At 63.2% G+C, this 230686-nt stretch carries 217 protein-coding genes and 4 pseudogenes (1 of these 221 cut by a window edge); 95 read left to right on the forward strand and 126 right to left on the reverse strand.

Annotated elements, in window-relative coordinates; genetic code table 11:
• The first annotated feature begins 203 nt into the window (after positions 1-203).
• Positions 204-1262 (forward strand): transposase, encoded by a 1059-nt coding sequence (locus tag NE850_RS02460; protein ID WP_310698408.1) that lies wholly within the window; start codon positions 204-206, stop codon positions 1260-1262.
• 332 nt (positions 1263-1594) lie between these two features.
• On the opposite strand, the gene NE850_RS02465 is transcribed toward NE850_RS02460, so the two are convergent.
• Together NE850_RS02465 and gltA are read right to left on the reverse strand one after the other, a co-directional pair.
• Positions 1595-3868, reverse strand: a complete 2274-nt coding sequence (locus NE850_RS02465; protein ID WP_007177541.1) for an amylo-alpha-1,6-glucosidase — start codon at positions 3866-3868, stop codon at positions 1595-1597.
• A gap of 221 nt (positions 3869-4089) precedes the next feature.
• The gene (gltA, locus tag NE850_RS02470) at positions 4090-5388 is read right to left on the reverse strand and encodes a citrate synthase (RefSeq protein ID WP_165188543.1); all 1299 of its coding nucleotides are present in this window, start codon (positions 5386-5388) and stop codon (positions 4090-4092) included.
• Between the two features lie 433 nt (positions 5389-5821).
• On the opposite strand from gltA, the gene NE850_RS02475 reads away from it, so the two are divergent.
• Positions 5822-6223 (forward strand): hypothetical protein, encoded by a 402-nt coding sequence (locus tag NE850_RS02475; protein WP_007177543.1) that lies wholly within the window; start codon positions 5822-5824, stop codon positions 6221-6223.
• A gap of 112 nt (positions 6224-6335) precedes the next feature.
• Here the strand turns inward: NE850_RS02475 and NE850_RS02480 are convergent, their stop codons facing one another.
• The 3 genes from NE850_RS02480 to NE850_RS02490 form a co-directional block, all read right to left on the reverse strand.
• On the reverse strand, positions 6336-7121 hold the full coding sequence (locus tag NE850_RS02480) for an alpha/beta hydrolase (RefSeq protein ID WP_310698409.1): 786 nt from the start codon (positions 7119-7121) through the stop codon (positions 6336-6338).
• Positions 7122-7394: 273 nt separating this feature from the next.
• Positions 7395-8447 (reverse strand): rod shape-determining protein, encoded by a 1053-nt coding sequence (locus tag NE850_RS02485; protein ID WP_007177545.1) that lies wholly within the window; start codon positions 8445-8447, stop codon positions 7395-7397.
• Positions 8448-8667: 220 nt separating this feature from the next.
• Entirely contained in the window at positions 8668-9327 is a 660-nt protein-coding gene (locus tag NE850_RS02490; protein ID WP_310698410.1) for a dienelactone hydrolase family protein, read from the reverse strand.
• Positions 9328-9564: 237 nt separating this feature from the next.
• On the opposite strand from NE850_RS02490, the gene NE850_RS02495 reads away from it, so the two are divergent.
• Positions 9565-11142, forward strand: coding sequence for a DHA2 family efflux MFS transporter permease subunit (locus NE850_RS02495; protein ID WP_310698411.1), 1578 nt, complete (start codon positions 9565-9567; stop codon positions 11140-11142).
• 22 nt (positions 11143-11164) lie between these two features.
• Here NE850_RS02495 and NE850_RS02500 read toward each other — a convergent pair whose 3' ends face one another.
• Positions 11165-11917: a helix-turn-helix domain-containing protein gene (locus NE850_RS02500; RefSeq protein WP_035517231.1), complete on the reverse strand. Its 753-nt coding sequence runs from the start codon at positions 11915-11917 to the stop codon at positions 11165-11167.
• 183 nt (positions 11918-12100) lie between these two features.
• Here NE850_RS02500 and NE850_RS02505 point away from each other — a divergent pair, with 183 nt between their 5' ends.
• Entirely contained in the window at positions 12101-13015 is a 915-nt protein-coding gene (locus NE850_RS02505; protein ID WP_007177549.1) for a glutaminase, read from the forward strand.
• A 204-nt stretch (positions 13016-13219) separates the two neighbouring features.
• Here the strand turns inward: NE850_RS02505 and NE850_RS02510 are convergent, their stop codons facing one another.
• Positions 13220-13630, reverse strand: a complete 411-nt coding sequence (locus NE850_RS02510) for a LysR substrate-binding domain-containing protein (protein WP_269739913.1) — start codon at positions 13628-13630, stop codon at positions 13220-13222.
• On the opposite strand from NE850_RS02510, the pseudogene NE850_RS39385 reads away from it, so the two are divergent.
• Both NE850_RS39385 and NE850_RS39390 read left to right on the forward strand, forming a co-directional pair.
• Positions 13589-13747 (forward strand): annotated as a pseudogene (locus tag NE850_RS39385) (thiamine pyrophosphate-binding protein); the annotation flags it as partial. The gene NE850_RS02510 and the pseudogene NE850_RS39385 sit on opposite strands and share 42 nt — an antisense overlap.
• Positions 13748-13951: 204 nt before the next feature.
• The gene (locus NE850_RS39390) at positions 13952-15094 is read left to right on the forward strand and encodes a thiamine pyrophosphate-dependent enzyme (RefSeq protein ID WP_405044794.1); all 1143 of its coding nucleotides are present in this window, start codon (positions 13952-13954) and stop codon (positions 15092-15094) included.
• 215 nt (positions 15095-15309) lie between these two features.
• Here the strand turns inward: NE850_RS39390 and NE850_RS02525 are convergent, their stop codons facing one another.
• Positions 15310-16365 carry a cache domain-containing protein gene (locus tag NE850_RS02525; protein ID WP_007177551.1) on the reverse strand — a complete coding sequence of 352 codons (1056 nt, stop codon included), beginning with the start codon at positions 16363-16365 and terminating at the stop codon, positions 15310-15312.
• 346 nt (positions 16366-16711) lie between these two features.
• On the opposite strand from NE850_RS02525, the gene NE850_RS02530 reads away from it, so the two are divergent.
• From NE850_RS02530 to NE850_RS02540, 3 genes and pseudogenes are all read left to right on the forward strand, one after another.
• Positions 16712-17356, forward strand: a complete 645-nt coding sequence (locus tag NE850_RS02530) for an HAF repeat-containing protein (protein ID WP_007177552.1) — start codon at positions 16712-16714, stop codon at positions 17354-17356.
• 549 nt (positions 17357-17905) lie between these two features.
• Positions 17906-19087, forward strand: a complete 1182-nt coding sequence (locus tag NE850_RS02535; protein ID WP_007177553.1) for a porin — start codon at positions 17906-17908, stop codon at positions 19085-19087.
• Positions 19088-19181: 94 nt separating this feature from the next.
• Positions 19182-19341, forward strand: a pseudogene (locus tag NE850_RS02540) (transposase domain-containing protein); the annotation flags it as partial.
• 276 nt (positions 19342-19617) lie between these two features.
• Here the strand turns inward: NE850_RS02540 and NE850_RS02545 are convergent.
• The 3 genes from NE850_RS02545 to NE850_RS02555 form a co-directional block, all read right to left on the reverse strand.
• Positions 19618-20976 (reverse strand): MFS transporter, encoded by a 1359-nt coding sequence (locus NE850_RS02545; RefSeq protein WP_165188556.1) that lies wholly within the window; start codon positions 20974-20976, stop codon positions 19618-19620.
• Between the two features lie 87 nt (positions 20977-21063).
• On the reverse strand, positions 21064-21585 hold the full coding sequence (locus tag NE850_RS02550) for an aromatic-ring-hydroxylating dioxygenase subunit beta (RefSeq protein WP_007177555.1): 522 nt from the start codon (positions 21583-21585) through the stop codon (positions 21064-21066).
• A 17-nt stretch (positions 21586-21602) separates the two neighbouring features.
• On the reverse strand, positions 21603-22883 hold the full coding sequence (locus NE850_RS02555) for an aromatic ring-hydroxylating dioxygenase subunit alpha (RefSeq protein ID WP_310698412.1): 1281 nt from the start codon (positions 22881-22883) through the stop codon (positions 21603-21605).
• Positions 22884-23122: 239 nt separating this feature from the next.
• Between NE850_RS02555 and NE850_RS02560 the strand changes: the two genes are divergently transcribed.
• Positions 23123-24109, forward strand: coding sequence for a LysR substrate-binding domain-containing protein (locus tag NE850_RS02560; RefSeq protein WP_310698413.1), 987 nt, complete (start codon positions 23123-23125; stop codon positions 24107-24109).
• Positions 24110-24131: 22 nt separating this feature from the next.
• Here the strand turns inward: NE850_RS02560 and NE850_RS02565 are convergent, their stop codons facing one another.
• The 9 genes from NE850_RS02565 to NE850_RS02605 are packed head-to-tail and all read right to left on the reverse strand — an operon-like array spanning position 24132 to position 33030.
• A complete protein-coding gene (locus NE850_RS02565) occupies positions 24132-24545 on the reverse strand; it encodes a hypothetical protein (RefSeq protein WP_310698414.1) in 414 nt (137 codons plus the stop codon).
• Positions 24546-24551: 6 nt separating this feature from the next.
• Positions 24552-25433, reverse strand: a complete 882-nt coding sequence (locus NE850_RS02570) for a fumarylacetoacetate hydrolase family protein (RefSeq protein WP_007177559.1) — start codon at positions 25431-25433, stop codon at positions 24552-24554.
• Complete coding sequence (locus tag NE850_RS02575) at positions 25430-25870, reverse strand: RidA family protein (protein ID WP_007177560.1); 441 nt, start codon at positions 25868-25870, stop codon at positions 25430-25432. The genes NE850_RS02570 and NE850_RS02575 overlap by 4 nt, the downstream gene beginning before the upstream one ends.
• Positions 25871-25897: 27 nt before the next feature.
• Entirely contained in the window at positions 25898-27064 is a 1167-nt protein-coding gene (locus NE850_RS02580; RefSeq protein WP_007177561.1) for an NAD(P)/FAD-dependent oxidoreductase, read from the reverse strand.
• Between the two features lie 30 nt (positions 27065-27094).
• Complete coding sequence (locus NE850_RS02585; RefSeq protein ID WP_007177562.1) at positions 27095-28078, reverse strand: ABC transporter permease; 984 nt, start codon at positions 28076-28078, stop codon at positions 27095-27097.
• A gap of 15 nt (positions 28079-28093) precedes the next feature.
• Positions 28094-29644 carry a sugar ABC transporter ATP-binding protein gene (locus tag NE850_RS02590; RefSeq protein WP_007177563.1) on the reverse strand — a complete coding sequence of 517 codons (1551 nt, stop codon included), beginning with the start codon at positions 29642-29644 and terminating at the stop codon, positions 28094-28096.
• A gap of 43 nt (positions 29645-29687) precedes the next feature.
• Entirely contained in the window at positions 29688-30770 is a 1083-nt protein-coding gene (locus tag NE850_RS02595) for a substrate-binding domain-containing protein (protein WP_007177564.1), read from the reverse strand.
• Positions 30771-30810: 40 nt separating this feature from the next.
• On the reverse strand, positions 30811-32169 hold the full coding sequence (locus tag NE850_RS02600; RefSeq protein ID WP_007177565.1) for an amidohydrolase family protein: 1359 nt from the start codon (positions 32167-32169) through the stop codon (positions 30811-30813).
• Positions 32170-32184: 15 nt separating this feature from the next.
• Positions 32185-33030 carry an alpha/beta fold hydrolase gene (locus NE850_RS02605; RefSeq protein ID WP_007177566.1) on the reverse strand — a complete coding sequence of 282 codons (846 nt, stop codon included), beginning with the start codon at positions 33028-33030 and terminating at the stop codon, positions 32185-32187.
• 164 nt (positions 33031-33194) lie between these two features.
• Between NE850_RS02605 and NE850_RS02610 the strand changes: the two genes are divergently transcribed.
• Positions 33195-33980, forward strand: coding sequence for a GntR family transcriptional regulator (locus tag NE850_RS02610; RefSeq protein WP_310698415.1), 786 nt, complete (start codon positions 33195-33197; stop codon positions 33978-33980).
• 65 nt (positions 33981-34045) lie between these two features.
• Here NE850_RS02610 and NE850_RS02615 read toward each other — a convergent pair whose 3' ends face one another.
• From NE850_RS02615 to NE850_RS02655, 9 genes are all read right to left on the reverse strand, one after another.
• Positions 34046-34453: a GFA family protein gene (locus NE850_RS02615; RefSeq protein ID WP_007177568.1), complete on the reverse strand. Its 408-nt coding sequence runs from the start codon at positions 34451-34453 to the stop codon at positions 34046-34048.
• 220 nt (positions 34454-34673) lie between these two features.
• Positions 34674-35879: a porin gene (locus NE850_RS02620; RefSeq protein WP_310698416.1), complete on the reverse strand. Its 1206-nt coding sequence runs from the start codon at positions 35877-35879 to the stop codon at positions 34674-34676.
• A gap of 156 nt (positions 35880-36035) precedes the next feature.
• On the reverse strand, positions 36036-36986 hold the full coding sequence (locus tag NE850_RS02625; protein ID WP_007177570.1) for a DUF979 domain-containing protein: 951 nt from the start codon (positions 36984-36986) through the stop codon (positions 36036-36038).
• Between the two features lies 1 nt (position 36987).
• Positions 36988-37752 carry a DUF969 domain-containing protein gene (locus NE850_RS02630; protein WP_007177571.1) on the reverse strand — a complete coding sequence of 255 codons (765 nt, stop codon included), beginning with the start codon at positions 37750-37752 and terminating at the stop codon, positions 36988-36990.
• A 105-nt stretch (positions 37753-37857) separates the two neighbouring features.
• Positions 37858-39294: an NAD(P)/FAD-dependent oxidoreductase gene (locus NE850_RS02635; protein ID WP_007177572.1), complete on the reverse strand. Its 1437-nt coding sequence runs from the start codon at positions 39292-39294 to the stop codon at positions 37858-37860.
• Positions 39284-39628: a (2Fe-2S)-binding protein gene (locus tag NE850_RS02640; protein WP_310698417.1), complete on the reverse strand. Its 345-nt coding sequence runs from the start codon at positions 39626-39628 to the stop codon at positions 39284-39286. The genes NE850_RS02635 and NE850_RS02640 overlap by 11 nt, the downstream gene beginning before the upstream one ends.
• Positions 39615-40754, reverse strand: coding sequence for an FAD-binding oxidoreductase (locus tag NE850_RS02645; protein WP_007177574.1), 1140 nt, complete (start codon positions 40752-40754; stop codon positions 39615-39617). The genes NE850_RS02640 and NE850_RS02645 overlap by 14 nt, the downstream gene beginning before the upstream one ends.
• Positions 40751-42478, reverse strand: coding sequence for a hydantoinase B/oxoprolinase family protein (locus NE850_RS02650; RefSeq protein WP_007177575.1), 1728 nt, complete (start codon positions 42476-42478; stop codon positions 40751-40753). Before NE850_RS02650 ends, NE850_RS02645 begins: the two co-directional genes overlap by 4 nt.
• Positions 42479-42504: 26 nt before the next feature.
• On the reverse strand, positions 42505-44547 hold the full coding sequence (locus tag NE850_RS02655) for a hydantoinase/oxoprolinase family protein (RefSeq protein ID WP_007177576.1): 2043 nt from the start codon (positions 44545-44547) through the stop codon (positions 42505-42507).
• Between the two features lie 174 nt (positions 44548-44721).
• Between NE850_RS02655 and NE850_RS02660 the strand changes: the two genes are divergently transcribed.
• Positions 44722-45657 carry a LysR family transcriptional regulator gene (locus NE850_RS02660; protein ID WP_007177577.1) on the forward strand — a complete coding sequence of 312 codons (936 nt, stop codon included), beginning with the start codon at positions 44722-44724 and terminating at the stop codon, positions 45655-45657.
• A 70-nt stretch (positions 45658-45727) separates the two neighbouring features.
• Here NE850_RS02660 and NE850_RS02665 read toward each other — a convergent pair whose 3' ends face one another.
• Positions 45728-46600 (reverse strand): LysR family transcriptional regulator, encoded by an 873-nt coding sequence (locus NE850_RS02665; protein WP_007177578.1) that lies wholly within the window; start codon positions 46598-46600, stop codon positions 45728-45730.
• A gap of 206 nt (positions 46601-46806) precedes the next feature.
• Here NE850_RS02665 and NE850_RS02670 point away from each other — a divergent pair, with 206 nt between their 5' ends.
• The 11 genes from NE850_RS02670 to NE850_RS02720 all read left to right on the forward strand — a co-directional run bounded on the left by NE850_RS02670 (position 46807) and on the right by NE850_RS02720 (position 56803).
• Positions 46807-47658 carry a transporter substrate-binding domain-containing protein gene (locus tag NE850_RS02670; RefSeq protein WP_007177579.1) on the forward strand — a complete coding sequence of 284 codons (852 nt, stop codon included), beginning with the start codon at positions 46807-46809 and terminating at the stop codon, positions 47656-47658.
• 9 nt (positions 47659-47667) lie between these two features.
• A complete protein-coding gene (locus NE850_RS02675) occupies positions 47668-48348 on the forward strand; it encodes an amino acid ABC transporter permease (RefSeq protein WP_007177580.1) in 681 nt (226 codons plus the stop codon).
• The gene (locus NE850_RS02680) at positions 48338-49000 is read left to right on the forward strand and encodes an amino acid ABC transporter permease (RefSeq protein WP_007177581.1); all 663 of its coding nucleotides are present in this window, start codon (positions 48338-48340) and stop codon (positions 48998-49000) included. Before NE850_RS02675 ends, NE850_RS02680 begins: the two co-directional genes overlap by 11 nt.
• A gap of 33 nt (positions 49001-49033) precedes the next feature.
• Positions 49034-49993, forward strand: coding sequence for an agmatinase (locus NE850_RS02685; protein WP_007177582.1), 960 nt, complete (start codon positions 49034-49036; stop codon positions 49991-49993).
• Positions 49990-50736: an amino acid ABC transporter ATP-binding protein gene (locus NE850_RS02690; RefSeq protein ID WP_165188572.1), complete on the forward strand. Its 747-nt coding sequence runs from the start codon at positions 49990-49992 to the stop codon at positions 50734-50736. Before NE850_RS02685 ends, NE850_RS02690 begins: the two co-directional genes overlap by 4 nt.
• 21 nt (positions 50737-50757) lie before the next feature.
• Positions 50758-51174 (forward strand): RidA family protein, encoded by a 417-nt coding sequence (locus NE850_RS02695; RefSeq protein ID WP_007177584.1) that lies wholly within the window; start codon positions 50758-50760, stop codon positions 51172-51174.
• Between the two features lie 2 nt (positions 51175-51176).
• Positions 51177-52331 carry an acetylornithine deacetylase gene (argE, locus tag NE850_RS02700; protein WP_007177585.1) on the forward strand — a complete coding sequence of 385 codons (1155 nt, stop codon included), beginning with the start codon at positions 51177-51179 and terminating at the stop codon, positions 52329-52331.
• 387 nt (positions 52332-52718) lie between these two features.
• The gene (locus NE850_RS02705; RefSeq protein WP_007177586.1) at positions 52719-53051 is read left to right on the forward strand and encodes a hypothetical protein; all 333 of its coding nucleotides are present in this window, start codon (positions 52719-52721) and stop codon (positions 53049-53051) included.
• A 633-nt stretch (positions 53052-53684) separates the two neighbouring features.
• A complete protein-coding gene (locus tag NE850_RS02710; RefSeq protein ID WP_007177587.1) occupies positions 53685-54527 on the forward strand; it encodes a PadR family transcriptional regulator in 843 nt (280 codons plus the stop codon).
• Positions 54528-54616: 89 nt separating this feature from the next.
• On the forward strand, positions 54617-55444 hold the full coding sequence (locus NE850_RS02715) for a siderophore-interacting protein (protein WP_007177588.1): 828 nt from the start codon (positions 54617-54619) through the stop codon (positions 55442-55444).
• A 102-nt stretch (positions 55445-55546) separates the two neighbouring features.
• Complete coding sequence (locus NE850_RS02720; RefSeq protein ID WP_007177589.1) at positions 55547-56803, forward strand: MFS transporter; 1257 nt, start codon at positions 55547-55549, stop codon at positions 56801-56803.
• 202 nt (positions 56804-57005) lie between these two features.
• Here NE850_RS02720 and NE850_RS02725 read toward each other — a convergent pair whose 3' ends face one another.
• The 6 genes from NE850_RS02725 to NE850_RS02750 form a co-directional block, all read right to left on the reverse strand.
• Complete coding sequence (locus NE850_RS02725) at positions 57006-58154, reverse strand: enoyl-CoA hydratase/isomerase family protein (RefSeq protein WP_007177590.1); 1149 nt, start codon at positions 58152-58154, stop codon at positions 57006-57008.
• Positions 58154-58960: an enoyl-CoA hydratase gene (locus tag NE850_RS02730; RefSeq protein WP_165188576.1), complete on the reverse strand. Its 807-nt coding sequence runs from the start codon at positions 58958-58960 to the stop codon at positions 58154-58156. The genes NE850_RS02725 and NE850_RS02730 overlap by 1 nt, the downstream gene beginning before the upstream one ends.
• The gene (gene mmsB / locus NE850_RS02735; RefSeq protein ID WP_007177592.1) at positions 58957-59862 is read right to left on the reverse strand and encodes a 3-hydroxyisobutyrate dehydrogenase; all 906 of its coding nucleotides are present in this window, start codon (positions 59860-59862) and stop codon (positions 58957-58959) included. The genes NE850_RS02730 and mmsB overlap by 4 nt, the downstream gene beginning before the upstream one ends.
• 37 nt (positions 59863-59899) lie before the next feature.
• Positions 59900-61411, reverse strand: a complete 1512-nt coding sequence (locus NE850_RS02740) for a CoA-acylating methylmalonate-semialdehyde dehydrogenase (protein WP_007177593.1) — start codon at positions 61409-61411, stop codon at positions 59900-59902.
• 59 nt (positions 61412-61470) lie between these two features.
• On the reverse strand, positions 61471-63162 hold the full coding sequence (locus NE850_RS02745) for an AMP-binding protein (protein ID WP_165188578.1): 1692 nt from the start codon (positions 63160-63162) through the stop codon (positions 61471-61473).
• Positions 63163-63272: 110 nt separating this feature from the next.
• Positions 63273-64406 carry an acyl-CoA dehydrogenase gene (locus NE850_RS02750; RefSeq protein ID WP_310698418.1) on the reverse strand — a complete coding sequence of 378 codons (1134 nt, stop codon included), beginning with the start codon at positions 64404-64406 and terminating at the stop codon, positions 63273-63275.
• Positions 64407-64676: 270 nt separating this feature from the next.
• Between NE850_RS02750 and NE850_RS02755 the strand changes: the two genes are divergently transcribed.
• The 6 genes from NE850_RS02755 to NE850_RS02780 all read left to right on the forward strand — a co-directional run bounded on the left by NE850_RS02755 (position 64677) and on the right by NE850_RS02780 (position 70976).
• Complete coding sequence (locus tag NE850_RS02755) at positions 64677-65714, forward strand: AraC family transcriptional regulator (protein ID WP_007177596.1); 1038 nt, start codon at positions 64677-64679, stop codon at positions 65712-65714.
• A gap of 83 nt (positions 65715-65797) precedes the next feature.
• Positions 65798-67396, forward strand: coding sequence for a nodulation protein NfeD (locus NE850_RS02760; protein ID WP_310698419.1), 1599 nt, complete (start codon positions 65798-65800; stop codon positions 67394-67396).
• A complete protein-coding gene (locus NE850_RS02765; RefSeq protein ID WP_007177598.1) occupies positions 67393-68166 on the forward strand; it encodes a slipin family protein in 774 nt (257 codons plus the stop codon). Before NE850_RS02760 ends, NE850_RS02765 begins: the two co-directional genes overlap by 4 nt.
• A 128-nt stretch (positions 68167-68294) precedes the next feature.
• Entirely contained in the window at positions 68295-68555 is a 261-nt protein-coding gene (locus NE850_RS02770; protein WP_007177599.1) for a DUF4148 domain-containing protein, read from the forward strand.
• 440 nt (positions 68556-68995) lie between these two features.
• The gene (locus NE850_RS02775; RefSeq protein ID WP_007177600.1) at positions 68996-70297 is read left to right on the forward strand and encodes an NCS2 family permease; all 1302 of its coding nucleotides are present in this window, start codon (positions 68996-68998) and stop codon (positions 70295-70297) included.
• A 148-nt stretch (positions 70298-70445) separates the two neighbouring features.
• Positions 70446-70976, forward strand: a complete 531-nt coding sequence (locus NE850_RS02780) for a cytochrome b (protein ID WP_165188586.1) — start codon at positions 70446-70448, stop codon at positions 70974-70976.
• A gap of 176 nt (positions 70977-71152) precedes the next feature.
• Here NE850_RS02780 and NE850_RS02785 read toward each other — a convergent pair whose 3' ends face one another.
• Positions 71153-71443 carry a DUF1488 domain-containing protein gene (locus tag NE850_RS02785; RefSeq protein WP_007177602.1) on the reverse strand — a complete coding sequence of 97 codons (291 nt, stop codon included), beginning with the start codon at positions 71441-71443 and terminating at the stop codon, positions 71153-71155.
• 398 nt (positions 71444-71841) lie between these two features.
• Here NE850_RS02785 and NE850_RS02790 point away from each other — a divergent pair, with 398 nt between their 5' ends.
• Together NE850_RS02790 and NE850_RS02795 are read left to right on the forward strand one after the other, a co-directional pair.
• Positions 71842-73854 (forward strand): sigma-54-dependent Fis family transcriptional regulator, encoded by a 2013-nt coding sequence (locus NE850_RS02790; RefSeq protein WP_007177603.1) that lies wholly within the window; start codon positions 71842-71844, stop codon positions 73852-73854.
• A 46-nt stretch (positions 73855-73900) separates the two neighbouring features.
• The gene (locus NE850_RS02795) at positions 73901-74212 is read left to right on the forward strand and encodes a 2Fe-2S iron-sulfur cluster-binding protein (protein ID WP_007177604.1); all 312 of its coding nucleotides are present in this window, start codon (positions 73901-73903) and stop codon (positions 74210-74212) included.
• 63 nt (positions 74213-74275) lie between these two features.
• Here the strand turns inward: NE850_RS02795 and NE850_RS02800 are convergent, their stop codons facing one another.
• From NE850_RS02800 to NE850_RS02810, 3 genes are read right to left on the reverse strand one after another with little or no spacing between them, the layout of a single operon-like run.
• The gene (locus NE850_RS02800) at positions 74276-74470 is read right to left on the reverse strand and encodes a YqaE/Pmp3 family membrane protein (RefSeq protein ID WP_007177605.1); all 195 of its coding nucleotides are present in this window, start codon (positions 74468-74470) and stop codon (positions 74276-74278) included.
• Positions 74471-74689 carry a DUF1653 domain-containing protein gene (locus NE850_RS02805; protein WP_007177606.1) on the reverse strand — a complete coding sequence of 73 codons (219 nt, stop codon included), beginning with the start codon at positions 74687-74689 and terminating at the stop codon, positions 74471-74473.
• Positions 74690-74743: 54 nt separating this feature from the next.
• On the reverse strand, positions 74744-75388 hold the full coding sequence (locus NE850_RS02810) for a transcriptional regulator (protein ID WP_007177607.1): 645 nt from the start codon (positions 75386-75388) through the stop codon (positions 74744-74746).
• 199 nt (positions 75389-75587) lie between these two features.
• Between NE850_RS02810 and NE850_RS02815 the strand changes: the two genes are divergently transcribed.
• The 3 genes from NE850_RS02815 (at position 75588) to infA (ending at position 77091) form a co-directional block, all read left to right on the forward strand.
• Positions 75588-75806, forward strand: coding sequence for a hypothetical protein (locus NE850_RS02815; protein ID WP_007177608.1), 219 nt, complete (start codon positions 75588-75590; stop codon positions 75804-75806).
• Positions 75807-76405: 599 nt separating this feature from the next.
• Positions 76406-76687: a hypothetical protein gene (locus NE850_RS02820; RefSeq protein WP_007177609.1), complete on the forward strand. Its 282-nt coding sequence runs from the start codon at positions 76406-76408 to the stop codon at positions 76685-76687.
• 131 nt (positions 76688-76818) lie between these two features.
• Positions 76819-77091, forward strand: a complete 273-nt coding sequence (gene infA, locus NE850_RS02825) for a translation initiation factor IF-1 (protein ID WP_007177610.1) — start codon at positions 76819-76821, stop codon at positions 77089-77091.
• 222 nt (positions 77092-77313) lie between these two features.
• On the opposite strand, the gene NE850_RS02830 is transcribed toward infA, so the two are convergent.
• The 3 genes from NE850_RS02830 to NE850_RS02840 form a co-directional block, all read right to left on the reverse strand.
• On the reverse strand, positions 77314-78069 hold the full coding sequence (locus NE850_RS02830) for a GntR family transcriptional regulator (RefSeq protein WP_007177611.1): 756 nt from the start codon (positions 78067-78069) through the stop codon (positions 77314-77316).
• A 164-nt stretch (positions 78070-78233) separates the two neighbouring features.
• Positions 78234-79253 carry an alcohol dehydrogenase gene (locus tag NE850_RS02835; RefSeq protein ID WP_007177612.1) on the reverse strand — a complete coding sequence of 340 codons (1020 nt, stop codon included), beginning with the start codon at positions 79251-79253 and terminating at the stop codon, positions 78234-78236.
• Between the two features lie 292 nt (positions 79254-79545).
• The gene (locus NE850_RS02840; protein ID WP_007177613.1) at positions 79546-80115 is read right to left on the reverse strand and encodes a MarR family winged helix-turn-helix transcriptional regulator; all 570 of its coding nucleotides are present in this window, start codon (positions 80113-80115) and stop codon (positions 79546-79548) included.
• Positions 80116-80548: 433 nt separating this feature from the next.
• Between NE850_RS02840 and NE850_RS02845 the strand changes: the two genes are divergently transcribed.
• From NE850_RS02845 to NE850_RS02860, 4 genes are read left to right on the forward strand one after another with little or no spacing between them, the layout of a single operon-like run.
• Complete coding sequence (locus NE850_RS02845) at positions 80549-81418, forward strand: transporter substrate-binding domain-containing protein (RefSeq protein ID WP_007177614.1); 870 nt, start codon at positions 80549-80551, stop codon at positions 81416-81418.
• 21 nt (positions 81419-81439) lie between these two features.
• On the forward strand, positions 81440-82084 hold the full coding sequence (locus tag NE850_RS02850; protein ID WP_007177615.1) for an amino acid ABC transporter permease: 645 nt from the start codon (positions 81440-81442) through the stop codon (positions 82082-82084).
• The gene (locus NE850_RS02855) at positions 82081-82740 is read left to right on the forward strand and encodes an amino acid ABC transporter permease (protein ID WP_007177616.1); all 660 of its coding nucleotides are present in this window, start codon (positions 82081-82083) and stop codon (positions 82738-82740) included. Before NE850_RS02850 ends, NE850_RS02855 begins: the two co-directional genes overlap by 4 nt.
• Complete coding sequence (locus NE850_RS02860) at positions 82737-83639, forward strand: amino acid ABC transporter ATP-binding protein (protein ID WP_007177617.1); 903 nt, start codon at positions 82737-82739, stop codon at positions 83637-83639. Before NE850_RS02855 ends, NE850_RS02860 begins: the two co-directional genes overlap by 4 nt.
• A gap of 116 nt (positions 83640-83755) precedes the next feature.
• Here the strand turns inward: NE850_RS02860 and NE850_RS02865 are convergent, their stop codons facing one another.
• The 9 genes from NE850_RS02865 to NE850_RS02905 form a co-directional block, all read right to left on the reverse strand.
• Complete coding sequence (locus tag NE850_RS02865; RefSeq protein WP_007177618.1) at positions 83756-84586, reverse strand: phytanoyl-CoA dioxygenase family protein; 831 nt, start codon at positions 84584-84586, stop codon at positions 83756-83758.
• A gap of 74 nt (positions 84587-84660) precedes the next feature.
• Positions 84661-85878, reverse strand: coding sequence for an amidase (locus NE850_RS02870; protein ID WP_310698420.1), 1218 nt, complete (start codon positions 85876-85878; stop codon positions 84661-84663).
• The gene (hpxZ, locus tag NE850_RS02875; RefSeq protein ID WP_007177620.1) at positions 85875-86264 is read right to left on the reverse strand and encodes an oxalurate catabolism protein HpxZ; all 390 of its coding nucleotides are present in this window, start codon (positions 86262-86264) and stop codon (positions 85875-85877) included. The genes NE850_RS02870 and hpxZ overlap by 4 nt, the downstream gene beginning before the upstream one ends.
• The gene (locus NE850_RS02880) at positions 86261-87460 is read right to left on the reverse strand and encodes a DUF1116 domain-containing protein (protein ID WP_007177621.1); all 1200 of its coding nucleotides are present in this window, start codon (positions 87458-87460) and stop codon (positions 86261-86263) included. Before NE850_RS02880 ends, hpxZ begins: the two co-directional genes overlap by 4 nt.
• A 3-nt stretch (positions 87461-87463) precedes the next feature.
• Positions 87464-88189, reverse strand: a complete 726-nt coding sequence (locus NE850_RS02885) for an SRPBCC domain-containing protein (protein ID WP_310698421.1) — start codon at positions 88187-88189, stop codon at positions 87464-87466.
• A gap of 25 nt (positions 88190-88214) precedes the next feature.
• Positions 88215-88736: a 2Fe-2S iron-sulfur cluster-binding protein gene (locus NE850_RS02890; protein ID WP_310698422.1), complete on the reverse strand. Its 522-nt coding sequence runs from the start codon at positions 88734-88736 to the stop codon at positions 88215-88217.
• A complete protein-coding gene (locus NE850_RS02895) occupies positions 88733-89569 on the reverse strand; it encodes an FAD binding domain-containing protein (protein ID WP_310698423.1) in 837 nt (278 codons plus the stop codon). The genes NE850_RS02890 and NE850_RS02895 overlap by 4 nt, the downstream gene beginning before the upstream one ends.
• On the reverse strand, positions 89566-91974 hold the full coding sequence (locus tag NE850_RS02900; RefSeq protein WP_165188600.1) for a xanthine dehydrogenase family protein molybdopterin-binding subunit: 2409 nt from the start codon (positions 91972-91974) through the stop codon (positions 89566-89568). Before NE850_RS02900 ends, NE850_RS02895 begins: the two co-directional genes overlap by 4 nt.
• Before the next feature lie 20 nt (positions 91975-91994).
• Positions 91995-93257 (reverse strand): amidohydrolase/deacetylase family metallohydrolase, encoded by a 1263-nt coding sequence (locus tag NE850_RS02905; protein ID WP_007177626.1) that lies wholly within the window; start codon positions 93255-93257, stop codon positions 91995-91997.
• Between the two features lie 359 nt (positions 93258-93616).
• On the opposite strand from NE850_RS02905, the gene NE850_RS02910 reads away from it, so the two are divergent.
• The 3 genes from NE850_RS02910 (at position 93617) to oxlT (ending at position 97304) form a co-directional block, all read left to right on the forward strand.
• The gene (locus NE850_RS02910) at positions 93617-94183 is read left to right on the forward strand and encodes a MarR family winged helix-turn-helix transcriptional regulator (protein WP_007177627.1); all 567 of its coding nucleotides are present in this window, start codon (positions 93617-93619) and stop codon (positions 94181-94183) included.
• A gap of 179 nt (positions 94184-94362) precedes the next feature.
• The gene (locus tag NE850_RS02915; protein ID WP_310698424.1) at positions 94363-95991 is read left to right on the forward strand and encodes a gamma-glutamyltransferase family protein; all 1629 of its coding nucleotides are present in this window, start codon (positions 94363-94365) and stop codon (positions 95989-95991) included.
• A gap of 32 nt (positions 95992-96023) precedes the next feature.
• Positions 96024-97304, forward strand: a complete 1281-nt coding sequence (gene oxlT / locus NE850_RS02920) for an oxalate/formate MFS antiporter (RefSeq protein WP_165188602.1) — start codon at positions 96024-96026, stop codon at positions 97302-97304.
• 208 nt (positions 97305-97512) lie between these two features.
• Here oxlT and NE850_RS02925 read toward each other — a convergent pair whose 3' ends face one another.
• Both NE850_RS02925 and NE850_RS02930 read right to left on the reverse strand, forming a co-directional pair.
• On the reverse strand, positions 97513-98211 hold the full coding sequence (locus tag NE850_RS02925; RefSeq protein WP_165188604.1) for a PepSY-associated TM helix domain-containing protein: 699 nt from the start codon (positions 98209-98211) through the stop codon (positions 97513-97515).
• Between the two features lie 28 nt (positions 98212-98239).
• Entirely contained in the window at positions 98240-100408 is a 2169-nt protein-coding gene (locus NE850_RS02930) for a TonB-dependent siderophore receptor (protein WP_310698425.1), read from the reverse strand.
• Positions 100409-100799: 391 nt separating this feature from the next.
• On the opposite strand from NE850_RS02930, the gene NE850_RS02935 reads away from it, so the two are divergent.
• The 3 genes from NE850_RS02935 to NE850_RS02945 all read left to right on the forward strand — a co-directional run bounded on the left by NE850_RS02935 (position 100800) and on the right by NE850_RS02945 (position 103964).
• On the forward strand, positions 100800-102041 hold the full coding sequence (locus NE850_RS02935) for a cyanate transporter (protein WP_035516700.1): 1242 nt from the start codon (positions 100800-100802) through the stop codon (positions 102039-102041).
• 179 nt (positions 102042-102220) lie between these two features.
• On the forward strand, positions 102221-102796 hold the full coding sequence (locus tag NE850_RS02940; protein WP_007177633.1) for an ANTAR domain-containing response regulator: 576 nt from the start codon (positions 102221-102223) through the stop codon (positions 102794-102796).
• Positions 102797-102806: 10 nt separating this feature from the next.
• Positions 102807-103964, forward strand: coding sequence for a CmpA/NrtA family ABC transporter substrate-binding protein (locus tag NE850_RS02945; protein WP_310698426.1), 1158 nt, complete (start codon positions 102807-102809; stop codon positions 103962-103964).
• Positions 103965-103982: 18 nt separating this feature from the next.
• Here the strand turns inward: NE850_RS02945 and NE850_RS02950 are convergent, their stop codons facing one another.
• Complete coding sequence (locus NE850_RS02950; RefSeq protein ID WP_007177635.1) at positions 103983-105401, reverse strand: sensor histidine kinase; 1419 nt, start codon at positions 105399-105401, stop codon at positions 103983-103985.
• Positions 105398-106069 (reverse strand): response regulator, encoded by a 672-nt coding sequence (locus tag NE850_RS02955; protein WP_007177636.1) that lies wholly within the window; start codon positions 106067-106069, stop codon positions 105398-105400. The genes NE850_RS02950 and NE850_RS02955 overlap by 4 nt, the downstream gene beginning before the upstream one ends.
• Positions 106070-106208: 139 nt before the next feature.
• On the opposite strand from NE850_RS02955, the gene NE850_RS02960 reads away from it, so the two are divergent.
• The 5 genes and pseudogenes from NE850_RS02960 to NE850_RS02980 form a co-directional block, all read left to right on the forward strand.
• The gene (locus NE850_RS02960) at positions 106209-107297 is read left to right on the forward strand and encodes an ABC transporter substrate-binding protein (RefSeq protein WP_007177637.1); all 1089 of its coding nucleotides are present in this window, start codon (positions 106209-106211) and stop codon (positions 107295-107297) included.
• A 103-nt stretch (positions 107298-107400) separates the two neighbouring features.
• On the forward strand, positions 107401-109170 hold the full coding sequence (locus NE850_RS02965) for an iron ABC transporter permease (protein ID WP_007177638.1): 1770 nt from the start codon (positions 107401-107403) through the stop codon (positions 109168-109170).
• Positions 109163-110230: an ABC transporter ATP-binding protein gene (locus tag NE850_RS02970; protein WP_165188609.1), complete on the forward strand. Its 1068-nt coding sequence runs from the start codon at positions 109163-109165 to the stop codon at positions 110228-110230. Before NE850_RS02965 ends, NE850_RS02970 begins: the two co-directional genes overlap by 8 nt.
• 54 nt (positions 110231-110284) lie before the next feature.
• Positions 110285-111361: a porin gene (locus NE850_RS02975; RefSeq protein WP_007177640.1), complete on the forward strand. Its 1077-nt coding sequence runs from the start codon at positions 110285-110287 to the stop codon at positions 111359-111361.
• Positions 111330-111545, forward strand: a pseudogene (locus tag NE850_RS02980) (STY0301 family protein); the annotation flags it as partial. The gene NE850_RS02975 and the pseudogene NE850_RS02980, both read left to right, overlap by 32 nt.
• Positions 111546-111620: 75 nt before the next feature.
• On the opposite strand, the gene rhaS reads toward NE850_RS02980, so the two are convergent.
• From rhaS to rhaM, 6 genes are all read right to left on the reverse strand, one after another.
• Positions 111621-112628 carry a rhamnose ABC transporter substrate-binding protein gene (gene rhaS, locus NE850_RS02985; protein ID WP_007177642.1) on the reverse strand — a complete coding sequence of 336 codons (1008 nt, stop codon included), beginning with the start codon at positions 112626-112628 and terminating at the stop codon, positions 111621-111623.
• A gap of 102 nt (positions 112629-112730) precedes the next feature.
• Positions 112731-113747, reverse strand: a complete 1017-nt coding sequence (locus NE850_RS02990) for an ABC transporter permease (protein WP_310698427.1) — start codon at positions 113745-113747, stop codon at positions 112731-112733.
• The gene (locus NE850_RS02995) at positions 113740-114798 is read right to left on the reverse strand and encodes an ABC transporter permease (RefSeq protein WP_310698428.1); all 1059 of its coding nucleotides are present in this window, start codon (positions 114796-114798) and stop codon (positions 113740-113742) included. Before NE850_RS02995 ends, NE850_RS02990 begins: the two co-directional genes overlap by 8 nt.
• Complete coding sequence (locus tag NE850_RS03000; RefSeq protein WP_007177645.1) at positions 114795-116363, reverse strand: sugar ABC transporter ATP-binding protein; 1569 nt, start codon at positions 116361-116363, stop codon at positions 114795-114797. The genes NE850_RS02995 and NE850_RS03000 overlap by 4 nt, the downstream gene beginning before the upstream one ends.
• Positions 116364-116398: 35 nt before the next feature.
• Positions 116399-117292, reverse strand: coding sequence for an amidohydrolase family protein (locus NE850_RS03005; protein WP_310698429.1), 894 nt, complete (start codon positions 117290-117292; stop codon positions 116399-116401).
• Between the two features lie 35 nt (positions 117293-117327).
• On the reverse strand, positions 117328-117651 hold the full coding sequence (gene rhaM / locus NE850_RS03010; protein ID WP_007177647.1) for an L-rhamnose mutarotase: 324 nt from the start codon (positions 117649-117651) through the stop codon (positions 117328-117330).
• 130 nt (positions 117652-117781) lie between these two features.
• On the opposite strand from rhaM, the gene NE850_RS03015 reads away from it, so the two are divergent.
• Positions 117782-118783: a LysR family transcriptional regulator gene (locus NE850_RS03015; RefSeq protein WP_007177648.1), complete on the forward strand. Its 1002-nt coding sequence runs from the start codon at positions 117782-117784 to the stop codon at positions 118781-118783.
• A gap of 15 nt (positions 118784-118798) precedes the next feature.
• Here NE850_RS03015 and NE850_RS03020 read toward each other — a convergent pair whose 3' ends face one another.
• The 7 genes from NE850_RS03020 to NE850_RS03050 all read right to left on the reverse strand — a co-directional run bounded on the left by NE850_RS03020 (position 118799) and on the right by NE850_RS03050 (position 124445).
• Positions 118799-119581: an SDR family NAD(P)-dependent oxidoreductase gene (locus NE850_RS03020; RefSeq protein ID WP_007177649.1), complete on the reverse strand. Its 783-nt coding sequence runs from the start codon at positions 119579-119581 to the stop codon at positions 118799-118801.
• A gap of 84 nt (positions 119582-119665) precedes the next feature.
• Positions 119666-120844: an L-rhamnonate dehydratase gene (rhmD, locus tag NE850_RS03025; RefSeq protein ID WP_007177650.1), complete on the reverse strand. Its 1179-nt coding sequence runs from the start codon at positions 120842-120844 to the stop codon at positions 119666-119668.
• A gap of 36 nt (positions 120845-120880) precedes the next feature.
• Positions 120881-122209, reverse strand: a complete 1329-nt coding sequence (locus NE850_RS03030; protein ID WP_310698430.1) for an MFS transporter — start codon at positions 122207-122209, stop codon at positions 120881-120883.
• A gap of 94 nt (positions 122210-122303) precedes the next feature.
• Entirely contained in the window at positions 122304-123056 is a 753-nt protein-coding gene (locus NE850_RS03035) for an SDR family NAD(P)-dependent oxidoreductase (protein WP_007177652.1), read from the reverse strand.
• A 188-nt stretch (positions 123057-123244) separates the two neighbouring features.
• Complete coding sequence (locus NE850_RS03040) at positions 123245-123676, reverse strand: YeeE/YedE family protein (protein ID WP_310698431.1); 432 nt, start codon at positions 123674-123676, stop codon at positions 123245-123247.
• A 1-nt stretch (position 123677) separates the two neighbouring features.
• Positions 123678-124112 (reverse strand): YeeE/YedE family protein, encoded by a 435-nt coding sequence (locus NE850_RS03045; RefSeq protein WP_310698432.1) that lies wholly within the window; start codon positions 124110-124112, stop codon positions 123678-123680.
• A gap of 15 nt (positions 124113-124127) precedes the next feature.
• The gene (locus tag NE850_RS03050; RefSeq protein ID WP_007177655.1) at positions 124128-124445 is read right to left on the reverse strand and encodes a metalloregulator ArsR/SmtB family transcription factor; all 318 of its coding nucleotides are present in this window, start codon (positions 124443-124445) and stop codon (positions 124128-124130) included.
• Positions 124446-124783: 338 nt separating this feature from the next.
• Between NE850_RS03050 and NE850_RS03055 the strand changes: the two genes are divergently transcribed.
• Positions 124784-124993, forward strand: coding sequence for a hypothetical protein (locus tag NE850_RS03055; RefSeq protein WP_007177656.1), 210 nt, complete (start codon positions 124784-124786; stop codon positions 124991-124993).
• 127 nt (positions 124994-125120) lie between these two features.
• Here NE850_RS03055 and lhpH read toward each other — a convergent pair whose 3' ends face one another.
• The 4 genes from lhpH to NE850_RS03075 all read right to left on the reverse strand — a co-directional run bounded on the left by lhpH (position 125121) and on the right by NE850_RS03075 (position 129666).
• Positions 125121-126128: a trans-3-hydroxy-L-proline dehydratase gene (lhpH, locus tag NE850_RS03060; protein WP_007177657.1), complete on the reverse strand. Its 1008-nt coding sequence runs from the start codon at positions 126126-126128 to the stop codon at positions 125121-125123.
• Between the two features lie 43 nt (positions 126129-126171).
• Positions 126172-127293 (reverse strand): branched-chain amino acid ABC transporter substrate-binding protein, encoded by a 1122-nt coding sequence (locus NE850_RS03065; RefSeq protein WP_007177658.1) that lies wholly within the window; start codon positions 127291-127293, stop codon positions 126172-126174.
• 165 nt (positions 127294-127458) lie between these two features.
• Positions 127459-128169, reverse strand: coding sequence for a 1-acyl-sn-glycerol-3-phosphate acyltransferase (locus NE850_RS03070; protein WP_007177659.1), 711 nt, complete (start codon positions 128167-128169; stop codon positions 127459-127461).
• 249 nt (positions 128170-128418) lie between these two features.
• Positions 128419-129666 carry an MFS transporter gene (locus NE850_RS03075; protein WP_007177660.1) on the reverse strand — a complete coding sequence of 416 codons (1248 nt, stop codon included), beginning with the start codon at positions 129664-129666 and terminating at the stop codon, positions 128419-128421.
• A 384-nt stretch (positions 129667-130050) separates the two neighbouring features.
• On the opposite strand from NE850_RS03075, the gene NE850_RS03080 reads away from it, so the two are divergent.
• Complete coding sequence (locus NE850_RS03080) at positions 130051-130323, forward strand: hypothetical protein (RefSeq protein ID WP_165188618.1); 273 nt, start codon at positions 130051-130053, stop codon at positions 130321-130323.
• Positions 130324-130414: 91 nt separating this feature from the next.
• On the opposite strand, the gene NE850_RS03085 is transcribed toward NE850_RS03080, so the two are convergent.
• Positions 130415-130735: a hypothetical protein gene (locus NE850_RS03085; RefSeq protein WP_007177662.1), complete on the reverse strand. Its 321-nt coding sequence runs from the start codon at positions 130733-130735 to the stop codon at positions 130415-130417.
• Between the two features lie 437 nt (positions 130736-131172).
• On the opposite strand from NE850_RS03085, the gene NE850_RS03090 reads away from it, so the two are divergent.
• Together NE850_RS03090 and NE850_RS03095 are read left to right on the forward strand one after the other, a co-directional pair.
• Complete coding sequence (locus tag NE850_RS03090) at positions 131173-131301, forward strand: hypothetical protein (protein WP_269739957.1); 129 nt, start codon at positions 131173-131175, stop codon at positions 131299-131301.
• Between the two features lie 192 nt (positions 131302-131493).
• The gene (locus NE850_RS03095) at positions 131494-131826 is read left to right on the forward strand and encodes an H-NS family nucleoid-associated regulatory protein (RefSeq protein WP_007177663.1); all 333 of its coding nucleotides are present in this window, start codon (positions 131494-131496) and stop codon (positions 131824-131826) included.
• A gap of 40 nt (positions 131827-131866) precedes the next feature.
• Here NE850_RS03095 and NE850_RS03100 read toward each other — a convergent pair whose 3' ends face one another.
• The 3 genes from NE850_RS03100 to NE850_RS03110 all read right to left on the reverse strand — a co-directional run bounded on the left by NE850_RS03100 (position 131867) and on the right by NE850_RS03110 (position 133897).
• Complete coding sequence (locus NE850_RS03100) at positions 131867-132391, reverse strand: low molecular weight phosphatase family protein (protein ID WP_035516705.1); 525 nt, start codon at positions 132389-132391, stop codon at positions 131867-131869.
• A 269-nt stretch (positions 132392-132660) separates the two neighbouring features.
• On the reverse strand, positions 132661-132861 hold the full coding sequence (locus NE850_RS03105; protein WP_007177666.1) for a hypothetical protein: 201 nt from the start codon (positions 132859-132861) through the stop codon (positions 132661-132663).
• A 328-nt stretch (positions 132862-133189) separates the two neighbouring features.
• Positions 133190-133897, reverse strand: coding sequence for a J domain-containing protein (locus tag NE850_RS03110; RefSeq protein ID WP_310698433.1), 708 nt, complete (start codon positions 133895-133897; stop codon positions 133190-133192).
• Positions 133898-134333: 436 nt separating this feature from the next.
• Between NE850_RS03110 and NE850_RS03115 the strand changes: the two genes are divergently transcribed.
• The 7 genes from NE850_RS03115 to NE850_RS39395 all read left to right on the forward strand — a co-directional run bounded on the left by NE850_RS03115 (position 134334) and on the right by NE850_RS39395 (position 140423).
• Positions 134334-134993 carry an NADPH-dependent FMN reductase gene (locus NE850_RS03115; protein WP_007177668.1) on the forward strand — a complete coding sequence of 220 codons (660 nt, stop codon included), beginning with the start codon at positions 134334-134336 and terminating at the stop codon, positions 134991-134993.
• 323 nt (positions 134994-135316) lie between these two features.
• Positions 135317-135532: a hypothetical protein gene (locus tag NE850_RS03120; protein WP_007177669.1), complete on the forward strand. Its 216-nt coding sequence runs from the start codon at positions 135317-135319 to the stop codon at positions 135530-135532.
• 148 nt (positions 135533-135680) lie between these two features.
• Positions 135681-136634, forward strand: a complete 954-nt coding sequence (locus NE850_RS03125; protein WP_007177670.1) for a hypothetical protein — start codon at positions 135681-135683, stop codon at positions 136632-136634.
• The gene (iaaH, locus tag NE850_RS03130; protein WP_165188624.1) at positions 136615-138069 is read left to right on the forward strand and encodes an indoleacetamide hydrolase; all 1455 of its coding nucleotides are present in this window, start codon (positions 136615-136617) and stop codon (positions 138067-138069) included. Before NE850_RS03125 ends, iaaH begins: the two co-directional genes overlap by 20 nt.
• Before the next feature lie 48 nt (positions 138070-138117).
• On the forward strand, positions 138118-138906 hold the full coding sequence (locus NE850_RS03135) for a CDP-diacylglycerol diphosphatase (RefSeq protein ID WP_035516707.1): 789 nt from the start codon (positions 138118-138120) through the stop codon (positions 138904-138906).
• Between the two features lie 160 nt (positions 138907-139066).
• Entirely contained in the window at positions 139067-140155 is a 1089-nt protein-coding gene (locus tag NE850_RS03140; RefSeq protein ID WP_007177673.1) for a fatty acid desaturase, read from the forward strand.
• Positions 140156-140174: 19 nt separating this feature from the next.
• A complete protein-coding gene (locus tag NE850_RS39395) occupies positions 140175-140423 on the forward strand; it encodes an Arm DNA-binding domain-containing protein (protein WP_405044795.1) in 249 nt (82 codons plus the stop codon).
• A 132-nt stretch (positions 140424-140555) separates the two neighbouring features.
• On the opposite strand, the gene NE850_RS03145 is transcribed toward NE850_RS39395, so the two are convergent.
• The 12 genes from NE850_RS03145 to NE850_RS03200 all read right to left on the reverse strand — a co-directional run bounded on the left by NE850_RS03145 (position 140556) and on the right by NE850_RS03200 (position 152951).
• Positions 140556-141248, reverse strand: coding sequence for a malonate decarboxylase holo-ACP synthase (locus NE850_RS03145; protein WP_007177674.1), 693 nt, complete (start codon positions 141246-141248; stop codon positions 140556-140558).
• A 76-nt stretch (positions 141249-141324) separates the two neighbouring features.
• Positions 141325-142260: a malonate decarboxylase subunit epsilon gene (gene mdcH / locus NE850_RS03150; RefSeq protein ID WP_197740287.1), complete on the reverse strand. Its 936-nt coding sequence runs from the start codon at positions 142258-142260 to the stop codon at positions 141325-141327.
• A 77-nt stretch (positions 142261-142337) separates the two neighbouring features.
• Positions 142338-143294: an AEC family transporter gene (locus NE850_RS03155; RefSeq protein WP_007177676.1), complete on the reverse strand. Its 957-nt coding sequence runs from the start codon at positions 143292-143294 to the stop codon at positions 142338-142340.
• A gap of 202 nt (positions 143295-143496) precedes the next feature.
• A complete protein-coding gene (gene mdcE / locus NE850_RS03160) occupies positions 143497-144342 on the reverse strand; it encodes a biotin-independent malonate decarboxylase subunit gamma (protein ID WP_310698434.1) in 846 nt (281 codons plus the stop codon).
• Positions 144339-145205 (reverse strand): biotin-independent malonate decarboxylase subunit beta, encoded by an 867-nt coding sequence (locus NE850_RS03165; protein WP_165188627.1) that lies wholly within the window; start codon positions 145203-145205, stop codon positions 144339-144341. Before NE850_RS03165 ends, mdcE begins: the two co-directional genes overlap by 4 nt.
• A complete protein-coding gene (locus NE850_RS03170; protein WP_007177678.1) occupies positions 145202-145495 on the reverse strand; it encodes a malonate decarboxylase subunit delta in 294 nt (97 codons plus the stop codon). The genes NE850_RS03165 and NE850_RS03170 overlap by 4 nt, the downstream gene beginning before the upstream one ends.
• Before the next feature lie 3 nt (positions 145496-145498).
• Positions 145499-146467 (reverse strand): triphosphoribosyl-dephospho-CoA synthase, encoded by a 969-nt coding sequence (locus tag NE850_RS03175; protein ID WP_007177679.1) that lies wholly within the window; start codon positions 146465-146467, stop codon positions 145499-145501.
• A gap of 5 nt (positions 146468-146472) precedes the next feature.
• Positions 146473-148131 (reverse strand): malonate decarboxylase subunit alpha, encoded by a 1659-nt coding sequence (gene mdcA / locus NE850_RS03180; RefSeq protein WP_007177680.1) that lies wholly within the window; start codon positions 148129-148131, stop codon positions 146473-146475.
• A gap of 934 nt (positions 148132-149065) precedes the next feature.
• Positions 149066-149908, reverse strand: coding sequence for an aldo/keto reductase (locus NE850_RS03185; RefSeq protein ID WP_007177681.1), 843 nt, complete (start codon positions 149906-149908; stop codon positions 149066-149068).
• Positions 149909-150093: 185 nt separating this feature from the next.
• Positions 150094-151458 (reverse strand): aminotransferase, encoded by a 1365-nt coding sequence (locus NE850_RS03190; RefSeq protein WP_310698435.1) that lies wholly within the window; start codon positions 151456-151458, stop codon positions 150094-150096.
• A gap of 16 nt (positions 151459-151474) precedes the next feature.
• Positions 151475-151606 carry a hypothetical protein gene (locus tag NE850_RS03195; RefSeq protein ID WP_268738022.1) on the reverse strand — a complete coding sequence of 44 codons (132 nt, stop codon included), beginning with the start codon at positions 151604-151606 and terminating at the stop codon, positions 151475-151477.
• A gap of 13 nt (positions 151607-151619) precedes the next feature.
• Positions 151620-152951 (reverse strand): FAD-binding oxidoreductase, encoded by a 1332-nt coding sequence (locus tag NE850_RS03200; RefSeq protein ID WP_007177683.1) that lies wholly within the window; start codon positions 152949-152951, stop codon positions 151620-151622.
• Between the two features lie 368 nt (positions 152952-153319).
• Between NE850_RS03200 and NE850_RS03205 the strand changes: the two genes are divergently transcribed.
• Complete coding sequence (locus NE850_RS03205; protein ID WP_007177684.1) at positions 153320-154852, forward strand: ABC transporter substrate-binding protein; 1533 nt, start codon at positions 153320-153322, stop codon at positions 154850-154852.
• Between the two features lie 69 nt (positions 154853-154921).
• On the opposite strand, the gene NE850_RS03210 is transcribed toward NE850_RS03205, so the two are convergent.
• The 6 genes from NE850_RS03210 to NE850_RS03235 all read right to left on the reverse strand — a co-directional run bounded on the left by NE850_RS03210 (position 154922) and on the right by NE850_RS03235 (position 161924).
• Complete coding sequence (locus tag NE850_RS03210) at positions 154922-156568, reverse strand: ABC transporter ATP-binding protein (protein WP_310698490.1); 1647 nt, start codon at positions 156566-156568, stop codon at positions 154922-154924.
• Positions 156569-156576: 8 nt separating this feature from the next.
• The gene (locus NE850_RS03215; RefSeq protein WP_007177686.1) at positions 156577-157434 is read right to left on the reverse strand and encodes an ABC transporter permease; all 858 of its coding nucleotides are present in this window, start codon (positions 157432-157434) and stop codon (positions 156577-156579) included.
• A gap of 3 nt (positions 157435-157437) precedes the next feature.
• Positions 157438-158388 (reverse strand): ABC transporter permease, encoded by a 951-nt coding sequence (locus NE850_RS03220; protein ID WP_007177687.1) that lies wholly within the window; start codon positions 158386-158388, stop codon positions 157438-157440.
• A gap of 70 nt (positions 158389-158458) precedes the next feature.
• A complete protein-coding gene (locus NE850_RS03225) occupies positions 158459-159733 on the reverse strand; it encodes an FAD-binding oxidoreductase (RefSeq protein WP_007177688.1) in 1275 nt (424 codons plus the stop codon).
• Positions 159730-160398 carry a haloacid dehalogenase type II gene (locus NE850_RS03230; RefSeq protein ID WP_007177689.1) on the reverse strand — a complete coding sequence of 223 codons (669 nt, stop codon included), beginning with the start codon at positions 160396-160398 and terminating at the stop codon, positions 159730-159732. The genes NE850_RS03225 and NE850_RS03230 overlap by 4 nt, the downstream gene beginning before the upstream one ends.
• 56 nt (positions 160399-160454) lie before the next feature.
• Entirely contained in the window at positions 160455-161924 is a 1470-nt protein-coding gene (locus NE850_RS03235) for an aldehyde dehydrogenase family protein (protein ID WP_310698436.1), read from the reverse strand.
• A 125-nt stretch (positions 161925-162049) separates the two neighbouring features.
• On the opposite strand from NE850_RS03235, the gene NE850_RS03240 reads away from it, so the two are divergent.
• On the forward strand, positions 162050-162934 hold the full coding sequence (locus tag NE850_RS03240; protein WP_007177691.1) for a LysR substrate-binding domain-containing protein: 885 nt from the start codon (positions 162050-162052) through the stop codon (positions 162932-162934).
• A 132-nt stretch (positions 162935-163066) separates the two neighbouring features.
• The gene (locus tag NE850_RS03245) at positions 163067-164485 is read left to right on the forward strand and encodes an MmgE/PrpD family protein (RefSeq protein WP_165188635.1); all 1419 of its coding nucleotides are present in this window, start codon (positions 163067-163069) and stop codon (positions 164483-164485) included.
• On the opposite strand, the gene NE850_RS03250 is transcribed toward NE850_RS03245, so the two are convergent.
• Positions 164460-165206, reverse strand: a complete 747-nt coding sequence (locus tag NE850_RS03250; RefSeq protein ID WP_007177693.1) for an IclR family transcriptional regulator — start codon at positions 165204-165206, stop codon at positions 164460-164462. The genes NE850_RS03245 and NE850_RS03250 overlap by 26 nt on opposite strands.
• Positions 165207-165378: 172 nt before the next feature.
• Between NE850_RS03250 and NE850_RS03255 the strand changes: the two genes are divergently transcribed.
• The 15 genes from NE850_RS03255 (at position 165379) to NE850_RS03320 (ending at position 182676) form a co-directional block, all read left to right on the forward strand.
• Positions 165379-166428: an extracellular solute-binding protein gene (locus NE850_RS03255; RefSeq protein ID WP_007177694.1), complete on the forward strand. Its 1050-nt coding sequence runs from the start codon at positions 165379-165381 to the stop codon at positions 166426-166428.
• 63 nt (positions 166429-166491) lie between these two features.
• Positions 166492-168531: a hydantoinase/oxoprolinase family protein gene (locus NE850_RS03260; protein WP_007177695.1), complete on the forward strand. Its 2040-nt coding sequence runs from the start codon at positions 166492-166494 to the stop codon at positions 168529-168531.
• Between the two features lie 20 nt (positions 168532-168551).
• The gene (locus tag NE850_RS03265; RefSeq protein ID WP_310698437.1) at positions 168552-170567 is read left to right on the forward strand and encodes a hydantoinase B/oxoprolinase family protein; all 2016 of its coding nucleotides are present in this window, start codon (positions 168552-168554) and stop codon (positions 170565-170567) included.
• Between the two features lie 107 nt (positions 170568-170674).
• Positions 170675-171865: an ABC transporter ATP-binding protein gene (locus tag NE850_RS03270; protein ID WP_157187712.1), complete on the forward strand. Its 1191-nt coding sequence runs from the start codon at positions 170675-170677 to the stop codon at positions 171863-171865.
• Entirely contained in the window at positions 171862-172752 is an 891-nt protein-coding gene (locus NE850_RS03275) for an ABC transporter permease (protein WP_007177698.1), read from the forward strand. The genes NE850_RS03270 and NE850_RS03275 overlap by 4 nt, the downstream gene beginning before the upstream one ends.
• Complete coding sequence (locus NE850_RS03280) at positions 172749-173579, forward strand: ABC transporter permease (protein WP_007177699.1); 831 nt, start codon at positions 172749-172751, stop codon at positions 173577-173579. The genes NE850_RS03275 and NE850_RS03280 overlap by 4 nt, the downstream gene beginning before the upstream one ends.
• Positions 173580-173673: 94 nt before the next feature.
• The gene (locus NE850_RS03285; RefSeq protein WP_007177700.1) at positions 173674-174585 is read left to right on the forward strand and encodes an ABC transporter substrate-binding protein; all 912 of its coding nucleotides are present in this window, start codon (positions 173674-173676) and stop codon (positions 174583-174585) included.
• Between the two features lie 35 nt (positions 174586-174620).
• A complete protein-coding gene (locus NE850_RS03290) occupies positions 174621-175889 on the forward strand; it encodes an aspartate aminotransferase family protein (RefSeq protein ID WP_007177701.1) in 1269 nt (422 codons plus the stop codon).
• Positions 175882-176877: an amino acid ABC transporter permease gene (locus NE850_RS03295; protein WP_007177702.1), complete on the forward strand. Its 996-nt coding sequence runs from the start codon at positions 175882-175884 to the stop codon at positions 176875-176877. The genes NE850_RS03290 and NE850_RS03295 overlap by 8 nt, the downstream gene beginning before the upstream one ends.
• 1 nt (position 176878) lies before the next feature.
• Positions 176879-177655, forward strand: coding sequence for an amino acid ABC transporter ATP-binding protein (locus NE850_RS03300; protein ID WP_007177703.1), 777 nt, complete (start codon positions 176879-176881; stop codon positions 177653-177655).
• A 659-nt stretch (positions 177656-178314) separates the two neighbouring features.
• On the forward strand, positions 178315-179721 hold the full coding sequence (locus NE850_RS03305) for a class I SAM-dependent methyltransferase (RefSeq protein WP_035516709.1): 1407 nt from the start codon (positions 178315-178317) through the stop codon (positions 179719-179721).
• Between the two features lies 1 nt (position 179722).
• Positions 179723-181060, forward strand: a complete 1338-nt coding sequence (locus tag NE850_RS03310) for an ATP-binding protein (protein WP_310698438.1) — start codon at positions 179723-179725, stop codon at positions 181058-181060.
• 7 nt (positions 181061-181067) lie between these two features.
• Positions 181068-181472, forward strand: coding sequence for a response regulator (locus NE850_RS03315; RefSeq protein ID WP_007177706.1), 405 nt, complete (start codon positions 181068-181070; stop codon positions 181470-181472).
• On the forward strand, positions 181472-181660 hold the full coding sequence (locus NE850_RS39400) for an ATP-binding protein (RefSeq protein WP_007177707.1): 189 nt from the start codon (positions 181472-181474) through the stop codon (positions 181658-181660). Before NE850_RS03315 ends, NE850_RS39400 begins: the two co-directional genes overlap by 1 nt.
• Positions 181657-182676 carry a response regulator gene (locus tag NE850_RS03320; RefSeq protein WP_007177708.1) on the forward strand — a complete coding sequence of 340 codons (1020 nt, stop codon included), beginning with the start codon at positions 181657-181659 and terminating at the stop codon, positions 182674-182676. Before NE850_RS39400 ends, NE850_RS03320 begins: the two co-directional genes overlap by 4 nt.
• Positions 182677-182781: 105 nt before the next feature.
• Here NE850_RS03320 and NE850_RS03325 read toward each other — a convergent pair.
• Both NE850_RS03325 and NE850_RS03330 read right to left on the reverse strand, forming a co-directional pair.
• A pseudogene (locus NE850_RS03325) lies at positions 182782-183099 on the reverse strand (autotransporter outer membrane beta-barrel domain-containing protein); the annotation flags it as partial.
• Between the two features lie 131 nt (positions 183100-183230).
• Positions 183231-184220: an oxidoreductase gene (locus tag NE850_RS03330; protein WP_310698439.1), complete on the reverse strand. Its 990-nt coding sequence runs from the start codon at positions 184218-184220 to the stop codon at positions 183231-183233.
• 86 nt (positions 184221-184306) lie between these two features.
• On the opposite strand from NE850_RS03330, the gene NE850_RS03335 reads away from it, so the two are divergent.
• A complete protein-coding gene (locus tag NE850_RS03335; protein ID WP_007177710.1) occupies positions 184307-185239 on the forward strand; it encodes an AraC family transcriptional regulator in 933 nt (310 codons plus the stop codon).
• 98 nt (positions 185240-185337) lie between these two features.
• Here NE850_RS03335 and NE850_RS03340 read toward each other — a convergent pair whose 3' ends face one another.
• From NE850_RS03340 to NE850_RS03380, 9 genes are all read right to left on the reverse strand, one after another.
• The gene (locus NE850_RS03340; protein WP_310698440.1) at positions 185338-186645 is read right to left on the reverse strand and encodes a TRAP transporter large permease; all 1308 of its coding nucleotides are present in this window, start codon (positions 186643-186645) and stop codon (positions 185338-185340) included.
• Positions 186642-187190 carry a TRAP transporter small permease gene (locus tag NE850_RS03345; protein ID WP_007177712.1) on the reverse strand — a complete coding sequence of 183 codons (549 nt, stop codon included), beginning with the start codon at positions 187188-187190 and terminating at the stop codon, positions 186642-186644. The genes NE850_RS03340 and NE850_RS03345 overlap by 4 nt, the downstream gene beginning before the upstream one ends.
• A 14-nt stretch (positions 187191-187204) precedes the next feature.
• Complete coding sequence (gene dctP / locus NE850_RS03350; protein WP_007177713.1) at positions 187205-188221, reverse strand: TRAP transporter substrate-binding protein DctP; 1017 nt, start codon at positions 188219-188221, stop codon at positions 187205-187207.
• A gap of 58 nt (positions 188222-188279) precedes the next feature.
• Positions 188280-189107, reverse strand: a complete 828-nt coding sequence (locus NE850_RS03355; RefSeq protein ID WP_232064359.1) for an ArgK/MeaB family GTPase — start codon at positions 189105-189107, stop codon at positions 188280-188282.
• Between the two features lie 104 nt (positions 189108-189211).
• Complete coding sequence (locus tag NE850_RS03360; protein WP_165188647.1) at positions 189212-190387, reverse strand: CaiB/BaiF CoA-transferase family protein; 1176 nt, start codon at positions 190385-190387, stop codon at positions 189212-189214.
• Positions 190384-190842 (reverse strand): cobalamin B12-binding domain-containing protein, encoded by a 459-nt coding sequence (locus tag NE850_RS03365; RefSeq protein WP_007177716.1) that lies wholly within the window; start codon positions 190840-190842, stop codon positions 190384-190386. Before NE850_RS03365 ends, NE850_RS03360 begins: the two co-directional genes overlap by 4 nt.
• On the reverse strand, positions 190839-192464 hold the full coding sequence (locus NE850_RS03370; RefSeq protein WP_007177717.1) for a methylmalonyl-CoA mutase: 1626 nt from the start codon (positions 192462-192464) through the stop codon (positions 190839-190841). The genes NE850_RS03365 and NE850_RS03370 overlap by 4 nt, the downstream gene beginning before the upstream one ends.
• A gap of 67 nt (positions 192465-192531) precedes the next feature.
• The gene (locus tag NE850_RS03375) at positions 192532-193362 is read right to left on the reverse strand and encodes an enoyl-CoA hydratase/isomerase family protein (protein WP_051224174.1); all 831 of its coding nucleotides are present in this window, start codon (positions 193360-193362) and stop codon (positions 192532-192534) included.
• A 22-nt stretch (positions 193363-193384) separates the two neighbouring features.
• Positions 193385-194116: an IclR family transcriptional regulator gene (locus NE850_RS03380; protein WP_007177719.1), complete on the reverse strand. Its 732-nt coding sequence runs from the start codon at positions 194114-194116 to the stop codon at positions 193385-193387.
• Positions 194117-194478: 362 nt separating this feature from the next.
• Between NE850_RS03380 and NE850_RS03385 the strand changes: the two genes are divergently transcribed.
• The 3 genes from NE850_RS03385 to NE850_RS03395 are packed head-to-tail and all read left to right on the forward strand — an operon-like array spanning position 194479 to position 197481.
• Positions 194479-195768: an MFS transporter gene (locus tag NE850_RS03385; protein WP_007177720.1), complete on the forward strand. Its 1290-nt coding sequence runs from the start codon at positions 194479-194481 to the stop codon at positions 195766-195768.
• Between the two features lie 19 nt (positions 195769-195787).
• Entirely contained in the window at positions 195788-196651 is an 864-nt protein-coding gene (locus tag NE850_RS03390; protein WP_007177721.1) for an amidohydrolase family protein, read from the forward strand.
• Positions 196652-196701: 50 nt separating this feature from the next.
• A complete protein-coding gene (locus NE850_RS03395) occupies positions 196702-197481 on the forward strand; it encodes a class II aldolase/adducin family protein (RefSeq protein WP_007177722.1) in 780 nt (259 codons plus the stop codon).
• Between the two features lie 69 nt (positions 197482-197550).
• Here NE850_RS03395 and NE850_RS03400 read toward each other — a convergent pair whose 3' ends face one another.
• Positions 197551-198303 carry a GntR family transcriptional regulator gene (locus NE850_RS03400; protein ID WP_007177723.1) on the reverse strand — a complete coding sequence of 251 codons (753 nt, stop codon included), beginning with the start codon at positions 198301-198303 and terminating at the stop codon, positions 197551-197553.
• Between the two features lie 206 nt (positions 198304-198509).
• Here NE850_RS03400 and NE850_RS03405 point away from each other — a divergent pair, with 206 nt between their 5' ends.
• Together NE850_RS03405 and NE850_RS03410 are read left to right on the forward strand one after the other, a co-directional pair.
• Positions 198510-199688: a mandelate racemase/muconate lactonizing enzyme family protein gene (locus tag NE850_RS03405; protein ID WP_007177724.1), complete on the forward strand. Its 1179-nt coding sequence runs from the start codon at positions 198510-198512 to the stop codon at positions 199686-199688.
• A 94-nt stretch (positions 199689-199782) separates the two neighbouring features.
• On the forward strand, positions 199783-201105 hold the full coding sequence (locus tag NE850_RS03410; protein WP_007177725.1) for an MFS transporter: 1323 nt from the start codon (positions 199783-199785) through the stop codon (positions 201103-201105).
• A gap of 71 nt (positions 201106-201176) precedes the next feature.
• On the opposite strand, the gene NE850_RS03415 is transcribed toward NE850_RS03410, so the two are convergent.
• On the reverse strand, positions 201177-202466 hold the full coding sequence (locus tag NE850_RS03415; protein ID WP_007177726.1) for an MFS transporter: 1290 nt from the start codon (positions 202464-202466) through the stop codon (positions 201177-201179).
• Positions 202467-202515: 49 nt separating this feature from the next.
• Positions 202516-203292, reverse strand: a complete 777-nt coding sequence (locus NE850_RS03420; RefSeq protein WP_007177727.1) for a carboxymuconolactone decarboxylase family protein — start codon at positions 203290-203292, stop codon at positions 202516-202518.
• A 336-nt stretch (positions 203293-203628) separates the two neighbouring features.
• Here NE850_RS03420 and NE850_RS03425 point away from each other — a divergent pair, with 336 nt between their 5' ends.
• The 8 genes from NE850_RS03425 (at position 203629) to NE850_RS03460 (ending at position 211727) form a co-directional block, all read left to right on the forward strand.
• A complete protein-coding gene (locus tag NE850_RS03425; protein WP_007177728.1) occupies positions 203629-204819 on the forward strand; it encodes a CaiB/BaiF CoA-transferase family protein in 1191 nt (396 codons plus the stop codon).
• A 36-nt stretch (positions 204820-204855) separates the two neighbouring features.
• A complete protein-coding gene (locus NE850_RS03430) occupies positions 204856-205680 on the forward strand; it encodes a CoA ester lyase (protein ID WP_007177729.1) in 825 nt (274 codons plus the stop codon).
• A gap of 61 nt (positions 205681-205741) precedes the next feature.
• Positions 205742-206674, forward strand: coding sequence for a LysR family transcriptional regulator (locus NE850_RS03435; RefSeq protein WP_011492274.1), 933 nt, complete (start codon positions 205742-205744; stop codon positions 206672-206674).
• A 99-nt stretch (positions 206675-206773) separates the two neighbouring features.
• Positions 206774-208138, forward strand: coding sequence for an MFS transporter (locus NE850_RS03440; RefSeq protein WP_232064361.1), 1365 nt, complete (start codon positions 206774-206776; stop codon positions 208136-208138).
• Positions 208139-208954: an N-acyl homoserine lactonase family protein gene (locus NE850_RS03445; protein WP_007177732.1), complete on the forward strand. Its 816-nt coding sequence runs from the start codon at positions 208139-208141 to the stop codon at positions 208952-208954.
• 44 nt (positions 208955-208998) lie between these two features.
• Complete coding sequence (locus NE850_RS03450; RefSeq protein ID WP_007177733.1) at positions 208999-210357, forward strand: acyclic terpene utilization AtuA family protein; 1359 nt, start codon at positions 208999-209001, stop codon at positions 210355-210357.
• Positions 210358-210361: 4 nt separating this feature from the next.
• Positions 210362-210724 (forward strand): DUF4387 domain-containing protein, encoded by a 363-nt coding sequence (locus tag NE850_RS03455; protein WP_007177734.1) that lies wholly within the window; start codon positions 210362-210364, stop codon positions 210722-210724.
• Positions 210725-210755: 31 nt separating this feature from the next.
• Complete coding sequence (locus NE850_RS03460) at positions 210756-211727, forward strand: D-2-hydroxyacid dehydrogenase (protein WP_007177735.1); 972 nt, start codon at positions 210756-210758, stop codon at positions 211725-211727.
• A 17-nt stretch (positions 211728-211744) separates the two neighbouring features.
• On the opposite strand, the gene NE850_RS03465 is transcribed toward NE850_RS03460, so the two are convergent.
• From NE850_RS03465 to NE850_RS03540, 16 genes are all read right to left on the reverse strand, one after another.
• Positions 211745-212413: a GntR family transcriptional regulator gene (locus tag NE850_RS03465; RefSeq protein WP_007177736.1), complete on the reverse strand. Its 669-nt coding sequence runs from the start codon at positions 212411-212413 to the stop codon at positions 211745-211747.
• A 108-nt stretch (positions 212414-212521) separates the two neighbouring features.
• Entirely contained in the window at positions 212522-213244 is a 723-nt protein-coding gene (locus NE850_RS03470; RefSeq protein WP_007177737.1) for a 2,3-diphosphoglycerate-dependent phosphoglycerate mutase, read from the reverse strand.
• Between the two features lie 14 nt (positions 213245-213258).
• Positions 213259-213492: a hypothetical protein gene (locus NE850_RS03475; RefSeq protein ID WP_007177738.1), complete on the reverse strand. Its 234-nt coding sequence runs from the start codon at positions 213490-213492 to the stop codon at positions 213259-213261.
• Complete coding sequence (locus tag NE850_RS03480; protein ID WP_035517296.1) at positions 213485-214273, reverse strand: carboxymuconolactone decarboxylase family protein; 789 nt, start codon at positions 214271-214273, stop codon at positions 213485-213487. The genes NE850_RS03475 and NE850_RS03480 overlap by 8 nt, the downstream gene beginning before the upstream one ends.
• A 95-nt stretch (positions 214274-214368) precedes the next feature.
• Entirely contained in the window at positions 214369-214761 is a 393-nt protein-coding gene (locus NE850_RS03485) for a cupin domain-containing protein (protein ID WP_007177740.1), read from the reverse strand.
• Entirely contained in the window at positions 214758-215672 is a 915-nt protein-coding gene (locus tag NE850_RS03490) for an NAD(P)-dependent oxidoreductase (protein WP_171914101.1), read from the reverse strand. The genes NE850_RS03485 and NE850_RS03490 overlap by 4 nt, the downstream gene beginning before the upstream one ends.
• Positions 215673-215693: 21 nt before the next feature.
• Positions 215694-217043 (reverse strand): MFS transporter, encoded by a 1350-nt coding sequence (locus NE850_RS03495; protein ID WP_007177742.1) that lies wholly within the window; start codon positions 217041-217043, stop codon positions 215694-215696.
• Positions 217044-217141: 98 nt separating this feature from the next.
• The gene (locus NE850_RS03500; RefSeq protein WP_007177743.1) at positions 217142-217537 is read right to left on the reverse strand and encodes a carboxymuconolactone decarboxylase family protein; all 396 of its coding nucleotides are present in this window, start codon (positions 217535-217537) and stop codon (positions 217142-217144) included.
• Between the two features lie 118 nt (positions 217538-217655).
• Complete coding sequence (locus NE850_RS03505; protein ID WP_007177744.1) at positions 217656-219086, reverse strand: aldehyde dehydrogenase family protein; 1431 nt, start codon at positions 219084-219086, stop codon at positions 217656-217658.
• A 35-nt stretch (positions 219087-219121) separates the two neighbouring features.
• A complete protein-coding gene (locus tag NE850_RS03510) occupies positions 219122-220012 on the reverse strand; it encodes an NAD(P)-dependent oxidoreductase (RefSeq protein ID WP_007177745.1) in 891 nt (296 codons plus the stop codon).
• Between the two features lie 12 nt (positions 220013-220024).
• Positions 220025-220351, reverse strand: coding sequence for an NIPSNAP family protein (locus NE850_RS03515; RefSeq protein WP_007177746.1), 327 nt, complete (start codon positions 220349-220351; stop codon positions 220025-220027).
• A 60-nt stretch (positions 220352-220411) separates the two neighbouring features.
• Positions 220412-221323: an NAD(P)-dependent oxidoreductase gene (locus NE850_RS03520; protein ID WP_007177747.1), complete on the reverse strand. Its 912-nt coding sequence runs from the start codon at positions 221321-221323 to the stop codon at positions 220412-220414.
• A 41-nt stretch (positions 221324-221364) separates the two neighbouring features.
• Positions 221365-222780 carry an MmgE/PrpD family protein gene (locus tag NE850_RS03525; RefSeq protein ID WP_007177748.1) on the reverse strand — a complete coding sequence of 472 codons (1416 nt, stop codon included), beginning with the start codon at positions 222778-222780 and terminating at the stop codon, positions 221365-221367.
• 80 nt (positions 222781-222860) lie between these two features.
• Positions 222861-224273, reverse strand: a complete 1413-nt coding sequence (locus NE850_RS03530) for an MFS transporter (RefSeq protein WP_007177749.1) — start codon at positions 224271-224273, stop codon at positions 222861-222863.
• A 339-nt stretch (positions 224274-224612) separates the two neighbouring features.
• Positions 224613-225392, reverse strand: coding sequence for an SDR family oxidoreductase (locus tag NE850_RS03535; protein WP_007177750.1), 780 nt, complete (start codon positions 225390-225392; stop codon positions 224613-224615).
• Positions 225393-225665: 273 nt separating this feature from the next.
• The gene (locus tag NE850_RS03540) at positions 225666-226805 is read right to left on the reverse strand and encodes a LacI family DNA-binding transcriptional regulator (protein WP_007177751.1); all 1140 of its coding nucleotides are present in this window, start codon (positions 226803-226805) and stop codon (positions 225666-225668) included.
• A gap of 184 nt (positions 226806-226989) precedes the next feature.
• Here NE850_RS03540 and NE850_RS03545 point away from each other — a divergent pair, with 184 nt between their 5' ends.
• Together NE850_RS03545 and NE850_RS03550 are read left to right on the forward strand one after the other, a co-directional pair.
• Positions 226990-227790, forward strand: coding sequence for an N-acyl homoserine lactonase family protein (locus NE850_RS03545; RefSeq protein WP_007177752.1), 801 nt, complete (start codon positions 226990-226992; stop codon positions 227788-227790).
• A gap of 231 nt (positions 227791-228021) precedes the next feature.
• A protein-coding gene (locus tag NE850_RS03550; protein WP_310698441.1) for an EAL domain-containing protein crosses the window boundary here: on the forward strand, positions 228022-230686 show its 5' portion. Its footprint extends 515 nt past the window's final position; only the first 2665 of its 3180 coding nucleotides appear in the window; the start codon lies at positions 228022-228024; its stop codon lies beyond the right edge, outside the window.

The following is a 230686-nucleotide window of genomic DNA, read 5'->3' on the forward strand; positions in this document are numbered from 1 at the left end:
GGTTGCACAACCTCCTGCATCACCCCGGTCTCGTCCATCGTGTACATCTGTCCATTTCAAAATTTAGATGGACACGATCCTCGCTCTCGCTCCCCAGCCAATCAAGATGACTTCACCGGGTGCTTACATTTTAGCTAACTGCTAGCGCCGCAACTTTCGTCTTTCGGTGGCTATACGCTCCATACAACTATGGAGCGTGGGGCATGTGGCTGCAGTCTATTGAACGGCGAGACGGAATTTTGAAAGCAAAAGCGATGGTGAACGGAGACTTTGAATGGACGACCCTTGAGGCAACGTGGGAACTCGATACACCCATTGCGCCCAAGAGCAAGATGTCAGGGAAGACGTGCTTCTCACGATGGGAAGCAGTCGACGCCGGAGATTATCTGGATGAGACGGGAATCGAGGTCGACGTCACCGAAAACAAGCATCAGGTGTTCGCCGTCGACTGCAACGGACTCCGCCTCGTGGTACCTGCGATTGTTGTACTCAAAGCGTTGTTCAGGCCAAACGCAACCGTGTTTGACTACCTGTTTCGCCCTTCTGGACTCGACATGCTACTCACTCCTACCGTTGCCAACGGGTCGATGTCTGTTGCGTTGTTGCCCCGAAGGATGCGACAGCATGTCCCGGTCGGCGAGACAACCTTCGCGCGTCTCCAATGGCTGTACTGCTTCCCATCGGCTCGGGCCGCGTTCGACTCAGTTTACAGAAACGCCGCATCCGGGGTATTCGGAGTCAAACTACCGAGTGCACAAGCAGATATATCGGTCGGAGGTCAGCTACGTGGAAATAGATTTTTTGTGTCTGTATTGAACATCAGCACATGCACTCCGCTCGAGTTGCCTTTTGAATGGGCCGGTGAGCAACCGAAGCAATTCCGGCTGACTCGCCGACGCACAGGGGAGCACCTCAACCCTGTACTAGCCGACGTCGAACTCCTCAAAGGGGTCGCTGGCTGGGAGCTTTCAGATGCCGAATGGTCTCGCGTTGAACATCTTTTCCCCGGCGGCTCGAAACTTACGACCGGCAGTCGCGCCCGAAGTTTGGTCGGAGCAATTCTCACAAAACTTGGTACGGGTGCCGGATGGTCTTCGGCGAATTCAAAATTTGGGACGACATCAGCTGTGAGTTCGTTCTATCGCAACTGCCGACGGTCGGGGAGATGGGACGAAGTCGTCACAACATTGATGGAAGCAAGAAAACAGTCCCTGCAACTTGCCGAAAATCTGCAAGGCAACCAAATACCGATTAAAGTGTAAGCTGTCATTCCCCACTCCGTAAAGGACCGCCCATTGGGCGGTCTTTTTTTTGCGTCACTATATGAAACAGGTAGCTTCGCACTCTCCGCGTTGCACCAAAATCCGAGGACATCGACTGTCCGTTAATGGTTTAGCCACAACGCAGGACAACATTGATTGCGACTGCAGGCCAACATTCGTTTGCAACCTCGATTTCGAAGCACGCGCGGCGCAGGCCAGATTGCTTTGCGAGCCGCGCATCATGAATTTTTTACAATCTCTTTACTATCAAGCATTTAACTCGCGCCCCTAGAACAGGTATGGTTTGCGAGCCACCACGCGCTACCGCATGCTCAAAGCAGCGCGACCACCCGCACGTCGCCCTGCTCCGCCGAGGCGACAACCTTCTCGCCGATCCGGCGGAACGTGATCGATACCGAAGCGTCTCCCACCCGGATATCGCCCACTTCGAGCCAGTCGATGCCTTCGGGCAGCATCGGCTGTTCGATCAGCACTTCGCGCCGCTCGGCGTCGATCGTGATGCCGAGACACGCTTCGAGCATCATGAACGGCGAACCTGCGGCCCACGCCTGCGGCAGACACGCGACCGGATAGGCGGTAGGCGGCTCGCCGCGCCGCCGCGGGAACCCGCAGAAGAGTTCAGGCAAACGCATGTCGAAGTTGACCGCCGCCTGGAACAGCGCCTGCAGCAGCCGCACCGCCGCGGCCTTGCCGCCGTAACGCGACAGGCCGCGCGCGCACAGCGCGTTGTCGTGCGGCCAGACCGAGCCGTTGTGATATGCCATCGGATTGAAGCGCGCCTGGCTCGCGGCCAGCGTGCGCACGCCCCAGCCGGTGTGGAACAGCGTGGAGTCGAGCGCGCGCACCACCGATTCGCCGCGCTCGCGCGAGGGCAACCCGAACGCCAGCAGATGGCCGGCATTCGAAGCCATCACGCGGCACAGTTCGCCGTGGCCATCGAGCGCAATGCCGTAGAAGCCGGACTCAGGCATCCAGTATTTTTCTTCGACGCACTGACGGATCTTCTTCGCACGCTCGCTGTATTTCGCGGCCGAATCGTGCAGGCCGCGCACCTTCGCGAAGTGAGCCATCGTGTCGAAAGCGGCGCTCGCATAGGCCTGCACTTCGACGAGCGCAATCGGGCCGTCGGGGAAACGGCCGTCGGCGTGGAATACGGAATCGTGGCTGTCCTTCCAGCCTTGATTCGCCAGGCCGCCGTCCGACTCGCGCTGATAGTCCAGCAGGCCGTAGCGGTTCTTGTCGCACACGCCCGCAACCCACTGCGCCGCGCGCTCGAGCGCCGGCCACAATTCGTCGATCAACGCGCTGTCGCCCGTACGTGCCGCATACGCGCCGGCCAGCACGATAAACAGCGGCGTGGTGTCGACGCCGCCGTAGTACAGCGCGAACGGCACCTCGCCGGTGGCGGCCATTTCGCCCTTGCGCATCTCATGCATGATCTTGCCGGGCGCGGCGTCGCGAAACGGCGAGTTCTCGCGCGCCTGATGTTCCGCGAGAAAACGCAACACGCCCGCCGCCAGTTGCGGCTGCAACCACAGCGTTTGCAGCGATGTGATGACCGCGTCGCGGCCGAATGGCGTCGAGAACCACGGAATGCCGGCGTAGGGATACGGGCCGGTCACGAGGTCCGTGGTCAGCAGGCCCAGATCCGCGAGCGAGCGGTCGATCCATGCATTGAAAAGCGGATTGCTCGAACGCACGCGCGCGGTGGCGCGGCGGCGCTCGCGCATGACCAGGTGAGCGTCGACGAGCGCGGCGCGCACGGCAGCGCGGCCGACGCGCGGGCGCTCCGCGTCGATCTGCGACAGGTGGGCTTCGCTCAACGGATGCGTGGGCTGCGAGACACCGGCGCCAGGGTTGTCCGCGCGCGCGACCACTTGTACGGACACCGACAGATAAATCGACACGCACGCCTGCGCCGGCAGCTTGACGGTGTAGTCGGCGCGGTCGGCGAAGAGTTTGTCCGGTTCCGGCGAGAAGGCGATCTGCACATTGCGCGACACGTCGTCGAGGCCCACATAGCCAAGCAGTACTTCCCGATTTTCGACGCGCGCCGGTTGGACACGGCCCTGCTTGTCGCGCTTCAGGCCGCGCACTTCGAACATGTCGCGAAAGTCGCTGGCAAACGAAATGGAGAGCGGCACCACCGCGTCGCTCGTGCCGTAGTTGGTCAGTTCGATGGCTTCGTTGAGCACGGTGCCCGACAGCACCCGCACACGCTCGACGTGGATCACGCCTTCGGGCGTGCTGTCGCCGCCGAGCGGCGGCAACGGGCGATTGGTCAGATGCGCAGTGAACGAGGTGTTGTCGCTGCTGACGCTGCCCGACAGGAGCGACGGCGCGCGTCCGCCGAAGGTGAGGCGCAGTTGCGAGAGAACACGGGTGTCGTTGACGAACAGGCCGTCGTCGTGGCCGGTGATATCGCCGAGCGGATCGTTGACGATGAAGGTATCGCCCGACTTCAGCACGTGCTGGGTAGCGCTCGCGACGTTGAGGTTTTCCGTGGGGATGAATACGCCGTCCGGCTCGGGTTCGCGGTGGTCGATTCCGCCCGAAAGGCCGCCGAGGGCTTCTGGCTGCTGCATCAGTGTCACTCCTATGGGTTCGCTTCTGCGTTCAGTGTCACATTCGGTTGTGGCGGGTGCTGCCCGGTCGCTTCCGATTGTAGAGGGTCTGTCCGCGTCAGACGAACTTATCACATGGGAGTTTCAGTTTTTTCCGTGGCACAGGACGTGCAGAGGGGGATCGCGCGGCGCTCCTCGTGAGAGCGCCGCGCGGGCGTCAGGCGGCTGTCAGCCGCGACGCTTTACCGCTTCGCGAGCGGCTTCGCTTCGCGTTGCGTCTCGCCCACGAAGAGCTGACGCGGACGGCCGATCTTCTGTTCCGGATCGGCGATCATTTCGTTCCACTGTGCAATCCAGCCGACCGTACGTGCCATCGCGAAGATACACGTGAACATGGCGGTCGGAATGCCCAGTGCGCGCTGCACGATGCCCGAGTAGAAGTCGACGTTCGGGTACAGTTTGCGCGACACGAAGTATTCGTCTTCCAGTGCGATCTTTTCCAGCGCCATTGCCAGCTTGAACAGCGGGTCGTCGTGCAGGCCCAGTTCTTCCAGCACTTCGTGGCAGGTTTCGCGCATCAGCTTCGCACGCGGATCGTAGTTCTTGTAGACGCGGTGACCGAAGCCCATCAGCTTCACGCCCGAATTCTTGTCCTTCACCTGCGCGATGAACTCAGGAATGTTGTCGACCGAGCCGATTTCTTCCAGCATGTTCAGTGCGGCTTCGTTCGCGCCACCGTGCGCCGGACCCCACAGACACGCGATACCGGCCGCGATACACGCGAACGGATTGGCACCCGACGAACCGGCGAGACGCACGGTCGAGGTCGAGGCATTCTGTTCATGGTCGGCGTGCAGGATCAGGATGCGGTCGAGCGCGCGCACCAGCACGTCGTTGACCTTGTACTCTTCCGTCGGATTGGCGAACATCATGCGCATGAAATTCGCGCTGTACGACAGGTCGTTCTTCGGATAAACGAACGGCTGACCCACGGTGTACTTGTACGCCATCGCCACCAGCGTCGGCAGCTTCGCGATCATGCGGATCGCGGAAATTTCGCGGTGCTCCGGATTGCTGATGTCGAGCGAGTCGTGATAGAACGCCGACAACGCGCCGACTGCGGCAACCAGAATCGCCATCGGGTGCGCGTCGCGACGGAAACCGCGGAAGAAGAAGTGCATCTGGTCGTGCACCATCGTGTGCTGCGTGACCGTTTTGACGAACTCTTCCTTCTGCTGCGCGTTCGGCAGTTCGCCCTTGAGCAGCAGATAGCAGGTTTCGAGAAAGTCGGCGTTCTGTGCCAGGTTGTCGATCGGATAACCGCGATACAGCAGTTCGCCCTTATCGCCGTCGATATAGGTGATCGCCGAATTGCATGCCGCCGTGGACATGAAACCCGGGTCGTACGTGAACTTGCCGGTCTGGCCGTACAGCTTGCGGATGTCGATCACATCCGGTCCGAGCGTGCCCTGATAAATCGGCAGATCAATAGTCTGGTCGCTGTCGGAAAAGCTCAGCGTTGCGTGTGTCTTCGAGTTCATCTAACTGTTCCTTTTACTTTCACATCGCACACGTGCCGGCATGCTCGATCGTCGTTGAACGTGTTGGCATGCTCAGGCTCCGATCCGCATTTTAAAGTCCACAGAGCCCGGCATTGCGACGATTGACCGCAACAATCCATCTCGACCAACGCAACATTCGTTGCCTGATTTCCCGCTGAACGCGGTAGAGGTTGCCACAAAACGCGCCCAAACGTCGTACGAGTCGATGTGCCGCACGCCGCTCGCAGCCCGCCAGCCAAATGAAAGCTGGAGCGCTTACTGCAACAATGTTTTGCGGCAGCCGGGCTGCGAAGTCGTGGGTGCATCTGCGATACTGAATCCGTGTTTTGCTTCCCCTGCTAACACATCGCTGTCTTTGGCCCGCCGCTCTGCGGCGGGCTTTTTTAATCAGTCAGAAGAACGGAAGGACCTGATGAACGCTTCTCTCGAAACGCTATTTCCCGATCACGTCCACAGTGACGAAAGCATCGTCACCGCGTTGAATCACCAGGATATCGTCGTCGCGCTGTCGGCGGCGCTGAAAACACAAGACGTGGCGGTATTGCACATGCTCTACCCGCGTACCGACGCGCGCACTCACCGCAGCCTCGATACGCTCGTGAACGTGCTGCATGGTCACGGCCTGCATGAAGTCGCGGATCTGATCGCGCAGGAAGCGCACTATCTGCTGTTCAAAGACCCCGTGAAAGCGTGGAAAGCCTTCCACGAAATTCGCAACGACTCGCTCGCGATCGGCGTGCATCTGTATTACCACGGCCTCGTCGGCGAAGCGGCGGAACACGCGCTCGACAAAGACGCTCATCGCAAGTCGTGAGATCGAACGTCTGATTCGTTGCCGGTGCCGGGCCAGAGCGCGGAGATCGCCGCGAGCGCATGGCGCCTGGCACAAACTCATCGTGCGTGATTGCACGATCATTACGCGGCCATTACGCCCTCACGGAGCGAATGAACTCATCGACGTAGCGATTGAACGCCGACGGATGCGCGAGGTTCATTCCGTGCGACGCACCGCGCACGGTTTCGCGGCGCGCATCGGGCAGCCATGTTTGCAGCGCGGCTGCGGTACGGCGAAACATGTCAGGACTCTTTTCGCCATCGATCAGCAGAACTGGGCAACGCACCTCGGCGGCTTCCTCGGGAACATACGCGGGCAACGGATCGCGGAACTGGCGCGCGAGCGTGTGCGCGTTGTCGGTCGCCATTCTGCGAAAGCCCGGCGTGCTCATTGCCCAGAAGCCGGGCCGGCTAACCGAATCGACGAACAGTTGCAGGCCGGCCTCCACCTCGCCGCTTTCGATCAGTTGCGCCGCTTTCGAGCGCAACGCGTTGACCGTCTCCGGCAGACTCGCGGGCGGACGGCCGGCAATCTGCAACGGGCCGCCCGGATCGGCGAGCGTCAACGTGCGCACGTGTTGCGCATGGCGGCGCGCAAAATGAAACGCCACGCAACCGCCGCGCGAGTGCCCCACTACATGCGCCGGTCCCGCGCCGAATCGCTCGATGAATTCAGCCACTTCGTCTGCATGCTCGCTCCAGCTGAACGGCGAGCCGGGGTCCGTATCGGCCGCCGGCCAGTAATGCGTGAGACTCACAGCGACACAACGGTAATGCTTCGACAAACCCGTGAGTCGCGGTTGCCAATAGCGGTAGTCGCACAGCGAGCCATGCACGAACAGCAACAGCTCGCCCTCGCCGGCTTCCACGTAGGGCATGTGCAAGCCGCTTCGCAATTCAATGAAACGCGATGATGAAGGCGGCGGTGAAATGGAAACGGATCGATTCACGAACGGTTCACGGACAGCGCGGCAACGCGTGATTGCAGCGGCGCCGGCTCGAAATGAAATGGGGAAAACAGGTGCGCAAACGTCCCTAAGATTGGGACGCGAGGCGTATTGTCACACAGCCGCTCGATCCGCGTGGCGGCCCGGTTCAACGGCCGGCTCGGTGCATTGCCGTGGCACCAGCGCGGCAGATCCGGCGCGGGCTCATTCGTAAGCGAGTTCGTCCAGCAGACCGGCTGCGGCCGCCATGCCGGCGCCGCGCACCGCGCACGTGAGCGGTTCGTCGGCAATGCGCACTTCGAGGCCGATCTCGCTCGTCAGGCGACGGCTCAGGTTGCCGAGCAGCGCACCGCCTCCCGTCAGCACGATGCCGTTATTGGCGATGTCGGTCACCAGTTCGGCCGGCGCCGTCTCGAGCCCGCGCTTCACCGCGCCGATCACCTGGCGCAGCGGCCCTTCGATCGCATCGGCGATATCGTGGTTGCTCAGCTGAACCGTGCGCGGCAAACCGTCGTCGACGCTGCGGCCGGTCGCGTTCATATGCTCGCGCGGCACGTCGCGCACGGCCGAGCCGATATTCTTCTTGACGTGTTCAGCGGTCTGTTCGCCGAGCAGCACGCCGTACAGATTGCGCACGTAGCTCACAATCGCCATGTCGAAGCTGTCTCCGCCCACGCGGATCGAGCCGTTATACGCCATGCCGCCGAGCGCGATCACGCCGACCTCCGTCGTGCCTCCGCCGATATCGACCACCATCGAACCAATCGCCTCGGACACCGGCAGACCCGCGCCGACCGCCGAGGCCAGCGACTCGCCGATCAGGCTCACCTTCCACGCGCCGGCCGCCACGGCCGCTTCCTTGATCGCGCGACGCTCGACCTGGGTCGCGCCCGCCGGCACGCACAACGTGAACGCAGCGCGGCGGCTGAAGAACGGCCGCGGCCGCGCCATGTCGACAAATTGCCGGATCATGTGCTCGGCGGCGGAGAAGTTGGCGATCACGCCGTGGCGCATGGGCCGCACGGCTTCGAGGTTGGCCGGCTCACGGCCCAGAAGCTGGCGCGCCTGGGTGCCCACGGCCGTGACGCGCTTCGGCCGGTCGGCGGCCTCTTTCTGGAAACACACCACGGACGGCTGGTTCAGCACGATGCCGCCGTCGTCGGTATAGATAAGGGTATTGGCCGTGCCGAGGTCCACCGTCACGGATTGGCGGAACAAGCGATCGAAAAACGGGTAATACGGCGTCGGTCTGGCCATAGGAAGGCTCTGATGTGTCGTTATCCGCCCGTACCGGGCAGTCTGGAAAATGCGCCCCCGGTCACCCGAGCCGCTTGGTACGCCCGCAGGCAGCCCCCTTTGGAGGGGACGCCCTGCTGGACATTGCGCGGTCCGCGCGGCGGGGGTGATTTTCATGCTAATGAGCAGTTAACGGCAAGCAGATCAAATTCTTTAGGGCCGCTTTTCAATCAGAGCCGTGTCAGCCGCGCGACAAAGCGCCGAGCGCGTGTTCCAGCGCCTCCTGGCCGAGTGCGACGCCGTCGGCGTTGATGGTATGTCCAATGCCGGGCAGTGCGTAGGCGTCCACGGTATAGCCCGCGTTACTGAACGCGTCGGCGGCGTATTCGAGTTCCTGCACCGGAATCACTTCGTCGTCTTCGCCGTGGATCAGCGTGAGCGGCGTGCCGTTCTGCGCGACGATCACCGAGGCAAGCCGCCCCGAGTACGCGACCACGCCGGCCGCGCCTTCCGCACTGGTCGCCGCGTGGTGCATCGCCATGATCGAACCTTGCGAGAAACCGACCAGCGCAAGGCGCCCGAAAGGCAGCTGCCAGTGCGCGAGCTCGACTTCGAGCATGCGCCGCAACGCCGGATAGGCCGCGGCCACGCGTGCCTCGCGATTGCCTTCGTTGACGTCGCGCAGGCTGAACCACTGGCGTCCGCCGAAGCCGCCGTCGAACGCATCGGTGCCGTCGAGCGAGGTGAACGCCACGTTCGGCAGGCTTTCGCTCCAGATGTCCGCGAGCGGCATCAGATCGCGCGCATTGCTGCCGACGCCGTGCATCAGCACCACCAGACCTTTGGCAGGCGCAGCCGCCGGTGCGCGCCGCCAGCCGTGTTCGAATTGTTCCCAACCCATATCGTTTCCTTCTCTTCGTTGATTCGTAGTGGATATTTCCGCCTGCGTGCGGCCTCAGCCGCGAGCATACGCTGCCGGATTTGTTTTCGCCCCGCGGTTTACCGGCACCGATGACGCCCAAACGCGAATACAGGTATGCTTTTGCGAGCATTCATCGGACCTGCGGCCGCACGCATCGCGCGGGCACGAATAAACATCCACGCAGCATATGCGCAGCACACCGATCCGGAGAACCGTTTGAGCCAGCCCACCTCCGCGCCTGCTTCGGGGCCGCCCGCACCACCGCCGCCGCTGAAGGGCGGCCAACTGGTTCTGGCCACGATTGCCGTCGCGCTCGCCACTTTCATGAACGTGCTCGACACGTCGATCGCGAACGTTGCGATCCCAACCATTTCGGGCAACCTCGGCGTTTCAGTCGACGAAGGCACGTGGGTCATCACGGTATTCGCGGCGGCCAATGCCGTGTCGATTCCGCTCACCGGCTGGCTCACGCAACGCATCGGCCAGATCAAGCTTTTTGTCGGCGCGATTCTGATGTTCGTGCTGGCGTCCTGGTTATGCGGCATCGCGCCGACACTGCCGATCCTGCTGCTCGCGCGGATCTTCCAGGGTGCCGTGGCCGGCCCGCTGATTCCGCTGTCGCAAGCCATTCTGCTCGGCTCGTATCCGAAGGAAAAATCCTCCACCGCGCTCGCCTTATGGGCGATGACGGCAACCGTCGGCCCGATTGCGGGCCCGGCGCTCGGCGGCTGGATCACCGACAGTTACAGCTGGTCGTGGATCTTCTACATCAACATTCCCGTCGGCATTTTCGCGGCCGGCGTCACATGGATGATCTACCGCACCCGCGAGTCGCCAACCCGCAAGCCGCCCATCGACGTGGTCGGACTCGGCCTGCTGATCACGTGGGTCGCCTCGCTGCAGATCATGCTCGACAAGGGCAAAGACCTCGACTGGTTCGCCTCGCCTGTGATCGTGATTCTCGGCATCACCGCGCTCGTGAGCTTCTCGTTCTTTCTCGTGTGGGAATTGACCGAGGAACATCCGATCGTCGACTTGCGGCTCTTCCAGCAGCGCAATTTTCTCGGCGGCACGATTGCCATTTCAGTCGCGTATGGCGTGTTTTTCGGCAATCTCGTGCTTCTGCCGCAATGGATGCAGGAGTACCTGAACTACCGTTCCGTCGATGCCGGTCTCGTGACCGCGCCGCTCGGCGTGTTCGCGGTGCTGCTCGCACCGGTCATGGGCCGCGTGCTGCCGCGCTCGGATGCGCGCGTGATCGCCACGCTTGCGTTCATCGGCTTTGCGATCGTGTTCTACATGCGCTCGAAATACGTGATCGAAATCGACACGTGGCACCTGGTGCTACCCACGCTGCTGCAAGGCATTCCGATGGCGCTGTTCTTCGTGCCGCTGACTTCGATCATTCTGTCCGGCCAGCCGCCGAGCAAGATTCCCGCGGCGGCGGGCCTGTCCAATTTTGCCCGGGTGTTCTGCGGCGCGGTGGGCACCTCGATCGCCGGCAACGAGTGGAACAACCGCACGGTGCTGCATCACGAACGGCTCACCGAGCAGGCCTCCATCAACAACCCCGCGTTCAATCAGCAGATCGATTCGACCCAGTCGCTGCTGCATCTGAATCCGCAATCGGCACATGCGTTGTTCGATTTCACCGTGAACACGCAGGCGGCCATGATGGGCCTGAACGATATTTTCTTTATCTCGGCGGTCATCTTCATTCTGATCATTCCGCTTATCTGGATCACGCGGCCGGCCAAGGGCGGCGGCGGCCCGGACGCAGCGGGCGCGCATTGACAACGGCGGCAATGGCATGGCGCTAGCGGAAATAACGGGCGGGCGTGTCGCCGAATGCGTCCCGAAACACCGCGATAAAGGAAGACACGTCGCTGTATCCCACCTCGGGCGCCACCTGCGTGACGCTCGCGCCCGCGCCAAGGCGCTCCACCGCGACCAGCAGGCGAAGCTGCTGACGCCACTGCCCAAAGGTGAGTCCCGTTTCCTTGACGAACAGGCGCGCCGCCGTGCGAGCCGTCACGCCGGCGGCCGCAGCCAGGTCTTCGAGTACTGCGGAGTCCGGCGGGTTCGTGCTCAGCGCATCGGCGATGCGCAGGGCACGCGGATCGCGCGGCCAGTTCAGCCCTAGCGGTGCGACAGGCAGACCCGGCAGGCGGTCCAGCAATACCTGCACGAGACGCGCGGCCGGTTCGTCGAACGGTTTGGCGTGCGGCAGATCGGCCGCGGCGCTCAGTAAAGCTGCCACCAGTCGATCCGGCACGATGGCGATGCTGCGGAGCGGCAGCGGCACGGCATCTACGCCGGCATAAAGCGAGCAGAACTGAACGGGGCCGGTTGCGGACAAGCGGTGCAGCGTGCCGGCGGGTATCCATACCGCGTGCCCCGGCGGCACGACCCAGCGCTCGGTTTCCGTGCGCACGATCAGCACGCCGGCGCTCGCGTGGATCAGCCGTGCGCGACGATAGGCGCCCAAAGGTTCGTCCAGCGTCTCGTGGTGCTCACCGATCACGAAGGCTGGTTGCTCGACGCCGTCTGGATCGACAGTCTCCATCATGGTGTCCGTTTTGCCCGGTTGGTGCCGGAAAGGCAGCAAGATTAGCATAGCCGGAACGAGGCGCCGGCCGGGCACCGGATCGTGGAGGATCGTGCCGGAACACGCCGCGTTGCGACGTGGCGCATAAACAAATCGCTTCGGCTTGCCGCTAAAATCCCGGCTTCAACGGACCGCGCCTCCTCAATGAACTACGCATCCATCCTCGAACAGATCCACGGTGATCTCCAGCCTTATCTGGGCTCCGGCAAGGTCGCCGATTACATTCCCGAACTCGCCAGAGTGCCCGACGACAGTTTCGGCATGGCGATCGTCACGGCATCGGGCGAGGTGTTCCGCACCGGCGAGGCCGACACGCGCTTCTCCATTCAGAGCATTTCCAAGCTGTTCGCCTGCACGATGGCGTTCCGCCTGCTCGGCGACGCGTTGTGGCAGCGCGTGGGGCGCGAGCCGTCCGGCAATGCCTTCAACTCGCTGGTTCAGCTCGAGGCGGAACAGGGCAAACCGCGCAATCCGTTCATCAACGCGGGCGCGCTGGTCGTCACCGACGTGCTGTGCCGCCGTTTCGTGCAGGCGGAGACGGCGCTGGTCGAATTCATGCGACGGCTCACGGGCGAAGCAAGCATCGACTACGACTCGCGCGTCGCGCAATCTGAATTGCAGCACGCGCACCGTAACCGCGCAATGGCGCATTTCATGGCGAGCTTCGGCAACATGGAGATGCCGCCGGAAGTGGTGGTCGACGCTTATTGCCGTCAATGCGCGATCTCGATGAGCTGTGTCGAGTTGGCGAAAGCGGCGCTGTTCCTGACCAATCACGGCGTGATACCGGCCACCGGAGAACGGATTCTCGACACGAGTTCGGCCAAGCGTCTTTCCGCGTTGATGCTGACCTGCGGCACCTATGACGCGGCGGGCGATTTCGTCTACCGCGTCGGCTTGCCGGCGAAGAGCGGCGTGGGCGGCGGGATCGTTGCCGTGCTGCCGGGCGAGATGGCGGTATGCGTGTGGTCGCCGGGGCTGGACGGCAATGGTAATTCGCTGGCGGGTGTGCTGGCGTTGGAGTGGTTGACGACCTGCACGGGGCAGTCGATTTTTTGACTGCCGCCAATGCGGGCGGCTTCGCGGGTTATTTCTCTCGGGCGCGGGGGTAACCGGCGCTGACTCTTTCCCGCGGCAGAAGTCGATCTGATAAGGGCGTTCATTGCGTCGTCTTGCCAACGGCCATTCACAAGGTGCAGCAGGCCGTTGGCGAACGCAATATCCCGCCAGGCGGCACGCCGTCTGTTGCGGTCTCGCGCGATCTCAGGCCGATTCAGGCTGATTCATGAAGCCTGAGCCAACATCGAAGCCGAGGGCCGTCGACGCGATCATGATCCAGGCCTGGCAGCTTCGACTCACGTAGCTACCGGAACGCCGGACGAGTGCGAGTTCGTAGGAAAGCCTGGGATAGGTGAGCGGGATCGCGACCAGCTCCGGCGACGCAATCCTGTTCCAAAGCGTTTGTGGAAAGATAGTCACGCCCATCCCCGAGCGGACCATTGCAATCACGAGGTCCAGGTGACTGCTGCGGCCTGCGGTCCTTGGTGCGAATCCATGAACACCGCAAGCGCTGCGGATCAGGTCGTTGATTCTGAAATCCTCCGTGAACGTCACAAATGATTCCGCAATGAACTCAACGCAGCTTATTCGGCGGACGGATATGCGCGCATCCACGGCGTGGCGGCGCTCAGCACCACCTACGGCGTCGGTGAACTGAGTGCAATCAACGGAATCGCCGGCTCGTTCGCAGAATTTCTGCCCGTATTTCATCTGGTCGGCATGCCGGCTAGCAACGTGCAGAAAGCGCGCCGACTCGTCCACCATACACTGGGCAACGGCGAATTCGACATCTTCTATGACATGGCCGCGCCGGTTGTTTGCGCGCGCGCCATTGTGACTCCCGAGAACTGTATCGCGGAAACTGGGCGCCTGATCGCCGCCGCTCTGCAAGAGCGCCGACCAGTCTACCTGGGCTTTCCTTCGGATTACGCAAATATGCCGGTCGTCGATACGGTCGTACCCGCTGCCGATCACCGGGCCAGTCCCGCGACCGATCCCGCCTTGCTGAATGCGGCGGTTACAGCGATCGTCGATGCATTGGGTTCAAGCAGGACGGCGTGCATTGTCCCGGGGATTCTCGTATCGCGGGCCGGACTCGCAGACAAGGCACTGGCCGTCGTCAACGCTTCCAACCTCCCTTTCACGACGATGTTCATGGACAAATGCGTCCTCGACGAGTCGCACCCGAACTACATCGGCATGTATGACGGCAAGCTGATGAACGAACGGGTGTGCGCCTTTGTGGAGGGATGCGATTGCGTGATGGGCATCGGCGCCATGCTGACCGACTTCAACTCCGGTTCATTCACCGCGCGGATCGACCGCTCGAAGAGCATCAATATCATGCCCCGCGCGGTTCGCGTCGGCAACGCGTCCTACGACAATGTGCGCATGGAAGACGTGCTGACCGAACTGGCCCGGAGAATTCCCCGCAAGGAGGTGCCTGCGCCGGCAGTGCAAGGACAGGAAGCACCCGTCGGCAATCTTGACGGTCCGGTCACCGCCGGGTATCTCTATCCGCGGTGGCAACAGATGTTAAAGCCGAACGATATTGTGATCGCCGAGACGGGAACGACATCAATGGGACTCGGTTTTGCTCACATGCCCAAGGGAGCGACCTTCCAGAACCAGACGCTATGGGGTGCAATCGGGTGGGCGACGCCGGCGGCATTCGGCGCCGCGATCGCCGCCCCTCATCGCAGAACCATTCTGATTACCGGCGAAGGATCTCATCAACTCACCGCGCAAGAGATTAGCCAGTTTCATCGATTCGGTCTTAAACCGATCATCTTTGTATTGAACAACGATGGCTACCTCATCGAGAGGCTGCTTTGCAAAAACCCCGAGTCGTACTACAACGACCTGGCACAATGGAACTACTCGAAACTTCCGGAGGCAATGGGTTGTGATGGCTGGTTCACCGCACGCGTGACAACGTGCGCAGAACTCGATCAGGCTATCGCCACGGCTGAATCATGCGGCACCGGGGCCTACATCGAGGTAATCGCAGGCCGATATGAAGCGTCGCCGCTTTCGATGAAGCTCCACCAGTCAGTCGATACGCTCTATTCCGCGTAGTGCTTAGTATGGCACTTTGCCCTTGCGGCACGATCCTTCCAGCGCGGCCGGTCACACCGATCGGCTGCAGCGGCCGAATTTCGCATCCCGCCGAAAGTCATCGAATGGGCATGCAGCGGCCTTCAACAGAAGTTCGCACTTGCCCGCAGTGGACACTGGCCGCGGGCCGCCGTCGCAGATGACCTGCCCCGCGTTCGTTCATGCCGGCGACATGGTTACAGTGTTTGATCCGGCCGTTGTTCGATTACCCCAAACCAGCCCATACCGCGATAAGTCTCATAGCCGGGCGTCAGAGCATATCCGACAAGCGATCCCGCAGCCGTACGGTAAGTTCCGATATCGGCGGTATTCGGCGGCAGGTCGAAACGCATATTTTCGCGGCCCGCTGTTGCGGAGGAAGCGATCACCCGGCCGCTTGCGTCAATGATCATGCAGCGCGTCCGGTCCCGTTCCCCGGCGGTCAACCGGACGCTATTGACGACAGTCGACGCCTGCTTGGCCCAATCGAAGAACACGGCCAGAACGCCGACGACCTTTCCGTTACTCGCTCCGCCCTCCCGAACCGCCGTCGCGTAGGTGGCAACCTGCGCGCCGCTCAATTCCGCGGCGATGTCCACGTTGGCGGTTGCGTACTCATCGCCGGACCGCGTGGCGAGCGCCGCAGCGAACCAGTCATGCTGGACCGCGTTCACTGTGTCCACGACCGGAAATAGCGAAGGTCTTCCGTTTGCAACGACGCGACCCTCGGTATCCAACACCCAGATGTCGAGGTAAACCGTGTAACTATCCAGGATGACCGACAGTCGCTCTGCCGCATGCGCGGCAGCCGACTCCGAATCGCTTGTCATGCAATCGACAACCGCTGTATCGGTTGCCCACCAACGCACGTCGCATGAGCGTTCGTAGAGGTTGCGGTCAATCACGTCTATCATGTTCAACGCAAGGTCGGTCAGGCGTTGGCCCTGCTGTCGCTCGAGTTCCGTCACCATACGTTCACTGAGGCCGGCCAATTCCTTACCGAGTTCGCCGGTAAGTTGTCCGATCCGACCGGACACGTTCTTGACCTGGTTGGCGACGACCGCAAAGCCGCGCCCGGCTTCTCCGGCCCGAGCAGCTTCGATCAAGGCGTTGATGGCCAGATAGGTCGCCTCACGGTTGATCATGTCGATATCGGCGATCTTATCCCTCGATATCTTGCGCACTTCGCGGGTCAGTTCGGCGATGATCGCGCCTTCTGACGATTGACGTGGTTTGGCCTGCTCTACGGACATCTTATGTATCCCAGTTGCATGCGAGGCATGGGCGCTCGTGGCTGCCCTGCCGGTTCGGAGAGTTAATCCGGATTAACGGCATTCGAAACGCATTTCTTAAGGACAAAAAGCTAATAAGCTGGAGATTTTATGCGCCATTTTCGTGCGCACCGATGCTGTGCGTTTTCTGTCGTCAATTGTGCCGACCGAGACATGACGTGCAGCCCCGCCACCCGATATCGAAAGCTTGCCCCGCCCTCCATGTCACTAATTTGCCTTACTAATAAACGTTGAACAAATCATTCCTTAGACTAGACTGATCAACAACTTCTGCGCACGTTTTCATTCCCACCATGCGGAGCGGACAATGAGCCGATCCATACGCCATGTATTTTGCAATGCAAACCATCTTCGCCGCACGCTAACTGTTTTCACTCTGTTTACAGCCGCCGCATTCCAGCCGGCCGCAGCCCAAAGCCATCACATCGTCGACCTCGGCACGCTCCCAGGCGGCGATATCAGCCAGGCTCCCGCGCTCAACGAGCGCGGCCAGGCTGTCGGTTATTCGACCCTCGCGAGCGGCGACCAGCACGCCACGCTGTATGAGAACGGCAAGGCAATCGACCTGGGTACGCTCGGCGGCACCGTAGGCGCCGCTTACGGGATCAACAGTCGTGGCCAGATAGTCGGTTCGTCGACCACCGCAAGCGGAAGCATGCACGCCTTTCTGTTCGAGCGCGGCGTGATGAAAGACCTGGGTACGCTCCCCGGCGGTGGCAGCAGCGCCGCTTATGGGATCAACGATCGTGGCCAGATAGTTGGCTCGTCGACTGCCGCGAGCGGGTACGCACATGCCTTTCTGTTCGAGCACGGCGTGATGAAAGACCTCGGCATGCTCCCCGGCGGCAACCAGAGTATTGCTCAAGGGATCAACAATCGCGGTCAGATCGCCGGTTACTCCGCGACAGCCTACTCTCCGTGGCACGCTGTTCTCTGGAGGCCAGAACGGTGACGGCCTGGCCGGTCAGAGCCCAGGTCGCTTGATGACCGAAGCTCCTGCCGCCCGCGCGCACATTCTTCGATCGGCAACGCCCTCACGTGATCGCATATTAATTGCGCGCCGCAACTTCGGTTTTTCCAATCCAGCGGATTGAAATTCAATTATTATTTCAGCACCAATCCGGCAAAAACCAGTCAACCAATAAATATCGATTTGGTAATCGCGATTACCGCGATAGACCGATTCCCCCTACGCCCGGGCGCCTGGCTCAGCATTTGAATAATCCATAACAGACTATTCCTGAAAACAGGCTTTATCGGCCGCGGCGCCTACGTCGACTATATGCCCACGTCATGCGTTGCCCCGGAACGTGGACGTCCCCAATTCCGACGACCAGCCATTTACACGACCAGACCTCACAAAATCCTGCCCGCAGCTAAATATACGAAAGCATTTTCTGGAAACAGAAAATGCAATCCATAAAATAGAATGTTCGGATTAATAACCCCGCGTAGCCACATCGAAATATATCGCAACCCTCGCAAATCCTCATATTAATATATGAATAAAATAAATTTGAAAATAGACATTCGGGCAACAACCGTTTTGCTTTTGCTCATCAGTCCGACCCTGCACGCACAAAGCTCGGTGCGTCTGTCAGGATCGATCGACGCGGGCGTCGCCTACGTCAGCGACATCGGCAACGCCAATGGTCATCAAAGTGCCTGGCAGGCGAAGAACGGCGACATCAACATCAGCCGCTGGGCCTTGTCGGGCAACGAGCAGATCTCCAGCGATCTCAGCGCGGTCTTCACGCTGACCAACGGTTTCAGCGTGATGAACGGCACCGCCGCGCAACAAGGCCGCCTGTTTGGTTTTCAGTCGTGGATGGGACTTGCTTCCCAGTCGAAAGGCACGCTCACATTCGGTCGTCAGTTCGACGAAGTGGTCCAGTTCGTCGAGCCATTCGCGCTGGGCGGAACACGATACGGCGGTACAGCCTTCGCGCACGTTTTCGACAACGACAACCTCGACAACTACACACGCACGAACAATTCAGTCAAATACACGAGCCCGACGCTGCTGGGCGGACTAAAGTTCGGGGCGCTGTACGGCTTCTCGAACGAAGCGGGCGGCTTTGCGGACAACCGGGGCTACAGTTTCGGTCTCGGCTATCAGTACACCAATCTGGACCTCGGCGCAGGCTACTTCCAGTTCAATAACGCATCGAACCTCGCGACGGCCAATACGAACGGCGCCGAGCCGGCCGGCGCGCCGTTCAACGCGGCGCGGCAGCGCACCTGGGCGGCGGGCGGCCTTTATCACTTCACCCAGGTGGCGGTCGGTCTCATACTGAGCGAAACGCGGCTGGACAAGGCTTCGTCGATCAACAACGTGGCTGATACCGCCATCAGCCTTCCCGGCGACGACGTGCGCTTCGACAACGTCGAAGTCAACGTGCGCTACGCCGTGACCCCGCGGTGGGATATTTCGGCAGGCTATACGTTCACGCTCGGCCGCTTCGCCACCCCGACGGGCGTGCGCTATCCAAAGTGGCATCAGGCCGGCATCGTCAACACCTACTTCCTGTCGCCCCGCACCGACGTCTATGCGGAAGCCATCTATCAACGCGCCAACCAGTTGGGAGGAACCGGAATTCAGGGTGCGCAGATCTCGAACTTCTCGCGCGCATCCGGGGCAAACCAGTTCGTCGCCGCTTTGGGTTTGCGGCACCGTTTCTAGCCGGCGCGCAACGGCGGGCGCTCCAAAGCGGCACCTTTCCGGTGCCGCTTTTTTTCATGCGGGCAGTTCGAATCGAAAGCTCGTGCCGGGTGCCGCTGCCGCGATCATGAGCCTGACACGCTCGGCCCAACTCAACGGGCACGACCCGAATGCCTATCTGAAGGACATCCTCACGCGCGTGCCGACCCACAAGGCCAGTGACATCGCGGCACTACTGCCACACCGCGTGGCAACCTGCTGTGATCGACGATTAGCAGACCCGTCAAGGCGCGTTCCCTAGCCGCTTACGATTCGTCGCGGTACGCGACGTCTATGTGTGCGTGGATTGCTCGGAGGTCGCCACCATTCACGGATCACTCCCCGAGTTCGTTGCCAACGAAGGCTGTCTCGTAACAGGCAACTCCAAGCCTCGGCGCCGCTAAAGTGATGATAGCGATCAAGCTGCGTCCTTCAGGTTCCGGCGTACCGGTCCTGTTGAAAGCATTCGAAGTATGTCCTGGCGCGCCGCGTCGCGTGAGTCAGCGCGTCATTCATTCCAATCGGCGCTCTCTCAATGCATGCCTGGGGACACCCAGCGCAATAGCCGCGCCGCCAAGCACGCTGATCGCTGCGATGACATACAGCCCCCCAGAGATACTGTTGGTATGTGTCTTAAGCCAGCCGAGTAGCATCGGCGCAAGTAACGAGCCAAATTGTCCAAGGCTGCTGATCATCGCGATACCGGTTGCTGCGGCAGCCCCATTGAAGTATGCGGGCGGTATCGTCCAGAATGTACCTGTCCCGCAGAAATACGCCACTCCAATAAGGCATAAACACGCTATTGCCATAACCCACTGATCGCTGAAATACGTAAGCAGAACGCAGCCCACGGCACCGACAAACGTGGCGAAGAAATAATGCCATCTGCGTTCCAGCGTACGGTCCGAATGCCACGCATTGATGAGCATTGCCGTCGCGCCGACGACGAACGGGATTGCGGACAGAAGCCCGATATGCCATATGTTTCCGATGCCAGACTGGCGAATGATCGTCGCTGTCCAGTAGTTCAGAACCGTTCCAATCAAGGGGACCGTGGTATATCCGAGGATCACGAGGTACACGCGAGGATCGCGCAAAAGGTGAACGAAGCGATGTCCGTGCCCTTGGGATTTTTCCGACTCGTCCATCATCAGATTACGAGTGATGATTTCACGCTCGTACTCACTTAGCCACCTTGCATCCGCAGGCCCGTTGTCGAGATAGAAATACGCAATGATTCCCGCGATGATGGCAGGCATGCCTTCGAGCAGGAAAAGCCATTGCCAGTTTCTGAGCCCGAGAGTGCCGACCATGTTGTGGAGAATCCACCCGGAAACGGGACCGCCGACGATACCGGAAACGGCGATGGCGAGAAGGAAGCGCGAGGTGATACGTGCCCGTCGGCCTGACGGAAACCAGTAAGTCAGATAAAGAATGATGCCGGGGTAGAAACCGGCTTCGGCCGCCCCCAAAAGCATGCGGGCGATGTAAAACTGCATCGGCGAAGTGATAAATGCCAGGCTGCATGAGATCACGCCCCAAAGCACCATGATCCGCGTAATCGTTTGTCTGGCTCCAATCCTTTCCATCAGGACATTACTGGGAACCTCGAAGAGAATATAGCCGACAAAGAAAATTCCGACGCCAAAACCATATGCAGCGTCGCTTAGACCAAGATCCTTCGATAGCGGGATCTTCGCGAAACCGATGTTGACACGATCGATGTAGTTGATGACCCAACAGACGAAAAGAAAAGGAATCAGGCGAAACGTCAGCTTGCGATACAAAGATTCCGTCTCGACATGTTCCGCAACCATTCCTTGTTTAACTAGCGCTATGTCGCCGGCATTTCCCTGCACAACAGATGGCATGGTTCACTCCGTAATTGAAAGATGACAGGGCCGAACACCGGCGCCGGGCTGGCAGCCGGCGTTGCGTATGCCGGCGCACTTCGATAATTAAAAGGGCTGCGTGAGATTCGGGAAGCTCTGGTCGCTGTTCGTCAGGTCCACCCGTTTAAGCACGATCCGAAAGCTTTCCCCCTGTACCTTGAGCGTGTGCGAATACGTGCCGCAAAAAACGCGCTGCGACTTGCCGTAGCGATCTTCCAGCATGATGAACTTCGAGCGGACGGAGAAGCATGTCTCGTCTTCCTGCACGTCGAGCAGGGTGACGTTCGACACCACACGCACACACCGCGACTCAGGGTCCTGACAGTGCGTCATCGTGTGATTGAGTCGCTGCACGCGCGTTTTCAGCGTATGTTTGTCGTCGTAGTAGAGCGACACATGATCGAGCCATGATTGCTGAGCGCGGTCAGCGGGCACCCAGTAGACCGCTTCGTCCGCGAACAGGTTGTACCATTCGTCGAATGCGCGATCGTCGAGCAGTTGCGCTTCGGCTTCGATGAACGCGCGCACATGCGCCGCGCGAGGATGCAGAAAGTGCATTTTGGAAAGCGTGCTGATTTCGTTTTTCATAGTGACTCCCGCGCCTCTCATGCGCCCATCAGGTCGCGCCATGCGACATGCTGCGCGCGCTGTCCCACTTCACTCGACCTCGGCCCGAACAGCACGCCCTTGCCTTCGTCGACTTCGTCGCCGAGTCCCTTGGCCACGAGGAACCACTCGGCCCCTTCCGTCTTTAGTCCTTCCTGGCAGCGTTCAAATGCTTCCAGATCGTCGCTCTGAATGAACGACGAAGCGGAATGCGTGATGTTCACGTACTTGACTAGATCCGTGGAGATCACATCCGGCGCACCCACGAGCCTGACCGGCCAGATTTCGATCTCCGTCCGGTCCACCGCGACGGCGCGGATGACCCGCACCGAAGTCTGCGCGATCAGGATGTCGACGCTCGGGAACAATGTCATCGAATGGCGGCGATTTTTCAGAATGTCCCTGGTGCGCTCTTCGCCGTATGCATCGACCATCATCGCCCGATATTCGTCCCAGACACCGCCCGACTGTTCCTTGTCGAAGAGCGAAGCTTCCGAGCTATGCCCCTTCAGAAAGCCCCGCACACCCGTCTGCGCAACAACCGCTTCGCCGTTGGCCGTGAAGAATGCCGCGTCCCCGCCCTCTTTGCCGGCGCGCCGTTGGAACTGTCGTCCGTCGGGGCCGACCGTCGATGCATGACATGCCGCCGGGTGATACATGTCGGCCTGATTCTCGAGTTGCAGCTTCCAGTTGCCGTCGAAGTGGTAGCGATGACAGCCAAAGGCAAACTCGATCTTGCCGACGGGCGACCGGTCCGTCAGTTCGTCAATGCCGCGGCGCGCTTCACCGAGATAATCTTCCAGTGGCTCGACATCCGCATTGAACGATGCGAACACGAAACCCCGATAGCTCTTCACGCGCGGCAACGCGACCATACCTGACGCCCGTTCTTCGAGCACGCCGCCCGGGAAGTCCGCCTTCATCGGAACGCCGGCCAATGTGCCGTCGGGTTTGAACCCCCAGCCGTGATACATGCACGTGAACACCTTGGCGTTGCCGCGCTTGCGGTTCAACACCCTGGCGCCACGATGACCGCAGCGATTAAAAATGACATTGATGTTTCCGTCCGGACTGCGGCTCAATACGACTTCCTGTCCGACCAGCGTCGTGCAGTAATAGTCGCCGGGATCCGGGACGAGGCTTTCATGTCCGACATACATCCAGACCTTCTTGAAGATTTTTTCCTTTTCCAGTTCGAAAATTTCCGGATCGACGTACATCTTGCGATGCACGCGGTCTTCCCGTACCAGTGAACGCAGGTAGTCACTGCTGTAGGTCATCAGGTGTGCCTTTGGCGCGGACGGCGCCAGTTATGAGGGAAAGCGCAGAACAGGGTCGACGCAATGCCGGATGCACGGAAAAAGGGTCATGCATACGACACAGAGCGGCTGACTTCGTGACACGGCTGCATGCGTCCTCCGATGGCCTGCGACGACTGTTGAGCGCCAGATTATTGGCGCCATAAAATGGCGTCACCCGATGTTTTTTCATCCACTGACTGAGAAAAATTCACCCCGCCATGAGCCGCCCTGTCCCGCTCACTGCGTTGAAGACGTTCGAGGTTGCCGCACGCCTGCTCAGCTTCAAGCGTGCCGCTCAGGAATTGAACGTCACGCCGACAGCCGTCAGCCACCAGATTCAGAATCTGGAAGAGACACTCGGCACGAAGCTGTTCCGGCGGCTGCCGGGCGGCCTCGAGCTCACGAGTGCCGGCGAAGTCGCGCTGCCTGGCCTGAAGGACGGCTTCGGCAAGCTTAAGGAGGCTGTCGAACTGATCGGCAGTGCGGGAGCGGGCGACGTGCTGACGGTGCTCGCGCCACCGTCTTTCGCGATGCGATGGCTGATGCCGCGCCTGCATCGCTTCGCGATCCGCCATCCCGATATCGACGTGCGCGTCTCCACCCGGATGCGCCAATTCGGCTACCGCACGCTCGGCGGAACGCGCGCGACCGACTCAGGCACGCTCCAGTCGTGGTGCGAGGAACTGGACGTCGTGGTTACATTCGGCGCGGGAAACTACGCGGGATTTGCTGTGACCTCGCTATTTCCAGTGACCATTACACCCTTGTGCGCGCCCCAGCAGGTGCCCGCGTCGGGCGTGAGCCCCGCCGAACTCGCGCGTATTCCGTTGTTGCACGATGACCGCGGCTTGATGTACGACCACCACTCTTACTGGGATGTCTGGCTGCGGGAGCAACAGATCGCCGGTATCGACACTGCGGCGGGCATGCATTTCTCGCATTCGATACTGGCGCTCGAAGCCGCAGCCGAAGGTCTCGGTATAACCGTGACCACGCCCGCGCTCGCCCGCGAAGCGCTGTCGAGCGGTAAGCTCGTTAAGCCGTTTTCGCTCGAAGTGCCACTGCACTATGGGTACGACCTGATTTCAAATGAAGTCGCGGCTCGACGCGAGGCGGTCGAAGCGTTTCGGGTGTGGGCATTCGAGGAGGCGCGCGCCGAACGCGAGCTACATGCACTGACCCGACTGTCGGAACAGAGCATCTGACTCTCTGCGCGGCGCGCGCAGGTTACACGTGAGTTTCACTCTGGAGCAAACGCTCGCGCAGGTCATGGATGGCGTGATCAACGTCCGGATCGTCGGCGTTCAGCCGCCATGACATCAACAGCAGTTCGTGTAACGCGTCACAGCGCCGTGTCAGCCCCGGATAGGCAAGCAGTTCGTTCAGCATCGCCTGGCGGCGCTCGAAACACACGAGGGTTGCCGTCGCTTTTTCGAGGTCACGGGCGAGGGTTTCCGGGCCGCCCGCTTCGGGATCGGACGGCGCACCGAGATCGCTTGCCCGACCCAGAATCAGAAACCATGCGCTGGCACATAGCAGCATCGTCCCGGCCGTATCGAAGCGCCATGCGCACACTCCGACCGCGACGACCAACGAAGCGAGGTGCATGCAGTAAAGGACAGAAATCCAGCGCACCTCCATGTCGCCTCACGCAACGTGATTTTCGAGCGCGCCAATCTGTGCGACCGAAATACGCACGCTGTCACCCGGTTTCAGATAGCGCGGCGGATTGAAGCCGAGTCCGACACCCGCCGGCGTGCCTGTCGCAATGACATCGCCGGGAACGAAAGAAATCGACCGGCCAATCGTGCGAATCAGCGTGGGGATATCGAAGATCAGCGCGGATAGCGGTGCTTTCTGACGCACTTCGCCATTGACTTCGCAGCGAATCTCGAACGCGTTGACATCGCCTGCCGCATCGGCCGTCACGATGGCTGGGCCCATCGGGCAGAAGGTATCGATGCCTTTGCCCAGCAGCCACTGGCTGTGATGCTTCTGCAATCCGCGCGAGGTCACATCGTTCAGAAGCGTGTAGCCGAAGACGAACGACCACGGATCATCCGTCTGCGCGCAACGCCCCGCCTTGCCGATGACGACAGCGAGTTCGGCTTCATAGTCGACGCTTTGCATGGGGTCGAGCGACGAGTCTATGGCCGCGGCGGGGCCGACGACCGAGGTCGGCGGCTTCGAAAAGATAATCGGCGCGGGCGGCACGGCACCAAGCGCGGCGCTCGAGTCGAAGCCGCTATTGGCAAACTCGTGCGCGTGATCATAGTAGTTCTTGCCCACGCAAAAGATGTTGCGGCGTACGTCGGGTATCGGCGCCAGCAGCGTCACGTCGGACAAAGGCACACGTTCGGCACCTGCCTCCACTTCCCTCGCCAGCGCATCGCGCAGACTTTCGTATCGTTCGATGAGCACGTTCATGTCGTACGAGCCCACGGCCCCGGTGACATCCACGACCCAGGCATCGCCCGTCAATACGCCAATCCGCCGTTCGCCGCGGTGTTCAAAACTGACCAGTTTCATGCCTTGTCTCCAGCGGAATCCGGATCCCGGGCGCGCACGACCGCCTCGACTTCGATCAGAAACTCTTCTTTCACGAGTCGGTCCACGATAAGCAGCGTGTTGGGTGCATACATGTCGGTCGCGAACAGCGACGGGAACAGCTCGGCCCGGCAGCGCATGAAGCCTGGAATGTGCTGCGACGCGACGAGGTACGTGGTGAACTTCGCAACGTCGTTGAAGTCGCAGCCGACGCCTTTGAGCACGTCGCCGAGATTCTTGAAGACCTGCTTGAACTGCGCATCGAAGTCGCCGACGCCGACAACGCCGCCATCAGCTCCCACCGCAAGCTGTCCGGCAACGAAGATCATCTCTCCCGCCTTGACGCGCGCGAGATGGGAATAAAGGCCCTGCGCCGGGCAGGCGCCTTCAGGGTTGACATACTTGACGGACTGGCTCATGAATGGATCCTTTTCGGTTGGAATCAGTCAGGAAAGAGACATGGGAAGCGGCGCGGCCCGCTCGAAACCTGCTGGCACGTGGCGTGCACCACGATTCAGACTTTCGTCGAACCATTCCGTCTTCGCTATCGCGCGGACCACGTCCGAGCGTAACGAAAGCAATGACGCGGGCCACTTGCCGAGCACATAGCCATACAGATACGACCACCATTGCACGTGATCGGTAATCGAGCGCTGCTGTGTTTCCCACGCGCGCAGCGTTGCGGGAAGATCGTGTTCGCCTGCCGGGCCGCTTGCCAGCTCGGCAAGCGCCATCACGTTGATGAACGCCGTGTTGGCTGCCTGACCGAGGTTTGGCGGCATCGCGTGCGCTGCGTCGCCGACGATTGCGACGCGTCCCTCGGACCACTTGCGGCATTTGACGTTGACGAGCCGGTCCCAGCGGCTGTCGACCTGGAAGCGCCGGATCAGATCAGCAGCATGCGGAAATTTTTCTGTCCATAGGGCCACGTCGATGGGCAGCTTCCGGGCACGTTCGTCGCCCACAGGCGCGCTCAGGAAGATATAGTTGCGCCCGTCGGTGCATGGGTTGTAAAGCAGGCGCCACGGGCCGTTCCAGTATTCGATCAGCGTGTCGCGGATGTCGCCCGGTTCCTCGTCGATGAGCATGCGGATGCCGACTTCCGAGCCGAAGTCGATCCACTTCGTTCCGAGAATCGATTCGCGAATGCGCGAGTAGGCGCCGTCAGCGACGATCACCAGATCGGCGTGGCTTGTCGCTCCACTCTCGAACGTGGTGGTACCGTCAGGCGCCACGGCAACGGCGAGCGATGAGGTGAAGATCTCGACGCGCTGCGCCACCGCGCGGTCGATCAACGCCTGATAGAGATCCGCACGCGGCGGCAGCATCAGGCGGTCGCCGGCGTGCGCCAGGCGCGACATCAGCACCGAGCCCCGGTGATCGCGGATCTGCCACTCACGGATCACGCGTGCGCGTTCAACGGCTTGCGCGTAGGCGCAGATGGTCTCCAGCGTCTTCAGCCCGCTCTCCCACAACCAGATGCCGGCGCCGAACATCCGCAATTCGGCGTTGCGCTCGTGGATCCGGACCTTCCATCCAAGCTGCGCGAAGCGGTTCGCAGCGACGAGGCCTGCCAGGCCCGCGCCGATAATCTCGACAGTGCGTTGCGTCATGTTGGCTTTCCTGTATGTATCCAGTGACGTTCAATCCTGTTCCTTGCGGCGATACCGGTCGAGGATCACCGCGAGAATAATGACGATGCCCACCACAAGCGTCTGGTAGTACGCCGAAACACCCACCATGTTCATCACGTTGGAGAGCAGCGTGAGCACCAGTACGCCGAGAAACACCTGACGCACGCCGCCCGCGCCGCCGGTGAGCGCGACGCCGCCCAGCACCACGGCCGCGAGCGATTGCAATGTGAGGTTCGGCGCGGCAATCGGCTGTGCCGAACTGACCCACGCGGTCAGCACAACGGCGCCCACGGATGCGCAAAAACCACTCACTGCGTACACAAGCATCGTGTAAAAGCGGACATTCACACCGGACTTTGCCGCCGCTGACTGGTTCGAGCCCATTGCGTAGACATAGCGGCCAAACACTGTGTAGCGCAGCAGCACCGCCATCGCCGCCGTCAGGACAACGGCGATCCACACCATGACAGGCACGCCGAACGCGCTACCAAAGCCGACCGCCTGCGCGTAGTCGGCCGGCACGTCGTAGATCGGCACCCCTCCCGACAGGATCAGCGCGATCGCCTGCGCGACCGACAGCATGCCGAGCGTCACGACCAGGGGCGTCGTACGGAACCACGCGATGATGAAACCCGACACCAGCCCGGTAACGATGCCCGTTGCAATCATCACGGCGAGGCCCGGCCCGATGCCCATGTGCTGCATCGTCAGCACGCCCGCGACGCCGGCGAGCGACATGACGGATGCAAGCGACAGGTCGAGACCGCCGCGCAGAATCGCAATGGCCTGGCCGAGCGACAAAATCATCAGCGGAACGGCCTGGCGCGCCAGGTTCAGCATGTTGTCAGCGGTGAAAAAGCGCGGCTGCACGATGCCCGCGACCACCGCGATCAGGACGATCAGCAGCGGCAGCATCGCCTCGGAAAACGACGCGCGCCGCCCCCGCGAGAGCATGCTGTCGCCGGTGTCCGGGCTGAGGGATTTAGTGTTCATGGGGCGATTCTCCGGTCAGACGGCCGCCACGGCGGCGGCAATTTCCGATTGCGCTTCGTGCTGGCCCAGCACGTCGGCGATGATCGACGGTTGGTCGGCTTCCGTCGGCTGTCGATAGATGTTCGCGACGGCGCCCGCATACATCGTGATGACGGTGTCACACAAAGCCAGCGTCTCGGGCAGATCGCTGGACAGCACGACGACGGCGATGCCGGTTTGCGCAATCGCACGGATACGCTGATGGATCTGCCGCTTCGCGTCGATGTCGACACCCGCACTCGGCTCTTCCAGCACCAGCACGCGCTTCGCACCCGCCATCGCGCGCGCGAGCAGCACCTTCTGCTGGTTGCCGCCGCTCAAGGTCATGATGCTGTGCTCGGCGTCGCCGAATTTCACCTGGCACGCCTCCAGCAACTCGGCACAACGCGTGCGTTCGCGCGCGGGACCGATGAAGCCAAAGCGCGACAGCCCCTTCAGTTGCGTCAACAGCAGGTTTTCGCGGATCGAACGGCCCGGCAGCACACCGTGGCTCGCGCGCCCCGCGGGTAGCCAGGCCACGCCGTGCGCCAACGCGTCCGCGGCGCCGCGCGGGCGATACGGGCGTCCGTCGAGCCTCAATGTGAGCGGGCCGGGATGCGCCGGCTCGTCCTGCCCGGTGAGGGCACGAACAAGTTTCTCCGCGCCGCAGCCCACCACCCCGTAAAACCCGGCGATCTCGCCGCGCGCGATGGTCAGCGTGCGCGGACCATCGGCAGTAGGCACGGCTTCAATATCGACGAGGGGCGCGCGCGCGGAACCCTGCCCGGTTTGACGCATGGCCGCCTGCTGCCGTTTGCCCGTCAGCCGCTCGACCACCTGGTCCGCGTCGATGTCCGGCGTCAGCGCAAATGAATCGACCACGCTGCCATTGCGCATGATGGTGACGCGGTCCGCCACGGTCATCACGTCTTCAATATGGTGCGTCACGAGGACGGCGGCGATGCCGCTGTCGCGCAACGTGCGCAGCACCGCGAAAAAGCGCTCCTTTTCAACGGCGCCAAGCATGGCGGTCGGTTCATCGAAGATCACTGCCTTCGGCTTGAACATCAGCGACTTGCCTATTTCGATGAGCTGCTGGACGGCAACCGGCAACGCCTTCACCGGCTGCTCCATGTCGATGCCCGCAAGCCCGAGTTGCGAGAGCACGCTCGCGGCACGCTGACGCTCGGCCTTGCGCAACGTGGGCGCCAACGGAAAGCGCCTGCCTTCGAAACCGAGCCACAGATTGGCACGAACCGAAAGATGCGGCGCGAGCGATAGTTCCTGATACACCATCGTGACACCCGCCGAACGGGCTTCGCGCGGGCTCGCGAAACGCACGCAATTGCCGTTCAGCAGGACTTCGCCTTCGTCCGCGGGAAACAGGCCGCCCGCAATCTTGCCAAGCGTGGACTTGCCCGCGCCGTTCTCGCCGAGCACACAGTGAATCTCACCCGCGCAGAACTGGAGCGTGACACCGGCAAGTGCGCGTGTCGCACCGAATCGCTTGCCCAGATCCCGCACCTGCAAAACCGGTTCAGATGCCATGATGGCCGCCCTTTACTCGTTTACTCGTTAAGGGGGAAACCGCCTATTGCACGGCTGGCATCTGCCAGTTCTTCGGCGGAATTTCGTAGATCTCGAATGGATGCGTATCGACGTTCGCCTTCGTAATCAGGGTGGACGGCACGTCGTAGTGCGGATAGGCAAGTCCGCTTGCCGAAGGCGGCGCCAGATTTGGCAAAGGCTGGCCCGCTTCTGCGCGAATCGCGTACTGGACGATCAGACGGCCCATGATGATGCCCGGCTCCGACACGACGGCGAGCATGCGGCCATCTTTCACCATCGGTGCGGCTTCGCGCACCATCGAACTGGTCACGACCTGAACCTTGCGGTTCTGCTGGCGGATCGCCTGCGCGGCACCCATGCCCAGCGAGACTTCCGGCGTGTAGACGAAGTTCGCATCGGGGTTGCGCAGCAACAGGTCGGATGTCTGCGCGAGACCTTCCTGCAGACCAAGCGCGCCGCCAAACGCGCCGGGCAACACCTTCATCGACGGGCATTTCTTCGCTTCGTCGGTGAAGCCCACGTAACGCAAACGTACCCATTCCGCGCCCGCGGGCCCCGGCACGGAGACGACCGTCTTTTCGCCGGTGCCGCTCCTGCACACTGCGTCGGCGAGCACCTTGCCGATCGCGCTGTCGTCTTGCAGCACGCCGAAATCGACGTTTTTGCTATTCACGGGAATACCGACGGACGCGACCTTCATACCAGTACTCTTCAACGAACGGATGATGGGATCGAAGCCGTCGTAAGCGGCGGGCGCCAACACAGCGACGTTCACGCCGAGCGTCTTGAACGCGTCGAGTTGCGCGAACTGCTCGCGGACATTGCCATACGCGCCCGCAATCGACACCTGCACTACCTGCACGTTCGATCGTTTCGCTTCGTCCTCGATACCGTAGACAATGCCTTTGTAGAAGTCGTCGTTCAAATGAACGACAGTCACGCCGATCTTGAACGGCGTGGCCGCCTTCATCGGCGCGATGAGACCGAGCAGACGGTCCGTTTCGGCATGCGCGCCGGGTGCCGCGAGCAGAGCGGCGAGCGCGACGACAGTGGGCAATTTGCGCAACGTGCAGCGCGCCTTATGAGCGAACGAGGTAATCGGCACGGTAGTCCTCTTCGTGGTCTTCGTAGCGTGGTGGAAAGAATCACTGCACGAGCCGGCCGCTGCCGCTCGTTTCATCGTATTCGTACAGCCCGTTCAGGAAGATCTTGGTGCGTTCGTACCACTTGCGCTGCCGCGGCGGCGGCGGCGTGCGATCGACTGGCCGTCCGCCCTTGAAAATGTAGTCGAAGCTCTTTGGCCTTTGCAGCAGGCGAATGTCGTCCAGAGGATTGCCGGGTACCACCAGCACGTCCGCGAGACGCCCCGCTTCGAGCTTGCCGACCTCGTGACCGAAGCGATGCAAAAGACGCGTCGCGGCGAGCGTGTTCGCATGGATCGCCTGCAGCGGCGTAAGCCCGAGCAGATCGACGAACAGCTCCATTTCGCGCGCATGCCATTGGCCATACGGCACGGGTGACCAACCGCTCTCGCTGCCGGCGATGAGCGGCACACCGGCCTCGTAAGCGCGCCGCAGATTGACGCTCGCCGCTTCGATTTCCGCCCGGAACGCCGCGGCACCCGATGCACCCGCGTTGCCCTGTTTCGCTTCGACGAGATTGACGAGCAGCGTGAGCGTCGGCGTGATTACGCAGTGATTCTTCAGGCAGGCTTCAATGCCCTCGTCATCGATGTAGGACGCGTGGAACAGATTGTCGAAGCCTGCCTGCGCCGACCAGAGCGCGGCCTCTCGCGAGCGCGCATGGACGCTGCAGAGCTTGCCGAGCCGGTGCGTCTCTTCGGCAATGATGCGGAATTCCTCGAGCGTGAAAGCCGACGAGCCGAGCGCGTCGGGCGTAATCAGGTTGTCGTTCGAGCCCGACACCTTGATCGCGTCTATTTCGTCCTTGACCTGAAAACGGATCTGCTCCACCAGGTCTTCGCGCGTCTTCACGAGCACCGCGCTCTGCCCTACGGGAAACGGCATCTCGTTCGGGAACGAGTCTTCGAGACCCTGGTGGTTGGTGAGCTGCTTACCCGAAACCGCGAAGCGCGGCCCCTCGAACATGCCCGTGTCGATCGCGTCCCGTACGGCCTGCGCGATGTTGTACGTCGTGGCCGCATCGAATGCACTGGTCACACCCGCCTGCAAAACCTTTTTCGCGTAATAAAGCGCCTTCGCCGTACGGAATTCGACGGGCGTGTAAAGGGCATTTTCTTCTTCCGAACGCGCTTCGCCGAACGAGATATGCGTGTGCCCATCGACGAGGCCGGGCATTAGCGTGCGCCCCGGCAGATCGATGACTTCCAGTCGACGGTCGGCATAGAGGGGAGGCAGATCGCGCGCCGCGCCGAGCCACGCGATCCGTTCGCCTTCGATTACAAGCGCACCGTTCTCGACTGGCGGGTTCAGCGTGCCATCGATGATCCTGCCTTTGAGCAGATAGCCGTTGGTAGTTGTCATGGTACAGAGATCCATTTACTGCGGATTCACGGAGCCGAGCGCCGCATCGAAGAGCCGCTGCGCCGTGGCGAGAAAGACGTCGGTGCGCTCGAACGCGACCGAGTGCGAACAGTCGGAGAGCAGCGCGAGGTCGGCATGCGGCAGTCGCCGGGCGATCTGAACCGAACTGGACGGCGCAAAGGCGATGTCGTCGCGACCGTGCAGCAGCGCAACGGGACAGAGAATGCGCGCGAGCGTCGCGTCGTCGAGCGTTGCGGCGCGGATGTATTGCGATGGCTCGCCAGCGAACATGCTGTCGAAATACTCGGCGTAGCCCGGCGCGAACACCACGGGTTCGCGCGCGGCGAGATACGCTTCGTCGATAACCGAGGTGTCGTGAATCAAACCCTGAAGCGCGAGCACCAGTTCTTCCCTGGTAGTCGGGCAACGCCAGCAACGGCGCGTCGCGTCGGTCGCTTCGAACGGCGCGCCCATCGTGCCCGTCGTCAGCACGGCCGCCACGCGCGGCGAGGCGGCGGCAAGCGTGAGCGCAATCGCGCCAGAGATCGAATGGCCAATCACGCCGACCTTCTCACCGGGTACACGTTCGAGCAGCGCTTTTGCCTGACGCACCCAGAGGTCGAAGTCGAAAAAAGGCGCAGACGGCTTGCGGGCACTCTTGCCGAAGCCGATCAGGTCCATCGCGTAGAGGTCGTACCGGGCAGCAAGCGCGGGCAGCACCGTGCGCCAGTTGCCGATGCTGGAAGCGCCCGGCCCCGAGCCGTGAATCATCAATAGCGGCGCGCCCGCGCCGCCGCGATAGACCGTCACGGGCATATCTTCGAATGCGAACTGCTCCTCGCGCATCTCGATCGTGGACATCGTCGGAACCTCGCAGCCGTACAGTGGAAATAATTCTATGACTCACAATCCATTTTTCAAAAATAAAACCATGATTATTTTTTTGATGGATTGCTACGTACGGAATAGTTTTTCGCTTGGATGCCGTGCTATGCTCGCGCAGATACGACTATTGGCTGCAAGGCATGCGAAATACAAAAGATGGCCGCACGTTGAATACGGCAATGTTCGACCAGCTGCGGGAGGCAATACTGACGGGCAAGCTGCTGCCGGGACAACGGCTCAAGGTCTCGCTGATGGCGCAGACGCATGGCGTCAGTCTGAATGTGGTGCGGGAGGCGCTGAATCGCCTCGCCGGCGAACAATGGGTGGAGATCGAACCGCAGCACGGCTTTCGCGTTCGCGCGCTAACGGCGGAAGATCTGATCGACCTCGTGCGTCAACGGGCGATCTTCGAGGGAATTGCGCTGCGTCAATCGATTGCGCGCGGCGACGTGGAATGGCAATCGAAAGTCGTCGCGGCACACCATCGGCTCAGCCGCACGCCTGTTGGCGTCGAGTCCGAGCCGGAGCGCGTGAATCCGGAGTGGCTCGCGCGCCACGAGGAATTCAACATCGTCATGATGGAGGCTTGCGGCAGTCCACGGCTCGTGCAGATCGTGCGCCAACTGGCCGAGGCCAGTGCCATGTATCACCGCGCGCTGCTGCCGGCCGTCAGCGCCGAAGGCGAGTTGGAGAGCGAGCACACGGCGCTGCTCGACGCCATACTCGCGGGTGATGCGGACCTGGCAGTACGCGTGCTGACAACACATCTCGAGCAGACGCGCGACCTCATGCTGCCGATGTTGGCGAAGACACTTGCTCCAACGGAGATTGCCGCAGAGCCCGACCACGTACGGCCGCCTGAAGAAAAGCGTCGCCGCGGACGGCCTCGGGGTTCAAGAAAGGTACAGGCCGCCGTAGCAAAATAAGATCGACGCCGGCCAGTCAATCACGCAGGTAGCCGCCACTGTCAGTCAGGCGGCCTGCTCAGCGTTCACGGTTGACCGTCGAACTCCTTTTCACTATCAAGGCAATCCATCCACGGGAACCGGCGCTTTGTCCAGATCTGGCGAACCGGTTTTCCCAGTTCGTAACGTTGCATCAAGGCGCCAATGCGCAGCGAGTAGGTTGCGGGATTCTCGGCCGCGCATGAATAGACCGGAGCGCCGCAGTTCTCGCAGAATGCATGAATCCGCTTCGCACCGCTCGTGCCCGTTTTAACGTATTGCCGCGGACTTCCTTTGACGATGAGGAACCGGTCTGCCGACGCGGGCACGTTCGCGCGAAAGACCGTCCCTGAAAGCGTCTGACAGTCCTGGCAATGACAGATCGAAACCGTCCCGGGCTCGACCTCCGCTTCGTATTCAATCGCACCGCAGTGGCAGCGGCCTTCGACTTTCATCCTGTTCTCCTGAACTGTCCTTCCAGGGAAGGTCTGCACAACTCGTTTCAGAGCACTGATTTTATGCCACTTTATTTGTCGAGGAAGTGAGTACCGGAAACCAGCAGGTGTATCGTGCCTCCGGCGTCTCCTCGGTATAAGCGAAACTCCCCACGGCCGCACAAATCAGCCGGGGGGAGTTTCTGGAGAACTACGAATATAGTCCTCGCGTCGATCATGATCAGAAGCGGTGGCGAATGCCGACTCGCACGAGGCTTTGATGATCCGAGTCTGATGGCGTGATCGTGTAGATCGCGGCATGCGCCTCGCCGCCCGTGGAGTCAGTTCCGGATGCGTGCTGGTACATCCCCATCAGGTAGACATCCGTGCGCTTGGACAGCGAATAGTCCGCGCCGAGCGAAATCTGATGATACGTTGCACCACCGACCTTGCCGCGCGCCGAGCTGATGCTGCTGCCCTTCATATAATCGTATGCGACTCCGAGCAGCAGCGCCTGCCCGACGCGATATTCGCCATTGATTTCCGCGTTATTGTAGTGGGTGCTGCCCGTGAAGCCATTCGGATTCGGACCCGACGTGGTATCGCCCAGCCCCTTGAACGCAGTATTCGAGTACGTGACGCCAATGTGCGCCGCGCCAAGCTGGAACCCGCCGCCCGCCGTAATTGACTGATACGTCGACGCTGATGCGAATCCAGACAATGACGGCGCTGTGCCGAGGTTCGAGCCCGGCACGCCGTTGGTCGTCGCGGCAACCGTGCCCGTCGCGCCGAAGTACGAGACGTTCGGGTTATGAGCGTTCAGGTAAGCCGCGCCGAGCACGAACGGCCCGTATGTGTAGCCGCCGCCAACGCTATAAATCTGGTTGCGGCCCACGGAGCCCGCCACGCCACCCATCGAATACAGCGCGCTGAACGCGAATCCGCCGAAAGACGGGCTCCTGTATTTCACCGAGTTGTTGATGCGAAACGAGTTGTTCAGGTTGTCGATATCGGCCGGATGCGTACCGAACGCCCCGCTCCAGCGCGTCGCGGAAACCAGCGGTCCGACAAAGTCGACACGGGGATCGTACTGGCGACCGAGCGTCACCGTGCCGAGCCGTGCGCTCGAAAGACCGACCCACGCCTGTCGGCCGAATTCCAGCCCGCCCTGCCCAAGCTTGCCATTCGATGCATCAAAACCGTTTTCAAGGACGAAGACCGCCTTGAGGCCGCCGCCCAGATCCTCAGTGCCGCGCATGCCCCAGCGGCTACCCTGGATGACGCCGCTCGTCGCGCTGATCACTTTGCCGCCGCCGCTATTGCTGATGTAGTTCAGCCCTTCATCGATGATGCCGTACAGCGTGACGCTGCTCTGCGCGTGCGCCACGCCCGTTCCGGCGAGCAGGAATGCCAATGCCGAAGATTGCGCGTAAATGTGCTTTTTCATCAGTAGACCCCGACGTGTGATGTTGTGAGACTTCGAAAAAAACGCGCGACAAAACCCGCCACGAGACGGTGAGCCGTCCGTGCAATGGGTTGGTTGAGCGCGGGGGAAAAGCTGGATGTATTGCCGGATGAAGCGGCGAGAAGCGCTAGCCGGGCGTTACATCAGCAGATAAAGCAGAACCACGTTGGCGAGCAGCAATGGGAACGCTGTCATCGCCTGGACGCGAATTACGCCGTAACGGTCGGGCAATTCGAGCAGCGCCGCGGGCACGATGTTGAAGTGCGCCGCCATTGGCGTGACGAGCGTGCCGCAATAGCCCGAGAACATGCCGATCGCCGCGATCACGGCAGGATTGCCGTGATACGTATGGATCAACACGGGCAAGCCTACAGCCATCATCGCCACCGGGAAGGCCGCGAATGCGCCACCCATGATCATCGTCATGATCGCTGCGCCGAACGTGTAGACGATCACCGCGACCAGCTTGAAGTCCGTATTGACATAAGTATGCGTGAGCCATGCCGCCGCCTCGCCGACGCCCGCGCGGCCGAACATCAGCCCGAGAACCGCCAGCATCTGCGGCAGGAGCAACGCCCAGCCAAGCGATTCCGTCAGATGCCTCGACTGCCTCATCGATTCGACGGGCGTCCCACGCGTGATGCGACACGCGACCATCACCGCGACGATCACGCTCAGGCCCAATGCGACAAGCGTCGGGTTGGACTGATCGAACACGAACAGTCCGTCGAGTTTGAGCTTCGGCAGCGCAACCGAGCCGATCAGCGTGCCGATCGGCACCAGCAATGCGGGCACGAATAGCCAGTTGCCGAGGCGCGCCACGCTCGCGTTGCGCTCGGCATCGGGCAGCGGCGCAGGCTTGCCGCGCCCGAGTCCGCCAAAGCCCGCGATCAGCGCGGCCACCACCACCGCCGCACCCACCACGGGCGGCGCAAGCCGGTCGCTGAACAGGAACAGCGCCGAAAAGATCAGCCAGAACATGCCGCTACCGAGCCGCCGCGTATGTGTGCGATCGAGCAGGATCAACACACCCGTGATCGCAAGGATGACGCCGGCCAGCCAGTAGAAGTATTCGCTGCGCAAAATCATCTCAGTGCCCCTTGGATTCGGAAGGTGTCGTGGTCACCGGTGTGCCGAGGCGCGCGGCCGCCCTGGTCGTGGGCTGGCTCTGCGATACCGCGCGGGCCAGGTAACCATCCAGACGGTACAACCGCACCGCATGGATCAGGAACGCGGCGAGCGCGGTGGGCAAACCCCAGAACGCGATCGCGATGGGTGAGACGTCGATTTTCATCTCCGTGAGCAGCGTGTGCATCAGCATGATTCCGCCGAACGCAACGAAGATGTCCTCGCCGAAAAACAGGCCGACGTTGTCGGTGGCGGCCGCGAAGGCACGCACGCGGTTGCGCAGTTCGTCGGACAGCGGGCCGTGGCGGTTGACCGCGGCGCCTTCGGCCATCGGAGCGATGAGAGGACGAACCATCTGCGCATGTCCACCCAGACTCACCAGCCCAAGCGCAGCCGACAACTCACGCACCGCCAGATAGCAGATCAGCAGACGCCCCGCGGTTGCGGCGCGCACCCCGGAGATCCAGTTCTGTGCCTGTTCGCGCAGGCCGTATCGTTCGAGCAGGCCGATCACCGCCAGCGGCAGGATGATGATGAGCGGCAGATTGCGCGTCTTGACGAAGCCCGTGCCTATCTGCGTAAGGATGGCGATGAGCGGCATTGAAGCGAGCACACCTGTCACGACCGTCGCCCCCACCACGACGAGCATCGGATTGATCCGCAACGCAAATCCGATCACGATGACCGCGACACCCACCAACGGCCATAAATTCACTGCTGTGTGCATCTGCACCTCCCAAACAATTCACTTCGAGACGACCAGGTTGATGAGAACGGGCGTCGTGCGTACCGTCGCCCGGATGAAACAAAAAACGCAACCACAACGAAGAAGTCAGGCGGTGACGATCGCCTTTTCGCCCTCCTCTGTCGCGGGCAGCGCCGCGATCTCGGCAAGCGTCAACGGCTTGGTCGGGAAACGCAGCGTGTAGTAGCCGAGCTCGCGCATCGGCGTGCCGCTTTCCCGTGCCAGCAGTTCGCAGGCCGTCAGCCCGCACATGCGGCCCTGGCACGGGCCCATGCCGCAGCGCAGGAACGCCTTCAACTGGTTAGGCCCGCTGCAGCCGAGCTGCGCCGCATCGACGATCTGCTGTGCCGTGACTTCCTCGCATCGGCACACCAGCGTGTCACCGCCTGGGATACGCATGGCGTCTGCGGGCCGGTACATCGTTTCGAAGAAAGCGCGGCCCCGCAGCGCGCGCGCGATGCGGGCCCGCACGGCGCTGGCGGTGGCATCGCGCGCGGCCGCATCCGACGCACCCGCGAGATGGGCGATCTGCAATGCCGCCAGTTCACCCTGCGCCTCGGCGGCGCGCGCGCCGCCAATGCCGCTACCGTCCCCGGCGATGAAAACGCCCGGCTGCGACGAATGCAGCCATGCATCGAGCTTCGGCTGCCAGCAGCATTGCGCGTCGTTCCATTCGTGCTCGCATCCCAGCGCGTTCGACAGATTCACGTTCGGCACCACGCCCTGATGGATCAGCAGGGTATCGACGGGCAGGCGGCCGTGCGTACCGTCATCTCGCGTGTATTCGACGGCGTCCGCCGCATCGATGCCCGTCGCGCGAAAGCTCGTCACGCCGCTGATCACCTTGATGCGGCGCTTCACTTCCATCAGCAGCGACACGCCTTTCACCAGGTAGTCGCTGCGCAGAAAATCGAACAGATGCTTCATCGCCGCGCGGCGCTGCGTGCGCGGCGTCGTGTCGAGCAGTGCGTCGATCCGGCCTCCCGCGCGCAACACCTGCGCGGCATAGAGCCACAGCAACGGCCCGCAGCCTGCCAGCACCGTCGCGCCTTGCGGCACGGCACCCGTCGTCTTGAGCAGCACCTGCGTGGCGCCGACCGTCATGACGCCCGGCAGCGTCCAGCCGGGCACGGGCACGGGACGCTCCTGCGCGCCTGTCGCCAAGACGACATGCGCCGCCGACAGCAAGCGCGACTCGCCCGCCGCCGACACCGCCATGCGCCAGCTTTCGCCGACGCGGTCGATCTGCCAGACCGTCGTCTGCGCGAGATACCCGGCCTTGCTCGCGATAAAGCGCTGCAGCAGTGTTTCGCCATGCCAGTAGTCGTCGCCGAGAATCGCGCGCGACGGCAGCGGGCTCGCGCCAACTGCGCGATAGATCTGCCCGCCCGGCGCGATCTGCTCGTCGATCACCCCGACGCGCAGGCCGTTCTCCGCGAGTGCTGACGCCGCGCTCATGCCGGCCGGCCCCGCGCCCACGACGAGCGCGTCATAATGCGTTTCGATGTGCGGTTCAGTCTTCACTGACGTTCTCCCATTCCGATACGCCATCGGGCGACAGCAGCCGCTCGCCGCGCTGAACCTTGACCTGCATGCCTTCGCGCACAGGCACGAGACAACTCTGCTGGTTCTGCTTGCCGTCGATCTCGACGAGGCAATCGAAACACACGCCCATCAGGCAATATGGCGCGCGCGCGCTGCCGCTCACCGGTGTCGTGCGGCAGCGTCCGCTGTTGGCGGCGACGAGCGCCTGCGCCACGGTTTGTCCTTCGAATGCGCGGACGGCGGTGTTTTCGAAAACGAAGGACAGCGTTCGACGCTCGCGCGGCACCACCGCCTTCGTACTAATGCGGAACATAGTTCACTCCTTCTACGAAGCGCTGCGGTGAAAACGGCCGCATGCGTGCATCGAGTTCGGCCGCCGCGAGTTGCGGTGCGAGGTCGAGCGCGTGAGCGCCCGCCAGCGTCACGCCGCTGTGACAGGTCGCAGCGAACGCGCCGGGGTGTCGTTCGGACTGCGCATAGATCGGAAAGCCATCCGGCGAGAGAATCCGCAGCGCGCCCCACATGCGTACCGCGCGCGCCTCGGCGAGCGCCGGAAACGTCTTCACCGCGCGCCGCGCCAGCGCGCCCAGCACGCCCATGTCGGTGCTCCTGTCGAAACCCGCTTCGACCTTCGCTTCGGCGATCATCACCGTGCCCTCGCCCGTCTGGCGCAGCGTCAGGATCGGGTGGCGCAGAAACGGCTTCATCCGTTCGAGCACAATGATCTCGCCGCGCTGCGGACGCACGGGAACGTTCAGCCCGACCATCGGCGCAAGCCGTGCGTTGGCGAGTCCAGCGGCGATCACCACGCGTTCGCAGGTATAGCGCTTGCCCGCAGCGTGAATCGCGAAGCCCTGCGCGAGCGGCTCGATGCGGTCCACCGCGTGATGTGGCCGATACACCACGCCCTGCTGCGCGAACGCAGTGTGCAGCGCGCGCAGCAAACGCAGCGGATTGGCGTGGCCGTCGTACTGCGTGAAACTCGCGCCGACCACCTCCGGCCCGATGCCCGGATACATCGACTTCAGGTCCACGCGATCGAGCAGGCGCCACGAATACTTCGGAAAGCCCGGCTGCGCGTGCAGTTTTTCCAGGAACGCCTTGCGGCGTGCCCACTCGTCATCGGACAGGAGAATGTGCAAACCACCCGGCTGCGAGAGTTGCGGATCGACACCCGTGCTGTCGATCAACCCTGCGGCGAACTCCCGCCACAGGGTTGCGGAACGCAGCGTCCACTCAGCGTACTCAGGCATGCCGAGCCCTTTGCTCTGCACCCACACCAGCCCGAAGTTGGCCCGCGAGGCGCGGAACGCGAGATCGCCCTCGTCGAACACGGCAACTTCCTCGTTTTGCCGCGCCAGCCCATAGGCAATCGCCGACCCGACGAGCCCGCCGCCGATCACGGCAAAGCGCGTGTGAGCGGTCTGCGGGGTGCTCACCGCGCCTCCTGCGCCGCACGCGTGAACGCGTACGCCTGCTGCGCCGCGGCGCCCGACACCTTGCCGTCGCGCAGATCGCGCTCGATAGCCGCGCGCGGGCGTTCGAGCGGCGCGCCGTAGCCGCCGCCGCCTGAGGTTTCGAGGCGCACGCTCTCGCCGTCGGCGAGCGCAATGTTGGCCGTCTTCGACGACAGCTCCGTGCTGACGCCGCCCGCTTCCTTCACGAGCCGGGCGCGGCGTCCGTCGAGCCCGCCCGCGACGCCCGCCGCCACACCCGTCACGTGACTGTCCGAGCGTGCCGAAAAAACGATGCCCTCGCCCAGCGCCGAAATCTGCTTGGCGATGGCGAGACCGCCGCGTGTGCGGCCCGCGCCGCCCGAATCCGCGATCAGCGCGTATTCATCGACGCGCAGCGGGTATTCGTTTTCCAGCGCTTCGACGGGCAGGTTGGACGTGTTCGTCATGTGCACATGTACGGCATCCATGCCGTCGACGTCGTAGCGCGCACCGCTGCCGCCGCCGAGCGTCTCGAGATAGACAAACGAGCCGGGGCGCGAGCGCAGCGGGCCCGAGAACACGATAGCGGGACAGCAGTCGTTCGACGACGCCATGATCCGCTCGTCGGGCAACACGCCGCGAAACGCGCCGAAGATCGCACCGGCAACCTTCTGCGCCGTGATGGAACGCGCGCCGACGGCAGCGGGCGGCGCCGGGTTGGTGATCGTGCCGATCGGCGCGTGAATGGTGATGGGCTCGAAGAGGCCTGCGTTGGCGGGCAGTTCGGGATCGAGCAGCGCCTTCACCGCGTAGTAGACGCAGGCCTTGAGCGCGCTGTACGGCAGGTTCATCGCGCCGCGCGCCTGCTTGCCCGAGCCGGTGAAATCGAAATGCAGCGTGCCCACCTTCACTTCGATGCCGACCACGATCGCCACAGGTTCGCCGCCGCCGAGGCCGTCGTCGTCGAGAAAGCTCTCGAAGCGATACTCGCCTTGCTGCAATTCCGCAATGCGATTACGCAGACGACGGCGCGTGTAGCCGATCACATCGTCGACAGAACGGCGCACCGCGTCGAGGCCCATTTGCGCGATCAGATGTTCGACGGCCTGCGCGCCGCGCGCATTCGTCGCGATCTGCACGCGCAGATCAAGCGCGCGCTCTTCCGGATCGCGCGTGTTGTTGCACAGTAGACGCAGCATGTCTTCGTCGAGCGCGCCGCCACGCGAAATGCGCACGGCGGGAATGCGGATGCCTTCTTCGAAGATCGAGCGCAGACCGCCAGCGATCGAACCCGGCACCGCGCCGCCGACGTCCGCGTGATGGCCGACATTCGCTGCGAAGAACACGAGCTCCCCATCGGAAAACACCGGCGTGACGATGTTGATGTCGGGTAGATGGCTGCCGTTCGACAGATACGGATCGTTGCAGATGAACACGTCGCCGGGCGAGATCGCATCGCCGGGATACTGCGCCAGCACCGATTCGACCGCGCCGTTCAGCGAACCGAGATGCAGCGGAATCTGTGTGCCCTGTACGACGAGACGGCCGCGCGCATCGAACAGCGCGACCGAGCAGTCCTTGCGCTCCTTGATGTTGGTCGAGAACGACGAGCGCACTAGCGTGTTGTTCATGTCTTCGCTGATCGACAGCAACCGGTTCGCGAACACTTCCATTTCGATGGGATCGGCGAGCACGTCGTCGGGCGCTGCGTGACAGGTGGCATTCATGGTTGTTCCTTGTATTCCTTGACTGTTCAAGCGACGCGCACGATCAGGTTGCCGTAGGCATCCACACGCAGCGAGTGCGTCGGCGCGAGCACGGTGGTCGAGCTCATTTCCTCGATGACGGCCGGACCCTGCAGCGTGACGCCGGCGGCGAGCCGCTCGCGGTCGTAGACGGGCGTCGTCAGCCAGCCGTGCTGCTTGCCGTGATAGACACGGCGCTCGCCGTCGTGCGCGGCGGATGCATCGGCGCCTTCGGCCGCGGGCGAAAGCGGTGCCTTGGGCACGGCGCCCACTGCCTTCAACCGACAGTTGATGATTTCGATTGCGCGGTCCGGCACGTCGTATCCGTATTCGCGCGTATGCGCGTCGCGGAAGCCCGCTTCGAACGCGGCGTAGTCGCCCGCGGCAACGGAATCCATCGCCACCTGAACCTCGAAGTTCTGGCCGACGTAGCGGGCATCGATCGCCAACACGTAGCTGCGCTGCGGCATTGACACGCCTTCCTGTTCGAGCCACGCGTCGGCCTGTTCGCGCAGACCGGCAAACGCATCGACGATGGCGGCCCAGCCGGCCTCGTCGATCAGCGCGATCTGGCTCTTCACGAAGTCGAACGAAATGTCCGACAGCAGAATGCCGCGCGCGCACATCGTGCCCGGCTCCTGCGGCACGATCACGGTCGCGATGCCGCACTCCTGCGCCACTTCCAGCGCATGCAGCGGACCCGCGCCGCCGAATGCGTACAGCGCGAATTCTGCAAGGTCGTAGCCGCGCTCGGTCGACACCGACCGGATCGCGCGCGCCATGTTGGCGTTGGCGATGCGAATAATGCCCTCCGCCGCGTCCTCGACCGACAGATTCAACGGCGCTGCGACGCGCTCGCCGATCACCCGACGCGCGCCGTCGGCATCGACGGGCATGCGGCCCTTGAGCAGCGCGACGGGATTCAGCCGCTGCAGCGCGACTTCGGCGTCGGTAATGGTGGGCTGTTCGCCGCCGCGCATGTACGCGACGGGGCCCGGCACCGCACCCGCGCTGTGTGGCCCGACTTTGAGCGAACCGGCGTCATCGATCGCGGCGATGCTGCCGCCGCCCGCGCCGATCACGTGGATATCGACCATCGGCGTCCTGACGGGATAGCCGGCGACTGCGCGCGTCGACGTGAAGAGCGGCGCGCCCTCGTGAATCAGCGAGACGTCGGTGCTGGTGCCGCCGACGTCGAACGTGACGAGATTGCGAAAGCCGATCGTGCGTCCAACGGCCGCCGCGCCCACCACGCCCGCTGCCGGGCCGGACAGACACGTGCGCACCGGGAACTGGCGTACGGTTTCGATCGACATCAGACCGCCATTCGAATGCACCGTTGACGGCGCGCGCGCCACGCCCAACTCGTTCACGCGACGAAGAAAGCGTTCGAGATAGAGCGCCATCTTCGGGCCGACCGCCGCGTTGAGCGCGGTTGTGGACAGCCGCTCGTATTCGCGGAATTCGGGCAGTACGTCGCTCGAACTGCTGACATACGCCTCCGGAAATTCTTCGGCGACGATTTCTTGCGCACGCCGCTCGTGAATCGGGTTGCGATAGGCATGCAGGAAACAGATGGCCACCGCCTTGACGTCCGCTTCGCGCAGGCGGCGGGCCGCGTCGCGCACGGCGGCCTCGTCCAGCGGTACGAGCACGTTGCCTTGCGCGTCCATCCGCTCAGCCACTTCGATGCGATGCTCGCGTGCCACGAGCGCCGGCGCCTTGCCGACGCTGTAGTCGTAGAGATGCGGACGCGTCTGGCGGCCAATCTCCAGCACGTCGCGAAAGCCCGCCGTCGTGATGAGCCCTGTCAGCGCGCCCTTGCGCTCGATGATCAGATTGGTCGCGACAGTCGTGCCGTGGCCGATGTGCGAGACATCGGCGGGCGACAGTCCGCGCATTGTCAGAAGTCCTTCGATGCCGTTGCCGATCGCCTCAGATGGGTCGGACGGCGTCGACGGAACCTTGTGGAAGAAGGTGTCTCCGTTGCGTTCGTCGGTAATCACAAAGTCGGTGAAGGTGCCGCCGACGTCAATGCCGATTCGATACATGATGTTTGATGCCCTTGCCGTGGAATAAGTCGTTCATGCGGATGGTCAGAGACGTCACAACCTGGCGATTACGCTAAGCTGTCACACCGCTGAAACGATGAAATGATGGTAAGGCGGGACGAATCCTCTCAGCAGAAACGCCATAAATACCGGTATCGACGGCATTTGTAGACAATGGAAAAAATTCCCGACCTCAACCTTCTGCTACATCTAGACGCGCTCGTGCGCTGCGCCAACGTTTCACGGGCGGCCGAGCATCTGGGTATCACGCAATCGGCGATGAGCGCAGCCCTGTCACGTCTGCGCCGCGTCTTCAACGACCCGCTGCTGATCCGCGAAGGCAATACCGCCGTGCTGACCGAGCGCGCAATGGCGCTTGCCGCGCAGTTCCAGCCGCTGCTCGAACAATGGGTGGACGTGACGCTCGAGCGTGGCCAGTTCGATCCCAGGCAGTCGCGGCGCATCTTCACCCTGTATGCGAGCGACTACGTGCAGTTCGCGCTCCTGCCGGCGCTCGCCGCGCCCCTCGCCGAAGACGCGCCGAATATCGCACTGAGCGTGGTGCCGGCCAAACCGCATCACGGACTCGCGATGCTGGAATCGAATCACGTCGAGTTTGTCGCGGGTTATTACCCCACGCCCGGCAGCACGCTCCGCACGCGTCCGCTGTTCGAGGATCAGGTGGTGTGCATCGTGCGCGAAGGACATGCATCACTCAACCAGGACTGGAATCTGGATGCGTGGTTGCATTACGGCCATATCGATCTGGCCGCGCACACGCGCAACGCGGGTGAACTGCTCGATCGAAGGCTGGGGCAGATGGGCAAGCAGCGCAGTGTGCGTATGACGATGTCGAGCTACCTCGCAGCGCCCTCCGTTATCGCCCATTCAGATCTGATTGCGAATCTGCCGAGGACGGTAGCGCTGCATTTCGCCAGCCAGCGCTTCGTTCTCAGGCCCGTGCCCATTGCGATTCCGCCAATCCAGATTTCACTCTATTGGCACGAGCGCTATCAACATGACGTCGGGCACGTGTGGTTTCGTCAATACGTCACGCGACATGCGCAGGAAATGACGCCAAACGCCCAGGAAGGAATGTCTGATTCCTGAAATTTGTGCGGAGCGCTCTGGAACCGTAGCTTACGTCGCAACCGTTTCGCCCATCTTCGCAACCCTCTCTTCATTCAACGTGATGGAGTTGCTGAAGAATATCCAGGAACAACTCAAGAGCGCGAGTTCTTGGCCGCGAAATTTCGATGATCGCGCTGATCGTATTTTCATAGACCGGGCCGGACGACACTTTCGCGAGCGCGTGCCGCTTCGCGAACGACGCCGCATAAAACTGCGGCAGCAGACCAGCGTAGTGCCCGGACAGCACCAGCATCGCGACCGCCTCGAGCCCAGACGCCGACGGTCCCCGCTCCATGCCCAACATATGGAGCGCCTCGTGCACGAATGGCTGCTCGCGATACACGAGCGGCAGCGTCGACGCATCACGCATCCTGCCGCGCGCCACGTAGAGTGCCTGCCGCTCGATGAAAAGCGGGAGGTAATGGAAACCCGCCTCGCGCCGGTACATGCCCCGAATCGCAACCTGCACGCGTCGCTCCCGTAACGCCAGGTCGAGTTCGTTGAAGGTCATGACGCGCAACTCGACGCTTACGTCGGGCGCCTGTTCTTTCAGCGCGGCAAGCACCTCAGGCAGATGACAGCCATCGTCGCCGGTGATGTGCTCGACCATCCCGATCGACAGCGTGCCGGACAGCACGCCGCGCAGCGCGTCGATTTCCGGCTGAATCCGCTCCAGCGAGCGAAGCGCGTCGCGTGCGAGATCGAGTGCGACCTTACCCGCATGCGTCAGTTCGAATCCAGAAGGACCTCGCTCGCAAAGCCGGGCGCCGAGCGTCTCCTCGACTTCGCGGATGTGCCGGCTAATCGATGCCTTCGACATATTCAACTGCTTTTCCGCAGCGGCGAAGCCATTGGCCTGGGCGACGGCGCAGAAAATGCGCAGCGAACGCAAATCGCGCTCCGTGAAATCGGATCTAGCCACTCAAGCCACTCCCAAGTCGAGAAGATGGGCAAACAGGCCCATCCGAAAGGTTTCATTTTCTGGAACCATACCGCTAAAAAAATCATTTTTCACTCTCTTTATGGCGGCATACATTCAATCGTCTGGCCAATTGCGCGAAATCGCGAAGTCCGCAATGTGCCGGTCAGTCACCCACACGACCACACGACCACCACGCGGAGAGCGCAATGAAACAACTGACCAGACGATCCTTCCTGAAAACCACACTCGCTTCGGGCGTGGCACTGGCACTACCGAAGCTCGCACTGGCCGAAGGCGGCACGCTTGCGGACATCAAACAGCGCGGCAAGCTGGTGGTCGGCACGGAAGCCGCGTACGAGCCGTTCGAATTCGTCGAAAACGGCCAGATTGTCGGGTACGGTCACGATGTGCTGGAATTGATGGCGGCGAAGCTCGGCGTGAAGCTCGAGCAGATGAATCTGCCGTTTCAGGGCCTGCTTCCAGGCCTGATGACGCACAAGTTCGACTTCGTCGCGACCAGCGTCGGCATCACGCCGGAGCGCGCGAAGCGATTTGCGTTCAGCGAGCCGGTCGGTGTGGTGCGCTCGGTGCTGCTGGTACGCGCGGACGACAAATCGATCAACCGCGACCTCGACATCGGCGGCAAGACGATCGGCACGCAGATGGGTTCGTCGTCGCAACCCGTCGCCGACGAGTTCGAAAAGGAATTGAAGGAAAAGACCGGTAAGGGCTACGCAGGCACCAAGCTGTTCCAGGCATATCCAGACGTTTCAAACGCGCTGGCGAACCGGACCGTCGACGTCGCGTTGATGCCGTCGAACATCGCTGCCGTGCAGATGAAGCGACAGCCGAACGCATTCCGCATTGCCGGCACGATCGGTCAGCCAAAGCTGCTCGCGTGGGTCGCAAATCCGAACGACCTCGAAATTCGCAAGTTCATCAATGATTCGCTCGAAGAATTCCGCGCGAACGGCAAGCTTGCCGCGTTGCAGACGAAGTGGTTCGGCACGCCGATGGACACGCCGCGAGCGAACTATCTGCCGGCCGGCGCCATCTGACGCGCCGCCATGCTCAACTGGTTCGGCAAGGGCGGCGTAATCGCGCCGTTTCTCGACGGGGTCGTGTCGGGGACAGCGCTGACGCTGGCCGCTTCGGCCTGTGCGTTCGTCATCGGACTCGCGCTTGGCGTCGTTCTGCTGCTTGCACGCATGTCGCCGTTCGGTCCGTTGCGTGCGCTGGTGGTACTGTGGGTGAGCCTGATTCGCGGCACCCCGGCGCTGATTCACATGTTGATCGCGTACTACATGGTACCGGCTCTGCTCAACATTTCGATCTCGCCCGTCACCGCGGGTATCGCCGCACTCGCGTGCAATACCAGTGCGTACATCGTCGAAATCCTGCGCGGATCGCTCGGCACGATCTCGTGGGGACAGCGCGCGGCAGGTTACGCATTGGGTATGCGTACCGCACAGGTGTGGCGTCACGTGCTGCTGCCGCAGATGATCTATCGTGCGATTCCGCCGCTCACCAGCGAGTTCACGCTGTTGCTGAAAGCCTCTTCGCTGATGTCGATCATCGCGGTGCCGGAACTCGCGACTGTCGCTCGCAACGCCACGCTGCAAACCGATTTGCCGCTGCAGGTCTTCACGATCACCGCCGCGGTCTACTTCCTGATCCTGTTCTGCATCTCGGCCGTTTCGCGAGTGTGCGAGCGCCGCGTCTCGAGGATGCTGCCCCATGGCCATTGACTTTTCGATCGTCCGCGAAGCGGTGCCGGTGTTGCTCGACGGCCTTCGCGTCACAGCACTGGTCAGCGCGATCGGCATTCCGCTCGGTGTCGTGGCGGGAATCGTCGCGGCGTACGCGGCGCAATCGCGCACGTTCCTCAAGCCGGTCGCGCTCGCCTACGTCGAACTGGTGCGCAACATTCCGTATCTGATTCTCGTCTACCTGTCGTTCTTCGGTCTGCCGAAGCTCGGCATAGGCGCTTCGGCAATGACGGTGGCGATTGGCTGCACCGTCTTTTACACGGGCGGCTACTTCAGCGAAATCCTGCGCGCGGCGCTGCGCAGCGTGCCGCGTGGCCAGACACAGGCGTCGCTTTCACTCGGCATGACGTTCTGGCAGACACAGCGCCACGTGATCGCGCCGCAGTTGTTCGGGTACGTCACACCGCCGACCACGAGCCTCGTGATCATGATGTTCAAGGACTCGGCAATTTTCTCGGTGATGAGTCTGCCGGAGATGACATACCAGAGCAATCTGCTCACCGCCAATACCTTTGCGTATGTCGAAGTGCTCGGCACGACGGCATTGATCTACTGGATCTGCAGTGTTTTGCTGGCCAGCGTCGGCCGCCGTCTGGAAACGGCGATCGGACGACGCGCGCGCCACGTCTGACGCAGATCCCGTCATTCCCCAGGAGATACTCGCATGACTCAATACACCGTCGCGCCGCGCATCGGCCATCCGACACTGCTCTACTCGGAACTCGATCTCGACATCGACAACCTGAAGGCCGATATCGCCGTGCTCGGCATGCCGTATGGCGCGCCGTACGCACCGTCCGATTTCAGCAATGACCAGACCAACGCGCCGTCGGCGATCCGTCAGGCGACCGACCGTGTCGTGCGCAAACCGGGGCATTACGACTTCGATATCGACGGCCCGCTGCTGCAAGGTCGCACCGATGTGCGCTTCGTCGATTGCGGCGACATCATTCCCGATCTGACGAGGCCTGGCGAGCACTATGCGCGCGCCGAAGCGGCCGTGCGCCGGATCGTCGCCGGGGGCGCGATGCCGATCGTACTGGGCGGCGATCACGGCATCACGACGCCGATCCTGCGCGGCCTCGACGCCAAAGGCCCGATCACGCTCGTGCATATCGATGCACATCTCGACTGGCGCGACGAAGTCAATGGCGTTCGTGAAGGCCTGTCGAGCCCGATCCGCCGCGCGTCGGAAATGGCGCACGTCGATCGCATCATCCAGATCGGTTTGCGTGCGCAAGGCAGCGGGCGCCCCGAGGAACTCGTCGCCGCGCGCGCGTATGGCTCGGAACTCGTTACGGCATACGAACTGCACGACATCGGCATGGACGCCGTGCTCGCGCGTATTCCCGACGGCGGCAATTACTATCTGACGATCGACGCCGACGGCCTCGATCCTTCTGTGATGCCGGCCGTCGCGGGACCGGCGCCAGGCGGCGTGACCTTCCTGCAAGCGCGCAAGCTGATCCACGGGCTGGTGAAGAAAGGCCGCGTGGTCGGCATGGACATTGTAGAAATCCAGCCGGAAAAGGACGATACGAATCTGATCTCCTGCATAACCGCCGGGCGCCTGATTCTCAACCTGATTGGCGCGTCGATCCGCGCGGGATATTTCGACAAATGAGCCCGGATCAAGCCGTCATCGATATTCGAGGCGTCCACAAGTGGTACGGCAGTCATCACGTGCTCAAGCAATGCTCGACGCACGTAAACAAGGGTGAAATCGTCGTCGTGTGCGGTCCGTCGGGGTCGGGCAAATCGACGTTGATCAAGACCGTCAATGCGCTGGAGCCGTTCCAGAAAGGCGACATTGTCGTCGACGGCACGTCGCTCGGCGCAAAGTCGACCAATCTGTCGAGGTTGCGCAGTCGCGTCGGCATGGTGTTCCAGCACTTCGAACTGTTTGCGCATCTGGACCTGATGCGCAATCTCACCCTCGCGCAGCGCATCGTGCTTGGCCGCGACGAAGACCGCGCACGCACGAAAGCGCGTGAGTTGCTCGACCGCGTCGGGCTCTCGGCGCACGCGCACAAGTATCCCTCACAGTTGTCGGGCGGCCAGCAACAGCGCGTGGCGATTGCGCGCGCGTTGTCGATGGACCCACTGGCGATGCTGTTCGACGAACCGACCTCTGCGCTCGACCCGGAGATGGTCAACGAAGTGCTCGACGTGATGGTCGAACTCGCGCGCGAAGGCATGACCATGATGGTGGTCACGCACGAAATGGGTTTCGCAAAGCGCGTCGCGCATCGCGTGGTCTTCATGGAGGACGGCGAGATCATCGAGGACAGTCCGACCGACGTGTTCTTCCAGAACGCCGCCAGCGCCGCCGCAAAACGCTTTCTTTCCAAGATCCTTCATCACTGAACTTTCGAACCCCACGACGACATGACCACTCATACGCGTATCCGCAAATTCAACACTCGCGAAACATATCCGGAACAGAGCCTGGACAACGACCTGTGCCAGGCGGTGATAGCCGGCAACACGGTGTATCTGCGCGGCCAGATCGGCCAGGATCTCGACACGCGCGAATCGGTCGGCATCGGCGACGTCGCCGCGCAAACCGAAAAGGCCATGTCGAACATCAAGATGTTGCTTGACGAATGCGGAAGCAAGCTCGAGGACATCTGCAAGGTAACGGTCTACATCATCGACCCGCGCTATCGCGAACCCGTCTACAACGTGATGGGCCACTGGCTCAAGGGCGTGTTCCCGGTGTCGACCGGTCTCGTCGTGCAGGCGTTGGCGCGCCCCGAATGGGTAGTCGAAATCGACGTCATCGCCGTCAAACCGGACGCGTAATCATGGCGCTCAGTCGAAGTGCCGAACTGCTGAAAACGCTGATCGCGTTCCCAACCATTTCGCGCACGCCGAATCTCGCGCTGATCGAGCATGTCGCCGGTTTGCTGGGCGCGGCGGGCATCAGGAGCACGCTTGTCGGGAACGACGCCGGCACCTGCGCGAACCTGTTCGCGAGCACGGGGCCGGCGGACGTACCCGGCGTGATGCTCTCGGGACACACGGACGTCGTGCCTGTCGAAGGACAGCCGTGGACGATGCCGCCCTTCGAGGCCACGCTACGTGACGGGCGGCTTTACGGACGTGGTACTGCCGACATGAAGGGCTTCGTCGCCTGCGCGGTCGTTGCAATGATCGATGCGTCGGCGCGGACACTGAAGAAGCCCTTGCAACTGGCGCTGTCGTATGACGAGGAGATCGGCTGCGTCGGCGTGCGGCGGTTGATCGATGTGCTGGAGGCGGCCCCGGTGCGGCCGGAACTGTGCATCATCGGCGAACCGACAATGATGCAGATCGCAACCGGCCACAAAGGCAAGGCTGCGTATCGCGCGGTCTGTTGCGCAGAGGAAGGCCATTCGGCGCTCGCACCGAAGTATCTGAATGCAATCCACGTCGCCGCTGACTGGATCGCGGGCATTCGCGCGGCGCAGCAGCATCTCGCCGAAAGCGGCGCGCACGACGACGGTTACGACGTGCCCTATTCGACGATTCACGTCGGGACGATCCACGGCGGCAAGGCGCTCAACATCGTGCCGAACGAATGCACGCTCGAATTCGAAATCCGCACGCTCGCGAGCGACAACGCCGCCGCAATACTCGGAGACATCCGCTCGCGGGCCTCGATCGCAAGCGCCACGGCTTTTCAAGGGAAAGCGCATCTGCCCGATGTCGAGGAAGTCAACGCTTATCCCGGTCTCGACACCCATGTCGCGAGCCATGCCGTAAAGTTTCTCGAAACGCTGCTACCGCCGAATACGCAGAAGCGCAAAGTTGCTTTTGGCACGGAAGGCGGACTGTTCTCGACGCGTCTGTCCGTGCCAAGCGTCGTGTGCGGCCCGGGCGATATCGACGTCGCGCACAAGCCGGACGAATACGTCGCATTGGCGCAGCTTGATGCATGCGATAACTTTCTGGCCCAGCTAACGAACTGCTTGCAGTAGTGCCCGATCTCCAGGCGCGCGACCTATGTAAGACCGGAGCGAGATAGAAGTCCAATGTGGCCGCGCAACCGAATGTCGCAACTTTCGCATTGATTGTTCTTCTCCTGCAGCGACGCCAGGAAAAGAAGTAACCGGCAAATGGCGCGCGGCCCGGGCGATGCCTTTTCAGGATAGTCAACTTTGTGAAGCCGGGCAGATCAACTGATTCTGTGGCAAAGTGCTGTGGACCGACCTCACCGAAGCCGGATATATTCGACAGGCGTCCGGTATCGTTCCCGGTGAACTCAACGCACACCAGACGCACGGCCTGCGGCTTGTCAATGTCACGCACGAGCTCAACGTTGGCTGAGCACATTCGCGGCTCGCGCGTCTTTCAAAAAATCTGCAATGACGCCCCTCAAGTTCATTCTCCGTTACACGGCTGTGCCGTTCATGGCGATCGTCGCCGTCGTGTCGTGGGCCTTACATCACGCGTCCGCCGAAATCGACGCCCGACAGTACGCGGCACTGTCGGGCGCTTATACCAGCTTCCCGGTGACTCTCCGGCGTGATATCGGACAGGCGCTGCAATCGGGGAAGCTGAGCAAGTGGGATTATTCGTCGCTGGTGCGGGAATCGCTCGACGATGGAGTTATTCTCGACTGGCCATCGGGAGACAACGAAGACGTTGCTGCGGAAAGGGAAAAACTGACAGAGCTAGTCAAGGCGGACCGACTCTGAACCGCGCCGCATCTGGCGGCGATCCGGTGTACGGCATCGACGAAGACGACGAGCGCCGGGCTCTTGAATGCAGACCGGCAGCCGACAGCACGGATGAGGACGCCACGCGCTTTCAGGACGTGCTACGGAACGGCATTCAATCACGCGTGCCCCGTCAAAGTCGAGACCGTGCCGGTCGCCGGAGGTTTTGTTGCCACCGTTGGGGGGCGCATAGCTGGGCTGAGCCCCACCGGGCAACCTCAAATCAACACTTCTACGTCCGAGAGAACGGGCGAAAGCGACAACTGAACGTCCGCGCACCTAGGCGTGTCCCTTGACGCCCTATGCCCCTGAACGGGCCGGGTTGGTCAGAGCCAAAGCAAGGAATTCGCGCTTACGGCGGCTAGCCCACGTTGGAACAAGCAGCCTCAGCCGACTATTGACAGCCCATCAACGAGATCCATAACGCACTCGCAATTGTGCGCCGCACACCGAGTTTTCCCGATGCTGCAGACTTTGTTGTACCCGAACGGCAAACCTTACGTTCCAGCAGACTTTGTTGTGCGCCAATAGCTCCGCAAAAAGTAATTTGACAAACTATCTTTAGATATATATCTTACGACACATCTTAAGACATAAATGGGAGTACCCAAGATGCGTCATCACCACCGTTTTTCCCGCCCGCACATGGCGGACGACAATCCCTCCATCGGCCACGAACGCCCATCGCTGCATTCGCTGTGGCATGCATTCGCACGCCATCACGAGTATCGCGATCATCATCACAATCGCGGCGCACGCGACGGACGCGGCGACGCGCGCGGCCAGGGCGATCGCGGCTACGACCGCCTCTCGCTACATGCGCTGTGGCACGCCATCGGCCGTCATCACGAGCATCGCGGCGGTCGCGGCGGACGCTTCGGCGGCGGCCCCGGCGGCTTCGGCGGCGACGGCGACGGTTTTCCGCGCGGCCGCAAATTCAGCTCCGACGACCTGCAACTGCTGCTCCTGTCCATGATCGGCACGCAACCGAGCCACGGCTACGAGCTGATCAAGGCTCTGGAAACGCGCTCGAACGGCTTCTACAGCCCGAGTCCCGGCATGGTCTACCCGGCGCTCACGTATCTGGAAGAACTCGGCTACGTGACGGTGCAACTCGAAGGCAACCGTAAGCGCTACGAATTGTCGCAAACGGGCCGCGACTATCTGGCCGTCAACCGCGAGCGCGTCGAATTGATGCTCGCCAAGCTCAGCCATATTGCCCGCAAGATGGATTCGGTGCGCCGCGCGTTTGCCGGCGAAGAGCCGGCCGACATCAGCGAGGGCGGCTGGCTGCCCGAGCTGAACGAAGCGCGCCGCGCGTTGAAGCATGCGCTGCTGCTGCGCGACAGCGCACCAGCGGCCGAACAGCGCCGCATCGCCGAAATTCTGATGCGCGCAGCCCAGGAAATTGAAGGCAAAGTCAAACCGGACAACGGCGGCGAAGCGGCTGTTTGAGATCAGGCAGCCCTTGCCTCGCATGCCTTTGCACGGCGGCGCCTCCAGCGCGTGAGCACGTCCATCGAACCAACAGGAGTAGCACCCCTATGCTGATGAAAGAAAAACAAACCGATCTGGCAGTCCAGCGCGTGCGGCATCCGCTGAAGTTCCGTCTGTTGCAGGTCAAGCAGGTGCGCGCGCTGACGCCGCACCTGATCCGCGTCACCTTCACGGGCGAAGAGCTGCACGACTTCGTCTCCGCTTCGTTCGACGACCACATCAAGGTGTTCTTCCCCGAACCCGGCGCGGACAGACCGGCGCTGCCGCAAGCCGGCCCGGACGGCCCGGTGTTTCCCGCCGGCCAGCCGCGCCCGGTCGCCCGCGATTTCACGCCGCGCCGCTTCGATCGCGAAGCGCGCGAGCTCGACATCGAATTTGCCATGCACGAAGCGGGCCCTGCGGCGACATGGGCGGCGCAAGCCAAAGTGGGTCAGTACCTCGGTATCGGCGGCCCGCGCGGTTCGCTCGTGATACCCAGGGGCTTCGACTGGCATCTGCTGATCGGCGACGATACCGCGCTGCCCGCCATCGCCCGCCGCCTGGAAGAACTGCCGGCCGGCACGCGCGTCGCGGCGGTGATCGAAGTCGCCGAGCCGTCGGCGCAGATCGAATTCGCGACGCAGGCCGAACTGCACCTTGTCTGGCGCTATCGCAACGACGGTGGGATGCGCGGCGAAGCCTTGCTGCAAGCGGTCCGCGATCTCTACCTGCCAGAAGACGGCGAAGGCTACGTGTGGGCGGCCGGCGAATCCGCAACCATGCGCGCGGTGCGCTATCACCTGTGCACGGAGCGCGGCGTCGACAAATCGCGCATTCGCGCGGCCAGCTATTGGAAACAGGGGGCCGAGGCGGTGCACGAATCGCTCGACGATTGAGCGTGCGCCGTCCGCGGCATCGCGCGATACTCCGGCGCAGGCAAATTTAGCGGCACCCGCGGCGTGCCGCCAATAACAACAACAAACACCAGGAACCGATCGATGTACTCAATCAGCGAAAAGCACGAACGCCGCCTGCTGTGGCTGCTCGCGCTGACGCAGTTCACCCTCATCATGGACTTCATGGTGATGATGCCGCTCGGCCCGCAGATCATGCACGCGTTCGCCATCACGCCGGCGGCGTTTGCCACGGCGGTGTCGGCGTACTCGTGGTGCTCGGGACTGTCGGGACTCTTTGCAGCGACCTATATCGACCGCTTCGACCGGCGCCGTCTGTTGCTGACCATGTATGCGCTGTTCGCGCTCTCGAACCTCGCGTGCGCGCTGGCGGGCAGCTTCGCACTGCTGCTGGCCGCGCGTGCCTTCGCGGGCATCACGGGCGGCGTGTTGGGCTCGGTGATCATGGCGATCGTCGGCGACGTGATCCCCGTTCAACGCCGCGGCGCCGCCACGGGCACGATCATGACCGCCTTTTCCCTCGCGGCGATTGCGGGCGTGCCGGCCGGGGTGATGCTGGGTGCGCACTTCGGCTGGGCGGCACCGTTCTTCCTGCTGGTGGCGCTGTCGTTGCTCGTGTGGTCGGCGGGCTGGCAACTGGTGCCGTCGCTGACCGAACATTTGAGCCGCCATCAGCCGCCGCTCGCGGAAGTGCTGCCGGATTTGTGGCGGCTCCTTCGCAACCCGCGGCATCTGAACGCGTTTGCGCTGACCTTCATGATGATGGTCGCGCACATGGTGGTGATTCCGTTCATCTCGCCCGTGCTGGTCGCCAATCACGGCGTGGCGCCCGAGCAGCTATCCTGGCTCTATATGGCGGGCGGCGCGGCCACGTTCTTCACGTCGCGCCGCGTGGGCGCGCTCGCGGACCGGTTCGGCACGCGACGCGTATTCCGGATCGCGGCGGTGCTCGCATTTCTGCCCGTGCTGTTCGTCACGCATCTGCCGAATCTGCCGTTCTACGCGCTGGTGATGTTTTTCCCGTTCTTCATGGTCCTGATGTCCGCGCGCATGGTGCCCATGCAGGCGTTGCTAACCACAGTCCCTGAACCTGCCCGACGCGGCGCTTTTCTCAGCGCGAACAGTGCGCTGCAGGCGTTGGGCACGGGATGCGGCGCGTGGATCGGTGGCTTGATGCTCAGCACGTCGCCTGACGGGCAGATCCTGGGGTACGGGACTGTCGGCTGGGTTTCGGTTGCTGTCGGGCTGGCCGGCGTGTTCTGGGTTTCCCGGGTATGCGGCGCGCAAGGCGACACGACTTCGGCAGAAATGCTGCATGGTGAGGCGATCGGCGAAAGTTGATGGCGTGTCGCGCACGGCGCTGGCTTGCATGGCGGCGCCGTGCGGACACACGCGTCAGCCGGTTTTGCGAGCGAACGCTCGCGGTGCTTCAGTGCCGCGCTTCACGGCTTCTGCTTCACGGCCGCTGCTTCACCGTCGCTGCTTCACCGTCGCTGCTTCACCGTCGCTGCTTTACCGCCGCTGCTTCACTGCCTCCGCCTCATCACTCCTGCCCCGCGCCCAACGCGGCCAGCGGATGCGCCTCCCGCTTCCACGGCGAAGCGAGGAAATGCCTGACGCGTTCGGGCCGCACCTCGGCCAGCGTGGCGGGCGCCCACCTGGCTTTGCGATCCTTGTCGATCAACTGGGCCCGCACGCCTTCACAGAAGTCGCCCTCTTCAATCACACGTTTGACGATGCCCAGCTCCATGCGGAAGCATTCCGCGAGGCTCATCTGCCGGCCGCGCAAAAGCGCCTCGCGCGTGACGTAAAGCATGGTGGGCGAATGCCCAGTCAGCGCGTCGTAAGTGGACTGCAGCCATTGCTTCACTTCACGCGGCGGCTCGCGCTCCAGATCGTGCCGCACGGTCGCGACCATCCGTTCGATACTGGAGCGCCGGTCGAAGTGCCGCAAGATCAGTTGCGTAAACGGCCCCAGCGCCGCGTGCGGCACGATATTGCACGGCGGCTCGAACACCCCGCGCAACGCGGCCATCAAATCGCCTTCGAACGACATGCGCTGCAAACGCTCTTCGAAACTGGCGAGCCATTCGGCCGGCACGCACAGGTCCGCCAGTTGCAGGCGCAACGCATCGGCGCCGGACAAGGTTGCACCGGTCAGCCCGACGTACAGCGCGACCTCCGCCGGCATCACGCTCAGAAAGCGCGTCGCGCCGACGTCCGGCAGAAAGCCGATACGCGTCTCCGGCATGGCAATCTTGCTGCGCTCGGTGACGATGCGCAGCCGCGCCGCCTGCCCGAGCCCCATGCCGCCGCCCATCGCAATGCCGTCGAGCAACGCGACCACCGGTTTCGGAAACGTATGCAGCGCGTAGTCGAGCCGGTATTCGTCGGCGAAGAACGCGAGCCACCGGCTGTCGCCGTTCTTTGCAAGCCGCTGCACTTCGCGCACGTCGCCGCCGGCGCAGAAACCCTTGGTGCCCGCGCCTTTCAGCACGAGCGCGACGATACCGTCGTTGGTGCGGCAATGTTCGACCAGCACGGCCAGCTCGCGCACCATGGCGTGCGAGAGCGCATTGAGCGCGGCCGGCCGGTTCAGCGTGATGATCGCCACACGGTTGACGACGCGAAACAGAATCTCGCGTTCCGCTTCGACACTCGTGTCGGGTACGGCGCTTTGCAAGGCGCTCATCAATGCGTCTCCTCGTCGGCAGGCGCGGCCTGTGTCACCTGCCAGCGCGGCGCGCGTTTCTCGAGGAACGCGTTGACGCCTTCACGCTGATCGACGCCGTCGAACAGATCGACGAAGCGCTCGCGTTCCAGCGCCAGTGCCGCCGCGCGCGGCACGCCGTTGCGGGCCTGATGGATCAGCGTCTTGCTGAAGCCGACCGCCTGCGGGCTCAACGTAGCGACACGCGCGGCCATCGCCAGCGCGGCCTCGCGCGCCGCGCCCTTCTCCACCACTTCTTCGGCGAGACCAATGCGCAGCGCCGTCGCCGCGTCGACGCGCTCGCCGGTGAGGATCATCCGCTTGGCCCAGCCTTCGCCGACCAGCCACGGCAGCGTCTGTGTGCCGCAACCGCAGGGCAGCAGGCCGACCGCCGTCTCGGGCAACGCCAGCAATGCGTGCTGTTCCGCGATACGGATATCGCACGCCAGCGCGCATTCGAGTCCGCCGCCCATCGCATACCCGTTGATCGCCGCGATCACCACGGGCCGCGCGTTCTGCAAGGTTTCGAACGCCGCGCCGAAGCGCGCCGCCGCCGTGCGCGCAACTTCGCGGTTGCCGTCGGCGAACGTGTTCAGGTCGGCGCCCGCGCTGAAGAACTTGGGGCCGTCGCCGGTAATCACGATCGCCCGCACGCGCGCTTCGCCGTTCAGGCGCTCGACGGTCTGCTGCAACTGCAACAAGCCCTCCGGCGTAAATGCGTTGGCCGGCGGCCGCTTGAGCGTGAGTTGCGCAACGGCGCCGTCGTGCGCATAGTCGAGTTCGATCATGACGCGCCGCCTTCCTTGCCGTCCTGCCGATAAAGCTTGATGACCGCCGAAAAGTCGAGACGTCCCGCACCTTTCGTGCTCATCGTCTGGTAAAGCTGTTGCGCCAGCGCGCCGAGATACACCGGCTGACGCGCGGCTTTCGCGGCGTCGGTGGCGAGGCCCAGATCCTTGAGCATCAGGTCCGTGCCGAAGCCGCCCGTGTAGCCGCGCGTGGAGGGCGCCGTCTCGATCACGCCTGGCATCGGGTTGTAGGTATCCGAACTCCAGCAGCGCCCGGTCGATGTATTGATGATCCCGCCCAGCACTTTTGCGTCGATGCCGAGCGCCTCGCCGAGCGACATCGCCTCCGCCACGCCCGCCATCGTGATACCGAGTACGAGGTTGTTGCAGATCTTCGCGACCTGGCCCGTGCCGGTATCACCGCAATGCACGATGTTCTTGCCCATTGCGGAGAGCACCGGCTTGACCTGCTCATACGCGCTCGCACTGCCGCCGACCATGAAGGTCAGCGTGCCCGCAGCAGCGCCGCCGGTGCCGCCCGAGACGGGTGCATCGACAAAACTGTTGCCGTGCTGCTGCGCGAGTTCGGCGAACGCCTTGACGCTCACGGGATCGATCGTGCTCGAATCGATGATGGTCACGCCTTTGGCGATGCCGGCAAAAATGCCGTCGTCTGCCGTCAGCACGCTGCGCACATGCGCCGCGGCGGGCAGCATGGTGATCACGCATTCCACGTCGGTCGCCGCCGCTTTCAGCGAAGCGGCGGCTTTCGCGCCGGCATCGACGAGCGCCTGCACGGCTTGCGCGTTGAGGTCGAACACGTTGACCGCGTGACCCGCCTTGAGCAGGTTGTGCGCCATTGGCGCACCCATGTTGCCGAGTCCGATAAAGCCTATTTTCATGATGTCGTCTCCATGTGTCCGCTTGCCAGGCACGCGCTCAGCGCAGGCTGATGGTCGTGTTCACACCGTCGTTCACGGTGTCGTCGTCGAACCAGCGGGCGGTGACGGTCTTGGTCTGCGTGTAGAACTGCACGACCTGTTTACCGTACGGGCCGAGGTCGCCGAGCTTCGAGCCGCGCGAACCGGTGAAGCTGAAGAACGGCACCGGCACCGGAATCGGAATGTTGATGCCGACCTGGCCGATATCGATCTCGCTCTGGAACTTGCGCGCCGCCGCGCCGCTCTGCGTGAAAAGGCCCACGCCATTGCCGAACGGATTGCGGTTGACGAGTTCGATCGCGTCGTCGAGCGTGGCGACGCTCAACACCAGCAGCACGGGGCCGAAGATTTCCTGGCGATAGATTTCCATTTCGGTGGTGACGTCGGTAAAGACCGTCGGGCCGATGAAGTTGCCTTGCTCGTAGCCCGGCACTTTCACGTCGCGGCCGTCCAGCGCCAGCGTGGCGCCTTCTTTCACACCCGTTTCGATCAAACCGAGAATGCGCTGCTTCGCCGCGCGCGACACGACCGGGCCGATGTCCGTGCCCGGTTCGTTGCCCGCGTTGACCTTGAGCGTCTTCGCCTTCACCACCAGCTCCGGCAACCATTGCTGCGCGGCGCCCACCAGCACGACCACCGAAGTCGCCATGCAGCGCTGTCCGGCCGCACCGAATCCCGCGCCGGCCAAAGCGTTCAGCGTCTGCTCACGATTCGCATCGGGCAGCACGACCGCGTGATTCTTCGCGCCCATCATCGATTGCACGCGCTTGCCGTGTTCGCTGCCGAGGCGATACACATGCGTGCCGACCGCCGTCGAGCCGACGAACGAAATGGCCTTGACGAGTTCGTGCGTGCACAGCGCGTCCACCACGTCCTTGCCGCCGTGCACCACGTTCAGCACGCCCTTGGGCACACCGGCTTCGAGCGCGAGTTCGACCAGTTGCATGGTCGAAAGCGGATCCTGCTCGGAAGGCTTGAGCACGAACGTATTGCCGCACACGATCGCCATCGGGAACATCCACAGCGGGATCATCGCCGGGAAATTGAACGGCGTGATGCCGGCGCACACGCCGATCGGCTGACGCAACGTGTACGTGTCCACGCCGCCCGCCACGTTCTCGGCGAATTCGCCCTGCTGCAGCGTGCCGATCGAACACGCATGTTCGACCACTTCGAGGCCGCGGAAGATATCGCCTTCGGCGTCGGGAATCGTCTTGCCCTGCTCGGCACTCAAGGTCTTCGCGATCCGCGGCATATGCTCGCGAATCAACGCCTGGTACTTCAGCATGATGCGCATGCGCGCGCCGATCGGTGTGTCCTTCCAGGTCTTGAAGGCGGTGTGCGCGGAACGGATCGCTTCGTTTACCTCATCGGCGGTGGCGAACGGTACGCGCGCCAGGACCTCCTGCGTGGCGGGGTTGACGATATCGCGCCATTCGGTAGTCTTCGATTCGACGAATTCGCCGTTGATCAACAGTTTGACAGTGGCAATGGCCGCAGTTGCGCTCATGCTGAAACTCCTGTGCAGTGGCCGCGAGGCGGCCGGGCAGTGACGGGTAATAAAAAGAATCAACGCAGATCCGGGAAATCCTCTTCCCAATACTCGCCGGGCAAGCGAGCGGGTTCGGCCGCGCGCTCCATTTCGCGGCGCCGCAATTCGACGCGGCGGATCTTGCCGGAGATGGTCTTGGGCAGCTCGCTGAATTGCAGGCGGCGAATCCGCTTGTACGGTGCGAGTTTTTCGCGCGAAAACGCGAACACGGCGCGCGCGAGTTCGGGCCCGGCTTCGTAGCCCTGGCGCACGGTGACGAACGCTTTGGGCACCGACAGACGCAGCGCGTCGGCGCTCGGCACCACGGCGGCTTCGCCGATCGCCTCGTGTTCGATCAGCACGCTTTCGAGTTCAAACGGACTCAGACGGTAATCAGACGACTTGAACACGTCGTCGGCGCGGCCCACATAGACGTAATAGCCATCGTCACGGCGCAGCGCCACGTCGGACGTGCGGTAGAAACCGTTGCGCATGGCCTGCGCGGTGGCGTTGGCATTGTTCGCATAGCCGGTCATCAGGCCGAGCGGCCGCTCGGCCAGCGGCAGCGCGATTTCGCCTTCGGTAACGGGCTGATCGTCGGCATCGAGCAACTCGATTCTGTAGCCCGGCAGCGGACGTCCCATCGAACCGGGCACGACAGGCTGCCCCGGCGAGTTGCCGATCTGGCAGGTGGTCTCGGTCTGACCGAAGCCGTCGCGAATCGTAATGCCCCACGCGTGTTTCACCCGCTCGATGATCTCGGGATTCAACGGCTCGCCAGCGCCGACGATCTCGCGCAGCTTGACCGGGTAGTCGGTGAGATGCTCCTGCACGAGCATGCGCCACACCGTGGGCGGCGCGCACAGCGTGGTGACGTTGCAACGCACCAGCACGTTCAGCGTGTCTTTCGCCACGAAGCGCGGGAAGTTGAAGACGAACACGCAGGCCTGTGCATTCCACGGCGCGAAAAAACAGCTCCACGCGTGCTTGGCCCAACCCGGCGAGCTGATATTCCAATGAATGTCGTTCGGTTGCAGGCCGATCCAGTACATCGTCGACAGATGGCCGACCGGGTAGCTTTGATGCGTGTGTTCGACGAGTTTGGGCTTCGAGGTCGTACCCGACGTGAAGTACAGCAGCATCGGGTCGGTGGCGTGCGTGACGCCTTGCGGCGTGAATTGCGGCGGCGCGTCGTAGGCCGCCGCCAGATCGATCCAGCCCTCGCGCGGTGAGCCGACCGACAGACGCGTGAGCGGCGTCTCGAGCGTATCGAATTTAGCCAGCTCCGCGCTATCCACCACGACGAACTTCGCGCCGCCGATCTGCACGCGGTCGCGCACGTCGTCGGCGGAAAGCTGGGTGGTGGCGGGCAGCACGATCGCGCCGAGCTTCATGGCCGCGAGCATTACGTCCCAGAGTTCGACGCGGTTCGGCAACATCAGCAGCAGACGGTCGCCGCGGCCCACGCCCACACCGCGCAGGAAATTCGCCATGCGCGCCGAACGCTCCGACATCTGCGCGTACGACAGGCGCAGGCCGTCGCCGGCGGGGTCGTCGACGATCCACAGCGCGGGATTGTCGTTATTACGCGCGATCACGTCGAAGTAGTCGAGCGCCCAGTTGAACTCGCCCAGTGCCGGCCACGCGAATTCGCGGTACGCGCGGTCGTAGTCGGTTCGATGGCGCAATAGCAGGTCGCGCGCTTCGAAAAAAGCTTTTGCTGCTGTCATCGTCGTCTCCTTATAGCGCGGTATGCTCTCCGCTCTTTTTGTCCGTTGCGGCACTGCTTTTCTGCTCGCCGGGCAAGCTATTCTGCGCTCAAATGCAGCCTCGCTCGCATTTACACATGGCGCGCGATCACCATGCGTTGCACCTCGCTGGTTCCTTCGTAAATCTGCGTGATGCGCGCATCGCGGTAGTGGCGCTCCACCGCGTAGTCTTCCAGGTAGCCATAGCCGCCGTGAATCTGAATCGCGTTCGAGCAGATTTCCTCGGCCAGCTCCGAGGCGAACAGCTTCGCCTGCGAAGCCTCCGACAAACACGGCTTGCCTTCCGTGCGCAGCCGCGCCGCGTGATGCACGAGCAGGCGCGCGGCGTTCAGGCGCGTGGCCATGTCGGCGAGCATGTTGGCGATGGTCTGATGCTCCTTCAACGCCTTGCCGAACTGGATGCGTTCGTTCGCATAGAGCCGCGCGGCATCGAACGCGGCCCGCGCAATGCCGAGCGCCTGCGCGGCAATGCCGATGCGGCCGCCTTCGAGATTCGACAGCGCGATGCGCAAGCCCTCGCCCGGCTCGCCGAGCAGGTTGGCTTCGGGCACGGCGCAGTCGTCGAGCGAGATCGGGCAGGTGTCGGACGCGCGAATGCCGAGCTTGTGTTCCGGCTTGCCGACGTTGAAGCCCGGCGTATCGGTAGGCACGATGAAGGCCGACAGACCGCGCTTGCCGCGATCGGGATCGGTGACGGCGAACACGATCGCGACATTGGCGCGAGCGCCGTTGGTCACGAACTGCTTGCTGCCGTTGAGAATCCACTTGCCGTCGCGCAGCACGGCACGGGTGCGCAGATTGTTCGCCTCGGAGCCTGCCTGCGGCTCGGTCAGGCAGAACGCGCCGATGCGGCGGCCGGTTGCGAGGTCGTGCAGATAGCGGTCTTTTTGCGCGTCGCTGCCGAAGTTGAGGATCGGCCCGCAGCCGACCGAGTTATGCACGCTCATCAGCGTGGCGCAGGAGGCGCAGCCCGCGGCGATCTCTTCGAGCGCGAGCGCATAGGCCACGTAGTCCGTATAGGAGCCGCCCCACTCCGCCGGCACGATCATGCCGAGAAAACCGAGTTCGCCCATTTGCGTGACGACCTCGGCGGGCAGTTGCGCGTCGCGGTCCCACTGACCCGCGTAGGGCGCAAGCCGCTCGGTGGCAAATTCGCGCGCGGCGTCGCGGATCATCCGTTGTTCGTCGGTGTAGAAGCTGTCCATAGTGCGCGGTCCTGTCCTGTACGTCTGATCGCGGCTGATTTGCCGCCTTGCAGTGGGTCTCCCAAGGCAAGCTGCGCGCGATCGGTTCGGACCCAGTGTAGGGAAGCCACTGGACAGGTTCGATGCTCAGCCCGATCATTCTGACTGAGCGCATTTGCCATACTGGTACGATGCGAGGCCAACTCCATCCGCAATCTCAAGGACTTGGCGAATCGACACAGGCAAAATGCTGAGCGCTTTTGCCAGCTTGAGCCAATCAGCCGGACACGCATGAAGAACGATAAAGGCACGATTTCCGTCAGCATGGTCGAGGAAGCGCTCGCACTGGCGCGCTCGCGCGGCCTCGACGCGCTGCCGCTCGCCGAAGCCGCCGGCATCGCGGCGCCAATGCTGGCGTCGCCGAAAAGCCGGGTGTCGTCGGCGCAATACGGCGCGCTGTGGGCCGCGATTGCGCGCGCGCTGGACGACGAGTTCTTCGGCCAGGATTCGCATCGCATGAAAAGCGGCAGCTTCATCGCCATGACGCAAACCGCGCTGACCGCGCGCAACGGCGCGCAGGCGCTGGCGCGCGCGGTCGGTTTCATGCGGCTCGTGCTGGACGATCTCGGCGTGCAGATCGAAACGGACACGCAGCACGTAAGGCTGCGCTTCGAGGAAAACCCCAACGCGCCGCCGCCGGCCATGTTTGCGTATGCAACCTACTTCATCCTCGTGTACGGGCTGTTGTGCTGGCTGGTCGGGCGGCGCATTCCGTTGCTCGAAGCGTGCTTTCGCTGCGCCGAGCCGCCCGCCGCGCACGAATACCGCCTGATGTTCTGCGATCACATGAGCTTCGACCAGGCCGAGTCGTACGTCGATCTCGCACCGGTGTTTCTCGACCTCCCCGTGGTCCAGACCACGAAGTCGGTCAAGCCCTTCCTGCGCGACGCGCCCGGCAGCTTCATCGTCAAGTACCGCAATCCCGGCTCGCTCGCCGCGCGTGTACGCAAGATGCTGCGCGCCCTGCCGATGGCCGGCTGGCCCGCCGCCGATCAGATGGCCGAACGGCTGCACGTGGCCGAGGCAACCATGCGGCGGCGTTTGAAACAGGAAGGCTATACGTACCAGTCGATCAAGGACGACCTGCGGCGCGACATCGCGATCGGCGAACTGCAGGACACCGACCGCACCATTGCCGACATCGCCACCTCAGTGGGGTTTGCCGAACCGAGTGCGTTTCATCGCGCGTTTCGCAAATGGACCGGCATGCGGCCGACCGACTACCGGCCGGCGCGCGCGGATTTCACGCGCCGGGCGGAATCGGACTAAGCTGTAAGGAGCAGGCCAGCCTTCTTGTGAGGTATCGGCCCGCGCCGGTCGATACGCGTCGGCCGGCGCGGCAGCCGTCAGCGATGAGCACGTATCCGCGTCTCCCGTTCCGGCAGTCTGGCTCGCGCATGTCGCTTATCCGTGGCGATGTCGTGGGCCGGTTGATGCGCGGCATCACCGTGCTCGGCGTGCTTTTGGCGTTCGGCTTCGCGTCGTGCGAATCGACTGGGCTCGATGTCCCGCTTCGCGCCGCCGTCGCGCCCAGCAGCGTGGTGGTCATTCCGGTGAATGGCGCAATCAGTCCGGCGAGTGCCGACTTCATCGTGCGCAGTCTTCAGCGTGCCGCCGACGAGCGTGCCCAACTCGCCGTGCTGCAACTCGACACGCCGGGCGGACTCGATACGTCGATGCGGCAGATCATCAAGGCGATTCTCGCCTCGCCCGTGCCGGTCGCCACCTTCATCGCCCCGAGCGGCGCGCGCGCGGCAAGCGCCGGCACTTATATCGTTTATGCGAGCCACATCGCGGCGATGGCGCCGGGCACCAATCTCGGCGCGGCAACGCCGATCCAGATGGGCATCGGCGGCGCCGAGCCGCCGGCGGGCGGCGGCGCGCCGGGCTTGCCGGGTATTGGTGGCGGTGGTGGCGGTGGCAGCGCCGGCCCGGCCAAGCCCTCGGCCTCAGCCGCCTCGGCGTCTACCGGTTCCGCCAGCGCGTTGCCGCTCGACACTCAATCGACCGAAATGCGCAAGCAGGTCCACGACGCGGCCGCCTATATCCGCGGCCTCGCGCAGATGCGCGGGCGCAATGCCGACTGGGCCGAGCGCGCGGTGCGCGAAGCCGTGAGCCTGTCGGCGGCGGACGCGCTCGCGCAGCACGTCGTCGATCTGAATGCGCGCGACGTGCCCGATCTGCTGCGCCAGCTGGACGGCCGCACGGTCGTCACGAGCGCCGGCAACGTCACCCTCAACACCGCCAACGTGCCCGTCGTCACGCTCGAAGCCGACTGGCGCAGCCATTTCCTCGCGGTGATCACCGATCCCAACGTCGCGCTGATTTTACTGATGATCGGCATGTACGGCCTGTTCTTCGAATTCGCCAATCCGGGCTTCGTGCTGCCCGGCGTGGTCGGCGCGATCAGCCTGCTGCTCGGACTCTTCGCCATGCAGATGATGCCCATCAACTACGTCGGCCTCGGCCTGATCTTTCTCGGCATTGCGTTTCTGATCGGCGAGGCGTTTCTGCCGACCTTCGGCTCGCTCGGCTTCGGCGGCGTGGTCGCGTTCGTGATCGGCGCGCTGATGCTGATCGACACCGACGTGCCCGGCTACGGCATCCCCCTGCCGATGATCGCCGCCGTGGCCGTCTTCAGCGTGCTGTTCGTGCTCGGCGTGTCGAGACTCGCGCTGCGCGCGCGGCGCCAGCCGGTGGTAACGGGCTCGGAAGCGCTGATCGGCAGTGTCGGCGTGGTGCTCGACGGCGGCCTGCTGCCCGAGAACGCCACCTCTGACGCCACGGCAGACGGCGCGCTGGCCGGCTGGGCGCGCGTGCACGGCGAACGCTGGCGGGTGTCCAGCATGGCCCCGGTCGCGGCCGGCCATGCGGTGCGCGTCACCGCGCGGCGCGGCCTGACGTTGACCGTGGTGCCCGCGGAAGCACGACAACAAGGAGAAAGCTCATGATCGGTTTCACATTCGGCTTCAGCAGCATTCTGATTCTGCTGGTGGCCGCGCTGGTTGCTTCGTCGATACGGATTTTTCGGGAATACGAACGCGGCGTCGTCTTCATGCTCGGCCGCTTCTGGAAGGTCAAGGGGCCGGGGCTCGTGCTGATCATTCCGATCGTGCAGCAGGCCGTGCGCATGGATCTGCGCACCGTCGTGTTCGACGTGCCGCCGCAGGACGTGATCACGCGCGACAACGTCTCGGTGAAGGTCAACGCCGTGGTGTATTTCCGCGTGGTCGATCCGGAGAAAGCGGTGATTCAGGTGGCGCGTTACTTCGAGGCGACCAGCCAGCTCTCGCAGACGACCTTGCGCGCGGTGCTCGGCAAACACGAGCTCGACGAACTGCTGGCGGATCGCGAGCAACTGAACGCCGATATCCAGAAAGTGCTGGACGCGCAAACCGACGCGTGGGGCATCAAGGTGTCGATCGTGGAAATCAAGCATGTGGATATCAACGAAACGATGATCCGCGCGATTGCCCGTCAGGCCGAAGCCGAGCGCGAACGGCGCGCCAAGGTGATCCACGCCGAGGGCGAACTGCAGGCCTCGCAGCATTTGCTGGAAGCGGCGCAGACGTTGTCGCGCCAGCCGCAGGCCATGCAGTTGCGCTACCTGCAAACTCTCACGACGATTGCCGCCGACAAGAACTCGACGATCGTCTTCCCGCTACCGATCGACCTGCTGAGCGCCGTGCTGGACCGCTTCAGCAAGCCGTCGGCGCCCTGAGCCGAAGGGCGTCCGGTTCAGTTTGGTTCACCGGACGAAACGGTGCATTGCCTTCAATAGCCTTACTCGAAATAGATATGAAAACTAGAATGCCGGGGTCGTTTTTAACCGCTCCATAGGAGCCAGTCATGAAAATCGTTTCCAGAGTTGGACTTGGCGCGCTGTTGGCCGCCGTGAGCATGAGCACCGCGTTTGCGCAGACTTCGGCGCGGCCTTACGACCCGTCGGCGCCGAAAACGCGTGCCGAAGTGAGGGCCGATCTGGCCGAATGGCGTGCCGCCGGCTACGATCCGCTCGACTGGATCAACTATCCGTTCAATGCGCAGCATGCGGGCCGCATCGTCGCGGCACGGCGGGCGCAGCAGTCGGGCGCCACGCTGACACAGTAAGCGCGAGCCGACGCGCGGCATGCGGCGCCGCCCGCGACTGCAACGGTCGTGGGCGAGGTTGGCCCCGCATGCCTTTCGCGCTTTGCCCCCCAACTTCGTAAATTCGCTTGCTGCGCCACCGCGTGCGCTGGCAAGGTATCGTCCCGCTCATTCGATGAACCCTGCAGCCGGCGTCCGAACCACGCCAACCCGGCTCGACGCCGACGCGTGACCGGTCGTGATCGAGGACATGCCGGCGCGGCAATGGCCACCGTTTGATGCGCCGGCGCCACAGTCTCCCAGGCGAACCGCCCGTCGCATGAGCTTTACGCAGCGGCTCGCCCACACAATGCGGCACGCCACCGCCAATCCTGACTACAATCCGGCCGTAGCGCCGGCGACGCGGCGCATGCACCGCTCCAACCACAAGAACGCTTTCTGAACGACGAGAGACCCGCCTCATGGACTCCATAAAACGCTACTTCGGCTTCGAAGCCGCCGGCACCAACCTGCGCACCGAAGTGCTCGCCGGGGTGACCACCTTCCTGACGATGGCTTACATCATCTTCGTCAACCCGGCGATTCTGGGCGACGCCGGCATGCCGAAGGACGCGGTGTTCGTCGCGACCTGCATCGTGGCCGCGCTGGCCTCGCTGATCATGGGCCTGTACGCGAACTATCCGATCGCGCTCGCGCCGGGCATGGGCCTGAACGCGTACTTCGCGTACACCGTCGTCAAGGGCATGGGCTTCACCTGGCAGGCCGCGCTCGGCGCGGTGTTCATCTCCGGCTGCCTGTTTTTGATCGTCACGCTGTTCCGCGTGCGCGAAGTGATCGTCAACGGCATTCCGCATTCGATACGCATTGCCATCACCGGCGGTATCGGCCTTTTTCTCGCGATCATTTCGCTGAAGTCGGCTGGCGTGGTGGTCGGCAATCCGGCCACGCTCGTAACGCTCGGCGACCTGCACAACCCGCATGTGGTTCTCGCGGTGATCGGCTTTTTCGCGATCGTCACGCTGGACCATTTGCGGGTGCGAGGCGCGATCCTGATCGGCATTGTCGGCGTAACGGTGCTGAGCTTTTTCTTCGGCGGCAATCAGTTCCACGGCATCGTCTCCGCGCCGCCGTCCATCGCGCCGACGCTGTTCCAGCTCGACATTCGCGGCGCGTTGTCGGGCGGTGTGCTGAACGTGATCCTCGTGTTCTTCCTCGTCGAACTGTTCGACGCGACCGGCACGCTGATGGGCGTGGCCAATCGCGCCGGACTGCTGGTGGAAGGCAAGATGCACCGGCTGAACCGCGCGCTGCTCGCCGACAGCACGGCCATTCTGGCCGGCTCGATGCTGGGAACCTCGTCGACTACCGCGTACATCGAAAGCGCGTCGGGCGTGCAGGCAGGCGGACGCACGGGCGTGACCGCCATCACCGTGGCCGTGCTGTTCCTCGCGGCGCTCTTTTTCGCGCCGCTGGCGGGCGTGGTGCCCGGCTACGCGACGGCACCGGCGCTGCTGTATGTGTCGTGCCTGATGCTGCGCGAAATGCTCGACCTGCCGTGGGACGACGCCACCGAAGTGGTGCCGGCCGCGCTTACGGCGCTTCTGATGCCCTTTACCTATTCGATTGCCAATGGCGTCGCGTTCGGCTTCATCTCATATGCGGGCCTGAAACTGCTCACCGGCCAGGCGCGCCAGGTGAAGCTGGTGGTGTGGATCATCGCGGCGATTTTCCTGTTCCGCTATTTCTATCTCGGCAGCGAATAGGGCACAGCGAGGCACCGCGCCGGGTGCTCATGGGACGCGCCTGGCCCTGGATCAATCCCGATTTATTGACGGTGCCCATTCGGGTCGGGCACCGTTTATCATCTGACGATTGATAAAAACGATCGACCAGGTCACGGGAGCCCCCTACATGCCTTACAGCCGCGCCTCGGAGCGCTACACGCCGCCCGCCATTTTCTTCCACTGGGCCATTTTTCTGCTGATCGCGCTCGCTTATCTGGCGATCGAGATTCGCGGGCCCAAAGGCAGCGACAGCCGCGCGCTCTGGAGTAGCGTGCATTTCTGGTGCGGCACGCTGGTGCTGGGGCTGGCCTGTTTGCGTCTGCTGTGGCGATTGTGGGCGGGCGCCCCCGCCGAAGTCGAAGGCAACCGGCTGCTCGCATTTCTCGCGCGCGCCGCGCATCTCGCCCTATACGTTTTCATCTTCGCGCAGCCGTTGCTCGGCATCCTGACGATCAACACCGGCGGCCATCCGGTCACGCTCGCGTGGGCCAACATCAATTACACGCTGGTCGGCGCCGATCCAGTCGCGCGGCCATTGCTCAAGAGCGCGCATGAATGGCTCGGCAATGCGTTCTATTGGGTGATCGGCCTGCACGCGCTGGCGGCGCTCGCGCATCACGTGGTCTTCAAGGACCGGACGCTGCAGCGGATGATTTGAGCGCGCCTGCATACGCGCGCTTTGCGTTTTGCGTTTCTGCGCCTGCGGCACGCATGGCCGCGGACAGTCTGAATGATCGATTGATGCCGCGCGTGGGTTTCCTCAGTTTCTGATTCTTGCGCGGCAGTCCTGCTGCTTCCTGCTCCGGCGTTGGCTAGCGCCGGACCCGCCCACGGTCAATTGCGCCAGTTCGCCTCGTAGAAGCGCACATAGCCGCTTCTGAGCACGAGACATTGCGCCCGCGTTTCCGATAGCAAACGCCGCGTGGCGGCTTCGATCCGGGCGCGGTGGGTATCGAATGCGCCCACCATGTCCTCCAGACGCGGCGATGCGGCGCCGAAGTGGTCTTCCAGCGCCTCCGCGGTGATCATGCACTCCACCCTCTGCCCATCGACCATCGCCGGGAACGCCAAGGTAAGTTCGCGACCTGAATATTCAGGGGTTTCATTCGGGAAAAGGATCTGCATGGGAGTTCACCTGGAAGGTAGGTGCTGCGCATGGTGTAGCCTGGTAATGCGCACGCCGGTTGCGTCTGGTCGCGTCTCTAGCGCCAACCTCCTTGTCCAATGCTGACGACGCGGGCTCGTCACCTCGCGGCGGCAACGCTGTAGTTCGCAGCCCGCGGAGGTGATTTGATTCACTTTAGACGAGTTCGGGCGCGGCGCAAGTTTTCCTTCTGGTTTGCCTGATTTTGGTGCCCTGCGCGGTTTTTTGAGGCACACCGCGCGCCGCCTCCGTTTTTTCCCTGCCGTGCGCTGCGCGTTTCGTCCTGTAATATCAGTGTTGGCCGTGTACGCGCATGTTGCGCTGCGGCATCGAGCGGAGGGCAACGTACCCGCCGTGTCCGTTTCACCGGAGACATGCCTTGACCCAACGTTCTGCCACGCCACCCGCCGTCGGTCGGCCCGATGTCATCGCGCAGGCTCACGCCCGCTCGCTCGAGCTCGGTCTGCGCGCGTCGGAAACGCCGGACTTCCATCCGCTGCGCCGGCCCGCGCTGCGTGAGCTCGTCGATCGCAATCAGTCGCTTTATACGCATGCGCTTCCCGTCATGGAAACGCTGCATGCGCAGATCGTCGATACGCAAAGCATGGTGCTGCTCACCGACAATCACGGCGTGATCCTGCACAGTCTCGGCGACAGCGACTTCGTCGAAAAAGCCAATCGCGTCGCGCTGTGTACGGGCGTTTCGTGGGCCGAGGCGGATCGCGGCACCAACGCGATCGGCACCGCGCTCGTGGACGGGCAGCCAACCGTCGTGCACGCGGGAGAACACTTCCTGCACGCCAACCGTATTCTCACCTGCTCGTGCGCGCCAATTGCGGATCCGTTCGGGCGCACTGTCGGCGCACTCGACGTAAGCGGCGATACGCGCGGCTTTCATAAGCACACGCTCGCGCTCGTCAGGATGTCGGCGCAGATGATCGAAAATCATCTGTTCTCCAATCAATTCGTCGACGCGATTCGCGTTCATTTTCACGCGCGCTCCGAATTCATCGGCACGCTGTTCGAAGGGCTCGCGGCGTTCGCGCCGGACGGCACGTTTTTATCGGCCAACCGCAGCGCGCTGTTTCAATTCGGGCAGCCGCTGGCCGAACTGCAACGGCAACCCTTCGATGCGCTGTTCGGGATCGCCTTCGCCAAGGTGTTGCAGCAGATCGCGCGCGCGCCCGGCGAGACCATTCTGCTGACGCTGCCGAGCGGCGTGCGCGTGGTGGCGCGCGGCGAATACACCGCGCCGCGATATGTCGGTCCGGCCGAAAGCCTCGACACGTCGCGCGCGCCGCTGTCGGGCGGCGCGCGTCATACGCCGCGCACCGCCGAGCCTGCGCCGCTCGCCACGCTTGAAACGCTCGACACCGGCGACGCGCAGGTCGCCGCGATCCTGCGGCGTGTCGCCAAACTGCGCGGCCGCGATATTCCGATTCTCGTGCTCGGCAAGACAGGCACCGGCAAGGAGTGGCTCGCGCGCGCCATCCATCACGATTCGCCGCGACGGGCCGCGCCTTTCATCGCGCTGAATTGCGCCTCGTTGCCCGATACGCTGATCGAAGCGGAGTTGTTCGGTTACGAAGACGGCGCATTCACCGGCGCAAAAAAACGCGGCAGCGTCGGCAAGATCGTGCAAGCCGACGGCGGCACGCTGTTCCTCGACGAAATCGGCGACATGCCGCTCGCCCAGCAGGTGCGTTTGATGCGCGTTCTGCAGGAGCGCACCGTCGTGCCGCTCGGCGCAACCCGGGCGATCCCGGTGGATCTGCGCATTGTCTGCGCGACCCACCGCAACCTGCGCGCGATGATCGAAGACGGCACCTTCCGCGAAGATCTGTATTACCGGATCAATGGACTCGTCGTGACCTTGCCGGCGCTGCGCGAGCGCACCGATCTGCACGCGCTCGTCACGCGCATGCTGGCATTGCAGCCCGACGGCGAGCGACTGCCGCGCCGCGTATCGGCCGAGGTGCTCGAACGATTTGCGCAATGCCGCTGGCCGGGCAATCTGCGGCAGCTGGCCAACGTGTTGCGCACCGCGAGCATCATGGCCGAAGGTGCGCAGCAGATCGAACTCGACGATTTACCCGACGACTTCCTGCAGGATTGCGTCGACGCGGCGGCGGAGCAAAGCGTGCAATCGCCGTCGGCACGTGCAGGTTCAGGAGTGGACGACGAGACCCGCGCCGCGGCCCAAACGCAAGGGCAAACTCCAAGGCAACCGCAAGGGCAACCGCCGTCCGGCAAGATGGAGGCGTGGCAGGCCACGTTGATTGCGCAAACGCTCGAACGACTCGACGGCAATGTGTCGGCGGCGGCGCGCGAGTTGGGATTGGCGCGCAACACGGTGTACCGGTACTTGCGACGCGGCGGCACGACGCATTGAAGCGGCAACGTGTAAAGTGTGGCGCAACCCGTCACAGACTTGCACGATGTCCGACTCTATCCGCCCGCCTCTCGTTCGCGTCGAACCACTCGGCCGGAGCTTTGAAGCGCCCGATTCGCTCACGATTCTCGAAGCCGCCGACTTTGCGAATCTGCGCTTGCCGCGCTCGTGCCGTAATGGAACGTGTCGCACGTGTATCTGCAAAATGACTGCGGGACGCGTGCGCTACTCGATCGAGTGGCCGGGGCTCAGCCGCGAAGAAAAACAGGAAGGCTATATTCTGCCGTGCGTGGCGATCGCGGAATCCGACGTGGTGATCGAAGTACCGGATGCGGTCGAACTGCCGCCGCCCATGTGAAGTGCGGCGCCCTCGTGGCTCAGGGGCACACGTACGGCGCACGCACGCAGCTCATCGCGAGCCTTAACGCCCGTTACCCATTGCCCGGGCGATTTTCCTGTCGGTGTTGTACTGGCTCAGCGCGTACACCGACCAGATCGCGGCCGGAATCCAGCCGATCAGCGTGATCTGCAGAATCAGGCAGATGATGCCGGCAAACGGACGGCCAATCGTGAAAAACTGAAACCACGGCAGAATGATGGCAAGCAGTAGACGCATTCAGATTCCTGTTGTTGGTAGTGCCTGGTTGATCGGTGCGAAGCGCGGCACTTTGGCGCCGTCCACCTCGATCAGCTCGAAAAACACCGAAGCCGGACGCGTCCAGATCGTACCATTGCCGGCTTTGTACACGATCATCGTGACGGTCGGATCCGATTCGAGCGTGGCCTCGCAAACCAGTTCGTAAATCCCGCCTTTGTAGTGCCTGTAGCGCACCATTCGCATCCCCTGAATTGAAAAACGCAGTGCCTTCGCGCGGCAACGGTCGAAGCGTCAACCGCCCTCTTTCATCTGCTTCAAAATCTTGTAGACGGTGGCGCGTCCCATTGTCAGCACGGCGGCCACGTAGTTCGCGGAACTGCGGCCGCGAAACGCGCCTTGTGCGTGCAGCGCCTCGACGATCTCCCGCTTGTGTTCGCGCGTGAGCGCATTGATGCCGATCTGCCGTTCGCGCAGCCATGTGTGCAAATACGTATTGATGCGGTCCTGCCAGTCGTCGCGGAACAGATCCTCCGCGGGAGCGTCCGTCAGATTGCCGCCTTTGATGAACAGATCGAGTGTGGAGCGCACATCTTCGAACACCGCGATATTGAAGTTGATGCACAGCATGCCGGCCGGCTTGCCGTCGTCGTCGAACAGGATGTTGCTCACGCAACGCATGCGCCGGCCGTCCCAGTTGAGCTTTTCGTACGGGCCGATGGTCTGGCCGCGCGCCGCGTAATGGACTTCGTCCAGCACGGACGGCCCGCCGACTTCGAGCTTCGACAGGTTGTTCACGAGGTACGCGATGGTTTGATCGCGCAGGTCGTGAATCACCACCTCGGCGCACGGATAGAACAGCGCCGCGATGCCGTCGGCGATGGGAGCGTAGCGCTCGAGCAGCAGGTCTTTCACGGGAGACACGTTTGGGTTGCGCATGGGGAAATCGCAGTGATCGAAGGACGCGGCAACTCGCCATTGTAGCCACCCGGCCCGGCCGCGGCGATCACGGCGCCGATCACGCCCTCAAAAAAACCATAGGCGCACGCCGGCGCTTTATCGCATGGCGAATTTTGTCCGCTTGGCGAGAGATTTTTTTTCGTGCGATAAAAGAAGCATCTATTTCACGGAGCAACAGATGGCTACGCTCGAAGCGTTTCGCGCCGTGCTCGATGACGAAGGCACGCCCGAAATCATCCGCAATCACATCATCGATTCGCTGCAGTACACGCTGCGCAATCACGGGCAGATTTTCACGTCGAAAGAAGTCGAATGGCTGGCCGGCTGGGATGACGCCCGCATTCCGCTCGCGGCATCGCGCGAGTTGCAGAAGCGCGTCGCCGAAACGCCCCGCTGAAGCACGAGCCGGTTGATCGTCCAGCGCCCGCGCCGCGACGGCGCCCTCCCTCACCCGGCGTGCCGCTCGTGGCGAGGCACGCCGTCCGCGACCGCTGCGTCGCGCGCGAAACCCCGCCGGCTGGGCGGTTCGGCCCTGCGCGGAACTTTTTGCTATCCAATTAGCCCTATTTAGTGCATCATATTGGAATAGCTGTATCCCGCATTCGTAGTTCCGGCGTTACCGGGCAACAATCAGGCAACATTGCGGATAGAACCGCAAGTAACACCGGGCAGGCTCAAACCGGCATCTTCGCACCACCCCCGGCTGTTCGACCGCCGTCTGTTGGCGGTCCCGTCACTCCGGCAATGCGCCGCATGCATTCGCCGTCGCGAGTTGTGCAGCTGAGGGTTCATTTACCGCCCGATGTCCGCGCGACGTCAGCGTGTTTTCTCTCCATCGAATCCGCGATTTTACGCGGCCGCGCTCAAGTCCTTGTCATCGGGCCTGTGCCAACCTTTTTCCATGGCGGCGCGCCCCAAGGTGCTGCGCTGCCCGGCCCGTCTTGCCGCGCGTAACACGCGTGACACGGCGGCCACGTAATACAGGACACGTGCTTCATGAATTCAGCTGTCAAGACGTACAAGGGTTACGAAATTCACCCGCTCGTCTATCCGCGCCGCCCGGCGGACGGTCAGACGAGCCGCAATCCGGACGCCGGCTACGACGCGTCGGTGCGCATCTGCCGCGTGGGCGCCAATCCGGCCGCCGACGGCCGTGTGTTCCGCCTGCAGTATCTGTTTCCGTTCGACGGCACGGGCAAGGCGCGCATTGCGTGCATGGCCCACGCCGAGCAATTGATCGACGGCCGTGTAGACGGCCAGTCCGTCGCCGATCTTTGAGCGGTACTATCAGCGCATAGGCTGATGCCGCAGGACAGTGGGCTCGAAAAACCCGCTATCGCCCCAATCTGATGTTGTGCTGCCCGGCGTGGGCGACCAACACCCCTTATCCCATCGACCAGGAGTTATGCATGGCGAAAGAAGAACTGCTTGAACTTGACGGTATCGTCGACGAAGTACTTCCGGATAGCCGTTACCGCGTGACGCTCGACAACGGCGTCGTGGTTGGCGCTTACGCGTCCGGGCGCATGCGCAAGAACCATATCCGTATTCTCGCGGGCGACCGCGTGACGCTGGAACTGTCGGTCTACGACCTGACCAAAGGCCGGATCAATTTCCGTCATAAAGACGAGCGCGCCACCGGTGGCGGCGGTGCTCGCAATTCGCAATTCCGCCGCCGTTAAGGCCGGCGGCACGCTGACCGCGCTCCGCACGGTTGAGGCGTGCTCCATTGCGATTGAGTTGTACGCGAAGCCATTCGCGCGCCTTCTCCGGCTTGATTCGTCGACTCGAGCCTGAGCGGCGCGCTGCGGCGTCGCTTCGTTGCAGCCTGTTTTTGCCCATTTTCTTCAGCCTCTGGCGCTTTCTGCTGCCGGCGGGCGTTTCACAGCCGTTCTCGTTTTCCTCTACATACGCGCATGAAGGCCGAACACCGCCCCGAGATCTTCTGTGGCGGCGCTCTTGCGCACCTGCTCGACCACCCGCTCCTCCAGTTCCGCCAGATGTTCACGCATGGCCGTCAACGCCGCGTCCAGGTTGCCCGCGTCCAGCGCGTCGATGATATGCGTGTGTTCGTCCGCGGAGCAGGAGGAACCCTTCGACGGGTCGAACAACGCTTTATACAGCTCGGTTTTGGCGACCAGTTGCCCGACTAGCCCGAGCAACTCCGTGCCGCCCGCCAACTCTGTCAGCAGCACATGAAACTGGCCGGCAAGACGCACGGAATCTTCGACCGCCCCCGCGCTTAACGCCTTCTCTTCGCTGCGCACGTGCGCGCGCAGGCGCCGCTTGTGCTGCGCGCTCAACGCCCCGCACAAGGCGGCGACGATACCCGCCTCGACGATCTGCCGCGCGCGATACACCTGGCGAATGTCCTCCTCCGACGGCGACGGCACGAACGCACCGCGATTCGCCGCCAGCACGAGCTTGCCTTCGAAGCCAAGCCGCGCCAGCACCTTGCGCAGCGCGCCGCGCGTGCAACCGAAGGCGGCGGCGAGATCCCGCTCGACCAGTTGCGCGCCGGGCCGCAGCCGCCCCTGCAATAACGCCGTGGTGATCGACGTATAGACACGCTCTTCGACGCTGATCGAATCGCCTTCGCTTGCGGGTTGAATGGGTGTTTCGGAGGCAGGGGACGAGGAACGCCGGGGACGTGGGGACATGGATTCGGTAATCGGGAATGGAGCGGTATCGGCAGGCATTCTAGCCGCATGTTTCCCGCTTCGCCGCAGACTTTCTCACGGGTTTTCCAACACGACGCGGGACAGTCGGCGCGTCGAGCGCGCCGACGTGAAGGCCTCGGTCCGTCCGGTCGCCCGCCGTACTCTTACCGCCCCGTGTTGAGCACGACCCTGAACCGCGCGGCGCCGCTCATCATCCGGTCGTAGGCTTCGGCCGCTTTCGTCAGTGGGAATTCTTCGATCATCGGTTTGATTCCCGAGAGCGCGCTGAACGCGAGCGTGTCCTGAGAATCCGCCGACGTGCCCGACGGCCAGCCCTGCACCGAATTTCGTCCCATGATGAACTGCGCGATCGGCACTTCGACGGGCTCGTCCGAGAGTCCCACCATGATCAGCTTGCCGTTCAGCCCCAGGCCGCCCACTACGGCGCTCATCGCTTTGCCGCTGGTGACGGTGGCGAGAATGACGCGAGCGCCGCCGAGCGCCTGCAACGCTTGCGCCACGTTCGCCGCCGTGCTGTCGATGTAGTGATGGGCGCCGAGTTGTTTCGCAAGACTTGCCTTGTCCTGCCCGCGCGCTATCGCTACGGTGACGAAACCCATCTTTCGCGCGAACTGCACGCCGAGATGGCCGAGCCCGCCAATGCCCAGAATGGCGACCACATCGCCGGCCCGCGCGCCGCTATTGCGCAGCGCGTTGAATGTCGTGATGCCTGCGCATAGAAGCGGAGCGGCATCGACATCGGCGAGATCGTCGGGAATGCGCGCCAGTGCTTCGACGGGCGCCAGCATGAACTCGGCATAGCCGCCGTCGTAGCTGATGCCGGGCACGAGCGCGCGCTGGCACAGAACAAAATCGCCGCGGCGGCAATGCTCGCAGTGCCCGCAATGTCCGCCGTGCCAGCCGACGCCGACGCGCTGTCCCGCCTGCCATCCTTCGACGCCCGCGCCGACCGTATCGATTACGCCCGCAATTTCGTGCCCGGGCACCCGCGGATATTCCAGGCCCGGCCACTGCCCTTCTTTTGTCAACACGTCACTGTGGCAAATACCGCACGCCTGGATCTTGATGAGCACCTGTCCGGCACCCGGTTCCGGCACGTCCCGTTCGACGAGTTCCAGGGGTCCGCCAGCCTGCGCCACCTGCACTGCCTTCATCGTTCGCATTGCTTTGCTCCTCCGTGAAAGAGACGAACGCGAGTCGATCGAACCCGGTTCGCAGATTTGCCGCCCACGCTACCCACCGGTCAGGCGCTCAGCTTACGCCATATTCTTTGATGGCATGTGACGGGCTGCCAAACTGGCAACGGACGGCGACTCTGTTTCGGCGCACGGTCCCACGCGATCCATTGAAGCCATTGCAACGCCGCTCATGGCAGCGCGGCCGGCCTACCACCCGCTTCGCGCTATGGCCGCAATGATCGAACCCTTCGATGACGCGCTCGCGATGATGGCCACCCTACGCTTCAATCACCCCGTCCTTGACCGTTCCATCAGAACCGTTGAGTGTGCGCGTTACGGGAGTGCGACTGAGTTCGTTGTTCGTATCTACCAGCAGCAGCAAATGCCGGAGGAATGTCGCGCGCTCATCGGGCGGCAACGCGGCAATGGTTCGTTCGTGCGCACGGGCCACGCGCGATTCGAGACGGCCCAGCAGCGCATGCCCGACTTCCGTCAATTCCGCGACCTTCTTGCGCCGATCCGCGCGCGATACGCGGCTCTGCACAAAACGCCGCTGCCCAAGACGGGTAATCACGTCGGCCGTATTCGCGCGATCGAGTCCCACCGCCCGCGAAAGAACAACCTGCTCCGAAGGCCCCAGTTGTTCGAGCGCCGTGAGAATGCTGTACTGCACCGGCGTGATGCCTTCGGGTGCGCATTCCTCCATGAACAGCGCAACGTGAATCTGATGCAACCGCCGTATGAGGAAACCCGGCCGCTCATTGAGCGCTGTGTTGCGCCATGCGAGCACCGGGTCCGGTACGAGTTCGGGTTGGTCTGCGCTTGTGCGAGTCGTTGGCGCGTCCATGAACAAAGGGTTCCTCTTGCGATAGATACGGGTGATTCACGCCTCACGCGCGACGATCATCAGCATACAGCGTATTCATGCGGACGCTTAGAAGCGTCGCCGAAATAAGGTCGGGCCCGCTGGCCACGCACCCGGCAATCGCCACGGCGCACAATTCCGAGGTATGCCGCAAGTCGGTGCGTCAATGCACGATTCAATCGCTTTTAAAACATATGTGGTGCACCCCGCTTTTTTATCGCCGATATTCCGCGCTCTGCTCTTCCCATCAATCAACGACCTGCGACCACGCAGGTCGTTGGCATACCCCTTGCGTATTCGAAAGACGAATTCGTCAGTACCCAAACGAATTTTCGATTCGACAACCGTCATCCATCGATCGCGCGCATTCGAAGCGTTGTGCGCCGACGTAACCACCACGAAGGGGGGGCTTTTCATGTCAGTCCGTCTCAACCGCAGCGATTTGGGCCAGTCGAAGCAGCGCGGCGTCGTCACGTTCCTGCGCACGTGCGCATTCGCGCTCGTTGCCGCCGTCAGCGTAAGCCATGCCGCGCATGCGGCGAGCGCCGAGGAAATCAAGGCACGCGGCTATCTGAGCGTCGCGACCGAGGACGACTACACCCCGTTCGAATTCGTCGCCGACGGCAAGAACACCGGCTACGACAACGACCTGCTCGCGCTCGTGCGCAAGAAAATCGGCGTCGACGTGAAGCAGCAGGTCATGCCCTGGTCCGGCATTCTTCCCGGCGTGACGACGGGCAAGTACGACATGGCGCTGACCGCCGTGCTCGTCACGGACGAACGCAAGAAGACTTTCGATTTCGCATCGCCGACGTGCGAAGCCGTCACGTTCTACGCGGTGAAGAAGGGCTCGACAATCAAGAGTCCGGACGACCTCGTCGGCAAGGTGGTCGGCGCGGAAACCGGCAGTGCGATGCTCGCGGACCTCAAGCTCTTCAACGAGGAACTGAAGAAGAAGCATGGCGGCAACGGCCTCAAGCAGATTGTCGAGTATCAGTCTTATCCGGAGGCGTATCAGGATCTGGGTCTCGGACGCGTCGATGCCGTGGCCAACACGCAGATCAGCCTGAACTCGCTCGTGAAGACGAGGCCGGATACCTTTGTTGTCGGCCAGGCAATCGGCAAACCGACCTATATCGCGTGGGCGGTAAAGAAGGGCAACAGCGACGTGCTGAAAATGGTCGATGCCGCGCTACTCGAACTGCGTAAGAGCGGCGAGATGTACCAGCTCCAGCAGAAGTGGCTGGGCGCGACCTATAAAGACATGCCGCCGTCGGTCAACTGATGTCTTTCTGATCGCTCATCGATGAACGCCTTCGATTACTGGAGCATCACTCAGGGCGCGCTGGCGACCGTGGTTCTGTCGGTCTCCAGCATCGTGCTCGGCGTGCCGCTGGGCCTCGGCCTCGCGCTGATCCGCTGGGCGCGCGTGCCGTTTCTGAACCGTGTCGTGATCGCGTACGTGAGCCTCATCCGCTCGTGTCCCGCGGTGACGCTCACCTTGCTGATTTTCTTCGCACTGCCGCAGTTCGGCATCTCGCTGGACCCGACGCCCGCTGCGATTCTCGCGCTCACCATCAGCACCGCCGCCTTCAATTGCGAAATCTGGCGTGCCGCGCTGATGAATTTTCCGCGCGACCAATACGACGCCGCCCTCGCCTTCGCGATGCCGCGCGCGCTGCGCTTTCGCCGCATCGCGCTGCCGCAGATCTGGCGCGCGAGCCTGCCGGGGCTCGTCAACGAAATGACCTTGCAGATCAAATCGACGCCCGCCGTCGCGGTGATCGGCATTGTCGAGATCACGCGTGCCGCGCTGCGCGTCGGCGCGCGCACCTATGATCCGCTGCCGCCTTTTATCTTCGCACTCGTACTGTATGGGCTGATCGTGTTCGTGCTGATCCGGGCGCAGCGCATCATCGAACGGCGTCAGCCGCTGGAGGCACGCCCATGATCGACTCTTTTACGATCGTCTGGCAGCAACGCGCGGACGTGCTTTCCGGTCTGCTCGACACGCTCGGGCTGCTTGCGGTCGCCGCCGTCGCATCGCTCGTCTTCGGTGCATTGCTCGCGCCTGCGCTTATGTCGAAGCGACCCGCCATCGCGCGGATCGCAACGCTTTATGTCGATGCGATGCGCTGTGCGCCGTTTCTGCTGTTCGTTTATCTGATCTACTTCGGCCTGCCCACGGCTGGCATTCGCCTGTCCAACTGGTGGGCCGGCGCAATCGCGCTGGTTCTCTACAACACCGCCTACATGGCCGAGTTGTTACGCGGCGCATGGGCCGGCTTGCCGACGCCGATGATCGAAGCGGCGTCCGCTTACGGCTTTCACGGCTTCAGCCTGGTTCGCCGCATCATCCTGCCGCAGGTCTTTACCGTCGCCTTGCCGATGATCGGCAACCAGCTCGTGCAGATCGTGAAGGACAGCGCGTTCCTCACGGTGATCGCGGTCGGCGAACTGACGCATCAGATGAACGGCATTCAGGCCACCTATTTCATTCCGTTCGCCGCGTTCGCCACGGCCGTGCTGCTGTACTGGGCCATCTGCCTCGTGATCGAAGGCGGAAGCGGACTCCTGTCGCGATTTGCCGAGGAACGCAGAGCATGAATCTTTCGAATGACGTCCCGCCCGCCATCAGGCTCGCAGCCGATGCCGCCGCACCTTCGGCCGGCGTCGCCGGCAATGCGGTGCGCTCCGCGGCGGACACCGTCCTGCAACTCAACGGCATATCGAAGTCGTTCGGCGAGAACTGCGTGCTGCGCGATGTGTCGCTCACGGTGCACAAGGGCGAAACGGTGTGCCTGCTCGGGCCGTCGGGTTGCGGCAAGTCCACGCTCCTGCGCTGCGTGAACTGGCTCGAGATTCCCGATGCGGGCACGGTCTACGTGTCGAATCAGCGTATGGGCGTGCGCGAAGGCTCGGCAATCAAGCTGCGCGATGCCGAGCTCGCCCGTTCGCGTGCGCGCATCGGCATGGTGTTTCAGCACTTTGCGCTGTGGCCGCATCTGACCGTGCTGCAGAACGTAATGGAAGCGCCGTTGTATGTGCTGAAGCGTCCGCGCGACGAAGTGCGCGCGCAAGCCGAGCGTCTGCTCGAACGCGTCGGACTGGCGGGCAAGATGGATGCGTTTCCGTCCCGTCTCTCGGGCGGGCAGAAGCAGCGCGTGGGCATTGCGCGCGCGCTCGCGATGAATCCGGATATCCTGCTCTTCGACGAACCGACCAGCGCGCTCGATCCGATGCTCGTCGGCGAAGTGCTGAACGTGATGCGCCTGCTCGCCCAGGAAGGCGCGACGATGGTGATCGTCACGCACGAAATGGAGTTCGCGCGGCAGGTGGCGAGTCGCATCGTATTCATGGATGCGGGCCAGGTGATCGAGACCGCACCTCCCGAGCAGTTCTTCAGCGCGCCGCAGACTCCGCGCGCGCGGCAGTTCCTCGCGCGCTTCCGTGCACCGCATCTGCCGGGCGACGAGTGGAATCAGGCTTCGAAGCTGCACGATTGACGCGTGAGGCAAAGACGCTCATCGCATTGATGAGCGTCCTCCTGGCGTCGTCAATGCAGGCTGATTTTCGGAGGATTCATGCGTCATGCCACTGCAACCGACGCATGCATAGTCTCTCATTGCGGCGCGACCATGTCCGCCGCCTGCTTTACTTCGCCATCCTTATACTTACCCCACGTCGCCGCCAGTTCGCTCATCGAGCACGGATCGCAATCGTATTCGGGTAGCGTGTCCGGATCCCAGTGATTGAAGCGGTCGACGCCGCGCACCAGCGTCGCGCGGCGGCGGCCCGTGGTCGACTTGACGTGCGCCGGCACATAGAAGAACGCGAAGCCGATGCGCCGGTCGTCCGAACGGTTCGGCAGCGAACTGTGCGCGGTGCGTTCGTGATGCATCGAGAATTCGCCGGGCTGCAGCGGCATTTCCACCGCGAGGTTCTCATCGATGCCCACGAGCGTCTGCCCCTTCGCGAGCATGTTGTCCGCCGCATACGTTTCCACGTGCTTGAGATCCGGGCCGCTGTGCGAGCCGGGCAGCACGCGCAGCACGCCGTTCACCGAATTCGCGGGAGTAAGCGCGACCCAAACGGTCACCTCCTCGTGCGGCGTGAGGCCGAAGTACGTCGAGTCCTGATGCCACGACACATAGCGCGGATCGCGCCCGTTCTTCGCGAAGATCGACGCGCCGAACAGCATGATGTCCGGTCCGATCAGATCCTCGACCGCATCGAGAATGGCCGGATGGCGCCCAAGGTCGACGATCGCGGGCAACGCGAGATGACCCTTTATTTTCAGCGTCCTGTTGACGTCCTCGCCGGAGGTCGCCTCATAGTGCTCGATGACGCGGCGATACTCCGCCGCCTGCTCCGCGTCGATCGCGCGCATCGGGTAGACGTAGCCGTGCTGTTTGAAATGCGCTACCTGGTCTTCGGTCAAGTGCTTCGTCATGAACGTTCCTTCGGAGTGGTTCGATCGGAGAGTGGTTTCCTAACAATTCGCCTGATGAGGCCGCGTCGAACGCGTCATCGAAGCGACTTGCGCGTCGCTTCATGCACTATGCGCGCGACGCGCAACACGCCTTCGTCGGTGCCGCGCCCGCCGATCACCGACATGCCGACGGGCGCGCCGTCGAACGTCGTCCACGGCATGCTCACCTGCGGCAGACCCGCGAGGCCCGCGACACACAACATCTGCTGCGAACGGGCGCGCGTGTGATCGACCGCTTGCGCCGAAGCATCGGCGCGCGGCGCGACGCCGGGCACCGTCGGCACGAGCCAGTAGGTACCCGGCGCGAGCGCTTCGGCCATCGCGCGGTTCGCTTCGACCCGCACGCGCTGCGCATCGGCGATCTGCTCGCGCGTGACGGTCAGGCTCGCCGCGAAGCGCGCGCCCACATCGGCGCCGAAGCTCGATGCATGCTCGCGTGCCCAGTGTCCGTAACGTTGCGCGATTTCCGCCGCCTGAAGCACGCGAAACGCTTGCGCCCATTGCGCGAGCGACGCATCCGGCGAAACGAACGACACGTTGTCGCCGAGCGCTTGCAGCGATGCTTCGAAACGCGTCGCGACTTCCGCATCAGCGCACGCGAGCAGGTTGCGCGGAACGCGCAGCGTGAACGGTTCGCCATCCCAGGTAACGATACTGCGCGCCAGAACTTCGAACACGTCTGCGAGCGTGCGCGCATCGCGCGCAAACCAGCCCACCGTATCGAAGCTGTGCGCCAGCGTGAGACAGCCGTCCCCCGCAATGCGGCCGTGCGTCGCGCGCATGCCCCAGATGCCGCAGTAGCTCGCGGGCAAACGCACGGAGCCGCCGCAATCGGTACCCATCGCGATATCCGCGTGTTGCGCCGCGACCGCCACCGCCGAGCCAGAAGACGAGCCTCCGGGAATGCGCGCCGCGTCCGCGGGATTCACGGGCGTGCCGTAATGCGCGTTCACGCCTGCGAGGCTGTAGGTCAGTTCATCGGTGAGCGTCTTGCCGATCCATTGCACGCCTTCTTCGAGCAACGCCCGAACCACCAGCGCGGTGCGCGCGGCAACCGGCTGCGCGGCGCGCCAGGCGAGGTTCCCGCTGCCTGTGCGAAGCCCTGCGATATCGAACACATCCTTCACGGCGAGGCTGCGGCCCACGAGCTTTGTGCCCGTGCGCGGCGGCAACGCGGCGGCGGGCAGCGCATCGAATCCATCGGCGACGAATGCTCCGTGCAGGCCCGGTTGAAGCAACCCGTTTCTCGTCATGACGGGTCCATCCAGCTCACATGCGCGGCCACGACTCGCCATTGACCGTCGAGGCGCACCCATGTCTGCGACTGACGCCCGACGCGCGCCTCACCCTTGCGCGAGAATGTGATGTTGGCGACGGCGAAGTCCGTGCCGAACGTCGTCACCGAGCGGTCGATGACCGTGCGCATCAGGCCCTTGCCCGGACGCATTGCGCGAAACTCGCGGATCGCGTCGTAGCCTTGCAGATTTTCCGTCGCGCCGTAGCGCAGCGTGTGCGGGCTATTCCAGAAGAGCGTGTCGAGCACGGGCACGTCGTTGGTCGTGAGCGCCTGCTCGTATTCGTCGAAGCCGGCCTCGACGGCAGCGAGCGTCGCCGGATCGTTGATCGTTTCGGAAGTCATGATGGGTCGGCCGGTAAATTCTTCACCGCGCGCTCGAACAGTTCGCGCGGCGCAGTGTAAAGGCCGCGCCCGAGCAAGCCCGTGCGTCCGTCGGCGCCGATCATCGCGATGGCGGCGAGCGGCGCAATGCCTTCCTCGACGACGCGCGCGGCATCGAGCACACCGGGCAAGCGTTGAAATGAGGGATGCGGTTCCGTGTGGATGCGCGACTGCTTTTCGCGCCAGCCAGCGGGCAGATATGCTTCGAAGGCTTGCGCGGGTTCCGCTGCGAATGCGAGCGCTTGTGCGCCGAAGCCAGCCGCATCGATCACACCGCTGTCGCCGGTGAGCCGCGCTGCGATGGCATGCTGTTGCGGATCGAGGCGCGGACCTTGTGGCGCGTCTGCTTCAGCGGTGAACCAATGCGAAGGCGAACCTGCAAGCCGGATGCCCACGCGCTCGCCGTTGCCCGCCAACGCCACCACGAGCGTCGATGCCGATGCCGATGCCGATGCCGATGCCGATGCCGCCGAAAGCATCAGCTTGCAAGCGGCCATCCACAGCGTAAGAAAGAACAGCGGCGTTTGCGCGAGCATCCCGTCGATATCCGCCTGATCGACTCGCGGCGCGAGCAACGAGCGCAACACGGCGGTTGCGCTCGTCGTGCGCGCATGCAAATCGTCGCCGCCTTCGATGCCGGCTTGCGCCAGTGGAAAGAGTCCGATCGGGCCTTGCGCCAGCGCGCCGCTCAAAGCAGGCGCGAGCACTTCGTCACGCCACTTCAATCGTTCGATGATGCGCCCATCGCGGCCGCCAAAGCGGATCTGCGGACCCGCGCCGCTGCCGAGCAGCGACCATGCGCGCGACGTTTGATCGCTCGCATCCGATACTTCAACCAGCATCGTGCGCGGCGAGATCACCGCGGCGAGCGGCGTCACCACGCCGTACGATTGCGCGCTTTCGAGCCGCACTTCGCCTTGCGCGATCAAACGTTCGGCGTGCGCTTCATCTTTCGCCCAGCCTTCGTACAGGCAGCACAAGACCGCCGACGAGAGCACCGGCGCCGATGGCTCGCGTGCATCGTCGAACGGCGGTCCTGCATGAAGCAGCGTGAATTCGGGCAGCTTCACTGCTTCGCGCGCCGCGACGACGCCGCTCCATCGCGGACGCACCGCGTGCATCCGGCTCAGCGCACGCGCATTGGCATCCGTGCGCATGGCTCAACGGCTCCCGAAGCTGAAGACGCCGCGCAAGCGCGACCACAGCATCTTCCAGACCAGATTGCCCACGTCGAGCGGTGCGTTCTTCGGTTGAGGACGCAGCGCGGGTCGCGGTTCGACGCGCGGCTGCGGCGTGAGCGTCGGCACTGGTTCGACGACAGGCTGCTTACTCACGAAGGATTCCGCCGCAACTTCGACGACAGGCGGCGTCGCGACAGCAGGCTCAAGCGTCGGCTCGGCCCCGGCCGGTTCCGTATCGGCGACGCTCACCGGCCACGCTTCATCGAGCTTCGCCCGCAGATTCCCCGCGAACGCTTCCGTCATGCGCGTCGCCAGTTCCTTGACGATGCCGCCGCGCGAGAATTGCGCGAGGCTGCCGCCAATCGTGTAATCCACCTTCACGTCGACGCGCGTCTCGCTCGCCGTCACCGCTTCGAGCGAAAACGATGCCACGCCCTTCACGCGCGACGAACTCTTGCGATCCACACCGGTCCCCGTAATGCTGCCGCGATACTGCTCATCGTCGAGCTTCATCTCGCCGTCGCCCGCGAAGGACGCGACGATCGGCCCGAGCTTGACCGTCATGGCGAGCTTGAGCAGGCCGTTCTCGACCGGCGCCGTGAGCGACGCGCCCGGCAGGCACGCGACAACCTCCGGCGTATCGTGAAAGCGCGCCCACACGGCGTCGCGCGGATACGGCACGGTGAAACTTTGTTCGATTTCCATTGCGTATAGGTCCGTATTCGATGGTTCAGGCCGCCACCGCAACCGATGCGAGCGGCGCCGTTGCACGGGCGCGTCGCGCATCGAGCACGCGTCGAATCGCGCGCACGATGCCCACATAGCCCGTGCAACGGCACAGATTGCCGGACAGTTCGAGACGCACGCGCGCGTCGTCGGCATCGGGCAAGCGGGTGACGATGTCGCGCGCCGTCATCAGCATGCCCGGCGTACAGTAGCCGCATTGCAGCGCGTGTTCCGCCGTGAAGGCCGCGCGCAGCTCGTTCATGGTGGCGTCGTCGTCGAAGCCTTCGATGGAGCGCACCGTGCTGCCCGCGCAACTGATTGCGGACGTGATGCACGAGCGCGTCGGCACGCCGTCCACGTCGATCGTGCACGCGCCGCACACGCCCTGCTCGCAGCCAATGTTGGTCCCGCACAGCATGCGTTGTTCGCGCAGAAAATCCGCGAGACTCGTGCGCGGCTCCACGCGATCCACGACCTTCGATTGATTGACGATCAATTCGATCGTCTTGATGAATGTGTCGCTCATGATGCGTTCCCGCCCTGATTGCGAATGATCGCCGCCGCGCGCACGAGCGCGACGCGATGCACCTGATGTTCGTAAGTCCCCGCTTCGACGCCCGCTGCTTCGAGATGCGCGTCGTAGGCGTGCGTGTCCGGATCGGCGTCGTCGATGAGCGCGCGGGCGTCGTCGATCGCATACGGCGGCCCGTCGACTGCGCCGATCACGGCGCGGCACGCGCCTCGCGCCGTGTCGTCGACGAACACGGCGATCGCTTCCGCGAACTCGCCCGGCTTGCGATTGAACTTGTAGTAGCTCCAGCGCGCATTGGCCGAAAGACGCTTGAAGCGCACGCCGGTGAGAATCTCGTCGGGTTCGAGCGACGTCGTGAACGCCCCCGACATCCAATCGCGACTGGCGACGACGCGCGCGCCGTTCGCACCCGCCACAAGAAACTCCGCATCGAGCGCGCGCATCGTGTTGATCCAGTCGGCGGCGGGATCGGCATGCGCGAGACTGCCGCCGAGCGTGCCGCGATTGCGCACCGCGCGATACGCGATGCCGCGCGCGACGTATGGCATCAGTCCGCGCGTGCCGGTTTCGATCCTGCCGTCCTCGATTTCCGCGTGCGTGATGCACGCGCCGAGCGTGACGACATCGCCTTCGATCCCACATGCGCGCAATGCCGCGATGCCGCGCAGATCCACGAGCATCTCCGGCTGCGCGAGACGCAGGTTCATCATCGGCCCGAGCGACTGGCTGCCGGACACGAACTTGGCCATGCCCTCGTTGGGCGTGACGAGCGCGATCGCTTCGTCACAGGCGAGCGGCTTTGCGTAGTCGTAGGTGGCGGCCTTCATGCGGTCATTCCTTTGAGCGCGCTCGCTTGCGTTTCACGCTGCTTCGCGAGCGCTTCGACAATCAGGCGCGGCGTGATCGGCAACTGATCGATGCGCACGCCGAGTCCACGCAGCGCGTCGTTCACGGCATTGGCGATCGCAGCGGGCGGTCCGATCGCGCCGCTTTCGCCGATCCCCTTCTGCCCAAACTCCGTATAAGGCGCGGGCGTTTCCATGTGGTCGATGCGGATTGCCGGCACCTCGGTCGCGCCGGGCAGAATGTAGTCCGCGAGCGTCGAGGCGAGCGGCTGACCGTCCTCGCTATACGGCATCGCCTCGTAGAGCGCCGTGCCGATGCCCTGCGCCGCGCCGCCATACACCTGACCGTCGACAACCATCGGATTGATCAGCACGCCGCCGTCCTCGACGATCGCGTAGTCGAGAATCTCGGTCTGACCGAGCGCGGGATCGACCGCGACGACCACTGCGTGACACGCGTAGCTGAAGGTGCCCGAATCGCGTTTCGCCTGATACGACGTCGACACTTCGAGCCCGCGCGGATCGACATCGTGCGGCAACAGTTGCGGCGCGAGATACCACGTGCGCGCGATTTCCTTCAGCGTGCGGCGCGCGTCCTTGCCGACGACCGCGCCGTTTTCCCAGCGCACCTCGTTCAACGGCTCGTCGAGCAGATGCGCGCCGATCTTCATCAGGCGCTCTTTCAGCTCTTTCGACGCGCGGCCCACCGCGCCGCCCGCCATCACGATGGAACGCGAGCCCCACGTGCCGGTGGAATACGGCGTGATGCCCGTATCGCCGAGCACGATGCGCACGCGGTCCGTATCGATGCCCAGCACTTCGTGCGCGATCTGCGCGAGCGTCGTCTCCATGCTCTGGCCGTGCGAATGCACGCCCGCACGTACTTCGAGCACGCCGTCGGGCGTGAGGCGAATCACGGCGGGCTCATGGCCCGGCACCATCGGAATGCCCCAGCCGTGATACACCGACGTGCCGTGCGCGCCCTGCTCGCAAAAAATCGACATGCCGAAGCCGACACGCCGTCCGTCCGGCTCGCCGCGACGCTGGCGCGCGCGCACCGCGGGAAGATCGATCGCGGCCATTGCGCGGCGCACCGCTTCGGGATAGTCGCCGCTGTCGAAGTGCTTGTTCGTAATGTTGTCGTAGGGCATTTCGTGCGGCCCCACGAGACTGCGCAAGCGCACTTCGTATGGCTCGATGCCCGCTTCCACCGCGATCGCGTCCATGATGGTTTCGATCGCATAGCACACGCCCGTTCGCGCAACGCCGCGATACGGCAGGATCGGCGGCTTGTTGGTCGCGACCGACCACGTGCGGCAACGAAACCGCTCCATCTTGTACGGCCCCGGCAGAATGCTGCCGACCTGCGCGGCCTCCAGACAGGCGGAGAACGGATACGACGAATACGCGCCCGAATCCACATGCGCCTCGCAATCGATCGCCAGCAGGCGGCCGTCGCGATCCGCGTAGCCGGCAATGTCGTAATCGTGTTCCCGGCAGTTGGCGTTCGCCGTCAGTTGCTCGCGCCGATCCTCGATCCAGCGCACGGGCCTTTCCAGTTGCATAGCGAGCCAGCCGCAGCACACTTCCTCGGGCAGCAGGATGCCCTTGTAGCCGAAGCCGCCGCCGACGTCCGGCGCGATCACGCGCACCTGGCCTTCGTCGAGGCCCAGACACTCCGCGAGACCCGTGCGCGTAATGTGCGGCATCTGCGCGGACGTGTGCACGATCAGTTGCGAGAGCCTGCGATCCCAGTGCGCGACCACGCCGCGCCCTTCCATCGGCGCCATGCTCTGACGCGCGGTGCGCAGCTTGCGATGCACGCGGATCGGCGCATCGCGGCGAATCGCTTCGAGGTCGACCTCGGGTTTCGCGTCGACGAACGTTTCCAGGAAGACGTTGTCGCCCCAGTGTTCATGCACCAGCGGGGAGCCTTTGCCGCGCGCATCGAGCATGTCGACCACCGCGGGCAGTTCCTCGAAATCGACGAACACCTGCGCGGCGATGTCTTCCGCTTCGGCGCGCGTCGCGGCCACGCACATCGCGATCGGCTCGCCGACCTGACGCACCTTGCCGCTCGCGAGCACGGGCTGCTGCGAACTCTTGAAGCCAGGCAGACCCGAATTCGCGACGATGGGCCGCACGCCTTCGAGATCGGCGAGCGTATAGATCGCGTTTGCGAACGCTTGCGGCTTCTCGATGCCGACGATATGCCCATGCGCGATCGGGCTGCGCACGAACGCCACATCGACCATACCGACCATGCGGATGTTGGGCACGTATTCGCCGCGTCCGTGCATGAAGCGCTCGTCTTCCTTGCGCGCCAGCGAGGCGCCGATGCCTTGCGGCCTGTTGACGTCGCTGCGTTTCTGCGGACGTTTGATCATCGTGTTGGGCCTCGCGTCATTCACGCGGCGCGCGCGAGCGGCAGCGTCGGCGAGACGGCGTCGTGACGCACGCCGTCTCGCAAGCAGAACAGGGGCGACAGCATGCGGTCGGTGATGACTTGCGTGCCTTCGTTGTCCTCCAGCACCCAGCGGCCGCGCCGGTCGTCGAGCACGCTGATGTCGGCGCCGCGTCCCACCTGCAATGTGCCGATGGTGTCCTCCATGCCGACCATCTGCGCGGCATGACAGGTCGCCATCGCGACGACGTGATTCAGCGGCAGGCCGAGCGCGAGCATGCTCGTCATCGCGCTGACGAGACTGAACTGGGTGCGGCCGAGGAATGAATGTTCCTCGTCGGGATGGCTATCGGGCGTGCCGGCGGGTGCCGGAACGTGCGTGTTGTAGCCGTGCATGTCGGCGCCGAGCGTGTCGGGCACGACGCCCTCTTCGAGCACGACGCGCGCCGTTTTGAAGCTGAAGTGCGAGCCGTGACCGACGTCGATCTTCAGACCGTGCGCAACCGCTTCATGCACCAGCGGATGCAGTTTCCCGTTCTCCTCGACGAAACCGCCCGGATGGCGGCTGAACGGATGCGCGAGAATATCGCCGGGCTTGAGCGTCTCCACGACCTGATTGAAGATCGAATCGGCTTGCACAGGCAGGCCGCCGCTTTCGGGCTTTGGCCACAACTGGCCGAAGTGGATATACAAGGGCAATTCCGCCGCACGGCCGATCTTCGCAGCGATCTTCATCACGTCGAGACCCCAGCGCGCAAAGCCGCCGATTTCCGCATGCGCCTTGATGCCCTTCACGAGATCGGGATTCGCGCGGATCGACTTGATGGTCGCGTCGGCGTCGAGGCAATCTGGACGATACAGGTCCGGGTAATAATGGCCTTCCAGACCGCCGACGAGATAAGCGGAGATATAAGCAAGCACGCGCGTGGCCGAGCGCTCCACCACGTAGTGCCGGAACCCGGGAATCGTGATGCAGCTTGGACCGCCCTGATCGACAATGGTCGTCACGCCGGACTGCACGCCGCACTGGTCCGCGTTCAGGCCAAAGCGTCCGGTGACGTACTGATACACATGGCCATGTGTATCGATGAGGCCTGGCAGCACCAGCTTGCCGCTGCAATCGATCTGTTCGGCGTGCGGCGCCAGGCTCGCGAGATCGGCGCCGATCGCGGCGATGACGCCGTTGTCCACGAGAACGTCGAGGGCTGCGTCGATTTTCTGGGCGGGGTCGATCACGCGGCCCCCTTTGAGCAGAACTTGTGACATATACGGTACGATAAATGTCCGGTTGGAGATGCGTGGTGTACCGCAAATTGTGTGCCGGTTTTTTGGCGAGCCGGTCAAATAGACAATTTCCTTTTTAGAACAACCATTTACAAATTCGATTCGTCTCGATGCGTGCCGTACCACGCAAATCCAGAAAGGCATGCGCACCAATTCGGAGAGCGGGCGCCAGGCCGCGCACCTCGAACACCCATCATGCCTTGTTATGGTGATTTGTTGGTGTACCTCTTAATTTGCGACGGGTCATCGATTCGGCCTAGAATGGCGCAGAGAAAGTGCGCCGCGATTGTTATGCGCGCACGCGCCCATGCTCGTTTATTTTCTGACCCGAGATCGTTCATATGCGAACCACCACTACCGAACATATCGACATTCAAAGTATCCGCGCAGAGCTCGCCGAACGGCAGGCACGCTCGCCTCTGTTTTCGCGGCCGGGTTTTCTCATTCGCCGCATGCATCAGATCCACACCTTTCTGTTCGCGCAGGAAACGAGCGAGTTCAACATCACACCCGTGCAGTACAGCCTGCTCACCGCGCTCGATTCGTTGGGCGAGATGGACCAGAACACACTCGCGATCGAAGTCGGGCTGGAGCGATCCAGCGTCGCGGAAGTGATTCCGCGCCTGACAGCGCGCGGTCTCGTAAGCCGTACGCAGGCCGAGCACGACAAGCGACTGAGGCTCGTCAAGCTCACGCCGGCAGGAAAGCGCCTCGTGAAGAAAATGGCGCAGGCCGTGCAGCGCGCGCACGATCGCACCATCGAGCATCTATCGCCCGTCGAGCGCGATGTGTTCATGCTGCAAATGATCCGCCTCGTCGAGGCGAACAACTCGGATAACCTCGTGCCCTTCCGTCTGCCGGACAGCCAGTTGCTCGCGCAGGACGAAAGTTCGGTCGATGTAACCTGAGATCGGCGCCTCGCTGCGGATGCCTAACCAATTTAGATGGTGCACCATCGATGGTTTCAGGCGCACCAGATCGAACGCATTGCACCACCGTATGACACGGAGGTCGGCTTGAAACGGGCGTAAGGACACTGGCACGAATATCGCATTGAACGCCTCCACGTATTCCTGGAACCCGTTCGATGCCATCTGAATTCTCCGCCGTAGCCAACCCGCTGAACCCTTCACGCGGGACGCGCGGCATGGCCGTGGCGCCTCATTCGCTCGCGTCGCAAAGCGCGCTCGCCGTGCTGCGCGAAGGCGGCAACGCAGTCGAGGCGATGATCGCCGCCGCCGCGACCATCGCGGCGGTTTATCCGCACATGAACAGCATCGGCGGCGACGGCTTCTGGCTGATCTCGCGGCCCGGCCATGCACCGGTCGGCATCGAGGCATGCGGCGCGGCGGCTCAGCGCGCGAGCATCGACGCCTATCGCGCGCGTGGCTACGACGCGATTCCGCCGCGCGGACCGCTCGCGGCGAACACGGTCGCGGGAACCGTCTCCGGTTGGGAATTCGCGCGACGCTTTTCCAACGACGCGCTCGGTGGACGCATACCCGTATCGCGTCTACTCGAAGACGCCATTCACTACGCGAAGCACGGCATTCCGGTGACGCGCAGCCAGTCCGCATGCATCGCTGCAAAACGCGGCGAGCTGGAGCACGTGCCGGGTTTCGCGGAAACATTCATTCCCGGCGAGCGTTCGCCGCAAACCGGCGAACGCTTCGTCAACGCGCGCCTCGCCGCGACGCTGCAACGCCTCGCCGACGCGGGCTTCGACGACTTCTATCGCGGTGATCTCGCACGCAGTATCGCAAGCGATCTCGCGTCGCTCGAAACACTGCTCACGCTCGATGACCTGGAACGTCATCGTGCACGCCAACGCATGCCGCTCGCGCTCGAACATTCGCTCGGCACCGTCTACAACATGCCGCCGCCGACGCAGGGCCTGGTATCGCTGCTGATTCTCGGCGTACTCGACCGTGTGCTTACCGGCGACATGGACCCGCTCGGCGCCGCGTTCGTGCATGCGTGCGTCGAGTCGACCAAGCTCGCGTTCAGAATCCGCGACGAGCACGTGACCGATCCCGACTACATGCTCATCGATCCTCAAGCGACGCTCGAACCTGCGGCGCTCGACGCAATGGCGCAACGCATCTCGATGACGCAAGCCGCGCCGTGGGGCAACGGACGCGGCCCCGGCGACACCGTGTGGATGGGCGTCATCGATAAGGATGGCGTCGCGGTCAGCTTCATTCAGAGCATCTATCACGAGTTCGGCAGCGGGATCGTGCTGCGCGAATCGGGCGTCAACTGGCAGAACCGTGGATGCAGCTTCGCGCTGAATCCGTCCGCGACGAATCCGCTGATGCCGGGCCGTCGTCCGTTCCACACGCTCAACCCGGCGCTCGCCCAGTTCGCCGACGGCCGCACGATGGTCTACGGAAACATGGGCGGCGACGGTCAGCCGCAATCGCAGAGCGCGGTGTTCTCGCGCATCGCGCGCTTCGGCTGGAATCCGCAGGCCGCGATCGACGCGCCGCGCTGGCTGCTCGGCCGCACCTGGGGCCAGTCGACCGATTCGCTGAAGCTCGAAGCGCGCTTTTCCGCGCAGACCATCGATGCATTGCGCGCGCTCGGCCACGACGTCGAAGTGCTCGCTGCCTACGACGAAGCGATGGGTCACGCCGGCGCGATCGTCCGCCATGCCGACGGCCTGCTCGAAGCCGGATGCGACCCGCGCAGCGACGGCGGAGCGGCGGGCTGGTGACGCGTTCCCCTTTCAAACTCGAGAGACCGATCATGAACACACGCACACAGACGCTGCACGACGAGACCACCGTAGGCGCCCCGAGCGTCGCGGCGCACAACCGCTGGCTGCAGCTCGTGCTCGGCCTCGTCTGCATGATGGCGATCTCCAGCCCGCAATACGTGTGGACACTCCTGACCAGGCCGCTAGCGGCGAAGCTCGGCGTTGCGCTGCCGGAATTGCAGATAACGTTCTCGCTGCTCATCATCCTGCAGACGTTCTTCTCGCCGTTTCAGGGCAAGCTGATCGACCGCTTCGGTCCGCGTCTGCTGATCTCGCTCGGAACGGTGATGTCGGGCCTGAGCTGGGTGCTTGCGTCGATGGCGACGAGCGCGTCGATGCTCTATCTCACCTACGGCCTCGTCGGCGGACTGGGAACGGGCATCGTCTATGTCGGCGTGGTCGGTCTGATGGTGCGCTGGTTCCCCGACCGGCGCGGCTTCGCGGCAGGCGCGGTGGCGGCGGGCTACGGCATGGGCGCGATCGTGACCACGTTCCCCATTTCGATTTCTCTCGCAACGCGCGGCATCGACGGCACATTGTGGATATTCGGCATCGCCTTTGCGGTGGTTGGTTTCATCGCGTCGCAAGGATTGCGCACGCCGGGCAATGTTGCGCCCGCGTCGAGCGAATCGAGCCGCGCGCACGTGCCGAACCTGCGCCCGTCGCAGATTCTGAAGACGCCGATCTTCTGGCTGATGTTCGCGATGATGACGATGATGTCCACCTCGGGTCTCATGGTGACCTCGCAGATGGCGACTTTCGCCGCCGACTTCGGGGTGACGAAAATACTCGTGTTCGGCATGGCGGCGCTGCCCCTCGCACTGACCATCGACCGCTTCACGAACGGCGTCACGCGTCCGCTGTTCGGCTGGGTGTCGGACCGGTTCGGCCGCGAGAATACGATGTGCATCGCGTTCGCGCTCGAAGGCGTGGCGATGGCGCTATGGCTGCTCACGCGCGACAACGCCGTGCTGTTCGTGCTGCTCTCGGGCGTCGTGTTCTTCGGCTGGGGCGAGATTTTCTCGCTGTTTCCGTCGACACTGACCGACACTTTCGGCACCCGCCACGCCACCGAGAACTACGGCTGGCTGTATATCTCGCAAGGAATCGGGTCGATCTTCGGCGGGCCGCTCGCCGCGCTCATGCATCAACGCGCGGGCAGCTGGACGCCGGTGTTCGGCGCAGCGATCGCGTGCGACATCCTTACCGCCGTACTCGCGCTGCTCGTGCTCAAGCCCCTGCGCGCGCGGTTTCTGGCTGCGATTCGATAACGATGGTCGAGAAGCGGCACGTCGATCGGCCGGTCGACATATACGGCTAAGGCACCGGCGTCTTCGGCAAATGACGCTGGTAATACGGACCGATCGCGAGCGGCGACATCTCCCGCGTGATCGAGCGTGTCGAAAACCGACGGAGAAGGCGGCGCAGAGCATTCCACGACAAGCCGCCCGCCCGACCCAGTGCGGTCGCCTATCCTGCTCAAAGCGATTGCAAGGCGAGCACGATGCCCGCACCCAACGCAATAAGAAAGATTGCCGCGCCGCTTGTCCGTCGACGATTGAGCCCGGTCCAGAGCACCACGCCCGTGAGCGAAAGCAGCACGAGGCTTCCCGCCATCGAATCCGCCAGCAGTATCCAGCCTGCTCGCGCGCCTTCCGCCCGGTGCAGACCTTCCAGCGTGTTGATGATGCCTTGATCGCGGCGTTCCACGTCGATTGTGTTGCCGCCCTTCCAGTATTCGGCGCTGAGCAGGTAGCTCGGCGCGATGAACCGGATCTGCCAACGCTCGGGTTGCATCACGGACCGGTCTCCCCAGGTTACGGCGTGCGCGGGTTCGCGATTCGCCCGTTCCGCGGGACGGTCCAGTTTGAGTTCCGAGCGCAGCCAGTTCGCCATCTCACGAGGAGACTGGGGAGCCGGATCGGGCACCTGCAAGTGTATCTTCGACACGACAGGCGCGTCGCCAACGCGAATCTTCATGGTCGCGCGATGATTCTGCAGAAAACCCGTCACGCCGAAGAGCAAGCCCAGAACGGCACCCCACAGCCCTATCCAACCGTGAATCCGCCGCAACCATTTGAGAAAGATACCGCGACGGCCCGCTGACTTGCCGCGTTGCGAGCGCGGCTCAGTAGCTGAGGCGCGTGCCTCGTTTGTTTCGGTTAACTGATTATTCATGGTCGGGTTGCCGTTGTATGGGTGGAGTCTAGAAATCGAGCGTGGACGTCAATTCGAGTGTGCGTCCGAGTCCCACACCGAGCTGGTTGGATCCGGCCGCGCTCCAGTACCGCTTGTTCGTGGCGTTCTCGAGATTGGCCTGGAATGAGATACGCTTGCCGTAGACGCGCGTGGAATAGCGCGCGCCTGCCGTCAACAGCGTGTAGCCGCCAATGCTCGCCTGATCCGCACTGTTGACCGGTCGCGGACCGATGTAATACACACCGGCGTTGACCGACAGCCCGGCCAGCACGGGAACGCGGTATTCGGCAAAGAGACTGGCGGTCACGTGCGGCGTGTTCTCTGGCGTCTTGCCGAGCAGCGTAGGGTCGGACGAATCGACCTGTTTGGCGTCGAGATACACTGCGGACGCAGTCAATGAAACGTCCCGTGTCACATCGCCCTGGACAGAAAACTCGACACCGCGATAGCGGGCGTTACCGTCCATCACATAGACGTTGTCGCTGTTGACCTCCGCCGAGGGCTGCCGAAGATTGAACAACGCGAGAGATACGAGCGTATTGCCAGGAAGACGCGTGCGCACGCCCACCTCTTCCTGCCGGCTGACGACCGCCGGCAGTATCTGGTTGGCGTTGTTCGCCGTGGCGGGCGCACTGCCGGCCGATTCCAGCGCCTCGACATAGCTCGCGTAGACGCTCGTATTCGGCGTCAGGCGGAAGCTCACACTGCCCGAAGGGGAAGTCCGGCTGATGTCCGAGTTCGGCGTACCGGCCTGCGACGTGATGTATTCCGAGCGACGCACGCCGGCCACCACCTGGAGTCGCGACGTGAGGTCGATCTGATCGAATGCGTACACTCCGCTATTGCGGATATGTTGCGCGAAAAACTGCTTGGGTGTCCCGCTCGGCGTGAGCTTCGTTACGGGAACGGGATCGTAGAGGTTCTGGCTTGCCGTGAAGAAATTCGTCGTGAAGTCCGGCTGGAACAGCCAGTTCTGCGTGACGCCGACTGTCAGGGTGTGGCCGATCGATCCTGTTTTGAAGTCGCCGTTGACGTCCAGCCGAACATTCTTGTTCTCGTACATCTGGCCATTCTGCTGGCTCGCCTGCAAAGTGCCGGCCCCCGTGGCGACGTTGTACTTCTGGAAGACCCATGCCCAACGGTCGCGACGTGTGATCGACTGGCCGAGAGAAAACGTCGCGCTCCAGTGATCGGAGAACGCGTAGTCGGCGCGGAGCAGCTGCGTATTGGCACTCGCGAGTGTGGGCTGACTGCCGCTGACGAGGAGCTTTGTCGGATCAGGCAGGGCCGGAAGCGAAATGACGCCGTTTTTCGGCGCCAGCGGAACGATACCCGCCTGCTCGACGATGCTCGTTTCGATATGTTCGAAGTCGTACTGGAACTTGAGCTTGCTGTTCACGCGCCAGTCGAACGCCGCGCTGATGAACTTGCGATAGCCGTGGTCACCGTCGATGGGCGTCTCGACGTGTTCGTCCATTGCGTTCACGCGAATGCCGAACTGGTCGTCCGGGCCGAAGCGTCGCGCAATGTCGGCGTGAGCGCCATACGATCCATGCGAATCGCCGAGAAGCGAAATGCTGGTCACGGGGTCGGGGCCCGCCCGTTTGGTCACCATGTTGACGATGCCGGCGGGAACCGTGAAGCCGTAGTACAGCGCGGATGCACCCTTCAATACTTCGACGCGCTCCTTGTCCTCCATCGGCATCCAGATGTTGTTGTCGATCGGAAGCACGCCGTTGAAGTAGAAGCTCGAGCGGTTATCGAGCGGAATGCCGCGGATCGAGATGTTGTCGTACGCGAGGCCGCTCAACTGCTGACGCGTCACACCGGCAACGTTGCGCAGCGCGTCGTAAAGCCCGGTGTCGCCCTGCGCATCCATCACGCCTCGCGTGACGACGTTCACCGTTGCCGGCACATCGAGTGCGTCGAGTCCGCGATAAGGGCCGGTCTCCACGGTCGTGGGAGCAAAGCCCTGCGCCTTCGTGCCTGTCACGCGGACCGGGGCGAGCTGCTGCGGATCGGATGCCGCGGAGGCGTCGGTGGCGGTATCGCCCGTTTCCGCGGTCTCGGCAAAAGGTGGCGAGCCACCGATGATCCCTGCGGCCAGCAGCGCGCTAACCAGCAAACTTCTTGTGTCGAGCAAAGCGACCTTGCTCGCGTTCCTGCGGCGAAACATATACCCCCCGATCAGGCGGACACCGCTCCTCTCACCCATCAAGGTGAGGCACCGGGTGTCGGCCTGTTGTTTTTTAAAGTGCGCATGGTAATACGAATCGTTACCGTTTGCATTTATTCAAATTTTCGTCAATCTGACACATTTGCAGGGCTTTTTTAAAATTACATTTTGCTTTCTTGTTGATTTTCGCTGAACTGTCTGCCGGAGGAACGAACGTCTTTCTCTGCAGGCACTGAGCTATACCGGGCATTACCGATATGGTTAACCATTTTTTGTTATTATGGTTGACCATACAAAACACCGCGCGCCTTCCATGCCGTCGCCACGCTCCCGTCCCATAGCAGCGTTCGCCTACAACTCACCGCCCCTTCCTCTCGCGACCAGGATCATTGTGAATTCACACTCCACCGCCAGTCCGACCCGCACTTCCGCTCGCCACGCCGCTGTGGCGCTAAAGTGGCAAGACGTCGTGTGGCTGGGCGCTATCATCGCGATCGGCATCAACCTGCGCCCGCTGCTGACCTCGATTAGCCCGTTGATGACGACGATCCGCGACGCAACCGGCCTCAGTTTCTACGGCGTGTCGTTGCTGACCAGTCTGCCGGTCGTCGCGATGGGCATCGGCGCATTCGGTGCGGGCGCGTTGGCGCGGACAATCGGCGAGACACGCGGCGTCGCGCTCGGCCTGCTGGCTATCGCGCTCGCCTGCGCGGCACGGTGGACGGCATCGAGCGGTGCGGCGCTATGGGCTACGGCATTGCTGGCAGGCGCGGGCGTCGCCGCGATCCAGGCATTGCTGCCCGCCGTGATGAAGCAGCGTTTCCATGCACGCGTGCCACTCGCAATGGGTGTATTCTCCGCGTCCATCATGGGTGGTGGCGGGCTGGGCGCCAGTTTGAGCCCGTGGGTAAGCCACGCGATGCAGTCATGGCAAGCGGGGCTCGCGGTATGGACGATTCCGGCTTGTGCCGCACTGGTCTGCTGGTTGGCATTGCAGCGGCGCTCTTGCGGGACCGGCGCCGCGGCAAAGCCTGCACCGGCGCATGCCTCCACTCTTTCCCTATGGCGCACGCGCCGCGCGTGGACGCTCGGGCTTTACTTCGGCATCGTCAACGGCGGCTATACGAGTCTTGTCGCGTGGTTGCCGGCGTTCTACCAGCAGCGCGGCGCGAGCGTGGCGGCGAGCGGTTCGCTGCTGGCCGGCATGACGGTGTTTCAGGCCACGGCAGCCTTGCTGCTGCCGCTCGCCGCAGCGTCGTTCCGGGATCGCCGGCCGTGGCTGATGCTCGGCCTCTCGGCGCAATTGTTCGGACTGCTTGGCTTGATTGCCTGGCCCGATGCCGCGCCCTTGCTGTGGGTCGCCGTAGCAGGCGCAGGACTGGGCGGGACTTTCTCGCTGACACTCGTCACCGCCCTGGATCATTCAACCGATCACCGCGTGGCCGGCGAACTCGTCGCCTTCACCCAAGGCGTGGGCTTCATCGTAGCGGCCGTCGCGCCGGTCGTCACCGGCCTCGTGCGCGGCTGGAGCGGCGGCTTCGACGCCGCGTGGACCATGCTGGCCGGCTGCGTCGTAGCCATGATGGCGCTGAGTTTTCTGTTCTCGCCTCGCAGTTGCGGCCAATGGCGCTGAAGGATTGAGCGGCCCGTCATGCGCCGCTTCGGTGCATGAACCTCGCATGCCCCTCGCAGGTGCAGTGGCGGCGGCCCACGCAAACGGCAAGTCCGTGATTGCGTTAGTTTCAAGCCGGCACGGATCGACTGGCATAGCCGTTGCTTTATTCCTCACAGCCGTCGATAAAGCCCCACTCCATGCTGCGTGTTCTCCTCGTAACCGACACCGATAAGCCCATCGGCGATCTCCGCGACGCCCTTGCCCGACTCGGCTACGAGATGCTGGCGGGCACCGCCACGCCGCAAGCATTACATCGCGTGGTACAGAGCGAACGGCCCGATGTCATCATCATCGATACGGAATCGCCGTCGCGCGATACGCTCGAACAGCTTGCCGTGATGAACGCCACCGCGCCGCGCCCGGTGCTAATGTTCAGCCACGACGCCAACCAGCAGTTGATCCGCGACGCCGTCGGCGCGGGCGTCACGGCCTATCTCGTCGAGGGTCTGGCGACCGAGCGTCTCGCGCCGATTCTCGAAGTCGCGCTCGCGCGTTTTGCGCAGGAATCGCAATTGCGCGAACGCCTCGCGCAAGTCGAAAACGAACTCGCCGAGCGCAAGCTGATCGATCGCGCCAAACGTCTGCTGATGGATCAGCAAAAGATCACCGAACACGCCGCCTACGCCAACCTGCGCAAACGCGCGATGAACCAGGGCGTCAAACTCGCCGAAGTCGCGCGCGCCATTCTCGCGTCGGCCGACTCGCTCAAATGAAGCGCCGTCCATGAACTCTCCTACCACCACCGCACTCGCCGCGTCGTCCGCATTGGAAAAGCTCGAGAAGACCCATTTGCGGCTCGGTTTCGTGGCGCTCTCGGATGCCGCGCCGCTCGTCGCGGCCAAGCTGCTCGAATTCGGCCACGCGCACGGCCTGACGCTGGAGTTGTGCCGTCAGCCGTCATGGGCCGCCGTGCGTGACAAACTGCTGTCGGGCGATCTGGACGCGGCGCACGCCCTTTATGGACTCGTCTACGGCGTGCAGTTGGGTCTCGGCGGACCACAAACGGATATGGCCGTGCTGATGGTACTCAACCGCAACGGCCAGGCCATCACGCTGTCGAACCGTCTCGCCGATGCGCTCCCCAAGCACGGCACACTGCCCAAGGCGCTCGCGACGCTCGGCCGCAAGCCGGTCTTCGCGCAGACCTTCCCGACCGGCACGCACGCCATGTGGCTGTACTACTGGCTGGCGTCGCAAGGTGTGGATCCGTTGCGCGATATCGAGAGCGTGGTGATCCCTCCGCCGCAAATGGTCGCGGCGCTCGCCGAAGACAAACTCGACGGCCTGTGCGTCGGCGAGCCCTGGAATACGCAGGCCGAAGCGCAGGGCGTGGGCAGAACGATCGCTTATACGAGCGACGTGTGGCCCGATCATCCCGAGAAAGTGCTGGCGTGCCGGCGCGATTTTGTCAGCGCGAATCCGAATGCCGCGCGCGCGCTGGTGCAAACCATGCTCGAAGCGTGCCGCTGGCTCGACGGCGCGGGACATCGCGAGGAAATCGCGCGCTGGCTTGCGCGGCCAGACTATGTGGGCATCGATGCAACGTTGATTGCTGCGCGCCTCGGCAACGCGATCGCGGCTTCCGCGCCGGGCGGCCTGCCCGTGCGGTTCTTCGACAACGGCGCGGTGAATTATCCGCGGGCGTTCGAAGGCGCATGGTTTCTCACGCAGTTCGAGCGCTGGGGCATGATCGACGCGCGCGCGGATTATGCGGACATCGCCGCGCGGATCAACCAGACGCAGTTGTATCGCGAGGCAGCCGCCGCTATGAACGTGGCCGTGCCGGAAGAAAGCGCTTCACAGGTATTGATCGACGGCGAAACATGGGGCAGCGGCACGTCGCCCACCGGTTATGCACGGCGCTTTCCGATTCGCCGCTAGATCCCGGCCGCGCGCGGGTCACGCCGTATTCAACGGCGGAAACAGCACGCTGACGACTAAGCCGCCGCCGTGTGCATCGGTGAGCGCAACCAGTGCACCGTGCACGCGCGCGATTTCCCTCACGATCGACAAACCCAGCCCACTGCCCTCGACCGCCTGCGTCGCCTCGCTGCGATAGAAGCGTTCGAACACCGCCTCGCGTTCGCCCGCGGCAATGCCCGGTCCATTGTCGATCACCTGCAGCAATGCCTGCGCCCCTTCGCGCGCAACTCGCACGGTAATCACCGCACCGTCGCCGGAATAACGGATCGCGTTGTCGATCAGATTGCCGACCAGCTCCGCGAGCAGATCGCCCTGCCCCATCACGTCGATACGCGCGTCCTGTTCGAAGCCGAGATCGATGCCGCGTGCGCGCGCCACCGGCGACCAGTCGAGCGTCACGCTGCGCGTCACCTTATGCAACGACAGTGCCGCATGTTTGACGGTGTAGCCACTGTGCGCATCGAGCCGCGAGAGCGACAGCAACTGCTGAACAATATGCACCGCGTGTTGCACCGCGCGATTCAACCGCCGCAAATGCACCCCTTGCCGACGATGCCCGCCCGAATTCTCCTCCACACCGTCGATATCGCGCAGCGCCAGTTCGGACTCCGCCTGAATCACCGCCAGCGGTGTTTTCAACTGATGCGCGGCGTCGTTGAAAAAGCGCCTGCGCGATGACTGCATCAGTTGCGTGCGGCCGATGTACTGATTGATCGAATCGACCAGCGGCGTCACTTCGCTCGGCAGCCCGACCGTGTCGAGCGGCGTCGGATCGTCCTCGGCGCGCGCCGCCACTTTCGCCGACAGACGGTTCAACGGCCGCAAGCCGCGCGCCACGCCCAGCCACACGATGCCGAGCGCGAGCACCACCAGCAGGCCTTCCTGTTGCAGCGAGCCGGTGAGAATCTCGCGCGCCAACGCCTGACGCTGCTCGATCGTTTCGCCGACCCTCACCAGCACCACCCGCGTCTGCGCGCTCGGCACGTCGTGCACGGGCAGCCTGAGCATGGCGATACGCAGCGGACGGCCGCGAAACACGTCGTCGTAGAAACGCACGCTGTAGGGCTCGCCCGGCATTTTTCCGGGGTCCGGCAAGTCAGGATAGCCGGTCACCACACGGCCGCCTTCCTCGCGAATCTGATAGTAGATGTTGCCGCCGCCGTTCGATTCGAACATCTCCAGCGCGAGATAGGGAAGATCGACTTCGATCTCGCCGTCGCGCAAGCGGATGCCGTCGCGAATCGAGCGCAGCGAAAATTCGAGCGTGCGGTCAAAAGCCGCATGCGCCGCGTTCATGGCGCGCTGATACGTGAGCCACGCGTCGAGCCCGAGCAGCAGAAGCAGCGGCACTAGCAGCCACAGCGCAACCCGCACGCGCAGGTTCGGCTGCGTCATGCGCTTTTTGCTTCCAGCAGATAGCCGAGCCCGCGCAGCGTCACGATGCCGACCGAACTGCGTTCGAGTTTCCTGCGCAAGCGGTGTACATAGATTTCGATGGCGTCCGCGTTCACCGATTCGTCGAGCCCGAAGATTTTCTCCGACAGCGTGTCTTTGTTGATCGCGCGGCCGTTACGCAGAATCAGCACTTCGAGCACCGAACGCTCGCGCGGCGTCAGCGCGAGCGCTTCTCCGTCGAGCGTGAAGCCACGATCCACGCTGTCGTAAAGCAACGTGCCGCATTGTGCATGGAGCGGTTCCTGGCCGTGACTGCGGCGTAACAGCGCACGCGCGCGTGCTTCGAGTTCGGTGAGCGCGAAAGGCTTGGCGAGATAGTCGTCGGCGCCGAGATCGAGACCGCGCACGCGCTCCTCCACCGAACCGTGCGCGGTCAGCATCAGCACCGGCACGGCGTTGCGGCGCGCGCGCAAACGGCGCAGCACTTCGAGGCCGTCGAGCTTCGGCAAGCCGATATCGAGAATCACCAGTGCGTAGTCCTGAGTGCGTAAGACGTGGTCGGCGGACTCGCCGTCGTGCATGCAGTCCACCGTGAGTTTTGCGCTGGTCAGCGCGTCGGTAAGCGAACGGGAAAGGATTGGATTGTCTTCGACGAGCAGCACGCGCATAAGCAGAATCCCAGGGAAATCCATGAGGCGAATTCGACCATTGTGACGCATTTCCTTCGAAAATTGAAAGCATTCAGAAAGCGTCGACCTCTTACCATTCGCCTACACAAAACCAACACGAAGTTTTCTGGAGGAAGACGTGCAAAACGCTTTGAAGGTACTCGCAGTAGCTGCCGCATTCGCCGTAAATTCAGCATGGGCGGCCATTCCCGCCGGTTATCCCGGTGATTACCAGGCCACGGTCGACGGGGCTAGAAAGGAAGGCAAGCTGATTGTCTACTCGGTCACGGACACCGCGCTGGTGCGCCCGCTCATCAAGGACTTCGAAAGCCTGTACGGCGTCAAGGTCGAGTACAACGACATGAACAGCACCGAGCTGTACAACCGCTACATCAGCGAAAACGCGGCGAGCAGCACCAGTGCCGACGTGCTGTGGAGCTCGGCGATGGATCTGCAGGTCAAGCTAGTCAACGACGGCCTGATGGCCTCTTACGAATCGCCGGAAGCGAGGCACTTGCCGCAATGGGCGCAATACCAGAAGCAGGCTTACGGCACCACGTATGAGCCGCTCGCGATCGTCTACAACAAACGCCTCGTGCCGGCCGGCGACGTGCCGCAAACGCGCGCCGATCTGATCAAACTGCTGCAAGGCAAGCCCGACCAGTTCAAAGGCAAAGTCACGACCTACGACATCGAAAAGTCCGGCGTCGGCTTCAACTATCTGACTCAGGACGCGCGCGTCAACCCGCAGGTCACGTGGGATCTGGTGAAAGCGATGGGCGCCACCGGACCGAAGCTGCAATCGAGTACGGGCGCCATGATGGAGCGCATTTCCTCGGGCGAGAACCTGATCGGCTACAACATTCTCGGCTCGTACGCGCTAACCAAGGCGAAGAAAGATCCGTCGATCGGCTACGTCTATCCAAAAGACTACACATTGGTGGTAAGCCGGCTCGTGACGATTTCGAAGAAGGCACAAAGCCCGAACGCCGCCAGGCTGTGGGTCGACTATCTGCTTTCGCAACGCGGCCAGACCTTGCTGGCCAATCAGGCGAGCCTGTTCTCGATTCGCGGCGACGTGGAAGGTGAAACGTCGATGGCAGGTCTGACGAAGCAGCTCGGCGACTCGCTCAAACCGATCCCGATCGGCGCAGGCCTGCTGGTCTATCTGGACCAGTCCAAACGCCTCGAATTCCTCAAGCAATGGCAACAGTCGATCAAGCGCTAGCCATTCGCGCTTGACACACCGGTGGCCGCACTAACAAACGCGGCCGCCAGCCCTTCCTTCCACACCTGTCGATATGCGGCTTTTATGCCGCAGGGGGACACTCATGCTTTCCACTAGCGCAACCGGACGCCGCGCGGCATCGCCGCACGCGGCAGACGGCGGCTCGATCGGCGCGCTGCCGCGCGGCGGACTGCAGCCGTTCATGGGACTGCTGCGCTGGCTCGTCGTCGCGGTGCTGACCGTGGCGGTCGCGCTGCCGCTCGGCTTCATCCTGTTGCAGAGCGTTCTGAACGCGCCGTTCTTCGACGCGAAGCGCACGTTCGGCCTCGCCGGCTTCGAATTCATTTTCAGCGACCCGGACTTCTGGTCCGCGCTAAAGAATTCGTTCGTCATCGCAGCGGGGATGCTGTTCATCTCGATTCCGCTCGGCGGCATTCTCGCGTTCCTGATGGTGCGCACCGATCTGCCCGGCCGCCGCTGGCTCGAACCGCTGCTGCTCACCCCCGTGTTCGTTTCGCCGATGGTACTCGCCTTCGGCTATGTAGTCGCGGCCGGCCCGGTGGGTTTCTACTCGGTCTGGTGGATGGAACTGTTCGGCACCGCCGAAGCCCCGTGGACCGTTTATTCGGTGTTCGCCATCACGGTGATCGTCGGCCTCACGCATGTGCCGCACGTGTACCTGTATTCGTCGGCGGCGCTGCGCAATCTCGGCTCGGACGTCGAAGAAGCGGCGCGTGTGGCCGGCGCGCGGCCGTTTCGCGTCGCCCTCGACGTGAGCCTGCCGATGACGCTGCCCGCGTTGCTGTTCGCCGGCGTGCTGGTGTTCTTCCTCGGCTTCGAAGTATTCGGCCTGCCGCTCGTGCTCGGCGATCCCGAGGGACACCTGGTACTGGCCACGTATCTCTACAAGCTCACCAACAAGCTCGGCGTGCCCTCGTATCACCTGATGGCCGCGGTCGCGATGTGCATCGTCGCGATTACGTTTCCGCTCGTGCTGCTGCAACGCGGGCTGCTGAAGAGCGCGAACCGCTTCGTCACCGTCAAGGGCAAGGCGGGACGTCAGACCGTGCTGCCGCTCGGCGTGTGGCGCTGGGTCGCGCTCGGCATCGTCGCGCTGTGGTTGCTGCTGACGGTATTCGTGCCGCTTTCGGGCATCACGCTGCGCGCGTTCGTCACCAACTGGGGGCAAGGCGTGCATCTCGCCGAAGTCCTCACACTCGCCAACTTCACCGAACTCTTCGAGCAGGACAACCTGGTGCGCGCGATTCTGAACACGCTCGGTATCGGCGTGTTGGGCGGCGCGCTGGCGGTGGGCTTCTATTCGCTGGTGGCGTTCGCCGGCCATCGCCGCAACGACTGGGCCACGCGTCTGCTCGATTACCTCGTGTTGCTGCCGCGCGCGGTGCCGGGGCTGCTCGCCGGTCTCGCGTTCCTGTGGATCTTCCTCTTCGTGCCCGGCCTGAAGGAACTGAAGAACTCCATGTGGAGCATCTGGATCGCCTACACGGTCGTGTGGCTCGCGTACGGCATGCGCCTGATTCAGAGCGCGCTGCTCCAGGTCGGCCCCGAACTCGAAGAAGCCGGACGCAGCGTCGGCGCCACGCGTTCGCGCGTCAGTCTCGACGTGACGCTGCCGCTCGTGCGCTTCGGTTTGCTCGCGGCGTGGCTGCTGATTTTCATGATTTTCGAGCGCGAGTATTCGACCGCCGTCTATCTGCTTTCGCCCGGCACGGAAGTGATCGGCGCGCTGCTGGTATCGCTGTGGGCGACCGGCGCGGTCGATCAGGTCGCGGCGCTTTCTGTCATCAACATCGCGATGGTCGGTGCCGGGCTCGGCGTCGCGCTGCGCTTCGGAGTGAAATTGCATGGATAAGCTTTCGGTCGACAACCTCTTTCTCAGCTATGGCGACAACCCGATTCTCAAGGGCGTGTCGTTCCAACTGAACCCCGGCGAAGTAGTCTGCCTGCTGGGCGCGTCGGGCAGCGGCAAGACCACGCTGCTGCGCGCGGTGGCCGGTCTCGAACAACCGTCGTCGGGCCGCATCGAACTGGACGGCAAGACGTTTTTCGACGGCGCCGCGCAGGTCGATCTGCCGGTCGAGCAGCGCTCGCTTGGGCTCGTGTTCCAGTCGTATGCGCTGTGGCCGCATCGCACGGTGGCCGATAACGTCGGCTATGGATTGAAGCTGCGGCGCGTCTCGCCCGCCGAGCTGAAAAAAAGGGTACAGGCCGCGCTCGATCAGCTCGGCCTCGGCCACCTTGCCGCGCGTTATCCGTATCAGCTTTCCGGCGGCCAGCAACAGCGTGTCGCGATTGCGCGGGCGCTGGTCTATAACCCGCCCGTGATTCTGCTCGACGAACCGCTCTCGAATCTCGACGCCAAGCTGCGCGAAGAAGCCCGCGCCTGGCTGCGCGAGCTGATCGTGTCACTCGGCCTCTCCGCGTTGTGCGTCACGCACGACCAGACCGAAGCGATGGCGATGTCCGACCGCATCCTGCTGCTGCGCAACGGCCGCATCGAACAGGAAGGCACGCCCGCTGAGCTGTACGGCGCGCCGCGCTCGCTCTATACCGCCGAATTCATGGGCAGCAACAACCGCATCGACGCACGCGTTGCCGCGGTCGACGGTGAACGCGTGACGCTAGCCGGTGACGGCTGGCAACTGCAGGCGCAAGCGCGCGAAGCGCTTACCGCCGGACAGCACGCGCAAGCCGTGATCCGGCTTGAGCGCGTGCAGGTCGCGGACGGTCCCGGCGCGAACCGGCTCGAAGCCGACCTCATCACGTCGATGTATCTCGGCGACCGCTGGGAATACCTGTTCCATTGCGGCGAACTGCGCCTGCGTGCCTTCGGCCACGTGCCGCGCGCGGCTGGCCGCCACTGGATCGAATTCCCCGCCAACGACTGCTGGGCCTTCGCTCAGGCCAGCTAGGAACCGCACCCAATCCCCAACCGAAGTAACAAGACCAACCACAGGAGACTGTTGATGAAGTTGAGCATGAAGAAGGCGACCGTCGGCGTGACTTGCGCCGGGCTCGCCGGTTTTGCAGCGGGCGCGCACGCGCAATCGAGCGTGACCTTGTACGGCATCGTCGATGCGGGCGTCGAATACGTGAACCATGCAAGCAAGGACGGCGGCGCCGCGCGCCTCGTGTCCGGCGGCAAGAACACCTCGCGCTGGGGTTTGCGCGGCGTGGAGGATCTCGGCGGCGGCCTGAAGGCGGTGTTCCAGTTGGAAAGCGGCATCAACATCGCCAACGGCCAGTTCGACGACAGCTCCGGCGCGATTTTCGACCGCCGTGCGACCATTGGCCTGAAAAACCGCTTCGGGCAAATCACGCTCGGCCGCAATTTCACGACCACGTACGACTACATGTTGCAGTTCGACCCGATGGGTTACGCGCCGAACTACTCGTGGGCCACGTCATCCACGGCGACGGGCGGCCGCAAGGACGGGCTGTTCTCGCGCTCGTCCAACGCGGTACGTTATGACGGCACCTTCTCCGGCTTCAAGTTCGGCGCAATGTATGGCTTCGGCAATGTGCCCGGCAGCATGAAGTCGAGTTCCAAGTACGACTTCGGTTTCGGCTACGAGAACGGGCCGTTCGCCGCGGTCGCGACCTTCGACCGGCAGAACGGCGCGAACGACAGCGTCACGCCCGCCGATACCACCAACTATATTCAGGGCATTCACGCCGGCGTGAGCTACGACTTCGGCGCCGTGAAGGCAATGGCCGGTTATCGGAACTACCGGCGCACGTTCCACACCACCGCGCCGACGCAGCGCAGCGACATGTACTGGCTCGGCGGCCAATACGATGTGACGCCGTTCTTCTCGTTGTTCGCGGCCGTCTACCATCAGGACATCAAGGATGCGAGCGACGCCGATCCGACGCTGTTCTCACTGCGCGCGCAATACGCACTGTCCAAGCGCACGGTGCTGTATATGGCGGGCGGTTATGCGATGGCCAAACATGACAATGCGGTCAGTCTGTCACGCGATCTGACCGGCGCGGCGGATACGCAAGCGGGTGTCACGGCGGGTATCCAGCATCGGTTCTGAAGCTTTTTGCGCGGCGAGTCGCTCGGCGACGAGGCGGACTCGCTTCTTGAACAACGCTGCTTTGTACGACGGACCGCCTGACCGGATGGTGGGTCTTGCATCCGTATCCGCCGGCCGTGTGGATCGCTGGGACACCGATAAGATTGACCCGTATCTCGTCTGCAAATACAAGGGTACAGCCAAGACCATTACGCGCCTCGCGTTTCGTGCACTGCCGAACGCCTCAGCCGCGCAACGTCGCGCGGCGTTGCATTGCCGCTCAGAAATTGAAGTTGTCGATATTGCTCGAGTCGAACGTAGTCGGCGGTCCGAGAATGATTTCGCCTTGCGGTCCGACGGTGCGCTTGCCGAGTTTGCCCGCATCGAACGACTCGCCTTCCTTACCACTGATCGTGCCCGACGCCAGCGCCGCCGCGGCATAAGCAGCCAGGTAGCCGAGTTGACCCGGATCCCACAACTGGAACGCCTTGACAGTGCCGTTCTTCACGAACGCGCGCATCTGGTTCGGCGTGCCCAGACCGGTCACCGCCACTTTGCCCTTGCTCGACGAAGTCGAGATATAACGCGCGGCTGCGGCAATGCCGACCGTGGTCGGCGCGACAATCGCCTTCAGGTTCGGATATGCCTGCAACAGGCCTTGCGTTTCGGTGAACGACTTCTGATCGTCGTCGTTACCGTAGGCGATTTTCACGAGCTTGATCTTCGAGTACTCGGGCTTCTTCAATTCCTCCTGCATCCACTTGATCCACGTATTCTGATTAGTCGCGTTGGGCGTGGCCGATAGCACGGCGAACTCGCCCTCGCCGCCCATCAGCTTCGCGACCAGTTGAACCTGGCCACGGCCGATCCCTTCCGCGTTCGCCTGGTTAACGAACAGTTGACGGCCCTCGGGCGCAGTGTCGGAGTCGAAGGTCACAACCTTGATGCCCTGCGACATCGCTTTCTTCAGATATGGCACCACTGCATTGGCGTCGTTGGCGGCGATCACGATAGCGTCCTGCCGCTGCGTGATCAGCGTGTTGATGTACTGCACCTGCGACGAAGCCCCTGCATCCGACGGCCCCACCGCTTTGCCCACGCCGCCGAATTCCTTGATCGCGGCCATGCCGCCGTCGTCGGCGATCACTTCATAGGGGTTGTTGATCTGCTTCGGCACGAAGGCGATTTTCAGACCGCTTTTCAGGCCTGCGGCGGACGCGGCGCAACTGATCGCTATCAACGCGACGCACAGCGCAGCGGTGCCGGTGTGACGTAGAGGTTTAAACATGAAGTGTCTCCTGCCTTGTTGTTGGACGTGGTGTTGTCCGGGTTATCCGGGGTTATCGGTTATTGGACTTTCTCTTCGAGAGACGCAGGCATTGCCAGAACGTTACAGGGAAACAGTGGACTTCGCGATGAAACGCCGGTCGCGCGCCGCGCGCCAGCGGGCAACCAGATTCGGTATCAGCACCGACGCCAGCAGCAGCACGCCGGTGACGATGGTGAGCGTTTCGCTGGACACGTCGTCGAGCGTCAGCGCGTTTTTCAGCACGCCGATAATCAGCAGCGACAGCAGCACACCGATCATCGAACCGCGTCCGCCGAAAATACTCACGCCGCCGAACAGCACCGCCGCGATCACCGACAACTCGAAACCTTCGCCGTTGTCGCCGCGCGCGCTGGTGAAGCGCAGCGTATAGACCACGCCCGCCAGCGCGCTCATGGCGCCGGACAGCACGAACAGACGCAAGCGGATTTTCGCCACTTCGATGCCCGAGAATGCCGCTGCGGTCGGATTCGCGCCGATCGCGTAGAGACTGCGGCCGAACGCCGTGGATTGCAGCAGCACAGTGAATGTCACCGCGCCGACAATCACGATGACAAACGGCAACGGGATGAAACTCCCGCCTAGCGTGTTCATGCCAAACGCCGTATAAGCCGCCGGAAAATCCGCCACCGCCTGGTCGCCGAGCAGCACATAGGCGAGACCGCGAAACAGCGCCAGCGTGCCGATCGTCACCGCGAGCGAAGGCAGATTGAGCTTCACGATCACGAGGCCGTTCAGCAGGCCGGCCAGCGCGCCGGCAATCAGCACGAGCACGATCACGACCGGAATCGGCAGGCCCATATGCCACAGCACGCCCATCAACGCGCTGGATGCGCCGAGCACCGAGGCCACCGACAGATCGATTTCGGCGGCAACGATGATCAGCGTCATCGGCAGCGCCATCAAGGCGATCTCGGTCAGATCCGCCAGCACGTTGCTCAGATTCGCGCCGGTGAGAAACACGGGCGACAACAACCTGCCGAGCGCGAGCGAGAGAATCAGTACGATCACCAGCAACACTTCCCATTGCAGCGGCGTTTCGCGTTTGCGCGTGAGCAGCGCGGAATCGGGTTTAGCCATGATCGCGTTTCCTCATCATGCGTTTGGCGACGGAGCGGGCCAGCAAGGTATCGGCGGTAATCGCGGCGACGATCAACGCGCCTTCGATCGCCTGCTCCCAGAAGGGCGACACGTGCAGCACCACCAGCGCAATGCTGATCACGCCGAGCACGAGCGCGCCGAGCGTAGCGCCGAGAATGGTGCCGACGCCGCCTGTGATCGCGACACTGCCCACCACGGCGGCAGCCACCACCTGCAACTCGATGCCCTTCGCCGTGCTGGCATCCACGGTGCCGAAGCGCGCCAGCCACAACGCACCCGCAAAACCGGCAATTGCGCCGGACAGCAGAAAACCCGACATCACGCGACGCTCGACGTTCACGCCGGCCAGTCGTGCGGCCTCTGGATTCGAGCCGATCGCGTAGTGTTCACGGCCACCGCGAAACTGCTTCAGATAGACGGCGAGACCGACCAGCACGACGATGGCGATCACCGCGAGTGTCGGAATGCCGAGCAGCGTGCCGGTGGCAAGGCGTGAAAATGCATCGGGCAGACTTGTGGCATTGATCTGCCCGCCGTGCACCCATGCATAGTCGGCGCCGCGAAAAATGTACAGCGTGGACAACGTCGCCACGAGCGACGGTACGCGCCCCACCGCGACGAGCAGCGCGTTGATGCTGCCCGCCACGAGCCCGATGGCGAGCCCCGCCGCCAATGCGACGATCACCGGCATCTGCGGAAACGCGACATACAGACCGCCGACCGCATACGAGCTGACGCCGACCGTGGATCCGACCGAGAGATCGATATGCCGCATCAGGATCACCACGGTCATGCCGGCTGTCAGCAGACTGATGATCGACACGTTCAGCAGCACGTCGCGCAGATTCTGCAGATTCAAAAACTGGGGTTTCGCGAGCCCTGTACCCACGATCAGCAGAATCAGCACGACAAAGAGCGTCGTCTCGCGGCTCTTCGCGATGCTCGCGGCAAATCCGCCTGGCGAGCTCGCCGCGCGCTTCGCGACCGGTGCATGAACCGGCGCGGGATGGGTGGAAGAATGGCGCATCATGCGGCGTGCCCCAATGGTGGAACCGTTTGGCCGGGTTGGCCAGGTTGGCCTGGATAGCCGACGGATTGGCCGAGTGCGGCGGCCATGATGCGTTCCTCGTCGGCGTCGGCACGCGCTATATCCGCGCTGATACGCCCCTCGTGCATCACCAGCACGCGGTCGGCCATGCCGAGCACTTCCGGCAATTCGCTCGATATCATCAGCACGGCCATGCCGTCGCGCACCAGTTCCGCGAGCGCGCTATACACCTCCGCTTTGGCGCCCACGTCGATACCACGCGTGGGTTCGTCGATGATCAGCACTTTCGGCCCGGTTGCCAGCCATTTGCCGAGTACGACCTTCTGCTGATTGCCGCCCGACAACGTGCCGACCGGTGCATTCGGATCGCCCGCCTTGAGGTGCAGGCGCGTGCCCCATTGTCTGGCGAGCTGCGTCTCGCTGCGCGTCGAGATGAGGCCATGTTTGACCAGCCGCCCGAGCACCGTCATCGACGCATTGCGCGCGATGCTCAACTCCAGTGCGAGCCCTTGCTGCCGGCGATCCTCCGGCACCAGCGCCAGTCCGGCACGCACTGCGGCGGCGGGCCGGCCCGCCGTCAGACGCTCGCCGGCAATCCAGATCTCGCCCGAGTCGAGCGGATCGATGCCGAAGATCGCCCGCGCGACTTCGCTGCGCCCCGCGCCGACCAGTCCTGCCAGCGCCACGATCTCGCCCGCGCGCACGTCGAAGGAAATGTCCTTGAACACGCCGATGCGCGTGAGGCCGCGCACCGACAGGCGCACTTCGCCCGGCGGCCTCTCGGCCTTGGGATAGAAGGTTTCCAGATCGCGCCCAACCATTTTTGCAACGATCGATTCGGTGTTGAGATCGGCAGTGAGACCGTCGAAAACTTTTGCGCCGTCGCGCATGATCGTGACGCGCTGTGTCAGCGCGAATACTTCGTCGAGCCGGTGCGTGATGAACAGGATCGCCACGTCGCGCTCGCGCAGCTTGCGCACGATCGCAAAGAGCCGTTCCACTTCGGGTAGCGACAATGCAGCGGTGGGCTCGTCCATGATGAGTACGTTGGCATTCAGCGACAGCGCCTTGGCAATTTCGATCACCTGCTGATCGGCAATCGACAAACCGCGCACCAGCTGATCGGCGCGCAGATCGACGCCGAGCGACGCCAGCAGGCCGTCCACCTCGCTGCGCATCACGTCGTACTGAATGCGGCCGATGCGGTCGACCGGCTGCCGTCCCATGAAGATGTTCTCCGCGATCGACAGATCGAAGAACAGCGTCGGTTCCTGATAGATAACCGCGAGGCCGGCGTCGCGTGCCTCGGCGGGTGTCGCGAAGCGGCGCGCCACGCCGTCCACCAGCAACTCGCCGGTGTCCGGCTGATGTACGCCCGCGAGAATTTTCACGAGCGTCGATTTGCCCGCGCCGTTTTCGCCGAGCAGTGCATGCACTTCGCCCGGCCATAGCGCGAGATCGCCGTCGGATAGCGCGCGAACCCGGCCGAATGATTTACTCGCGTGCCGCAATTCGAGTCTCGGCACCGGGGATGTGGGTTGCTGCACTGCGTGTCTCCTTCTATTTCGCGTTCCAGGGCACTTCAGATGCGGTAGCAACGTTCAGCATTCCGGCAAAACAGCGCCTCTTTCTCGGCGACGCTCGCGCCATCGACGATCGATCCATACGCATGCCACAAATCCGCGTAAGAGCCGAACAGCCGGTCGACCGGAAAGTTCGAGGCGAACATCGCGCGCTCGACACCGAACGTATCGATCGTTTCGAGTACGTACGGCCGCAGGCTTTCAACGGTCCACCGGTGATCGAACATCGCGAGCCCGCTGATCTTCACGGCGACATTGGGGCAACCCGCGAGCAGGCGCATGCCGTCGCGCCATGCGCGATAACCGGCCACGCTGGTGCGATCCACGAACATGCCCGCGTGGTTGATCACGAACTGCGTGTCGCCATGCGAGCGCGCCAACGCCGCCGCTTCTTCCATCTGTGACGGATACAGTTGAAGATCGAACGACATGTCGTAACGGCGCAGCAGCGCGAAGTGCTCGCGCCATTGCGGCTCGCGCATGAAATGACGGCCGACGTAATCGAACAGCCTGTTCTCGTGCACGTTCAGAATCTGCCGGATGCCGCGCGTATTCGCGAGCGACGCATGGGCTTCGAGCACGGCCGGCGCATTCGGCGCGGACAGATCCACCGCGGCGACAAGCGCGTTCGGCATGCCGCCCGATTCCTTGCGATCCGCAATGGATTGCAGCCAGCGCGTTTCTTCCACCGGATCGGCAGGATCGTGATTCGCTTCGACGTGCACCAGTTTCAGCACCTCGATGTCGCCCGCCTCGCCCAGCAGATCGTCGAGCAGGTAGTCGTGCTTCAGATCGCGCGCGTCGCCCACGAACGACACGCCGGGGTTTTCAAGCCATGGATAGCGATGCGTTTTCAGATCCCAAAGATGGATATGCGAATCGACCACCTGCATGCGACACCCTCCGTCCGGTGAAGATCGTTTCAAGGTCAGCTCAGCGAATTCAGATGAAAGACCGGTTCGAGCGGCTGCTGAAGCGGCGTGTGATCCGGTGCCGTCCGCATGATGTCGGCCATGTAATCCCACCATTTGCGCATTACGTCGAGTTGCGGCAACTCGTTCATGGTGTGGTGGTTATTTCGCGTCAGCATGGCGAATAGATGGTGCGAGTCCGGGTCGAAGAAAATCCGGTAATCGCGCACGCCGGCGTTGTGCAATGCATCAACCAGTTCGGGCCAGATTTGCGCGTGACGTCGTTCGTATTCCTCGCGCATGCCGGGGTTGAGCACCATCCGGAAAGCAATTGTTTCCATTGCGGCCTGTCTCCCGTCGTATCGGGCGCTTTCTCAGAGAAGCGTCTGATGCGACTATAATTCCTGCGTCGATAGCATCTCAATCCGTTGTTGGGATTGGGCGATCCACAAACCGAATCGCACCCGCCCCATGAGCCAACATTCAGCAACTATCGCACTGGTCAATCGGCTCAAGTTCAAGCACCTCGCGCTGCTCGTCGCGCTCGACGACGCACGCAATCTCCATCAGGCCGCCGAGGCCGTCAACGTGGCCCAGCCGAGCGCGAGCCGCATGCTCGGCGATATCGAGGAAGCGTTCGGCTTCCTGCTGTTCGAGCGCAACGCACGCGGTATGACGCCCACGCCGCTCGGCGTCGTCACGCTGGCCTACGCGCGGCGCGCGCTGGCCGAGCTGACCCGTTTCGCTGAAGACCTCGAAGTCAAGCGCCGCGGCGGTCACGGGCAACTGACGGTCGGCGCGATCATGGGCGCCGCGCCCGATCTGCTGGCTATGGCAGTCGCCGCGCTGAAAACCGAAAGCCCGCTGCTGAATGTGCGCATTCTGGGCGAAACGAGCGATCAGGTCGTGCAATTGCTGCATCGCCGCGAAGTCGATCTGGCGCTCGGGCGCCTCACCAGTCCGCTGCAACACAACGATTTCAGTTTCGAGCCGCTCGCACGCGAGACGCTGCTGCTGGTCGTGCGTTCGGTGCATCCGCTCGCGCAGCGCGCGCGCCTTACCCTGCGTGAGCTGATCGACTGGCCGTGGGTGGCGCAGCCTGTCACCAGTCCGGCGCGTGTGCTTTTCGAAGAGGAACTCGCGCGTGCGGGACTGGCCACGCCGGTGAACCTGACCGAATGCGCGTCGATCTTCGCAACGCTGCAATTGCTCGAGAATTACGATGCGGTGGCAATGCTGCCCGAATCCGTGGTGCGCGATCATTTGCGCGGCAAACTGCTGGTTGCGTTGCCGCTCGAAATCGGCAAGAGCCTTTCGGGCTTCGGCATTCTCACGCGCAAGGAAGAACCGCTGGCTGAACCCGCGCTGCGTTTCATCGATCTGTTGCGCGGTTTCTCGCACAAGCTCAAGCGCGACGACACCGCCGCGACCGCATCCAGTCCGCTGATCGCGGCTTCGGTTCCGGTGAACTGAAATCGGCATTGCACGTTACTGCAGGTTGACGAAGAGGCCGCCGTCCACCAGCAACGCTGCGCCGGTCACATAGCGCGCGCGGTCGGAGGCGAGGAACGTCACGCAATCGGCTACATCTTCCGGACGACCCAACCTGCCGAGCGGAATACGTTTTTCGAAGTAGGCTTTTTTGGCTTCGTCGGCGAGATCCTCCGCGTTCAGATCCGTGGCGATGGTGCCCGGCATGACCGAGTTGCAGCGAATGCCGTACGGTCCCAACGCGACCGCGCAGGATTGCATCAGCGAATGCACGCCCGCTTTGGTCGGTGTGTAATGCGTCTGCATGCCGCCGCCCACCAGCGCGCTGATCGAACTCGTCGCCACGATCGCGCCGCCCGTGCCTTGCGCTTTCATCTGTTGCGCGGCGGCTTGCGTCACGTAGAACGCGCCATTCAGATTGACCGCCACTGTCGACTCCAGAACTTCGGGCGGCATGTCGAGAAAAGCATGGAACGGGCAGATGCCCGCGTTGCTGGCGAGCACGTCGACTTTGCCGAAAGCTTCCACCGTATGGCGCACCAACTGCTGGCCGGTTTCGCGCGCTGCGACGTTGCCTTCGATTGCAATCACGCGCCGCCCCAGCGCCTCGATTTCGCCGACCACTTCAGCGACGGCGGAACGGCGTCCGTACGATGCGTCGTTATCGCCCCAGTAGTTGATCGCCACGTCCGCGCCTTCGGTTGCGCACGCAACGGCTATCGCGCGGCCGATGCCACGCGAACCGCCGGTGACGATCACGACCTTGTCCTTGAGCAGCACGTCATTCTCCTTTCCTGATTCGACACTGCCTGGTTCGACACTGCGAGGTTCGGGCGCCAGAAGCGCCTGAACCGCAGCGCATGATCAACGCGCGTAAGGCCGCACCAGTGCGCATTCCGGATTCAGCCTCACGCCGAAGCCCGGCGCGTCCGGCACTTTCATGCGTCCGCTCACCGGCACCGGCTCGTCGAGCAGCAGTGGCGTGAACATCGGCACGACCTCGTCGGCCTTGGGCGCCATCATCAGAAACTCGGCGAACGGCGAGTTGTGCCGCGTCACCACGAAGTGATAGCTATACACCGACGAACCGTGCGGCACCACCATCACATTGTGGGCATCGGCAAGCGCGGATATCTTGATCAATTCGGTAATGCCGCCGCACCAGCCGACATCCGGTTGAATCAGATCGCAGCATTGCATCTCCAGCAGCATGCGAAAGCCCCAGCGCGTCGCTTCGTGTTCGCCGGTCGACACCATCATGCCGCGTGGCACGTTGCGGCGCAGTTCGGCGTAACCCCAGTAGTCGTCGGGCGGCAAACATTCCTCGATCCATTTCAGGCCGTATTCGTGCGCCGCTTGCGCGAGCCGTGTGGCATACGGCACATCGAGGCTCATCCAGCAGTCGTACATCAGCCAGAAGTCGTCGCCGACGCGGCTGCGCATCTCCGCGAGCTTGTCCAGATTCTGCCTGAGACCGGCGTCGCCTTCGGCCGGGCCATGCTGCAACGGCAACTTGCCGCCGATGAAACCCATCTCCTTCGCCAGATCAGGCCGCGCGCCGGTAGCGTAGAACACGAGTTCGTCGCGCACCGGACCGCCCAATAGTTGGTACACCGGCTCCTTGCGCACTTTCGCGAGCAGATCCCACAACGCGAGATCGACGCCCGAAATCGTATTCAGCACCACGCCTTTGCGACCGTAGTACAACGTGGAAAAGTACATCTGATCCCACATTTTCTCGATGTCGGTGACAAGCTGGCCTTCGAGAAAACGCGCGAGATGTTTCTCCACGATGAACGCACCGATCTCGCCGCCCGTCGTCACCGCGAATCCGACGGTGCCGTCGCTTGCTTCGATCTCCACCACGAGCGTGCCCAATACATTGATACCGAACGACTGGCGGCTCTGCCGGTACTCCGGATAACGCGCCATCGGCGTGGAAATGTGATCGTCGATCCAGTGTCCGCCGGGTTGGTCGTGATAGTCCGCACCGCCGCCGCGGACGATGAAGGCACGCACGTGCCGGATGGTAGGCATGGCCATGAATGGGACTCCGTTATGAGTGCGTCGAGCGTGCGCCTAGCGGGCGCGATGCAGTAAGGCTTCGAAAGCGGCGGCCGGCTGGGCGGGATCGCGGCGCAATAGCGTGCCGATCATGAGCGCGGCGAGCAGACTCGACACGCCCAGCACGACCAGTCCTGCCGACGTCGAAGAAAACGCGCGTTCCGCCGCGGTGCGCAAGCTCGGCGCAATGAAGCCGCCGAGTCCGCCGAGCGAATTGATCAACGCGATGCCGCCCGCCGCGGCGGCGCCTGTGAGGTGGCGTGTGGGAAAGGTCCAGAAAAGCGGCTGTGCGGCAATGAAACCGCTCGCTGCACAACACAGCGCAAGCAAGCCGATCGCGGGGCTATTCACGAGTCCCGACAAGCCGATGCCCAGGCCTGCGACGAGCAGCAATGCCACCGCCCAGCGCCGATGCCCGCCTGTTCGATCCGCGCGGCGCGGCACATACCAGGTCACGGCGAGCGCGCACAACCACGGCAGCGCGGCAACCAGACCCACACGCAAACCGACCGTCGTTCCAAGGAAAGCCGCCACCTGTTGCGGCAGATAGAAAATCACGCCGTACACGCTCATCTGGATCAGCAGATAGATCGCAGACAGCAGCAGCACGCGCCGATCCACCAGTGCGGCCAATATCCGATGCGGACCGTGCGCGGACGCGGCACGCGCGTCGTCTTCGAGCGCATTGCGCAAGCTCGCGCGCTCCTGCGGTTCGAGCCAACGCGCGTCTTGGGGACGATTGTCGAGATACCAGAACGCCCACACGCCTACCACCGAAGCCAGCGCGCCTTCCACCAGAAAGAGCCATTGCCAGCCGGCGAGACCCAGCGCGCCGTGCAATTCGAGCAGCGAACCCGACAACGGACTGCCGAAAATAAACGCCAGCGGCGCGCCGAAATAAAACACGCCCACCGCGCGCGCTCTGGCCGATTGCGGAAACCAGCGCGTAAGGTAATAGATCACGCCCGGAAAGAAACCCGCCTCGGCGACGCCGAGCAGAAACCGCAACGTGTAGAACGCGGTCGGCGTATGCGCGAGGCACATCGCGGCCGAGACGAGCCCCCATGTCACCATGATCCGGCACATCCAGGCGCGCGCACCGACCCGATGCAACAGCAGATTGCTCGGGACTTCGAACAATGCATAGCCGACGAAAAACACCCCCGCCCCGAAGGCAAACGCCGCGTTCGACAAGCCCGTATCGTGCTGCAAGGCTTTTTGCGCGAAACCGATGTTGACGCGATCGAGAAACGCCAACACGTACATGAGCAGCAGAAACGGCAGCAACCGGCGCATTACCTTGCTGTTGATCGCCTCCAGTGAAACGGGCGCGTGCGGGTCCATCTCGTCTCCTTCACAAAGCGCGCGGGCGGCGGCTCTGCGTTTTGCTGTCTTATGTACCGCTAAAGACGTAACGCCGGCGTGATTGCGCGGCGACTCAATAGGTCGCGCGCCCGCCGGACAGGTCGAAAACCGAACCGGTGCTGAACGCGCAGTCCTCAGAGGAGAGCCACAGGATCAGCGATGCCGCTTCTTCGGGTAACAGGAAGCGGTTCATGGGAATCTTCGACAGCATGTAGTCGATGTGTTGTTGCGACATCGAATCGAAGATCTCGGTTTTGGCCGCGGCGGGTGTGACGGCATTGACGAGAATGTTCTTCGTCGCGAGTTCTTTTCCGAGCGATTTGGTCAGGCCGATGAGGCCGGCCTTGGAGGCGCTGTAGTGCGAGGCGTTCGGGTTGCCCTCTTTGCCCGCCACCGACGCGATATTGACGATCCGGCCATAGCCCTGCTTGAGCATTTGCGGCACGACCGCGCGGCAGGTCAGATAGGGGCCGATCAGGTTCACGTCGATCACGCGACGCCAGATATCGGGTTCCAGTTCCCAGGTGGTGCCGTTGCCGCCGGTGATGCCGGCGCAATTGATCAGCACGTCGATCGCACCGTGATCGGCGACGGTTTGCGCCACGGCCTGCGCGACGGCGGCTTCCTGTGTCAGCTCGACGGTGACTGCCGTGACTTTGCCCAGTTCGCTCAGCTCACGCTGGCTGCGGGCGAGACGTTCGGCGTCCACGTCCCATAGCGCGACCGATGCGCCCGAGTTCAACGCCCGCTGCCCCACCGCGTAGCCGATGCCGCGCGCGCCGCCGGTAATGGCGACTACGCGCCCCTCCAGATCGATCCGATTCATCGCTGTGCTCCTGTGGCAGGCCTGAGCGGCGTGCCTTTGTGTTGTATCCGGCTGTCTGTGCTGCTGGTTCAGCCAATATACGAGCGGTGCGATGCGCTAACAATTCGAGTATTGGAGGGGGTGATAACAAAAGTGGATCGAAGGGGCATCGACAGGTCTGATGTGTAAATTCGCACACTCGCCGTAACTCAGGCCTGCTGCCGACTCAGCTTCGCGCGCTCGAAGAATTCGAACAAGCTCATGCCAGCGAGCATTGCGGCCACGAATCCCCACGCCTTGGGAAACCCGGCGCCTAATGCGACCAGCGCAGGGCCCGGACAAAATCCGGCAAGTCCCCAGCCCACGCCGAATACCGCGCTTCCCAGCACGAGCCGCAGCGTGATGTGGGTGCTGGCGGGAAGTTGCATGGGCAACCCCAGCAGGGATTGCTTGCGGCGTTTTGCCAGCAGGAATGCGATAGAGCCGATGGCTATTGCACCAGCCATAACGAATGCCAGCGACGGATCCCATCGCCCTGCGATGTCCAGAAATCCCAGCACCTTCGCCGGATTGGCCATGCCGGACACCATCAGACCGACGCCGAACAGCAGCCCGGAAAGTAACGCGGTGAGCAAACTCATCTCAGCCTCCCAGCAGATGTCTGGAAATGAACACGGTCAGAAAACCGCTCGCCATGAACGTTGCGGTTGCAACAATCGAACGGATGGACCCTCGCGAAATGCCGCAAACACCGTGGCCGCTCGTGCAACCGCCCGCGTAACGCGTGCCGATGCCGACCAGAAAGCCCGCGACGAGTATCTCGCCCCACCCGGCCTGGATATCCGGCGCTATCCGGCTACCCAGCAAGCCTGCCAGCACAGGTGCTCCGATGAGCCCGGCAAGGAAAGCGACACGCCATCCCGCGTCTTTCTGCGGCGTGCCGACCAGGCCGCCGACTATGCCGCTGATGCCGGCTATACGTCCGTTGAACAAAACAAGCGCGGCAGCCGCGGCCCCGATCACCAGGCCGCCAGTCAATGACAGGCCGGGCGTGAAACTCGCGAGATCAATCGACATCGCATCTCCTTATCTTCATTGGGTGCAAAACTGGTCGTACAGCACGGTCATGACCGCAATCGCTTCCTTGCTCGCGACGGAATAAAAGATGCTCTTACCTTCCCGGCGAGTCTCGACCAGTTCGTTATCGCGAAGCACACCGAGTTGCTGGGAGAGCGTGGGCTGACGTATGCCCAACTGTTCTTCCAGGTCGCTCACACACGCCTCGCCTTGCGACAGTTGACACATCAGCAGCAACCGGTCGGGATTTGCCAGCACCTTCAGCAGCGCGCAGGCTTTCTCTGCCGAGGACTGCATCACCGAAAGGTCGATTGGAGCGGATTTCTTTCGCATCACACCATCCTGTCATCACAGATCAACATTATATTTTTTTATATATTGTTTGTGAATAGAATGAGCGACATCCTCCCCGTTTCAGGGCGTTCGCTTCCGCCGGGCTTCGGAAGATGGCGTTGGTCTGCCCCCTTCACGCGCGCGAGAGCGGTTGCGCAGTGCGGCCGGTCCGCTACACCGGCCCCAACACGCTGCACGTTATTTTTTGCACTTGCACAAATGCTCCGTCGAGCCGGATACTAAGCCGGCCCGCGTTGTCTCCTCAGCGGGTGCATCAGTCTTCGCCCGCCCCCGCGCGGGCTTCTTTTGAACGATGGATGCAAAAGTCGGGAGGCGCCATGGAAGTCTGCGATGGATGCTCCGGCATCAACGGCCGGCCTGTCGATGTTCAACGGCAGGAACACCTCACGCTGATCGGTGTGGCGGAATGCAACGGCACACTCGTCCTCGAACACTATCGCTGCGATAAATGCCGGGCGGTTATCGCCAGACAATTCACGGGCGACTCCGATGAACGGATCTGGAGCGTAATCGAAACTGCACATTGAGAACCGGCGCAACGGTCCGGACCGGACAGACCTCTACCGTTATCGGCAATGTCCGGTTCCTCGCATTCAGCCGGATCCTCGACCGCTCACTTCTTCGCCCAATCACGCCGGCCGCACAATGTCGGCCCTATCGAACAAGGAACCCGTAGGTAAGCGGATCGCGCTCGTCCACTAGCCATGTCGCGAAGCCGCAGACAAAAGCGTTGCCTTCGACCTCCGGAATGACGGCCTTGAAATCGCCCACCGTCGTTTCGCTCAGGACACGTCCTTTGAACACCGTGCCGATAATGGACTCGTTCACAAGGGTCTCGTCCTTGCCAAGCTTGCCGCGCAGATAAAGCTGCGCGACCCGGCCGCCGGTCCCGGAACCGGTCGGTGAACGGTCCACCTCGCGGTCTGCAAACACGCAACAGTTGGCTTGCGTCGACTCCGCGTGCCGCGGTGCATTCGCAATGATGGTGCCGTAGATGTGGTTGATCTCGGGGATATAAGGATGCTCGACAGGAAACGCCCTGTTTGCAGCCTCCTTCACTTCGGCACCGAAGCGGATGAGTTCTTCCACCGCCGATTCCCGCACCTCGAGACCGTGCGGCGCTCCGTCGGTGTAAAAGTAGAACGCGCCGCCGAACGCGATATCGCCCGTGACCGAACCGAACGACGGCGTCTGCACGGTCACGTCCTGCTTCCAGATGAACGACGGCACGTTGACGAAGCGAACGTTACCGGCATGCTCGCCGTCCCACTTCACGAATGCTTCGATGAACCCGCAAGGCGCATCGATGCCGATGCGCGTTTCGGGTATCTCACGCTGAACCCAACCCAGTTCGACCGCTGCCGTCGCGAGCGCGATGACGCCGTGGCCGCAATGGTCGCTATAACCTTCGTTGTGAAGGAAGATGATGCCGAAATCGGCGCCGGGGGTGACCGGTTCCGTCAGATACCCGCCGTACATATCGGCATGCCCGCGCGGTTCGAACATCAAAGCCCGGCGGATATCGTCGGCGTTTTCCTTCAGCCACGCGCGCCGCTTGACGACCGTGTCGCCAGGCAGACGCGGCAAACCGCTGGTGACAATGCGGAATGCCTCTCCGCCGGTGTGGACTTCGACAGTCTGGATAGTGCGTGAAATTTTCATGTTTGCTTCGTGAAGTCGGTGGGTCGCCTGCCGTTAGTGACAGTTACTGACCGTAGGGGACCGGCAGGCCGTTCTTGATGGTGTACACGGTGGTCGGGGCGCCCTTCAGGTCGCCGTACTCGTCGAACGAATAGGTGCCCGCAACGCCCTTATAGTTCTCCTTCGCGAGTTGCGCGGTCAGCTTTGCCTTGTCCGTTGTCGTGCCCGCTTTCACCATTGCGTCGGCGAGCAGCTTCACACCGTCGTAATAGCTCACGGCGTAGACCTGGGTATCGATGTTGTACGCGGCCTTGTACTTTTCCAGGAACTCGCGGCCGGCCGCTGTTTTCTCGAGCGCAATACCACCCTGCGCGCAGTAGACGATCGATGCCGCGTCGCCGGCAACCTTGCCCATGTCGGCCGAACAGATGCCGTCGCCGCCGAGCAGTTTCGCTCTGAGCCCGCGCTGACGCATCTGTTTGGCCATCGGCGCGCCTTGCGCCGCGTAGCCGCCAAAGAAGATCACGTCGGGATTTTTGGACTTGATGTTCGTGAGAATGCCGAGGAAGTCGGTGGCCGACGAGCTGGTGAATTCCTGGTCTATGATCTGAATGCCGTTTGCCTTGGCGACTTTCGTGAACTGTTCCGCCACGCCTTGACCATATGCCGTGCGATCGTCGATAACGGCGGCCGTTTTGGCCTTCAACGTCTTCGCGGCGAATTGTCCCATCGTGCCGCCCAGCTGTTCATCGCTCGCGCCAATACGGAAGATGTTCCTGAAGCCCTGTTTGGTCAGCGCCGGGTTGGATGCGACGGGCAGCATCGGCACATTTCCGGTGTTGTAGACGCGCGAGGCGGGAATCGCCACGCCAGAGTTATATGGTCCGACAACGGCGACCACGCCGCTATCGACCAGTTTCTGCGCAACCTGCACGCCGATCTTCGGATCGGCCTGGTCGTCTTCCGAGTCCAGTTTGAACGTGACCTTTTGGCCCGCCACGGTAACGCCCGCCTTGTTCAGCTCGTCGATGGCAAGCCGCGCCCCGTTCTCGTTGTCCTTGCCGTTGGGCGCCTGCGGGCCCGTGAGCGGAGCCGAATGACCGATGGTGACGACGACCTGGGCAGTTGCGGACAGGGTGAAACAGGCGGCCATCAACGCGGCCGCAGTCATTGCAAAACGTCGCATACCGAACTCCGATTGGACTGGGGAGCAAACACCTTATGCTCAATTCGGCTCCAATTCAATCGAACGTCGACAACAGCGGCCGCCCCCGGATAACGTCGCGGGAAACGTCCGGATGCTACCGCGACCATGCGCGTACCGGTTCGTCGCGCGTCAACCCGAAAAGCGTCAGAGCCGCTGCAGTTCGTTCTTCATCCACTCGTGAACGGCATGACTCAACTCTTGCTGTGTCATCTCCCGAGGAGAAAACGGCGGCCCGACCACCACGCGAATATGCCCAGGGCGGTCTGGCCAGCCTTTCGTCGGCCAGACCTTGCCCGCGTTCAGGACTACCGGGACGGCAGGCACGCCGGTCGCGCACGCCAGCCGAACGCCTCCCGAAGTCATCCTCAACGGGGCATCGTGACGCACCCGGGTTCCCTCCGGGAAAATGACGACGACGTCGCCCTTTGCCAGCCGCTCCGCGCTTTCCTTCGTGACAGCCTGGTGAGCCTGCCGGGCGGAACCGCGGTTCAGGCTGACCATATCGAGTCCGCGCAGCACCCAGCCAAAGAACGGAATGCGCAGAAGATCTTCCTTGAACACAAAACTGATTCGGCGTGGAATAAGCGCTAGAAAAGCGAGCGTTTCCCAGGTCGATTCGTGACGGCACAAAATGATCGCCGGTCCGTCAGGAAGGTGTTCAAGCCCGTCTATCGAACATGACACGCCGGGCAGCCAACGCATGACAAAAACCAGCGCACGGCACCATTGTTTCGCAAGCCAGTATCGTCCAGCCCGTCCGACAAAAGGAAAGAGAAGCAGAATGATGATGGAATACAGCGTCCCGCTACCGAGCATGTAGACGATAAACAGCCATTTGGTGAAAGTTGAGCGCATCGGGACCTGGATCAGATTGGTAAGCGGCGCAAGAATATCACCGTAACCCTATGAGACTGCGACGTGAGTGTTATGTTAGGCCGCGAACCCGAAGGCGGCGGCCGGCCAGACTCGCAAACAGCACCCATTGCAAGCGAGGTTCGCGCTGTGATCGGGTTGTCGGTGCATCGTCCTTCACGGTTCTGATCGAATGGCCGGAAGCGCCGGCTGAACCTGAACCACCGAGTCGCTGAACCTCTGAACCGATCATTAATCCGTGCATGCCGGGCAAGCCAACGGCTCGGCCGCCACAGGCTGCTCGCTGCGGCCGAAGCTCGCCAGCGCGGCGAGCCCCAGCAACGCGAGACCGCTGCCGAGCAGAAAGTCGGCCGAAATACCCACATGGTCGACCACCACGCCGCCCACCAGCGACCCCACCGCAATCGCCACCTGAATGATGCTCACGAACAAGGCCGAACCCGCTTCGGGCGAATCCGGCGTAGCACGCTGAATCCAGATGCTGAAGCACAGCGGCAATGCGCCGAACGAAATGCCCCACGCGAGCACCAGCGCCATGACCCCGACCGTCGAATGCTGCAGCAGGGGCAGCGAAACCAGCGCGAACATCAGCAGCGAAACCATGACGGCTACCGAGACTTTCAGGTTGCGCGTCACCGTGGACGAAACGGCGAAGTTCGAGAAGAACCCGATTACGCCGAATCCGAGCAGCAGCCACGTGATCGTCGACATGTCCAGATTCGCATTGCGCAGCAGGAAAGGCGTGATGTACGTGTACGACGAAAAATGCGCGCCGAACACGAGCCCGACCATCAGCATGCTTCGGCGGGGATGCGGGCGGCGCAGCAACGCCACCAGATCGCGCAGGCGCAACGCGGCGTCCGACGGCAAAGACGGCACGAAAAAAAACTGCGCGACCAGCGCGATAGCGACCAGCACGCCAGTCGCCATGAACGACAGGCGCCACGATGCGAAGCTGGCGATGAACGTGCCGAGCGGCACGCCGATCACCGTGGCGCACGTCACGCCGGTGAGGATGGTTGCCATCGCGCGCGCCGAATCTCTCGGCTTGACGAGCCGCACCGACGCCGCCGTAGCCAGCGTCCAGAAGCCGCCCAATGCAGCGCCAAGCAGCGCGCGCCCGAGCAGCATAACCAGAAAATTCGGCGCAAAGGCCGAAATCAGATTCGAAGCCAGCAGCAAAGCCGTGAGTAAAAGAAATACCCGCCGCCGATCCATACGCCCCGCCACCAGCATCAGACCCGGCGCGGAAATGGCCGCAATCACGCCGGGCACGGTGACCATCAATCCGGCCGTGCCGGGCAACACGCCGAGATCCGCGGCGACTCGCGGCAGGAGTCCGACCGGCAAAAACTCCGTCGTCACGAAAGCGAAAGCGCCGATGGCGACCGCGAAAACAGCGAGCCATGACCGCAGGGACGACGGCGTGCCGTCGTCCAGCGAGGCATTGCTCGCCGCGAGATTATCTTCGATCAACATAGTATTGTTTGCGAGTTTCTAAACAACAGATGGAATTGGAGCGGCCGCACTGCGCTAATCCATTGGCAAACCGCGAGGCACGATTAAAAAAGCAGGCCATATTGGCCTGCTTGCCGGCAGCGACGCGAGTGCGGTCTGGAAATTAGCGAGTGAAAACCCGAATGGACTACACCATAACATCGTAATAGATCGTCCGCTGACGAGTCCGAAAAATTGCGGTCGGGGGTAGGGTTATCGATGCGGATCGCGCGCGTGCAGCCCTGCGTGAGAATGACGCGGCAAGGCACAGGCAAGTGCAGGAGTCAGTTGGGCACGGCGTTTGCTAAAGCCCACCTCAGCGTTCAACGCACTGGCAACCGCTTATCGAAAACGAGGACATCGCCCATGCTTACCACCCGCCCCTATACCGCCACTTGCGTGATCGACGGCATGCCGGTCACCGTCACCTTCTATCCGGACAACGGCGTGTTGCGCATTGCGGATCCGTTGGGGACGTGTATCCGGGAAACGCGCTGGCACGACTCGTGGCGCGCATTGCTGGACGAATTCCGTGGTTTCACTGAACGCACGTCAGTGCAAGGACGCGATTTCGACGCGATGATGGGGCATCTCGGCGAACACGCCGATCATTCACAGCACGGCATGGCGCTGGCATGAGTCAGGCATAAGGAAGGCGCGGCGGAAAGTCAGCGGAAGTGAAGGGAATGCAGCGCCTGCATTGCGCGCCGCACTCCCAAAGATAGATCTGTCACTGACCGAAATAAATCCTGCATAACGGGCCGGCAGAAGTGCATGGCTGGTTTTGCCGGCCTCCCGCGTCCGACTGCCCTGCTGCCACGCCTCCATATGACACGCTCCGTACCGGCTGGGCGCCGGGCGTCATGCCCTGTCCCGATTCGCTGAACGGCATATCGGTCGTGGCCTGCGCCGATTCGTTCGCGTTCTGTTGCATCATCATGTGGCCCGACACACCGGCGCCCTGCTGGCCCTGGATCTCCTGCGCGCTCACCGTTCGCGGAGCGAGAAAGAGCACGGCGCTGGCCACCGCCATCAATAATCGTAGTTTCATGTCCAGACTCCTTGAATCCGGCGCAGCAGTTCTCGTCCTCCAAACAATTGATCCGCGAAAAAACGCCAGGCTGCGCGATGGGCTGACGGACGAGTCGATGTCGATGCGAACTGCTGCGGCGATTCATCGAACTAAACGGCAAAAGACTTGCCATACCTGCAACCGATGTCGGACGCGTGCTCGCGACTGGCCGGAATCAGTCGCCACAGGCTGGCGGTGCGGATTTTGGCTCCGCTGTTTCTTTATAGCTCGGCCACTCAGGAATTCAATCGCTGAACACCCGGCCCGGTTTACCACGGCCGGCAAGTTCGAAAGACGGCATTTGAAACAAAATCAACCGAACCGGCGCGTGCTTTGGCCACACAGTGCGTTATGATGCTGGCATAACGTAAATAATCGGCCCCGCGCGAGGCACCGGCGAGAGACGGAGCGTGGAGATGAAACCGGCCATCCGCAATCAATGCATCGTCAATACGGTTTTTTCCCTTGTCGGCATGAGGCTTATCCGGTCTTGTCTGCCGCGCGGCGGAGCGCTTGAATATTCATTGATTGATAACCTGGTTTGATAGGCGGCCGGATCGGCCATATGCTGCGCCGCGATATAGGAACGACGTTTTCTGACGCTGCCTTTGGAATTTCCTTCAATCGATAACCACACCGCGGGCCGTCCCCATTTGCATGGGCTCGATGCTCACGCGGTTTTCCCTTGCAATCTGTAATTGACAGAACGCTGGACGTTTTAGAAGGACGAATATCTTATGGACGAAAGGAAGCGAGATAGCATGATTGCGTATCTCCGCCACCGCATGGAAGAGTTTGGTATCAAACCAGAAGACCTTGCCGCAGTGCTGGCGTCCGAGCCGGCAGCGCAAAAGGCTGAACGCTACCGTAGCGCAACTGGAGATAGCTGGGATGGCCAGGGTGAGATGCCCCAATGGCTGAAACAGGCAATCAGCGCAGGCCAGTCTATCGATCACTTTGAGTTGTCGGCCGCACCGGCGCCGGCGCCCGCCCCGCAGCAGAAGAAACGTGTGGACTGGCAAAACGACCCGTTCGCAGGCAGTCCGCTCGCACGCTCGAACAACCGCTAGACCGCCGCACTATTGCGGCTCATGCAAGTGCGGACTGCGATCATGCGTCGCACGTCGTGGCGCGGTGCGGCGAAGCAATGGCTGCGGAGACCACGGCCGCGCTTGCCGTGGTGCTTGCCGGCGTGGCGTATTGCGGTAGTTCGATAAACGCGCTGACCTGCCGCACGATCTGCCAGAACACCTTATCGAACAGGCGTGCGCGCTCCGGCTCGGCCATGTGCCCCGCGAGCGGATCGGCAAAGCTCCAGACGCACGACGGTGGTTCGCCCGGAAACGCGGGCGCATGCCGTGCGTCGACGGATTCGTCCAGTGCGATCACGAGGTCCATGCGCGGTGCCCATTCGCCGGTAAATTCCAGCCAGCTTTTCGGGCTCAGTACGCCAAGATCCGAAATGCCGGGCCGCAATTGCGCGACGGCAAATGGATGAACCCGCGCGGCCGGCTCCGGCCCCGCGCTGAACGCGTCAAACCGGTGTCCCGCCAGTTCCCGCAATAAAGCTTCAGCAATGATGCTGCGTGCTGAATTCTCGCGGCAGAGAAACAGCACCTTATATTTTCTGGTCACGCTTACCCCGTACACGTGTTTTTATGCTTCTGTGTGCCATTCTGCCGGCTCAGTCTTGCGCCCTCGTGACACTACGATGATCAAATTTGTTGCGCCACGAGAATTTGTACCAGGGTTTCTCGCTCGCAAACGCGGTACGTTGGTGCGCCTGGCCGTACGCCTGGTCGTGCATTCACGCTCGCCCCGAAGTGTATCAGCGCAAGCGCAAAGCTTTCATTAAGCCTTCACAAGAGAGAGATTCGGCCAGGGACGGCGCTTCAGTTTCAGCTTCAGACAGAGGCTTCGGTCTCGCGTTGACCTGACACGATCCGGTTGGCCGCATCGCTTCTATCGGCCGCCGCCGCTGGGGGCGTATCGAACAGCATCGCCGCGGGCGGTGTGCTGATCGCCTTGACGCCATTGGCAATGCCGGGTGCCGCGACGTAGGGAATAAACGCCGCCACCGCAACGACTACGATGAAAGTGAACATGGCCGTCGAGCCTCCAGGAATCGATTGCGTGGAAGTCGAGCGAAGCGGTTCGCGCGGCATTGAGCAGGCGTCGCTCGTGCTTGCCGTGTTCGAACGACGCTTGTCACGGCCATGTGTTTGATTCTAGAAGCGTAGATTCCGGCGCTAAAGTCCGCTCTCTATATCAATTCGGTCTACGTCTATGGTCTACCGGCCAGGGCGCCATTCCTCACACGGCTGCAGATTCCGTGATCGCGCATCCGGTCTGTAGCACGACGATCGCCGCCGACTCGCGAGTCGCCTCTCCTGCGGGCCGATGTGAATCGCCGGCCAATCAGCGTGTGATACGTCAAAACCGCAATCCGTTGAGAAACTGAAACCACAGACCTTCGAGCGCGCCGGCCGGATGAGTCGCGGCTGCGGGTTCCGCACGCTTCTCCTGCTTCTCCGGATTGGCGCGTCTGGCCGGCACGTCCTGCACGGCGGCGTCCTGTTTCACTGAAGATGCTTCGGACCCGGCCGAAGCATCTGGAACACCGGAAGCATCGTGAGCATCGGAAGCATCGTGAGCATTCGCTGCGTCGGCTTCCGCCTTCGCGGCTTCACGCCGCGCGGCCTGCAACGCCGACACGCTATCGGCGATCTGCGCGGCTCGCCGCACATCGCATCGACGCCCAAGCAGCACCCCGAACAGCACATCGCGGTTGTAGCCGTCGTCAGCGAAACGCATGGCGAGCGAGACCATCTCCGCATACGCGGCCTCGTCAGTGGCACGCGCGGCCGCTTCGCGCTCGGCTTGCGCCTGCTGCCGGCGCGCATGCTGCGCCTCCCAGCCGCGCATCTGCTCGGCATAGACCGAGTCGTACACCTTGCGCTGCACGGCGTCGGAGAGAATCGCGTACGCGTCCTTGATTTCCTGGAAGGTGGCGCGCGCAACTTCCTCGGCGCCGCCATTGCGGTCGGGATGCCACTTCATCGCGGCCTTCCGGTAGGCGCGCTTGATCTCTTCTTCCGTGGCGTGCGTGGGCACGCCGAGGGTGTCATAAAGGGTTGCCATTGCGTGCTCGACCTCGCCGTGATTCGCTTCGCGGACCATCGTAGCATGCAAAAAACGGCTTTATCGTGAAGCGGCCCGCGCCTGCGACGCTCGCTCGCCGGACAAAAAAATGGCCTCGCCGCTAGCGTGGCGAGGCCCAATCCCATGTCAAGGAGATGTCATGGAGGAGACGATTCGATCATAGCCGCCGGTTATCGCGCCCCCAAACAATGCTTCGCCATATGCTTATCCGGCGCGGTCTCAAGTGCATTGCAGCCCATGCGACTCGGCGCCGCCGGTCGCCAACACCCTGCACGGTTATATCGTTAGAACAAAAAGTCGCTTCGTGCCGCGCCCGGCGCTCATTAAGATGACACTTCAAAGTCCGGTTCGCCCCGGTCCGCTGCGCGCAGCCCCGCGCCGGCGCATCGTGAGCCGCTACCGAAGGAGCATTTCGTTGACCAGTTTCGATCATCCTCGCCGGCCGCTCGTCGTCGGCATTGGCGGCACGACACGCGCCGCTTCGTCGACCGAACGCGCGCTCGGCTTCGCGCTGCGCGGCGCGCAAGCGGCGGGCGCGAACACCCGCCTGTTCGGCGGCACCTTCCTGCATAGCCTGCCTCACTATGCCCCGGAACAGCCGCAGCGCACGGATGAGCAACTCGAACTGATCGAGGCCGTGCGCCATGCGGACGCCCTGATCATCGCCACGCCCGGCTATCACGGCGGCGTATCCGGTCTCGTCAAGAACGCGCTCGACACGCTCGAGGAACTGCGCGCCGACGAGCGCCCGTATCTGGACGGCCGCGCGGTCGGCTGTATCGTCACCGCCTATGGCTGGCAGGCCGCCGGCTCGGTGCTGACCTCGTTGCGCTCGATCGTTCACGCGCTGCGCGGCTGGCCCACGCCTTTCGGTGCCGGAATCAACACGCTGGAAACGCGCTTCGATACCGTCGACACCTGTTCCGACGCGAAGGTGGTCGATCAGCTCGCCACGGTCGGCCAGCAAGCCGCGCAATTCGCGCTGGCGTTCAACGCGCATCGCACGCCGGACGCGGCGCCGCTCGGCAGCGCGCTCAAGGACTCGCCGTCCGCTCGCCTGCTGCACGCGGTTTAACTCCCCTCTCTCCATACGTCTTACGCCACCGTGGACCCGCCTGGGCGGCCCACGGTGGTGTCGTTCGTGCAAACCGTGCGGCACATAACAGACCCGTGATTCACATCGCCGGATAGTGTGCTCGAACACAGCGCATATGACCCGATCGGGGCTTCTGTACACCTGCCCGCTGATTTGCTTTCGACGAATGATTGGTTCACCCGCTGCGCAGCGCGGCCTACGCTTGACCCTGCCCGCTGATTTACCGGCCGCGTGACGCTACGGATTGCGTCTGACGTGCCGGCCTTTTGCACCGCACGCGGGAACACTGACTGCCAAAAATCATGAACGCACATATTCGCTACAAGGGTTACGAAGTTGCACCGGCCGCACAACAGTTGCCCAACGGCCTGTTCGCCGCCAACCTGACCATCGAGAAAACTTCCGCGAACCACGGCCAGGCTTATTCATTCGACGCGCTCGATTACTTCTTCGACGAAGAGCACGCGCTGGCTTATGCATTCCGCTGGGGACGCATGTGGATCGATAACCATCAGTAACCGGCAGTAAGCGTCATACGCTTGAATCGCGCCATTCGCGCCATTCGCGCCAGCGCGCGGCGCCGCTGGACTTGTGCAGCCCGGCATCGGAATTTGAACGGTTGTGCCAGAATAGGCGACACATCGAGTTCGCCCTCTGTACGCTGCCATGTCCGACACACTGACAGATGTTGCCGAAGACCGCACCCTGCGCCACTGGACATTCCGCGGCCCCGCCCGCGTGAAGATCGGTTCCGAGGCGCACAAGCAGATGTTTTGCCGCATGCTGCTTGAAACCCACAACCCCTATAAACCGGCCGTGATCGAATGGCCGGCGTTGCCGCCAGATGCACTCGAACGGCTGTGTTCGCTGCCCATCTGGGACATCGCCGTGCAGACCGAAGGCCGCGCGTCGATCGCCGTGCATACCTATGCCGCGCAATTGAGCGATCCTCTGTTGCGAGAAGCCATCACCATGGACGGTGACGAAGAAGCGCGTCACAAGCACGTGCTCTCCAAACTGATCGCCGCATACGGTATCGAGATCGCGCCCGAGCCGGACTATCCCGCGCCACGCGACGCCGAATGGGAATGGATGCGCACGGGCTATAGCGAGTGCATCGACAGTTTCTTTGCGTTCGGGCTATTCCGCTCCGCGCAGCAGTCGGGCTTTTTCCCCGAGGCGCTGGTCGAGACTTTCGAGCCGGTGATTCAGGAAGAAGCGCGCCACATTCTGTTTTTCATCAACTGGGTCGCGTGGTATCGCCGCACCATGCCGATCTGGCGCAGACCGTGGCATGCGCTGCGCGTCGCCGCGATCTGGGTGGTGCTGGTCTGGCAGCGCCTCGCGATCGCGAAAGGGATCGACACCGAAGGCGTCGCGCACGATTCGAACTTTTTGCCCGCTAGCAGTGGTGTAATCAGTGAAGCCATGAATACGCGCGACCTGTTCGCACTGTGCCTCGCGGAAAACGAGCGGCGTATGAGCGGCTACGATGCAAGACTGTTGCGTCCCAGGCTGGTGCCTGCGCTGGCACGTTTCGCACTACGCTTCATGAAACCCTCGCGCCGGAAAACGACACCAGAAAAAGGAGACGCCGGCCATGACATGGACCGTCGATGAACAGCTCGCGTTGACGGCCACACAAGCCGTCGCCGCGATCCAGTCGGGCCGCCTGAGCGCCGCCGACTATGTGGCCACCCTGCTCGCGCGCGCGGCGGCGCTCGCTAGCCTCAATGCGCTCACCACGCTCGACCTCGACGGTGCGCTCGCCGCCGCGCGGCGTATCGACGCCTTGCCCGCTGCCGAGAAGGCACGCTTGCCGCTCGCCGGCCTCGCCGTGGTCGTGAAGGACAACATCAACACGGCCGGCTTGCAAACCTCAGCCGGCACACCGGCGCTCGAAGGCTTCGTGCCCGACACCAATGCGCCCTCCGTGCAGCGGCTCATCGACGCCGGCGCGATCGTGCTCGGCAAGGCCAATATGCACGAACTGGCATTCGGCATTACGAGTACGAACTTCGCCACGCACGCCGGACCGGTACGCAATCCCTACGATCCCACTCTGATTCCAGGCGGCTCGTCGGGCGGCACGGCGGCGGCAATTGCCGCGCGCATCGCGCCGGCGGGTCTGGGCACCGACACCGGCGGCTCGACCCGCATTCCTGCCGCATTGACTGGCACCGCGGGGTTTCGTCCGTCGGTCGGCAATGGCGGCGCCGAGCGGCGCTATCACGATCCGGGCGCCGTGGTGCCGATCAGCCATACGCGCGACACGGTCGGGCCGATGGCGCGCACCGTCGCCGATATTGCGCTGCTCGACGGCGTGATTACCGGCGCCGGCGCGTTGCCCGCCATCACCTTGCGTGGTTTGCGCATCGGCTTGCCCGCGCCGCTGTGGGAAGGACTCGAACGGCAGGTAGCGGACGTAACGAAGGCCGCATTGAAGACGCTCGAAGCGGCGGGTGTCGTGCTCGTACCGGTGGCGATGAACGAACTGGACGAGCTGAACGGCATGGTGGGCGGCCCGATCGCGATCCACGAGGCACGCGACGACGTACTCGCCTGGCTCGTCGCCAACGACGCGCCGGTCAAAACTGTCGTCGAGATGGCGGCCCGTATCGCCAGCCCGGACGTACGCGCGATCTACGACGGCGTACTCGACGATATCCTCGGCGAGCGCTACGAAGCGGCGCTGAATTATTGGCGGCCGCGCTTGCAGCGGTACATGGCCGCCACGTTCGCCGACGAGCGCCTCGACGCGCTGCTGTTTCCAACCACGCGCCTTGCCGCCGTGCCGATCGACGACGTGAACGGCTCGTCGACGGTCTCCATCGACGGTTCGGAGCCGATCGACACAATGGACGCGTTCCTGCGCAACACCGATCCGGCCAGCACCTCGGGCATTCCGGGGCTCTCGCTGCCGGCGGGCATGACGGCAAGCGGCCTGCCGGTCGGACTGGAACTGGACGGCCCGCTCGGCGAAGACCGGCGCCTTCTTGCAATCGGCGTTGCCTTCGAGCAGCTCCTCGGCGCGCTGCCCGCACCCTCGATCTGATACCGGCCAGCCTTCATAACTCCGTTGAAAAACCCAACCCAGCCGCCGATGAAAACACCAATGCCCGCTTACCCGCAGCGGGCCCTCCTGCGTCGCGGCGCGCGAATCGCGGTGACGTTAGCCATCGCGTTGGCCGCCGGTGCGTGCGCGCGCCTCGCCACGGTCGACTCGAATGCGCTGTGGAAAATCGTCGACCTGCGCTGTGTGCCGTCGCAACAGGCCACCGGCACGCCGGGCCAATGCACGACCGTCGACCTCGATAAACGCTACGCTATCCTGAAGGATATCGTCGGACGGTCGCAGCATCTGCTGATTCCGACCGATCGCATCACCGGAATCGAAAGCCCGCTCGTGCTCGCACCGCATGCGCAGGGTTACTGGGTCGATGCCTGGAACGCGCGGACCTACGTCGAGAAATCGGTCAAGCGTACGCTGCCGGACAATCAACTCGGCCTGGAGATCAACTCGCAGTACCGCCGCTCGCAAAACCAGTTGCATATCCATATCGATTGCATGCGCGGCGATATCAGTGAAGCACTCGCGCAGCACGCGAAAGACACACCCGGCAAATGGCGTTGGGCTACGCTCGACGGCAACCGTTACCGCATCATGCGGGTGACCGCGCTCACCCAGGCGGACAATCCGTTTCGCATCGTCGCGCAGGACAATCGGGGCGAAGGGACAATGGCCACGCAAACTATTCTTGTCACGGGCGCGGGACCGTCAGCGGAACAGGACGGCTGGCTGGTCGTGAACAGCGGGATCGACGTTGACAACGGCAGCGGCTCGGCAGAAGGCCTGCTCGATCACGCCTGCCGCGTGGCGGATACACATTGAGCACAATGAACGCCTGACCGCCGAGGCCAGCCGCCGCGCTTCGGCGCAAGCTGGCCCGGCTATGCACGTTTTGGCAGATGCATTACTGAACAAATTGGTTCTGGCAAGACGCGTGGGTCCGTAGTATCGGTCTGAACCTGCATTCCGACCGATCCCGTTCATGGCGATTTACCTCGACGACACGCAACGCAACGCACTCTCCCGCCTGGCCGCAAGCTGGACATGGCGCACGCAGTGGCCAACCTGGGCACTAATAGCGGCGATCTACGGTGGATGGTTCAGCGTGGCGATGCATGCGCGCGGCTTGGGTTTACCCGTCACTATGCTTCTGCTGGCTTTGCTCGGGACGTGGTACATGTCGCTGCAACATGAACTGCTGCACGGTCATCCTACGCATTCGCCGTTCATCAACGCGCTGCTCGGTTTCGCGCCGCTCGCCGTGTGCTTTCCGTACGGCGTCTATCGCGATTCGCATCTTCAGCATCACGACGATCCGCATCTCACGCATCCCGAGCGCGACCCGGAGAGTTACTTCGTCAGCGAGTTCGCGTGGCGACGCGCGGGCTGGGCGATTCGCGCGCTGCTGATCTTCCGCAATACGTTTGTGGGCCGCCTGCTGGTCGGGCCGGCGTTCGCGATTGCCGCGACCGGAGTGGATGCACTGCGTCGAATCAAAGACGGTAATTGGCGCGATGTCCCGGTGTGGCTTGCGCACTTTGCCGCACTCGCCGCGCTTACGGCCTGGTTGCAACAGGTTTGCGCAATCCCGGCGTGGGTTTTTATTGTCGGGGTGGGTTATGGTTCGCTGTCGCTGGGTTCGGTCCGCTCGTTTCAGGAGCATCGCGCGGCGCAGGCGCACGAGCAACGCAGCGTCATCAATGAAGCGGCGTGGTTCTGGCGCCTGCTGTTTCTGAACAACAACTATCACCTCGTTCATCACGACTTGCCTCATGTCCCCTGGTTTGCACTACGGAAGGTTTATGTAACCTCGCGCCAGCAATACATCAAGCGCTCCGGAGGCTTTCTGGTAAAGGGTTACGGTGAATGGTTCAGGCGCTATGGAATCGCTGTTGTTGCCCATCCGGCGGCCGATGCTGGCTCCGGCCAGTTCCCGGAAAGTCCGCCTGCTTCCGTCGGTTTTGCAGGTAAATTGCAGGTAAATTTCATGGTAGTTGTCCGTGACGAAGCTCGCCATGAAGCTCACCTATCCGCTCCTGCTGAACGCGAAACCGCAATCGAAGCCTTATAGGCTCACCGACCGCGATTCGATGTATTTATTCGTATCGATCAAGGGTACGAAGACGTGGAAATTCGACTACCGACTTGACGGCAAGACCTGTGCGTACACTCTCGGGCGCTTCCCAGGCTTATCGCTTCATGACGCACGAGAACTGCGAAGCAATGCCGCCAGGCTAGTGAGGTCGGAGTCCACCCGAGGGCGCATGAAAAACAACTCCAGCAACAGACCATCGTCCACCACAAGAACACGCTTTGGCCTATCTGTGAGGAATGGCTGAATGACAACCGCGCAAAGTGGACAGCCTGCTATCACGGTCAAGCCACGCGGTTCGTTACACGCTACGTGATTTTCCACCTTGGCACACCGATGCCGTTGGCCCGTGAGGATCCACTGTCCTCGGCTCGCTCGTTCACGGGTGGGACGCGTTCATTTCATTCTGACCGACGACCATTCGGTGAGGTCTGGTGGACCAGGCATCGATGGTTACCGCCCACGGATCATGTGTCAGACACGGCCCGACCGAAGTTCGTAACATGACGACTTTGCGCCGCGCGTATTCCGCGAGAGATACCGCCCCGCGCGGAACCTCGACCAGGACATCGATCCGACAACCCGCGCAGCGCGCCTGCTCCCCGATCGCACGGTCTAGCTCCACCGCCAGCCCTACGGGTAATCGCCTGTCGCTGCGAATCATGATGTCAAGGTCGCTACTTGCTGTCGCGGTCGGGATGCCGCTTGCCAGTTCGAACCCCACGCTGCCGGTAGGCCCCCAATCCAGGCCCAGACCAGCAAGAACCGGTTTGAGCCGGTCGAGCAGTTGGAACGCAGGAACGCAAGTGATCCGCGCGAGCGGCGCAGCCCGTAAAAGATACTCTGGACGGATCGTCGCAATGATCGCATCGTGCTCCAGCCAAATGGCATAACGCTCGTTGCGGGAGCGCCCCCGGACCCCAACCGGTATCTTGCAGCCCTCCGGTGATGCACGACGCACGACCGCAAATGGCGCCCGTTCCAGAGACTCCACCACCCAGGACGGCGCCCCCTCCCACTTCCCCGGTAGACGCAACCGCAGGAGGTCGTGAACGAGAAAGGATCTACTCATTGCCACGCTCTGTCCGACGGCCTGGCGCTGCGTACCATCATGCCAATGTCATACGGTCTCGGGAGGAAGGTTGCGATCATTCCTGCGACCGGGCACGTCTTGCCAGATAGACAATCGTCTCGATGGGCGTATCGGTCAGGCTACGTGCCTTCACGTCGTCGAAGGACTCGTGAATCAACCCGGTCAACACCGTCCCCGGCGGCGATTCGAAGAAATAGCGCACACCCATTTCATACAGAACCGTCATCGAATCGTACCAGCGCACCGTATGAGCCACGTTGGTCGACAGGTCACGTCCGATGTCCTGCGGCTCTCTCAACACGCGCGCACCGACATTCCCGACGTAGGGGATCCGCGGCCGCGCAATCTCGACGCGGGCCACCGCTTCGCTGAGCCTGGCCGCGACATCGTCCATCAGCGCGCAGTGAGATGGCACACTGACGGCCATTTTCTGGGCCTTTCTCGCCCCGGCGTGCTTCGCCGCCTCGATACCCACTTCGAGTGCCGCGTCGCTGCCGGCCAGCACGATCTGTGTCGGCGCATTCAGGTTTGCGATATAGAGCGGCTGTCCGCCGGTGTCGATTTCGTCGATCAGGCGTACAACGCGGGCTTCGTCCAGCCCGACCAGTGCCGCCAGCCCGAAGCCATGCGGATAGGCGCTCTCCATCAATTCTGCTCGCAACTTGAGAAGCGGTAGCGCCGTTGCGAAATCCAGCGCTCCGCACGCGACCGCAGCAGCGTAGGCGCCGCTCGATAACCCGGCGACCGCATCGGCTTCGACTCCCTCCGCATTCAGCGCACGCATCACCGCGATGCCCGAGATCAGCCCCGACAGCTGAACCGCGACCGTCGAAGTGAGCGCCGCCTCGGTATCCAGCGTGCGCGCATCCATGCCGAGCACGGCGCCTGCTTCGTCAAGCGTCGCTGCGATAGCGGGGTGCGTCGGCAACCGGTGCAGAAATCCCGGCGTTTGCGCCCCTTGCCCAGGAAAGAGAAATGCAATGTTCATCATGATTCGTTCCTGTTGGGTCGGACGTTGCTCATCCAGTATCCCTGCCGGGGGTTCCCTTGCATACGAATGCCTCAAGGTTATTTCGGCGCAAGCAGCCAGATCGCAATCGACAGCGTGACAACGCTGGAGATCGAAGAAACGAGCAACGTTGCGCCCGCGACGGGCGGCCGGACCCCACTGCTCGCGCCGAACACCAGTCCGAAGAATCCCGCCGGAATCGCGGTCAACAGTGCTGCCTGACCGGCAATCGTTGCGGGAAAGTGAAAGAGTCTCGCCAGTCCGAAAACCAGCAGAGGCTGCACGATGTTCTTGACCGCCGTGCCGAAGGTGACATCGGCGTCGATCTTGATCGCCTGGGCGGACAGCATCAGGCCGGTCAGGAACAGGCCGATGCCGGCCGTGGCCGCCGTGATCGGCCCCAATGCCGTGCCGACGATCGCCGGGAGCTTGATACCGAGCAGCGCGACAATGAGTCCCAGCATCGGCCCCACGAAGATGGGCTTGCGCACCGAATGCCCGAGCGCGATCAGGAACTGGCGTGCCGCAGATACCGACTGGCCAGCGTCCGTCTGGCGCGCCTTGTCCAGATCGAGCAACGCAAGCGTCATTGGCGAAATGGTGACCGAGCCGACTGCGATCGCGATTGCAACCGACAGTGCCGCCTGTTGCCCGAAGATGGGCAGCACCAGCGGCAAGCCGATCGATGCGAAATTCGGGAACGCGATCGTCAGCGTCTGCACCGCCGTGTCGGACAGCGACAGGCCGAATATCTTCCGGTGCATCCACCCGACGATCGCATACACGATGACGAGGCCCAGCGTGAGCAGAAGCGCCAGTTGACCATTCTGCATGATGACCGACTGCGGCGTCTTCGCAATCGAGATGAACAAGGTGAGCGGCAACGCGAACTGCATGAGCAGGACATTGAGACTCGACACATTCTGGTTGTCGACGAGCTTGCGCCTGCCGGCGAAATAGCCCAGTGCGAGTACCAGAAAGACCGGCAACAGCGCGGTAACGATAAGGTTGAACATGCTCTTCTCTCGGTGGATCCTGGTTATATATGGCGAGACTCAAAACAGCATGCCCCGACAGGCGTCGCTCACCACCTTCGTGCTCCGGCCACGCCTGCATTGCTGATCGGCTGGAACCGGCCGCAAACCCGGGCTCAAGCGGAAAAGCCGCCCCTGCGGCCTCCCGAGCCGGCCCCTGGCCTGCGTCCTTGCCTTGTCGCCATTACCATTGCTCCGCGAGGCGCTTGCGTACTTCGATCGAGGCCGCACGTGTCGTCTGTGCCTCCTTCGAGCGGTAGCGGGCCGACAGATCGCGCACGCCATCCTGCCGGATCGAGTCAAGCGTGCCGGCCAGCACCTTGCGCACCTGTTGCACAGCGGCAGCATCCGGCGCGTCCGCATCGACGCCCTCGATCAGGCTGTCGAGCAGCCCAAGCTTCGCGTAGTTACGGATGTCGTACGACATCGGCGGGATGCGATTACCCAGTTCGGCAAGCTGTTCGACCGTGCGGCGTGTGATGCGCGCGGCAGCGGCCTGTCCCATTGCGTGGATCAGCACGTCGGGCGCATCCAGCGCGACGATGCGGTTCGCCTGGTAGCCGTGCGCGAGAAAGGCGCCCGACATTGCGTGCCCGACAATCAGCGCGATGACCGGGTGACCCGCCAGCCGGGCCTGCGCATAAGCGTTGGCCGCCGCGGCACAGGCCAGGTGAATGCCCATCAGTTCCTCACGCCGCCCATAAGCCTGGCCGACGACATCGACCACTGCGACGATGGGACGGCGCCGCTCGTCGCCGCCGCGATGCGCGTCGATCGTCTGCCGAACGATGTTTGCCAGCGCCCAGCCCTGCTCAAGTCCGACCTCACCCTGGCGCGCACGGGGAAACCTGTTAGCCGGGTCAGGCACCACGGCGATAAAGCGTGCGTCAATATCGCCGAGCGGCGCATCGGCGAACAACACCGAGTGGCTCTGGCCGAATCCCTGCTCCTCCCGCTCCGTCAACGCATGCAACCATACGCGCCCGCGGCTCGCATGAGGACCGGTGGGTATCGTGAGAGCATCGCTCATTTCGAATCTCCTTTGTTTCCCCAAAGCGTCGCAAGCTGGACGCCTGTAAGCTGTTTGCTGGTGTCCACTTCGCCGATGCGCGTCAGGTAGGTATCCAGTGCTTCGCAGCGATACGCCTTGGGAATACCTAACGCGAACGTCGTGCGGACCTGCTTCGCTATCTGCGTGGCATCGTCTTCGACGAGCGCATCGACCATGCCGAGCCGCGTCCGCTGCTCGCCGCCGATCAGACTCCAGATCAACGCCCTGTCGGACGAATCGATTTCCTCGATGCCCGCTTCCTGCTCGATCACCTCGGGACCGTTCATGCCGAGACGCGCCTCGCGTGTAACGATCAGATAGCTGCACAGCGCGGCGGCAAGCGACATTCCGCCGAAACAGCCGACCATTCCGCCGATCACGCCCACCACCGGCACGTGGCGCCGCAACGCGACGATCGCCGCGTGAATTTCAGCGATGGCTGCAAGTCCGAGGTTGGCCTCCTGCAGACGCACGCCACCGGTTTCCAACAGCAGCACCGCACGGGTCCGGATGCCGTTCTCGTTATCGCGCAGTGCCAGCTCCAGCGCCCCCGCGATCTTCGCGCCCGACACCTCGCCCATACTGCCGCCCTGGTATGCGCTCTCGATCGCGGCAACCACGGCCGGCTCGCCGTCGATCGTTCCGCGCGCAATCACAACGCCGTCGTCTGCCTGTGCCACGATGCCCTGCATCGGCAGCCAAGGCGATTTAAGCCGATCGAACGGACCGACGATCTCCCGGAATGAGCCGGCGTCCAGCAGCGCTATCGTCCGCTCGCGCGCATCGAGTTCGATGAAACTTCTGCGCGCCAGAAAGCCTTTCCAATCAGTCTGTGCATTCATTGCCCCAACTCCTCGACAGCCTGTTCCAGGCGCAGCAATACGACACCCGGTGTCGCGCCGAAATCGTTGATTTCAATCGCCACACGGCCATCAAAACGCGTGAAAAAACGGTCGACGACGGTCTTCCACACCCGCCCGAATCCGTCCACGCTGGTATTGATCACCACCTGCGCCGTATCGCCGTCTACCGGCTCGATCAGCACTTCAAGATCGCCCGAGCCGACCACGCCCACGTGGACGCGACGCTTGACCGGCTTCGAAACCGGATATTCATATCGAAGAGTTTCCATTGATCATCGACTCCTTGGTTGAACGGGAATTGACAAGCGGTCATCCCGTTCGATATGGTCAAGAAACAGCGCGGCTGCGAGCAGATCGGCTGCTCCGCCAGGCGACGCGTTGCGTGTGAGCAGATCGGCATCGAGCGCCGCCAGCCGACGCAGCCCGGCGGACGTTCCGCTGCCGCCAGCGGCCATGACTTCACTCGCACCGCGCTTGGCGACGGACAGCGCCTCGATGCCGCCGCGATGCAACAGGCACGTATCGTCGAGCGAGGCCATGATCGACAGGAGCGCATCGAGCCGCGCCGCGTCTTCGCTGCGCCCCTCGCACCGGGCTGCTCGAAGCGCCGGCAATGCGACCGAAACGACGTGCGGAAAACCGTCCTCGGCCTCGCCGCGCGCCCCTCGCACGCCATAGCGGCGGCTGACATGCTGGCCGTTGGACACTACTGCGGGCACGAAACGGTCCCGATGGCGCGCGATGCCCGCAGCCTCCGCGGCAATGACATCTGCACTGCGCTCCCGCACGCGCGCCGTCCCCGCCACTAGCAGCCCGACCACCCAGATCGCACCGCGGTGCGCATTGCTGCCGTCCGTGACCGTCAGCATCGTCTGTTCCGCCTCGCGGCCGATCCGTCCGAGCGTTTCACGCAGATGGCGATTCGACGGGCTCGAAGCCGCTGCGTGTGCCATTGCGGTAAAGCCCGGGCGCAACGAGCAAGCCGAGCGCCGCATGACGGAGAGATCGAGGTCGGCATGGGCGCCGCGGCCCCTGCGATCCACGAGCGCTGGCTTGGGTGTCAGATCCGCTTCGTCGAGCAGCGCCTGCACGGCCGCATCGGCCAGTTGACACGCCAGATCTACATTCGCCTCCTCGTGTGGGCGCCGCAAGCGGGCAAGGCCCGCCGTACCGGAAAGTCCCTCGTATCCTGAAGCGTGGGTGCCAGTCATCGGTTCCTGCTGGTAAGTGCCGAAGTCCATGGCGATCACCAGCTGCGAAAGCGTGCGGGCGGAGCATAGAGCCCTCCGGACCAGGCCACCAGATCTTCGATGCTGCGTGCGGCAAGTAGCGAGCGCTTCGCATCAATGCGCCTGACGCCGAGATCCTCCGGATAAGCGACGATTCCGCGGCTGCGCAGCTCCGCAGTGCGGCCCGGCTCGGCACTGCGGCCGATATCCGTCGCGCCGGCGACGGCGGCGATGGCGGCGCGCCGTTCCTCGCCCTGCACCTTGTAAACGTAAGCAATCCCCTCTTCGGTCACGACATGCGTAACATCGTCACCGTAGATCATCACGGGCGCCACGGCCATACCGCTGCGCCTGCCCACCTCGATCGCGTCGAGGCGCTCGACGAACGACGGTACTCCACCGGGTCTGAACGTTTCGACCGTCTGCACGACGAGCTTGTGGCCGCGCACGATCGGAGCCTGCGAGGTGATCATGTCGAGCCACGGCTTGCTGCTATGACGTCGGCCGTGGGGGTCATGTCCCATGTTCGGCGCGCCGCCGAACCCGGCAAGCCGCCCGAGCGTGACGGTCGACGAATTGGCGTCGGCGTCCATCTGCAGCGTGGAGCCGATGAATAGGTCTACGCCGTACTGGCCGGCGAGCTGGCATAACACCCGGTTCGAGCGCAGGCTGCCGTCGTGGCCCACGAAGTAGATATCGGAGCGGGCACGAATGTATTCCTCCATGCCGACCTCGCTGCCAAACGAATGGATACTCTCAACCCAGCCACTTTCGATCGCGGGAATCAACGTCGGATGAGGATTGAGCGCCCAGTTGCGGCAGATCTTTCCCTTCAGGCCGAGCGATTCTCCATAGGTGGGCAACAGAAGCTCGACGGCGGCCGTGTCGAAGCCAATGCCGTGATTCAATGCGCTCACGCCGTGCCGCTCGTAGATTCCGCGAATCACCATCATTGCCATCAGAATCTGCAGCTCGTCGATATGCCGTGGGTCGCGCGTGAAGAGCGGTTCGATCGCGAACGGCCGATCAGCCTCGACGACGAAATCGACCCATGACGCCGGGATGTCGACGCGCGGGAGTGTGTCGACGATCTCGTTGACCTGGGCGATCACCACGCCGTGACGGAACGCGGCTGCCTCGACGATCGTCGGTGTGTCCTCCGTGTTGGGCCCGGTGTACAGATTGCCTTCGTGATCGGCCTGGACCGCGCAGACGAGTGCGACGTTCGGCGTCAGATCAACGAACATCCGCGCATAGAGTTCGATATACGTGTAGATCGCGCCGACCTCCAGTTTGCCGTCTTCCAGCAATTGCGCGACGCGCAGGCTCTGCGGCCCTGCATATGAAAAGTCGAGCTTGCGTGCGATGCCCTTCTCGAAGATGTCCAGATGCTCGGCACGGCTAATGGTCGAGATCAGCAGATGGATATCATGGATCAACGACGGATCCACTTCGGCGAGCGCCCGGGAAAGAAAGTCAGCCTGCTTCTGGTTGTCACCTTCGAGGGCGACGCGATCGCCGGGTTTGATGATGGCTTGCAGGGCCTCGACAATACGGCTCCGATCGATCACCTTGCCACTTGCGAAAGGCTGCGCCGCCTTGAGCCGAGCCAGCTTGCCGTCCCTCAGCCTAAACCAGGAATGTGGCTGCGCGGATAAGTCTTCACTTGCCGTCATTGTCGATCCTCATAAGGGAGATTTCGCCGGCGCGAAGGCACGCAGCGAGATGTGCAGGACAGAACGGTTGCGCCGCACCGGCAACGCGCACGTTCAGGGGACGATGCCCCGGCTGCGGCAACCATACCGCGGGTTGCGCAATAAACGCGATTGCCTGTAGTCGAACAGACCGGCTTGCCGTCGTCGGCACCGGCGACACAGGTGCAACTTCGTTCCACCCTTCGTCACGAATGTATTCGCGCCGACGCGCAGGAGATTGACTCAAGTCAATTCCGGATATTTTCTTGAAATTCAATTATTACGAGCCCAATAATTGAAAGAAAAGAAAGGTTATGAATATCGAAATCCATTACCAGATTACATAATGAAATCTCATGGCTTGCCCATGAAATTCCCCCGACTTCCGTGTCAATTTGACGTCTAACGCGAGAAAAATTGAGAAGTCTCTGCTCTACCGGAAACCAATAAAGACCCAATCTGTATCTCTATTTTTTCGCAAACAATTTCACTGCCGTCTTCGATATTTAATTCATTCTAATTTTGTGTTTTTTTTATTTCATTTTTAGCAATGAACGCCATGCGATGGCGATGGCGATGGCGATGGCATAGATGCGGCAGCCGTGCCGTAGCTCGCCAAAGAATCCGATCCGGCTCATCCGCAGCGAAGAACTGCATCCTTCGCCGCACGCGGCGTGAGTACCTGCTTACTGTTGATGCTGGTCAACCGCGAAGCCGGCGGTCCAGTGATCACTTGCGCGACCGGCCGTGCATCACGACGTCGAGGTCGGGGACGGCATGAACTGGGCATCTGGATGCGATTTCCGCGGGGATACTGTCATCAGGTTCAAAGCGAAGCTCCGGGTGCGCTGCGCTTGTCACCCGAAAACGCACGGGCGATGCATCCGATCCCGCTCGAGCGCTGCCATCGCAACGCTTACGCGGCATCCCAATCCGGGGCCCATGCGACGCTGCTTATCCGCCCATCAGGTCTTGCAAGCCCCGCGATGCGACGCATCTCTTCGTCATCCAGTGAAAAATCGAACACGTCGATGTTCTCGCCTATCCGTTGCGGGTTGGTCGACTTCGGCACGGCGGCGACGCCTGGCTGCTGAATCAGCCAGCGCAACAGGACCTGCGACGGCGTCCTTCCGTGCCGTCCGGCGATCTGCGCGATCAATGGATCGGCGAGAAGCCGGCCGCTGCCAAGCGGCGTATGGGCGACGAACGACAGACCGTGCTTTGCGCACGCCGCCAGCACCTTCCGCTGGTTCAGGTACGGATGGTATTCGCATTGGTTCACCGACAGCGGCACCGGCGACAACGCAACCGCACACTCCAGCCACTCAACCGGAAAGTTGGCGACGCCAATGTTGCGCGCAAGGCCCTGCCGGTGAGCATCCGCCATTGCGCCGAGTGTTTCTCCAAGAGGGATGTCAGGGTTTGGCCAGTGAATCAGCAGCAGGTCGACGTAGTCGAGCTTCATGTCGGACAGGCTGCGCTCGACCGATCGCCGGAACGCGGGCGCACGTAGCTCAGTCCACCAGACCTTCGTCGTCACGAACAGCGCGTCGCGTGCGATGCCGCTTTGGCGGATGCCCTCGCCCACTGCCGTTTCATTCTGATAGCGCGGTGCCGTGTCGATGTGCCGGTAGCCCTGCTCGATCGCGGTGCGCACCGCGCGTACGCCGTCATCGTGCTGCGATTGCCAGGTTCCCAGCCCGATCGCGGGTAGATGGAGTTGTCGCGGTTTCGTCGTCGCGTTGTACGTTTTACTCATGATGTCCTCAGCGTGTACCGATGCGCAGACCTATTGTTCGCGGCGGTTCGCGGCGCCGCCGCCCGCGCGCGAGACGTCCATCGGGCCTCGCGACCGGCTCGGCGGATACGTCGCGGCCCGCGTCGCATATTCGCGGGCAATTACGTCGCCGTGCCGCCACGATGGATCGGATGGCTGATCGAGAGTCATCCCGACAGCGCGTCGTCGAAAGCGGCCTGCACACGCGCGACGATGTCATCGGCCTGTTCGCGCGTCGTGATCAGCGGCGGCGCGAATCCGACAATGTCGGCGCCGAGCGCGCGAATCAGCAAGCCGTGCTCGCGCGCGGCCGCCACCACGCCCGCGTTGATGCGGCGCTCGGGCGGGAACGGCGTGCGCGTCGCCGGATCCTGCATCAGTTGGATCGCCATCAGCATGCCGACGCCGCGAATGTCGCCGACCAGGCGATGCGCGCCGAACGCCGCGCGCAGCCGTTCGAGCAGATAGCCACCGACGTCGTCCGCGTTGTCGACGAGCCGCTCGCGTTCCATGATGTCGAGATTGGCGAGCCCGGCGATCGCGCCGAGCGGATGGCCCGAATACGTCCAGCCGTGGCCCATCACGCCGTGCTCGCGCGATCCGCTCATCAGCACGTCCCAGAACGCCTCGCCGACCACCACCGCCGACAGCGGCGCATACGCGCTCGTCAGCCCTTTGGCGAATGTCAGCAGATCGGGCGCGATGCCGAAGCGCTCGCAACCGGTGCGCGCGCCAAGCCGTCCAAAGCCGCAGACGACTTCGTCGGCGATCAGCAGAATGTCGTGGCGGCGCAGCAGCGCCTGCACCGCGGGCCAGTAACCTTCGGGCGGCGGAACGATGCCGCCGGTGCCGTTCATCGGTTCGGCAATGAACGCGGCGATCGTGTCGGCGCCCTCGCGCTCGATCAGCGATTCGAGTTCGGCGACGCAGTGCGCCGTGAAGTCCGCTTCGCTTGAGCCAGGCACGGCGTTCCGGTAGTAATCCGGACACATCGCGCGCACCACGCGATCGAACGGTGAATCGAAGTTCGCGTGATACGCGGGCAGACCGGTCAGCGCGCCAGTGACGATGCCGGAGCCGTGATACGCGCGATCGCGCGCGATGATCTTCTTCTTGTTCTTGCGGCCGAGAATGTTGTTGTAGTACCAGACGAGCTTGATCTGCGTTTCGTTCGCGTCGGAGCCGGACATGCCGTAGAACACCTTCACCATGCCCGGCGGCGCCCAGTCCTCGATCAGCCGTCGCGACAGTTCGATCACAGGCTCGTTTGCGCTGCCGACATACGTGTGGTAATACGACAGCCGCTTGCACTGCGCGGCCATGCGTTCGGCGATTTCGTCGCGGCCATAACCGACGTTCACGCAATACAGTCCAGAGAAACCGTCGATGTACTCACGCCCGGCGACGTCGGTCAGATGGATGCCACGTCCTTCGCCGATGATGAAGCCGGGCAGCGCGCCGGTCGCATGATCGTACGCATGCGTGCCCGGATGAAAAAAGTGCTGCCGATCCAACTGTTCCAGCAATGTCATCGTGCAATCCTCCTGCTCATTTCAGCGGCGTGTCCACGCCATGACCGGATTCGATGATCGTCACGCCGCACGCTTCATGCGCGCGATAGCCGATTCCCGGATAGATCAGATGCTGACGATCCACTTCGATCAAGGCGCTTTGCTGCATGGCATTTCCCGAATCAATAGATGATGTTCGGCGCCAGTGTTTCGCCGGTCATGAAGCGCCGGTGAGATAGATGCTTCAGATCGTCCGAAGTGCGGCCAGTCGCGATCGCTTCGGCAAGCATGCGTGCCGCGCCGAGCGAACTGCTGAAACCGTGGCCGCTGAAGCCGGTGCACAGATACACGCCCGGCAGCTGACTGCATTCGGAGACGACCGGAATGCCATCGGGCGTATTGTCGATCGCGCCGCCCCACGCGAGATCCACTTTCGATGGATCGAACTCCGGAAAAATCTTACCGGCTTCGTCATAAGCAGAATGGACGAGCGACAGATCCGGCGCGGGATCGAGGATGCGATTGCGCTCGAACGGCGAGCACCCGAGATGCAGATAACTGAATTCGCTCCACCACTGCCGGAAGAATTCGCCACCGAATTGCACCTTGATGCTGTTGCGCCGGCTCGCGTACAGGCCCTTAAAACGCATGCCGTAGCGCAGACTGTTCGGTACCACGTGGACGGTGCCGCGCCCGCTCCTGGCGAGCGTGTAGCCGCCGTCGGCGCGCTCGCGCAATGCGAAGTCGGGCGTTTTTAGCGGATCCCTGAACGTGAGGCGGATTTCACTGCGCGTTTTCGACGCCGACGAATACACGTTCAGCGTCGGCAGCACGATCTTCTGCTTCAGACAGAACAGCGACGACCATGCGCCCGCCGCGATTACCACCGCGTCGGCGCGCACGAGGCCGCGCTCGGTCTGGATGCCAGCGAAGCGGCCGGCTTCGAAGTACAGATCGTTGACTGCGCAGTTCTGCAGGATCGGCACGCCTTGCGACGCGGCGTGCCGCGCGAGCAGCGGAATCGCGCAGGAGGGATCGGCGTAGCCATCGTCGGCGGTGCGCACGCCGCCGATCCACGGCGCGCCCTGCCCGGAGTAGATCTCGTTGGCCTGTTCGCGCGACAGCATTTCCGCCGCGACGCCCGAACGCCGCGCGAAGTCGAACCACGCCTGCCAACCCGCGAGTTCTTCCTCGCTGCGCGTGACGAACGTGATCCCCGTCTTACGGAAGCCGACATCCGCGCCGATTTCCTGCGACATCGCCGTCCATCTCTCGACGCTCAGCTTCGCCATGCCGAGCTCGCGCAGATCGCGCCCGAGTGTGCGGCACCAGCCCCAGTTGCGGCTGCTCTGCTCAGCGGCGACCCGACCTTTCTCGAACACCGCGGCCCGCTTGCCTAAGCGATGCAGCTCGTAGGCAGTCGCCACGCCCGCGGCGCCACCGCCGATGACCGCCACGTCGAGATGCGTCGGCAGCAACACGTCAGTGTCGATTTTGAGTAGCGGATGTCTCACGTTTGGGCTACCAGATTGAAAACAGAATGAACGCGGATGAGAACGCGTGGCGCCGGCCGCTCGGCCAGGCAAGTGAGGTCGGAGTGTAGGAAGCAATAAAGGCGCTGACAAATTCGCAAGTATTGAGGGGACATGCTTTTTTGATATGGTGCCCGGCCGCGCGAAACCGCCTATACATTGGCCACGTTCCGGCTTTGTCGCACCTCATATCAAAAACGGATTGGGAGTCAAAAATGGCGTATTAGGTCGGACGCACGCGCGTCAATAAAATGAATCGCCGAGCGGCACCATCAGCGAATCGTGCGAGGTCGATACCCTTTTCGCTGCGCGCCATCTCGCCGATCAACAGACAGAACGGAGGACACGTAATGAAAACCAGTAGAAGAGATTTCCTCTCGATGTGCGCGGCCGCGGGAGCGGGCCTCGCTGGCGGCCTTCCGGGCGTCGCGCTGGCGGACGAGGCGCCGAAGAAAGGCGGCAGCGTGCGCATGGCGGTGCAGAACGGTTCGGTATCCGACACGCTCGATCCGGCCAAGGGCGCGCATTCCGGCGACTGGACCAAGCAGTTCTGCATCTTCAACGCGCTGATGGAGTTCAACGACTCGTTGTCGCCGAGCCCCGCGCTCGCGGAAAAGCTCGAGAGCAGCGACGGCATCACGTGGCACATCGCGGTGCGCCGGGGCGTGCACTTTCACGATGGCTCAGAACTCGTCGCCGACGACGTCGTCTATTCGCTCGCGCGTCATAAGGATCCCGCGACGACGTCGAAGGCCTTCGCGATCGCGAGCGGCTTCAAGGAAATCAAGGCAAACGGCCAATACGAAGTGACACTCGTGATCGACAAACCGAACTTCGATTTGCCGTCGGTGCTTGGCAGCAGCTATTTCCTGATTACGAAGAACGGCGCGAAGGATTTCCTGAAACCGATCGGCACCGGCCCGTTCATGCTCGGTGCGTTCACGCCGGGCGGCAAGTTCACCGCGAAACGCAATCCGAACTACTGGAAATCGGGTCTGCCGTATCTCGACTCGGTGGAAATCATCGGCGTGCCGGACAACGCCGCGCGCGTGAACGCCGTGCTGGCCGGCGACGTCGACATCTGTTCGCTGGTCGAGCACCCCTACGCGTCGCAGGTAAAGGGCAACGCAAACGTACAGCTCGTGGTCAACAAACTCGCGATCTACACCGACCTGATCCTGCGCCAGGACAATCCGATCGCCGGCAACAAGGATTTTGTCGCCGCCGTGCGCTACATGCAGGACCGCAAACGCATGGTCGAAGACGTGATGCGCACGTATGGCGTGATCGCTAACGATCATCCGGTCGCGCCGTGGGATCCATACTTCCTCGCGGGTCTGCCGCAACGCGAATTCGATCTCGACAAGGCGAAGTTTCATGTCAGGAAAAGCGGGCTCGCCGGTCAGTCGATCGAAATCTTTTGCCAGCCGGGCATCGCCACATCCGTCGAAGGCGCGCAGTTCATGCAGAGTTTCGGCGCGCAGGCGGGCTTCAATTTCGTCGTGCGGCAAGTCCCGACGGACGGCTATTGGTCGACGTACTGGACCAAGCGGCCGATCACGTATGGGTCAATTTCGAACCGGCCGAATGTCGGCATGATCTTCGAGCTGTTCTACACGTCGAAGTCGCCCACCAACGAAGCGCGCTGGAAAGATCCGAAGCTCGATCAGTTGCTCGAATCGGCGCGTGCGGAAGGCGACTTCAACAAGCGCAAGGCGATCTATGGCGACATGCAGACGCTCGTACACGACAGTTCCGGCACGATCGTTCCGGTGTTCGACGTGATCCTCGACGGCGTGTCGAAGAACGTACGCGGCTACAAGCCGAATCCTTCCGGCATGAATATGGGATATCGCTTCGCGGAAGCGGTCTGGCGCGCCTGATCGCGATCGACGCACGCAAGAAAAACCACGGAGCATCGTGGTTTTTTCGCCTATTGCGCATGAAATGCTTCAATCCGCCTTCGGACGCAACGCCATCTCTTCCAGCCAGTTCGCACGCATCTCCGGCACCGAATCGATCAGCAGCGACGTGTACGGGTGGCGCGGCTGATTGAACAGCGCGGCGCGATCGCAGGCATCGACTTTCTGGCCTTTGAACAGCACGGCGATGTCGTCGCAGGTCGTTCGCACGGTAGACAGATCGTGGCTGATGAACAGATACGACATATCGAGTTCGTGCCGCAGTTCGACGAGCAGATCGAGGATCGCCGCGCCGACCACTGTATCGAGCGCCGACGTCACTTCGTCGCAGATGATCAGCTCCGGCTCAGCGGCGAGCGCGCGCGCGAGATTGATGCGCTGCTTCTGACCGCCCGACAGCTCCGGCGGACGCCGCCGCGCGATCGACGCCGGCAGCTTCACGAGATCGAGCAGACGCGCGACCCGCGCGGGCACTTCGTTCGGCGCGCAGCGCGCGAACAGCTTCAGCGGCCGCGACAGGATGGTCTGGACGTCGTGTGCGGGATTGAGCACCTTGTCAGCGTTCTGGAACACCAACTGGATGCGACGGTACAGATCGCGATCGCGCTTCGCATGTGCGCCCGCAAGCGGCTTGCCCGCGAAGCGGATGCTGCCGCGCGCCGGCGCGAGCAGGCCCGCGATCACATACGCGAGCGTCGATTTGCCCGACCCCGATTCGCCGATCACGCCGAGTGTCGTGCCGCGCCGTAGCACCAGATTGATGCCCTCGAGCACACGGGTCGCGGGCATGCCGTCGCGGCCGGTGTCGCCGTAACCGGCGGTGAGATCGCTGATCTCGAGCAACGGCGGCTGGTGGTGCGCCTGTTCGGCGTCGCGATCGGTCAGGCGCGAGACCGGCTCGGCGGCGACCATCAACCGCTTCGTGTACGGATGCGCGGGCGCACTGATGATCTGCGCAAGCGCACCCTCTTCCTGCATCTCGCCGTCACGCAGCACCAGCACGCGATCCGCAATCTGCGCGACCACTGCGAGATCGTGCGACACGTACACCGCGCTGATGTTGAACTCGCTGATCGCGCGCTTGAACGCGCGCAACACTTCGATCTGCGTGGTCACGTCGAGCGCGGTGGTCGGTTCGTCGAACACGACCACTTCCGGATCCGACATGAGCGCCATCGCCGCCATCAGCCGTTGCAACTGCCCCCCCGACACCTGATGCGGATAGCGATCGCCGATCGTCTCGGGCGCCGGCAGCGCGAGCGCACGGAACAGCCCGAGAGCCTTCGCGCGGGCGTCCCTGCGGCTCATCAGCCGACGCACGCAGACGCCTTCGATCACCTGATCGATGATGCGCAGCGCAGGATTGAACGACGCCGATGCGCTCTGCGCGACATAGGCGATGCGCCGCCCACGCAGATCGCGCAACGCCGCAGGCGATGCCGCCAGCACGTCCGTTCCACCGACGCTCACGCGGCCTCCCGCGATCCGGCAGCCGCGCCGCGCGTAACCGAGCAGCGTCAGCGCGATCGTCGTCTTGCCCGAACCGGATTCGCCGATCAACGCGAGCACTTCGCCGGGTTCGATCGAGAAGCTGACGTCCTTGACGATCGGCACTTCGCCGCCTTCGTCGCCGCGTGCCACCACGTTCAGATTCGATACTTCCACCACACGTCTCATTTGCACGGCTACCTCCCGGTGCGCAGGCGCCCGCGCATCGCAAGACTGTCGATCAGCAGATTCACGCCGATAGTCAGCGAGGCGATCGCGAGCGCCGGCATGATCACCGCCGCCGCGCCCATCGACAGCCCCGACAGGTTTTCGCGCACGAGCGAGCCCCAATCCGCGTATGGCGGCTGAACGCCGAGGCCCAGAAAGCTCAGGCCGCTCAGCATCAGCACGTTGTAGACGAAGCGCAGCCCGAAGTCGGTCATCATCGGATGGATCATGTTCGGCAGGATTTCGCGGCACGCGATATGGAACGTGCTTTCGCCATTCAGCCGCGCGACTGTCACGTATTCCATCGCGTTCAGATTGACCGCCTGCGAACGCGCTATGCGGAACGCGCCCGGCATGTAGATCACGCCCGCAGTCAGCACCAGCACGCGCAGATCCGAGCCGTAGATCGCAATCACCAGCAGCGCGAGAATCTTGCTCGGCGTGACGAGCAGCGCATCGACGATGCGGCACACGATCTCGTCGAACCATGTGCCGATCACCGTCGACACCAGCGCGAGCAGCGTGCCGCCGACGCTCGCGATCAGCGTCGCGGCGAGCGCGAGGCCGATCGAGTAGCGCGCGCCGTAGAGAATGCGGCTCAGCAGATCGCGACCGAGGAAATCGGTGCCGAGCGGATACGCGAGACTGCCCGACGCAAACACGTTGCCGCTCGCGCTCATATCGGTCATCGCGTGCGGGGCTATCGACGATCCGAACAGCGCGACGAGAATCCACAGCAACGACACGAAAAAGCCGATGCGTCCGAGCACGGTCAGCGACGCGAAGAATCGCACGGCGGCCTGCAGAAAATAAAGAATGTGTTTCATAGATCAGCGCAGTTTCGGATTGCAGACGATCGTCACGATATCGGCGACCAGGAGCAGCAGCAGGTAGCACGCGCTGAAAAACAGCACACAGAACTGCACGATCGGCAGATCGCGATTGCTTACCGCATCGACGAGCGTGCTCGCAAGGCCCGGATAGGAAAAAATCGCCTCGACGATGATCACGCCGCCCAGCAGATACGACAGGCTCAGCGCCATTGCGTTGACGATCGGGCCGACCGCATTCGGCAACGCGTGACGCAGCACCGTGCGCGACGGCCGCAAGCCCTTGAGCACCGCCATCTCCGCATAGGGTGCGTCGAGCTGGTTGATCAGCGCGGCGCGCGTCATGCGCGCCATCTGCGCGACCACCACGCAGCACAGCACCAGCACCGGCAGGCTGTACGACTTCAGGAACGCGCCGACGCTCGACGTATCCGCATTCACCGACACCGCCGACACCCAATGCAGCTTCACGGCGAACAGCAGCACCGCGAGCGTCGCGAGGAGAAACTCCGGCACTGCGACCACCGACATCGTCAGCACGCCGATCACGCGATCAAGCAGCGAGCCGCGCACCATCGCCGCGACGATGCCGAGCACCAGCGCGACCGGCACCGACGCCACCGTCGCGGCGGCCGCGAGCATCAGCGTGTTCGGAATGCGCGACAGCACGATGCTGCTGACCGGCACGTTCGCCGCATACGACACGCCGAAGTCACCGCTCACCAGATTGCCGAGCCACGTGAAAAAGCGCAGCACCAGCGGTTCGTCAAGGCCGAGCTGCTTTCTCAGCATCGCGACGGTTTCGGGCGTCGCGTACTGGCCGAGCGCCATCTGCGCGGCGTCGCCGGGCAACAGGCTCGCCATGAAGAACACCAGTGCCGACACCAGGAACAGCGTCAGCGCGCCGCTAGCGACGCGCTGTCCCACCATGCGCACAACGACGCGATTCATATGCAATCCTCGCTTTCGCCTAACTTCCTATGCCTGATGCAAATGCCGTGCACCGCGTGATGCGAAGCGCTCAGGACACCGCGTCCTTGAAGCGGAAATACGCGCCCACTACCGGCAGGAACCATTCGCGTCCCGCATAGCCCGGCAACGATTTCCAGTCGGTGCGCGCCCACGGATTCGCGCGTGGGTTGCCCGTGACGATATCCGCCATGACGTCGCCCATATAGGTCGACATCTGCGTGCCGTGGCCGCTGTATGCCATCGAGTAGTACAGCCCGTCGTGCTTGCCCGCCGCCGGTAGGCGATCCGCCGTCGCTTCGACGAGCCCGCCCCAGCAGTACTCGATGCGCACGTCGCGCAGGCTCGGAATCAGTTGGTCGAGCATCGACTTCAGGATCTGCCCGCTCTTCCGGTCGGAAGCCGGATTGCTGCGTGCGAAGCGCGCCCGGCCACCCCACACGAGCCGGTGATCGGCCGTCGCGCGGAAGTAGTTGCCGAAGTTCAGGCTTGTCACGTAGTTGCGGCGATTCGGCAACGCCTTGTCGAGCAGCGCGGGAATCGGCTCCGTGACGATCACGAAACTGCCGACCGGCACGATCCGCCGTTGCCACCAGTCGAACGGTCCGTGATTCGAGCAGCCGGTCGCGAGCAGCACGCGGTCCGCTTCGATATCGCCTTTCGCGGTGCTGACGCGATGACGGTCGCCGCCGAGATTCGTCAGCCGCGTGACCGCCGCCTGTTCGAAGATGCGCGCACCGCGGCGCGCCGCCGCCGTCGCGAGTCCGGTGCCGAACTTGCCCATGTGCATCTGCCCGCCGCGCGCGTCGAGCATACCGCCATGAAACGCATCCGAGGCGATCTCGTTGCGCACATCCGCCGCCGACAGCAACTCGACGTCGGCGCTCAGATGCTTCTTCAGCGCGTCGTAATTGCGCTGGAGGCCGGCGACGTGCGTCGGCTTGCTCGCGAGTTTCAGCTTGCCGCGCCGCTCGAAATCGCAATCGATCTGTTCGGCGCGAACCCGCTCTTCGACAAAATCGACCGCGTCCGTATAGACCTGATAGTGGCGCTTCGCGACGTCGAGTCCGTAACGCTCGATCAGATCGGGTAGCGTCTGCGACGTGCCCGGACTGCAGTGCCCGCCATTGCGGCCCGACGCCTCGCCGTGAATGCGCCCCGCTTCGACCAGCACCACGTCGACGCCCTTACGCGCAAGCGACAGCGCCGCCGACAGCCCCGTGAACCCGCCGCCGACGATGACCACGTCCGCACGCGCCGGCAATGCGCCGCTCATGCCCGCAGTGAACGCCGGTGCGGTGGCCAGCCAGAACGGTTCGAGTTTCATAGCCCGACGACAGCCGCGAGGCCGCCGATGTCCTTGATTTCGGTGTAGTTATAGTACGGATTGGCCGGCTCGTGACCGCGGTTGACCCACACCTTGTTCTTGATGCCGAGATCGTGCGCGGTCATCAGGTCGTAACGGAAACTCGACGACACGTGAAGAATGTCCTGCGGCGCGCAGCCGAGTTGATCGAGCATGTATTCGAACGCCTGCATGCGCGGCTTGTAGGCCTGCGCCTGTTCGGCGGTGTAGACGGCATGGAACGGCACGCCGATGCGCTCGATGTTGTGGGGGATCTGCGCGGTCGCCGCGTTGCTCAGGCCGACCAGCGGAAATTCCTTTGCGACTTTCGCGAGGCCGGCGCTGGTGTCCGGGTGCGGGCCCCATGTCGGCACCTGTTCGTAGATCGACTTGCCGTCGCCTTCCCGGTATTCGACGTTGCAGCGCTTACAGGTGCGGCGAATCGCATTGTCGACGACCTGCTCGTACGGCTTCCATGCGCCGAGGATTTCGTCGAGCCGATACGCGGCGAACGCATCGGTGAACGCCTTCATGTCTTCGGCGGCAACGCGATCGGCGTAAAGCGCGCGCGCGGCGTTCGCCATTTCGAAATTGATCAGCGTGCCGTAGCAGTCGAAGGTGATGTACCTGGGTTTGAACAACGACATGGTGTGTCCCTTGTGATGTGCAGATGGGCACGTCAGGTTGAAAAGTGCGCCCGGATTCAGAAATCGATCAGCACCGCCTTGTAGCGAAAGTTCGCTTCGAACGCCTCCCGGCCCAGATCCTTGCCGATGCCCGAGCCCTTGAAACCGCCGGTCGGGATGATGAAGTCGTAGGTGCGGCCGAAACGGTTGATCCACACGGTGCCGGCCTGAATGCGGCGCATCGCGCGCAACGCGCGGCCAATGTCCTGCGTGTGAACGCCGGCGGCGAGACCGTAAGTGGGGTGATCGGCGAGGGAAAGCGCTTCGTCTTCGTCGTCGAAGGTCTGCACGGTCAGCACCGGGCCGAAGATTTCCTCGCGCACCGCGCGCGAGTCGCGATCGACTCCCGCGAGCAGCGTAGGCCGATAATAGAAACCCTTGCCCGCGGTGTCGAAGTACTCGCCGCCGCAAAGCGCATGCGCGCCGCTCGCGATGCTGTCCTGCACCGCCGCGTCAATGCGCGTCGCCTGCGCCTCGCTGATGATCGGCGCAAAGCGCGTCGATTCGCGCCACGTCGGCCCCGGCTCGAGCGCGGCGGCCTTCGCGATCACCGCATCGATCAGCCGATCGGCGATGCCGCGCTGCACGATCAGCCGCGTACCCGACACGCACGCCTGGCCCGCGTTCGACGTGAAGCCGCGCAGGATCCGTTGCGCGAGCGCGTCGATGTCGCCCGCATCGTCGAACACGATTTGCGGGCTCTTGCCGCCGAGTTCGAGAGTGACCGGCTTGGTGCCATGCTGCGCCGCGTTGCTCATGATCGCCGCGCCAGTATGCGTGGAGCCGGTGAACGACACTTTGCCGATCAGCGGATGCCGCACGAGGGCCGCGCCCGCGCTCTGGCCACGTCCCTGCACGACGTTGAAGACGCCCGCGGGCACGCCCGCTTCGATCGCCAGTTCGGCGACGCGCAGGATCGAGAACGGCGTCATCTCCGACGGCTTAAGCACCAGCGCGTTGCCTGCCGCAAGCGCGGGCCCGCATTTCCACGACGCCATCGACAGCGGGAAATTCCACGGCGCGATTGCCGCGACGACGCCGTACGGCTCGGGCACGACGAAACCGAGGCTGTCCTGACGCGTCGGCAACGCATCGCCGCCGAACTTGTCGGCGCATTCGGCGAAAAAGCGGATGCAGTCGGACGTGAACGGCACGTCGAACGTACGCGCTTCGCTGATCGGACGCGTCGAACCGACCGCTTCGAGACGCGCGAGTTCGTCGGCATGCCGATCGATCAGATCGGCCCAGCGCAGCAGCACGCGCGCGCGTTCGCGCGGCGAGCGCGTGCCCCAGCCGCTCGCGCGCCAGCTGCTATGCGCGTCGTTGACTGCCTGATCGACGAGGTCATCGCTCGCGTCGGGAATGCCGCCCATCGGCTGACAATCGGACGGCCGCAACACGTCGATCACGGGTTCTCCAGGCGTGAGCCGTCCACCGATGAAGTGGCCGCTCGGCGCGGCAATCTGTTTCGGGTCGAAGTCCGGCATGGGGGGCTCCAGAGCACGGGTGAGCGAGCAATTGATCAGGTTGCGGCGAGTGTAGGAACGCCATATTTCTTTGACAAATGCGCATATAATCGTGGCCCATGCCTTTTTGATATGTCCCGACTCCGATGCTGAATTTTCGTGAAGTACAGGCGTTCCGCGCGGTGATGCTGTCGGGGTCGATGACGCAGGCGGCCAAGGATCTGCATACTTCGCAGTCGAACATCAGCCGCGTGATCGGGCAGCTTGAGCGGCGCATCGGCATCAAGCTGTTCGAACGGCAGATCGGCAAGCTGATGCCGACGCTCGAAGGCCAGGTGTTCTTTCGGGACGTCGAGCACACGTTCGCGAGCCTGCGTGGTCTCGAGGAAAAAGCGGATCAGATCCGCAAGCGGGGGAGCGGCCGGCTGCGGGTCGCGGCAGTGCCGTCAATGGCGATCGTCGCGGTGCCGGACGCGATCTATCTCTTCTCGAAGCGGTTCCCGGATGTCGACGTCACCTTGCATGTCGCCGATTCGCTGACGGTGTGCCAGTGGCTCGCCACCGGTTATGCGGACGTCGGCATCGCGTCGGAAATTTTCAACGGCACGAGCGTCGCGCACGAGGTCGCGCGTCGCAGCCTCGGCGTGTGCATTACGCCGCCCGATCACCGGCTTGCGCAACACACTGGCGCCGTCACGCCCGCCGATCTCGCCGGCGAGCGCTTCCTGTCGCTGAAATCGAGCGACGTGATGCGCAAGCGCATTGACGACGCCTGCCAGATCGGCGGCGAGGAGAAACGCATTCTCGCGTACGAATCGCATTTCGCCGCGGCGATCTGCCGGATGGTGTCGCGCGGCATGGGCGTCAGCGTATCGAATCCGGTCGTCGCGCGCGAATATGCCGGCGAGCTCGCGATCCTGCCGTTCCTGCCGCAGATCGAGTTCTCGACCTATCTCGTGTATCCGCTCAATCTTCCGATGAACATGCTGGCCAAGGCGTTCGGCGACGCGGTGCGCGAAAGCACGGACTGACTCGCACCACCGCATATCAAAAGCGAATCGCCGTCAGTCAAAAGCGTATTTGACGGTCAATATCGTCGCCCCTAGCCTTTGACATCCGTGACATCCGCCGGGCGCCCTCATCGGCACGCCCGCTTGTACATCATGTCCGCTCAAGGCTTCACCGGTCTCGTCGACTGGCTGGTCACGCACCGCTTCGACGCCATTCCCGACAATGCGCTGAAGGCAGGCAAGCAATGCCTGCTCGACGGCATCGCGTGTTTCCGCGCGGGTTTGCAGACCGCACAGATGGACGCCTTTGCGCGTGTGCTCGCAGTCAATTCCGTCGGCCAGGGGGATCGTCCGATTCCCGTCGGCAACGCCGGGCGGGCGGGCCTCTTCGACGCGGTGACGCTGTATGCAAACGCCGCGAACATCCTCGATTTCGACGACTGCTTCCGCGAAGAAGCGCCGTCGCATCCTGGCGCGACGATCATCGGTCCGGCGCTCGCATGCGCGCATCTGCTCGCGCGCAGCGGATGCGAACTGCTGCACGCGGTCGTGATCGCATATGAGGCGTCCCTGCGAATCGGCGCGATGCTGTGCCCGAGCGACGCGGCACCGTCGAAAGACATCGGCTATGCGACATGGCAGATGTTCGGCGCATTCATCGCGGCGGGCCGACTCTTCGGTCTGAACCGCGACCAATGGCTGCAAGGCTTCGGACTCGCCGCGCAGCAGGCGCCGCTGCCGTCGATCGTGCGTGCGAATCCGGCCGGCGGTTACACGTGGCTGAAGAACGGCTACGGCGCGGCGGCCGCGGCGGGCGTGCAGTCGGCGTGTCTCGCGAAAGAGGGATTCATCGGCGATCAACATTTCTTCTCGCGCAATTTCGGCTTCTGGAAAACCTACGGCTCCGATCGCCTGCGCCCCGAGTGTCTCTCAACCATGCCCGGCGACGACTGGTGGATCCGCCGCGTCGAATTCAAGCCGTGGGCGTGCTGCCGCTGGGCCCATCCCGCGCTCGAAGCCATCCTGCAGATGAAGCCGTCGTTCGACGTCACGCAGATCGAACACATCGACGTGCATTCGTTCCGCGAGTTCGTCGGTACGCTCGATTCGCCCTTTCCGACGAATCTCGTCGATGCGCAGTTCAACGCGCGCTTTCTGATTGCGTCGGCGTGCGTCGCCGACGACTTCAACGCCGCGCTGCGCACGCCCGATTTCGAATCCGCGGCCATCCGCGCGCTATTCGCGAAGATCGACATTCATCACGACGCCGCGCTCGATCGGCAGCACCGCGCAGACATGTCGATCCCGACGCGCGTCGCCGTCATGCTGAAGGACGGCTCGACGCAAGAACGTGTGCTCACGGAGCCGCGGGGTTCGCAACGGCGGGAACCAACGACGTTCGACGACACCGTCTCGAAGTATCGAAGCACGCTCGCGCCGTTGATCGGCTTGGCAGCGGCGGAACGCGCTCTCGCCGTCGTCATGCAACTCGAAACTTACCCGGCGCGCGATCTGATGAACGCGCTGTTCGCCTCGCCCGAAACGCTTACACCTGAACGCCGCCCGTGCTGATTCGCGCCGCCGTGTCCATCACCGCGCGCCCCCATTCGTCGATACGGCTTTCGGTGAAGCGCTGCTCGGGCATCGAGATGCAGATGCTCGCGACCGCAATGCCGTTGCTGTCGAAGATCGGCGCGCCGATCGCGTAGATGGCGCGGCGGTACTGGCCGAGGTTGATCGAGTAGCCGCGCTCGCGAATGCGCGCGATTTCCTCGCGAATCAGCGCCGGATCGTTGATGGTGCGGTCGCCGTACTTCGGCAGATCGCGCGCGAGGATCGTCGCGATCTGCCGTTCGTTCATGAACGCGAGCAGCGCGAGTCCGTTCGCGGTAGCGTGGAACGGCGACACGTTGCCGATCGAATAGGCGGTGCGTACGAACTGTTTGCACTCGCTTTCCTCGACCAGAACCATCGCATCGGTGCCGTCCGGAATCGACAGATGAACCGTTTCGTTGACAAGGTTGCACAGGTCCTGCATCGGCTCGCGCGCCGCGCGTTGCAACGCGCCGCCCTTCAACGCGTTCGGCCGTACGCCGAGCACGCGCGGGCTGATTTCCCAACGCGTGAATTCGCCGCTCGCCTGACGCAGCCAGCCGGCCTCCTGGAAGGTCAGCAACACGCGCTGCACGCTGGATTTGGGCATCTGCAACAGCTTGGACAACTCGCCGACGCCGACGGGCTGATGCGCGGACACCGCTTCGATGATTTCAATGCTCTTTAGCAGACTGTTCATTTTTTTGGCGCCTTGCGATCAAAAAACTCGCGTGCTACCTTGTACCACGATGAAGCACGTCGTTCCGTATAGTGGCACACATAAGGAACGATCGCAAGCCGCACTCGTGGATCAGGCAGCGCTGCCGGAAGGCAGCGTCCGGTGTTCCGATGGTTCAACCGAAAGGAAAAGAATGAAGCGACTCGCCTCCCGAAGCTTTCCGCTGTCCTGCCGCGCCGCCGTCCTGACGCTCTCCGTGCTGTGCGCCGCTCACACCGCGCATGCCGCCGATCTCACTGTGACTGCGTTCGGCGGCACGTGGGAAAAGGCCTATCGCAAATGCTTCGTCGAACCGTTCGAGAAGCAGACCGGCAAGAGCGTCGATGTGACGCTCGGCAATCCGCTGCAATGGGTGAATCAGGTTGCCGCGAATCCGGCCAGACCGCCGATCGACGTGATGGTGAGCACACCCGAGGCGACGCATATCGCGATCGAACGGAAGCTTCTCGATCCGGTGACTGTGAAGGAAGTGCCGAATCTCGCGCAACTCGATCCGCGTCTGGTCGCGTACGGTCACGGTTACGGCTTTCCGATCACGTACGGCGATTTCGGCCTGATGTACAGCACCAAGCGCGTGAAGATTCCGCCGAAGTCATGGAAGGAATTCGTCGACGGCGTGGTCGCCGGCAAGTACCAGGCGGGCCTTCCCGACATCAACTATGTTGCGACACCCGCCGGTCTGATCACGCTGTTCAATCAACTCTACGGCGGCTCGCCGACCAACATCCAGCCCGCGCTCGACCAGGTCAAGCGCATGCGCGACAGCAAGAACGTGACGTTCTTCAGCGATCCGAACGCGCCGCTCAACGCGATGCGCAACGGCGATATCGACATCGCGATGTATTACGACGGCCGCGCGTGGGCCGAGCACGACACGACCAATCCGGACATCGCGTGGATCAACCCGTCGCCGGGTTCGGTCGCCTTTCCGAACATGGCGGTAAAAGTAAAGAACGGCTCGCCGCTAGGCACGCAGTTCCTCAACACGCTCGCGTCGAGCGAAGGCCAGACGTGCTTCGCCAACGCGATGCAGTACACCGCGTCGAACACGAAGGTGGCCTACAACGCGAAAGTGAAGCCACGCATCGCGACGGTGGATGGATCGATCTGGGTCAATTTCGACGACATCGGCAGGTACGTGCCGCAGTGGATCGAGGCCTGGAACAAGCAGATCGGCCGGTGAGCGCCGTGAGGCACTGAAGACCGATCGGCAGTAACGCAGACGCAACCGGACAGGAAAAAAGCAATGGGGCTGAGAATCGGAGTGGATATCGGCGGGTCGTTCACCGACTTCGCCGTGCTGGACGACGAGACGCGGACGACCCGCACACTCAAGGTATTTTCGCGGCCGGATTCCCCCGGCAGCGAAGTGATCGACGGGATGCAGGGCTTGCGCGACCGCTTCGGCATCGATGCTCGCGACGTCGTGTATTTCACGCACGGCACGACGGTCGGCGTGAATTCGGTCGTGCAGCGCAAAGGGCTGCGTCTCGCTCTGATCACGACGCGCAACTTCGAGGATGTGCTCGACATAGCGCGTCTTAAGATTCCCGACATGTATCACCTGATGTCGCGCCGCCCGGAACCGCTCGTCACGCGCGACCGCGTGTTCGGCGTGGATGGTCGCATGAGTCCCGACGGCACCGAGGAAGCGCCGGTCGACGAAGCCAGCGTACTCGCCGCGCTCGGCGAGCTGCAGGCGGCGAAGTGCGAAGGCGTGGTGATCTCGCTGCTGCATTCGTATCGCAACCCGGCGCACGAACAGCACGTCAAGGCGATCATCGAAAAAGCCGCGCCCGGTTTCTTCGTGTCGTGTTCGCATGAAGTGTGGCCGATCATCCGCGAATACGAACGCACCGTGACCGCGACGATCGGCGGTTACGTGCAGCCGCGCGTGTCGCAATACCTGACGCGCCTGCAGGCGGCGCTCGCCGAAAGCGGCGTCGGCGCCGACCTGAAGGTGACGAAGTCGAACGGCGGCGTGATGAGCGCCGAAAACGGCAAGAGCAACTGCGTACAGATGATCCTGTCGGGCACGGCGGCGGGTGTGATCGGCGCGTCGTATCTCGCCGGTATGTGCGGCATCAAGGACTGCATGAGCCTCGACATCGGCGGCACGACCGCCGACGTCGCGTTGATCGTCGATGGCAAACCGCAATACGCGACCGGCGAATATATCGGCGACTTCCAGATCCACATTCCTTCGGTGTCCGTTTCGTCGATCGGCGACGGCGGCGGCTCGATCGCGTGGGTCGACGATTTCGGCGTGTTGAAGGTCGGCCCGGAAAGCGCGGGCTCGAATCCCGGTCCGGTGTGCTACGGCCGCGGCGGCACGCGCCCGACGATCACCGATGCGTTCGCGGTGATCGGCGTGCTCGGCCGCGCGTCGCTCGGCTACAACGCGGTGCAGGTCGACGTGGACGCGAGCCGCCGTGCGCTCGAACCGCTCGCGCAACGCCTCGGCATGGACGTACATCAGACGGCGGCAGCGATCATCGACGTATCGGTGTCGGGCATGTACGGTGGCGTGAGCCGCATCGTGTCGCGCTTCGGCATCGATCCGCGCGCATTCTCGCTGATGCCGTTCGGCGGCGCGGGGCCGATGCTCGGCGGCTTCCTCGCGCGCGCGCTGAACATGAAGCACCTCGTCGTGCCGACGACGCCGGGCGTGCTGAGCGCGCTCGGCGGCTTGATCGCGGATACGAAAAACGATTTTGTACGCACCACGTATTACCCGCTCGACGCCGCGTCGCTCACCAAGCTCGCAGGCGATCTGTCGGTGCTCGAACAGCAGGCGCGCGAATGGATCGTCAGCGAAACCGGCTCGGACACGGGCGCGGAAATGACGGTGTCCGCGGACATGCGCTATCGCGGCCAGTCGTTCGAAGTCGACACGCCGCTCGACCCGCAATCGATTTTCCAGGGCGATCTCGCGAAGATCGCCGATGCGTTCCATCGCGAGCATCACCGTCTTTACGGGCACAGCGACGAGCGCTCGTCCGTGCAGGTCGTCGCCCTGCGTCTGGTCATCAGTCTGCCGACGCCGAAGCCCGACATGCCGAAGATCGAACGCGGCGAAGGCGCGCCGCCCGTCGAGGCGATGATCGACGTGTATCTGGACGGCGCCTGGCGCACCGTGCCGATGTACCGCCGCGTCGCGCTGCTGGCCGGTCAGCGTTTCGACGGCCCGGCGATCGTCACGCAGGACGACACGACGACCTGCGTGCTGCCCGGCTTCGAAGCCGTGGTCGATGAATACGGCAACCTGCTGCTGTCGGCGCAGTGACATCACAAGGACATGCATCCATGAGCTTCAACCGATCCGTTCTGCAAATCTTCGCGAACTACTGTGTCGCGGCCGCCGAGAGCATGGCCTACACGCTCGTGCGCACCGCCCATTCGGCGTTCGTGAAGGAAACCGAAGACTTCTCCTGCACCATCATGACGCCCGAGGGCCATACGTTCGCGTCGCCGAAGACACTCGGTGCCACGTGGTATCCGGGTCTCGACTTCGGCTCGGTGATCAGCGCGATCGATCACTACGAGCCCGGCGACATCGGCATGACCAACGACGCGTACAGTGGCTACGTCGCCACGCACACACCCGACGTGATGATGTGGAAGCCGGTGTTCTACGAAACCGAAATCGTCTGCTACGTCGGCGGCCACATTCACAACACCGACATGGGCGGCGCGGTGCCGGCGTCGCTGTCGCGCTCGTTGACCGAGATCTATCAGGAAGGCATCCGCTGGGCGCCGACCAAGATCGTGCGCGCGGGCGTGCTCGACGAAGCGCTGCTCGATCACATGGCGATCAACGTGCGCGCCGCCGAGCAGAACCGCGGCGACCTGAAAGCGCAGATCGCGATGCTGATGACCGGCGAACGCCGTGTGCTGGAGATCATCGAGCGCTTCGGCATCGACGACTTCAAGGCCGGCATGCACGCGATGATTGACTACTCGGAAGAGCAGGCGCGCGCGATCGTCGCGGGCATGCCCGACGGCGAGTATTTTTTCGCCGAATTCGCCGACGAGGATTCAGTCAACGGCAAGCCGCTGCGCGTCGCGCTGACGCTGAAGGTCGAAGGCGAATCGCTGGTGCTCGATTTCACCGGCAGCGATCCACAGCTCAATTCGTCGCTGAACATGCCGACCGGCGGCAAGGAGCGCCACGTGCTGGCGCTGGTCGGGCTGAACTACGTGCTCTATTCGCTGCAGCCCGATCTGCTGCTGAACATCGGCATGCTGAAAGTGGCGCGCTGCATTCTGCCCGAGGGCACGATCATGAACTGCGTGCCGCCCGCAGCGGTCGGCATGCGCAGCCTGACGTGCAAGGTCGCGCAGATGGTGACGTTCGGCGCGTTCTCGATGGTGTGTCCGGATCGCCTGCCCGCGTGTCCCGCCGGCGGCATGTCGATCCTCAACGTGCGCACCGTCGATAGCGACGGCCGCACGGTGATCGCGGCGATTGGTCCGGTCGGCGGCGGTGCGGGCGGCATGCCGCACGGCGACGGCTCCGACGCGTCGGGCGCCAACGTCGCATTCCTGCGCAACACGCCGGTCGAGATCAACGAAGCCGAAGTGCCGATCCGCATCCTCAAGTACGGCGTGGTGCCGGGCAGCGCGGGCGCCGGTCGCTATCGCGGCGGCCTCGGCACGGTGATGGAGTTCCGCGTGTTCTCGCCGGGGACGCTCGTCACCGCGCGCAACCGCGACCGCTCGCGCTTCGCGTCGTGGGGCGTGCTGGGCGGCAAGGCGGGCGCGGTGTCGCGCTTCACGCGCAATCCGGGCACGGCGAGCGAAGAAAACCTCGGCGTCACCGATCTCGTCGTCTGCGGCCCCGGCGACGTGATCCGTCTCGAAGGCTGCGGCGGCGGCGGCTATGGCAATCCGTACGAACGCGATCCGCAGATGGTCGCGACCGACGTGCATCGCGGCTACCTGAGCGAAAGCGATGCGCTCGCGCTGTACGGCGTCGCGCTGCGCGATGGCGGAGTCGACGTGAACGCGACCCGCGTACGACGCGCCGAACTGTGCGCCGACGCACCGGGCACACCCCCCCCGCACTTCGACTACGGCGCCGCACGCACCGCGTACGAAGCGCGCTGGACGCGCGAGCGCTATGAGGTGCTGACGCGGATTCTCACCGATGCGCCGGTGGTGTGGCGGCACTTCCTGAAGCACAAGATCTTCGATGCGTTCGACGCATGGGAAGCCGAAGGCCGCCTCGCGCCTGGCGGCAAAGCGATCCGCGACATCTTCGAAGCCGTCGTGACGCAGTATCCGCAGCTGCTCGATACGCAGCGGGCGGCGCACGCGTGACGAAGGCGCGAGGCACGGCATCCAGCACTGCGCCTCGATTTGAAGTCGGCGCGGTGGGATCGGTAATGAAGTTCGGCAAGCTCACAAACTGGAAGAAGAGGCACGCGATGTTCCAATCCGCGAATTCGATCTCCGGCGCGGCGGCCGGCGCCGACGCGCCCGCCACGCCGCTGCGCTCGCAACCGTTGTCGCTCGAAGGCGTCAGCAAACGCTTCGGCACCATCACCGCGCTCGAAAGCCTGTCGCTCGACGTGCGGGCCGGCGAACTCGTCGCGCTGCTCGGGCCGTCAGGGTGCGGCAAGACCACCACGCTGCGTCTGATCGCCGGATTCGACTATCCCGACACCGGCGCGATCCGCATCGCTGGGCGCGACGTGACGAACGTGCCGTCGAACAAGCGCGGGCTCGGCATGGTGTTCCAGAACTACAGCCTGTTTCCGCACCTGACGGTCGCGGAAAACATCGCGTTCGGGCTGCGCATGGCGGGCGTGCCGAAGCGCGACCGCGCACCGCACGTGGCGCGCATGCTCGATCTGATCCGCCTGCCCGGTTTCGGCGATCGCCGCATCGCGCAGATGTCGGGCGGCCAGCAGCAGCGCGTCGCGCTGGCGCGCGCGATCGTCACGAATCCGTCGGTACTGCTGCTCGACGAACCGCTGGGCGCGCTCGACAAGAATCTGCGCGAAGGCATGCAGTTCGAGTTGAAGTCGCTGCAGCATAAGCTCGGCATCACGAGCGTGATGGTGACGCACGACCAGGAAGAAGCGCTGACGATGAGCGATCGCGTCGTCGTGATGAATCAAGGACGCATCCTGCAATCGGGCACCCCGCGCGACGTCTACGACCGGCCGCGCACGCGCTTTGTCGCGGAATTTCTCGGCGCGGCGAACATCCTGCCGTTTTCGGTCGCGCGCGGCGAACAGGGCTGGCTCGATATCGCGGTCGGTGCGCCTCATGGCGACGCACGCGTGACTTGCCGCGTGGCGCATGCGCTGCCCGCCCCGCTCGGAGCGGGCGCGTCGGGCGAGCTTGCGGTCCGGCCGGAGAAACTGCGCTTCGGCGCGCCACGCGATGGCGAGATCGCATTCGACGGCGTGATCCAGGCGCGCGTGTTTCGCGGCTCGCAGCACGCGTACCGCGTCGATGTGCCGTCGCTGAAGCAGACCTTCAGCGTGTACGAACAGTCGAATTCGACGGCGGCCTTGGAGCCCGGCCACGCGGTCAGCGTGTCGATCGGCCAGGACGATCTGGTCGTACTCGAAGCGGAGCCGAACGAACGCGACGGAGCCACGCGATGAACACGCTCGCGAACCCGCTGCGCGCGGCGCCGCGTCGGCGCTTCTGGATCTCGCCGCGCGTCGTGCTGTGCGCACCGGCGCTGATCGTGCTGGCGCTGTTCTTCGGCATGCCGCTGTATGAGAACGCGCTGCGCAGCGTCGGCATTTCAGCGATCCCGGGCGCGCATTCGGCGTTCACGCTCTCGTACTACCACAAGCTGTTCACCGATCCCTACTACGTCGGCATCATTTTCGAAACGCTGAAAATGAGCATCTGGACGACGTTCTGGTGTCTGATCGCCGGATATCCGGTCGCGTATTTCATGGTGCGCCGCGCGGGACGCATGGCCGGGCCGCTGCTCTTCGTGCTCATCATGCCGCTCCTCACATCGATCATCATGCGCACGTTCGGCTGGAGCGTGCTGCTCGGCCGTCACGGTCTCGTCAACAATGCGCTGATGCTGCTCGGCGCGATCGAACAGCCGCTGCGCATGACGCAAGGCCCGGCGATCGTCTATGTCGGCAACGTTCACGTGATGGTGTCGTTCATGGTGCTGTCGATCATTCCGGTGCTGCGCTCGGTCGATCCACGGCTCGAAGAATCGGCGCGCGCGCTCGGCGCGGGCGCATTGCGCGCGTTCCTGCTGGTGACCTTGCCGCTGTCAGTCGATGGGATCATCACCGGCTGTCTGATCGTGTTCATGATCATCAACGGCAGTTTCATCGGCGCGCTGCTGCTCGGCGGCGGCAGCGTCGTCACGTTGCCGCTGCTGATCTTCCAGCAGTTCAGTCAGGCACAGGACATGGGCTTCGCGAGCGCGATGGGCAATCTGCTCCTGATCGTCGTGCTGATCTGTCTGTATGTGCAAGGCCGCCTCACCGGCCACCACGCGGAGACACGCGCATGAGCACGCTCGTCAACGAGCCCGAAGGCGGCTCGCGTCTGGCGGAACGGGTGAGCGACGCCGCACTCGCCGTCTATATCGCGCTCTTCGTGATCTTTCTGCTGGCGCCGATCGTGATCGTCGTGATGACATCGTTCACGCCGGGCGAGACCGTCGCCGTGTCGCTCGATGGCATGTCGCTGCGCTGGTATCGGCGCTTTCTCGAGTACCGGCCGTTCACCGATTCGCTGATCACGTCGCTCATGATCGCCGCGCTCGCGACGGTGTTCGCGATCCTGTTCGCCGTGCCGGCGGCGCTCGGCATCGCGACGTCGCGCTCGCGCCTCGCCAACGCGGTCACGTCATTCCTGCTCTCGCCGATCGCGGTGCCGCCGCTCGTCGTCGGGCTGTCGTCGCTGTATTACCTGTCGGAACTCGGCATTGGTAACTCGTTCGTCGCGCTGCTGATCACGCACACATGCGTGTCGGTGCCGTACGTACTACGCACGACGATCGCCGCGTGCCGCAACCTCGATCCGCGCTTCGGCGAGGCGGCGTCGGTGCTCGGCGCGAGCGCATGGCAGCGCTTTGCGCACGTCACGTTGCCGCTGATCTCGCCGGGCGTTTTCGCGGGCGCGCTGTTCTCCGTGCTGATATCGCTCGACAACCTCGGCGTGTCGTATTTCTTCGGGAGCGCAACCACGACGACGCTGCCGGTCGTGATGCTTTCGTACCTGCAAAACCAGTTCGATCCGTCGATCGCGGCAATCAGCACCGTGCAGATGCTGATCGCGATCGTGCTGCTCGTCGTTGTCGAAAAGATTTACGGGCTACGCGCGATCAACAATTGAAACATCGGTCGTCGAAATGATTTTGCTGGTGTTTTTGCGGTGCTATTTTGAGTTCGTCGCTTTTCGATTGCACGTCATACGGAGAACAACCAACATGAACACGCTAGCATCTCACCACCTGAAGCAGCACGCGCGATCGATCAAGCTCGCGCTGATCACCGCTGCATTCACCGCCACATCCGCGCACGCGGCAACGGCCACGATCGATTTTTCGAAATTGAAGAAAGACGACGCGATTTACGCGTCGTTGCCGCAAAAGATCAAGGACGCGGGCGTCGTCAACGCCGCGACCGAATCCGATTACCCGCCGTTCGATTTCCTCGACGACAAGAACCAGTTGACCGGCGCCGACATCGAACTATCTCACGCGCTCGGCCAGGTGCTCGGCGTGCCGATCAGGAACGTCAACACCGACTTCTCCGCGATCATCCCGGGCATTCAGGCCGGACGTTTCGACGTCGGCATCTCGTCGATCGGTGATTACACGTCGCGCGAGTCGACGATGGATTTCGTCGACTACTACCAGGGCGGCACGTCCTTCCTCACGAAGCAGGGCGCCAAAGGCCCGAAGAGCATGGACGACGTGTGCGGCACGATAGTCGGCGTGCTGAAGGGCACGTCGTCGGAAACGCAGGCGAAATCGACGAGCGACTACTGCACGTTACACGGCAAGCCCGCTGTCACGGTGAACGCGTATCCGACGCAAAGCGCGGCGATTCTCGCGCTCACCTCCGGGCGCATCCAGTCTGTCTCCGGCGATTCGGCAACCAATGGTTATTCGGCGAGCAATCCGTCGCTGAAAATCGTCAACGGCGGTCAGACCGTATACGGCGACCGCCCGTATTACGGCATCGCGGTGCCGAAGAATTCGCCGCTCGTCGATCCGCTGATGAAGGCGATGAAGGTCGTGATGGATTCGGGCGTCTATCTGCAGATCCTGAACAAATACGGCCTCGCCGATGGCGCTCTCAACGCACCGTTGAAAAACCAGCCGCTCAAGCAGTAACGCGCTTCTTCCTTTTTTTGCGAGGCATTTGCGGTATGGCACAACTCTCACCCGCCCTCGTCCAGGCCACGCCGATCGTCGCGACGCGCGGCCAGGGGCTCTATCTTTACGATCGCGATGGACGCGCGTACCTCGATCTGACATCCGGCATCGGCGTGACCTCGACGGGACATTGTCACCCGGACATCGTCGCCGCCGCGCGCAAGCAGGTGGAGACGCTGATCCACGGGCAATACGGCATCGTCAAACACGAGCCGCTGCTCGAATTGATGGAGAAGCTGGGCGCGCGCATGCCGTCGGACATGGACGCGTTCTTCTTCGCGAACTCCGGCGCCGAGGCGGTCGAGGCATCGGTGCGGCTCGCTCGCAATGCCACTGGACGACAGAACGTACTGGTATTTCAGGGCTCGTTTCATGGGCGCACGATCGGCGCGGCCGCATTGACGACCTCGGGCGCCCGATTTCGCGCGACGGCGTCGGGGCCGTTGCCGCCGGGCGTCGTCGTCGCGCCGTTTCCGACGCCGTATCGTTACGGCTGGGATCTTGCGGCGACTAACCGTTTCTGTCTGCGCGAACTCGATCACATCCTTGCGACGCTTTCCGCACCGACGGAGATCGCCGCGATCCTGATCGAGCCGGTGCAAGGCGAAGCCGGTTATCAGCCGGCGTCGGCGGAATTCTTCGCGGGGCTGCGCAAACGCGCCGACGAGCACGGCATCCTGCTCATCGCCGACGAAGTTCAGGCGGGCGTCGCGCGCACCGGCAAATTCTGGGCGCACGAGCACTTCGACGTGCGCCCGGATATCGTCGTGTTCGCAAAGGGCATAGCGAGCGGCTTTCCGCTGTCGGGCATCGCCGCGTGCCGCGAACTGATGCAGAAGGCCGCGCCCGGATCGCAGGGCGGCACGTTTTCGGCGAATGCGGTGGCGTGCGCCGCGGCGGTCGCGACGCTCGACGTGATCGAAAAAGAAGGCCTCGTCGCCAACGCCCGCGAAATGGGTCAACGGCTGCGCGACGGGCTGGAGCGCACGGCGTCGCGTCATGCGGGCATCGGCAATGTGCGCGGTCTGGGTCTCATGCAGGCGAGTGAATTCGTCACCGCCGACGGCGCGCCCGACCCGGCCGCGTCGAAAGCGGTCGTCGCCGCTGCGCTGCGCCGCGCAATGATCCTGCTGACCTGCGGCCCGCAAGGACACATCGTGCGGATGATCCCCGCGTTGACGATCAACCGCGACGAGATCGACAAGGCGCTCGAAATCTGGAATGCATCCGTCGACGAAGTCTACGGAGAACGACATGGCTAAGTCGCACGGCGCCCTTCCGGATCCGTTGAGCCACGCGCATGACACTCGCGCGAACGCCGAAGCCTTGACGCCCGCGCTGCCGATCGTCAAGGCGCGGCATCGGGGGCGCTGGGCGCTGGCGGTGGTCAGCGTGCTGATCCTCGCATGGTTCGGCCATTCGGTCGCAACCAATCCCGGTTACGGATGGCCGGTCGTGTGGAAGTACCTGACGTTCCAGACGATCCTCACCGGCTTTCTGTGGACGCTCGGTTTGACCGCCGCGTCGATGGCAATCGGCATGATTCTCGGCGTAATCGCGGCGCTGATGCGGCAATCGTCGAATCCGATCGTGTCCGCATTCGCCGCGCTGTACATCTGGATCTTTCGTGGCACGCCGCTGCTGGTCCAACTGATCTTCTGGTACAACCTCGCCGCGCTATATCCGCAGATCGACCTGGGCTTGCCGTTCTTCGCGCCAATCGCGAGTTTGCAGACCAATTCGATCGTCACGCCGATCGTCGCGGCGCTGCTCGGCCTCGGGCTTAACGAAGGCGCGTATATGGCCGAGATCGTGCGCAGCGGGCTGCTTTCGGTCGATCCGGGGCAGCGCGAAGCCGCGTATTCACTCGGGCTGTCGCCGGCGCGCACGATCCGCCGCATCATCCTTCCGCAGGCACTACGCGTAATCGTTCCGCCGACCGGGAACGAGATCGTCGGAATGCTGAAGGCGACGTCGCTGGTCAGCACGCTCGCGATCGGCGATCTGCTGTATTCGGCGCAGGGCATCTATAGCCGCACGTTTGAAACGATTCCGCTTCTGATCGTCGCGAGTCTCTGGTATCTGCTCGCATCGACATTGCTGACGGCGCTGCAGATGACGCTTGAACGCAAACTGCGCCGCGTGCATTCCGCGCCGCCTACCGACGGCCTGAGCCGCGTCGTCGCCACGCTCAAACCGCAGTTTCTGCTACGCCGCGGCGATTCCGCACGTTCGGCACGGAGCGCATGACATGGACATGGCAAGCCAGCCGATGGTGCAGATGGACGCCGTGTGCAAGCGCTTCGGCGCGCACGAGGTGCTGTCGGACGTCACGCTGAACGTCGCCGCCGGCGAAGTATGCTGCATCGTCGGACCGTCCGGCGCGGGCAAGAGCACGCTGATCCGCTGCATCAACTATCTCGAGAAAATCGATGGCGGCAGCATTCGCGTGAACGGTCAGCTCGTCGGCTACCGTCTGCGCAACGGACGCCTGCACGAACTGAGCGAACGCGAAGCCGGACGCTCGCGCGCGGACACAGCAATGGTGTTCCAGCACTTCAATCTGTTCCCGCACATGACGGTGCTGGAGAACCTGATCGAAGCGCCGATGCACGTGCGCGGCGAGTCGCGCAAGGAAGCGGAGGCCCATGCGCGCGCTCTGCTCACGCGGATCAGCCTCGCCGACAAGCTGCAGGCGTATCCGCGCGAGCTGTCGGGCGGCCAGAAGCAGCGCGTGGCAATCGCGCGTGCGCTCGCGATGCGCCCAAAGCTGCTGCTGTTCGACGAGCCGACTTCCGCGCTCGACCCCGAGCTCGTCGGCGAGGTGCTCGACGTGATGCAGACGCTTGCTCGCGAAGGGCAAACGATGATCATCGTCACGCACGAAATCGGCTTCGCGCGTGAAGTCGCCGATACGCTCGTATTCATGGATCGCGGCGCGATCGTCGAAAGCGGCGCGCCCGCTGACGTGATCGATCGCGCGGGAACGTTGCGGGCGCAGGAGTTTTTCCGCAAACTACTCAAGTAGCCGGCGCCAGCGCTCGGCTCGCGCCTCCATCATGTGCGAGGATTGCGCCTTACCGAAAGTGGTGGTCGGAAGGCGACCCGCTTGCGCGGCATCATCGCTTTAACCTGATCGGCATCCTCGCGCGCCTGATCCATGCGGGACGGCGGTGCACCTCGCACGCACGGGAGCGGCATTGCACATTGCAACATCAAAGAACTCGATTGAACCTGCGCTCAGCGGGCAAGCCCTCGTCATTCTTTGGTGCCCGTTCGTCGAGTGACTCCAGGCAGTTTCACTGCTGAAATTCGCGCGAAACGACAGCATTCATTTTTTATCAGTAGAATGCTGCAATCGCAAAGGTCCGGATTGTTCCAGAACCGGTCTTCAGGCCCGGCAGGCTAAAGGAGTCCCGTTAAGACCGTGATGCCATTAGCACAGGTGCTGCCGCGAGATGACGGGGTTAAGTCAAGTGCATGACCTGTCTGGCCGATACAGTTCGGGAGGAAATGGTATGCCGCCCGGAAAGAACGGGTTGCTGTGGCGACAACTGGAATACCGTTGACGACGCTTCGTCACCTGCACCGGGGAACCCATCGACGCTGAACTGGCCGACCTACCGGCCCGGGTATGGCACCAGATTTCAAACCAACTTGTCGTGGTACTTACCTAGCCGAAATACTGTGTATTCCAAAACACAAATTGATCCGATAGTGAGCTTCCGCAACTCGCAGGGCGAGCAGGTGCGGGGCACGATCATCAATCTCCAGCGAAAGTCCCTGGTGATGGAGATCTATAACCCGTACTCGATTGTCCAGGTCAGCGAGGTGCTGAGCGACCTGTCGGTCAAGATGGGCACGGAACACGCCTATTCGGGTAAGGCGGTCGTAATCAGCATGGTCAATACCGGCCTGACCGCCATTGTCTCGGTGACGCTGATCGCCGAGTGGCTGGAACTGAGCGGCGGCGCGCTGGAAGCCCCCGCGGTGGGGGAAGAAGCCCGCCGGTTCGTGCAGGACTGGTCCGAGCGTTTCAAGATCCGCCGCGACTACCAGATCGCGGTCAACCAGATCCGGGCTTTTCTCTCAGACATGTCGCGCTGGGTCGAGCAGGCCGACCTGGTCGACACCATGCCGAAGGAAGGCAAAACCCTGCGCCAGGACTTCTTCCTCGAACTGGCATCGCCGCTGATGGAAAGGACCAAGGTCTACTTCGACGAATTCGAAGGCGAGGCGCGGCTGGTCGACGAAGAACTCGCGCCGGCACACCGTGCCTTTGCCCAGGCCGCGCTACATCCCCTGCTGCTGCGCTCGCCCTTCGTCTTCCGCACCTTCACGAAGCCGCTGGGCTATGCCGGTGACTACCAGATGGTCAACCAGATGCTCGACGATCCCCGCCAGGGTCCGAGCACGTATTTCCAGATCGTCAACGCGGCCTTCCTGCAGACGGCCGTGGCACGCGCGCACCGCAATCGCGTCGAACTGCTGGTGGACTACCTGACCCGGCTGGCCAATGAAGCGCGCGCCGCGCAGCGGCCGTTCCGGGTGCTGAACGTGGGTTGCGGCCCCGCTCAGGAGATCCAGCGCTTCATGCACGAATACGACGAACCAGAGTGGCTGACGTTCGAACTGCTCGACTTCAGCCAGGAGACACTGGACTGGACGCGCGACCGCCTGGGATCCATCGCACAGAAAACGGGCAGGCGCATGACCATCAGCTATACGCATGATTCGGTCCATCACCTGCTCAAGCGCCGGATGGATGCCGACGCAGCAGATGTCCGCGAGTTCGACGCGGTCTATTGCGCCGGCCTGTTCGACTACCTGTCGGACAAGGTCTGTGCCCGGCTGAACCAGCATTTCGCCAGCCGCACCAGACGGGGCGGCCGTCTGCTGGTGACCAATGTCCACGCCGACAACCCGGAGCGCTTCAGCATGGAGCACGTGCTGGAGTGGTACCTGATCTATCGCAACGAGGCACAGATGGCTGAAATCATGCCGGACAGTTGCGGCGAGCCGCGCCTGTACACGGACTCGACCGGCGTCAATGTGTTTGCCGAGGTGATGATCGGCCAGCAGCAAGTAGCCTGAGATGACAACGTCCCTGGCTGGGCTGCATTCGAACTATCGTGAAGAGCTGCGCGACTACCGGTTGCTGTGCAGCAAGGCGGGCGGCCTGACCGTAATCGTGCTGGTGCTGATGGGCGTGGCGCTGGACTATGTCGTGTATCCGGCCGAGCAGAAGCGCTTTGCTATCGTTCGGGTGCTGACCAGCGCAGCCATCGGCCTCGCCTTGCTCTCGCTTTGCACTGAAGCAGGCAAACGCCACGTGCAGGTCATCACCTTTTTCTGGCTGCTGCTGCCGCAGGCAATGATCTCCTGGATGATTTATGTCACGCAGGGCGGGGAGTCGCTGTTCTATGCCGGGCTCACGCTGACAATCTTTGCGGTCGGGATCCTGTTTCCCTCGGGCTACTGGCAGACGCTGGCATTCGGCCTGGTTACGGTTCTGCTCTACTACATTGCCTGCGCCGCACACCCGGGCGGCATACAGAACCCAAGCAAGTTTCAATTCCAGCTAATCCTGATTTTCTTCTGCGCGCTGGCCAGCTCCATTTATACCTACTTCAACGAGAAGGGCCGCTTCCAGCTTTTCCGGCTAAAAGATGAGGTGGCGCACAAAAACGACCAGCTCGCGCGCACCAATGACAGCCTCGCGCAGATCAAGGGCCAGTTGCTGCAGCAGGAGAAGATGGCTGCAATCGGTACGTTGTCCGCGGGGCTGCTCCACGAGGTCAACAACCCGGTGAACTTCTGCCTGATGGCCATCGAAGTGGCGATGGAAGAACCGCAGGCCAAGGACAGCCCGTCGCTGCAGGAGTGCCTGACGGACGTCAAGCAGGGCATGCTCCGCATACAGCATATCGTGTCGGACCTGAAGACCTTTGCCTACCGCAAACCCGGTGCGACGGCAGAGAACGTGCCGTTCCTGTTCGAGAAGGCGCTTGACGCATCGATCCGGCTGAGCGCGCATGAACTGCGCGGCGTGAAGGTCACGCGCGAGCTGTCCACCGACACGCTCGTGCTGGGCGACGAAGCCGCCATCATCGGCGTGCTCATCAACCTGTTCTCGAATGCCGCTCTGGCCATGCACAAGGCCGGCTCCGTCTCGCCGCAGGTCCATGTCACGGCGCAATGGCGCGATGACCGGCTGCACGTGACCGTGCGCGACAACGGGCCGGGGATCGCCGCCGAGAATCTGGCGCGGGTGTTCGAACCATTCTTTACTACCCGCGACGTCGGCCAGGGCCTTGGCCTCGGCCTGTCCATCAGCTATGCAGTGGTCGAACGGCACGGCGGCACACTGTTTGCGGAAAGCCAGTTGGGCCAGTGGACCGCGTTCAATTTTGACCTGCCGCGTGTCGAGTGATGTCGAGATGAAAGAAACCCAGCAAGCGCGGCACACTGTCGTCTATGTGGACGATGAGGAGCTGGCCCGCAAGTACTTTGCACGCGCAGCCGGCAGCGACTATGAAGTGCTGCTCGCCGACGGCGCGGACGAGGCCATGACGATCCTGCGCTGCGAAGGTGCACGGGTGGTGGTCCTGGTGACCGACTTCCGCATGCCGGGCCGGCACGGCGGCGACCTGCTGCGGCTGGTCTCGCAGGAGTATCCGCATATCGTGCGTATCCTGGTGACAGCCTACGCGGACAAAAACGCGCTGCTGGAAGCCGTCAATTCTGGCGAGGTGTTTCAAATCCTGGAGAAACCGCTAGGCGTCGGCAGGGTCCGCGAGGTGCTGGCATCAGCGACCACGGCCGCCGTATTGCGCCCGAAGTGATGCAGAGCTTGCTGGCTGCCCTGGTCATCACGCACGCCGGCGTTAGCGGTTTCGGCATGATTTTCTGCAACCGCGTCACGCAGTTCTTTCGCGGCAGTATCAGGATCTCATCCGCGTCCGGCGCCGGCATGACCGCGACGCTGGAATTCCCAAATTTCAAGGATCGAATGCACAGGAGTTACCAATGAGCAATACGATTGCCAACCAGACACCGCTCCCGGCGATTCTGTTCGTTGATGACGAGGCCACCGCGGCCAAATACTTCGAACGCGCCATCGGCGCGATCGCGCCGGTGGTGACGGGCGCCTCCGTGGAGGAAGGCAAGGCCATGCTGGATGCTCACGCCGCCAGCCTGGCCGTGCTGGTGTCCGACCAGCGCATGCCGGGCGAATATGGCAACGAACTTCTGCGCTACGCGCGCGAGCGCTATCCCCATATCGTCCGGATCCTGACGACGGCCTATTCGGAGCTGGACCAGACCGTCGAGGCCGTCAATCAAGGCCAGATACATCGCTATATCAAGAAGCCGTGGGACATCAGCGCGCTGCGCATGGAGATGAAGCAGGCGCTGGAGCTGGCGGGACTGCGCAAGGAACGCGACCAACTCGTGCGCGAGAAGCTGGGGGTGCTGCAGACGCAGACCGTGGCCACCCGCATTGGCACAGTGCACACGCTGTGCGCCAGCCTGATCGGCCCCGGCCGCTTCCAGCCGGTGGAAACTTATCTGGCCGGCACCGAACTGGCGGGTGCCCGCAATGTGGAACCTGACTGGCAGCGTATGGACTACGCCGACCTGGTGCATGCCGAGAGCGAATGCAGCGGCAGCTTCGGACACGCGGTCGGCACGCGCCTCGCGGAGCTGCGTGCGCAGAATGCGGGGCGCAGCGCTGCTGATGCGGTGCAGGTTCTCACTGAAGTCCTCGGCGCCGCAGTACGCGGCGATGGCGATGCGCTGATCTGGACTTCGCCGGCCACGCTGAGCGAGTTCCTTGCCCGGCCGGTGGGGCAGGCCGTATCGGCCGAGCACGCTGGCTGGCTGGCTGGCCTACTGTGGCTGGAAGAAGCCGGCGGCGCGCTGCAGTTTGTGCGTGAAGGTGACACCATCGTCTGCCGCGCCGGCACACGCGCAGCCAGTTTTGCGGCCGACCGCCTGGCAGTCTGGATCGAGCGCTTCTCGGAGCCGGCGTTCGAGCAGGCGAAGTAGACGATCCGCAAAACGGGTGATGCTTGATGCGATTGAAGAAGCGCTCGACCAGCTTGCGCGTACGGCGCATAACCGGATGCGAAGCTCCGCATTTACAGGCTTCAGTGCATCGCCGAATGCCCAGTCGATCGTCACGCCCACGTACGGCTGCAGACTGCGCACGTTATCCGTGCCGAGGTTCAGATCCTGCCCGCCCGCGCCACTTTCGCCGAAGCCGTTCGCATGAAAGTACGCGTAGCGCAGGCCGATACGCGGCGTGACGCTCATTTCGCCGAACAGCATCGGGAGGCATGCCTCGCCGCCCAGGTTGAATTCCTGCCCCATGTGATCACCTTCGGCCGTGCCCGTCGATCCGAACGGCCGCTTCCGGGACAGGAAGTCCAGCCCCACGCCCAACGTTGCTCCCAGGTTCAACGGTCCCAAGCCGCGACTGCCGGATAGCGCCTATGCGCGCCACGCGGGCAGCCATCCCTTCTGGCAAAAAGATCCAGCCTTCTATGGCGAACGGGCGGTAAATTTCGCAGCCGCCGAAATCGGGCAAGTAGCGGCTTCCACTAGAAGTTGAGAAGGCGCTCGCTGAGCCCCCAAAGCTCATCGGCGAATGCAGGGTCGATGGCATAGGGCACTACGCCCGTAAGCCTCATCGCATCCGCCATATCCATTTTTTCCGGCTGCTGCGCCATGACCGCGGCCACGTCGACGTTTTCGCAATACACACCGCCCAAGCCGTTCAATTGCGGGCTCGTCGCACACCAGACCTGAGTGGCCGCGCCCTGCCCGATGGTCTTGAGATGCCTTGCCGGATCGCGCACTGGCTTGCCTTGTTCATCGAGGACACCTGCCGCGATCAGCTGTTCGCGCGGAATGTGTTTCCCCAAGCCGGTATCGGCAATAGCGCCCGGATGCAGCGAAAACGCGCGGATCCCGTGGGCCTTCTCGCGCTGGTCGAGCGCGACGGCAAAGAGGATGTTGGCCGTCTTCGACTGTCCATACCCTGCCCACGGCGTGTACTGGCGACGCTCGAAATTCGGATCGTCGAACACCACCGGCGAATAGCGATGACCGATCGACGACACCGACACCACGCGAGCGCCCCCCGCATTGCGCAGCGCAGACAGGAGCCGCATGGTCAGCTGAAAGTGGCCGAGATGGTTGGTCGCGAACTGATACTCGTACCCTCGCGGGTCGCGCGTCAATTCCGGCACGGCCATGATGGCGGCGCTATTGATCAGCATGTGCAGCGCCGGCGTCGATTCGAGAAACGACGCTGCGAAAGCGTCGATCGAAGCCGGATCGAGCAGGTCCATCGGCGCGATTTCCACGTCGATGCCGGCCAGCGCCTCGCGGGCGCGGTGCATGTCGCGGGCGGGAACGATCACGCGCGCGCCGGCGGCGCGAAGCACCCGCGCGGTTTCGCGCCCGAGGCCGGAGTAGCCCCCGGTCACGATCGCTGTCTTGCCGGAAAGATCGATGCCGGCAATCACCTCGTCGGCGGTGGTGGCGGCTCCGAAACCTGAACCGAGCGGCTTTTGCGGCGTCATCATGGCGTTTCCCTAGACGAAGAATGATGTACGCAGTGTGAGCGTGAATTCCGGTACGATGAATAATCCAGAATCCGGAATACTGTCGCATGAGTTCAAAAATCGAGGATGACCCGCTTTCGGATTTCCTCCGGCTGCTCGGTGCCCAGCCCGTCGTGGCAGGCGGTTTCTCCGCCGGCGGCACATGGGCGATCCGCTTTCCGCAACCGAAAAAGATCAAGTTCTTCGCGCTGGTCAAGGGCAGTTGCTGGCTTTCCGTCGACGCGCAAACGGGGCCGGTCGCGGTCGGCGAAGGCGACGTGTTTCTGCTGACCGGCGAACGCTCCTTTGTCCTCGCGAGCGACCCGGACGCGGCACCGGTCGACGCGGCCACCCTATTCTCCGGCAACGCGGCCCGGAGCGCGACGATCGGCGACGGCAACGGTTGCACGCAGATCGGAGGACACGTCAGACTCGCGCCGTCCAACGACACGCTGCTGGTCGACGCCCTGCCGTCGCTGATACACATCCGTGCGGACTGCGAGCAGGCGGCCGTCCTTCAATGGCTGCTGGCCCGCCTCGTCAAGGAATTCGCGTCGGGTTTGCCGGGCAGCGGCCTCGCTTCGACGTACCTTGCGCAACTGATGTTCGTCGAAATGCTGCGCGTCCATCTCGACTCCGGCGCGGAAATCCCCAACGGATGGCTGCGCGCGATTGGCGACAAACGGCTTGCGCCCGCGCTAAGACTGATGCATGCCGATCCCGGCCGGGCGTGGCGGCTCGACGAACTCGCGAGCGCAGCGGCCATGTCGCGCACGTCGTTCTGCGTGCATTTCAGGTCTGTCGCGGGCATGGCTCCGCTCACATGGCTCACGCAGTGGCGCATGCGTATGGCAAGGCAGGCGTTGATCGACGAGAAAATACCGATTGCCGTTCTCGCGGCAAGGTTGGGTTACTCATCCGAAAGCGCATTCAGCAGCGCGTTCAAGCGGATGTCCAGTGTGTCGCCGAGCGAATACAGGCGGACGGGGTGGGCGGCTTGAAGCGCGGAGGCACTGGATTCGAAGGATCGTCCGCCCGGTTAACTGGCGCCGCTGTAAATGGCGCATGCACGTATCGACAGATAACCGATCCGCCTTCGTCATGACGCCCCCAACAGCATCGTAGTCAGTTGCGGAAAAACGCCGATCAACCCCAGCACCATCGCCATGATGAACACATAGGGCAGCGTGCCCAGCACGATGCGCCGCAACGGCACATCGGGCGCGACGCTTTGAACGACAAACAGGTTCAGCCCCACGGGCGGATGAATCAGCGCCATTTCCATATTGATCACGACCACGACACCGAACCAGATCAGGTTCCAGTGATACGCCTGCACGACCGGCACCAGCACCGGCATCGTGACGACGATGATCGCAATCGTCTCCATGAAGCAGCCGAGAAAGATCAGCAACAGATTGATGCTGATGAACAGCACCCACGGTTCGAGATGCGCGCGCGCGACAGTTTGCGTGAGCGAAGCGGCCACCTGGCTCGTCGTCATCACGTAGCCGAACACGATGGCCGATGAAATGACGGCGAGGATCATCACACTGCTTTGTGCCGCGTTGACGAGAATTTCGCGGAAGCTGTGCCAGTTCAGTTCCCGGTACACCGCGCCGGCAAGAACCAGACTCGCCACGATACCCAGCGATGCCGCCTCCTGCGGAGTCGCCAGACCGCGATACAGCGAGCCCAGAATGATCAGGATCAGGAGCGCAAACGGCCCGATATCCTTCAGTGCGAAAACGCGCGCCCTCAGCGACGCCAGCGGCCGTGTGCGGCGTTCGCCCTGCGCTCGCCGACGCAACGCGAGCCCCATCTGGAAGACGGCAAACGCGGCGGCCATGATCGCACCCGGCACGAGCGTCGCCACGAACAGCCGGCCGATGGATTGCTCTGCGATCACGCTATACACAATGAGCGGGATGCTCGGCGGCAGCAGAATGCCGAGTGTGCCGCCCGCCGCCACGGAACCGCATGCCTGCCCCGCCGGCACACCGTGCCGGCGCATCTCGGAGACTGCAAAGCCGCCGATCGCCGCCGCAGTCGCCACGCTCGAACCCGACACCGCGGCCATCACGCCGCAAGCCAGGGTCGTGGCGACCGCCAGCCCGCCGGGCACGCCGTCGAGAATGGTGGCGAGCGCGGCATAGAGACGTGCGCCCATACCGGACGCGGACACGATCGCGCCCATGAACATGAACATCGGCACGGAGGTCAGCGTAAACGTCGCCACCGATCCCCAGTAGGTGCTCGGAATGAGATTCAGCGCGTCCCAGCCGCCGCCGGTCAGAAACAGCGAAGCGAGCGCGACGAACAGCAGCGCGAACGCAATCGGCACGCCGAGCGACAGTACGGCCAGCAGCCCGCCGAACATGCCGGCGCCGATAAAGAGCTGATTCACTTGTCTCTCCCCAGCACCAGTTCGTCGACGGAAACCTCGTGCAGCACTTCACGCCGCGCGCACACAATGACGGCGAGCCTCACCAGTTGCACGAAGGCGAGCATCAGCGCGCCGGCCGCGAGACAGGAATACGGAATCCACAGCGGCAGTGAAAACATGCCCCATGAACGCTCGCCGCTCGTGTAGGCGTCCCACCAGAATTGCACGGCGAGCACGGCGATCGCCAGGGCCACGGCGGTGACGATCAGCGTGGAAACGACGGCCAGCGCACGCTTGCCGCGTTCGCCGAGATGATGGCTCAACACGTCGACTTTCAGATGGCGGGATTGCCACGCAAGCGCCGCCATGCCGACGAAGGTCATATAGGCCATCAGATAGGTCGTGACCTCGGTGACCCACACATCGGACAGATGCAGCGCTTCACGCGCCAGCACACCGTACGAAATGACCGCGACCGTCGCGATCACCGCGACGCCGACCGATAGCGCGACGCCCTTGCAGAAAACGTCGAGACCCCGCGCGAAACGATCGAGTGGCTGCCGCATGAGCGCCTCCTTGCTTACTTGTATAACGCCGTGCTTTCATCGAGCAGATGCGCGCCGTCAGGCACCTCGTTGCGGAACTTGGGAAAGCTCACTTGCTGGAAGAGCTTTTGCCATTGTGTCCATTCATCGAGCGTCATCTTGTGAATCTGCACGCCGTGACTCGCGAACAGTTGCGCGACGCGCCGGTCATCCGCTTTCGCGCCTTCAAACGCGCTCTGTTCGAGACTTTGGCCAACGTCGGTCATGATCTTCTGCTGGGCGGGCGTAAGGCGATTCCACGTCTTCATGCTGATCGCGATCGGCTCGATCGTGTAATAGATGCTGTACTGTTCCGGCGAGTTGTAGTACCTGGCAACCTCGTAGAGGCGATACGAGCCGAACGTGCCCGACGAGGTCCACAAACCGTCGAGCAGCCCCAGTTGCATCGCGCTATAGGTTTCAGACGAAGCCATCGACACCGTGCTCGCGCCCGCGCTCTGCAATGCGGCCTCCATCATCTTGCCGGCGCCCCGCACCTTCTGTTTCGCGAGGTCGCCGGGCACATTGATCGGTTTGGACTTTGACGCCATACCGCCGGAGATCTGGATCCAGCACAGCGTCTTGAAGCCGTAGGCTTCCATCTTTGCTTCGAGTTCGCGCCACGGCGCCGAGGTGCGGAAACGGTAGACGTCGTCCGGTGTTTTCCAGAGTCCCGGCAGAAGAATCAGGTTCATCTGCGGAATCGCGCCCGCTGCATAGATGTACGGATAAATCGCCAGGTCGACGTTGCCGCTGCGCAGCGCGGTGTGCATATTCAGCGCCTTGACGAGCGACTCCGCCGGAAAGATGTCGATGTGGATCTTGCCGCCGGAGCGCTGCATCACCTCCTGCGCGAACTTCTTGCCGGTCGACACCACGTAGTCGTTCGGATCGTCGGGCCACTGGTGCGCCATTTTCAGCGTGATCGTGTCGTCCGCCTGCGCGATACTCACGCTTCCCAGCGAACAGGCCACAGCCGCACCTAGCGCGGCCAACAGATAACGAATCTTCATCCGGGTCTCCTTGCATCTCACGTTGTTGTTATTCCGGAATGTCGCCCACGTGCCTACCTCACCCGCTCTCGTTCAGCAGCCGCACGACGTGGGAATAAATGTCGGCGACCGGAGCGCCGCGCGTGTTGGAGGGCAGCGTTTCGATCAATTCCCCAATGCGCCGGTTCAACAGGCTGCGTGTGTGAAAGAGCGCACGCGCCTCACCGGTTTCCTGCCTGCTCACGTGCTGTTCGCGCCACTGAGTGTGCTCGTCGATAGCACGCGACAACCTCTCAACTGATTCGGCGTCGTTCGCCGCGGCCAGCAACACGGGCGCGACGCGACGTCCATTCGCCCGGTTGCGTTCGAGCACACTGCCGATGTCCTGCGCCATGCGCTCCGCACCCGGCAAATCGGCCTTATTGACGACGACGATGTCCGCGGTTTCCAGCACGCCCGCTTTCATCGCCTGCACCTGATCGCCCGAATGCGGGCCCATTGTCAGCACCAGCGTGTCGACGAGCGTGCGTGCGCCGTACTCCACCTGCCCCACGCCGACCGTCTCCACGAGAATCTCCGCGAAGCCTTCGGCCTCCACGGCGGCGAGCACGTCCGCGAGATTGTCGGAAAGTCCGTCGGCGGAACGGCCGCTCGGCAGCGAACGGATATAGACGTCGGTGTCCGCCAGCAATGCGTCCATCCTGACGCGATCGCCGAGCAGCGCGCCGGACGTTTTCGGGCTGCTCGGATCGATCGCGATGATGGCGAGCGACTCGCCGCGCGCAGCGCGCGCTTTCGCGAGGCGGGCGATCAAGGTACTCTTGCCTGCGCCCGGTGGTCCCGTGAAGCCGATGCGGCGTGCGCTCGCTTCGGCTTGCGTGCGCAGCACCCGAAGCGATTCAGACACCGTCGCGCGTGAAATTCGCGATAGTCTGCGCGCCAGATCACCGCGCGCCGAGGCGGCCACGCGCGAATCAGCCGGGTCACGTGTACTGGTTTCGCCAGCAACGCTCATGTCGGCACCTCGCTGCACCATGCGGCCGTGTGCTCGCCGAGCAGCGGCGGCACGTCGTAGCGCGTGCGCACACCGTCGATACGAATCGGATTGCCGACCACTTTCAGCGGTCCCGCCTCCGACTGGATTTCCACCACCATCTCGCGCGCCTGCACCTGGGCGCTCGCCAGCGCTTCCTCGATCGAAGCGAGCCGCGACACCACGACACCGGACGACGCCAGCAGATCGAGCCAATGCTGCGTGGTCTCGCTCGCAAACATGGCCGACAGCGCGTCGATCACGATCGCGCGTTGCACGCGGCGCTCGGCCATCGTCGCGAAGCCAGGCTGCGTGATCCATTCGGGATGACCGACACGTTGCGCGAAAATACGCCAGAAGTTGTCGTGCGTGATGAAGATCATCAACCAGTCGTCGCGCGTCCTGAACAATTGCGCGGGCACGATGTACGGATGCGAAGAGAGCGCATGGCGCCGGGCCGTTTCACCGCCGTTCAGCGCGGCCCCCGCCAGGTAGTTCAGTTGCGACACCATCACGTCGAACATTGCGATATCCACCTGGCCACCACGGCCTTCGACGATTTTCGCGAGCAGGCCGACGGCGCCCATCATGCCCGTCGAGTTGTCGACGGCGGAATAGCCCGCCTTGGTCGGCGGGCCGTCCGGATCGCCCGTCAGGTTCATGATGCCGGTGAGCGCCTGGATCACATAGTCGTAGGCGGGCAATTCAGCATGCGGGCTGTCGAGCCCGAAACCCGTCATCGCGACGCAGACGATCCGTTCGTTATGCACGCGCAACCGGTTGTACGTGAGACCGAGTTTCTGAATCGCGGACGGCCGCAGATTCGTAATCAGCGCATGGGAGTCGCGCACCAGCGCCGCCAGCGCGTGGCGTCCCGCTTCGCTGGCGAGATCCAGCACCACGCTCTGCTTGCTGCGATTCAGGCTCGCGAAATAGGCATTGTGCGGGCCGATCATGTGCGGGCTGATCGACCGGCCGATATCGCCCTCGGGCGGCTCGATCTTGATCACCTCGGCGCCGAGATCGGCGAGCAGCATGCCGCAGTAAGGCCCCATCAGCATGTGGCCGATTTCGATCACACGGATGCCGCTCAACGGGCCCGACGACGAACCCGCTGACGGACCGCTTGCCTCGGCGCTGAAGGGCGTTTTCATCCGAGCACCCTGGCCACGGCATCGATCACATGATCGAGCGGCATGTCGCTCGTGAAAACGCCGCGAATGCCGGCCGCGAGAAACGCGGCGCGATCGTCGGCCGGAATCGTCCCGCCGACGAAAACCGGAATGTCGCCCGCGCCCTGCTCCGCCAGCAAGGCCACGGTGCGCGCGACCAGTTCGTTATGGCTGCCGGAAAGAATCGACAGGCCGACGGCGTCGACGTCCTCGTCGATCGCAATGCGCGCGATGTACTCCGGGCTCTTGCGCAGGCCCGTGTAGATCACACTCGCGCCGGCGTCGCGCAGCGCCAGCGCGATCACCTTGGCGCCGATGTCGTGACCGTCGAGACCGGGTTTCGCAACGAGAATCCGCTTGCCCTTGAGCGGCGTACCGGACGCTGGACTCGCCGGGCTTGCGGACGTGCTGTCAGCCATTTGCGTTGAGCTGTTCATAGATGGACCGGCTCCTCGAATTCTCCCCACTGCGCTTTTAGCCGCGCAACCATTTCACCGACCGTCGCATATGCATGACAGCAGTCGACCAGATACGGCATCAGGTTGCCCTCGTCACGCGCGGCGGCGACGCCCAATGCGTCGAGCGACTTCTGGACGTCTAACTGATTTCGCGTGTCGCGCAGGCGCTCGAAGCGCTCGGCGACCGTCGCGCTTGCCTGCGGATTCAGACGAAACAGTTCGCCCGGCTGCTCGGTCTGGTTCTCGCGCCGGAAACAGTTCTGCCCCACGACGAGCCGCTCCTGGCCGTCGGTATCACGCTTGCGCTGCAAAGCGCTCTTTGCGATACGCAACTGCAGCCAGCCGTCTTCAATCGCCTTAACCGCGCCGCCGTATGCGTCGATCTCGGTCATCAGCTCACGGATCCGCGCTTCAGTGCGGTCGGTCAGATCTTCGACGAAGTACGAGCCGCCCAACGGATCGACCGTGCGCGCAATGCCGCTTTCGTAACCGATGATCTGTTGAGTCCGCAGCGCGAGCTCCGCGGAGAACTCCGTGGGAATCTGAAAAGCCTCGTCGTACGCGCAGGTAAAGACGGACTGGGCACCGCCCATCACTGCCGCACAGGTTTCTATCGCGACGCGCACGACGTTGTTATACGGTTGCGCCGAAGTCAGCGACGAGCCGCCGCACACCACGCCGAAACGGAACATCTGCGCTTTTTCGTCGTCCACGCCATAGCGTTCCTTGATGAGGCGCGCCCATACGCGCCGCCCCGCGCGGAATTTGGCGACCTCTTCGAACAGGTCCATATGGACGTAGAAGAAAAAGCTCAGGCGCCGTGCGAACTTCGCCACATCGCCGCCACGCGCGACCACGGCGTCCACATATGCTAGACCGTTGGCGAGCGTGTAAGCCATTTCCTCGACCGCGGTACAGCCGGCATCGCGCATATGCGCGCCCGCTATCGAAATCGGATTGAAGCGCGGCGACACTTCGTTCGAGTAGAGAATCGAGTCGGCGATCAGCCGCATGGAGGGCCGCACCGGAAAGATCCATGTGCCGCGCGCCACGTACTCCTTGAGAATATCGTTCTGGATCGTGCCGGTGAGGCGGTCGCGCGGCACACCCTGTTTGTCGGCGCAGGCCACGTACATCGCGTAGATCATCGCTGCCGTGCCGTTGATCGTGAACGACGTCGAAATCCTGCCAAGGTCGATACCCCGGAAAAGCAGTTCCATCTCCGAGAGATTCGACAGCGAAACGCCCACTTTGCCGATCTCCGAGCGCGCCATCGGATCGTCCGGATCAAGCCCGCATTGGGTGGGCAGATCGAGCGCGACGGAAAGACCCGTCTGGCCCTGATCGAGCAGAAAACGATACCGTTCGTTCGATTCTTCCGCAGTGCCGAAGCCGGAGTATTGCCGCATCGTCCACAACCGGCCGCGATAGCCATCCGCGAAAATACCGCGCGTGAACGGAAACTGGCCCGGTGCGCCGACGCCCTCGGCGCCTCGCGCAGCGTCGGGGCCCACCACGACCGGCACATGCAGTCCCGACGGCGTACTGTCCGGATGCGGCATGCTGATCGCTTCGTCGAGTTCGACTGCACTTGCCTTCATGCTCAATTGCTCCCTGTGGTGCGTATGCGTACGGTGTGCGTATGGCCTGGTTGTGCGCCGATGTCGTTCAACTCGACGGCGCCTGCGTATCGGCGCGTCGGCGGTCCAGAAACTTTTGCGCTTCCGCCCAGTGCTCGGGCGCGGTCCATGTCGCAACGAATGCCGCTCGCTCCTCGTCACGCGTGGATGCCGCGGCAGCGCGGCGGTGCGCCGCCGCGATCCGCTTCACCGCGCGCACGACATGCGCCGGCCGGTCGACAAACGGTTGCGCGAACTGCGCCACGTATTCGCCGAGCGATTGCCCGTCGGCACACACGCCGTCGACCAGACCAAGCGCGCGCGCCTCTTGCGCGCCCAACACCGCGGCTTGCGCGAGTACGCGCATCGCGCGGGCGGGACCGAGCAGCGCGACCAGATCGGCGCCGCCGCTAAAACCCGTGGTGATCGCCAGCGTCGCCTGCACGAAACCGAAGCAGGCGTGAGGCGCCGCAAGCCGGTAATCACAGGCAATCGCAAGTTCAGCGCCGCCGCCGAGCGCCGTGCCGTTCAATGCCGCGATTACTGGCACCGGCGTGGCCCGGATCGCATCGAGCGTGGCGGCCGCATGATCGAACAACGCGCTCGCGTCCGCCTCGCTGCGCAACGCGTCGAACTCGCGCAGATCGCCACCCGCCGCGAAGCTGCGGTCGCCCGCGCCTGTCAGCACGACGGCATGCAGCGTCGTGTCGCGTGCGGCATCGCTGAACACGCCGCGCAGCATGTCGAGCGTGGCGCGGTTCAGCGCATTGCGCTTGTCCGGGCGATTGATCGTCACATGCAGCATGCCGTCGCGCGCTTCACTCAATACGGAAGCGGCGCTATCCGCGGCGTTCGTTGGAAGGTTGGACGGTTGGCTCATGAATGGACTTTCCGCATGAAGCTCATGGCTTCGACTGTTCGATCGCGCGCTTTGCATCGAGCAGCACGGCTGCGATGCGCTCGATCTGCCCGTCCATTCTGTGACGCGGACCCGCAATGGCAATGCCGAGTGTGTCGCGGTTCACGTCGACGGGCACCGCCACCGCGAACACATCGCTTACGCTTTCGCCGCGCGTGACGAAATAGCCCCGCTCGCGTGATTGCGCGATATCGTCGAAAAGCGCCTGCGCCGAGGTCAACGTGTGATCCGTCACGGAAGCAAGTGCCGATTCGGCAAGAAGACGGCGCAACTCGCCGGCTTCGGCGCGGCTCAGCATCGCCTTGCCGATCGACGTGGAGTGAAGCGGCTTGAGCGCGCCCGCCGCCGCGCTGTAACGAATGGTCTGCGGCCCTTCGAGCACGCTCAGATAAATGATCTCGTTCTGCTGCCGCTTGCCGACGATCACGGTTTCCTGCGTCGCATCGCGCAGCGCCCCCAGATACGGTTCGAGCCGTTCGATATACGGATCGTTCGCGATGATCTTCGCCGCCATGTCGTAAAGACGGCGCGTGGGAAAGAGGTCTTTGCGCCGGCTCGTCAGATAGAGATAGCCGCGCTCCATCAGCACGCGCACGATGCCGTGGCTCGTACTCACCGGCAGCCCCGCGGCCTCGGCCAGCTCGCTGAGGGTCATGGGACGGCCAACGGTTTCGAAGGCTTCGAAGATACCCAAGGCACGATCTGTCGGTTTCATGTTTTCGCCATTTCGAAAATTGATTTGCGATTTCGAAATCAGTCTAGGCGAGAAAGACCGCTGGATCCAAGGCGTTTCAGCTAGTGGAAAGCCCCAGGAAGGCCCACAAGCCCGTCGAAAGGGACTGAGCGGGCGATCCCGCGATTGCATTCTTGACACGCCAAAACACGGCTCCTATATTCGATCCATCATTTTCGAAAATCTTTTCGAAATAGCGAAAAGTAGCCGACCCATCAGGCTTGGCAGCGCGCCGACCATCCGGACGCGTGTTTTGACGCGACGATGTTTCATTCAGACAGTTCGGATACCAAAACGTCAAGAAAGCTCCGTTGCATGAATAACCGGGGCGGCAGGAGACAAACATGTGGATGACGGAGCTCGACAAGACTGAGCGGCGCACCATGGCCGGCTGTTTCCTCGGCTGGACGCTCGACGCGCTGGACGTGCAGGTGTACAGCTTCGTGATTCCCACGCTGCTGGTCGGCTGGCGCATCTCCGCGACCGAGGCGGGCATGCTCGGCACCGTGACCTTGCTGGCGTCGGCGGTGGGCGGCTGGTTGAGCGGCATCGCCGCCGACCGCTACGGGCGCGTCGCCGTGCTGCAAGCCACGATCCTCTGGTACGCACTGTTCACGTTCGCGAGCGGCTTCACGCAAAACTACGAGCAGCTGTTCATCTGCCGCGCGCTGCAGGGTTTCGGTTTCGGCGGCGAATGGGCGGCCGGCGCGGTGCTGATCGGCGAGACCGTTCGCGACGCCTACCGCGGGCGCGCGGTAGGCGTCGTGCAAAGCGGCTGGGCGGTGGGGTGGGGACTGGCCGCGCTGCTATTCGGCCTCTTCTTCTCGATCATGCCCGAGCATCTCGCATGGCGAGCCCTCTTCTGGATCGGGCTCGCCCCCGCCTTGCTGGTATTCTGGGTGCGCCGGCACGTGCCCGAGTCCAGCGTGTTCAGGAAAGTCCGGCGCGAACGGCATGCTGCGGGCGTGATGCGTCAATTGGGTGGAATCTTCCATGCCGATTATCTGGCCACCACACTCAAGGTTTCGGCGCTGGCAATGGGCTCGATCGGCGGCTCGTACACGTTCCTCATCTGGCTGCCCACTTACCTCAAACGTGCACGGGGACTCTCGGTGATCGGCACGACCGGCTACACCACCGTGATGATTCTCGGCGCGTTTGTCGGCTTTATTCTTGGCGCCTATCTGGCCGACGCCATTGGCCGCAAAAAGACGTTCGCGGTCAGTGCGTTTGGCTCCGCGGCGCTGCTCGGCATCTACATGCTGGTGCCGATCAGTAATCAGGCCATGCTCATTCTGGGTTTTCCCCTCGGCCTTTGCGCGTTCATGATGTTTTCGCCGATGGGCCCTTACATGACCGAACTGTTCCCCACGCGCATTCGCGGCGCGGGACAGGGCTTCTGCTACAACTTCGGCCGCGGCGTCGGCGCACTTTTTCCTGCGATGGTCGGCAAGCTGACCGCCGTAATGGGCCTCGGCAATGCGATCGCGACATTCGGCATCGCCGCCTACGCGCTCATGCTGCTCGCCGTCCTGCTGCTGCCTGAAACGCTCGGCCGGCCGTTGCCCGAGGAAGAAACCGAACGCTCCACGCTACCCGACGGCACAGCCGCGAGTGGCTACACTCCGTCATAAATCCTGAAGAGCGCTACCGATGCCCGAACGCTGCCAGCCGGCCCGCACGACGGTACACCCGCCGAAGAAAAAAGCGCCGCCAGACGCCTGCGACTGCCATATCCACATCGTCGGACCGGTCGAGCATTACCCGTTGAGCGAACAGCGCGCGTACACGCCGGCCGAAGCGTCGCTCAGCCAGTACGAGCACGTTCAGACGATACTCGGCACCGAGCGCGTCGTGATCGTACAGCCCAGCTTCTATGGCACAGACAACCGTTGCACGCTCGACGCGCTCAAGCATTTCGGACTACAGCGCAGCCGCGGCATCGCGGTGATCGAGCCGACGGTTAGCGATGCAGAACTTCAGAACATGCACGAGGCCGGTATACGCGGCGTGCGCATCAACCTCGTGACGGCCGGTGGCCCTCCGGTCGATCATCTGACGAAAATGGCCGAGCGCATCGCGCCGCTTGGCTGGCATACGCAGGTCTATGTGGACGGTGAGCAACTGGCGGAACTGGCGCTGCTTCTACACAGGCTGCCCACGGAAGTCGTGATCGACCACATGGGGCATATTCCGACCGCTTGGGGCGTCGATCATCCGGCGGTGGACACGCTGTGCGCGTTGCTCGACAACGGCCGCACGTGGGTCAAGCTGTGCGGCTACCGCTCGTCCAGCGCGGGTTATCCGTTCGCCGATGTCGACCCGCTCGCCACGCGGCTGGTGAACGCCGCGCCCGAGCGCTGCATATGGGGAACCGACTGGCCGCATCCGTCTTTTGAATCCACCCTGCCTGATGACGGCGAACTGTTGGATGCGTTGATGCGCTGGGCGCCCACTTCGGCGTTGCAGCAACGCATACTGGTGGACAACCCTGCCCGACTCTACGGCTTTGCATGATGAATCAGTGACGACCGCTCGCAGCGTGCGTCAGCTAACAGGAGACGACCATGTTGATGGAACAGCAAAAGCCTTCGCACGTGAAATCGATGGTGTCCGACGCGGAGTGGCAAACGCGCGTCGATCTCGCCGCCTGCTATCGCCTGATGCCTCACTTCGGGCTGAGCGACCTAGTCTACAACCACATTACCGCCCGTATTCCCGGTGACGAAACGCGCCTCCTGATCAACCCGTACGGCTTCATGTACGAGGAGGTCACGGCGTCGAGCCTGATTACGATCGATATCGACGGAAATGTGCTGTTCAATCCGAATGAAGGCACGTACGGCGTGAATGCTGCGGGCTACGTGATTCATAGCGCGGTGCATGCGGCGCGCCACGACGTGAAGTGCGTGATTCACACGCATAGCCGCGGCGGCATGGCGGTGTCGGCGCTTGCATGCGGACTGCTGCCGCTCACGCAGACGGCGATGCGCTTTCATCCGGTCGCCTATCACGACTATCAGGGCGTAGCGATCGACCTCGACGAACGCAAGACGCTAGCGGAAGATCTCGGCAATGCCGAGGTCATGATCCTGCGCAATCACGGTCTACTGGTAGCGAGCGCTTCGATCGCGCAGGCGTTCAATGCGATTTACTGGCTCGAAAACGCGTGCCGCGTGCAAGTGGACGCGATGGCCTGCAACACGGACCTGAAAATCCCGCCGCAGGAGGTGATCGACAGGACCAATCATCTCTACAAGCCGGAAACCCGCCGCCCGTACGGCGAAATGGAATGGCCGGCCATGCTGCGGTTTCTGGACCGGCGCGATCCGTCGTTCCGTACCTAGCCGCGTGATTGTGCACTTCGCGTTGTCATTGTTACGTACCGTGGATCGAGTACGGTCCCGCCAAAAACCTCAGGCATCCTCATTAGCACCAATCCAGCGTAATTCACTCAGGTAGTCATGAGTTTGAGTCGACGCCCATGACCGCCGGAACTCGACCGGCGCGCCTTGCAGGTCGAACGCCACGCGAATGCTCAACAGCACCGGCTGCCCAGCCGGAAGACCGAAATCTACGGCGATATCTTCGGGGAGCGCACAGGCCTGCAGGCGATCTTCGACCCGGCTCACCGACACGCCGCACTGCTGCTCGAGAAACGAATACACGAGGTGAGCGGGCGCATCGTCGCTTCCCCACTCCTTGCCGCCCACCCGTGCATACGGGAACGCGATCGACTCCAGCACCAGCGGTGTCTCGCCGAGCGAACGGAGCCTGCGCAGCCGATAAACGAGGTCCCCTGGTTCCAGACGCAGCGCGGCACGCTCGTCCTCACGGGCGGCGGCCCGCTCGCGCAGCAGAATCGTATCGACCGGCAGGCGGCGCATGTCGTCACGCCGGTCGACGAGACGGTAGAAGCTCGTGAACGCGCGCTCATTGGTGGCTCTCGCGACAAACGTGCCCCGCCCTCGCTGACGGACGACGAGGCCCTGGCCGCTCAACACGTCGAACGCTTTGCGCACGGTGCCGACGCTCACCTTTAGCTCTTTGGCAAGCGCTTCTTCGCCCGGCAGCAACTGTCCGGGCATCCATTCGCCGCCGACGATCCGTTCGCGCATGTGGCGCGCAAGCCGGACGAAAGCGGGACTCAGATCAAGTTGGGTCATCATTTAATTCTATAGAGAATATAGAAATAACACTACAGAATTTGATTCCCAACGCATCGGCAGCTACCTAGAGTTAAGCCTTGACGAGTGTCGCTGCCAACGGGCTGCGACCCGGCACCACGTCCACCTGCGTCGATTGACCGGCGCGGTATCGGTGCATGCACAACGACTTCCCATTACCTCATCAAGGCCGCTGGCTGGATCCACCCATGAAATCGAGTATTCACCGCATCACCTCTGTCGAAGCGCTACACGTCGGCCAGTTTCTCTACGCTCGCATCCGCACGGAAGCCGGGCTAACCGGTTTCGGCGAGGCGGGCTCGTGGGGACACATCGAGGCTGCGAAAGCCGCGCTCGAAAAGTTCGGCGAATATCTGGTCGGCAAGGACGCCAATCAGATCGAACGGCACTGGAACGTGATGCAGCGCTTCTCGCATTTTCGCGGCACCGCGGTCAACGCGGCCGTGTCGGCGATCGACATCGCACTCTGGGATCTGCTCGGCAAGCGGCTGCAGGTGCCCGTGTGGCAACTGCTCGGCGGCGCATACCGCGACAAGTTGCGCGTATATGGCCATGTCTACGCGGAAACGCTCGACGAAGTGCTCGCGGATTGCCGACGCCTGCGCGCCGAAGGTTTCACCGCCATAGGCCATATCAACCCGTTCCTCGACGAGCCGGAAGGCGATGTTTATTTCCGCTCCTTTGCCGGCAAGGTGCGCGACGCGAAGGAGCGGGTAATGGCCTTTCGCGAGGCAGTGGGACCGGACGTCGATCTGCTGATCGAAATGCACCGTCGTCTGAATCCCGCCGAAGCGATCGCGATCGGCCAGGTGCTGGAACCGCTCACGCCGATGTGGCTCGAAGACCCGCTGCGCCCCGAGTTCTACACGCAGATGACGACCGTCGGTCACGCGATCCGCGTGCCCGTCGCGACCGGCGAACGCTTCAGCACGCCGGCCGAATTCCATCTGCAACTGGCGGGCGGCGGGGTGCGTTATGCGCGCACGTCGGTCTGCGTGTGCGGCGGGATCACCGGCGCGAAGAAGATCGCCGCACTCGCGGAAGCGCAGAACGTCGACATCGCGCCGCATAACCCCTTGTCGCCGATCAGCCTCGCGGCGTGCATGCAGGTGGCGGCTTCAGTGCCCAACTTCGCGATCCAGGAGTACCCGACCGGCTTCGAGAACCTCGTGCTCAAGTCCGGGCAGAATCTGCTCGGCTCGGATCTCGTCAAGAACCATCCGGTGCCGAAGGAAGGCTTCATCACCGTGCCGGACGCGCCGGGTATCGGCGTCGAACTGGTGGACGACGTGGAGCATCGCCGTGCGCCGTTGCACCGGCCGGTGTCGATGCGCAGCACGATCGACGGCGCACCGCTCGATCAATGAAGCAGGCATCGGGACGCGACAACGCGAAGCGTCCCGATCAACACAAACACGCTTCGCGCGATGCATCACCAGAACAACATACAAGGAGACTACCGTGACCCCATCCGATCCGGACAATTTCAAAGGCGTCGGCCGCGGCCGATGGACGATCGTATTGCCGATCGTTTTCGCGGTCTACATGCTGTCCTATTTCGATCGCGTGAACATCGCGATGGCATTGCCGCACATGACGAAGGCGCTGGGCCTCACGTCCGTGCAGGGAGGCTGGATCGGCGGCGCGTTCGCGTGGGGCTATGCTTTCACGCAGCTGCTCGGCGGTTATATGTCGCTGAAGTTTGGGCCGCGCCGGCTCGTCGCGATCTGTCTGCTGCTGTTCGGCGGCGCGGCGATGCTGACCGGCGTGGCGACGACTTTCTGGCAGATCGTCGCGGTGCGCATTCTGCTCGGCTGCGCCGAAGGTCCGATCTACGCGGCGACCTCGATGCTTCTCGCACAATGGTTCACGAGGCCCGAACGCGGGCGCGCCTTCGGTATCTGGAATTTGGGCGCACCGCTCGGCGGTTTCCTTGCTGGCCCGATTTCCGGTGCGCTGATCGCCCATTTCGACTGGCGTGTGATGCTGATCGCCGAAGGCCTGCCCGCATGGATCTTCTGCCTTGTGTGGTTCAAGGCAATCCCGCAAAGCCTCGACCTGGCAGGCTGGCTCTCAGCCGCCGACCGTGACGTGCTGCGCCGCGATCTCGCCACGGAACAGTCGGGCTACACGAAGCCCGAGCACGACCCGTGGTGGACGATCTTCAACGAACCCGCCGTCTGGCTGCTGACGCTCGGCTTCGGGCTCAATACGATCCTGCTGTACGGCACGACGCTATGGCTGCCTTCGGTGATGAAGTCCTACGGACAGCTGAGCGAAACGACGATCGGCTTTCTGTCCGGCGCGCCATTCGTGATGTCGATGTTCGGCATCTACTACATCAGTCGCCGCTCGGACCGGCATGGCCAGGAGCGCCGCTGGCATGCGGCGATTCCGACCATGCTCACCGGCGTGCTAATGATAATGGCCGCGTTCGTCCCTGCTCCGCTGTTCTATTTGCAGATTGCGCTGTTCATTGCGCTCGGCTTCACGCTGAAGATGTTGATGCCGCTGGTCTTCGCCCGGCTCACCGAGATCCTGCCGATGAGGAAGGCCATGCCTGCCGTAGCGTTCGTGAGCGGTGTGGGCAATCTGATCGGACAGTTCCTCGGGCCGCTGATGGTTGGCTATGTACGTGCGGCTTCGTCCGACTACAAGCTCTCGCTGCTCGCACTGGGCGCGTCTGCGCTGCTGGGCGGTGTGGCGATCGCGTTGTCGAAGTCGGCCGCCGAACGGTCTGGAACGGCTCGCAACGCGGTGCGTAATGCCGAGGTGATGAAGTAGAACTACGTCGCGCCGGGGGGGCCTACGCCCCCCGTCCTGCGGACATCGCGGGTGAACTGCGCTAGAAAATCTCAATGCAGCGCAAGCGGTACTGTAGGCGCTTCGATATCCCGCTGCTGCGTACGATGAATCAGAAGTGCAATCACGGCGGCCGCGCCGAAGAGGAAGTAGCCGAGAATGTAGAAGCTGCTCGACAGATTGCCGCCGCGCGCATAGAAGCCAACGATCAGCGGCCCGACCACGCCGCCGAAGCTGGCAAACATGTTGATCATCGCGACCGACGGCGCCGCCTGATTGCGCGGCACCTTGCTGATCACCCACGCCCACCACGTGCCGGCCGGCGAAAACAGCCCAGCGCCGGCGATACAGAACATCACCATCGTAAACACAACGCCGCCTTCGATATAGTGCTGCGCGAGCAGCGCCGCACCGGCCACCACCAGCGGCACGGCGACGAACCAGCCGCGTGAAATGGTAGACGGCTTGTCCGACAGCCACGAGTTCACGAACATCGACAATGCGCCAAACAGCGAAGGTAGCGCCGTCAACCAGCCGACCGCGGCGTAACCGTGCGGGAAATATTGTTTGATGAGGCTCGGCATCCACAGGCCGAAGCTGAAAATCACCATGATCCACGACAGCGCGACGATCGCGAGAAGCCACACCGTCGAGCGCTTCAGCACGCTGCCGAAGCTGCCGTCCGCACCGGTTCCCGCGAGACGCTGCTGCGTGATGAAGTCGCGCTCCGCGCTGGACAGCCAGCGGTCGGTGGTCGGATCGTCGGAAACGAACATCCACACGAGCACGGCCATGAAGATCGCAGGCAGGCCTTGCAGCACGAACATCGTCTTCCAGTGGAATACGTCGATCATCCAGCCCGCAAGCGGCGCCATCAGCACTGAGGACAACGGCAGCGCATATTGCGCGAACGCAATGCCGCGCGCACGCTCGCGGGCCGGAAACCAGCGCACGAAGATCACCGAAAACGACGGCCAGATCACGCCTTCAGCGAGTCCCATCACCACACGCACCGCGATCAGTGCGGGCAGCGTGTGCACCATGCCGGTCAGGCACGCCATCAAGCCGGTGATGAACATCGAGACGGCGATCACGCGGCGCGGCCCGATGCGCGTCGAGATCCAGCCGCCGGGAATCTGGGTGACCAGATATCCCCAGAAGAATGCGCCCAGCAGCGCGCCGGTGATCGTCGTGCCGAGTTGCAGATCGTGCGCCATCTGCGGTGCCGCGACGCCGATGTTGGTGCGATCGGCAAACGCGACGAGGTAGCTGACAAAAACGATCAGACCTACCCGCAGCCAGCGTGATTTGCCGATCCGTTGCGTGTCGTATGCGGTGTCCATTGCGTGTCTCCCTTCGTTTTCGATGTTATGGGCGCTCGGCTGGCGCAGATTACGGAGTGACCAGCGCTTGCGCTTCGCGCGCGGCGATCTCGTCGAGCACGATAGGCAGCGCCAGCTCGAAGCTGGCTATCCCCATCGTGCTTGCCAGTTGCATGACTTCGAGAATCTCCGCCGGCGTTGCGCCGTACTTCAGCGCGTTCTCGATATGCACGTGCGTGCCGGGCACGTATTGATGCGTGACCGATACGTCCACGGCGATGTACATGAACTCTTTCACTTTCGGCGGCAGTTTGCCGTGCACCCACGGCACGGATGAGAACGTCGTAAACGCTTCGAAGAAGTCAGGATCGAGCGCGAGCGTGCCGTCCCAGATCGCGCTCCAGTAGCCGCGCTTTTCCGTAAATTCGCTCTTGATCGCCTGACGGCGCGCATCGGCGTGGCTTGTGTCGATCGCGTTGCGCGGGTCGTTCGCAACCTTCTCTTCGAGCACCGGCATGCCGATCACACAAGCATGCACGCCGATCACGCTGATCAGTTCGAGCGTCTCGAGCAGTTCGTCGCGCGTGGCGCCCAGGCGCAGCGCTTCGCGGCAATGGCGGCGCACGGCAACCGCATTGAGATGTGTGACCGACGCTTCGAGCGCGAAGCTCACGAGTGCCTTCACCTTCGGTTCGAGCGGACCGTTGCGATATGCGCATCCCGCGAATGCGAGGTAAGCCTCGACGAATTCCGGGCTAATCGCGATCAGCGGATCGAGCGAGGCGGGCCACGAGCCGCCGGCAGCAACGAACGACGAAATCCGGCCCTTGAGCGTAAGTGAAGTCATTAGGCATCCAAAGTGACAAGTCAGGAGTGAAAGCGCGCTGCCTCGCATGCAAACCAACGACCGGCGAACCGCGCGGAGGGAGTGACACTTATCTTATGAGCGACCTTACGAAACCGCAAACCGATATGCCCAGCGAGGCGCGTTGTTGCTCCGCAGCAGCCGCATGCGCCGCGAAACGCCCTCATGCGCTATGTACAAAGGGTTCCGGGGAGGGGGTGCGTGCGTGACGCAGCGCATTATTTAGCGTTGCTTATATCGACCTTTCGCACATTTCAATGGACGCTCGCGCTCGTCGCGCCGAGCATCTCCCTCATGACAACTGCAACAGGAATCCGCATGAAAGCGCTGGAAGGCTTGCGAGTGCTCGACCTGGGAACCTTCGTGGCCGGTCCGTTCTGTACGACGATCTTCGCCGAGTTCGGCGCGGAAGTCATCAAGGTGGAGCCGCCGCAAACGGGGGATTCGCTGCGCCGCTTCGGCACCGAGACCGAATGCGGCGACACGCTGATGTGGCTCACCGAAAGCCGCAACAAGAAATGTGTGACGCTCAATCTCGCCCACGAACGTGGCCGCCAGATGCTGCGCGATCTCGCAGCGAGTTGCGACATCGTGGTCGAAAATTTCCGGCCGGGCGTGATCGAGAAATGGGGCCTCGACTTCGAGTCGTTGCACAAGCTCAATCCGCGCACGATCCTCGTCCGCATTTCCGCGTATGGGCAGAATGGCCCGAATCGCGGCAAACCGGGCTTTGCGCGCGTTGCGCACGCGTTTTCGGGGCTTGCCTATCTCGCGGGCGAGCCCGGCCGCGTGCCGGTCACGCCGGGTTCCACCTCGCTCGCGGATTATGGTTCGGGCATGTACGCGACGATCGGTGCGCTGATCGCGTTGCAGGCCCGCGAGCGTACCGGCCACGGCCAATGCGTCGATCTCGCGCTCTATGAGCCCATGTTCCGCGTGCTCGACGAGATGGTTCCGGCTTATCACATGTTCGGCAAGGTGCGCGAACGGATGGGCGCGAACGCGGTGAACGTCGCGCCGCATGCGCATTACCGCACTCGCGACGAGCGCTGGATCGCGATCGCCTGCACCAACGACAAGATATTCCGCCGCTTCGCGCACGTCATGCAACGCCCCGAGCTGGCAGACGACGATCAGTGGGGCCGCGCATCCGTGCGGATCGCCGCCATCGACGCGGTCAACGCTTTGGTGCAGGACTGGATCGGTGCGCGCGACCACGACGAAGTACTGCGTCTGTGCGACGAAGGCTCGGTCCCCGCCAGCCTGCTGTACAGCGTCGCCGACATCTTCGACGATCCGCAATATGAGGCGCGCGGCAATATCCGCACCATGCCGTCGCGCGCGGGCGACGTCGCGGTGCCGAACGTGATTCCGCGTCTGTCGGAAACGCCTGGCGCGATCGAATGGCTCGGACCGACGCTCGGCAGCCACAACGAGGAGGTATTCGGCGAACTGCTCGGCTGCAGCGGTTCGGATCTCGCCGCGCTGCGCGCGGCAGGCGTGATCTGAGCCACCGACATCACTATCCATTTCTAACCATCGTCCATGTCACTTTCGCCACGCACTTATCTGTTCGCACCCGCAACGCGCCCCGAGCGCTTCGAGAAGGCCGCGCGCGCCGGTGCCGACGCGGTGATCGTCGATCTCGAAGACGCGGTCGAACACGCACGCAAGGACCACGCACGCGCTTCGCTGTCGACCACGCTGCCTGCCCTCGCCCCCACCGCGCGCGCATTGAACGTGCAACTGCTGGTGCGCATCAACAGCCACGGCTCGCCGTGGTACGACGCGGATCTCGACGCCTGCGCCGCGCTCGACATTGACGGCATCGTGATTCCCAAAGCCGAGCATGTGGACGAAATCGTGCGCATCGCGTCTTTGAAGCCGGCCTGGGCGCTGCATCTGCTGATGGAAACCGCAGCCGGGTTCGCGAATCTGGCGGCGCTCGCGCGTGCGCCGCACGTCGAACGTCTGATGTTAGGCACGGTCGATCTCGCGCTCGACATCGGCGCGAATGAAATCGGCGAGCCGTTGCATTACTATCGCTCGCAGATCCTGCTGTTTACGCGCCTGGCGGGATTGCTGCCGGCCGTCGACGGCGTCTGCACGACGCTCGACGACCCCGCGGCGCTCGACGACGAAGTGCGGCGCGCGCGAGCCTTCGGTTTCGGCGCCAAGCTGTGCGTGCACCCCAAGCAGATCGCGCCGGTTACGGCAGGGCTCGGCCCGACGCCGCGCGAACTGCAGTGGGCGACGCGCGTATGCGAAGTCGCGGGGAGCGGTGCCGCGATCGCGGTGGACGGCAAGCTCGTCGATGCGCCGGTGCTCGCGCAAGCGCGCCGCATTCTCGCGGCGGCCGGCCATGCGTGAGCTGCCGACAGGTCTTGGCGCGTTGACCGCGCCGCGTTTGCGGCCATTCGCGTCCCTGCCAATGACTCTCTCGAAGCTCTTTTCCGGCAAACCGTCAAGCCGGAGCATCAACGATCTGCAGCACATTCGCGCGTTCGTCGCGGTCGCGCGCGAGGGCAGTCTGACCAAGGCGGCCAGGTTGCTCAATCTCACGCAGCCCGCTGTCAGCGTGCAACTGAAGAACCTGCAGGATCAACTGAAGCTGCGTTTGCTGACGCGCTCGCCGCGCGGTCTCACGCTGACCGCCGACGGTCTCAAGCTATTGCCCTACGCCGAACAGATTCTCGACGCGATCGGCAATTTCGACGTCGCCGCCGACAACCTCGTCAGCATTCTGTCGGGCACCGTCTCGATCGGCACGATCCTCAATCCGCAGACGATTCGGCTGGGCGCAGTGCTGCAATACATGGCGAACCACTATCCGGAAGTGCGAACGCGCCTGCGTCACTCAATGACGGGGCAGATACTCGAACAGCTTGCGAGCGGTGCGCTCGACGTTGGCTTCTTTCTCGGCACGCCAGCGGAAAGCGACGGCATCGAATTGCATGCCATTGCCTTGATGCCGATCACCTATTACGTGATCGCACCCAAAGGCTGGCAGGAACGTATCAACGGACGCGGCTGGGCGGAACTGGCCGAGTTGCCGTGGATCTGGACGCCGCCTACGTCGATGCATCACCGGCTGCTGACGCACGCATTCGAATCGGTCGGCGCGAAGCCGCGAGTCGCGGCCGAGGTCGATCTGGAAGCCTCGATGATCGAACTGGTGCGTGCGGGTGTGGGTTTGTCGCTGGCGCGCGAGACGGTCGCGATCGACGAAGCGCAGAAATACGGCGCCGCGATCTCGCGCGAAGTGCCGATCGAAATTCCGCTGTCGTTCATCAGCCTTGCGCGGCGCCGCGAAGAGCCGTTGATCGAAGCAATGTTTTTTGCCGCGCAAATGGCGTTTTCCTGAACGCCTTCCGCGGCATGCACGGTTCCGCGCCTTTGAAGCCAAAGGTGCTTGCGACGACAACAACATGGGAGACAGACAATGTCGGCTTATGGAGCAAACGTGGCACAGCGGCTCGATTCGCTCGAGACCGGACCGTTTCATTGGCGGCTGCTCGGCCTGATCGGCGGCGGCATGTTCTTCGACGCATTCGACAATTTCCTTGCCGGCAGCGTGCTCGGCGCGCTCGTGCAGCAGGGTCTGTCGGACATGCACATGAACGCGCTATTCATTTCGATGAGCTTTGCCGGTCTGACGCTTGGCGCATGGGGCGCGGGGGTGATCGGCGATCGCTTCGGGCGGCGTTTTTCGTATCAGTTCAATCTGCTGATCTTTGGCCTCACCTCGATCGCGGCCGCCTTCGCGCCGTCCATGACATGGCTGATCGTGCTGCGCTTCATCATGGGCATCGGCCTCGGCGCGGAGATCGTGGTCGGCTATAGCACGCTCAACGAGTTCATGCCCGCGCATGCGCGAGGTCGCTTTGCTTCGCTGCTGAACCTGATCACCAACTCGTCGGTACTGGTCTCGGCGGCGTGCGGCTTCCTGATCATTCCGCATTTCGGGTGGCGCTGGATGTTCGCGATTCCCGGTATCGGCGCCCTCGTGATCTGGTATCTGCGCAAGAAGATGCCGGAGTCGCCCCGCTGGCTTGCGGCGGTAGGACGCCATCAGGAAGCGCGCGAAGTGGTCGAGAAGATCGAAGCGCAAAGCGTGCGCCGCGACGCGCCGTTGCCGGTCGCGCCGCAGGAAGAAGAGCCCGGCCGTCTGCGCGATCTGTTCGCCGCGCGGCAGCTATCGCGCACGCTGGTCGGCATCTCGGTGATCTGTATTTCCTTTACGGCGATGTATGCGTTCGTCGCCTGGGTGCCGACCTTTCTCGTCAAGCAGGGCTTCGACATTACCCATTCCCTGCTGATCACGTCGGCCATGTTCGCGGGCGGGCCTGCCGGTTCGCTGATCAGTATGGCGATCGCCGACAGGATCGGCCGCAAATGGGGGCTTGTGATCTTCTCCGCGCTCGGCGCGGTGATCGGCATGGCGTATCCGTACGTCACGCATGCGGTGACGATCGCGCTGGTCGGCTTCGGCGTGACGACGTGCATCTATGTCACCTCCGCGCTCGGCGTGGCGTGTTACGTGACCGAGCTGTTCCCAACCCGGCTGCGGCTGCGCGGTGTCGGCCTCGCGAACGCGGCGGGACGCGCGGTCAACGTCGGCGTGCCGTACGTGGTGGCAGCCGTGTATGCACTCGCGGGACTGCTCGGCGTGGTGTCGTTCATCGCCGCGCTGTTCGCCTTGCTCGTCGTGATTCTCATCACGCTCGGCGTCGAAACCAAACAACGCACACTCGAGGAAGTGCAGGCACAGCCGGGCGCCGACTCGGGCATCGACGTAAAGAAACCCCTCAATATTGGAGGCATGTAAATGACAGGCGCTTCAGACACCTATGAACTCTTTGCGATCAAGTACGCGCGCCGCGACGGCTGGCGCAGCGACAACTTCATCGGCGGCGACGACGATCACAGTAGTGCGATGCCGCTCGACTACTACGTGTGGGTCGCGCGCAATAGCGAACGCGCGGTGCTGATCGACACGGGTTTCAACGCCGAAGTCGCGGCAAAACGCGGGCGCGGCGTGCTGCGCTGTCCGATCGATTCGTTAAGGCTCGTCGGTATCGATCCCGATTCTGTCAGCGACGCCGTGATCACGCATCTGCATTACGACCACGTCGGCAACTTCACGCTATTGCCTTCGGCGCGTTTTCATCTGCAGGAACCGGAGATGCATTTCGCGACCGGGCGCCATATGAAGGACGCGCATTTCGCCCATCACTATGAGCCCGAAGATGTTGCCGCGATGGTGAAGATGAACTTTGCGCAACGCGTGGTGATGCACAACGGCCCCGCCGAACTTGCGCCCGGCATCCAGTTGCAACCGGTCGGCGGACACACGCCCGGTTTGCAGATCGTGCGCGTGAAAACGGCGCGCGGCTGGGTCGTGGTCGCATCGGATGCGTCGCACTTCTACGACAACATCGAGAAACGCCGGCCCTTTTCGAATGCCTGCGACGTGTGCAAGATGCTCGACGCGTTCGACACCGTCTACCTGCTCGCCGATTCGAAGCAGCACGTGATTCCCGGCCACGATCCGCAAGTCCTGGAACGTTATCCGGCGCCGACCCGCGAACTCGAAGGGATCGTCGCGCGGCTCGACGTGGCGCCAGTCAGCCATGCCGAATGAACCCCGCCTGAAGAAACATCATTAGACCAGGAAGATAACTCGCTATGGAAGACGAATTGCGCATCATGGCCGTGGCCGGCAATCTCGGTTACGGCTTTCCCGAAGCATCGCTGCGTAACGGTATCGCGCGCAAACCGCATCTGGTGGGCGCGGACAACGGCTCGTCCGATCCGGGACCTTATTACCTCGGCAGCGGCAAGTCGCTGATCAAGCGCGAGCAGTTGCGCCGCGATCTGGGGCTCTCGCTGAAAGCCGCGCGCGATGCGGGCGTGCCCTACGTGATCGGCACGGCGGGCACCGCCGGCGCCCAGCCGCATCTGGAAGAATTCCTCGACGTGCTCGACGAAGTCACGCGCCGCGACGGCCTGCGCTACAAGCTCGCGACGATCCCCGCCGACATCGACAGGAACGTGATCAAGCAGGCCATTCGCGAAGGCCGCGTGAAGTCGATGGGCGTGCTGCCCGAACTCACCGAACAGGACGTCGACGACGCAACGCGCATCGTCGCGCAGATGGGCACCGATCCGTTCGTCAATGCGCTCGAATCGGGCGCGGATGTGATCATCGCGGGCCGCGCGTGCGATACCGCGATCTATGCGAGCCTCGCTGCATGGCGCGGCTTCGATATGGGGCTCGCGTTCCATATGGCAAAGCTCCTCGAATGCGGGGCGCAATGCGCGGTGCCGCTCGCCGCGAACGACTGCCTGCTCGGCACGCTAAGGCGCGATCATTTCGAACTGGAACCGATGAACCCCGAGCGCGGCGTGACGCCGGTTTCAGTGGCCGCGCATATGATGTACGAGCAGCCCGACCCCCATCACTTCTACGAACCCGAAGGGCTCGTGGACCTCGAACACACGCACATCGAAAAACTCGACGACCGGCGCGTGCGGGTGAGCGGCAGCAAGCTCGTCGAGATGCCGCCGAGCATCAAGCTCGAAGGCGTGAAGCTGCGCGGCTACCGCACCATCACGATAGCCGGCATGACCGATCCGCGTCTGCTCGCGGCGGTCGATCAGGTCGAAGCTCGCGTGCGCGACGACGTGGCACGCCTGACCGCGCACGACATGAAGCCCGGCGAGTACGAGCTCAATTTCATCTACTACGGCCGCAACGGCGTGCGCGTCGATCAGCGGGTGCCGCATCTCGCGCACGAGATCGGCATGGTGATCGAGGCAATCGCGCCGACCCAGGAGCTGGCGAACATGGCGCTCTCGCTCGCGCGCAGTTCGTTCCTGCACGGCTATTTCAAGGGCCGCAAGGCGACCGCCGGCAATCTCGCGTTTCCGTTCTCGCCGTCGGACCTGGTCGGCGGGCCGGTGTACGAGTTCACGATCTATCACGTGATGCAGGTTCCCGACGCAGCCGCGCTCTTTCCCGTAACCACGACCCAGATCGGGTGATGCAATGAACCTGTCCGACGTATTCGACCCCTCCCGCGGCGACACCCTCTACGACCTCGCCGAAGTGATGCGCAGCAAGAACGCGGGCCCGTTGTACCTGACGTTCGACATGATCTTTCCGGACGCCGCCGCGTACCGCCGTGTACTCGACAGCCGCGTGCTGACCCCGGAACTGGTGAGCGCGCTGTACCATGTCGAGCAGAGCGATGTCAGCATCGTTGCGTTCGACGCGGCCAACGCGATCAAGATCACGATTCCGCGCACCGGGCCCACGTCCGGCGCACCCGGCGACCGCGACGTGTACGGCGCGCAGCAGCACGAACCGCTGATCGGCATCCGCATTCCGCCGGCCGCGAGTTCGCGCTGATGTCCATCACCTTTTGCGGGCCCGTTACGACATGAAGCGTATCGTCTTTCTCGACCGCGGCACGATCTCGCCGCGCACGCGACTCCGCTCGCTCGCGTTCGAACACGAACTGGTCACCTTCGATTCGACCTCGCCCGCCGAGGTCGCCACGCGCATTGCCGACGCGGACATCGTCATCACCAACAAGGTGAAGATCGACGCGACCGCACTCGCCGACGCGCCGCGCGTGAAGCTGATCGCGGTCGCCGCGACCGGCACCGACGTTATCGATATCGCGACCTGCGACGCGCGCGGCATCGTCGTGTCGAATATCCGCAATTACGCGCTGCATACGGTGCCCGAGCATACCTTCGCGCTGATTTTCGCGTTGCGGCGCTCGCTGGTTGCGTATCGTGAATCGGTGCTGGCGGGACGTTGGGAGGAAGCGGGACAGTTCTGCTTCTTCGATCATCCGATCCGCGACCTGTCGGGCTCGACACTGGGCGTGATCGGCGACGGCGTGCTCGGCCGCGAGGTGGCACGCATCGGCACCGCGCTCGGCATGCGCGTGCTGATGTCGGCCTACAAGGGTGTCGACGGCATGGGACCGCTCTACACGCCGTTCGAGACAATGCTCGCCGAAAGTGACGTCATCACGCTGCACTGCCCGCTGACGCCGGCCACGCGCAATATGATCGATACGCCCGAGTTCGCGAAGATGGCGAAGCGCCCGCTTCTGATCAACACCGCGCGCGGCGGTCTCGTCAGCGAGAGCGCGCTGGGCGCCGCATTGCAAAGCGGACAGATTGCCGGCGCGGGCTTCGACGTCGTGACCGAAGAGCCCATGCCCGCGTCGCATCCGTGGCAGAAGCTGATCCGAATGCCCAATTTCCTGCTGACACCGCACGTCGCCTGGGCAAGCGATGAAGCAATCCAGGCACTCACCGATCAGTTGCTCGATAACGTGGATGCTTTTGTCGCGGGCAAGCCGCGCAATGTGGTGGGGCAAGCAGGCCGCGCCTGAATGTAGCGCGCGGGTCTTTATTCCGCGCTTTCCAGCATCCGCAGCGCGGCTTTCTCGGCATTGGCGACGTGCAGCCGCGCGATCTCCTGCGCGGCCTCGCCGTCGCGCGCTTTCAATGCCTTGTATAGCCGGTCGATTTCGCGCAGGCTGTCCGGCAGCCGCTCCGGATGCATTAGCGAGGTGGTGCGCAGCAGATTGATGCGCGAATAGAGACTGTTGAGGATTTCCCGCACCAGCGCGTTGCCGCAGTTCTCCAGCAGCAGATCGTAAAGCGCGGTCTTGGCCCGCAGAACGCCGGCCTGGTTTTGCGCAGCGGCTTCGACGCGTAGTTCCTTCGCCACTTCACCAAAGCGCGCAATGGCGTCGTCGTTTGCAAGGCGTGCGAATTCGTGGGCGGCGAAACCTTCGAGCAGCCCGCGCAGCGCGTATAGCTCGACGGCCTCCTCTTTCGACATCACCGCAACGATGGGGCCCTTGTGCGGCACGCTGCGCACCAGTTTCTCCGCCTCGAGCCTGCGCAGCGCCTCGCGCACGGATGTGCGGCTCACGCCTAGCGATTCGCACAGTTCGCGTTCAATCAGCCGCGCACCCGGCGCGAAACGTCCGCTCACGATTGCCTGGCGCAGCACGTTCTCTACGTGATGCCGCAGCGTCTCGGGTCTGACCAAGCCCATGTCCGTTGACATTATTGTATTCCCGTCCGACAAGATTCAGCCTCCATGATACGTGAGCGGCTTCGTCACCGGCAGCCTTTGATGCGCAAAGGCCAGAAAAACAGCAAGTCGGCGTGCGTTTCAGCGGCTGGCTGCCAGCGCGGCGAGCGGTGTGCGCGAAATCACCGAGAGCGTCGCATCGAATTTCATGACCAACGGTTCCGCATGCGCGACCTCGACCGAAGCGATCGCGTCGTCGCCGATGTTGTCGAGTTGCTTGAAAAGCGCGCGCAACGAGTTGCCATGTCCCACCATCAGCACCGACTGCCCACGCGTCAGGGCGGGTGCCACGCATTCGTCCCACAGCGGCAGCACGCGCCGCAACGTGTCGCGCAGGCTTTCGGTGCGGGGCAGCGCGGCGGCCTCGGGCATCGCGTCGTCGTGCAAGGCGCGCACCAGTGCCGCGTGCAGGTCCGTATCGAGCGCCGGCGGCGCCAGGTCGAAACCGCGCCGCCATTGCCGCACCCGCTCCGCGCCATAGGCGAGCGCGGCCTCATCTTTTTCCATGCCTGTCAGCATGCCGTAGTGGCGATCGTTCAGCCGCCACGAGCGCACGGTTCTGGGCGGCGGCTGATCGAGGGTTCGCAGCACGTGCGCGAGTGTATCGGTGGCGCGCAGCAACGCCGAGGTCACCGCCAGATCGAAGCGAAAGCCCGCCTCGCGCAGCCGTTCGCCGACGCGCTGCGCATCGGCCACGCCCTGCACGGACAGACCGACGTCGCTCCAGCCGGTAAAGCGGTTGGCGCGATTCCATATCGACTGGCCATGACGCAGTACGACCAGAGTGCCCGTTTGAAGAGTCATCTCGATGCCCGGCTTCAGTTGTAGCCGAGAATCGCGACGGCCAACACGTGCGCATGCTCGCTGCTGTTCGACGCGAGCACCGAAAGCGGCGGCTTCTGCATTGCCCGCCATGCCGACCAGTCCGGCCCGGACTTCGCGTTGGCCGGCAAAGACGACACACGCGGCACACCTCGCTCGCGCGGCGCCGGCCCCACGGAAAAAACGGGCTCACGCACGTCACGCATGTCACGCACGGCCGGATTACGCATGCGGCTCTCCCGTTGCAGCGCCACTGCGTTTCAACGCGGCTTCGAGCAGCGGCGCGCCTAGCTCCGCTCCGTGGATCCCCGTCACGCTGACGATCTCCAGCAACTCCATCAGTTCTTCGGCGGTCGCGCCGTAGCGCAGCGCGTTGCGGATGTGCAGCTTAAGGCCCGGCACATAGAGGTGCGTGGCCGAGGCGTCGAACGCGCAGTACATGAATTCCTTGATTTTCGGGCTCAGCACGCCGGTGCGCCACGGCACCGACGAAAACTCGACATACGCTTCGAACAGGTCGGGGTCGAGTTCGAGCAGACCTTCCCATGTGGGATGCCAGTAGCCGCGATTCGTCTCGAACTCGGCTTTCAGCTTCTGCCTGCGTTCGTCGAGCGGCGGCGCGCCCTTGCGCAAGCCCTCTTCCTCCAGCACTTCGAGCAGTACCGGCACGCCGACGTTGCTGGTGTGAATACCAATCGTGCTGATCAACTCCAGCACTTCGATCAGCTCTTCGCGCGTCGCGCCGAAAGACAGCGCCCGTTCGATATGACGCGCAACACCCGGCGCATAGAGCTGCGTCGCGCAGGCATCGGCGGCGAGCGCGATGAACGCGCGCGTCTTGTCGTCGAGATGATTCCTGCGCTGCGGCACGCCCGCGAATTTCAGGTATGCGTCGACGAAACGCGGATCGAGGCGCACGAGGCTGTCCCACTCGGGACTTGCCTTGCCGTGCAGCCTGACGAGTTCGTCACGCAGACGGGACGAATCGGGCTGCGGTGTGGTCTGGGTCATGATCTGAATTCCCTCATTGCAATACAGCGCGTGATTCATCGGCGCGTGCGAGGCGTTTGCTGCGAACGCCCCGCACGCGCGGTCACTGCTTCGCGCTAGCGCGCGGCGGTTGCCGGATAATCCTGCTCCGCAACCTCTTCCTGCCACGTGCCCTTACCGATCGACGTCGCAATGTGGACCATGTAGCTGCCTTCGCTCGCACCGTGCCAGTGCCGCTCGTTCGGGCCGATGAATACGATATCGCCCTGGCGGATCGGCTGCGGCTCTTCGCCGTCCAGACAGATCCAGCCCTGCCCGGCCGTGACCTGCAAGACCTGGCCGTACTCGTGCGTGTGCCAGTAGGTGCGTCCGCCCGGTGCGAAGAACACCGTGTTGATGGTGACGCCATTGGTAGCCGGCATCACCGGATCGGCCCAGACGGTGCCGGTAAACGTGTCGCTACGGCGCTCGGACACCGCGCCTGCTGCTCTGCCGTGAAAGACCTTCATGCGTTTTTCTCCTTGTTTGCGCTATCGAACAGCCGCACGCCGCCCGACACGTCGCCGATCGCATCGACGACACGGTTGCTGATCACATCGCCATAACCCAGTGCGGTGCCGAGGCCGAAGCTCGCCAGCGGGCCGGCCGAATTCAGCGAGATCACGCCGAGTTCGCGAATGCGGTCGACGTACAGCACGACGTCCTTGGTCATCAGCTTGCCGGTCAGGCCGCCTTCCAGATAGTCGCCGTCGACGATCTTCGGGAACCGGTTGAGCGTGGCGAAGTTGACGCCGCTGCTGCTGTTCAGCACGTCGAGCAGCAGATGCAGGTCGAGCCCCGCCTTCTTGCCCGCCACCATCACTTCGGCGCTGGCGGCAAGGCTCACGGCGTTCAGAAAATTGTTGAGCAGCTTGGTGGTGTGGCCCGCGCCGCTCTCTCCCATGTATGCGACCTTCGAGCTGATCGGCGCGAACGCCCATTGCAGCGCGGCGACCGCATCGGCGGCACCGCCCACCATCAGCGTCAGCGAGCCCTTCTCCGCGGCCGCGGCGCCACCCGAAATACCCGCATCGACATAACGCACGCCGCGCTCGGCGAAGCGTTTCGCGAGGCGGATCGTCGAACTGGCGGCCGCCGTGCTCAGATCGACCACGATCTGTCCTTCGCGGCAGTGCGCGAGCACGCCGTCCTCGCCTTCCACCACCGCTTCGACCACCTTGCTGTCCGGCAGCGACATCATCACGACGTCCGCGAACGCGAGCACTTCGCCCACCGTGCCCGCCGCCTTCGCGCCCGCCGCGTCGACACGTTCGCGCGCGGTGTCGTAGCCGAGCACCGCGATGCCCGCGTCGACGAGGCGCCGCGTCATGCGTCCGCCCATGTTGCCGAGACCGATAAAGCCGACCCGTTCCTTGTTCATGAATTCCACTCCTCCTTCAAATCAGAAATCGACATCCTTCGTTTCCGGGCCCATCAGCGCGCCGATCATGCCGATCAGGCCGCCCACGCACAGCAGCACGACCGAGGTCAGCCGCAGCGGCATGAACGCGCCGAGCCAGTTCATATAGAACGCGTAGAACGAAGGGATAATCACCGACAGACTGAAGCCGACGCCGAAGCCGGTTGCGCGCACATCCGTCACGAAGCGCTCGTTGATGTACGTAACGATCACGCCCCACGGCGACGTGACGAGCACCGCGAGCACACACACCAGCGCCATGATGGCCGGCAGCGACAGTCCGTCGACGTTCGCCAGCACGTACAGCAGCGCCGCGCCAACCGTGGCGATCAGCGGGCCGACGATCACGAAGAAACGGCGCCGGCCAATGCGCTGCGCGATCAGTCCCGAGCCGATGTAGCTGAAAAACAGCACGAAGTACGTGAGCATGAGCGTCGCGGTCATCTGGAAGCCGCTCAGATGCAGCGTCTTCACCAGCAGGCCGGTCGGCAGATAGATCGTGATGATGTTTTGCGTGAGCCAGAAGCCCGTCATCATCAGAAGCACCTGCAGCAGGTTGCGCCCGCTCTTGCCGCGCAGCAGGTCGGAGAGCGGCAGCTTTTCGGCGACGGCCGCCTTGTCGGCGGTTTCGCTCTTCCAGATCTCCGATTCGGCGACCTTGCGCACGTAGTACAGGGTCAGCAGGCCGGCGAGCGCCGCGCCGAGCACGAACGGAATGCGCCAGCCCCATTGCGCGTACGGCGAATGCATGCCGTTCAGCGGAAAGAGCACGAACATGAGCATCGCGACGAGGTTGATCGTCACGTATGCGGCCGGAAAGCCGGAAATGATGAAGCCGCCGACAAACCCGCGCTGCTCTTTCTTCGAGTACTCGATCGCGAGCGGCATCGCACCTGTGTAGCCGCCGCCCAGAAAAATCCCGTCGACGAAGCGCAGCAGCACCAGCAGCCAATACGACACGATGCCGATGCTTTCATAGCCGGGCAGCAGCGCGATCAGCAGCGTCACCACGCCGAAGCCCGATACCGACCAGATCGACGCCATGCGCCGGCCAATGCGGTCCGCAATCATGCCGAACAGCAACGAGCCGACCGGACGGCCCAGCAGCGTCGTGATGAATACCAGCGACGCAAGAATCGTTTCCATGCCGGTAGACAGATGCGGCGGCTGGAAATATCCAAGTACCGGCGAGAGCACCACCACCGGCAGATAGATGTCGAACATGTCGATGAACTCGGAGAAGAACGCGCCCTTGATCGCGTTGCGCCTCTTCGTTTCGATCGACTGCTCGCCCTCCGACATTACAACGTCATTCCCAGTCAACGCTTTCATCTCTGTCTCCATTCGTTATTCGCACCGTGTGGCGGTGCGATTCTCCTTGCGCTTCCCCGTGTGCTGTCAGCCCCTGGCCGTCCGGGTGTTTTGCCGCGTCAGGCGGCCGCTGTTTCCGCTTCGTATGCCTTGATCGCCTCGCTCGCAACGCGGAAAGCCGCGAGCGCGAGCGGCGCGCCGCAATACACGGCGGCCTGCATCAGCACCGCGCGGATTTCTTCCCTGGTCACGCCGTTGCGCAACGCGCCCTTCACGTGCACCGACAATTCGTGGTGCTGGCTCATCGCCGTGAGCATGCCGAGGTTCAGCATGCTGCGCGTCTTGAACGGCAACGTCGGGTCGCCCCAGATGTCGCCCCAGCAACTTTCGGTGACGAACTTCTGCATCGGCCGGTTGAAGTCGTCGGCATTGGCCCACGACTTTTCGACGTGAGCCGCACCCAGTACTTCCTTGCGATTTTCAAAACCCTTGTTGAAGCGGTCGTTGGTATCCATCGTATTTCCTCTGTAGTTCAAACGGATTCGTATTGCCTGCCCGGATGATTGTCCGACAAGCCAGGTGAACAAATTTTTTTCGACGTAGCGCGCGAACCCCCGTGCGCTACGTCGTGCGTCAATCCACGCCGTAGCCGACCAGCGCCTTGGTTTCCAGATACTCGCGCAGGCCCGCTTCGCCCCATTCGCGGCCATTGCCCGAACGCTTGTAGCCGCCGAACGGCGCGCCGAAATCGGCAGGCGGGTAGTTCAGATGCACGCCGCCCGCACGCAACGCGCGGCCGACCTTGCGAGCCCGTGCGAGGTCTGCGGATTGCACGTAGGCCGCGAGGCCGTAGTCGGTGCCGTTGGCAATGTCGATCGCCTGCTCTTCCGAGTCGTACGGAATCATCGACAGCACCGGTCCGAAAATTTCTTCGCGGGCGATCGTCATTTGCGGCGTGACATCGGCGAATACGGTGGGGCGTGCGTAATAGCCCGTGTCGATGCCGTCCGGCCGCCCCGTGCCGCCCGTGACGAGACGCGCGCCTTCGTCGATGCCGATCTGGATCAACGCCTGCACCCGCTTGAACTGGTTCGCGTTGACGAGCGGGCCGAGTTGCGTGGCCGGGTCGTCGGTCGGTCCGAGCCGATATGCTTGCGCGGCACGCTTCGCGATCTGCGCGGCGTCGTTCATCAGATGACGCGGCACCAGCATGCGGGTCGGAATCGAGCACGACTGACCCGAGTTCGTGAAGCAGGCGGCAACGCCGCGCGTCACCGCCTGATCCAGATCGACGTCGTCGAGCAGGATGTTGGCCGACTTGCCGCCCAGTTCCTGAGCGACGCGTTTGACCGTTTCCGCAGCGGACTGCGCGACCAGCACGCCGGCGCGGGTCGAACCGGTGAACGACACCATGTCGATATCCGGATGGCTCGCGATTGCCGAACCGACGCCCGGCCCGTCGCCGTTGACGAGATTGAACACGCCCGCCGGCACGCCGGCTTCATCGAGCACGTCGGCAAACAGCAGCGCGCTCAGCGGCGAATACTCGCTCGGCTTGAGCACCATCGTGCAACCGGCCGCGAGTGCCGGCGCGATCTTGACGACGATCTGGTTGACCGGCCAGTTCCACGGCGTGATCAGACCGCACACGCCGATCGGTTCGAGCACGATGCGCGTACTGCCGCGCTGTTCCTCGAATTCGAAGCGTTCGAGCACGTCGATCAACGCATTCAGATGCGCGGGACCGCGTGCCGCCTGACCGTTGCGCGCGAACGTGATCGGTGCGCCCATCTCGCGGCGCATCAACTCGGCGAATTCGTCATAGCGTCGCTCGTAGATACTGAGAACGCGCTTGAGCAACGCGACGCGTTCGGCCACGCTCGTCGCCGACCAAGTCGCAAACGCGCGGCGCGCGGCGGCGACGGCGCGATCGACATCTTCCGCGTTGCCCAACGCGAGCTTTTCAAAGGGCGTTTCCGTCGACGGATCGACGATATCGAACCAGACGGCGGACGCGGGTTCGACCCAACGTCCGTCGATATAGAACTGGGCTGCGTGAGACATGACAGGCTCCGGAATCAATGAATCGGAATGCAGGTTCAGGATGCGGCTCCGGGCAGGAGCCGGTATAGCTCGGTGTGATCGGTGGCGGGCGTGGAGCGCTGCGCCGCTTCGTCCCATACCTCGACACAGGTGGCGCCGAACGTCATGGGATGCCCCACGGCCTGGGCGAGCGCTCGGGCGATCTTCAGATCCTTGTTCATCAACTGCAGCGCGAAGCCGGAAGCGAAAGTGCCGCTCAGCATGAACTGCTTAGCCTTGTTTTCCGACGTATTGCTGCGGCCCGTGGACGCATTGAGCACGTCCGTCATCACCTGCGGGTCGATACCGAAGCGGCTTGCGATCTGCAGCGCCTCGACCGTGGCCGCCACGCTCGCCGCCGACACGTAGTTATTGAGCGCCTTCGCCGCATGCCCGGCGCCCGCTGTGCCGATATGCAGCACGTTCGTGCCCATCGCGTCGAGCAGCGGCTTGCAGCGCGCGAGCACGTCCGCATGGCCGCCGACCAGAATCGCCAGCGTGCCTTCCTTCGCGCGCTTGACGCCGCCCGACACGGGCGCATCCAGATACGCGAGCCCCTGTGCTTCGAGCGTCTTGCCGAGCTCGCGCGAACGCTCCGGTTCCGACGAACTCATGTCGATAACCACGGCGCCTTTCGCGAGCCGCGCGGCCCAGCCCTTGTTGTTCCCGTCGCCGAGCACCACGGCCTCGACGATCGCCGAGTTGGGCAGCATGGTGATCAGCGCATCGAGCGAGGCCGCGTTGTCCGCGTTCAGGCGGTGCGAGCCGCTCTGTTCTGCCAGCGCGTCGGCGCGTGCGGCGTCGGCATCGTCGATGAACAGTTCGAAGCCTGCCTTGCGAAGGCATTGCACCATCGGCGCGCCCATCATGCCGAGGCCGATGAAACCGACCCGTTTGGCTTGTGTCATGAGAAAGCTCTCCTAGCGCAGCGCCGAGAAGGCGGTCGGCGCGAGGAAGTGGTTCTCGATGCGCTCGACGATCGGCTTGTCGGCTTCCGTCGCCGCACGTTTGGCCATCCACTCGGGGTCGGCCTGGAACGCGTTCCACTTCTGCTCGCGCTCCGCGAGGCTTTCCCACTTCAGCATATAGGTCAGCGCGTGATTGCTCGGACCGATCAGCGTGGTCCAGAAACCGATCTGTTCGATACCGTACTTTTCGAAAAAGCCGAGCGTGGTCGACGTGAAGCGATCGAGCAACGCCGGCAGGCGCGTCGGCGCACAGTGGTAGATACGCATTTCAACGATCATGTACATCTCCTTGTGGGATGATCAGATGGCCAAAGCCAATGAGTTTTGCTCGCGGCCGATTCAGTCCGCCAGTCCCTCGCCGGACGACCAGCGTTCGACGTACTTGACCAGTTCGGTCATGTCGCGTTTCGAACCGTCCTGCATGGCCGCGTAATTCCATACCTGACGGGCGACGCTGCCCACCCACATCGGCACGCCGAGCGCCTGGCATTCGTCGACCGCGAGGCCGATGTCCTTGCACACACTGCCGACCGGAAAGCCGAAATCGAAGCTGCCTGGCAGGACATGCTTCGGGAACTTGTCCATCGTCGCGCCGTTCTTGCCGCTGCCCGAATTGATCACCGACATCATCACTTCCGGATCGAGGCCGCCGCGCACGCCGGCAACAAACGCTTCCGACGTGATCGCAAACGCGGTGGACGACAGCATGTTGTTCAGCAGCTTGAGCAACTGCCCCTGGCCCGGCTGGTCGCCGACCACGAACACCTTGCCGAGCACTTCGAACAGCCCGCGCACCTGGTCGAGTACAGCCGGCTTGCCGGCCAGCATGATCGCGAGCGTGCCCTTCTTCGCTCCGGCAGCGCCGCCGCTCACCGGTGCATCGACGGTATCGATACCCTTCACCAGCAGGCCGTCGGCGACTTCCTTTTCCATGCGCGATCCGACCGTGGACAGATCGACGAGAATCTTCACCGCGCTGCCGTCGATCAATCCGCCTTCGCCGAGCGCGACCTGCCTGAAGATTGCCGGCGTGGGCAGACTCGTGAATACGATGCGCGCGGTGTCGGCCACATCTTTCACCGATTTCGCCGCGCGCGCGCCGATCGCCGCCAATTCCGCGACCGCCTGCTCATCGCGATCGAACACGACGAGCGTATGGCCCGCCTCGATGAGACGGCGCGCCATAGGCCGCCCCATCACGCCTACTCCGACAAAACCGATCGTGTTGCTGCCTTGATCACTGCTCGACATGACTGTCCTCATCTGTTGGGAAGCTGTTTTCGTTGCGCGGTTCAGGCCGCGCGCGCGAGCCGCATGAGCGACGCGGCATCCGTTTCGCTGTCGAAACGCCACAGCGCATCGATCAGCGGTTGCGGCGCTACGCCCGAGCCGCCGTAAGCGGCCAGGTCGCGCAGTTTCGCCGCGAGTTCGACATCGGCGAGCGGCGCCGCGAGACTGCCGCGCGCCGCATGAATGCGCCGCGACACGGTTTCGCCCGAGCGCAGCACGACGGCCACCTGGGCGGACTCCACCGGCCACGATGCATCGTCGATAAAACGCAGACGCGCGCCGAACGCACGCAGCGACGGATTGGCGACCGCGCTGTCGCTGAACTCGGCAAGGCCCGCTTTGCCCGTGGCCAGCGCGACCGCTACTGCATGTTGCGCGCTAACCTGCGATTCGCGGCCGGTGCGCACGTGCGGCCGGTCGGTGCGCTCGCGCAGCAACGGGTGTCCGGTCAGCTCGACGCGCTCGACGTCGCCCACGGTCCAGTTCGCATCGCGGCGCAGATCGAGGCACGCTTCGATCACCGGGTTCAGCACCACGCCGCACGGGTACGGTTTATAGGTGTTCGACAGCAGCGCCCATTCGTGGCCGAGTTCACGCGTCAACGCCTCGACATCCGGCTTCGTTGCCGCGACGCGCAGAAAACCGCGCGTGCCTTCGAGCGGCGCATCGGGGCCGGAGAAATCGTCGGCGGCGAGCAGCGCGGACAGCAAGCCGTTGCGCGCCGCGTTGCCGACGCTGATGCTCTTCGACATCGTGCCGAGCGTCTCCACCAGACCGCCCGCCTGTGCCGACGCATTGCCGAGTGCCCAAGCGATCTGTTGCGCGCTCAGGCCTTGCGCTTTGGCGATCGCCGCAGCCGCGCCGAACACGCCGCAGGTCGACGTGATATGCCAGCCGCGCCGATAGTGCTCGGGCGAAACCGCATTGCCGATCCGGCATTCCACTTCCACGCCGACAACGAATGCGAGCAGCAGCGCTTCGCCAGTCAGCGGGCGGGCGTCAGGCGCAAAGTCCGCAAGCGACTCGGCGAAGGCGAACAGGGCGGCGGCGACTGGTGCAGTCGGATGGATGATCGTCGGAATATGCGTGTCGTCGAAGTCGAACACGTTCGCGCTCATGGCGTTGAGCGCTGCGGCGTTCAGCATGTCGAAGCGCTCGCGCCGCCCGATCACGCTCGAACCCTCGCCCGCGCTAAAGCGCTGATAGGTGCGCACGGCTTTGCCGAGCGTCGGGTCGGAGCAGCCGGCCAGCGCAACCGCCAGATAGTTGACGAGCGAGCGCCTGGCTTCGTGGCGCACGGCGGCCGGCACGTCTTGCCACGTCGTGTCCGCTACCCATTGCGCGACGCGCTGCGTCACGTGACCGGCGTCGCCGTTCGTGCTGGCCTGGCTTGAACTGCTGTCTGACTGTGCTGCCATGTGCAAGGTTGTCCTCTACCGGATGTCTCTCTTGATTCGCTGCGACGCCTCGTGCGGACTCGCCGCACGCGAGGACGCGCTTACGGTTCGGTGGCCGAAGCCGCGCGGGCGTTGACCGGCTGGCCGGACGCGTCGGTCGTGTCGCTGACTTCGGCGGCGATCGATTCGAGCGAACGCTTCCTGGTCTCGGTGCCGAGCACACCCACAATCAATGCCTGCACGAGCAACGTGCCGACGATCAACGTCAGGACGCCGGCAATGCCGAAGCCCGTGAAAGCCCACGCCACAACGTACGGCACGGCGATGCTGACCGCGCGGCCGGCGGTATTCGACACGCCCGAGCCGCGCAGACGCAGTTCGGTCGGGAACAGTTCCGGCACATAGGTCGCGACGCTGAACGACGACAGCACGTAAATACAGCAGGTAATCGCGAAACCGAGCGCGGTAATCATCACTTCCGACTGCGCGAACGGATAGGCCGCGCCGAACGCCGCGCAGATCAGCGAAAACAATACGATGCCCCATTTGCGGCCGACACGCTCGGCGAGCGCAAACGCGATCAAGGAGCCGACCGGACCGCCGGCGAACATCACGCTCGTCAGGCCGAGCGAATTCGACACGCTGTGGCCCTGCTTGACGAGGAAGGTCGGAATCCAGCTGACGAACGCGTAGTTGACGATAAAGAGCGCGACCAGCACGGTGATGCCGGTAATGGTGCGCGTCAGCAGACGGCGCGTGAACAGATCACCGAGACGGCCGTTACCCGGCGCGGCGCGACGCGGCTGCTGGGCGGCCGCCGCGATCGCTGTGGCGGAGTCGACGCCGCAGGCCTTTTCGATGGTGGACACCACCTGGTCCGCTTCATCGGCGCGATTGCGCGAAGCCAGCCAGCGCGGCGACTCCGGCATCGATTTACGCAGGAACCACACGAAGAGCGCGCCGCAACCGGCGATCGCGAACATCCAGCGCCAGCCGTAGTGCGGCACGATCAGCCAGCCGAGAAAGGTCGACAGGAACAACGAAGTATTGATGATCAGATTGAGGATCGTACCGAAGCGGCCGCGCCACGCGGCCGGAATGAATTCGCTCAATGTGCCGTAGCCGACCACGATTTCCGCGCCCATGCCGATTCCCATCACGAGGCGGAAGAAGATCAGCCAGTACATGGAAGGCGCGAGCGCCGCGGCGATCGACGCGAAGCCGTAGATGCCGAGGTTGAACTGGTAGCAGAAGCGCCGCCCGAAGCGATCGCCGAGCACGCCTGAGAGCCAGGCGCCCGACATCATGCCGACGAACGTGACCGACACGAACATCGCATTGAGCTTCAGCGTGGATTCGCCGCTGTGGATCATCGCGGCAAGCACGGTGCCGGCGATATAGATATCGAATGAGTCGAAGTACATGCCCGCGGCAATCAACCCGAGCAACCGCCAGTGATAACCGGACAGCGGCAGGCTGTCCAGCCGGTATCCAATCGTTGCTTCGTTCTGCATGGATGCTGTCTCCGTGAATGTCTTTGTTCTGGTTCCGTAGCTTCCAACACCGCTGGCCTTGCACCGCCGCTTTCATCGCCGGATGTGAGCGGTAACATTAAGGTGGATTATATTCCTGTCATACAATCGGTCAAGACGATATTGGCTGTTCCGTGGCTTCTTTTTGTGTTGCAGTGCATGACAATCAGGCGTGTGTTCGCACCGCTAATCCGGCTTTGTCTTTGATCGGCCCGGCTGCGGCGTAGAGGCTGCCAGCGCTATTTTTACGTCGGCGTGGCCAGTTCGCGCATCCTCGTCGAGCGGGCAATTCTGGATAGCGCTAACACATGAATAGGCAAGTTATGTCGCCAGCCAGCCGCCATCGACTGGCAGCATCGCGCCCGTCATCTCCGCTGCCGCGTCGCTGCACATGAACACCACCAGATCCGCGACATGCGACGCCTGCACGAAATGGCCGGTCGGCTGTTTGCCGGTCAGAAAGCGCTCGATTGCCGATTCGCGGTCGAGTCTCTCCTCTTCCATCAGCGCCTGGATGCGGTTTTCGCTGGTCGGCGTATGCACGGCGCCCGGACAGACCGCATTGCAGGTAATTCCCTGCCCCATTGTTTCGGCAGCCACCGCGCGCGTCAGACCGAGCAGCGCGGATTTGGTGGTCACGTAATCGACACGATTGACCGTGCCGCGCATGCCGTACACCGAGGTCATATTGAAGATGCGCCCCCAGCCGCGCTCGCGCATGCCCGGCAGCGCCAGGCGGATGGTGTGAAACGCCGCACTCAGGTTCACCGAAAGCGCCTGCTCCCATTTGTCGACGGGAAACGCTTCGATCGGCGCGAAATGGCGCACCACCGCGTTGTTGATCAGCACGTCGATCGCGCCGACACGCTCGATTGTCTCGAACATCATCCGCTCGACGGCTCGCGCATCGCCGAGATCCACCTGCAGATAATCCGCGCGATAACCGTGTTTCTGCTCGAAGGCAGCGCGCGCTGGCTCGACCTGCTCGGGCGTCTCGACGCCGTGCAGCACGACCCGGCAGCCGGCGCCCGCAAGTGCGTCGGCCATCGCCAGACCCAGCCCATGCGACGAGCCTGTTACGAGTGCAATTCTCCCCTTCATTCCGCGATTTTCCCTGTCGAAAGCATGCCCGTTGCCAGACCGCAGGCGAAACACAAATGTTCGCCGCTCCTGAATGATAGCGCTAACTTAACCGAAAAGACGCAGCGCTGCAACCTAGGGAATTGCCCGGGAGCAGACAAAAGAGAGTACGACGGAACTGGGCGCGGCAGCGCCGGACGGGCATGACAGCGCGGCGCGGCAAGCCTTTCGAACGGCACAAAAAGAAAGGGGCGCATTATGCGCCCCTTGTTCACCGTCGACGAAACCGCTGCTTCAGGTACTTTCGCGCTGGATAATTTCGAAACCGAGATCGAGCCTGGCCGGCACGACAGGTTCATTGCGCATTCTTTGCAGCAGCGCTTCGGCGCTGCGCCGGCCGATCTCCAGGCGAGGCAGGTTCAGACAGGTCAGGCGCGGCACCGTGTGGCGCAAGATGTCGAGATCGTCGAAACCGGCAATCGCGATGCGCTCCGGCACTTTCCAGTTGCGCCGCTGCGCTTCGAACAGCGCGCCGACCGCGAGCACGTCGCCGGCGAAGAAGATCGCGTCTACTTCGGGCACACGCTGCATCATGTCCACCATCGCATGTGCGCCGGAGGTCAGACCGCCCTCCACTTCGCGCACGAGGCCGGGGTTGCGCTCACGGCCGAGCGCGTCGAGCGCCGCATAGTAGCCCTTCAGGCGCTCGCGGGCGCGCATGTTGTTCTTGGTGGTGAGGCAGACGAACCCGATCGACTTGTAGCCGCGCCCAGCCAGATACAGCGTCATTTCCTTGGCCGCGTTGAAATTCGAGTAGCTGACGGCCATGTCGAGCGGCGTACGCGCGAGGTCGCCCGTTTCGACGATGGGAATGCCCGCGGCGCGGATCAACTGGACGGCGCGCGGCGTATGCACGGTGTCGTGCAGCACGAGCCCGCACACGCGTTGGGCGATGAACGCATCGATCAGCGCCTCTTCTTCTTCGAGCGAGTAGCCGCTGTCGGCCAGCAACAACTGCATGCCCGCAGAGCGCAACACGTCGGCACAACCCTTGATGCTATGCGAGTACAACGAGTTCTGGATGCTCGGAACAATCTGGCCGACCACATTCGAGCGCGCCGACGCGAGATTCGATGCAATGTGATTCGGAACATAGCCTATGCGGCGCACCGTATCGAGCACCAGCTTGCGGGTTTCCTTGGAGAGCCGTTCAGGTTCGTTGAGCGCGCGCGACACCGTCATCAGGGACACGTTCGCCGCCTTCGCAACGTCGATCATGCGCACCGCCTGCCCGCCCGGGCGTGTCTTGGCCGCGGTCGTGCCCGCGCCCTTGCCCGTTTTTCGCGCGGCTTTCGACGCGGTTTTCACTTCGCCGCCCGGACCGCCTGCCAACCTGATCTTCCCGTCCTCGACGGCCGTCACACGCTTTTTCACTCGCCCATCCGGCTCTTTGATTTGATAGCCGATTGTAGCGTATGCCAGGCGCCGTTCCGCGCGGGTTTGCGGCGACTGATGAAGCCGGGCACCGCTCCAAGCGTGCCCGCAACGACACAACACAAGCTGCCGGCTGCTTGCTATGATAGCGCTCTCATACATTGGGAAACAGGAGACAGCTGCCATGACAGCCGCACCCGAAAACTACAAGATTTACGCCATCAAGTACGCGCATCACGACCGTCCCGCTCGCGACAACTTCCTTGGCGGCGATCCGCACGATGTGAACATGCCTCTCGACTATTTCGTGTGGGCGGTGGTCGGCGAAAGCCGCACCTTCCTCGTCGACACGGGTTTCGACGTCGAAGGCGGTACGAAACGCCGCCGCACCATCACGCACTCCGTCGAACAGGGGCTCGGCGCGATCGGCATTCGCCCCGACACGGTCGAAGACGTGATCATCACGCACATGCACTACGACCACGCCGGCAACCGTTCGCTCTTCCCGAAAGCGCGCTACCACGTGCAGGACCGCGAAATGGCGTATTGCACGGGCCGCTGCATGTGTCATGGCGCACTGAACCACCCGTTCGATCCGGAAGACGTCAAATCCATGGTCGGCCGAGTTTTCGACGGCCGGGTGGCGTTTCACGACGGCGCATCGAACCTCACCGCGGGACTGAGCGTGCACCGCGTCGGCGGCCATACGGACGGTCTGCAGGTGGTGCGTGTGCATACGGAGCGTGGCTGGGTCGTGCTCGCTTCCGATGCATCGCACCTCTACGCGAACATGGAGCAGAACCGCCCGTTCCCCGCCGTGTACAACGTGGGCGACATGATCGAAGGCTATCGTCGCGCGCACGAACTGGCGGACTCCGCACAACACGTCGTGCCCGGCCATGACCCGGCCGTGCTGACGCGTTATCCGGCCGAGAGCAAGGAAACCGAAGGCTGGATCGTGCGGCTTGACGCGGCGGCGCGCTGAGAGGGTGCACCAACCTCGATATCCGCACCGTCATGCAGCGTTTCCGGCACCGTCCTGGTGAGTTTTAAGCGAAGACTAAAGAAGTTCGCCAACTGGTCGATACCATGATTAGGGGGTTTTCCCGCTTCCGGACCTGACCCAGGGTCCGGCGTTCCCCGCATGGAGAAACGCAGTGAAACGTCTGGCTTATGGCGCCCGCGGTGAAAGCTTTGCGCTCAAGCGGCAACGCCCATGAAACGCAACCTGTTCTTCCGGTTTCTCGGGCGCCTTCGCGTCGGCCGCAAGCTGCTGCTGATCTATCTGCTCGACCTGAGCGCAGTGCTGTACATCAGCGGCATCCTGATCCACGAGAAATACATTGCGATCGACTTCTCCGACAAGGAGCTGGTCGGCAATGCCTACGTCGCGGCCGTGCATGACGCGCTTGTCGACTTTGCGCTCGCGGGGGCCGGAAAGCCGCAGACGCCGCCCCAATTGCAACGCACGGCGAGCTGGCTCGCCGACGCGGAGCGCCGCTATGGCGCGAACATGCAGAGCGCCGAAATCAATGCGCGCGTGCTCGCGGCCCTCACGGCCAGCGCGGCGCCCCATGCGAGCGCCGCGACGGTGGACGGCGGGCTCGAAGCGACACGCGAACTGGTGACGCGGGTCGGCAACCAGTCGAACCTGATTCTGGACCCCGACCTCGACAGCTACTACTCGATGTCGCTGTCGATCCTGCGCTATCCGGAGCTGCTCAGCGACGTCAACCGGATCGGCCGCCATCTGCACGATGCCGGCGCGAGTCTTCGCACTGCACGGATGAGCCACGACGAGATGCGGACCCGCTACCTCGTGCTCGAAGGCCAACTCGACGCGGTGTTGCAGGGTCTGCGTTCCGACTATGCGGAGGCAGCAGCCACGAACGCCACGCTGACCAGAACCATCGGTCCGCCGATCACGCACATGCTCGCCGCGATCGACGCGTATCGCCGCGTGGCCGGTGCGGCAGTCGACGCCGGCTCGGATGCCGCCACGCTCACGGCGCTCGATACCGCGCAGCAGGGCGTGGTAATGAGCGTGAGCGACGCGTGGAGCACGACCGGCAATCAGCTCGAAAGACTGCTGCATGAACGCGTGCGCGGCCTCTTCGAGCGGATGTGGCTGCACCTCGGCACGGCGTTGTTCCTGCTGTGCGCGATCCTGAGCATGGTGTATTTCGTCGCGCAGCAGATTTCGCGGCCACTGCGCCAGCTCGCGCGCGTGATGGACACGGTGCGGCGCACGGGCGACCATTCGCTGCGCGCCAGATGGCATAGCCAGGACGAGATCGGCCAACTCGTGCGAGGCTTCAACGACATGCTCGCGCAGCTCGATCGCGAGCGCGACGTGCAGAAGGAACTCGCGGCGACAGCGCGCGCGTCGGCCGCGCAATATGCACTGGTCGAGGCGACTCCGGTGCCGATGGTCGTCACGGCGATCCCGGGGCATGAGGTGCTGCATGCGAACAAGCCCGCGCTTTACTGGCTGAATGGCTGCACGGTCGATCCGTGGGCCGTCGGTCTCGACTCGGAGGTGCGCGCGCGTTTCTTCCAGCAACTCTCCGACCGCGAGGCGGTCGACGAATTCGAGGTGCACTGGAAAGCGGCCAAAGAATCCACCTGGGCAATGCTGTCGGCGCGGCGTCTCGACTTCCAGGGGCGCGACGCCGTGCTGACCGCCTTCACACCGATCAACCAGATCAAGCTGATGGAGCAGCGCCTCGAATTGTGGGGCAAGGTGTTCGAGGCGTCATCCGAAGCCATCCTGATTCTCGACGCGCAACGGCGGCTCGTGACCGCAAACGCATCGTTCTATCGCGCGACCGGATATCGCGCCGACAACGTGACGGGCAAGGAACCCGCTTTCCTGTTCGGCACGCAGGAGCACGACGACATTCTTCCGGCCGTGATCGATTCCGTCGATCGCCTGAGCGTATGGCATGGCGAAGCGCACGTACGGCGGCGCGCGGGCAGCGACTATCCGGCGTGGCTGATGGTGAGCGCGGTGCGCGACCGGCGCGCGAACCTGTCGCACTACATCTGCACACTGATCGACATCACCGATCGCAAGAAGAGCGAGGCGCGCATCCAGTTCCTCGCCGAACACGACGTGCTGACGGAGCTGCCGAACCGCGAGCTGTTCGTGAAGCGCCTTGGCGTCGTGCTCGGCAACGCGCGCCGCACGGGGCAGCGCGTCGCGGTGCTGTTCATCGACCTCGACCGCTTCAAGAACATCAACGATTCGCTGGGCCATCACATCGGCGACAGCCTTCTGCGCTCGGTCTCGCGACGCCTGTTGCAGGCCGTGCGCACCAACGACACGGTAAGCCGGCTCGGCGGCGACGAATTCACGGTGATCCTGAATAGCGTCAGCAACGCGGCGGACGTCACGCGCACGATCGAGGAGCGTTTGCTGCCGCTCGTGCGCCAGCCGCACGAGGTCGGCGGCGTCACGCTGCAGGTGTCGTGCAGTGTGGGCGTGGCGCTGTTCCCCGACGACGGCGAGGACATCGAGACGCTGATGCAGAACGCCGACGCCGCGATGTACCAGGCGAAGGGCGCCGGGCGCAACCTCGTCAAGTTCTTCGCGCCCGACATCGCCGAGCGCACCCGCTACCGGCTGACGCTCGAAGCCTGCCTGCGCAGCGCGATCGCAATGCACGAGTTCCGCCTTGAGTACCAGCCATGCGTCGATGCACATACGGGCGAACTGGTCGCCGTGGAAGGTTTGCTGCGCTGGAACAGCCCGCAGATCGGCATCGTGTCGCCCGCGCAGTTCATTCCGGTCGCGGAAGATACGCGGCTCATCATTCCGATTGGCGCGTGGGTGATAAACGAAGCCTGCCAGCAGATTGCCGCGTGGGATGCCGAAGGCA

The organism is Paraburkholderia sp. USG1, from assembly GCF_031570135.1.
GTDB lineage: Bacteria > Pseudomonadota > Gammaproteobacteria > Burkholderiales > Burkholderiaceae > Paraburkholderia > Paraburkholderia dioscoreae.

Coding starts and splice junctions, on each gene's coding strand:
- NE850_RS02550 (WP_007177555.1), bottom strand. CDS start 21,585: ATGAAAAACGAAATCAGCACGCTTTCCAAAATGCACTTTCTGCATCCT.
- NE850_RS03475 (WP_007177738.1), bottom strand. CDS start 213,492: ATGCGTAATCCGGCCGTGCGTGACATGCGTGACGTGCGTGAGCCCGTT.
- NE850_RS03125 (WP_007177670.1), top strand. CDS start 135,681: ATGTCCGACACACTGACAGATGTTGCCGAAGACCGCACCCTGCGCCAC.
- NE850_RS02855 (WP_007177616.1), top strand. CDS start 82,081: ATGATCGACTCTTTTACGATCGTCTGGCAGCAACGCGCGGACGTGCTT.
- NE850_RS03095 (WP_007177663.1), top strand. CDS start 131,494: ATGGACGAAAGGAAGCGAGATAGCATGATTGCGTATCTCCGCCACCGC.
- NE850_RS03230 (WP_007177689.1), bottom strand. CDS start 160,398: ATGTCGTTGTTCAAACCCAGGTACATCACCTTCGACTGCTACGGCACG.
- NE850_RS03015 (WP_007177648.1), top strand. CDS start 117,782: ATGAGCCAACATTCAGCAACTATCGCACTGGTCAATCGGCTCAAGTTC.
- NE850_RS03120 (WP_007177669.1), top strand. CDS start 135,317: ATGAACGCACATATTCGCTACAAGGGTTACGAAGTTGCACCGGCCGCA.
- NE850_RS03110 (WP_310698433.1), bottom strand. CDS start 133,897: ATGGCAACCCTTTATGACACCCTCGGCGTGCCCACGCACGCCACGGAA.
- NE850_RS03415 (WP_007177726.1), bottom strand. CDS start 202,466: ATGGACACCGCATACGACACGCAACGGATCGGCAAATCACGCTGGCTG.
- iaaH (WP_165188624.1), top strand. CDS start 136,615: ATGACATGGACCGTCGATGAACAGCTCGCGTTGACGGCCACACAAGCC.
- NE850_RS02910 (WP_007177627.1), top strand. CDS start 93,617: ATGCGAACCACCACTACCGAACATATCGACATTCAAAGTATCCGCGCA.
- NE850_RS03275 (WP_007177698.1), top strand. CDS start 171,862: ATGAACACGCTCGCGAACCCGCTGCGCGCGGCGCCGCGTCGGCGCTTC.
- NE850_RS02745 (WP_165188578.1), bottom strand. CDS start 63,162: ATGACAGCAGCAAAAGCTTTTTTCGAAGCGCGCGACCTGCTATTGCGC.
- NE850_RS03040 (WP_310698431.1), bottom strand. CDS start 123,676: ATGAGTTTGCTCACCGCGTTACTTTCCGGGCTGCTGTTCGGCGTCGGT.
- NE850_RS03190 (WP_310698435.1), bottom strand. CDS start 151,458: ATGACATTGCTGGAACAGTTGGATCGGCAGCACTTTTTTCATCCGGGC.
- NE850_RS03485 (WP_007177740.1), bottom strand. CDS start 214,761: ATGAAGGTCTTTCACGGCAGAGCAGCAGGCGCGGTGTCCGAGCGCCGT.
- NE850_RS03425 (WP_007177728.1), top strand. CDS start 203,629: ATGAAAGCGCTGGAAGGCTTGCGAGTGCTCGACCTGGGAACCTTCGTG.
- NE850_RS02995 (WP_310698428.1), bottom strand. CDS start 114,798: ATGATGCGCCATTCTTCCACCCATCCCGCGCCGGTTCATGCACCGGTC.
- NE850_RS03055 (WP_007177656.1), top strand. CDS start 124,784: ATGGAAGTCTGCGATGGATGCTCCGGCATCAACGGCCGGCCTGTCGAT.
- NE850_RS03525 (WP_007177748.1), bottom strand. CDS start 222,780: ATGGCAGCACAGTCAGACAGCAGTTCAAGCCAGGCCAGCACGAACGGC.
- NE850_RS02895 (WP_310698423.1), bottom strand. CDS start 89,569: ATGAAGGCCGCCACCTACGACTACGCAAAGCCGCTCGCCTGTGACGAA.
- NE850_RS39395 (WP_405044795.1), top strand. CDS start 140,175: ATGTATTTATTCGTATCGATCAAGGGTACGAAGACGTGGAAATTCGAC.
- NE850_RS02555 (WP_310698412.1), bottom strand. CDS start 22,883: ATGACCTACAGCAGTGACTACCTGCGTTCACTGGTACGGGAAGACCGC.
- NE850_RS03225 (WP_007177688.1), bottom strand. CDS start 159,733: ATGAAACTCGAACCGTTCTGGCTGGCCACCGCACCGGCGTTCACTGCG.
- NE850_RS03270 (WP_157187712.1), top strand. CDS start 170,675: ATGTTCCAATCCGCGAATTCGATCTCCGGCGCGGCGGCCGGCGCCGAC.
- NE850_RS03460 (WP_007177735.1), top strand. CDS start 210,756: ATGAAGCGTATCGTCTTTCTCGACCGCGGCACGATCTCGCCGCGCACG.
- NE850_RS03250 (WP_007177693.1), bottom strand. CDS start 165,206: ATGAACAGTCTGCTAAAGAGCATTGAAATCATCGAAGCGGTGTCCGCG.
- NE850_RS03510 (WP_007177745.1), bottom strand. CDS start 220,012: ATGACACAAGCCAAACGGGTCGGTTTCATCGGCCTCGGCATGATGGGC.
- NE850_RS02525 (WP_007177551.1), bottom strand. CDS start 16,365: ATGTCCGTAGAGCAGGCCAAACCACGTCAATCGTCAGAAGGCGCGATC.
- NE850_RS03170 (WP_007177678.1), bottom strand. CDS start 145,495: ATGGAAACTCTTCGATATGAATATCCGGTTTCGAAGCCGGTCAAGCGT.
- NE850_RS03430 (WP_007177729.1), top strand. CDS start 204,856: ATGTCACTTTCGCCACGCACTTATCTGTTCGCACCCGCAACGCGCCCC.
- NE850_RS03175 (WP_007177679.1), bottom strand. CDS start 146,467: ATGGACTTCGGCACTTACCAGCAGGAACCGATGACTGGCACCCACGCT.
- NE850_RS03135 (WP_035516707.1), top strand. CDS start 138,118: ATGAAAACACCAATGCCCGCTTACCCGCAGCGGGCCCTCCTGCGTCGC.
- NE850_RS02460 (WP_310698408.1), top strand. CDS start 204: ATGTGGCTGCAGTCTATTGAACGGCGAGACGGAATTTTGAAAGCAAAA.
- NE850_RS03360 (WP_165188647.1), bottom strand. CDS start 190,387: ATGAAAACGCCCTTCAGCGCCGAGGCAAGCGGTCCGTCAGCGGGTTCG.
- NE850_RS03030 (WP_310698430.1), bottom strand. CDS start 122,209: ATGGACCCGCACGCGCCCGTTTCACTGGAGGCGATCAACAGCAAGGTA.
- NE850_RS02970 (WP_165188609.1), top strand. CDS start 109,163: ATGGATAAGCTTTCGGTCGACAACCTCTTTCTCAGCTATGGCGACAAC.
- gltA (WP_165188543.1), bottom strand. CDS start 5,388: ATGAACTCGAAGACACACGCAACGCTGAGCTTTTCCGACAGCGACCAG.
- NE850_RS03235 (WP_310698436.1), bottom strand. CDS start 161,924: ATGCCGGACTTCGACCCGAAACAGATTGCCGCGCCGAGCGGCCACTTC.
- NE850_RS03220 (WP_007177687.1), bottom strand. CDS start 158,388: ATGAATCGCGTCGTTGTGCGCATGGTGGGACAGCGCGTCGCTAGCGGC.
- NE850_RS02925 (WP_165188604.1), bottom strand. CDS start 98,211: ATGAATAATCAGTTAACCGAAACAAACGAGGCACGCGCCTCAGCTACT.
- NE850_RS02740 (WP_007177593.1), bottom strand. CDS start 61,411: ATGAGCGCAACTGCGGCCATTGCCACTGTCAAACTGTTGATCAACGGC.
- NE850_RS02690 (WP_165188572.1), top strand. CDS start 49,990: ATGAGCCCGGATCAAGCCGTCATCGATATTCGAGGCGTCCACAAGTGG.
- NE850_RS02530 (WP_007177552.1), top strand. CDS start 16,712: ATGAGCCGATCCATACGCCATGTATTTTGCAATGCAAACCATCTTCGC.
- NE850_RS02845 (WP_007177614.1), top strand. CDS start 80,549: ATGTCAGTCCGTCTCAACCGCAGCGATTTGGGCCAGTCGAAGCAGCGC.
- NE850_RS03320 (WP_007177708.1), top strand. CDS start 181,657: ATGAGCAATACGATTGCCAACCAGACACCGCTCCCGGCGATTCTGTTC.
- NE850_RS02890 (WP_310698422.1), bottom strand. CDS start 88,736: ATGAGCGACACATTCATCAAGACGATCGAATTGATCGTCAATCAATCG.
- NE850_RS03345 (WP_007177712.1), bottom strand. CDS start 187,190: ATGCGGCAGCCACTCGATCGTTTCGCGCGGGGTCTCGACGTTTTCTGC.
- NE850_RS03090 (WP_269739957.1), top strand. CDS start 131,173: ATGAAACCGGCCATCCGCAATCAATGCATCGTCAATACGGTTTTTTCC.
- NE850_RS03420 (WP_007177727.1), bottom strand. CDS start 203,292: ATGACTTCACTTACGCTCAAGGGCCGGATTTCGTCGTTCGTTGCTGCC.
- NE850_RS02480 (WP_310698409.1), bottom strand. CDS start 7,121: ATGCCCTACGTGGAAGCCGGCGAGGGCGAGCTGTTGCTGTTCGTGCAT.
- NE850_RS03370 (WP_007177717.1), bottom strand. CDS start 192,464: ATGAAGGCAAGTGCAGTCGAACTCGACGAAGCGATCAGCATGCCGCAT.
- NE850_RS02605 (WP_007177566.1), bottom strand. CDS start 33,030: ATGTCCACGATCGAGATGCGCGAGGAGCAGTTCGCATTCGAAGATATG.
- NE850_RS02865 (WP_007177618.1), bottom strand. CDS start 84,586: ATGACGAAGCACTTGACCGAAGACCAGGTAGCGCATTTCAAACAGCAC.
- NE850_RS02655 (WP_007177576.1), bottom strand. CDS start 44,547: ATGTATCGAATCGGCATTGACGTCGGCGGCACCTTCACCGACTTTGTG.
- NE850_RS02500 (WP_035517231.1), bottom strand. CDS start 11,917: ATGATGGAGACTGTCGATCCAGACGGCGTCGAGCAACCAGCCTTCGTG.
- NE850_RS03255 (WP_007177694.1), top strand. CDS start 165,379: ATGAAGCGACTCGCCTCCCGAAGCTTTCCGCTGTCCTGCCGCGCCGCC.
- NE850_RS03145 (WP_007177674.1), bottom strand. CDS start 141,248: ATGAGTAGATCCTTTCTCGTTCACGACCTCCTGCGGTTGCGTCTACCG.
- mdcH (WP_197740287.1), bottom strand. CDS start 142,260: ATGATGAACATTGCATTTCTCTTTCCTGGGCAAGGGGCGCAAACGCCG.
- NE850_RS03280 (WP_007177699.1), top strand. CDS start 172,749: ATGAGCACGCTCGTCAACGAGCCCGAAGGCGGCTCGCGTCTGGCGGAA.
- oxlT (WP_165188602.1), top strand. CDS start 96,024: ATGAACACACGCACACAGACGCTGCACGACGAGACCACCGTAGGCGCC.
- NE850_RS03455 (WP_007177734.1), top strand. CDS start 210,362: ATGAACCTGTCCGACGTATTCGACCCCTCCCGCGGCGACACCCTCTAC.
- NE850_RS03295 (WP_007177702.1), top strand. CDS start 175,882: ATGGCTAAGTCGCACGGCGCCCTTCCGGATCCGTTGAGCCACGCGCAT.
- NE850_RS03070 (WP_007177659.1), bottom strand. CDS start 128,169: ATGCGCTCAACTTTCACCAAATGGCTGTTTATCGTCTACATGCTCGGT.
- NE850_RS03315 (WP_007177706.1), top strand. CDS start 181,068: ATGAAAGAAACCCAGCAAGCGCGGCACACTGTCGTCTATGTGGACGAT.
- NE850_RS03075 (WP_007177660.1), bottom strand. CDS start 129,666: ATGTTGATCGAAGATAATCTCGCGGCGAGCAATGCCTCGCTGGACGAC.
- NE850_RS02800 (WP_007177605.1), bottom strand. CDS start 74,470: ATGCGTCTACTGCTTGCCATCATTCTGCCGTGGTTTCAGTTTTTCACG.
- NE850_RS02625 (WP_007177570.1), bottom strand. CDS start 36,986: ATGATTTTGCGCAGCGAATACTTCTACTGGCTGGCCGGCGTCATCCTT.
- NE850_RS02940 (WP_007177633.1), top strand. CDS start 102,221: ATGCTGCGTGTTCTCCTCGTAACCGACACCGATAAGCCCATCGGCGAT.
- NE850_RS02795 (WP_007177604.1), top strand. CDS start 73,901: ATGTCCGACTCTATCCGCCCGCCTCTCGTTCGCGTCGAACCACTCGGC.
- NE850_RS02695 (WP_007177584.1), top strand. CDS start 50,758: ATGACCACTCATACGCGTATCCGCAAATTCAACACTCGCGAAACATAT.
- NE850_RS02835 (WP_007177612.1), bottom strand. CDS start 79,253: ATGCGAACGATGAAGGCAGTGCAGGTGGCGCAGGCTGGCGGACCCCTG.
- NE850_RS02615 (WP_007177568.1), bottom strand. CDS start 34,453: ATGAAAGTCGAAGGCCGCTGCCACTGCGGTGCGATTGAATACGAAGCG.
- NE850_RS03085 (WP_007177662.1), bottom strand. CDS start 130,735: ATGAAACTACGATTATTGATGGCGGTGGCCAGCGCCGTGCTCTTTCTC.
- NE850_RS03155 (WP_007177676.1), bottom strand. CDS start 143,294: ATGTTCAACCTTATCGTTACCGCGCTGTTGCCGGTCTTTCTGGTACTC.
- NE850_RS03105 (WP_007177666.1), bottom strand. CDS start 132,861: ATGTTCACTTTCATCGTAGTCGTTGCGGTGGCGGCGTTTATTCCCTAC.
- NE850_RS02840 (WP_007177613.1), bottom strand. CDS start 80,115: ATGGACGCGCCAACGACTCGCACAAGCGCAGACCAACCCGAACTCGTA.
- mmsB (WP_007177592.1), bottom strand. CDS start 59,862: ATGAAAATAGGCTTTATCGGACTCGGCAACATGGGTGCGCCAATGGCG.
- NE850_RS03520 (WP_007177747.1), bottom strand. CDS start 221,323: ATGTCGAGCAGTGATCAAGGCAGCAACACGATCGGTTTTGTCGGAGTA.
- NE850_RS02730 (WP_165188576.1), bottom strand. CDS start 58,960: ATGATCGAACTCGACTATGCGCACGACGGCGCCGTTGCGCAACTCACG.
- NE850_RS02830 (WP_007177611.1), bottom strand. CDS start 78,069: ATGTCCCCACGTCCCCGGCGTTCCTCGTCCCCTGCCTCCGAAACACCC.
- NE850_RS02955 (WP_007177636.1), bottom strand. CDS start 106,069: ATGCGCGTGCTGCTCGTCGAAGACAATCCAATCCTTTCCCGTTCGCTT.
- NE850_RS02560 (WP_310698413.1), top strand. CDS start 23,123: ATGAGCCGCCCTGTCCCGCTCACTGCGTTGAAGACGTTCGAGGTTGCC.
- NE850_RS02880 (WP_007177621.1), bottom strand. CDS start 87,460: ATGCGCACGGATGCCAATGCGCGTGCGCTGAGCCGGATGCACGCGGTG.
- rhaM (WP_007177647.1), bottom strand. CDS start 117,651: ATGGAAACAATTGCTTTCCGGATGGTGCTCAACCCCGGCATGCGCGAG.
- NE850_RS02770 (WP_007177599.1), top strand. CDS start 68,295: ATGAAAATCGTTTCCAGAGTTGGACTTGGCGCGCTGTTGGCCGCCGTG.
- NE850_RS02505 (WP_007177549.1), top strand. CDS start 12,101: ATGAACTACGCATCCATCCTCGAACAGATCCACGGTGATCTCCAGCCT.
- NE850_RS03005 (WP_310698429.1), bottom strand. CDS start 117,292: ATGCAGGTGGTCGATTCGCATATCCATCTTTGGGATCTGAAAACGCAT.
- NE850_RS02760 (WP_310698419.1), top strand. CDS start 65,798: ATGAGCACGTATCCGCGTCTCCCGTTCCGGCAGTCTGGCTCGCGCATG.
- NE850_RS03065 (WP_007177658.1), bottom strand. CDS start 127,293: ATGCGACGTTTTGCAATGACTGCGGCCGCGTTGATGGCCGCCTGTTTC.
- NE850_RS02465 (WP_007177541.1), bottom strand. CDS start 3,868: ATGCAGCAGCCAGAAGCCCTCGGCGGCCTTTCGGGCGGAATCGACCAC.
- NE850_RS03210 (WP_310698490.1), bottom strand. CDS start 156,568: ATGAGACGTGTGGTGGAAGTATCGAATCTGAACGTGGTGGCACGCGGC.
- NE850_RS02580 (WP_007177561.1), bottom strand. CDS start 27,064: ATGACGCAACGCACTGTCGAGATTATCGGCGCGGGCCTGGCAGGCCTC.
- NE850_RS02570 (WP_007177559.1), bottom strand. CDS start 25,433: ATGAAACTGGTCAGTTTTGAACACCGCGGCGAACGGCGGATTGGCGTA.
- NE850_RS03515 (WP_007177746.1), bottom strand. CDS start 220,351: ATGATCGTTGAAATGCGTATCTACCACTGTGCGCCGACGCGCCTGCCG.
- NE850_RS03365 (WP_007177716.1), bottom strand. CDS start 190,842: ATGAACAGCTCAACGCAAATGGCTGACAGCACGTCCGCAAGCCCGGCG.
- NE850_RS02710 (WP_007177587.1), top strand. CDS start 53,685: ATGCGTCATCACCACCGTTTTTCCCGCCCGCACATGGCGGACGACAAT.
- mdcA (WP_007177680.1), bottom strand. CDS start 148,131: ATGACGGCAAGTGAAGACTTATCCGCGCAGCCACATTCCTGGTTTAGG.
- NE850_RS02670 (WP_007177579.1), top strand. CDS start 46,807: ATGAAACAACTGACCAGACGATCCTTCCTGAAAACCACACTCGCTTCG.
- NE850_RS02490 (WP_310698410.1), bottom strand. CDS start 9,327: ATGGGTTGGGAACAATTCGAACACGGCTGGCGGCGCGCACCGGCGGCT.
- NE850_RS02575 (WP_007177560.1), bottom strand. CDS start 25,870: ATGAGCCAGTCCGTCAAGTATGTCAACCCTGAAGGCGCCTGCCCGGCG.
- NE850_RS03140 (WP_007177673.1), top strand. CDS start 139,067: ATGGCGATTTACCTCGACGACACGCAACGCAACGCACTCTCCCGCCTG.
- NE850_RS03530 (WP_007177749.1), bottom strand. CDS start 224,273: ATGCAGAACGAAGCAACGATTGGATACCGGCTGGACAGCCTGCCGCTG.
- NE850_RS02485 (WP_007177545.1), bottom strand. CDS start 8,447: ATGGCCAGACCGACGCCGTATTACCCGTTTTTCGATCGCTTGTTCCGC.
- NE850_RS03300 (WP_007177703.1), top strand. CDS start 176,879: ATGGACATGGCAAGCCAGCCGATGGTGCAGATGGACGCCGTGTGCAAG.
- NE850_RS03330 (WP_310698439.1), bottom strand. CDS start 184,220: ATGATGACGCCGCAAAAGCCGCTCGGTTCAGGTTTCGGAGCCGCCACC.
- NE850_RS02990 (WP_310698427.1), bottom strand. CDS start 113,747: ATGGCTAAACCCGATTCCGCGCTGCTCACGCGCAAACGCGAAACGCCG.
- NE850_RS03310 (WP_310698438.1), top strand. CDS start 179,723: ATGACAACGTCCCTGGCTGGGCTGCATTCGAACTATCGTGAAGAGCTG.
- NE850_RS03405 (WP_007177724.1), top strand. CDS start 198,510: ATGAAATCGAGTATTCACCGCATCACCTCTGTCGAAGCGCTACACGTC.
- NE850_RS03240 (WP_007177691.1), top strand. CDS start 162,050: ATGCTGAATTTTCGTGAAGTACAGGCGTTCCGCGCGGTGATGCTGTCG.
- NE850_RS03385 (WP_007177720.1), top strand. CDS start 194,479: ATGTGGATGACGGAGCTCGACAAGACTGAGCGGCGCACCATGGCCGGC.
- NE850_RS02810 (WP_007177607.1), bottom strand. CDS start 75,388: ATGCGCAACCCAAACGTGTCTCCCGTGAAAGACCTGCTGCTCGAGCGC.
- NE850_RS02820 (WP_007177609.1), top strand. CDS start 76,406: ATGAATTCAGCTGTCAAGACGTACAAGGGTTACGAAATTCACCCGCTC.
- NE850_RS03400 (WP_007177723.1), bottom strand. CDS start 198,303: ATGATGACCCAACTTGATCTGAGTCCCGCTTTCGTCCGGCTTGCGCGC.
- NE850_RS03495 (WP_007177742.1), bottom strand. CDS start 217,043: ATGAAAGCGTTGACTGGGAATGACGTTGTAATGTCGGAGGGCGAGCAG.
- rhaS (WP_007177642.1), bottom strand. CDS start 112,628: ATGTTTAAACCTCTACGTCACACCGGCACCGCTGCGCTGTGCGTCGCG.
- NE850_RS02535 (WP_007177553.1), top strand. CDS start 17,906: ATGAATAAAATAAATTTGAAAATAGACATTCGGGCAACAACCGTTTTG.
- argE (WP_007177585.1), top strand. CDS start 51,177: ATGGCGCTCAGTCGAAGTGCCGAACTGCTGAAAACGCTGATCGCGTTC.
- NE850_RS03480 (WP_035517296.1), bottom strand. CDS start 214,273: ATGACCCAGACCACACCGCAGCCCGATTCGTCCCGTCTGCGTGACGAA.
- NE850_RS39400 (WP_007177707.1), top strand. CDS start 181,472: ATGCAGAGCTTGCTGGCTGCCCTGGTCATCACGCACGCCGGCGTTAGC.
- NE850_RS02765 (WP_007177598.1), top strand. CDS start 67,393: ATGATCGGTTTCACATTCGGCTTCAGCAGCATTCTGATTCTGCTGGTG.
- infA (WP_007177610.1), top strand. CDS start 76,819: ATGGCGAAAGAAGAACTGCTTGAACTTGACGGTATCGTCGACGAAGTA.
- hpxZ (WP_007177620.1), bottom strand. CDS start 86,264: ATGACTTCCGAAACGATCAACGATCCGGCGACGCTCGCTGCCGTCGAG.
- NE850_RS03500 (WP_007177743.1), bottom strand. CDS start 217,537: ATGGATACCAACGACCGCTTCAACAAGGGTTTTGAAAATCGCAAGGAA.
- NE850_RS02805 (WP_007177606.1), bottom strand. CDS start 74,689: ATGGTGCGCTACAGGCACTACAAAGGCGGGATTTACGAACTGGTTTGC.
- NE850_RS03465 (WP_007177736.1), bottom strand. CDS start 212,413: ATGTCAACGGACATGGGCTTGGTCAGACCCGAGACGCTGCGGCATCAC.
- NE850_RS02680 (WP_007177581.1), top strand. CDS start 48,338: ATGGCCATTGACTTTTCGATCGTCCGCGAAGCGGTGCCGGTGTTGCTC.
- NE850_RS03535 (WP_007177750.1), bottom strand. CDS start 225,392: ATGAAGGGGAGAATTGCACTCGTAACAGGCTCGTCGCATGGGCTGGGT.
- NE850_RS02785 (WP_007177602.1), bottom strand. CDS start 71,443: ATGCAGATCCTTTTCCCGAATGAAACCCCTGAATATTCAGGTCGCGAA.
- NE850_RS02905 (WP_007177626.1), bottom strand. CDS start 93,257: ATGTCACAAGTTCTGCTCAAAGGGGGCCGCGTGATCGACCCCGCCCAG.
- NE850_RS03050 (WP_007177655.1), bottom strand. CDS start 124,445: ATGCGAAAGAAATCCGCTCCAATCGACCTTTCGGTGATGCAGTCCTCG.
- NE850_RS02660 (WP_007177577.1), top strand. CDS start 44,722: ATGGAAAAAATTCCCGACCTCAACCTTCTGCTACATCTAGACGCGCTC.
- NE850_RS02600 (WP_007177565.1), bottom strand. CDS start 32,169: ATGACAACTACCAACGGCTATCTGCTCAAAGGCAGGATCATCGATGGC.
- NE850_RS02915 (WP_310698424.1), top strand. CDS start 94,363: ATGCCATCTGAATTCTCCGCCGTAGCCAACCCGCTGAACCCTTCACGC.
- NE850_RS02860 (WP_007177617.1), top strand. CDS start 82,737: ATGAATCTTTCGAATGACGTCCCGCCCGCCATCAGGCTCGCAGCCGAT.
- NE850_RS02755 (WP_007177596.1), top strand. CDS start 64,677: ATGAAGAACGATAAAGGCACGATTTCCGTCAGCATGGTCGAGGAAGCG.
- NE850_RS03260 (WP_007177695.1), top strand. CDS start 166,492: ATGGGGCTGAGAATCGGAGTGGATATCGGCGGGTCGTTCACCGACTTC.
- NE850_RS02750 (WP_310698418.1), bottom strand. CDS start 64,406: ATGGACAGCTTCTACACCGACGAACAACGGATGATCCGCGACGCCGCG.
- NE850_RS03435 (WP_011492274.1), top strand. CDS start 205,742: ATGACTCTCTCGAAGCTCTTTTCCGGCAAACCGTCAAGCCGGAGCATC.
- NE850_RS03395 (WP_007177722.1), top strand. CDS start 196,702: ATGTTGATGGAACAGCAAAAGCCTTCGCACGTGAAATCGATGGTGTCC.
- NE850_RS03045 (WP_310698432.1), bottom strand. CDS start 124,112: ATGTCGATTGATCTCGCGAGTTTCACGCCCGGCCTGTCATTGACTGGC.
- NE850_RS03380 (WP_007177719.1), bottom strand. CDS start 194,116: ATGAAACCGACAGATCGTGCCTTGGGTATCTTCGAAGCCTTCGAAACC.
- NE850_RS02545 (WP_165188556.1), bottom strand. CDS start 20,976: ATGCCATCTGTTGTGCAGGGAAATGCCGGCGACATAGCGCTAGTTAAA.
- NE850_RS02950 (WP_007177635.1), bottom strand. CDS start 105,401: ATGACGCAGCCGAACCTGCGCGTGCGGGTTGCGCTGTGGCTGCTAGTG.
- NE850_RS03445 (WP_007177732.1), top strand. CDS start 208,139: ATGACAGGCGCTTCAGACACCTATGAACTCTTTGCGATCAAGTACGCG.
- dctP (WP_007177713.1), bottom strand. CDS start 188,221: ATGAAGATTCGTTATCTGTTGGCCGCGCTAGGTGCGGCTGTGGCCTGT.
- NE850_RS02620 (WP_310698416.1), bottom strand. CDS start 35,879: ATGAAAAAGCACATTTACGCGCAATCTTCGGCATTGGCATTCCTGCTC.
- NE850_RS02885 (WP_310698421.1), bottom strand. CDS start 88,189: ATGGAAATCGAACAAAGTTTCACCGTGCCGTATCCGCGCGACGCCGTG.
- NE850_RS02585 (WP_007177562.1), bottom strand. CDS start 28,078: ATGAACACTAAATCCCTCAGCCCGGACACCGGCGACAGCATGCTCTCG.
- NE850_RS02565 (WP_310698414.1), bottom strand. CDS start 24,545: ATGGAGGTGCGCTGGATTTCTGTCCTTTACTGCATGCACCTCGCTTCG.
- NE850_RS03185 (WP_007177681.1), bottom strand. CDS start 149,908: ATGAGTAAAACGTACAACGCGACGACGAAACCGCGACAACTCCATCTA.
- NE850_RS02930 (WP_310698425.1), bottom strand. CDS start 100,408: ATGTTTCGCCGCAGGAACGCGAGCAAGGTCGCTTTGCTCGACACAAGA.
- mdcE (WP_310698434.1), bottom strand. CDS start 144,342: ATGAGCGATGCTCTCACGATACCCACCGGTCCTCATGCGAGCCGCGGG.
- NE850_RS02685 (WP_007177582.1), top strand. CDS start 49,034: ATGACTCAATACACCGTCGCGCCGCGCATCGGCCATCCGACACTGCTC.
- NE850_RS02630 (WP_007177571.1), bottom strand. CDS start 37,752: ATGCACACAGCAGTGAATTTATGGCCGTTGGTGGGTGTCGCGGTCATC.
- NE850_RS03165 (WP_165188627.1), bottom strand. CDS start 145,205: ATGAATGCACAGACTGATTGGAAAGGCTTTCTGGCGCGCAGAAGTTTC.
- NE850_RS02675 (WP_007177580.1), top strand. CDS start 47,668: ATGCTCAACTGGTTCGGCAAGGGCGGCGTAATCGCGCCGTTTCTCGAC.
- NE850_RS02775 (WP_007177600.1), top strand. CDS start 68,996: ATGGACTCCATAAAACGCTACTTCGGCTTCGAAGCCGCCGGCACCAAC.
- NE850_RS02900 (WP_165188600.1), bottom strand. CDS start 91,974: ATGATCAAACGTCCGCAGAAACGCAGCGACGTCAACAGGCCGCAAGGC.
- NE850_RS02780 (WP_165188586.1), top strand. CDS start 70,446: ATGCCTTACAGCCGCGCCTCGGAGCGCTACACGCCGCCCGCCATTTTC.
- NE850_RS03035 (WP_007177652.1), bottom strand. CDS start 123,056: ATGAATCGGATCGATCTGGAGGGGCGCGTAGTCGCCATTACCGGCGGC.
- NE850_RS02965 (WP_007177638.1), top strand. CDS start 107,401: ATGCTTTCCACTAGCGCAACCGGACGCCGCGCGGCATCGCCGCACGCG.
- NE850_RS02945 (WP_310698426.1), top strand. CDS start 102,807: ATGAACTCTCCTACCACCACCGCACTCGCCGCGTCGTCCGCATTGGAA.
- NE850_RS02815 (WP_007177608.1), top strand. CDS start 75,588: ATGGCTACGCTCGAAGCGTTTCGCGCCGTGCTCGATGACGAAGGCACG.
- NE850_RS03245 (WP_165188635.1), top strand. CDS start 163,067: ATGTCCGCTCAAGGCTTCACCGGTCTCGTCGACTGGCTGGTCACGCAC.
- NE850_RS03195 (WP_268738022.1), bottom strand. CDS start 151,606: ATGCAGCAAAGCGCCTTGATCGAAGTGGATCGTCAGCATCTGATCTAT.
- NE850_RS03375 (WP_051224174.1), bottom strand. CDS start 193,362: ATGAGCCAACCGTCCAACCTTCCAACGAACGCCGCGGATAGCGCCGCT.
- NE850_RS02640 (WP_310698417.1), bottom strand. CDS start 39,628: ATGTTCCGCATTAGTACGAAGGCGGTGGTGCCGCGCGAGCGTCGAACG.
- NE850_RS03450 (WP_007177733.1), top strand. CDS start 208,999: ATGGAAGACGAATTGCGCATCATGGCCGTGGCCGGCAATCTCGGTTAC.
- NE850_RS39390 (WP_405044794.1), top strand. CDS start 13,952: ATGCCGGTCGTCGATACGGTCGTACCCGCTGCCGATCACCGGGCCAGT.
- NE850_RS02475 (WP_007177543.1), top strand. CDS start 5,822: ATGAACGCTTCTCTCGAAACGCTATTTCCCGATCACGTCCACAGTGAC.
- NE850_RS02975 (WP_007177640.1), top strand. CDS start 110,285: ATGAAGTTGAGCATGAAGAAGGCGACCGTCGGCGTGACTTGCGCCGGG.
- NE850_RS03265 (WP_310698437.1), top strand. CDS start 168,552: ATGAGCTTCAACCGATCCGTTCTGCAAATCTTCGCGAACTACTGTGTC.
- NE850_RS03285 (WP_007177700.1), top strand. CDS start 173,674: ATGAACACGCTAGCATCTCACCACCTGAAGCAGCACGCGCGATCGATC.
- NE850_RS03390 (WP_007177721.1), top strand. CDS start 195,788: ATGCCCGAACGCTGCCAGCCGGCCCGCACGACGGTACACCCGCCGAAG.
- NE850_RS03470 (WP_007177737.1), bottom strand. CDS start 213,244: ATGACTCTTCAAACGGGCACTCTGGTCGTACTGCGTCATGGCCAGTCG.
- NE850_RS03490 (WP_171914101.1), bottom strand. CDS start 215,672: ATGAACAAGGAACGGGTCGGCTTTATCGGTCTCGGCAACATGGGCGGA.
- NE850_RS03505 (WP_007177744.1), bottom strand. CDS start 219,086: ATGTCTCACGCAGCCCAGTTCTATATCGACGGACGTTGGGTCGAACCC.
- NE850_RS03215 (WP_007177686.1), bottom strand. CDS start 157,434: ATGAAACACATTCTTTATTTTCTGCAGGCCGCCGTGCGATTCTTCGCG.
- NE850_RS02850 (WP_007177615.1), top strand. CDS start 81,440: ATGAACGCCTTCGATTACTGGAGCATCACTCAGGGCGCGCTGGCGACC.
- NE850_RS02590 (WP_007177563.1), bottom strand. CDS start 29,644: ATGGCATCTGAACCGGTTTTGCAGGTGCGGGATCTGGGCAAGCGATTC.
- NE850_RS02720 (WP_007177589.1), top strand. CDS start 55,547: ATGTACTCAATCAGCGAAAAGCACGAACGCCGCCTGCTGTGGCTGCTC.
- NE850_RS03545 (WP_007177752.1), top strand. CDS start 226,990: ATGACAGCCGCACCCGAAAACTACAAGATTTACGCCATCAAGTACGCG.
- NE850_RS02705 (WP_007177586.1), top strand. CDS start 52,719: ATGACGCCCCTCAAGTTCATTCTCCGTTACACGGCTGTGCCGTTCATG.
- rhmD (WP_007177650.1), bottom strand. CDS start 120,844: ATGGCCATGCCTACCATCCGGCACGTGCGTGCCTTCATCGTCCGCGGC.
- NE850_RS03335 (WP_007177710.1), top strand. CDS start 184,307: ATGAGTTCAAAAATCGAGGATGACCCGCTTTCGGATTTCCTCCGGCTG.
- NE850_RS02870 (WP_310698420.1), bottom strand. CDS start 85,878: ATGACGAGAAACGGGTTGCTTCAACCGGGCCTGCACGGAGCATTCGTC.
- NE850_RS03290 (WP_007177701.1), top strand. CDS start 174,621: ATGGCACAACTCTCACCCGCCCTCGTCCAGGCCACGCCGATCGTCGCG.
- NE850_RS02650 (WP_007177575.1), bottom strand. CDS start 42,478: ATGAATGCCACCTGTCACGCAGCGCCCGACGACGTGCTCGCCGATCCC.
- NE850_RS02610 (WP_310698415.1), top strand. CDS start 33,195: ATGCGAAATACAAAAGATGGCCGCACGTTGAATACGGCAATGTTCGAC.
- lhpH (WP_007177657.1), bottom strand. CDS start 126,128: ATGAAAATTTCACGCACTATCCAGACTGTCGAAGTCCACACCGGCGGA.
- NE850_RS02725 (WP_007177590.1), bottom strand. CDS start 58,154: ATGAGCGCCTTGCAAAGCGCCGTACCCGACACGAGTGTCGAAGCGGAA.
- NE850_RS02715 (WP_007177588.1), top strand. CDS start 54,617: ATGCTGATGAAAGAAAAACAAACCGATCTGGCAGTCCAGCGCGTGCGG.
- NE850_RS03080 (WP_165188618.1), top strand. CDS start 130,051: ATGCTTACCACCCGCCCCTATACCGCCACTTGCGTGATCGACGGCATG.
- NE850_RS03205 (WP_007177684.1), top strand. CDS start 153,320: ATGAAAACCAGTAGAAGAGATTTCCTCTCGATGTGCGCGGCCGCGGGA.